The organism is Allorhizobium sp. NPDC080224 (assembly GCF_050281005.1).
Lineage (GTDB): Bacteria > Pseudomonadota > Alphaproteobacteria > Rhizobiales > Rhizobiaceae > Allorhizobium.
The window spans coordinates 617,743-846,285 of record NZ_JBNNWJ010000001.1 but is presented as its reverse complement, the minus strand read 5'-3'; the positions used below and the strand labels follow the sequence as shown (position 1 = coordinate 846,285).

Sequence of the window (228,543 nt, the reverse complement as noted above, 5' to 3'; positions counted from 1 at the left end):
CCGTGGTCTTCGAGACGGCCGGTGCGCTGATCGCAGGCGGCGATGTCGTCTCCACGATCTCGCGTGGCATCGTCGATCCGGGCAAGATGCCGAGTGCCGATGTCTTCATCTGGGCGATGATGGCCTCGCTCCTATCGTCAGCGCTCTGGGTCAATCTCGCGACATGGATCGGCGCACCTGTCTCCACGACCCATGCAGTCGTGGGCGGCGTTCTTGGCGCAGGTGTCGCGGCAGCCGGCATGTCTGCCGTCGACTGGGGCGTCATGGGCGGCATCGCGGCAAGCTGGGTCATTTCGCCAGTCCTTGGCGGAGTCATTGCTGCACTCTTCCTCGCCTTCATCAAAGAATTCATCATCTATCGCGAAGACAAGATCTCGGCGGCTCAGCGCTGGGTGCCGGTGCTGATCGGGATCATGACCGGCTCCTTCATCGCCTATCTTGCGCTCAAGGGCCTTAATAAGCTCATCTCGATCAGCCTGTTGCAGGCCTGCCTGATCGGCCTTGCCTTCGGCTTCCTGTCGTGGTGGCTCAGCGTGCCGCTGATCCGCCGACAGTCGCGCGGGCTGGAGAACCGAAACCAGTCGCTGCGCAAGCTCTTCCAGCTGCCGCTCATTTTCTCGGCCGCACTGCTCTCCTTCGCCCATGGCGCCAATGATGTGGCCAATGCCATCGGCCCGCTCTCGGCGATCGTGCATGCCGCGCAGGACAGCGAGATTTCGGGGCAGGTCACGGTGCCCTTCTGGGTCATGGTCATCGGTGCTGCCGGCATTTCGCTTGGTCTGCTTCTCTTCGGTCCGCGCCTAATCCGGCTCGTCGGCGAGCAGATCACCAAGCTTAACCCGATGCGCGCCTTCTGCGTCTCGCTTTCGGCAGCCATCACCGTGATCGTGGCGTCGGCGCTGGGCCTGCCGGTCAGCTCCACCCACATTGCCGTCGGTGCCGTCTTCGGCGTCGGCTTCTTCCGTGAATGGTACACGCGCAATTCCAAGCGGCGCATGGAATACATGCGCAACAAGGCGGAGCGTTTCGTGATCGAGCCGAAGCCGGAGCGCAATCCCGAAGAGATCCGCCGTCGTTATCTCGTGCGCCGTTCGCACTTCATGACGATCGTGGCGGCGTGGATCATCACCGTTCCGGCGTCGGCTGCCCTTGCAGCCGTGCTTTATTGGGTTATGTCTCTGATCGCTCTTTGATCCCGGAGACGAGACAATCATGCGTGCCAATTACCGGATGCAGCGGCTCTTTGTGACCGCCGACCTTGCTCTTGCCCAAGCCTTCGAGGCGACGGCGGAGCAGTTCAACTACCTCGCCAATGTGCTGCGTTTCGAAGAGGGTGCCGAATTACTCGTCTTCAACGGGCGGCATGGCGAGTGGAAGGCGCGCGTGCATTTTCCGACACGCAAAAAGATCATGATCACGCCGGCCGAAGAGACACGCCCGCAGCCTGACGATTGCGACCTGCATTTTCTCTTCGCACCGCTCAAGGTCGGCCGCATGGATTACCTCGTGCAGAAAGCCGTCGAGATGGGCGCCGGCATTCTACAGCCGGTAATGACACAACACGTTCAGGGCAAGATCGGCAACATCGATCGCCTGCAGGCCAATGCGGTGGAAGCCGCCGAGCAATGTGGTGTGCTCGCCATTCCGAAGGTCGTCGAGCCGGTCAAGCTCCGCGACCTGCTCGACCGCTGGCCGTCCGATCGCCGGATCATCTATTGCGACGAAGACAGCACCACGCAAAATCCCCTGCCCGCGCTCTCGCGGATCGAGGAAAAGTCGCTTGCGCTTCTGGTGGGTCCAGAGGGCGGCTTCTCCGACGAGGAACGTCAGTTGCTGAGGTCCCTGCCCTTCGTGACGGCCATTCCGCTCGGGCCCCGCATCCTGAGAGCAGACACGGCCGCGGTCGCCGCAATGGCCGTCGTGCAGGCCGCCATCGGCGACTGGCGCTAGCCTTTATTTCCACTTCACTTCGTTCCAGTTTTTTGAGCCGTGCATGAGAGATTTTCACTTGCACGGCACAGAAATCCGGTTCAATCAGCCACAGTGGTGGGCCTCGATCGAGCCCACTCGGCGACGCCCAGCAAGGTAGCTTCCATGGCCCGTGACACCACCGACCAGACCCCTCTCGGCACTCTCGACGACATGGCTGCCTATATGGCGGCCGGATCCAAGCCGAAGGAGCAGTTCCGGATCGGCACCGAGCACGAGAAGTTCGCCTTCTTCCGGGCCGACCACAGCCCGGTTCCCTATCATGGCGAAGCCAGCATCTCGGCCCTCCTCAAGGGCATGCAGGAGAAGCTCGGCTGGGAGCCGATCATGGACGGCGAGAACATCATAGGGCTCGGCGAACAACACGGCATGGGCGCGATCTCGATCGAGCCGGGCGGCCAGTTCGAACTGTCCGGCGCACCGGTCGAGACACTGCACCAGACCTGCAGGGAATCGAACCAGCATCTCGCAGTGCTTCGGGAAATCGCGGAGCCGATGGGCATCCGCTTCCTGGGGATCGGCGGCAGCCCGAAGTGGTCGCTGGCCGAGACGCCGCGTATGCCGAAATCACGCTACGACATCATGACCCGCTATATGCCGAAGGTCGGCAGCCAGGGTCTCGACATGATGTACCGGACCTGCACGATCCAGGTGAACCTCGACTTCTCGTCGGAAGCCGACATGCGGCAGAAGATGCGTGTGTCGATGAAGCTGCAGTCGCTGGCAACCGCGCTGTTCGCCTCCTCGCCGTTCACGGAAGGCAAGCCGAACGGGCTTCTCTCCTGGCGCGGCGACATCTGGCGCGACACCGACAACCGCCGCGCCGGCGTGCTGCCCTTCACCTTCTCGAAGGACTTCTCGTTCGGCGATTACGTCGCCTGGGCCATCGATGCCCCGATGTATTTCATCGTGCGCGACGGGCGCTACCACGACTGTACCCACATCACCTTCCGCCAGTTCATGGATGGCGCGCTGAAGGGCGAGATCGCCGACTGGGAGCCGCAGCTGGGGGACTGGACCAACCACCTCTCCACCCTCTTCCCCGATGTGCGCCTGAAGCGCTTCCTCGAAATGCGTGGCGCTGACGGTGGCCCGTGGCGGCGCATCTGTGCGCTGCCTGCGCTCTGGGTCGGCCTGCTCTACGATGAAACGGCGCTGGCTGCGGCCGACGATCTGACTGCCGACTGGACCGTCGAGGACGTGATTGCCATGCGCGATGCGGTTCCGGTCCAGGGGCTCAAGGCATCAGTCGCGGGGCGCCCGCTGATGGAGGTGGCACGCGAGGTCGTCGAAATGTCCCGCGCGGGGCTGAAGGCGCGCGGCCAATTGAATTCCGAAGGCCAGGACGAGACGGTGTTCCTGAACACGCTGGACGAGGTTCTCGCCAAGCGGATGACGCTGGCCGATGACATGCTGGCTCTCTACCACGGACGGTGGAACGCGTCGGTCGAGCCGGTCTTCGAGGACTATCAGTACTGAGCAAGCGATCGCGCCGCGCCTGGCATTGAGCCTTCAGGCAAAAAGCGGTTTGCCTGAAGGCCATTCCGGATATAGTGCTGAATCATCTGCACGCATCCGGGGAGAAATGCCATGCTGCCACTGTTCGACATGATGCTGCAGGCCCAGAACGGCATGGCGATGGACGCCATGGCCAAACAATATGGTCTGGCGCAGGAACAGGCCGCCAAGGCCGTTGCAGCGCTGATGCCGGCCTTCGCCTCGGGCTTCAAGCGCAACACCACCAATCCTTATGATTTCTCCGCCCTCGTCCAGGCGATGACGTCGGGCAACTATGCCAAATATTTCGAGGACATGAGCTCGGCCTTCACGCCACAGGGCATCGCCGACGGCAATCAGGTTCTCCAACAGCTCTTCGGATCGAAAGAGGTGTCGCGGGCGATCGCCGCGCAGGCAGCGCAACTGACGGGCATCGGACAGGACATCCTGAAGCAGATGATGCCCGCCATGGCCGACACGCTGATGGGTGGGCTCTTCAAGCAGACCACCGGACAGTTCCCGGGCGCCAATGCCTTTGCCGGAACGCCCATGGCGGCAATGATGCAGCAATGGCTGGAGAACACCGGCCTGCAGCCGAAGCCGCAGCCCCAGCCGGCTGCGATGGCGGCGGCGATGTTCGACAATCCGTTCATGCGCGCCTTCCAGGACATGATGGGCGGTCAGAAAAAGCCGGAACCCCAGGCAGCCGCCAACCCCTTCCTCGACAACCCCTTCACCAAGGCCTTCCAGGACATGGCTACCGCCTATACGGCGCAGATGACCGGGCAGCCAGCAGAAGCGCCGAAACCTCAGCAAGAAGCGCCAAAGGCTCCGGAGAAGGAAGCGCAGGAAAGCTTTGCGGCCATGGTCAACACCATGTTCGACAGCGGGCTTGAAGTGCAGAAGAGCTACCAGAAGAGCATGGAGCAGATCTTCGACACCTACCTTACGGCATCGCGGAAGGACGCGCCGGAGCCTGCCGATCAGGCTCCCGAAGACAAGGCTTAAGCGGCCGAAGCATCGCAGGCAAACGAAAACGGCGCGGTTTCCCGCGCCGTTTTCCATTTCAGCGGTCGTGCAGCCTCAGAATTCTTCCCATTCTCCGTCAGGCTTACCGTCCTTCGCCTGGTTGAGCTTGGCGCCAAGGCCGATCGAGATCTTGTCCATCAGCGAGCGTGCTGGAGACGCCACGGCTCGGCTTCCGGCTTCTGCCGGTGCCACCTTCGGCTTGATGAAAGATCGCGTCGCGGGCTTTGCCGCGGCTCCGGTTGATGAGGCAGGCTGGGACGGTGCCGGCGGAACCGGACGACCGAAGCTCGTGTCGCGCTGGTCGGCGAAGCGGTTCTGAATGGTCGTGGCATTGGCTTCGAGCGTGAACTGCCCGACGAGACCGGAGAGCATCTCGGCATCGCGGGTCAGCCCCGCCATGTCGGCATTGGTCTGTTCGGCAGCCCGTGCATTCTGCTGGGTGACATTCTCCATGCGGGCAACCGCATCATTGATCTCGTTGAGGCTTGCCGACTGCTGCTTGGCAGCCGACGCGATCGAATGGATGTGATCGCCGATCTGCACCACCTGGCCCGCGATCGACGAGAGCACGGTGCCGGTTTCACGAACCATGCCGACCCCGGTTGCGACTTCATCACCCGACTTGGTGATGAGGGCCTTGATGTCCTTGGCGGCGGTCGCCGAGCGCTGAGCAAGTTCGCGGACTTCCTGGGCGACGACGGCAAAGCCCTTGCCGGCTTCACCGGCACGGGCCGCCTCAACACCTGCGTTCAAGGCCAGCAGGTTGGTCTGGAAGGCGATCTCGTCGATGACGTTGATGATCTTGGAAATCTCGCTCGACGCATTCTCGATGCGCTGCATGGCATCGACGGCGCCGCCGACGATTTCGCCAGAGCGGTCGGAATTGGCCCGGGCCTCGCGAGCAAGACGCGAGGCATTCTCGGCGCGTTCCGAGGAATGGCGGATCGCATCCATGATCTGCCGGATGGCAGTCGAGGTCTCGACCAGAGCCGCCGCCTGCTGTTCGGTGCGCAGGCTGAGGTCGGCGGTGGACGAGCTCACCGTGCTGCTCTTGCGGTTGATCTCGGTGACATTGCCGTGCACGGCGGCAACGGTGCCCGACAGGCGTTCGAGCGAGGCGTTGAAGTCGAGGCGCAGCCGGTCGAGATTGCCGGCAAGCGGCTTGCGGATCGTGCCGGTCAGATCGCCATTGGCCAGACGCTGCAGACCTGTTCCGAGCACGTCGATGGCTTCGGTAAGCTCTGCTTGGGCAGCAGCACGCTCTGCCTCGCGCTGGTGACGCTCGCTTTCGGTGGCCGTGCGCCGGCTTTCGTTTTCCGCCTCGAGTTCGCGCTTGTCGATCTCGGCCTGCCGGAAGACGGCGACCGACCGCACCATGTCGCCGATTTCGTCGGAACGGTCGATACCTTTGAGGTCGATGTTCGTATTGCCGTCGGCCAGCTGACCCATGGAGCTAACGAGTTCGGAAATCGGACGGGTGAGGCTGCGCGAGAAGATAAAGCCGACCAGCGAGCCGACCAGCACGAGCACTGCACCGATGCCGACTGATTTCAGGCCCGCGGTGACCAGCTGCGCGCCCACCTCGTCCTCGCCGATCAGCGCCACAACCGCCCAGCGGACGTCGCCGAAGTCGAGCGGAACCACGGCCGCATAGCTCGTCATGTTGCGATAGCCAGTGATGTCGCCGCTCGCATCCTGGCCGCCAATGGCGCTGGCCAGCATGGATGAGGACAGGCTCACCTTCAGACTGTCGACATCTGACGTCCGGGCGCTGTCAGACACCAGCATGCCGGCCTTGTCGATCAGGACCGTTTCCCCGGTCTGACCAAGGCCTCGGGTGTTGGCAAAGATGCTGTTCAACTGATCATTGGGCAGCTGATAGGCCAGCACCCCGAGTTTGCGCTCATTCATGATGATGGGAACAGCGACAAAGGCTGCCGGCGCGCCGCCGGAGGGCGCATAGGCCTCGAATTCCGAATTAGCAAAACTTTCGGGATCGTCGCTCGCGATCGCCTTCTTGAAGACCTGCGCCAGGCCTGTGTCCTTGTAGGGGCCATCAATGAGATTGGTGGCGAAGTCCCGTTCCTTCTTCACGGTATAGACGATGTTGCCATCGGCATCGATCAGGAAGATGTCGTAGTAACCCTGCGCCTCAAGATGCTTGAGGAAGGTTGCATGGCCCTGACGGTGGGCGCGGTCGTAGCTGTCCTTCTTGGCGCTGTCGAGATTCTGCTTCTCGCCGGCGGGATTGGGGTTTTCGTCGATATAGCGCTTTTGCAGTTCAGCGGCCGGATCGTCTCCCAGCTTCGGCCAGGCACCGGTGATGCCGAACAGCGCCTGCTGGGTCATCATGTCGGCGGCGGTGCCGCGCGCGTCGAGCCTGATGGCTTCGAGGAAGCGGCGTGCCTCGTTGCGGCGACCGTCGGCTGTCGCCTCAAGCTTCTGGTAGACCTGCTCATCAAGGATGCGGCTCTGCTGAACCAGACCGATGGCCACGGAGGCACTCAGGATCACGAGGGCAAACAGCGTGGCGGCCAGGGGCAGCTTGGTCGATATACGCATGAGGGGTCTCCGAAAAAGGTAGCACGTCAGGCGTTTTCATCGCTGACATACCCTCGTTAGCAACAGGTTACTTCCGGTCGCTTTTCCCCTCGTATTTCACACCACTCATTATTATTTTAGCGTTTACAAAAAAGCCCGGTCCAGAATAATCGGACCGGGCAAGAGGCAGGGCTATTGGCTATCACCCTGCGGGGATGGATCAGCGTGTTTCAATCGGTCTTGTGACCGCGAAGGGATCGCTCGGCGCGGCGACGCGCCAGGCGGGTCAACTGCTGCGAAGGATCGTCAGCATAGCCATGTCGACGCAGTACATCCTGGACATCACCCCGGCTGAGGCCGAGGTCGTTCAGAAGGCGCTCGTCGAGATCGGCGAGGCTGTTCGCGGCAAGTCGGTTGCGCACGGCCACACGAAGGGATCCGATCCATGCCTGGAGGCGGTACAGACGCGCGGCAAGCGTCCGGGCCGGCCGGTCACCGGCGAGGTCGAGGTCAAAGTCGAGGATCCGATCGTTCGTGCGCATGGCTAGTTCCTTTCAGCGGGCACGAGGAATTTCTCCCGTCCGCGAGAAAGCGGACAGGCGATGAGGGTTGGAAGTGGATGCTTGGCCGGAGACCGGTCGGTGAGGATTACGATCACGAAGATGCCGAAAGGATATTGATCAGTCCAACGAATGTTTCTAATGGTAGCCATCAACCCTTCTGATGGATCACTCTCATGTCGGCTCCCCTCGATATCGATCAGTTGCAGACCTTTATTGCCATCGTTGACACCGGCAGCTTCACCAAGGCTGCTGGCCGTGTTTTCAAGACACAGTCCGCCGTTTCCATGCAGATGCGCCGCCTGGAAGAACGGGTCGGAAAGCAGCTGTTCATCAAGGATGGCCGGGGCAACCGGCTCACTGCCGATGGCGACAAGCTGCTGAATTATGCGCGGCGCATCATCCGGCTGAATTCGGAAGCAATCGCGGCCTTCGACGACAACAGGCTCGAGGGAACGCTCAGGATCGGCACCCCGGACGACTATGCCGACCGCTACATGCCCGAAATCATCGGACGCTTCGCCAAGACGCATCCGAATGTGGAGCTCTACATCGTCTGCGAGCCGTCGATGGATCTTGCCGACAAGATGGGCAAGGGCGAACTCGATATCGCGCTGGTGACCCACAATCCGCTGCTCAGACAGTCCGATGTCGTACGGACCGAACCGCTCTGCTGGGTTGGATCAGCCAATCACCCGCTGAAGGACGATGCGCCCGTGCCGCTCGCGGTCGGACGACGCGACTGCCAGTGGCGGCAGCTCGCCTGCTCGGCGCTGGATGCGGATGGTCGTGAGTATCAGATCCTGTTCACCAGTTGGTCTTCGACCGTCGTTGCGGCCGCTGTGCTTGCCGGCATGGCGGTGTCGATCCTGCCGGAATCAGCGCTGCGAACGGGGATGAAGGTCCTGACGGCGAATGACGGCTTTCCGCCGCTGCCGCCGGTGCAGATCGGCCTGATGAAGCGGCCAGGGCTTTCGACCTCGCTGGTCAATGCGATCACAGACCACATCACCGCCTGCCTGGACAACATCACCCCGGCACAGGTCGAGGACGACATGGATGGTGAGCCGAAGACCTATTCGCGCTACTATCCGAGGCTGCGGGCCGGGAACATGATCCCCGGCTGGTGAGGCCGATCAGAAGGCGAAGATGCTGCTGCGAATAATGCGGCGCCACTGGTCGAGGTGAACCCGTGCAACCTCGTCCGGCTGCTGGGTGGTGAAGCGGATGACCTCGCCGGTTGCGAGGATCATCAGCTTGATGTTGACGCGAAAACGTTCGAACTCGCTTTGTGGGACGAGATGCGACAGATCGCGGTAGAAGCTTGCGATGATCTGCTCGTGAAATTCGTGCGACAGCTGGGAGAGATCCTTGTCGACGACGATTGCCTGCCACAACGACATATAGATGCGTTGTTCGCGAAACATGGCATTCAGCTCAATCAAACTGTCCGCGGCGCGCTCTGCCGCCTCATCCAGCGTTTGGACATTTGCAAAGATCTGCCGGATGAATCCTTCGAGCTCGGCCGAGAACCGCTCATGCAGCGCCTTGATCACGGCCGCCTTCTGGGGAAAAAACTGGTACAGCGAACCGATCGAAATTCCGGCCCGTACCGCGATTTCGCTCATCGTTGTCTCTGCGACGCCCTTTTCGAGAAAAAGCTCGATGGCAGCCTCGAGAATGGCCTCCAGTCGCTGGATGCTTCGTTCCTGCTGCGGCTTCTTGCGAAGTTGCAGTCGCCCCTCCACGGCGTAATCGCTCATCATTCCCCCCATCCGCTGCAACCGTCATGGCTGTCAGATTTGTGTCACCGACATAAATCGAGCGGTCTGGCAAAAGTGTTAATGCAAGAGGCAGCACCCATCTTTGGTTGCTTCTCCCACAAAAAAGGTCGCGGTCCTCAAGCTTCCAGTTGCAGATGACGCTCGCGCGCCAGGTCGAAGATCTGGATGCCGTCCTTCGGGCGACCGCGATTGCGCCACTTCGGATGCTTTAGCGTATAGGAGGCGTCGTCGTAACCTGCCTTCCAATGCTCCTCGATCGAGCGGCGGGAGAATTCCGCATCCATGGCATGGGTGGCGTGCGACGCGCGCCGGTGGATCAGGTGAACGATGGTCACGTCATACTCGTGACCGATGGAACGGAGGATCTGCGCGTCCTCGTCGTCGCGGAACTCCGGCGGCAGCTTTTCGAGGAGACGCTTGGCAGCGCGGCGGACAATCTGCCGCCTCGCAAAATCGTCGGTGTTCATGCGCGTGCGGCTGGAGTAGCGGATCTCCTTGATCCGGCTTTCCACCTCGAACTGGTCGCGCGGCATGTCACCCCGCGCATTGAAGAGATCCACCTGGAAGATTTCGAGGTCGCGCGAGGCATCGTTGACATTGAGCACGTGCTGCAACGGCGTGTTGGAGACAAGGCCGCCGTCCCAATAGTGTCGGCCATCGATTTCGATCGGCGGAAATCCCGGCGGCAAGGCGCCGGAGGCGGCGATGTGACGGGCGTCGAGACGGTTCTTGCGATTGTCGAAATAGGCGAAATTGCCGGAGCGGACTTCTACTGCGCCGAGGCTCAGCCGCGTCTGGCAGTCGTTGAGGAGGTCGAAATCGATCAGCCGGTCGAGTGTCTTCATCAGCGGCTCGGTGTCGTAGAAGCTGACGCGGTGATCCGGATTGGCGAACAACTGCTGGAAGGTCGGTAAACGCGGCGAGAAGAAACCCGGAATGCCGAAGGCCATGGCGGTCATCGCCGCGGCATCGTTCTGCATCCGGCGGAGCGTATTGTCCTTGGCGGTCCAGCCAAAATCGAGAGTCGACGACACGGTGTGCCAGAAGTCCCGGAGATTGGCGATGCGCGTCTCGCGCGGGCTGCCGGCGATGATGGCAGCATTGATCGCACCGATGGAAATGCCGGCCAGCCAGTCGGGCTCCACCTCGTTTTCGTGCAAGGCCTCGTAGGCGCCTGCCTGATAGGCACCGAGCGCGCCGCCGCCCTGAAAGACGAAGATCCTGTCGGTTGCGGCGTCGGTCTCTGCTTGCGTCATGTCGCGATCCCTATCTTGCTGCAACGCAATATATAGCGACGCGTCAGTCGGGCAACCAGACCCGCCTCCTTCACTCTGCGTTCACAATTACCGCGCTCTATTGCAGGTCCCTCCAAAAGTGATGCGATGCGCCATCGCAGATCTGGATTATCAGGAGGGTGAAGCTTGTCCGGGGACCAACATCACATGATCCGATCGACTGCCATTCTCTTTTCCGCTGCGCTCGCCGCAGCCGTCTTCACAACCCAGGTCACGCGAGCCGATGAAGCCTCGGTCGATCAACAGATCGAAACCCTCCTCGGCGATGTCGCAGACTACAAGGAGCTGTTTTACGCCTTCAAGGTGGCGCTCGAGGAAGGCAAGTCCGATATCGTGGTCAGCCTCGTGAACTATCCGATCACCGTGACCATCGACGGTGACGAGGCGACCTATGCTTCGGAGCAGGAGCTGCTGGAGGCTTATGACAGCGTCTTCACCGAAACGATCGTCGAAGCCGTGTCCAACCAGGAATACGGCGATCTCTTCGTCAACTCAGAAGGCGTCATGATCGGCAATGGCGAGGTCTGGATCTCGGGCATCTGCGAAGACACCGCCTGCACCAGCGCACCGCCGCGGATCGCCGTCATCCAGTCGGGCAACTAGTCCAAGCCCACCTGTCAGAAATGCAAGAGAGGCGGCATCCGTGATACCGCCTCCATTTGTCGTTTCGGATCAGGCTGCGAGATCGAGAACGATACGGCCGTCGATCTTGCCTTCCTTCATACGGTCGAAAATCGCGTTGATGTTTTCCAGCTTGTCCCAGCTGAAATGCGAGGCGACCTTGCCTTCACCGGCAAATTGCAGGCTCTCCTCAAGGTCCTGACGCGTGCCGACGATCGAGCCGCGTACGGTGATGCGCTTCAGCACCGTCTCGAAGACCGGCAGCGAGATGAAGCCTGGCGGCAGACCGACCAGCGCCATGGTGCCCTTGGAGCGCAGGAAGCCATAGGCCTGTTCCATGGCCTTTGGCGAGACGGCTGTGACGAGTGCGCCATGTACGCCGCCGGTTGCCTTCTGTACCTGTTCGACGGCATCGGCGGCCGTGCCGTTCACGACGACATCGGCGCCAAGGTCCTTGGCAAGCTTCAGCTTGTCGTCGAAAATGTCGGCGGCGACCACATGCATGCCCATGGCCTTGGCATATTGCACGGCCATATGACCGAGGCCGCCGATTCCCGAGATGACCACCCATTCGCCCGGACGGACTTCGGTTTCCTTCAGGCCCTTGTAGACGGTAACGCCGGCGCAGAGCACGGGGGCTGCCGGACCGAATTCAAGATTATCCGGCAAGCGGCCGACATAGTCGGGGTCGGCAAGGCCATACTGAGCAAAGGTGCCGTTCACCGAGTAGCCGGTGTTCTGCTGGCTACCGCAAAGCGTTTCCCAGCCGGTGCGGCAGGGATTGCAGCAGCCGCAGGCTGTGTGCAGCCACGGCACGCCGATCCGGTCGCCTTCCTTTATGCGGGAGACGCCGGAGCCGAGCTTCGCAACATAGCCGACACCCTCATGGCCGGGAATGAAAGGCGGGTTGGGCTTGACCGGCCAGTCGCCATTGGCGGCATGCAGGTCGGTATGGCAAACGCCAGTTGCTTCGTACTTGACCAGGATCTGGCCTGGACCCGGTTCCGGGATCGCCATTTCCTCGATCACAAGCGGCTTGCCGAATTCGCGGACCACCGCAGCCTTCATTGTCGATGCCATGTCTGTCTCCCTCGCTTGATTGCTCGCAGGGCGTGTGCCCGCGATCTGGGGCAACGTTATGCGGAGAAGACCGGCTGCGACTTGATCGGCATCAAAGACGGGGAGATTTCATAGAAATGTCATGCAGGGTAACGGGGGAAGCGCGACGCCTCCCCCACCCTCGATCAGGCAAGGTTCTTCTTGAGGAACTCGACGGTGCGCGACCAGGCAAGGTCGGCAGCTGCCTTGTCGTAGCGCGCCGATGAGGTGTCGTTGTTGAAGGCGTGATTGACGCCTTCGTACATGTGCAGCTCGTAGGTCTTGCCATTGGCGTCGAGGGCGGCCTTGTAGGCGTCGATACCGGCGTTGATGCGCTCATCAAGACCCGCATAATGCAGCATCAGCGGTGCCTGGATCGACGGCACCTGATCGGCCGGGGCCTGCGAGCCGTAATAGGCGACGCCGGCGCCGAGTTCTGGGGATGCGACCGCCATGCGGTTCACCATGCCGCCGCCCCAGCAGAAGCCGATCGCACCAACCTTGCCATTGGTCTTTTCGTGCCCGGCGAGGAAGGCGCGAGTCGCCTCGCCATTGGCCGTGGCGCCAGCCATGTCCAGCGACTGGAACATGCTGCGTGCCTCGTCCTCATTGGCCGGCGTGCCACCATTGGGCGACAGGAAATCGGGCGCGAGTGCGACGAAACCCTCAAGCGCCATGCGGCGGGCGACATCGCGGATATGCGGATTGAGGCCACGGTTCTCATGGATGACGATGACGGCGGGCAGCCGGTCGGCGGCGTCCTTGGGGATCGCCAGATAACCCTTCATTTCACCGGATGCGCCGGGATAGGTCACGTCCGACACGTCGAGGCGCGCGTCCGTCTCTTCGACGATTGCGGCATTTGCCTGATTGGCGGCGAGCATCGGCATGATGGCGGCAGCGGCGGCACCGGAACCTGCAAGCGCCGTCAGCTTTTGCATGAAGCCGCGGCGGTCGAGGGTCAGGTGGGTGTATTCGTCATAGGCATCGATCATACCTTGCGTGATTTCGGGCTTCGACATGACACTCTCCTCGGGGGACGGATGGGATGCCACGGCAAGATAGGGCCGAGGCACGGAGCGCCCAGACACGTTGCCGTGAAGGGTCAAGCCGTCAGCTGGTCGCCATCCAGGCGACGAGCCACACCCACATGAGAAAGAGCGCGACGAAGCCCAGCATGAAGGAGAGACGGCGAAGCGGAAGGTTGCCGGTCAATTGCATGGCAACCTGGACGTAGCGGGCGGCGACGAAGATCCAGGCGAGCACGACGGCGACAATATTGTCGGCTTCGGTGATGAAGAGCAGCACGGACACCGCATAGAAGAGGACCGGCAGTTCGAACTGGTTGGCGATTGCCCGATTGACGACACGGCTCTCTTCTGGCTCGGCGAGGTTTTCGCGGAAGGCAATGCGCTCGACCTTGCCCGAACGGACGACCGAGGCGCGGCGCATGACCAGCAGGGCATAGAGGCAGAAAACGAGAAAGGCATGGGCCGCGAGGGGCCAGAACATTTCAAAACCGGTCATGGAAAATCACGTCCTTAAATTGATGCGGCGGAGGAATCAGGGCTCGTTTTCGGGCTTCGGGCCAAAAGTCAGCCGCAGAATGAGGATGCCCGAAATGACGAGAGCGGCAAACTTCAGACGCGTGAGCCAGGAGATGGCTTCCGCCAGAAGGTCTGCGGTGCCCGACGCCGGCATCGCGGGCGGAAAAAGCATCAGGCTCAGGATGTTTTCGGCATAGTCGACTGCCACATAGGCCGCGGGCAGAGCCGTCAGTGCCGGCAGCAGACGCTCGGCCGGGCGGCCATAGAGGGTCGCACCCGGCGCGGCCTGTCGCATCAGCAGGAAGAGAAACAGGCCAAGCACCGCCGGGAGCAGGAGGTCGGGACCGAGATGCATGGCGCGCAAGAGTTCGGCCGCTTCCGGCCTCGTCTCCAGAAGCGACTTCAGCGCAAGCAGCCCCTGCCCCGTGCTCTCAATATCCAGGTCGGGCATGGCCCGTCCGCCGGTCAATCCAACGAACGGTCGTGCAAAGCCAATATGCATCCAGGCGAGCAGCCCAGCCGACAGGACGCCGCTTGCCCAGAGGAGCGGCGCCCGGCGCGGTCCGGGTGTTCGTTCCAGGATCACGCGGCGCCCGGGTAATTCGGGCTTTCGCGGGTGATGGTCACCCCATGCGGATGGCTTTCGCGAAGGCCGGCACCGGAAATGCGCACAAAGGTCGCCTTTTCCTGGAAGTCCTTGATGTCCTTGCCGCCGACATAACCCATGGCGGCCTTCAGGCCGCCGGCGAGCTGGTGCAGCACAGCCGAGACCGGACCCTTATAGGGAACCTGGCCTTCAATGCCTTCGGGCACGAGTTTCAACGTGTCGCGCACTTCCGCCTGGAAGTAACGGTCGGCCGAGCCGCGGGCCATGGCACCGACGGAGCCCATGCCGCGATAGGCCTTGAAGGAGCGGCCCTGGTAGAGATAGACCTCGCCCGGGCTTTCATCCGTGCCAGCGAGCAGCGAGCCGACCATGACGGCGGAGGCGCCGGCCGCGATCGCCTTGGCGACGTCGCCCGAGAACTTCAGGCCACCATCGGCGATGACGGGAATGTCGAGCTTGTTGGCTTCCTCGACAGCCGCCATGACGGCTGCGAGCTGGGGAACGCCGACGCCGGCGACGACGCGGGTGGTGCAGATCGAGCCCGGGCCAATACCGACCTTGACGCAGTCAGCGCCGGCATCGATGAGCGCGCGAGTGCCCTCGCCCGTTGCCACGTTGCCGGCGATGATGCGGATGGCGTTCGACATCTTCTTCACATGCGCGACGGCATCCAGAACCTTCTGGCTGTGGCCATGGGCGGTATCGACGACGATCACGTCACAGCCGGCGTCGATCAGGCGCTCGGCACGCTCGACGCCGTCGTCACCGGTGGAGATCGCAGCGGCGACGCGCAGACGCCCTTGCGCATCCTTAGCGGCATGCGGGTTAAGCTGCGACTTCTCGATATCCTTGACGGTGATAAGGCCGACGCAACGGCCTTCATTGTCGATGACAAGGAGCTTCTCGATGCGGTGGGCATGCAGGAGGCGCTTGGCTTCTTGTTGATCGACCCCATCCTTGACCGTCACGAGGTTTTCGCGGGTCATCAGTTCGTAGATTTTCTGGCTCGGATCAGACGCAAAGCGCACGTCGCGGTTGGTCAGAATGCCGACGAGGCGGCCGGGACGGCTTGAGCCTTCGACAACCGGAATGCCGGAAATGCCATGGGCGCCCATCAGCGCCTTGGCTTCGGCCAGTGTTGCCTCGGGGCCGATGGTCACCGGATTGACGACCATGCCGCTCTCGAACTTCTTGACCTGGCGGACCTCTTCGGCCTGCTCGGTGGGGGTCAGGTTGCGGTGGATGACGCCGATGCCGCCGGCCTGGGCCATGGCGATCGCAAGGCGGCTTTCGGTTACGGTATCCATGGCGGAGGAGAGGATCGGAAGAGAGAGGTCGATGTCCCGGGCAATCCGCGTCGCGATGTTGGTCTGCCCCGGCATCACTTCGGAGTGCCCCGGCTGCAGGAGGACGTCGTCAAAGGTGAGCGCTTCTGCGCCAGTTGCCGACATTACGATGCGTGCCATTGCCAATTCCTTCGTTTGAATAGGCAGAATCCGGCCGGAAAACGAGAAATCCCGTTCGGTCGCTTCTGCATGAAATGCTTGGAAGTTGGCGAGGGCTGGTAACACGTTCATGACAGGAAAGGAATAGCAAAAGCTGGCAAAGTTCCCAGGCGGCCGATCGAGGCCGCGCCAATACAGAAAAATCCGCGATCGTTAGAATTGTATCGAGCTGCTACACGGTCCTTGAAGCTCTTGCTTATATAAGGGATGTGCTCTCGGGGCTGGGGGCACAACCAAGAACAAGAAGACCAGGGGATCGACAATGACTGCATTGAAGAAGCGTGCTCAGGCACTCGAAAACCAGTTCGCCCGCCAGGCGGAAATCCAGTTCAAGGCCCGCGTGCGCGGCAGCAAGATGGTCGGCCGATGGGCTGCCTATACGATGGGGCTCGACGATGTCGAAGCCTATGCGCGCACCGTTGCCGTCAAGCAGGTTGTCGAGCCGCATCGGCTGCTTGAGCAGTTGCGCCAGGACTTTTCCTCGGCAGGTGTCGCTGTGAGCGATGCCGATATCGACAGCCGCATCCATCAGTTCATCGAGCAGGCCACCGACGAAATCTTCGCCGGTCAGTAATCCTTACAATGAAGGGGCCGCACCTTTGCGCGGCCCCTGATCTGGCTCAGATGTCGAACTGGTAGGCCTTCGGCACGTAGCGATAGCCCTGGTCGACCTTCTCGACATAACCGACAGCCGGGAACGGCATGTGATAGCCGAGGAAAGCGAGCTTGTCGGTCGCCAGCATGTCGAAGACCCTGGCACGGGTCGCGGCGGCGGCGGCCTTATCCATGTCGAATCGCACTTCCCAATCCGGACGCTGCAGCGACAGGACGAAGTGGTTCGCGGTGTCCGCCGTCAGAACAAGTTCGCGACCTTCCGATTCCAGACGATAGATCATGTGGCCCGGCGAATGGCCGAAGGCCGCCATGCCAGTCACGCCGGAGACAACTTCGCCTCCATCGCCGATGAAGGTCATCTTGTCTGCCATGGGCTGAACATTGGCGAGGACCGCGTTGTGGCCGTTTTCGGCCGGGGTGCCGGCGCGGGCCGTATCGACCCAGAAGTCGTACTCAGCCTGACCTGTCACATAGCGCGCATTCGGGAAGGCCGGCTGACCGCCCTCCATCAGGCCGCCGATATGGTCGCCATGCATGTGGGTCAGGACCACGATGCTGACGTCCTCGCGCTTGTAGCCAGCAGCGGTCAGACCTTCTGCCAGTCGACCAAGACCATTGGCGCGACCGCCCTCACCGAGACCGGTGTCGAACAGAATAACCTCGGAGCCGGTGTTCACGAGCACGGGGGCGAAGCTGTTGACGAAGTTGTCAGGCGGCAGAAAGTTCGCTTCCAGAAGGGCGCCCACAGTTTCCACGCTCTGATTGGTGCCGAAGGTTTCCTGCGGGTTGCCGGAGGGCCGTGCGCCATCCTTGACCACGACGACCTCGAACTTGCCGACGTTGAAGCGGTGGGTTTCCGGCGGCATGGCGTGATTGATATTCATTGACGTATCGGCTCCCGACTGCTGTGCAACTGCAGCCCGGGTCATGATCAGCGGGGCGGCCAAGGCTACACCGGCGCTTCCGAGCAACATGCGTCTTTTCATCGAAACCATTGCAATCTCCTCAAAAAAATCACCTCGCCCCTGCGCGGGCTGACCTCGACATAGGGGAAAGCTTCGCGCCGGGTAGCGCTCTCACACCATCGTGATGGTGTTTCGCCGCAGGTGTCGGAACCGCGGCTCGCTGCAGACTGCCGATCGTAATTGTCGAGTTTCAACCGCAGCGCGATTGGGGTATGAGAACCGGCCTCTGCCGCAGCTGCGGTGCCGCCCGGAATGCCGATGAACCGCATCACGCCCCTGATCCTCGCCGTCGCGCTCTTCATGGAGCAAATGGACTCGACCGTGATCGCCACGGCGCTTCCCACGATCGCAGCCGATCTCGGGGTGGGGCCGATTACGCTGAAGCTGGCGCTCACCTCCTATATGGTGGCGCTTGCGATCTTTATTCCGGCGAGTGGCTGGATGGCGGATCGCTACGGCGCCAAGCGGGTGTTTCGTGCGGCGATCGTCGTCTTCATGCTGGGCTCGCTCTTCTGCGCCATCTCCGATTCGCTTCTTACCTTCGTTTCTGCCCGCTTCCTGCAGGGCATGGGCGGGGCTATGATGACGCCGGTCGGACGTCTCGTTCTCTTGCGCACCACGAAGAAGAGCGAACTCGTCTCCGCCATGGCGCTCCTGACCATTCCCGGCCTGCTTGGCCCGATTACCGGGCCGCCGGTCGGCGGGTTCATCACGACATTCTTCAGCTGGCACTGGATCTTCCTGATCAATATCCCGATCGGTCTCGCCGGCCTCTGGCTGTCCAGCGTCTACCTTCCCGAGATCGAGCCGGTCGAGACGGCGCGGATCGACTGGAAGGGCTTTTTCCTGAGCGCTTCGGCGGCATCCGGTCTGGTCTTCGGTCTATCGGTCATGAGCCTTCCGGCTTTGCCTATCTGGGTCGGTGCCGCCGCGACCTTGATCGGCATTTTGTCGATGATCCTCTACGTGCTGCACGCCCGGCGACATCCCGCACCCATCCTGAACCTCACCCTCTTTGCCAACAGAAGCTTCCGCGCCTCGGTCGTCGGCGGCACGCTGTTCCGGATCGCGGCCGGTGCCACGCCTTTCCTGCTGCCGCTGATGCTGCAGCTCGGCTTCGGCATGACCGCCTTCGAATCCGGCATGATCACCTTCATTGCCGCCGTCGGGGCGATCTCCACCAAGTTCATCGCAAGACGTGCCTTTGCCGCTCTGGGCTTCCGCAACGTGCTGATCATGGCCGGCATCTTCGGCGCGCTGACCACGGCCGCCAATGCGCTGTTCACGCCGGCGACGCCTGTTCTTCTGATCATGGCGATCCTGCTTGTCGGCGGCTTCTGCCGCTCGTTCTTCTTCACCGGAGTGAACACCCTTGGCTATGCAGAGATCGAGGATCGCGCTGCCTCGCAAGCGACCTCGCTCACCTCCGTACTGCAGCAGGTGAGCCTGGCGCTCGGCGTCGCCGCCGCCGCCTCGATCCTCGAAGCCAGCACGCGGATGTCAGGCGGGGAGCTGTCGCTCGGTGATTTCCATCTGGCGTTTGCGATCGTCGCAGGACTGTCGCTGTTTGCGGTCGTCCCCTTCTTCGGCCTGCCGCGCGACGTCGGCTCGGCCGTTTCCGGCTACCGGCGGGCAAGCGAGGACGAGACCATTAGTGTGAAGTGACTATTCGGGCCGCTCGCAAAGCGCCGAAAGCTTATTGCCGTCGGGATCGCGGACGTAACAGGCATAGAAATTGGGATGAAAGTGGCGAATGCCGGGGGCGCCGTCGTCCGTGCCGCCATGGACGATTGCTGCGGCATGGAACGCATCGACTGCTGCCCGCGAAGACGCCTCGAAGGCCGGCATGGAGCCATTGCCCACCGATGCCGCGCGGCGATCGAAGGGATGATTGATCCAGAACCGGCAGCGGCTATCGCCGGTGGTGGCATAACCCGCCTCGTTCTCGTCCGTTTCACGGCGCTCGATACCGAGCGTGGCAAGGACGGCATCATAGAAGCGGATGGCGCGAGGCAGATCGTTGATGCCGACGGTGATATAAGTAAACATGACGGACGCTCCCTCCGCTTAGCCCCGGCTCAAGACACCGCGCTTCCAGCTTGGCCTCAGTCCTGATCCAGATCCTCGGTGGCGGGAATATCTTCGCGCGGATCGCGGGCGAAACCTTCCTCGTCGAGTTCGACAACGCCTGGGCCATTGCGGCCCTTGAAGCCTTTGGCAAGCAGGAACATCTCGACCGATTCCTGGCGCGACGAGGCTGGCTTGATATGCAGGACCTGGCGGAAATTCTGCTTCAACATGTTGAGCAGATCCTTTTCCGTGCCGCCCTGGAAGGTCTTGGCAAGGAAATGTCCGCCTTCGGCCAGAACCTCGACGGCAAAGTGTGCCGCCACTTCGCACAGATGCATGGTGCGAATATGGTCGGTCTTCTGGTGGCCGGTGGTGGGGGCTGCCATGTCCGACAGGACGAGGTTCGGCGTGCCGCCGACGGCCTCGATCAGCTGGCGGGGTGCGTCCGGATCCAGGAAGTCGAGCTGCAGGATCTTCACGCCTGGAATCTGCGCCATTTCGAGGAAATCGATTGCGGCGACGCGGATGTCCTCGTCGGTGGAATCGGTCACCTTGGCGGCGATCTGCGACCAGCTGCCGGGGGCAGCGCCAAGGTCGATGATGCGCTTGGCGCCCTTCAGGACCTGATGCTTCTCGTCGATCTCCAGCAGCTTGAAGGCGGCGCGGGCGCGGTAGCCCTCGAGCTTGGCCCGCTGGACATAGGGGTCATTGATGTGGCGCTCGAGCCAGCGTCTGGACGAGGCCTTGAGCTTGCCCTTCTTGACCTTCTGGCCGAGCTTGCGGCCCGTGCGGTTGCCGCCGATGGGTGGTTTCGCCATGGTCAGCGCTCCCTCAAAACTGGAGGACGTCGGTTGCGGCCGCGGCGCCAAACGCCGTCATCGGCCATCATGTCGGTGAGCAGGCCTTCGCGCAGGCCGCGATCGGCGACGCGCATGCGGCTCGAGGGCCAGCGACGGCGGATCGCTTCGAGGATCGCGCAGCCGGCCAGAACGAGGTCGGCGCGATCAGGGCCGATGCAGGGATTGGCGGCGCGACCGGCATAATCCCAGGAGAGGAGTTTCGCCTGCATCGCCGTCACCTCGGCATCGGAGAGCCAGAGGCCATCGACCTTGCGACGATCGTAGCGCGGCAAGTCGAGATGCACGCCGGCCAGCGTCGTCACTGTTCCCGAGGTGCCGATCAGGTGGAAATCATCCATGCTGCGGGGGATATCGGGGCATTCGAACTTCGCCAGCATGCCCTCGACCTCGCGGATCATGCCTTCGAAAATATCAGGCGTGACGTCGCGACCGCCATGGCGCTCGGAGAGCGTCACCACGCCCACGGGCAGCGAGGTCCAGTGGGTGATGTGGTTGGCAAGCCGGCTGGAGCGGTTGTCGTGGATGCGGATGACCGCAATCTCCGAGGAGCCGCCGCCGATGTCGAAGAGCACCACGGAGCGCGCTTCCCGGCCGACGAGCGAAGAGCAGCCGGAAACGGCAAGCCGTGCCTCGGTCTCGCGGTTGATGATCTCAAGCTGCAGCCCGGTTTCGGCGGTGACACGCTCCAGGAAGAGCTCACCGTTTTCCGCCGCACGGCAGGCTTCGGTTGCGATCAGCCGCATCCGCCTGATGTCACGGCCAGACAGCTTGCTGGCGCAGACGCGCAGGGCGTCGACCGAGCGGTCCATGGCGTCCTGCGACAGGCGGCCGGTGGTGCCAAGGCCTTCGCCGAGACGCACGATGCGGGAAAAGGCATCCACGACACGGAACTGGCCAGGCCGGGTCGGCTGGGCAATCAGCAGGCGGCAATTGTTGGTGCCAAGATCGAGTGCCGCATAGAGGTCATCCGGCCCGCCGTCCTGGGCCGGGCGGACCCGCTCAACAGCGGGCACGGTCTTTTGCGGCACATGGGCAACCGGATGTGCGTGGGGTGCAGCGTGCGCCTGGGCTCGACTCGGCTTTGCCGCAGCGGCCGAGGGCGGCTCGGAACCGGCCAGCGGGCGCACATGGCCCGGCTTCTGGGCTACCGCATGGCGATTTCGATTGCGCTTGCGCTTGCGACCGGAGCGCGGGCTTGCCGGATCCGACCCGCCTTGCTCTCCGATCCGCGCCGCACGCGACTGAGGCTGCATGCCCTGCTCGCTGCGGCCGTTGTCCCGCAGGTTCGCGGACGCCGCAGTCTCTGTGCTGCCCGTCACACCACGGTCATGGATCTTACCGTTGGGGTTGCCAATCGTCGCATCCGCAGCGCCGGGACCGCCGCCCTTGCCGCGACGACGGCGCTTTCGCTTGCGGATGGGGCCATCCGCAAAGACTGATTCGGAACGTCGCTCGGCGACCGGCATGTCCGCCGATCCTGCCGAGGCAGAAGCCTCGTGACCGTTTTTCACCGGCCCCGTCTTCTTGCCCTTGCCGCGCCGACGGGAAGATCCGCCCTTGCGCTTGCCTGTCGACGCCCCCTCGCTGTTCGGCTGTCCGCCGCGATTGGGGTCTGTCACTGAAGTTTTCCACTGCACCGCGCAAGGCGCCAAAACTGACGCATGCCGCAGGTGTCATCATTCGTTTCGTTGGACAAAGCATACCAGCGCCGGCCCGGAGCACCAAACGGTTTTTCGACAGGGGCGCTGAGAGCGTCAGGCCCGGCTGCGAGCGGCCGACCACCGCCCTCCTCGGACGGCTTGCAACCTCGCTTCAGCCGCCTTTTGTGAAAGCTGTCATTTTTTTGAAATTCGGTCTTTGCAATGCCGGATGTTTTGGCTATAAGCCCGCTCACCGATCGCGGCAGCGATACCCTGGTGGGGAATAGTTCAACGGTAGAACGACGGACTCTGACTCCGTTAATCTTGGTTCGAATCCAGGTTCCCCAGCCAAACTTTTTCAGCTAAAAATTGCGTATGGATAACAGTGACTTGGTGCAGCCGCTATGGCGTGTGCGGACCTCTCCCGCGAACGCCGACCTCAAAGGGCTGCGGAGGCAAATTTCCGGTTATCGGCATCATGTAAAAATAGCTGCCACAGTTTGGCTCGCGTCGCTTGCCGCCCGCTAAAGGCGAAGAAAGAAGCGCAGCCAAAGACCGCGCTTCCTCTTCATCCGACCCATTTCAATGCAATCCAAAAAGCCCGAGCAGTTCCTCTCGCTGGCGCACGAAAGCAGAAGCGCTGCGATCGCGGGGCCGGGGCAAGTCGATGTCGATCAGCCGGGGTTCACCGCCCTTCTCGCGGGGCAGAATCAGGATGCGGTCGGCGAGGAAAATTGCTTCTTCGAGATCGTGGGTGACGAGCACCGTCGTCACGTCCTCCTCCTTCCAGATCCGTGCCAGTTCCTGCTGCATGCCAATCTTTGTCATGGCATCCAGCGCACCGAGCGGTTCGTCGAGAAGCAGGATTTCCGGCTGGACGGCAAGCGCGCGGGCGATACCGACGCGTTGCGCCATACCGCCTGAGAGCTGTCGCGGATAGGCGGTTTCGAAGCCCTTGAGGCCTACAAGGTCGACGTAACGCTGCGAGATGAAGTGCGCCTCGTCGCGGGAGAGGCCTCTCGTCTCAAGGCCGAAGCCGATGTTATCGATAACGGTCAGCCACGGCAGGAGGCGCGGTTCCTGGAAGATGACGGCCCGTTCGGTACCGACGCCGCGAATACGACGGCCGTCGATCAGGACATCGCCGCTGTCCGCATCTTCGAGCCCCGCCAGTATCCGCAAAAGTGTCGTCTTGCCCGACCCGCTTGCGCCGACGATCGCCAGGCTTTCGCCCGAGCGAATGGCGAGGCTGAGATCCTTCAGGACCGGAAGCGGCTTTCCGTTGAGAGTATAGGTCTTGGAGAGGTGACGGATCGTCACCTCTCCGCGAATGCTGTTGGACTGAGCGAGCGCCATGATCAATTGCTCGCCGTCTCGGGGGAATAGAGGATCTCGTTGGCCGAGAGCTGGCCCTCCTTCAGCTTGCCTTCACGGACGAGGACGTCGATCCAGAACTGCAGGTCGCGCTCGACTGCCTTGCCGCCGGGTCGCACACCATAGCCTCGGAAGAACTGTGCGATGTCAGGGTTCTCGCCACGCTCGGCCAGTGCCTTGGCGAAGATCTTCTTGGTCTCCTCTGGGTTTTCGCGGGCATAGTCGAGGGCGCGCTCGGATTGTTCGACGAACACCTTCGCCGCTTCGCGGTGCTTTTCGACGAAGTCGCGGCGCAAGACGATGAAGCCGCCAGCGATTTCGCCGAGCACATCGGTGTCGTCGAAGATCGCGCGGAGCCCACCCTTCTGCTTCGCCGCACCTTCGAACGTCGTCTGCCAGTAGCCGAAGGCCGAGACGTCGACCTGACCGGAGCGCAGGACCTGTTCAAGCTGCGGGCCAGGAACGACGATCTGGTTGGCGGCATCAGACGGCAAACCGACGGAATGCAGCGCCTCGCGGATCGTGTAGTCGAGATGGGCACCGAGCGTGTTCACGGCGATCGTCTTTCCGGCGATGTCCTTGATCTCGCGGATGGGGCTGTCTTCCAACACGTAGAAGATCGACTGGACCTCGTCGTTGATGCCGTTCGAGGGATAGGCCGCGACAAAGTCGTTACCGCCGATGATCGAGTTCAGAACAGCCGAGGTGGCAGCACTGCCGATCTCGACATCGCCGGACGCCAGCGCAATCAGCGAGGCCGGGCCGCCAGTGGCATAGCCGACATTCTCGATGGTGATGCCGGTGCCATCGAAATAGCCCAGCTCGGCGGCGAACTCATGGGCGGACAATCCGCCCTGGCTGGCGAGATAACGGAACTTGACTTCCTCCGCGGCAAAGGCGGAGCCCGAGAGCGCAAAGGTAATCGCGGCGGAAAGAGCGAGCTTGCGGGAATGGAAGATCATGGGAGTTTCCTTTGATAAAGAGAATGGAGAGATGCGGCGATGTCTGGTCAGGCCCAGCGGCATAGTCGCCGCTGCAGAAGGACGAGAGCGGCATTGGCGGCGAGGCCGAGCAGTGCGAGAAGCAGGATGGCCGCAAACATCAGCGGGATCTGGAAGTTGTATTGGGCATTCATCACCTGGAAGCCGATGCCCTTGTTGGCGCCGATCATCTCGGCTGCAATGAGGAGCAGCAGCGCCGTGGTGGCGGAAAGGCGAAGGCCAACGAAAATCGCGGGCACCGAGGCGGGAAGCACGACCCGACGGAAGATCTGCAGAGAGCCAGCGCCATAAGTGCGAGCCATCTCGATAAGCTTCTTGTCGACCTCCTTCACCCCACCGATGGTCGACAGGAGGATCGGGAAGAGCGTCGCCCAGAAGATGACGAAGACCTTGGAAGCTTCGCCCAGACCGAGAAGCAGGATGAAGACCGGATAAAGGGCGAGCGCCGAGGTCTGGCGGAAGAACTGCAAGAGCGGATCGAGTGCCCGCTCGACAGCCCGCACCTGCCCCATGAAGAGGCCGAGCGGAATGCCAAGGCCGACGGCGGCAACAAAGGCGATGCCGGAGCGCTGCAGGCTGATCGCGATGTCATCGACAATGGCACCCGAAGAAAGCGCCTTCCACAAGGCGCCGATGATCTGATCGAGCGGCGGGAAGACGGATGCATTCACCCATCCGAGTTTCGACGAGGCCTGCCAGAGGATGAGGAAGGCGATCACGAGACCATAGCGGCCCAGGAGGGGCCCGATCGCTGCCGTTGCCTGAATAAGCCAGCGGGGTGCGGTGTCGACATTTGGGGAGAGATCGAGGCCATAAGCCCGTCCGTGATGGATGTCTTCGTAGGACATGGGGGACCTCCTCATTCGGCGGCCTGCACGACCTGATGGTCGGCGGCATAGCGGTTGATCGGAAACGGCAGGCCAAGGTTTTCGCGGAGCGTCCGGCCCTCATAGGCGGTGCGGAAGAGCCCGCGGCGTTGCAGCTCGGGGATGACGAGATCGACGAAGTCGTTGAGACCTGTCGGAAGCCAGGGCGGCAGGATGTTGAAGCCGTCAGCCGCTTCATTTTCGAACCATTGCTGCAGCGTATCAGCAATCTGCACGGGCGTTCCGACAATGGTGAAGTGACCGCGCGCCGAGGCGACCCACTGGTAGAGCTGGCGGATCGAGAAATTGTTCTCGTCGGCGATCTGGCGGATCAACGCCTGCCGGCTCTTCATGCCCTCAGTCGGGGGCGCGGGTGGCAGTGGATCGTCGAGATCGTAGCCCCTCAAGTCGAGCGTGCCACCTGTCAGGCCGTTGAGCAGGCCGATGCCGTCTTCCTCCAGGATCAGCGAGGTCAGGCGATCGTATTTCTCGCGCGCTTCTTCCTCTGTGCGACCGACGAAGGGCGAGACACCGGGCATGATCAGGATGTGGTCGGGGTTGCGCCCGAGGCCGCGAGCGCGGTTCTTGATGTCGCGGTAGAATTCCTGCGCGGTCTCGATGTGCTGGTGGGCAGTGAAGATCACCTCTGCCGTCGCTGCGGCCAGACCACGGCCGTCATCGGATTGGCCTGCCTGGACGATAACAGGATGCCCCTGGCGCGAGCGAGAGACGTTGAGCGGTCCCTTGACCTTGAAGTGCTCGCCCTTGTGAGCGGCATCATGCAGCTTGCCGGGATCGAAGAAGACACCCGTTTCCTTGTCGCGGATGAAGGCATCGTCCTCAAAACTGTCCCAGAGCTTCTTGACGACATCGACATGCTCGGCGGCGCGCTTGTAGCGGTCGGCATGCGGGAGTTGCTGTTCACGGTTGAAGTTCTGCGCCGTGGCATCGCCTGTCGTCGTCACGACGTTCCAGCCGGCCCTGCCGTCCGAGATGAGGTCAAGCGAGGCGAACTTGCGCGCCGTGTTGTAGGGCTCCTCATAGGTCGTCGAAGCCGTCGCGATGAAACCGAGATGGGTGGTGAAGGGAGCCAGCGCCGAAAATAGCGTCACGGGCTCGAAGCCGGCGACCCTTGCATTGCCGCCTTCCCGCGCGCCGCCGAACCCAACGGCGAGACCGTCGGCGAGGAAGTAGGCGTCGAACAACCCCCTCTCCGCAGTCAGAGCCAACTGCTTGTGAAACTCGAAACTGACGGCGCCATCCACCGGCTGATCCGGATGCCGCCAGGAGGCGATATGCTGTCCGCCACCGGGAAGAAATGCGCCTAATCTGATCTTACGTGTCATGGCTGGTCCTCTCTCACTCGATTATCGAATGAGGTCAGCCTACATTGTCTATAATTTATATAGAGAAATGGGATTGCAAAGATTCAGCCCCTCGGCGAATGGATTTTCGAATGTGACGCCGATCTGAGACATCTGCGACGCGGAAGCAAAAAGGCTGACGCACTTGGCCCACTCGATCCGGAATACGGCTTGAACGCTTACTTCATAAAAACTATGTACGATGAGCAAAATCAACCTTGAGGCCTTCGGCCGGATATCTCCACAATGCTCACCAACAAAGGCAAATACGGTCTGAAAGCGCTGGTCGACCTCGCGGGTCTGGAGCCGGGACAGACGGCGTTCGTTACCGACATCGCGACGCGAAACAATATTCCGAAGAAGTTCCTCGACACGATCCTGCTGGAGCTGCGCAACAACGGCTTCCTGCGCTCGAAGAAGGGGCCAAATGGCGGTTATGCGCTCTCAAAACCCGCAGATGAGATCATGATCGGCCAGGTCATCCGCGCCCTTGACGGGCCACTTGCCCCAATACGCTGCGCCAGTCGTACGGCATTCGAAGCCTGCGACGATTGCCGTGACCCAGCATCGTGCCAGATCCGGATTTCCATGACGCAGGTTCGCGATGCCATGGCCGCTGTTCTCGACACAATGACGCTCACGCAATTCGTAGCATCAGAACAGCCCGATCAGGATTTGATCGCGGGCGAGTGATCCATGGAACAGCGCGAACGCGCCGTGTCCAGTGCGAGGCAGAACCGATCGATCTGCGCTAAGTCGATTGGGGGATCGTCCACCTGAATGCCATCGATCAGGGAGGCGGCCTTCTGGATCATCGCGTCCAGAAGTTCGAGTTCGATTGAGACAGAAGGATCTGCCCCTGAGATCAGCGTCTTCGAGCCGACTTGCCCGCGGGTTACGGCAGCCATCAGAAAGGCCGCCATCAGTCGTGACAGACAGTCCGCATTCTCACCGAGGGAGAGAATGTAATCGGGATGGACGGTCAATTCCGATGACGAATCTTCGCCGCCCAATAACACGCGCTTGCTGTCCAGAATGGCGGCCATCGGTTCAGATCTGGCGCCAGACGCCCTTAAGATTTGCCAGTCCGCAGCACTGACCGCGAGGTCCGATCCAACATGCTCAAGGGCGAAAGCCAGACCCGACGGCACCAGCCTCGGTGACGGAACACCCTCGCGACGGGCGCTTAAGTCGAAGACATCGCCCAGCACAACGCGTCCGTAGATCGCCTTGCGCTGCTCTGCCGATCCGCTGGTGCGGACCAGTTCCAAGGCCACAAGGTGCCGGAGCAGTTTCTCCGCCGCCTCTGCATCCCAGATGGTCAGTCGGCTGACTGCCTCGGCGACGGTGAGGTTCGAGATGTCCGCTCCCCCGAAGCTCGCGGGAATGGACATGGCGAGAAGCCCGGTCGTGGGCAGATTGGAGGCCTGATCCGGATTGTGACCTGTCGCAGAGGGTCCCAAGCGATCGAGTGCGGCCAAGACATCGGCCTCCCGCGTCAAGGCAACCGGTACGGGTCGCAATCGATCGGCCGTCGATACCACCATCAAACAGACCTCCTCCACTCAAGCCAGAGTTACGTCACTGCGTGGTATTTGCCATTCTGATAGAGGAGCGAACTCCCACCGCTCAAGCGTATCGAAAGGACGCGACCGATCAAGATGACATGGCTATGTCGCTCGATCGCCTCCTCAACTTCGCAGTCGAGTGCTGCAACCGCATCTTCCAGCACTGGCGCTCCGCTGGCAAGCCTTGTCCATTCGGCTCCAACATAGCGCTCGGGGCCCTTCAATCCACCAATGCCCGCAAAGCGATTTGCAACATCCTGATGGGCTGCACCAATCACATTGACCGCGAAATGGCGGTAACGCTCAACGACGGGCCAAGTGGAGGACGATCTGTTGAGGGACACCAGCATACGCGGGGGATCGACGGACAATGCCGTCGCAGAGGTGACCGTGGCGCCAGAGCGCTCCGCACCTTCACCTGCCGTGATCACGCTGACACCGCCACCCAGCGTTCTCAAGGCCTCCTTCAAACCAGCCGCGTCGGCCGGTCGATCGGACACTGGGCGATCAGACAATGGGCGAAGGCGGGGCTCTCTGAATTCGCTAGCGACAAAAACGTTCATCTGACCTCTCCGTGCAGACTGCATATGAAGCATGGGTAACAGCCGCGGAACCGAAGCAGTAGACAAGCGTTTTTAATCTCCATATATTTTATAGAAAATATGCCCAGCTCTGCCCCCGCAAACCGGAAGGAAGACTGCCATGTTGAAGATCAGGATGTCGTCCCCGAGACTGCAGGCGCAAACGCCGCGCCCTGGCTCCCGCGTCGCAATCATGGGCGGCGGATATACGGGTGCGATCATTGCCAAACTTCTGGTGGAGCGCGGGGTTCGCGACATTGAAGAGGTGACCGTCTTCGAGCCCCGCGAGCAGCTCGGATGTGGCCTTGCCTATGATGTCAAGAACATCGATGTTCGCCTGAATGTCGCGGCACACAGAATGCGCGCCATCCCCGGCTCTCCGACAGCCTTCCTCGACTGGCTGCAGACCAGCGGAACGCTCACCGTCGATCCGGATGCCGTGACCCCGGAAGGCATCTTTGCTCGGCGCCGCGATTTCGGACGGTTCATGCAGGCGCAACTTGCGCCGCATCTGGACAGTGGCGCAATCCGACATATCCGCCAAGCCGTTCGGGTGGTGGAACGCCAGAGCGATCAGTGGCGGATCTCCGGGGCTGATGGCACCTCCGTCCTGGCCGACATTCTGATCCTTGCGACCGGGCACCCTCCTGCCTCTAGACCACCCGTCGTCGACAGGCTGAGCGCTTTGGCAACGAGCCGTGTCAAAGATATCCTTGCCGCTGATGCGTTCAACGAAATCGGAAAGTGCGATCCCGTCCTTATCGTCGGCTCCGGTCTCACCGCAATTGATGCCCTCTGCCGCCTGAAGGCCCTTGGCCACACCGGGACCGTCAGCCTACTCTCCCGCACAGGCCTTATGCCGCGAAAGCATGCTGGCGGTGGCTTTTCACCCTTTGGTGACTTCAGCAGCACCGACCTCACGTCGGCCAGAAAGCTTCTCTCGAAGGTGCGAGCGACGATCAGAGATGCGCAGGTGCATGGCATACCCTGGCAGTCCGTGTTCGATGCTCTGCGTCAGCATGCACCGTCATTCTGGCAAGCGCTGCCGATGCGCGAGCGACAAAAATTCCTGAGGCGCCTCCGCCGCTGGTATGATGTTCATCGGTACCGGATGCCACCCCAAGGGGCCGCCATCCTCGAACTGGGCATCGACACTGGTCGGGTCAGACTGGAAACGGGCGATCTCATGTCCATCAGGGACGACGGACAAGAGCTTCTTGCGGCGGTGGATACCCGCGAAGGAAAGACCGAGTTTCGCTGCCGCCACATCCTTCTGGCGACTGGCCCTGATTTCCAGGACTATGCGGCCCATCAGCGGTTTCTACTGAATATGCAAAGGGACGGCGTCATTCAGTCGGATCCGCTCGGTCTCGGCCTCGCCTGCGATATCGGGGGCCGCGCGATCACAGCGACCGGAACGCCCAATACCACTCTCTTCGTCGCCGGACCGCCCGCTCGCCCAGCATTCGGTGAGCTGACAGGCGTCCCGGAAATTGCCGCGCAAGCTGCGAGCTTGGTGGACCGGATCATCGGCTGTTGTGCCCGCGAGACGAGGACCATCGTCATTAGCCCCACGGTGTGAATGGCTGGCAACTAGCCTTGCCTAAGCCCGTAGCGAACAACCCCACACCTGCCATGGGACGAAGAAGGTCAGCAGGTTGGTGGCGGCGCTGCGCGCAAACTGGTACCCGTCCGGACCCCGTAACGGTCAGCCTTTACTTACGCTAATCACCTCATCCCAGGTCGCCAATATTAGCCGTCAGCAGCGCGTTCTTGAGCGGAAATTATTGCCGCTCTCCCGCCATGTTGACGTCGGCCCAAAGCCAGGGCACAAAGATGGCATCCACGGTCGCTCGCGACAGGAAAACAAAGGAAAATCAAAGGCGATTTTGTTAAGCCTTTGAAATCATGTGAGAATCCAGGTTCTCCAGGCAGGCCATTTTAGGTCGGTTTTCCGCACAAAATCATCGACTATTTCTCACAGAAAAAAGCGACGCCTTCTCAACAACTTGAGCAATCCTGGCTGCTGTTAGCCAGGGCATCCGTCGTACTGAAACGGGTCTCGAAAGAACTGGCTGGGGACCCGCAAATAGCGTCCGTATTCGGGGAGTGAAGAAACCGTCCCTGCTATGAAGCGGAGCAACAGGAACGGATACTCGTACGCGAGCTGAAGGAGCATCCTGCAGTAGGCTTCATTCCTGCTCGGCCATCCGATACCCTACGCCCGGTTCCGTGCGCACGATCCTTGGCTGCGTCGGATCGCGTTCGATTTTCTGGCGCAACTGGCCGATGAAGACGCGGAGGTAATGCAGGTCGTCGCCGTGTGCGGGTCCCCAGACGGTCGTCAACAAGGTGCGATGGGTCACGACCCGACCGGTATGACGGGCAAGCAGAAGGAGCAGGTCATATTCCTTCGGCGTCAAGTGCACGAGCTCGCCACCCCGCGAGACGAGCCGCTTGATCGGATCAATGGTCAGCCCGTCGACTTCCATCACCGTCGGAATGGCGTCGCGACGGCCACGATGGCGCAGTGCGGTGCGGATTCGCGCCGTCAACTCCCCAATGCCGAAGGGCTTCTCGACATAGTCGTCGGCACCGAGGTCGAGCGCCGCGATCTTCTCGCTTTCGCGGTCACGGGCCGAAAGAATGAGGATCGGGATGTCCGACCAGCCTCGGAGGCTGGCGATCACCTCCTTGCCGTCCATATCCGGCAGACCGAGATCGAGGATGACGAGATCGGGCGCCTGGGTGGCGACAGCCTTCAGCGCTTCGGCGCCCGTTCCGGCTTCGACGACCTCGTAGCCTGCGGCCGTCAGAGACGGTTTCAGGAAACGCTGGATCTGGGGCTCGTCATCGACGACCAGAATGCGGGACTGGTTCATTGGACATCGCCCCTTGGTTCATTGCTTCCGGGAAACCGCATAACGATGCGCGTGCCCCGCTTCTTGAGAGCCGGGCTCTCCGCATGGATCTTGCCGCCCATCGCCTCGACAAAGCCACGGGCGATGGAAAGGCCGAGCCCCGTGCCGGGAGCCCGTCCATCCGGCTTTCCCCTGCGATAGAATTTTTCGAAGATCCGGTCCAGATCCTCAGGCGGAATGCCCTTGCCGTGATCGGTGACCGAGATCAGCACATCCTTGCCGTCGCGGCGGGCGTAAACGTTGATCGGCTCGTCGCCGCCATATTTCACCGCATTGTCCAGAAGGTTGAACAGCACTTGACCGATCAGAACACTGTCACCCCGGATCAGGGGCAGGTCAGAGGCAATGCCCGTCTCGACGACACGTCCCGGCGCGTATTTGCGCGTCCGCTCGACAGCGGACTGCACCACGTCTGCGACATCCACCCAATCCTGTTTCGGCTTCAGCGTGCCCGCCTCGATGCGTGTCATGTCAAGCAAATTGGCGACGAAGCGGCTCATCCGACCGCTTTCCTCCTCGATCGACTGAAGAAGATCATCGCGGTTTTCAGGCGTCATGCGCTCACCGAGCTGACGTAAGCCGGTGACAGCACCGGTGATCGTCGCCAGCGGGGTTCGCAGGTCATGGGAGATGGAGGAGAGCAGCGCTTCCCGATAACGTTCACCCTCAAGCCTTGCCGCCTGCTCGACAGTCTCGTCGGCGAGGCGTGCCCGGTCGAGCGCAATCGCCGTCTGGTCGAGAATGGCTGTCAGCGCGCGTTCGGCGTTCAGGTCGAGCCGATCGCGCCTGTGCTCGATGCCGCAGACCCCGACGATGCCATGGGGTCCGAGCAGCGGGCGGAACTCGAAGCGGCTGTTCGGCAGCGTGCCCGTGCCGTGGCCGGCGGGCTCGCGCTTGTCATGGGACCAGCGAGCGGCGGTCATGTCCGTCACGTCGAGCTCGGCATCCGGCGGCCAGGCGGCGGCCACGCCGAGATCGCCCTTGCGCGGAACGAGCAGTACGACCTTGCGCTTGAGGCTCGCCTGCAATTGGGAGACAGCAAGCCAGATCGCGTCCTCGCCCTTTCCCGTGCTCGCGAGCTTTCGGGAGAAATCGTAGAGCGATTGCAGCGCAGTCGCGCGGATCCGGGCTACCTCGGCCTGTTCGCGAATCCGCGAGGCAAGGCCGCCTGCAATGATGGCCACGGCCAGAAAGACGAAGAGCGCGAAGACCTCGTGCGGCGCCGCGATGGTGAAGGTGTGGCGGGGATTGATGAAGAAGAAATTGTAGGAGAGCGCCGAGAGAAGTGCGGCCAGGAATGCCGAGGCGTAACCGCCAACCACCGAGGCTCCGAGGACGGCGAGCAGGAAAAGCAGGGATATGTTGGGCAGCACAACGAAGACGTCGATTGCCTTACCCAGCAGCGTGGTCACAGCGACGAAACCCAGTGCCGTCAGCGCCGATTGCCGAAGCACGGCACTCGGTGGCACGATCAGAGTCTTGCCTGCCCGCTCGACCGTTGGGCCGTCCGGCGTGACGATATGGATGCCGAGACCTGACGCCTCACGCGCCAGAGCATCCGGCAGTGACCGTGAGACGAGCTTTTGCCAGCGGCTGCGCTTGCGCGTGCCGATGACGATCTGGGTCGCATGCTCGCGCCGGGCGAGTTTCAGGATCTCCTCGACGAAATCATTGCCGATGACGCGGCGTGTTTCAGCGCCCAACTGTTCGGCAAGCCGGAAGAGCGTCTCTATCCTCTGCAGGCGTTCCGGCGTCTCGACTTCCCGGTCGGCCCGCTCGATCGAGATAACCAGCCAAGGTGCGTTGAGCCCTGAGGCGAGCCGGCTCGCAACGCGGACAACCTTCTCCGATAGCGGGTCGGAGCCGACGCAGACGATGAGGCGTTCGCCCGTGGCCCAGGGACCATCGATGGCGTTCTGCTTGAGATAGTCGACCATCTGATCGTCGACTCTGTCGGCGGTGCGACGCAGCGCCAGTTCGCGCAGCGCCGTCAGATTGCCGAGGCGGAAGAAGCGGTCGACAGCGCGGTTGGCGCTTTCGGGAAGATAGACCTTGCCCTCCTTCAGACGCTCGATCAGCTCGGATGGCGCAAGGTCCACGAGCAGAACTTCATCGGCGCGTTTGAGGACGACATCGGGCACCCGCTCGCGCACCGTGACACCGGTGATCTGGGCGACAAGATCGGCCAGGCTTTCGAGATGCTGAATGTTGAGCGCCGTCCAGACATCGATGCCTGATGATATCAGCTCCTCAATGTCCTGATGCCGCTTGGGGTGGCGGCTGTCCTCGGGGTTGGAATGGGCGAGCTCGTCGACGATGACGATGCGGGGACGCCGTTCAAGCGCCGCATCAAGGTCGAACTCCTCGAGCATCCGGTCACGATGAGCCACCCTGCGTCGAGGCAGGATCTCGAGACCGTCGAGTAGTGCTGCCGTCTCGCTGCGGCCATGGGTCTCGACCAGCCCGATGACGACGTCGATGCCGTCAGCCTTGAGGCGCCTGGCCCGTGAGAGCATCGCATAGGTCTTGCCGACGCCGGGTGCGGCACCCAGAAAAACGGTCAGCTTGCCCCGGCGGTCCTTATCCGCCAGGGCAAGCAATGCATCGGGATCGGGACGTCGGTCGTCCCTGCGGTCGTCATCCGCCATCTAGGTCTCACATATCAGAGTGCATCGAGCGCCAGGTTGAGCTCTAGCACATTGACCTTAGGTTCGCCGATAACGCCGAAGGCCGGATTTTCGGTGTGCTGCCCGACGAGCGAGGCGATGGCAGCCGGCGGTATTCCCCTCGCCTGCGCAACGCGCGCCACCTGAGCTTCCGCGAAGGCCGGCGAAATATGCGGGTCGAGACCGGAGCCGGAGGCAGTGACCGCATCAGCTGGGATAGGCTGCGCGATGCCGGTTTCGGTCAAACGGGCGACATCGGCTGTGACGCGCTCCTTCAATGTCGCCGAGGTCGTGCCGAGGTTCGAGCCGGACGAGGCTGTCGCATTGTAGGGGTCTGGCCCCGTCGCAGAGGGACGCGGCCAGAAATACCGGTCGGAGGTGAAGTTCTGGCCGATCAAGGCGGAGCCTACGACCGCGCCGTCGCGTTCGATCAGGCTGCCATTGGCTTGGGCCGGCATGACGGCCTGGGCAATGCCGTTAATCGCCAGTGGATAAGCGAGACCGGTGAGTGCGGTCATGGCGACAACGAGGGTGAGTGCGGGTCTGAGATGATTGATCATGATTACACCAGATGAAGAGCGCTGACGGCAAGGTCGATGACCTTGATGCCGGCAAAAGGCAGGATCAGGCCGCCGACGCCATAAACGAGCAGGTTGCGGCGCAGGAGTGCCGCTGCACCGGACGGACGGTAAGCCACGCCTTTCAATGCCAGCGGGATCAGCGCCACGATGATCAGCGCGTTGAAGATGACGGCAGACAGGATGGCCGACTGCGGCGATGTCAGCCCCATGATGTTGAGGGCTTCGAGCGCCGGATAGGTGGCGACGAACAGCGCCGGGATGATGGCGAAGTATTTGGCCACGTCGTTGGCGATCGAAAAGGTCGTCAAGGATCCACGCGTCATCAGGAGCTGCTTGCCGATTTCGACGATCTCGATGAGCTTGGTGGGGCTGGAATCGAGGTCCACCATGTTGGCGGCCTCGCGGGCGGCCTGGGTGCCGGTCTGCATGGCGACACCGACATCGGCCTGGGCGAGCGCCGGGGCGTCATTGGTGCCGTCGCCGCACATGGCGATCAGGCGGCCACCTTGCTGCTCGCGGCGGATATAGGCGAGCTTGTCCTCGGGGGTTGCCTGGGCGAGGAAATCGTCGACGCCGGCTTCGGAAGCAATGGCGGCTGCCGTCACCGGATTGTCTCCTGTGACCATGACAGTGCGGATGCCCATGGCGCGCAGTGCCGCGAAGCGTTCCTTGATGCCGGGTTTGACGACGTCCTTCAGGTGGATGACGCCGAGCAGGCGGTCGCCATCGGCAACACCGAGCGGCGTGCCGCCGGTGCGGGCAACCTGATCGACGGCGCGGCGGAATTCGGCCGGGGCATCCTGATCGGTGAGACCGGTGAACTTCAGCACCGCATCAACGGCACCTTTACGTAGTCGACGCTGACCGATGTCGACACCGGAGAGACGCGTTTCGGCGGTGAAGCCGATGACCGCGTCGAACACGGACTTTGGCATCGGCACGCCGAACTCACCGGTGGCGAGCGCCACGACCGAGCGTCCTTCCGGCGTTTCGTCCGATAGCGAGGCAATGAGGGCCGCTTCCGCGAGTTCGGCTGGTGTCACGCCTGGCGCAGCCAGAAAGTCGCTGGCCATGCGGTTGCCGAAGGTAATCGTGCCCGTCTTGTCGAGGAGCAGCGTGTCGACGTCGCCGGCGGCTTCGACCGCGCGGCCTGACGTGGCGATGACGTTGAAGCGGACCAGGCGGTCCATCCCCGCGATGCCGATGGCCGAGAGAAGGCCGCCGATCGTGGTCGGGATCAGGGTGACGAGCAGCGCTGCCAGCACCGTGACCGAGAGCACCGTGCCGGAATAGCCGGCAAGCCCCCAGATGGCGACGCAGACGAACAGGAAGATCAAGGTCAGGCCCGAAAGCAGGATCGAGAGTGCGATCTCGTTCGGCGTCTTCTGGCGCTGGGCGCCCTCGATCAGCGCGATCATGCGATCAACGAAGGAGGAGCCGGGCTGGACGGTGATCCTGATCTTGATCTCGTCGGAGAGCACCTGCGTGCCACCCGTGACGGCCGAACGGTCGCCACCGGATTCGCGGATGACGGGGGCGGATTCGCCGGTGATGGCGCTTTCGTTGACCGAGGCGACACCTTCGATCACCTCACCGTCGCCGGGGATGAGTTCACCGGCCGCCACCAGCACGACGTCGCCGACCTTGAGGCTGGAGGCCGGGATCGTTTCCGTCTTCCCGTTGCTGCCCAGCCGACGGGCGACGAGTTCGGACTTGGTCTTCTTCAGGCTGTCGGCCTGGGCGCGCCCACGGCCCTCGGCTACGGCTTCGGCGAAAGTGGCGAAGAGTACGGTGAACCAGAGCCAGGCGGCAATTTGGCCGGAGAAGCCGGCGTCGCCAGGATTGCTGGCGAGGTCGCGGAGGAAGAGGATCGTCACGACGACGGCGACAACTTCGGTCACGAAGATGACCGGGTTGCGCATGAGCTTGCGCGGATCGAGCTTGACGACGGCATCGCGCATCGCCGGAAACAGGATCGTCGGATCGAGAAAACTGGGTGCCTTATTGTCCTTGGACATGGGTGTTCCTTCAGAAGGTCTGGCCAGCGAGCATGACGAAATGTTCGACGATGGGGCCGAGCACCAGTGCGGGCAGGAATTGCAGGCCGCCGAGAATGAGGATGATGCCGATCAACAAGCCGACGAAGAGCGGACCGTCGGTCGGGAAGGTGCCGGCGGAGGTAGGTGACTTCACCTTGGCGACGAGCGATCCGGCGATTGCCATGACCGGCACGACATAGGCGAAGCGACCGAGCAGCATCGCGATCCCGAGCGTCGTGTTGTACCAGGGCGTATTGCCTGACAGACCGCCGAAGGCCGAGCCGTTGTTGCCGGCTGCCGAGGTATAGGCATAGAGGATTTCCGACAGGCCGTGCGGGCCTGATGTGCCGACGCTTGCCACCGCAAATGGCAGCATGGCAGAGACGGAAGTGAAGCCGAGAATGACCAGCGGCAGGATCAGCACGGCCAGCATCGCAAACTTCATCTCGCGGCCCTCGATCTTCTTGCCGAGGAATTCGGGCGTGCGCCCGACCATCAGGCCCGCGACGAAGACGGCGAGAATTGCGAAGACCAGCATGCCGTAAAGACCGGAGCCAACACCGCCCGGCAGCACTTCGCCGAGCTGAATGAGGAACATTGGCACCAGACCGCCCAAGCCCGTGAACGAGCCATGCATGCCATTGACGCCGCCATCCGAAAGGCCTGTCGTGACGGCCGCATAGAGGGCGGTCATGGCCTGGCCGAAGCGGATTTCCTTGCCTTCCATGTTGCCGAGCGCGGGGTCAACACCTAAAGCCGTCAGAATGGTGTTGCCCTGGGCTTCTGCCCAATAGGTCACGGCCACGCCTGCGATGAGCAGGATAGCCATGGCCGAGATCAGCGCCCAGCCCTGGCGGCGGTTGCCGACCATTTGGCCGAAGGTGTAGACCAGCGATGCCGAGATCGACAGCATGGCGAAGATGTTGAGATAGTTCGACCAGGCGGTCGGGTTCTCGAAGGGATGGGCTGCGTTGACATTGAAGAAGCCGCCGCCATTGGTGCCGAGCTGCTTGATCGCTTCCTGGGATGCGACGGGGCCAAGCGCAATCACCTGATTGGCGCCTTCGAGCGTCGTGGCGGTCACGGAACCTTGGAGCGTCTGCGGCAGACCGAGCGCCACGAAGGCAAGCGCGACGACGATCGCCATCGGCAGGAGCACATAAAGGGTCGCTCTGGTCACATCGACCCAGAAATTGCCGAGCGTAGAAACCTTTGAGCGGGCAAGCGCGCGGGTGACGGCGACGGCAATCGCCATGCCGGTGGCAGCGGACAGGAAGTTCTGCACCGTCAGCCCCGCCATCTGGCTGAAATGGCTGAGCGTGGTCTCGCCACCATAGTTTTGCCAGTTGGTGTTGGTAACGAAGGAGACGGCCGTGTTGAAGGCGAGATCCGACGGCATGCCGGCAAAGCCCTGCGGATTGAGCGGCAGATAGGCCTGCAGCCGCAGCATGGCATAGAGCGCGAGGAAGCCGGCGAGCGAAAAGGCAAGCATGGCAAGCGTGTAGCCGAGCCAGCTCTGCTCCTTCTCAAGCGTGATGCCGCTCACGCGGTAGAGGTCATGCTCGACGCGGCCGAGAATGTGCGAAAGAAAGGTCCGCTCACCGGAAAACACCCGTGCCATGTAGAGACCTAGTGGCTTGATGGCGATGAGAACGGCAAGGAAGAGAAGGCTGATCTGCAGCCATCCGACTGATGTCATGGAACTGCTCCCGATCAGAAACGCTCGGGACGCAGCAGCGTCACGACAAGATAGATGCCAAGCGCGATCGCGACGAAGAGGCCGAAGAGGGGTTCAAGCATCTGCGTGCCCTCACAGCCGGTCGAGCGCGCGGGCGTAAAAGGCGAGCACGAGAAGCGTGCCTGCGCCAAGCGCGATAAAGATGAGGTCGAACATGTCCGTTTCTCCTGTTGATACCGACACAGGATTAAGGCCGCTTCGGGTCAGGCTTCGATTGGGAAGACGTGTGAGGGGCGTAAAGAAAAGATAAGGATCCACCCGCAGGGCTGGCTGGAGGTCCATGACCGCTGGTGCTCAGAGCACGGGGCAGTCCGCCGTACCTCCGAGCGAGATGTCCGCTACCTCCGGCTTGGCGCTCTCGAGCGGAAATTATTGCCGCTCTCGCGCCATGTTGACGTCGACCCAAAGCCAGGGCACCAAGATGGCATCCACGTCGCTCGCGACAGAAAAACAAAAGGAAATCAAAGGCTATTTTGTTAAGCCTATGAAATCATGTGAGAATCCAGGCTCCCCAGCCAGCCTCTCTTTTCTGTTATTTTTCAGACACTTAGCGGACCGACGCAAAGGGCAACCGGAACAGTTTTCCGAACCACTTTTCCGGATCACACCGACCCGTGGCTGATGGCTGGTTGCCGTTCGTATCGACACCTCCCTGCCCGTAGTCCGTCATCAGTCCCGATCGGGTCGATTTGAGTTCGCGGCGAGCAGCTCAAGCCTCGATCATCCCGCTCGGTGCTTTTTCGTGCAATCACTCGACTATTGTGCTTCAATAATCCCGAAAGGGATGATTCACATGTCGACGATCTCTGACAGCGCAGCTCTCGGTCAGCTTATCCGCGCCGAGCGAAAGCGTCAGCAACTGACCCAGGAACAACTTGCCGGCGTCGCGGGCGTGGGCGTGCGGTTCGTGCGCGAGCTGGAGAGCGGCAAGGAAAGCTGTCGGGTCGGACTTGCTCTGACCGTCCTGCAGACGCTCGGCTTGACCTTGAGCATCACCACTCGCGGTGCCTCCTCATGAGCCGCGTGCTGGACGTCTATCTCAAGGATCGAAAGGCCGGCGAGCTCGTGCAGGACAGCGACGCCTCGCTCTCCTTCACCTATGACGGCGACTACCTCGCCAGTGAGCCAATCGCTTTGTCAGTCTCACTACCGGTGAGGGAAGAACCATTCACCGACCGGATTGCCCGCCCCTTCTTCTCGGGTCTCTTGCCTGATGAAGGCGCCAGGCGTCGATTGGCTGCAGCACTGGGCATATCCTCGGGTAACGCCTTCGGACTGCTTGAGGTTATAGGCGGGGAATGTGCGGGCGCCCTGTCACTCGTCCCGCCAGGACAGCTCCCGCCGGCCTCGACGACAGACGATGCCGAAGCACTCGATGAGAAGCGCCTGGAAGAGATCCTCTCCCTGCTCAGACAGAGGCCCTTGCTCGGCGGGGAAGCGGACGTGCGCCTTTCGCTTGCCGGCGCTCAGGACAAGCTGGCTGTCACCGTTCTCAACGGTCAGATATTGCTGCCGCGAGGCGGGCGCCCGACGACGCATATCCTGAAACCGTTCATCGAGGGCCTCGACGGCACCGTGGAGAACGAAGTGTTCTGCATGAGCCTGGGACGTCGTCTCGGCCTCGATGTCCCCGCTGTGTCGAAGGCCGCAGCCGGCAAGGTCGATTACTTCCTGGTCGAGCGCTACGATCGGCTGACGCTTGAAGACGGGCGGATCGAGCGGCTGCACCAGGAAGACTTCTGCCAGGCGCTGAGCGTGCCTCCGGAGCTCAAGTATGAGGAAGAGGGTGGCCCCGGCATCAGTCAGTGCCTCCAGCTGATCCGACAGACGACGGCCAGGCCCGCGGCCGAGACATTGCGCTTCCAGCGAATGCTGATGTTCCACTACCTGATTGGCAATGCCGACGCCCATGCCAAGAATTATGCCCTGCTCTATCGTGGGAAGGCGCCGGACCTGGCACCGATGTATGACGCTATTTGCACGGCTGCCTATCCACGACTGTCAAAGAAGATGGCGATGGCTCTCGGCGGCAGGTCACTGCCGGATACGATCCAGATGGAACACTGGGCATCGCTCGTGCCGTCCAACAAGGCTGCAACGCGTATGCTGGCCGGCGAATTGGTCCGCATGGCAGACGCGATCGGGCCGGAAGCCGATGCGCTGATGGAAGAGATGTCCGAGAATGGCACTGACCACCCGATCTTGAAGACCGTCCGAAAGATCATCGACACCAGATGCGCCCTGGTCAGAAGGGCGCTGGAGAAGCCTAGCCTGTAGGTGCCAGAGCTGACTCGCAGGAAGGACGACCTACTGCTCGACGTCCGTGTTGTTCACCGGATCCTGGGCAGCGCCCTCATCAGCCTCGGACTGCCTGAGCGCTTCCATGAGTTCCCCATGGCGCTCATATTCTCTGGTCACGAGGTCACCAGCGTCCAGCGGCTTGTAACCTGGCCTCGCTCGCCGAATGTGCTTCTCGCTGTTGTCGATCATCTTAGGAGCAAGCGTATGGGAGTAGCTTCGTCCCGTCTGCGCAGCTCAGCCTATCATATTCCTCAACGTGGTCAGCCGCCCCACGGCGTGGAACGGCAGGTCATCGGGCCCCGCAGGCGTCAAAGATTGCCAAGGTGAAGCTGCATCAGTTCATCAAAGCAGGACTGGTTTGCGGCAAGAACCGGATGCCCATTCAGGAACTCGGGACCACTTCCCGGGAAATGAAGGTTCTTGCCGCCGGCTTCGCGGACAAGGCAGAAACCGGCCATGCAATCCCAGGCACGCATATGTGGTTCGTAATACCCCACCAAGCGACCGGCTGCGACATAGGCCAGCATCAGCGCCCCGGAACCATTGCGGATAAAGTTTCCGCCCTGCGCCATGAGGCCGGCGATGATCGCACCGACGCGTTCGGGGGTGACGTAATTGTTGCAGCCTATCCCGGTCAGCGCATTCTGCAGATTGCGGCTGGGATCAAGGCGCAACGACTTGTCATTCAGGGTCGCGCCGTAACCGAACGCGGCGGCGTAAAGCTCATCCGAGCAGGGCACATGGATCACGCCCACGACCGGCTCCCCATCCCGGACGATCGCGACAGAGACACACCAGGTCGGCATGCCGTTGACAAAAGGAGCTGTGCCATCGATCGGGTCGACGACCCAGGTAAAGCCGGAGCTCCCCTCGTCATGGCCGAACTCCTCGCCCAAGAACCCGTCATTGGCGTAGATCTCGGCAACACGCTCCTTGAGGAAGGTTTCGACGTTGCGGTCGGCGATCGACACCACATCCTGCAGGTCGCGCTTCGTCTCGATCACCAGCGTGTCGCGCCGATTGAAATAGTCGAGCGCCATGGCGCCCGCTTCGGCGGCAAGCGTCTTGGCCAGCGCAAAACGCGCCGCGAGTGCCGTATCATTCACTGTCATTCTCTTCTTCCTTGGTCTTCTCTCAAAAAAATTCATCAGCCGCTGATGACGGCAATGCCACGGTTCTTGAACGCGAGTGTGACATCACTGGTGGCGGCATGGGCATGGTCCACATCGTGATCGATGACGAAGAGTGTGCCGACATCGGTCTCGACCTCATATTCGACATGACCGCCGAGATAGGCGGAGTGCAGGACGCGGCCCCGCAGCCCCTCCGCGCCGGCTGCACCGATCCTGATCGCACCAGGTCGGACTGCAAGCTTGGCCGGACCCCGACCCGCGCTGGAACGGAGGCGATGCTCAAGATTGTTGACCCGCACCAGCACCTCGCCGGCATCGGATTTGACAACCTCACAGGGCAGCACGTTGGCCTCCCCCATGAAGTCGGCGATGAAGGGCGAGGCCGGCGCTTCGTAGAGTTCGCGGGGCGCCCCGGACTGGGCGATTTCCCCGTCCTTCATCACGATGATCGTGTCGGAGACGGCAAGCGCCTCGTCTTGGTCATGGGTGACATAGACGGCGGTGAAACCCAGACGCTGCTGGAGATCGCGGATTTCCGTACGGACCCGGCGCCTCAAGCGCGCGTCGAGATTGGAGAGCGGCTCGTCGAGAAGCAGGACCTGCGGCTCCAACACCAGGGCACGGGCGACGGCGACGCGCTGCTGCTGGCCGCCCGAAAGCTCGGCCGGCAGGCGATGGCCCATACCGGCGAGGCCGACAAGCTTCAGTCCCTCCTCTGCCTTCTCGCGCGCCTCCTTCTTGCCAAGGCCTGATGACTGTAAGCCATAGGCGACGTTTTCGAGCGAGGTCATGTGCGGAAAGAGTGCATAGGACTGGAAAACCATCGACACGTCGCGTTCGTTGGCCGGCAGCATGGTCACATCCTTGCCGCCGATCAGGATCTTGCCGGAGGTTGGGTGTTCGAGGCCCGCCAGCATGCGCAGTGTCGTCGTCTTGCCGCAGCCGGAGGGTCCGAGCAGGGTGACCAGCGTGCCCGGTTCAATGGTGAATGACAGATCGTGGATGGCGGTGAAGGCACCGAAGGTCTTGCGGACATTCTGAAAGGTGACGGATCCGGCTTTGACATTGATCATGCGGTTTTCTCCTGACCAAGAGGAACGGGATTTTTGTTACCTAGACCGGCAACACGATTTTCGCGGCGCAGCTTTCGTTCGCCGACGAGGAGCTGAAAACCGGCGATGACGGTGATCATTACGACGATCAGCATGGAGGAATAGGCGATCGCCACGCCGTATTCGCCGTTTTCGACCAGACCGACGATGTAGGATGTCGCCATGTTGTGTTCGGCGCTGACGAGGAAGATAACAGCGCTGATAGACGTGATGGCGCGGACGAAGGAATAGACCAGGGCTGCCGTGATGGCGGGGCGCAGCAACGGCAGGATGATCTTGCGGACCGTGCGGAAACTGTTCGCCCGGAGCGTCAAGGAGGCTTCGTCCAGGCTCTTGTCGAGCTGGCTCATCGCCGCGATCCCGCCGCGCACGCCAACCGGCATGTTGCGGAAGACGAAGCAGGCAATCAGGATCAGGGCAGACCCCGTCATTTCAAGCGGCGGCAGGTTGAAGGCCATGATGTAGCTGACGCCGATGACCGTGCCGGGAATGGCAAAGCTCATCATCAGGGCGAACTCGAAGAGGTTCCGGCCGGCGAACTTCTGCCGGACGATGATGTAGGCGGTCAGCAAACCGACGGCAGCCGTCAGCGGTGCGGAGATGAGCGAGATCTCCATGGTGGTCCAGAAGGAGTTCCAGGCAACCCCGGTCCAAGCAATCGCGCCGTTCTCGATGCTCACCGAAAACGCACGAGCATAGTGATTGAGCGTCAGTGTGTTATCGAGACCCCAGGTGGTGACGAAGCCACCGACGAGGATCATGCCATAGACGACGACGGTGAAGATCATCCAGGGAATGACGAGGGCATGCACACCAATCGAGATGCCACGCGGCAGCGCGATATGGGCGCCGCTGTCTCCCTTGCCGGTGACGGTCGCGAAATTCTTTCCCGACAGCCAGAGGCGCTGGGCAAGAAAAGCCGATAGCGTGAAGAAGAGGAGGACGAGCGCCAGGACGGCCGCCCGGGACGGATCGTTCTGCGAGCCGACGACGGCAAAGAAGATTTCGGTCGAGAGGACGCCATTACTTCCACCGAGGACCAGCGGATTGCCGAAGTCGGCCATGCTTTCGATAAAGCCGATCAGAAAGGCATTGGCGAGGCCAGGCTTCATCAGGGGCAGCGAAACACGCCAGAAGGTGCGCCAGCGATCCGCACGCAGAGTCTGGGATGCCTCCTCCATCGACGGGCTGACGCCCTCGACGACACCGATCAGAACCAGGAAGGAGATTGGGGTGAAGGACAGGACCTGAGCGATCCAGATGCCGGTCAGACCATAAAGCCAGCGGCCAGGTTCAATCCCAAACAAGCTCGACAGGGTCTCGGTGACCACACCGGCGCGGCCGAAGAGCAGGACGAGTGCAAGGCCGATGACGAAGGGCGGCGTGATGATCGGCAGGACGGTCAGCAGCCGCAGTCCCTTCTTGAAGGGGAATCGGGTGCGGGTGGCGACGAGCGCAAAGGCGAGGCCGAGAAGCGTCGAGGCGGAGGCCGTCATGATGGCTAGGGTAAAGGTGCGCCAGGCAACGCCGCAGCGTCCTTCACCGATCACACAGCTTAGGCTCCAGATGCCTGGATCCTGCAAATTCTTGATGAACCCGTCGGGCTTGAAGGAGCCATCGAAATCCTGGACGGCCGCAACCAGCATGCTGCCGATCGGATAGAAGACGAAGACGAAGACCAGGAATACCAGGAGTGAGATCGACCCGACGACGAAGGCGTCGCCTTTCATCACGCCGCGTTCGACAAGACCTAAGGCGAACATGAGCACGAAGACGATCGCCATGGAGACGGCACCGGCACCCATCGAAGGTTGCCCATCAGAGAGTGGCCCAAAAAGGGATTCGCTGATCCCCCAGGTCCATCCGGAAAACCCGACCGCAAGTCCCTGAAGGCAGAGATAGACGAGACCCGCTGCACCTGCTGCCGCGAAGAACGCACCGCGGCGCATTGGGTCAGCGATGAAACGCGAGCCAAGGCCGAGACCGAAGAAGATAACGACACCGAACAACCAGAGGCGACTATAGCCCAGCAATTGCAGCAGGCCTGGCGCCGTCTCCTCAGAAAAGGGAAAATTGCCAAGCCAGTTCAGGCCGAAAAAGCCGGACTCCAGCCGATACCAGGGAAGCAGAATGAAGGACGCGGCCCCGAAGGCGAGCAACAGGTCCAGTCTGCGGTTGCCATATCTCATGGTCGACCTCATTCGTAAATCTAGCAAAGGTGAGAGGGGCCGGCAGCCCGCTGACCGCCGGCCGGAAGGATCACGTATCAGTTGGCGACAGCGCCGACTTCACGATCCCAGCGCTCGAGCAGCGCCTTGCGCTTTTCCGGGTCGCCATAGGTCTTGAAATCGTAGTCGATCAGCTTGATGTCCTCGAACCGCGGCGCTTCCTTCGGAATCTCGGCGGTCTTGTTGGACGGGAGCTGGAAGGATTTGGCATCCTTCATCCGGGATTGGACCTCCGGCTTCAGCGACCAATCGTACCAGGTCTTGGCGTTTTCCATGTTGCGGGCGCCCTTGACGATCGACATGGAGCCGATCTCGTAGCCGGTGCCTTCGCAAGGAGCGATCGACTTGACGGGGAAGCCCTCAGCAGTCTGGGCCACCGCATCATGCATGAAGACGATGCCGAGGCCGGTTTCGCCACGGGCAGCAGCCTTGACCGGCGCAGAGCCGGACTTGGTGTATTGCGAGATATTGGCGTTGAGGGACTTCAGATATTCGAAGGCCTTGTCTTCGCCCATGATCTGTACGAGCGATGCGAGTGCGGTGTAGGCGGTACCCGACGAATTGGGGTTGGCGATCTGGATCTCACCTTTCAGTTCCGGCGCCAGAAGGTCGGCCCAGCACACCGGTTCCTTATAGCCCTTCTGCTTGAAGATCTCGGTGTTGTAACCCCAACCGAGCGCGCCGGCATAGACGCCGACGGTCTTGAAGCCAGAGCTCTCGGCCTGGCTCTTTGCCCAGTCCTGCAATTCGTCGAGCAGAGGCGACTTGTATTCTTCGGTCAGTCCTTCGGACGCCGCTTGAAGATGGGGGTCGCCGGTGCCGGCCCACCAGAGATCAGTCTTCGGGTTGCGCGCCTCGGCCCGGATCTTGGCATAGGCCTCGCCAGAGGACATGCGCACCATGTTGACCTTGATGTCATGGTCTTTCTCGAAGTCGCTCTTCATCTGCTCACAGATGACAACGTCTGCGGCGCAGATGACATTAAGGTCGCCAGCGGCGAGCGCTGCGCCCGCACTTAGGCTGGTCGTGGCGAGAAAAAGGGTGGAAAGCACTGTCAGTCGCATGGGTATCCTCCTGTTTTTGCGTCTGATGGAAGTCGAAGAAAGCGGACAAGCCTTCGGCGGCAGCGCCGCTGAGGCGCAGTGGCAGATGGTCCTGTCTGAAGAAATCAGTTCGTCGGGTTGATCTCGCTATCGAAGCGGCTCAAGAGCCGACTTCGCTGTTCGGGCGAGCCGAAGGTGGCAAAGTCATAATCCACCATCTTGATCATCGAGATATCGGGGGCGGCGGGCGGCAGCACGGCCCGGGCATTGGATGGCACCTGGTTCTGGCCCGCAGCGGCACCCGTCGCCTGACCTTCGGGGCTGAGCGCAAAGTCGACGAAGCGGCGTGCTTCTTCCAGATTGCGGCTGCCCTTGACGATGCTGACAGCACCGATTTCGTATCCGGTTCCCTCGCAGGGCGCGACGATGACGAGGGGAGCGCCCGCCTGCTTCTGGGTCACGGCGTCATGCATGAAGGAGATGCCGATGGTGATCTCTCCCCTGCCCGCAGCCTTGACCGGTTCGGCCCCGGCCTTGGTGTATTCCATGATGTTGCCGTCGAGTTCACGCATATAGGCGAAAGCCTCGTCCTCGCCGAGCAACTGCACGAGCGTCACAAGCGTTGTGAACGCGGTGCCTGACGAATGCGGGTTTCCTGACAGGATATGGCGGCGATAGACCGGCTTGGCGAGATCCCTCCAGCAGTTGGGTGCCGGCAACCCTGCTGAAGCGAGAAGATCTGTGTTGTAGGCAAAGCCGAGCGCACCGGCATAGAGGCCAACGGCCGTGCCGCCAGACAAAGAGAAAAAGTTTCGCGCCCAGGGCAGAAGGTCTGCTTCCTGTTGGGGCCGATGGGGCTCAAGGAGCCCTTCATAGGCGGCCTGAAGGTGCGTTACCCCAGTTCCGCCCCACCACACATCGACCGTCGGCGCATCCTTCTCAGCCCGAACGTAGTCGAGTATCTCCCCGGTGCTCATCCGCGGCATGTTAATCGCCAGGCCGGTCTTAGCCTCGTAGGTCTTCTCCATGACGGCGCACCAGACCTCGTCAACACCGCACAGAATGTTCAGAGTGTCGGCTGCCCGGGAACCCGGAGCCGCGGCGAGGGTCACAAGTACCCCGGCGCCGAAGGCGGTCAATAACTTCACGTCGTCCTCCCTTGGAACCTCCCCGTTCCAATGACTGAAGCATGTCCATATCGGTTCCGGCTGGCAACCCTGAGAATGGTTACCGATCTTTCAACACGGCCGCCTCCATGCGTTTCAGAGATTTCAAATATTACAATTGTGACGTCAGGCGATAACCAGCAAATCTTTGGCGTTTTCTCCCTGCCCGGTTATGATGCCCATGGGAGGACTGCAACGTGTTGAACCAGAAGGTGAAAATTCTGATCGTCGAGGACGATCCGGATATGGCGGAGCTCATCTGCGATCTGGTGGAGGCAGAAGGCTGGATACCAGTGACCGCCCCATCTGCCGAAGCTGCACAGGAACGGATGCAGCATGAGACCGTGCAACTGGTTCTGGTCGACCACAATCTGCCGGGCCTTTCGGGCCGAGCCTTCGCGCAGCGTCTGAGGGCGCAGACCGATGTCGGCATCGTCATGGTGACGGCAGCAGGAAGTGCGACGGATCGGGTGCTGGGGCTCGAAACTGCGGCGGATGACTACGTGGTCAAACCCTTCGAACCGAACGAACTCACAGCACGGATCAAGGCCGTGCTCCGTCGGACCCATCCGCAACTTCGCCACGACAGGGAGAGTGAACGCGAGCAGGCGCCAACGGCGCTCAGGCTCGGCGAATGGGCCGTCGATCTCAGTCAACGCCGCGCCGTCTGCCTCGTCGATCCGACAAAGACGCTGACGGCAGCCGAGTTTGCCCTGCTCGAGATCCTCGCCGAGACGCCGAACACCCCCGTGAGCCGCGCCCAGATTCTCGACCGTATGGGCGCTGACTCTGATCGTTTCGTTGATCGCAACGTCGATGTCCTGGTGCTACGTCTCAGGCGTAAGATCGAGCGCAACCCCGACCTGCCCCGCCATATCCAGACGCGACGCGGGAAGGGTTATGTGCTGCACACCGACGACGCCGGATTGGTGCCTTGATCAACCGCGCCTTCCTCTCCTCCATCGCCTTTCGATTGCCCTTCGCAATCGCCTTCATCTGCGTCTCCGTTCTCCTTCTGTCGACCGTCGCCATCTATGGTCTACAGAGGGCACGCAGTGAAATGTCAGCCTACAGCGTGCAGGCCTTTTCGAGCCTCGCCAAGGCATCGCTCGTCTCTAGGCAGGTCTCCGACCTCGTCTCAAGTGCGCCGTTTCTGATGAATGCCACGTCCCCCTATCGTGTTTCGAGCGAAAGCCGCGCCGTGGTCGCCCAGGTTGAGGCGCTCCTGACGACCATGTCGCCGGATGAGGACGGCACTGGATTGCAGGGCTTTGAAGCACGCCGGATCATCAAACTACTTGAAAGTATCGAAGGGCAAACACTCGCACTGGCTCAGAACGCTGATGCGGCGCAAGCACACAAGGCTGAAGCCGCTGTTGCACTGGGAGAGATCGCGACCGCACGGGCCATTCAGGATCAGGATCTGCGCCAGCGTCTGAATGGCATCGCACAATCCGCATCGACATCGGACAGCCTCTTCCAGCTCGGAGAACTTCAACGACGCTTCGTGGCAGAGACGACCGTCCGAATGCAGGTACCGGGACCTAACTTGAGGGTATCGCCTGAGCAGCTTGAGCCCTACCGCAGGATCTTCGAGGCACAGACGCGCTACCTCCTCGAAATGTTCACAATCCGCGCATCCGTCTCGCGCCTGCACACAGTCTCGCGTGATCTTTCGCAGGCGACGGAAACCCAGAGCGCGCTGGTGGCCAATGCGCTCAACCAAAACCTCGAATCCACATCCAGTGCCTTGCGGCAGTTGCTCGTGATGATCGTACTTGCATCCTTCGCAGTCGTCATCCTCGCTATCATCTCCATCCGCTCGGTCATGCGTGTTTCACACGGGATCGGAGATCTCTCGCGCGGCATGAACGCCCTTGCCCGCGGGGAGGGAAATGTCGGACCACCGCTCTATGCCGGGACGGAGACGGAACTGATCCGGTTGCTCGACGCGTTTCGCGCTTTCAAGGAGAGCGTCGATCGCGTGTCCCGTCTGAGACGCACGGCAGAAGCGGCTGCACGGACTATCCGATCGACATTCCGGTCGATGAATGAAGGGATCGCCCTCTTCGATCCGACAGGCCGACCGATCACCATGAACCGTCGTATCATCGAACTGATGCGGCAGACGGGCTCGTCGCGGAAGATGTCGCTGCGCCGGTTCGTTGGAACGGTCCCGGAGATCGATCCCCTTCTCATGCCAAACGAAAACGAGAGCGGCTCGCTCGTCGAGCGTCAGATGCTGCGGCACCGGTTCATCGACGACCAGGTGGTGGAGATTTCTGCATCAAGGCAACCTGATGGCGGCGTGGTCCTGCTCGCCCGCGATGTAACGGCCATGGATCGCCAGGAGATCGAGGCGGCCCGCGCCCAGCGCCTGGATGTGGTCATGCGCATGACGCATCAGGTGAGCCACGAGGTTGGCAACATGATCGGCATCATCACCGGAAGTCTTGGCCTACTCGAGCGCGAACCGGGGTTCACCGAACGGCAGAAGCGCCACCTCGGGCGCATACGCAAGGCCGCTGAACGAGGGCGCGCACTCGCCTCCAGCATGTTATCCGTCGGCAGTCAGCAGCAGATCCGTCCAGCCTCGATCGAGGTTGCCACGATCCTTCAAGGGATGGCTGATGTATTGGAAATGGCAATTGGCACCCGCAATCGTCTGGAGCTGGAGCTTGGAGCCAATCTACCAACCGTCAGCCTTGATCCTGCGCTGCTGGAGCAATCAATACTCAACCTTTGCCTCAACGCATCTGCAGCCATGCCAGATGGCGGAGTGGTCCGCGTGGAAGCGCGGGGGGAGGCAGACACCGTGACCATCGCGGTCATTGACCAGGGTGTGGGCATGTCTCCTGAAGTCCTCGACCAGGCGATGGAACCCTACTTTACCACACGATCGAAAACCGGAGGGTCCGGCCTCGGGCTCGCCATGGTCTATGGGTTCGTCCGACAGTCCGGCGGTGAAGTCAGGATTACCTCTCGCTTAGGGGAAGGCACACGCGTGGAGCTTTGTTTCCTTCCGTCGAAGTCGGATACGACGTCTTGGCAGGCGGAACACGAGGGGGTCTGCGCTACCCAATGAAGGCGTTTAGCCTTGACCATTCAATAGGGGCAAGCACAATAAACCCTTGAAAAATGAAAGAATCCACGCCCTGCAGGCGAGCCATTCCATGTCGGTTCATGCTGGAAATCAGCGACTGTTTCTCACACGAGAAAGCGACGCCTTCTCAAGAACTTGAGCAAGCCTGACAACTGATGTCTGGCCATCCTTCCTGCTCGAAACGGGTTCCGCAGAATTGGCTGGGGACCCGCAGGTAGCGTCCGTACTCGGGGAGTGAAGAATAAAGCGGTGGAGTTGCGCTTGGCAGCAGCTCAACCCATTGGGGCACGTGCATTTTTGCCATTACGACGTGTTTCGTGCGCTTCAACCGGCTCTCTTCTCGACGCTCGGGCCGACCGATGCCGATGACGGTTCCTGTTGTTGAAGCGTGAAGAGGGACCATGCGGAAATGAAAAGGGCTGCGATCAGGGGCCCGATGACAAAGCCGCTCAGGCCGAAGAGGGAAATTCCGCCGACGGTGGAGATTAGGACGACATAATCCGGCAGTCTGGTCGCCTGCCCCACCAGAGGAGGACGAAGGAGGTTGTCAATCAACCCTATGACGAGGGCGCCGATCACCACCATCACAATGCCCTTGATCCACGAGCCGATGAGGAAGAGCCAGATGGCGGCTGGCACCCAGACAATCGCCGCACCGATCGCAGGCAGCATAGACAGGATGGTCATGACGACGCCCCAGAGCAGTGCGGCCTCGATCCCGAGGGCCCAAAAGGTCAAGCCGCCGATCACGCCCTGAATGATCGCAATGATCACATTACCGCGAACCGTGGCGCGGACAACGGCGGCGAACTTGTCGACAAACTGGCGCGTATAGTCGTCACTGAGCGGAATGGAGTGGCGCAGGGTTCTTGCCAAGGATGCGCCATCCCGAAACAGGAAGAACAAGAGATAGAGCATCAGACCCATGCTGATGAAGAACTGCAGCGTGTTCTGTCCGAAGCTCAACACACCGCCGGCAATCGACTGGCCCGCCTCCATAAAACCAGATGACAACTTCGTCCATAACTCGGAAAAGCCTTCCAGCTTGAGCGAGGTCAGCCAGTTGTCGAGGAAGGCAGGAAGGATGGATTGAAGACGCAGCAGGTGGGCGTTCAGATCGATTTCATTGCTGCTGATGCGTTGGTAGAGGCTCGAACCCTCCTGGATCAGGGATGCCAAAATGGCGAGTGCCGGCAGGATGACGAGGCAGATACACAGAAGCAGTGTCAGCAGCGCCGCGATCGTGGAACGGCCTCCCACCCAGCCTTCGATCCACTTGTGGACGGGAAAGAACAGGATTGCCAGGATGACGGCCCAGAGAACCGCGGTGTAATACGGTATAAGCAGCCAGAGGAAGGCCACCGTCACGATGACCAGGAGCACATAAAAGCTTGCTCTTTGGATGGACATTCTCGCGTGTTCTTTCTGTTGCGGCTCGGGAGAGAGAGGTGGCTATCTTCGAGGTCAGCTGTCGCCAGCACGTGCCGCACGACTGCGGCTCGCCGATTGTTTCACTTTATCCGCCGGCGCCGAAAGATCCATTCTTGGCCATCTCCGGATCCCTACGTTGCCCGCGCTCGCCTCGATCGCCAGTATGACCGCAATGGACAGGTGCACACCATCACCGACCTCCTCTTGCGTCAAACCAGGCATGGCCCGTGCGGCTGTGAATTGTTGTCCCTACATCAGGTCTGCTCCTCCAGACTAGCCAAGCCAAAGCAGGAACCGGCCCTTGGTGATCACGAAGACAAAAAAGCAAACGCGGCCATCAAATTTTAATGACCGACTGCAACGACACCACAGCCACAAGATCTCCGCCGGCCGTCATGACCTCAAGCTGGCGGCCATCTATGATCGCCTCGCCGACGACAGCCTCGATAACCATTTCCTTCGCAGCCGATATGGCTCCACGTCGAGCCGCAGCGTCGTCCAAGAACTCGACACCTTCGACATCCAGCTCCAATTCGTTACGCTCGCGAATGTGAAAGAAATATCTTTGCATTCACGTCAACGGCATTCCCTTTGGAAGGTTCCGATCCGGTCGCCGGGCGGATTGATAGGAGATCTAGGATGTGCGCCCCAAGCCGACAACCAGCCGACAGAGCCGCCTATCGCTTGGACTACTTCGTCGTGTCGGGTTGATAGGATCTCCGGCATGCCCTATCCTTCTGCTAATACAATACAAATTAGCGGGCCGGCTCGAGTATGAGCCGCACCGCAGGGCCGGGACAATTCATGGAGCGTTACGCACCGGGCAAGGCCCAAAAGTTCGTCGTCATGGCGATCGTGGCGGCGTGGGTGGGCTTTATCGCCCTGGCGTCCTCCTGGGCATTTCAGTCCTACCAAGCGACAGTCAAGGCGGCAGAGGAGCGCGTTGCAACCTCCAGCCTTGTTGTCGCAACGCACGCGAAATGGATCTATGAGTTCGGCGGGCAAGCCACGCGGCGGCTTGCCGATCTCGTCGAATCTGGTCGGGCCCCGTTGCAGGTCAACACGGTACAGGACATCAAGGGCGCTCTGGAAGGACTGCCGGGAGCCGTCAAGGCCTATGTGGTCGCCGCTGATGGAAAAACCCTTTACTCGACTGACCCGGATCTGAAGCCAATCGACATCCGGGATCGCGAGTATTTTAGAGAGCTCGCAGCTGGCCGTGAGGACTACGTCTCCTCACTTCTGATCAGTCGACTCAGTGGCGAGCAGATCTTCGTATTCAGTCGCAGGTTCGAGCTAAACGGGGCTTTTGCAGGCGTCGTCACGGTGTCGCTCTCGACAGATTTGATGCAGCCGATCTGGGAGGCCGTCAATCTAGGGGGTAATTTCGCCGTCAGCTTTATCCGAGAGGACGGGCAACTGGTCGCGCGCTACCCCAAGCCGGAAGCCGGTCTCGATATGAGCGGCTATGTGCTTTTCACAGACTATCTAAAGCGCCAATCAAGCGGTACCTACACTGCTGCTGCATCACCGCTCGATGGTGTGCAACGGATCGTCGGATACAGAAAAGTTGAGGACACCCCCTTCGTCGCGGTCGCAGCCGCAGATCTGGGCGTACTCATGCGGCCCTTCTGGCACAACATCCAAGTTTTGTCGGTGGTCACCGCTCTCGCCTGCCTGGGTTCGGTCGCTGCAGGGTTTCGGATCAGAAGCCTGCTCCGCATCCAGGATGGCCAGGCAGCGGCGCTTCAAAACGCACTGGATAAAAATGAGCTTCTCCTGCGAGAGATCCATCATCGGGTGAAGAACAACCTTCAGTCCGTCATGTCGCTGATCCGCATCCATCTGAAGCCGGGAGAGCAGTCACAGGCCTTGAGTGACCGCATCAAAGCGATGGTCGCCGTGCACGAACTGATCTACCAGCACGATGCATTCGAAGCCCTTGACGCGGCCCAACTGGTCCGGCGGGTCACGGAGAACGTGATCTCTGCCTATGGTAGTGGGGTTGCCATCGACTTTGACCTTGCCCCGCTTTGCGTATCCAATGACCGAGCGACAGCACTTGCCCTGCTCGTCAACGAGGTCGTCAGCAACAGTCTCAAATACGCGTTCGGGGGTAAGGACAGCGGCAGAATCCAGGTCCGTCTCCACAAGGAAGAGACCGGCGATATGTCACTGCTCGAAGTGTCGGACAACGGGATAGGTTTCGACACGGCGGCAGCCGTCAGGGGCACCGGGACAAAGCTCATGGAAGGCTCCATCAGGCAACTTGACGGCAGCTACACCCTGGATGGCAGTGACGGCACCCATTTTTCCGCGCGAGTGAGGCTGATCTAGTCATTGCCTGCAATGACGATATTCGAGCGGGAGATACCTGACAGTATCAACCTCGACGCAGATCGATACGACTGGTGACGATCGACTGGCCGGTGGCGGGATCCGTATCGACAGTCATCAGACGCAGTCCGGAATCGCCGATCTTCTCGATCGTCATCTGCGCGCGACGGTCGCCATTGACCTCTTTCGCCCAGGTGATGCCAAGATTGATCTTGTCTCCGGCACGCTGTCCGCCCAGTCCTGCAGTTCCAGTGCCAGCCCCGACATAAGAGCCGGCGTATCGCGTTCCGCTGGCCTTGAGATCGGCGCTGATGGCACGCGAGAATATCGCAAGGCTCGTGCATCTTCCGTCAAGCGAGAGCGATTGGGGCGTCGTGGCCGACGTAAAGCTGCAGGTCACGTTTATCGGCGCGGAATTGGCCCGCACCTTGACTGTGCCCTTGCCGCTCCAGCTCCCGGCAGTGGACTTCAGAAAGACTGGGTCCTCGGCATGGGCGATGCTGTCCGAGGCCAAGACGATCACCGTAGCGGCAGCCATGGACCTGGCAGAAAAACTGATCATGGACTTATCCTTCAATAGCGGACCACTGGCACACTGGTAGCGGCTGATTTCGCAAGAGGTTATGGGGCAACCTCTGGGGAGGCAGGAAGTTCCGGAAATTAGTCATCTTCGGCATAAGCCTAGAAGCAGTGTTCAAGCCGCCTCTGATTCACAACGGGCACAGTGAGGCAGCCTCGGCGCAAAGCCCGATGTGTATGATAGGCTTCACTTCATCAGTCCTGCCGCCCGCAATGCGTCCTCGATGACCTCCTGAATCCCCTGAGGCGTCTGTGGTTGACCAGGCTGTGACGGAGCGCCCGGCGCCTCTGACGCTGCAGGCGCTTCTCTCCGCTCAAAGACGGGGGTCAGGCCCCAAGGCTCGCGCGATATGCACGGTCGAGGAAATCCCGGCATCGAGCATATGGGCGGTAGGCCGGCCGTATCCGGAGGCTGCATCGACGGGTGTTCCGTGACCCATTCCGACGATGCGGTAGTGCTCGATGGCATCGCGGCCGGATGCGTCTTTCCAGGTTTCCAGCGCGTAGCCGCCATCTGCTCCAAGCCCTATGATTACCTCACCATCACCGAAGCAATGGCGCGCCTGCTTGCGAGCGACGACCCGAAGGCCCGGTCGTTCTGAAGCAGAGACAATGGCTGGCCCCCATCAACTGGGGGCCGAACCGCTTACTTCGGTACGGAAGCCTTGCCCAGCTTCACGGACGGCTCTCGTCCCCAGACCCTGAGCTTGCCAAGGGACGATACGAACCCATCCAGCCCCTCCTCACCCGGCAATTCGATCACGCCTTCATCGAGGGCCTCCGCAATGCCGGCCTTTTCGAGAAGCGGCATGGCTGATGGGTCGAAGCCGATGAACTTGCAATGCTGGAAGGCATCGGCGACGAAATCCCGTGCGGTTGCCTCCTTGACGAGGTCATCCATTGCCTCTGCCGATGTCAGCAGGGCGACGGCATCGAAGAGGACCGATGGCCCGCCATCGATCATGTGGTGGACCTCGATCCAGGTCCCATCCGACGCCTTGACCCCGCCGACCTTCGGCGCAATCAACTCGAAGATGCCTTTTTCCTTGGTGATCGCCGCTGTCAGACCTTTGAGCAGCTTTGCATCGACGCCATCGGTGATCAGGATGCCGAGCTTGCGGCCTTCGAAACGTTTCGGCCCGCGTTCCACGATGCTGAGCGATGGCGCCGGCTCCAGATCCTGGCGCGTGGGCATCGCTGCATCCGCCGCTTTCGGCATCGACTTGACCCCGAGCTTCTGGGCCACCGTGTTTGCCAGCGTCTCATCGATGTTGAGAAGATGGGAGACCATGCGCTCACGGATTGCGGCGGTTTCCACCTTGCTCAGTTCGAAGGTCAGGGCCGTAGCGATATGGCGCTGCTCCGGGGGCGTCTGGCTGATGTAGAACTGCCGCGCCTGGCTATAGTGGTCGGCAAAGCTTTCGGGGCGCAGACGTGCCTTGGTGCCCTGCTCTTCAGCCGGGAAATGGCGATAGCCTCGCGTCGGCGATTCCCGCGGCCCTTCGCCAAAGGAGTTGGGCTGGTAGTTCGCCCGCCCAACCGGATTGCGCATCGCCATGTGGCCATCCTGCTGGAAGGTCGCAAAGGGACATTTGGGCGCATTGATCGGCAGATGGGTAAAGTTTGGCCCACCCAGACGCTTCAGCTGCGTATCGAGATAGGAGAAATTGCGGCCCTGCAGCAGCGGATCATTGCTGAAATCGATGCCCGGCGGCACGTTCTGGGTCATGAAGGCAACCTGTTCGGTCTCCGCAAAGAAGTTGTCGGGCATGCGATCGAGCACCAGCCGGCCGATGGCGACAGGCGGGAGGATTTCTTCGGGAATGATCTTGGTCGGGTCGAGGACGTCGAAGTCGAAGCTGTCGGCAAACTCCTGATCGAACAGCTGAACGTGCAGCTCCCATTCCGGGAAATTGCCGGACTGGATGGATTGCCAGAGATCGCGGCGATGGAAATCCGGATCGGCGCCGTTGATCTTGACGGCCTCGTTCCAGGCCACTGACTGGAGACCCAGCTTCGGCTTCCAGTGGAATTTGACGAAGGTGGATTCGTCCTTTGCGTTGACAAAGCGGAACGTGTGAACGCCGAAACCTTCCATGAAGCGGAAGGAGCGCGGGATTGTCCGGTCCGACATGATCCACATGACCATGTTCATGCTCTCAGGCGTAAGGCTGATGAAATCCCAGAAGGTGTCATGGGCCGTCTGCGCCTGCGGGAAAGCCCGGTCCGGCTCCTGCTTGGCGGCATGGATTAGATCCGGGAACTTGATGGCATCCTGGATGAAGAAGATCGGGATGTTATTGCCGACGAGATCCCAGTTGCCCTCCTGGGTATAGAGCTTGACGGCAAAGCCGCGGACATCGCGGGCAAGGTCGGCGGAGCCCTTGTTGCCGGCAACGGTCGAGAAACGAACGAAGGCTTCCGTTCTCTCTCCTGGACGCTGGAAGAGATCGGCCTTGGTGTAGTCGGCAAGGGACTCGTAGGTTTCGAAATAGCCGTGCGCGCCATAACCGCGGGCATGCACCACCCGCTCCGGAATGCGCTCATGGTCGAAGTGGAACATCTTCTCGCGGAAATGGAAATCATCCATCACCAGCGGACCACGTGGCCCAACGCGCAGCGAATTCTGGTCATCGGAAACCGGGCCGCCCTGAGCTGTCGTCAGCAGGGGCGCATCACCTTCGGCGATCTGATGCAACTCGCCGCCTTCGCCGCGCTGCATGGTCTGGTCGTGGATCTTGACCGTTGAAGTTTTGGGCCCCGCGGACCCACGGGTAGATGTCTTGGCCATAGAGAACTCCTGAAATCCCTGCTTGGATTGGGGATGGCTTGAAAAACAAAAGACCGCCTCAAAGGGCGGTCTTTCAGTCACTGAAGGCGGCTTAGCTGGCCTTCTTCATGCTCTTGACGTTCGCGGAGGCTTCGCCGAGAGCCGTCAGTTTCTCGTCGGTTGCAATCTCTTCCTGGAGATTGGCATCCAGCAACGGGATCGCATCCTTCAGACCGAGTTGCTTCGCCCAGGACTTGAGCGTGCCGTAGCGAGCGATTTCATAATGCTCGACAGCCTGTGCCGATGAGATGAGACCCGCATCAAGGGCAGCCGTGCCCTTGTAGTCTTCCATGATCTCTTCGCCTTCGGCGATGATGCCCTGGATGGCTTCGCAGGTCTTGCCGCGCGGCGACTTGCCGAGCAGTTCGAACACCTGTTCCAGACGTTCGATCTGGCCCTGGGTTTCCTCGCGGTGCTGCAGGAAGCCAGCCTTGCCCTCTTCCGACTGCGCTGCACGCGCCATTTTCGGAAGAGCTTTCAGGATCTGCTTCTCGGCGAAATAGATGTCCTTGAGTGTATCAAGGAATAGGTCGGACAAAGTCTTTTCGGTAGCCATTGGGATTTCCATTCAAATGTTGTGAAGTATCGAGTGCCCAACCTTTCACTGTCTCAATGGTTCCCGCGCTGCGGGTCGGTCCATCCTCCTGGCGCCAACATTGAGCGCGACCTCTCACTTTACGGAAATTGAAATTCCGACATGTGGAGTCCGAAGGCTGGGATCAGAATGACACGAGGGCTCCATACCCGGCTCAAGCCCGAAAACGATGAAGCCCGGCGCAGTGGCCGGGCCTCACTTATGCATTGCGTCACATTGATGCGGACATCTCAGTGGCGGTGCTCAGGCATGTCCTTGAGCTGGTCCTTGGTCCAGGTCGTAACGGCATGGACGTCGCCATCTTCGTCACGCATGAAGTCAAGATCCGTCAGCGGTACGGCCACGGGCTTGGCTCCGATCCCAAGGAAACCGCCGACGTCGATGATCGCCTGACTGCCGGCACCGGCGCCGTGGACATGATCGACCTTACCGACCTTGTGGTCGTCGGCACCATATACCGTCGCACCTTCCAGGACTGCTGGAGTAAGTTCGGTCGCGGCAAGACGAACATGATTGCTGTGGTCCATGATTTCCTCCTGTTGTTGATGAATAGAGAAAACCCTTCCGAGGGAGATCTGTTCCCAAAAGGTCTTCGGTGTCCCTTTGTCGGGCATGTCCGCAGTGGACGCTGTTATCCCCCTGACTGACACACCTCACGCAATGCTGGACGAGATCTGTTCAAGACGTGAAGAAAATCGACCTTGCCATGGAACCTGTCGGCGCCCCGGACGTTCATTGAAGCCGAAATGTGCGGCGAGTTTTGACGGAAGCAGCATGACCCTCAACATTTCGGATTCGCATCAGGACATTTTCATCGGCGACAGTGAAATGTCGCAACTGATGCGACGGCATGATTGGGCAGCAAGTTCGCTTGGCCCGCCGGATCGATGGCCGGAGGCTCTGAAGGTGGCAATCCGCCTGCTTCTGACCTCGAAATTCGAGATGTGGCTGGGCTGGGGACCTGATATCGCCTTCTTCTACAATGACGCCTATCGGCCGACTTTGGGCATCAAGCATCCCAACGCCCTTGCCGTCCCCACGCACGTTCTCTGGGCGGAAATCTGGGATGACATCAAGGATCGGTTGGCGACCGTTTATGATACTGGCGAGGCCACCTGGGACAGGGCGCTTCTGCTTTTGCTTGAGCGCGGTGGATATCCCGAAGAGACTTATCACACCTTCTCGTACAGTCCGCTGATCGGGGATACCGGCAAGGTGGAAGGCGTCTTCTGCGCCGTCACGGAAGAGACCGAGCGGGTCATAAGCGAGCGCCGCATGGCGACACTGCGAACGCTCGCATCTGGCCTTGCCGCCGCCGACATCGAAAGCGAGGTTCTAGAGGCATCTCACATCGCATTACGCGAAAATCTGCATGATCTGCCCTTCAGCGCTCTCTACATCTTCGACGATGAAGGGAATGCACGCCGTCAATGGATCTGCGGCGCAGAAGGTTGTGATGAATTGCTTCCCGCAGCGGTCTGCCGATCAGATACGACATGGCGCATGGGAAAAATCTGGGACAAGCAGGCGGTCGAGCTAGTGGAACTCTCGGGCGCTCACGACGTCCCGCGCGGGGTCTGGCAAACCGCACCGACGCAGGCAGCGGTCGTTCCACTGATCGGCCAAGGCGGTGACAAGGCACGGGGCGTTCTGATCAGCGGGCTTAATCCGTATCGGACGGTCAGCGACGAATACCTGGACTTCTTCAGGCTGATTGCCGGCCAGATCAGCTCGCGCCTTGCCAGTGCCGAAGCATTCGAGTCGGAGAAGCGGCGATCGGCGGCCCTTGCTGAGGCAGCCGATCTGCGCGAAAAGGCGGCCGTCGCCCTGGAGCAGCTCAATCGTCAGCTTTCCTCGGAAGTCGAGCTTCGCACTGCCGAGCGCGACCGCATGCGGGCACTCTTCCAGCAGGCTCCGAGTTTCATGTGCATTCTCAGTGGTTCAGAGCACGTATTTGAGCTGGTGAACGACGCTTATCTGCAACTTGTAGGGAACCGTATGTTGCTCGGCCTGACCGTCCGGCAAGCGCTTCCGGAGGTGAAGGGACAGGGGTTCTTCGAGTTGCTGGATGGGGTGTTCCAGTCCGGCAAACCCTATATCGGACGGAACCTCAAGGTTCACCTTCAGCGCGAGGGCGCGACGAGTCCCGAAGAGCGGTTCCTCAACCTCATCTATCAGCCGATCTTTGATCAGGCTGGTCATGTCACCGGAATCTTTGTCGATGGTTTCGATGTGACCCATCAGCGGCGGGCGGAGGAGCAGCTCCATACCCTCAACCATACACTCGAGCAAAGAGTGGAGCAGCGTACCCATGAGCTGAGAACGGCTCTTCTGGAGCTGGAGAAGGAAACTGTCGAACGCGAAACCGTGCAACTCGCCTTGAGGCAGGCACAGAAAATGGAATCGCTTGGCAACCTGACGGGCGGTGTCGCCCACGACTTCAACAATCTTCTTCAGGTCGTTGGGGGCAACCTGCAGCTTCTGTCCAAGGATGTAGAAGGCAACGCGCGCGCCGAACAGCGCCTGCAGAACGCCTTGTCCGGCGTCACCCGTGGCGCGAAACTGGCTTCACAGCTACTAGCCTTCGGACGTCGGCAACCGCTTGAGCCAAAAGTCGTCAACGTACGCCGGCTGATCCAGAACATGGATGACATGCTTCGCCGTGCGCTGGGTGAGGAAATCGAACTGGAGACGGTGGTTTCCGGAGGCCTGTGGAACACTTTGATCGATCCTAGCCAGCTCGAAAATGCGATCCTGAACCTGGCGATCAACGCGCGCGATGCTATGGAAGGCCGTGGACGGTTGACGATCGAAGCCGCGAATTCCGTCCTCGATGACGAATATGCCCGCACACATGACGATGTGCGCGCTGGCCATTATGTGATGGTTGCGGTCTCCGATACCGGATCGGGTATCCCCCTCGATATCATCGAGCACGTCCTGGAGCCCTTCTTCACGACCAAATCGGACGGCAAGGGCAGTGGTCTTGGACTGTCGATGGTGTACGGCTTCATCAAGCAATCCGGAGGCCACCTGAAGATCTACAGCGAAGCTGGGCATGGCACGACCATGAAGCTCTACATGCCGCGCACCAACCAGGTCGAGGACAGCCTCACGGATCTAAGCGCTGCGCCGGCAAAGGGCGGCACCGAAACGGTTCTTGTCGTGGAAGACGACGATGGTGTACGCGAGACATCTGTCGCGTTGTTGGCTGATCTTGGATATCGCGTCTTGAAGGCGCATGATGCCCAAGCGGCTTTCGCCATCGTCAACAGCGGCGTACAGATCGATCTACTTTTCACCGATGTGGTCATGCCGGGGCCGATGCGAAGCACCGAACTCGCCCGGAGGGCCAAGGCGCTCTTTCCACGCATGGCCATACTCTACACCTCCGGCTATACCGAGAATTCCATCGTGCATGGCGGCAAGCTTGATGTCGGCGTCGAGCTTTTGTCCAAGCCCTATACGCGGGAAGCCCTGGCGCGCAAGGTACGCCACGTGCTCGGCAATGCACAGCAGCATCAGATTGCCGTTGAGCGGATGGCACGCGAGCATCAAGCCGCCGCTGAAAACTCGCCCGCCTCGGCGCCCGAGCCAACGAACCGAACCACGTTTGAGAAGATGCGAATACTGATTGTTGAAGACGAGCCTCTCATCCTGATGTCGACCGTCGACATGGTCGAAGAACTCGGACACGCCGTCGACGAGGCCAGATCGGCTGAAGAGGCGATCCAGATTCTGGACAAGAAGAGCATCGACGTTCTCTTGACGGATGTGGGGCTACCCGGCATGGCAGGCACCGACCTGGCAAGGATCGTTCGCGAACGATGGCCTTCCGTCAGGATCGTCTTCGCCAGCGGCGACAATGCCGCGAAGTCGGCGTCCGGCATCACGGACGCATTGCAGCTCTCAAAGCCATTTACCATGGATGAACTCAAGGCAATTATGATGCATGTGACAAGGTAGTCTGAGCCCTCCGCCCAGTGGGTGGCTACACCGCTCGCGTCCTGCGGGGGGACAAGCGCCAATCGCGGCAACCGCTTCGGGGAGCCCATGGTCGAATTCTACGTTCTCGAACCGCCAGGCGCAGGTCTGGTTCCGACGTGGCAGTGGCTGATGGCCACCTGGTTCGGAACAGGATTGGTCGTTCCGCTCCGTGCGGGGCTTGCGGTATTCGCGCTCTTGCCGCTGCTGGTCTTGGCGATCAAGTTGCCGAGGCTCGTCGTTCCGGTGTTTGCCGTGCTCATCTTCGCCCTCGGCGTCCATGTCGCGTCAGCGATCGATCTGGAGACCGGCATAAAGGATGACCGCCGGATCGTCATCGATGAAGTGGCGGCCTTCCTAATCGGGGCCTCTCTGATCCGTCAGGCAGGCTGGCGGATGCTGGTCCCGTTTGCAGCGCTCTTCCTCTTCCTCGACCGGGTAAAACCGTGGCCGGTATCCTATGTCGAGCAAATCCCATCCGGCTGGGGCGTCATGCTGGATGATCTGGTCCCGGCGGTCGCGGTCGGTCTTCTGTTCGCGGTCGCCCAGCATTTCTGGAACCGCCAATCGCGGTGAGGCCGACCACCGACAGCTCGACCCACTTGCCGGAACAGGGCCGATGCGCGTGGCGCATCCGCCTTCACGGCGCAAGATAGATCGTCACTCGTTTTTCGGACGTCAGACCGCTGTCACCGTCTGCGAGATCCGCACCGATGACGTCGCTTGCCGCGACGCCCTCGCTTCGCATCGCCGTATAGAACAAGGAGCTGCTCTCGACGGCTGCCTGCAGCTCCAACACGTCGGATTGCCTCTTGGCAAGTTCCGGCTCGACAACTTTCATGCTGTCCGGCTTCAGCGCCACGAACTCGAAACGCGTGGCCCCGAAGACCATCTTGATTTCTTCGGCCGTTTCTCCCGCCCGCTGCACGGCCCGCAAAGCACTCTCGGCGACACGCTCGCTATCCGTTTCACTGACCTCGATGTCGTATCCAAAGAGTTCGGCAGGGTCGTCCCCAGGGTATGGTGAGGATTGCGCCAGAGCTGGGGAGGCCGCAGCGCCGCAGGCGACCATGGTCAGCACCGCGATGATACGCTTGGATGTCATGATAGTTCCTTCCGTTTCATAACCGCTTTCGTCATCCTGGCTTGATGTCTGGGGAATTGTCTCGGAAGGCAGATGGTTCCCTCGACCAAGTCCGGACGGCGGTTCGGCACTGTCGCAATGCGTCGTCGGATTGGGACGCTTGCCGGAGGGAAAACATGTTCGGAATTCCGAATTCCGACAGGTCCCTATTCGGAATTCCGAACACGCAGAAATGACGACGCGTCATAAGTCACTGATTTTCATACAATTTCAAACTGGCACACCTCTTGCTATCTGAGAGTGGACAACAAGAGGAACTCGTACCGTGAACTTTGAGTGGACCATACTAATCGCACTGGCCGGGGCAATTATCGCCAAACCGGCCTCGTCGCTGCTCGGGCGATACACCGGCTGGGTGGTAAGCCTCATACCTCTGTTCATCTTCGCCTCGCTACTCATGCATGTCGCGCCGGTGGCAGACGGACAGGCCCTGATCGCCCAACTGGCCTGGGTGCCCTCGCTCGGCGTCGAACTCGCATTCCGTCTGGACGGCTTTTCACTGCTGTTCGGCCTGCTGATCAGCGGCATCGGAACGCTGGTGGTAATCTATGCGGGGGCTTACTTCGCCGAAAAGCCGAGCGGCGAGATCGGTCGTTTCCTCAGCCTCATCATGCTGTTCATGACCGCGATGCTGGGAACCGTGCTCTCGGACAATCTCATTGTCATGTTCGTCTTCTGGGAGCTGACGAGCCTCGCCTCCTTCCTCCTCATCGGCTTCGACGGTCACAAGGAAGCGGCGCGCAAGTCGGCGCTGCAGTCGCTGATCGTCACCGGCGGCGGCGGCTTGGCACTGTTTGCCGGCATCCTTCTCATCGGCATGACGCTCGGCACCTTTTCCTTCACGGAAGTGCTGGCACGCTCGAACGAGCTGGTTACCAGCAGCTGGGCCATCCCGATCGCCATCCTGGTCATGATCGGGGCCTTCACCAAGAGCGCGCAGTTCCCGTTCCACTTCTGGCTGCCCAATGCCATGGCCGCGCCGACGCCCGCTTCCGCCTATCTGCATTCGGCGACCATGGTGAAGCTCGGCGTCTTCCTGCTGGCCCGCTTCGACGGTGTGTTTGCCGGCATGCCGGGCTTCGGACACACGCTGGTGGTCTTCGGATCTCTGACCATGATCATTGCCGCCCTGCAGGCGCTGCGTGCCGAAGGCTTTAAGGCGGTTCTCGCCCAGTCCACCGTTGCCTCGCTCGGCATTCTGGTGATGCTGATCGGCCTGACGGGTGAAGTCGCCGCTGTCGCCACCGTCGGCTTTATCCTCAGCCATGCGCTCTACAAGGCGGCCCTGTTCTTCTGCGCCGGCACCGCCATCCATGCGACCGGCGAAACCCGTCTGCACAAGCTGGCCGGCCTCGCCCGCTTCCTGCCGGTTACCGCCGTTGCTGCCGTGCTTGCCAGCCTGTCGATGGCCGGTCTGCCGCCCTTTGTCGGCTTCATCTCGAAGGAATATCTGTTCGAAGCGCAGCTCGCCAATGACTGGAATATCCTGCCGATCGCAGCCGCGGTTCTCGTCAACGCCGTCATGGTCGGCGTGGCAGGTGTCGTGTCGATCCGTCCGTTCTACCTCAAGTCAGAGACTGAACGTGAGATCCATCATGGCGAGACATCAGGCCTTCTGGCAGGACCCTTGCTGCTCGCAGCCGGCGGCATCCTGATCGGTCTCATCCCCGCGCCAGCTGGACAGTGGATCATCGGTCCGGCCGCCTCGGCACTCCTCGGTCAGCCGGTCGACGTTTCATTCAAGCTCTGGCACGGCCTGACGCCGATGCTGGTCCTGTCCATGCTCGTCGTCGCCATCGGCGCGGTTATCGTCATCCAGTGGACCCGGATCCACAACGCGCTCCGTCGTTATGACACGCTCTATGCGTTCCTCGGCGATCGCTTCTACCACAAGGCCCTGAACGGCGTTCTGGCGACGGCACGCATGTCGACGAGAGTGCTCCAGAACGGTGATCAGCATCGCTACACCACAGCAGTCGTTCTGGTGGTTACCGTGTGTCTGGCGATCGCTTTCCTGGCTGCACCTTCGGCCGACTTCCTCGCCTCAGAGGGCAGCATCCGTATCTCGGTGGCCCTCGTCCTGATGCTGACCGTCGTCGGTGCCTTGGCGACGATCATCGTTCGCTCGCTGATTGCCGGCCTTGTCTCCGTCGGCATCGTTGGCTTCGGCTCGGCCGTGATCTTCATGCTGAACGGTGCCCCGGATCTGGCGCTGACGCAGATGGCCGTCGAAACGCTGATCGTGATCCTGATGACAGCCGTACTCCTCAAGCTGCCGTCCAGGCGCCGGCATTCGCGCACGCTGTCCGAGCGCAGGCGTGATGGCATGATCGCGGTGGGCTTTGCCGGGATGATGTTCATCGCGCTTGCCTCCATCGGCGTCACGCCCATTGACCTGCGCCTGTCCGACTATTTCGGCGAGACGAGCTACCTCGAAGCCTATGGCCGCAATGTCGTGAACGTCATCCTCGTCGACTACCGCGCCATCGATACGCTCGGCGAGATCGTGGTCGTCGCCATTGCCACCATTGCCGCCTGGGGATTGCTGCGCGGCTCCCTCAAACCCGCCCGCAACAAGGAGTGACCGACCATGTCCGTCATCTTTTCCACCATGTCCCGCCTGTTCTTCGTGCTTCTGCTGGGCGCGGCTGTCTTCATGCTGTTTCGCGGCCATAACGAACCGGGCGGCGGCTTCATCGGCGGGCTGTTCGCGGCTCTCGCTTTTGCATTGCTTGCTCTCTCCGACAGCGTGGCAAAGGCTCGCAAGGCGCTGATCATCCACCCGGTCGTGCTGATCGGCCTGGGTCTCGTGCTGGCCTTCGTCAGCGGCCTCCCCGGCCTCATCTCGGATCGATCGTTCCTGACGCATTGGTGGTTCGAGCTTGGCTCCACGCATCTCGGAACCGCAACCGCCTTCGATATCGGCGTGTTCATGGTCGTCATCGGCGGCGTGCTTTCCCTCGTTTTCCGTTTTTATGAAGGAGTAGAACAGTGAGCCTGATCTACGCGTTTGCCGTCGCCGCCCAGATGGGTGCCGGCATCTACCTCCTCCTGTCGCGCCACGTCATGCGCATCCTGTTCGGGGTCGTGCTGCTGTCCACCGCAGCGAACCTTCTGATCTTCGTCGCAGGCGGCCTGCAGTTCACGGCGCCCCCCGTCATCGAACAGGGATCGCAGACGCTGGGCGAAGGGGCTGCAAATCCCCTGCCCCAGGCACTCATCCTGACTGCGATCGTCATCGGGTTTGCGCTCGTCTCGTTTGCCGCAGCCTTGGTGCTCAAGGCCTACTACACGCTCGGCTCCGTCTTTACCGACGAGCATAACGATGCCGAAGACCTCGGCTCGCCCTTCGAAAAGGAGGCCATCCGCAATGGCTGACACGCTTCTCCTCTGGCCCGTCGTACTACCGCTCATCGGCGCGGCGCTGGCTGCTGCTTTTCATTCGCGGCCGGAGGTACAACGCATCATCGCGCTCACCGTCATGATCCTGACATTCGGCGCCTCCCTCATCCTCGCCAATGCGGTCATGGCAGGCGGCATCCTGACCAAGGTATTCGGCAGCTGGATGCCCCCCTTCGGCGTCGTGTTCGCCGCCGACCGCTTCAGCGTCGCGATGGTGGTGATCTCCAGCCTTCTGGCGCTCTGCGCCCTGATCTTCTCGGTCGCAGACCTTCGCCAGCGCCAGGTCCGTGCAGGCTTCTATCCGCTATTCCTCGGTTTGATGATCGGCGTGAACGGTGCCTTTCTGACCGGCGACATTTTCAACCTCTATGTGTGGTTCGAAGTGATGCTGATCGCAACACTCGGCCTGATCACGCTGGATCGGACTCGCGCCCAGATCGACGGGGCGATCAAATATGCCGTCCTCAACCTCTTTTCGACCATCCTCTTCCTGATGGCGATCGGGTTGCTCTACGGCGCGACCGGCACCCTGAACATGGCAGACCTGGCCATGGTGCTTCCGCAAACGGAATCTTCGGCGGCGCTCACACTGTCGGCGATGCTGTTCCTGCTCGCCTTCGGCATCAAGGCTGGCTTCTTCCCGATGTTCTTCTGGCTTCCGGCCTCCTACCACACGGCATCGATCATCGTGTCGGCCGTGTTCGCAGGCCTCCTGACCAAGGTCGGTGTCTACGCACTCTTCCGCGTCTTCACCCTCCTGTTCGAAGTCGACAACGGGATCTTGAAGCCGCTGATCGCCGTGTTTGCGGCAGGCACCATGCTGTTCGGCGTTTTCGGGGCCGCCGTGCAATGGGATGTGCGCCGCATCCTGTCGTTCCACATCATCAGCCAGATCGGCTACATCATGCTGGGTCTTGCGATCGCCACGCCGCTCGCCATGGCAGGCGCGGTCTTCTACATCATCCACCATATCGTGGTGAAGGCGAACCTGTTCTTCATCGCAGGCGCCATTCACCGCGCAACCGGGACCTTCGACTTGCGTAAATCCGGCGGACTGATGAAGTCCTCCCCGATGCTGGCCGTGCTATTCGCCATTCCTGCCCTGTCCCTGGCTGGCATCCCGCCGCTCTCCGGCTTCTGGGCGAAGCTGATGGTGGTCGACGCCTCCTTCCAGGGGGATGCGGCCTGGCTTGCAGGCATCGCGCTCTTTGTCGGTCTCCTCACCATCTTCTCGATGAGCAAGATCTGGATCGAGGCCTTCTGGAAAGAGCCAGCGCGCAAGACCCGAGTGCGCGCGGTTCCCGCGGCCATGATCGCACCGATCGCGATGCTTGGAGCCATCACGCTCGCGATCGGCTTCAACCCGGAACCTCTAGTCGCGTTCTCCAACCTGGCTGCCGACAGCATCGGCAATCGTACCGAGCTGATCAGCGCCATCATTGACCGGAACACCACAGCAGGAGTGTCGCCATGACCATCGTCAAACGTATCGGCAGATCCATGACACTGGGCTTGGTCTTCATCAACGAACTCATTCGTTCGTCGATTGCCGTCGCCCGCCAGGTGCTGGGCGACAGCTCGCAGCTGAAGCCCGCAATTCTCGCTGTGCCGCTTGATCTGCGCAGCAGAGCAGGCGTTACGGCGCTTGCGAACTGCGTCAGCCTGACACCCGGCACGACCTCGCTGCATGTCAGCGAGGATCTGAGCACCCTCTATGTTCACGTTCTGGATGCGCCCCAGCCCGATGCGGTGGTGGACAGCATCAAGAACACGTTCGAGACACGCATAAAGGAGATCGAAGGATGATTGCGCTTCTGGATGGGTTTCTATCAACATTCGCCGCCATCATGATCGCCGTCCTGATGGTACCGCTGCTGCTTGCCGCCGTTCGCATGGTGACCGGACCAGGCTATGCCGACCGCTTCATTGCGCTCGACATGCTGACCGGCATTGCCGTCGCGATCGCCGCCCTGACGATGATCGTCACCGGCCGACGCGAATTCCTCGACGTCGCCTTCGGGATCGCCTTGATCGGTTTCCTGGCGACATGTTCGCTATCGGCACTTCTCGAGAAGAAAAAGGAGGATTCGTGATGCTCGCGATCCTATCCATTCTGTTCAAGCTTGCGGGTGTGGGGTTTCTCTGCATCGCCGCTCTCGGTGTCATCAAGCTTGCCGACCCGTTTCAGCGCATGCATGCCGCCACGAAAGCCGGAACGCTGGGTGCCGGCCTGGTGATCATCGGCAGTGTCATCGCCCATGGCGCGCTGGATGCGACTGTGATGGGTATCCTGACCGTCGTCTTCCTGCTGCTCACCGTGCCGGTCGCCGGCCATCTTCTCGGTCGCGCCGCCTATGTCTCAGGCGCGCAGCTGACGCTTTCGCATGACGACGCCCTTGACGGTGTGCTGACGCGGGCCGACCAGTCGCTCGGCAAGCGGAGCGACTGGATTTCCGTGGCTCCGAAAGTGCAGACCGCCGACAACAGGGACAAGGCGCCCCAGCCGAAACCGGCGCCGCGCAACGACATGCCGGTGCTGCCGGCTCTCGAGGCTGTCCGGTTCGCCGTCATCGACGGGCAGGTCGCTCACGTTGCGGAACGCGCCGGCGCAATCGCGAAGAGAAGCGGGGCGAGCCTTTCGGCCTACACCATCATCGACACGCATGCGATCCATGCCGCAGCCGATCAGGCCCGACTGCGCCGGTTGATCCGCGAGCGGGCGAGCGACGCGATCAGCGATCTCAAATCCGCCACCGCAGGAACGGACGTGGCTTCGATCCTGCACTATGATGAAGGCGATCCCGAAGCCATTCTCCGCTGTGAGACGCAACCGGGCCAGACCCTCCTCGTTCTGCCCTGCCAGGGCTGGTTCCATCATCAGGTCGAAGCCCGGATGGACCGCACGACCTGGGATCCGGATGGTCTATTGCGTCTGCCGAGCTGCCATGGCGGTCCGGTGCTCTTCGTCGGCAAGACACCATTGCCCGACACGGCACGCACTCTCGTGGTGCGCGACTGCGGCGAAGATCACCTGGCCCCGCTCGTGGAATGGGCACTTCTCAACAATCTCTGGGAGGTGACGGACATCGTCCATGTTGCGGAGAAGCAGATCAAGGATGGCGGTGTGCCCGAGGTCGCCGATCGTTTCGGCTGCGGCTACACGCGTCATGCCGCGCCTGACAGCGTCTGCGGCATACCGCCCGGCATCGTCGGTCTGCGCGCCGTCGTCCTGGGCCGAACACCACGGCCGCTGCGAACGAACTGGTTTGGCGCGCCCTGGCTGAACCGCATCACACCGGACATGGCAGGTGAAGTCCTGATCATGGAACGTTGAGGGCTCGCTCGAGAATTAAGTGCTGGCAGGCAAAGCGCGACTTGGTCTAATCAATCTGCATGTCCTCACTTTCGCGTCCCAAACTGCCTCTCTCCGTCGCGCTGCCACTGTTCGTGGCAGTCGCGATGTTCCTGGTGGCGGTCGGCACGACGCAGATCGGCATCATGGCTCTGCGGTCGAGCAACGAGACGGGTCTGCGCGATCAGGCGCTGGTTTTCCTCGATGCCGTCGCCGGCAACATCGCGGCCGAAATCAAGGAGACCGATGCTCGGCAATCTGTGCAGCGGACATTGGCAGCGTCGCTCGAGTTTCGCACCGCGCTTCTCGAAGAAAGCATCGCCGCACGCTGGACCGACCCATCCGGACAGGCGATCACGGTGGCGCTCGCCGAGAGCGATGGGGATCTCCTCGACGCCGCCTTGACCGAGGCGCAAGCCAGCGACCCCGACGATGTCAGCGCGCAGCTGGTTCCGGACAGATCCGTTCTTCTGGTTGCACGCAGTTATGGAATGGCCGAGGGGCGTCTTTATCTCGCCGCGACATTCGACACGCAGCCGCTCGAGGCCGCCAGCGATGCAGCGTCCAACGCCGCACTGGGCATCGATATCCTTGTGGCCATCATCGCTGCGGCTGCGGCTTACGCCGTGACAAGGCGCTCGCTCAAACCGCTCGACGGGTTCATTGACCGACTGGCGGATGCGGCGGGCTCCTCGACGAATGGGGCCGACTGGCGCCGCGGCAACGAATTGCGCCAGCTGGAAGCGGCTCTGGCGATGCGCGAACAATCGGAAGCCCAAAGGGTCACCATCCTCGAACAGATGGCACAGCAGGAACGTGACGGGCTGCTGGCACGCATGGCGGCCAGCATCGCGCATGAGGTGCGCAATCCGCTGGCCGGACTGAAGAACGGCATATCCACGCTGAAGCGCTTCGGCGACCGAGAGGATGTGCGAAAGGAAACGCTGGCATTTCTGGAGAACGGGCTCGACAGCATCGGTCGCGTGGTCGACGTGACGCTTTCCACCTATCGCCGGCGGTCCGGATCCAGAATGATCACGGCCCAGGACATTCGCGACCTCGAGATCTTGATCGCTCCGGAAGCCGGCCGTGCCGGCGTTGGGCTTGCCTGGACCTTCGAGGAGCCGACCGAATTCTGGGTCGACGTCGATGCCCTGCGCCAGATCCTGATCAACCTGATGCTGAATGCGGTCAGGGCCTCGCCGCCCGGATCGACTGTCACCGTTTCTCTCACGCGCAAGGATGCCCAGACGGTGGTGCTCAGCGTCGCCGACGAGGGACCGGGGATGCCGCCCGAGATCGTCGCCGCGATGATTTCCGGCCGTGTCAACGACATCCCCGTGGAGCGCAGCATCGGGATCTGGATCGTGGCCTCCCTGGTGGAGCGAATGGGAGCCGATTTGTCGATCCGCAGCGACAGCACGGGAACCAATGTCCAGCTGACGCTGGTGACGGCGCAGAAGGGCGGAGCGGAGACATGACATCATGACGGCAGGTCGCATACTGGTGGTCGAGGACGATGCGACGCTTGGCCTGTCGCTGCAACAGAGGCTGGTCCTGGAAGGCTTCACCGTCAGATGGGCGCGTTCGGCAGCTGAAGCCGATGCAGCGCTCAAGGGTGCGGCACCCGACATCATCCTCTCGGATATCCGACTGCCGGATGGCGACGGCGAGACCATCATGCGCCGGCATTTCGAACGTTTCGGACTGGTGCCAGTCATCTTCATGACGGCCTATGGCGACATCGACCAGGCCGTTCGGCTGGTGCGGGACGGCGCGGTCGACTACGTCAGTAAACCCTTCGATCTCGACAGGCTTGTCGAGACCTTGCAGGGTATCAGCCGCCGCACGAGCAGCGGGCCACAGGTCGGTGCTGCGTTTTCCGGCAGCGATGCGATGCGCAAGATCGGCGCGACATTGATGCGTGCCGCAGACATCGATCTTCCGGTTCTGATCCTCGGAGAGACGGGAACGGGCAAGGAAGTCGCGGCTCGCTATGTGCATGAGGCCGGATCGCGCAAGACCCTGCCCTTTGTCCCCGTCAATTGCGGAGCTTTGCCGGCAGAGCTCGCGGACTCGCTGCTTTTCGGTCACGAGCGCGGCTCTTTTACCGGTGCCTCGGGCATGCATCGCGGCTTTTTCGAAGAGGCGGACGAGGGCACACTGTTTTTGGACGAGATTGGTGACCTGTCCCCTGTCCTGCAGGTGAAGTTGCTGCGCGTTCTGGAAACGAGGGAGTTCCGTCGGCTCGGCGGAAGCGAGACCCGCAAATTCGGAGCACGCCTCGTCTGCGCCACCAACAAGGATCTCGGCGCCATGGTGGCCGAGGGCCAGTTCCGCGAAGATCTCTGGTTTCGCATCAATGTCATTGCCTGCAAGCTGCCGCCACTCAGAGAAAGACAGGAAGAGCTGCCGTCACTGCTCGAAAGCTTTGCATCTGCCGCAGCAGCGAGGCTTGGTCACGGCAATATCGTCGTTGACGCAGCGGCACATGAGGCTGCCAAGCGCCACCGCTGGCCTGGAAACATCCGCGAACTGATCAACCGCGTCGACCGCGCCGTTGCCATGGGTGACGGTCATGTCTTGTCCGAGGCGGAGCTGTTTCCCGAAGGTCTGGTCGCAACGGACACGGGCCTTGGCAGCACTCCAGATGTGAATGCCACACTCGCCGACGTGCGTGACGCCGCCGAACGTGCCCATATCAAGGCCGCCCTGGCACGCGCCGACGGATCGCCCAAGGAAGCCGCCGAAGCGCTAGGCGTGTCGCGAACGACATTGTGGGAAAAGATGCGACGCCTGAACATCAGCCCCGACGACAACTGAGGCGTCCGGCGTAATCGAAAACGCGACGGGTCGAAGATGCAGTGCCGCGCTGCGTGGGTCGCGGCACTGTTCAATACGTCGACCGCGCCTCAAAACTTCGCAGAGGCTCCGACCCAGAGAGTGCGGCCGATGACCCAGGGGTTATTGGCAGATGCCGTTGCGTTTCCAATCTCGTTGAACAGGTTGTTGACCTTCAAGTTCACGGTCATGCCGCGATCCTCTTCTTCGTACACCTTGTAGCTCGCAGCAAGATCCACTGTTAGCGTCGGGTCAAAGTCAAAATCCTCGTAGATTTCGTGAGACAGCCCATCGATCACAATCGGATTTTGGTCTGTATTCTTCACGCCCGTATAACCGAAGTTGTAATTGGAGTTGAGATCCAGCGTCAGTCTGTTGTCCAGCCATTTTGTCGAAAGGCCGGTCTGGGCTCGGAGCGGGATGTCCATGTTGCCAGTTACGACACTGAACCCGGCAAGAGTGTAAGACTTGTTCTTGTACCAGACGTATTCGTCTTCTAAATCAGTCTCGAAGTAGCTGTTGTTCGACACTTCGTTGCGTGACCAGGTGATCGAGGCGTTGAACAGCGCCTCATCAAGTCCCCATGCGCTTTGAAGCTCAAGGTTCCTGGAATACTCCGCTGTGAAGGACTGATATGCGCCTGATCCGTTGTTCGTTAGGAAACGGCTCTGGCCAACCGCTTCCGAAGCGAACTGGCTTTTGGATTGCCGGTCAAGGAAGCGTAAACGCCACTCGCCATCAAAAAGCGGCTCGACACCGCTCAGGCTTATACTGACTTCGTCCGTGTATGGTGTTTCCAGATCAGACGCGCTGTTGGTGTAGTTGCCTGTAATGGCCGCGGGACTCCAAGTTGATCCGACCGTTGCGCCTGATCGAACTCGTATATAGTTCTGGCGTCGCGGCTGCTGATCACGGATCGCGAATGCGAGGCTTTGGGCGTTGTAGTAGCGGTTTGCACCGAGTGTTAAGGCAAGGTCTTCAATCGGTTTCCAGGTAGCAACTGCCCGCGGAGCAATATCGAGATTCTCCATGTAGTCGTCGTAGGTCAACCTGGCTCCAGCCCGGATCTCGAACCAGTCCCAGTCCTGCTCCAGCTCTGCATAGGTGGCGAAAGTGTTCACCTGCGCTGTGATATCAAAAGCCTTATCAATCCCCTTGGAGCTGGCAAACTGTTCGGTGCTGCATTCCTCGGTAGTATTGCAAACGAAGCCCGTAACCGACGTTGGCACTTGGCCAAGGGAAGTATACGCGGTGTAATATATGGCATCTTCGGGGCGACGACGATGGCCCTTCGTGTGCTTGAACTCCGTGCCGATGAGGAACGAGCCGCTCCAGATATCTCCGGTCAACTCCTCGTTCCAGCCGAACTGATCCTGACCCTGCTGCTTGTCTCCTGTGGCACCATCATAGCAAATCGTCTGTGAAACAGTTGTATCGGTACGGCACCAGTCGGAGAGTTCGGTCGACTCCCACAAGCCCCCTCCGTTCGCTGCCGATCGTCTGAAGGCCTGCATGTAAGCATGCGCGACGTTCGCATTCATGTCGTTCAACGTGTCTGAGGTCCCATATGTCAGTTTGGATTCCAGCTTCAGGTTCGAAATGGCGACCCCGCCCAAGTCCAGATCCTCGAACTCGTAGTCATGCTGTAGCTTCGACGCCAGACTACGGGTCTCAGTGTTCAGTCGGAAATTGCGCCACAAGGCGTGTTCCCAAACCTGATCATAGGCCGTGAATGCTCCCTCCAGGGTGAAATCCCCAAGGTCCGTCTCGGCTTTCAGCTGGCCGCGGTAGAACTGGTTCAGCGAGTCCTGCTCTATGCGGTCCGTTTCGGTATACCGATAGGCCTTGTCCTTATCGGTCACAGCGTCCTGACGGCTATACTGCAGTCGAACAGAAAGATTATCGGAAAGCGGGCCGCCCACGGAAATCGCCTGGCGGCGCTTGATATATTCGTTGCGTGCGACGTCTTTCGGGTTCAGGCCATCCTTGGTTCCTAAGTTATACGACGTCCAGTCACTCGTCGTGTAGTCGGTGGAAACATGGCCTTTCCATTTTTCTTTCTCTGCCTCTTCCAGCTTGTAGGACACGACACCTCCCTGGAAGTTGCCGTACTTGGCCGACGCATTGCTATCGATAACCGTTGCTTCGGTCAGGAACTCTGCAGGCACAAAAACGGTCTGAGAATGGAGGCCGTAGACGCGGTCAGCATTCGGCGGGGTGATGGTTCGATCTGCGAGCACCTCATCGCCGTAGCGCTCCTGACTACCCGTGACGGTGTTGATCTCCATACCTTCCAGGATGAAGTTGTTTTCGTAGACCCGCGCTCCGGAGATGGACACCTCCCGAGGCTTCAGGTCGATGACGGTCTGGTCCGTCGCGCCGGCGTCGTCATCAATGTCATTCTGATACTGAACATTGGGCAGGTTGCGCAAAATCCCGTTCGCATCACTTCCTTCAGCCCGCGCTGTGATCTGACCTTCGCTCAGCGTGCTGGTGCCCGTATCTGCCGCGCTCTCGGTTCCGAGTTTCACGCCGCCGCCGGAGGACGACACCGTGATTTCCTCAAGAACGGTCGTGCCGGCGGCAGCGGCTTCGTCGATCGTGCCTTCGGCAACCAGCGATGCGGTGCGGGCGCCGGTCACGCGGATTTCGATGCCGGCACCGGCGGTGAGGGCGCGCAGTGCGACGAGAGGATCGGTTTCACCGGCGACGGCCGCTGAAGTCCGTCCAGACACGAGGGCTGCGGCATAGCCGACCTGCCAGCCCGTCTGACGCGTGAAGGCCCTGAGGGCTGCATCGAGCGGCTGCGCAGGGATCGAGATCGCCCGGGGAGCATTCGTCGTCGGACTTGTCCCGGCATCCTGCGCTCGAACCTCAAATACACCGGCCGAAGCCGAAACCAGTGCTGTGGACACCATGAACATGGCAAACCTGCGCTTGCCGAGAGATACTCTACGCTCTGCCATCTTGATCCCGGGCCGGAAGCCCTTCTCACCCTGTTGTCACCCCGCCGCCGCGCATCATGCGCGTCGGCTCTGATGGAGATGACGTGTCAGCTCGGCCGGTCTCACAAAAAAAACCTGAGACTTTAGCGAATGAATAAGATGCCGCCCGGCAATCGCTCGATGCGTGCCCCTGCAGCGGTTGCGACGCTGTCGAGTGCGGCATCCGCCTCGGAGATGCGGAAGCTGCCGCTGACGGGGGTTTCAAGGGCAGCGGCCGGCAGGGTGATAATGGTGAGATCCGTATGGCGTCCGATCTCGACGAGGGCGTCCCGCAAGGGAATGGCGGAAAGCTGGATCCAGCCTTCGCGCCAGGCAAGCCGGCTTTCATCGTCTCCCTGAGGAAGGAATGAGATCCGTGTGCGATCGACGGCCGCCGTCTGGCCTGGCGTCATGGCAACCGGGCTCGATTGCTCGCCATCGCGGGTCAAGACAACGCGACCGCTTGCCAGATGCACGACGTCTTCTGCATCACCGCGCGCCACGTCGAATGCCGTACCGGTCACCGTCACAGTGCCATAGGCCCCTGTCACGCTGAACGGCCGGGCAGCGTCATGCGCCACCTCGAAATAGGCCTCACCCTCGAGAAGCCGCACGGCCCGCCTGCCATTTTCGAAATCGAGGCGCACTGCCGTCTGGCTGTTCATCTGCATGCGGGAGCCGTCGGGCAGATCGACCGCGACGATCTCGCCGGCAGCGGTCCGATAGTCGGCCTGCAAGCCGAGCAGCCAGTCGCTTCCAATCAGCGGCACGACGATGGCGGCGGTGATCGAGGCCGCGAGCGCGAGCGACAGATGCGGAGAGCGCCGGGTGATAGCCGGCGAGTGTCTGATGGCCTCGACCGGCAGCAGCGATGCCGTCGCCGTCTGGGCGGAAGCCACGGTCAATGCGGGACATTCATAGAGCGCCAGCACCCGCGCCAAGGCCGCGCCCCTGTCCGCACCTTCGGCCAGCCAGGCATTGAGCGCCTCCTGGTCGACCTCCCCCGCCTGACGCTTCAACACCCATTCGAGCGCCTGGTCTACGACCGGCTCCGGATGCCGATAGCGCGCTTGATCCTCGTTGTCAGTCACTGCGTGCATGACGGTCTTCCGCGGAAATGGTGCATGTTAATAGATGACGTTTCAAATCAGTTCTCCTCCCAAAAATTGCAGATTCGCGCCCTTGCACGCGGCTCATCGCTCCATCTTCTCCCGGATTTCCATGAGGACGGCCATGGCCATCTTCATGTCGTTGAACACGGTGTTGGGCGACACGCCCAGCCTTTTGGCGATCTCGGGATAGGCGAGGCCTTCCAGCCGGTTGAGGCACCAGGCCGAACGGGCGCGCGGCGGAAGCGTCAGCAGGGCTCGATTGAAGGCCTTGACCAGGTCGCGCTGGATGGCCTGATCCTCGATGCTCGGCTGTGGATCGGCGACAACAACGGTATCCGCCGCCTGGAATTCCTGCTCCTCATGCAGGGCCCGCACCTTGCGCCGGCGAAGATGATCGAGGGCGAGATTGCGAGCGGTCTGCCAGAGAAAGGCCTCGATATTGCCAGGCGTGCCCTGGTCGAACGCCCGGCGCGCTCTCAGGTAGGCGTCGTGCGTCAACTCCTCGGCCTCGGCCGCGTCGCGCACAATACGCAGGATCGCCCGGTAGAGCGACTGCCGCATGCCGAGAAAGGCGTCGTCCAATCTCTGGGTGTCGCCGGTCATTGTGAGCCCTTGCCGAAGCACACGAGCGCAGACGCCGGCCACGGCCAAGCGCGCAATGGCTCCGCCAGAGCCTTCACCCCCGTCATTCTACTTCGCGTTCCGCCATGGCGGCTGCGCCAAGCGGCAACTTGGTGAGGACAGCGACATTCCCGGTGCGGAAGATATGCTTCGCATGAGCGACAAGCCTTTGCGCCGTGACCCGCTCGCCGAGACCCTGCATGCGCCGCAGATAGCCAGCGTCGCCGTAGCGGCGGTGGCTGAGAGCAAGGCGGCGCAACCAGGTATTGGGATCAGTCAGGCGACTTTCTTCGGCAAAGGCGATGTCCGTGCGGATCTTCTCCACATCCGCCTGTCTGGCAATCTCCGGCATGCGATCGAGTACGGCAAATGCGGCTTGCGTCAATTCCTCCGTGCGTTCCGGCGCGCAGTAAAAGGCGAGCGTGCCGAGAACCCGGTCCTGATCGGGATCGGCCTCCAGCTCGAATTCAAGGCTGTAGATGCCACCGAGAACATTGCGCAGTTCCTTCTTCAGGTTCTGCTGGGCAATCGGCGTCAGCGTCGAGATGACGAAGCTTGCCTCGGGCGTCCAGTCGAGCCCGGCGAAGAAGGAAATCTCGACGCGAGCGCGATCGTCAGGAAAGACTTCGACCTGTGCCGCATGCCGCCCGGCCCTTTGCAGGGCAACCTCCGTCGTCATCGAGGCCGCACGCGGGACGGCGCCGATCACGGAGGCGAAGCTGTCGCGGATCTCAGAGCCGGGCTCGGGGCCGACGGCATACCAGGTCACCGGTTGGAGAAAGTGGGTGCGGGCGATTTGGCTCAACTCTTCCGCATCCATCTGCTTCAGGTCCTGCAAGGTTTCGACTGCACCTGCTTCGCCGTAAAGCAGTTCGGTGCGCCGTGCGGCAAGCTCATCCGGCCGTTGGTCGTTGATCTGCGCGTGCAGGGCCTCGACAGCTTCCGGCCTTACGCCGCCGAAAGCAATCATTGCGGCATAGGTCTCAAGGCGGGCCGGGAGATCGCCCGGGGCCGCAGCGATGCCGGCGTCGAGATCGCCTTCCTTGAGCGCGATGCTCCACTGCCGCGTCTGCTCCTTTACCCAGAGATCGTGTTCGGTCTGGCTCCAGAAGGTGAAGCCACTCTGATCAAAAAGCTGGACCGCCGCCTGGGAGGCCTGGCTGTCGAAGAGGCTATTCCTGTAGCCAGGACGCGATTGGCCCGAGAGATAGACCTTGCCATCCGGCGTATCCCGCACCAGCCAGACCACCGCGTCCCCGTTCGACAGCGTCCATTCGATGACATCGGGATTTCCGGTGCGGCGCTCGGCGGAGATGCGGCCGGATCGAGCCACCTGTCGATCGGCTGGCCATACGGGTGCGGCGGTCGCAATCTCAGGTTCTGGTGTCCGTGGCTGGCGTGGCGGAAGGTCAGCCATGGCCGCCCAGCGCGCGCGTTCCGCTTCCACGGTGGCAACCGTCGGCAGCGTCACCGAAACGCCGCCCGGCACCTGGTAGAACAGGACCTGATCCTCGGCTGCCAGCATCTCCCGCAGGCGCTTATTGAGACCCTCGAACGCGATGCGATTGAGGAGAGCGGCCGTGCGGGTCGTGCGGGTTGCGGGATCATCGACGACCGAGCCGGTCAGAACCGCAGAGGCGATCCGGTCCTCCCATTCCGCATAGGTTCGGTTCTCGGCTGCTTTTTTGTTGTTCTCGTTGATGGCTCGGGCGCGCGTCATCAGGCTTTCAAACCCGTCGCGCGCCACACCGTCACGCCGCAGCCGTTCGACTGTTTCCATCAGAACGGGTATAGCAGCTGCGTGGTTGTCGGTGCGGGCGTTGAAAGCGAGGATCAGCCGCTCCTCGGTCGTTTCCTGCGCCGCAAAGCCAAGGCTGTCAGTGACCGCCGCATGATACGGTGCCTCAGCCTGCACGGCGTCGCGGATCAGCCGCGTCAGGAAATACTGCTGCAGATAGGCGATCTGGCCCGCATCCGTCAGCCGGTTCGGCATGGGGAGCCGCAGGGCATAGGTCACTTGCGAGCTCGAGCCTTGCTCGTCCTGGACCAAGTTGACGTTCAGACCCTGCTTCAGGGGCAAGATACGGTAGTCGCGCTCCGGTGCGGGCAGCCTCGGTGCCGCACCGAAGGCCCTCTCAAGGGCCTTACGTGCCGCTTCCTTGTCGATACGGCCGGAGACGATCAGCGTCATGTTGGAGGCGCGATAGAAGCTTTCGTAAAAGCTGCGGATCTCCTCGATCGAGGTGCGCGATATGCCGGCATGCGTGCCGATTGTCGGCCGGTCGACATACCGCGAGCCCGCGCGCAGGGCGGCCTTCTTCAGGCGGCTGACCCGGTCTGCGACGCTTACTGTCTGACGCAGTTCTTCGAGAATGACAAAGCGTTCTTTCTCCCAGTCCTCAGCCTCCAGTGCCGGCTTCATCACCAGATCGGCCATGAACTGCAGCGATCCCGCGAGGTCGAGCGCATCATCAGGGCGGGTGCGCAGCATGAACTGTGTCTCCGCCTCCCGCGTCACCGCATTGATCTGCACCCCGGTCCGCCAGCCGAGCGCCTCGATTTCCTCGTGCATGGAGCGCCCGCGCGCCGCGTTCGTCTGGAACACCATGTGTTCTAGGATATGGGCAATCCCGCTCGGCACAGGTTCGTCGACAGAGCCTGCATGCACGATCAGGCGAATATTGAAGGGGTCGGCCTCCTTGCCGCTGTCATGGAGGAAGTAGCGCAGGCCGTTGTCGAGCGTCCCGGTCGCAATGCGCGGGTCCCAACCGGGGTCTTGTGCGGCCGAAGGGCCGGAAAGGCAAAACAGCGAGAGGACCGCAATGAAGAACAGGCGCATGTGAAGTTCCAAACAAGGGGGATCGGATCGCAAGACGCGACCGCCTCCAAAAGATGAATGGAACTATCAACTATAATAACTGATCACAAGTGCTGTGTTCGGAGCTCCCAAAGGGACTTTCGACGGAAGCAGCGGAGCCCGCCCCCTCTCCGCGAGGGTCAGGGCTGGTCTTGCGGCGGATTGGCCGAAGGAACGGACGTATTGCCTTCGGTGCGGTCGCGGTGCAGCGCTGCCCTCGCCAGCAGGATGAGGGTGACCGGGGTCGTCAGCGTCACAAAGACACCGATCAGGATCTCGTGCAAAACGGCGCGCGAGCCGACGATCGAGAAATAGAGGATCGAGGCCAGCATGATTGCGCCCGTGCCCCAACTCGTGCCGAGGGTCGGCGCGTGAATCCGCTGATAGAAGGTAGGCAGGCGCAACAGCCCGATGGCACCAAGCAGCGTAAGGCCCGAGCCGAGGAGCAGAAAGGTGGAGACCGCCATCACCACCCACAGAGGAAGATCGGAGACTGGCATGGTCACTCGATCACCTCACCGCGCATGAGGAATTTGGCGAGCGCCACGGTTGCCACGAAGCCCAGGAGGCTGATCACCAGGGCCGCCTCAAAATAGACCGAGCGGCCACTGCCGATCCCAAAGGTGACGAGCATCAGCATGGCGATCACATAACATGCATCAAGGGCGAGGATGCGGTCCTGGGCACGCGGGCCGATGAAGATGCGCACGGCCGCGATGATCAGGGCGAGCCCGAGCAACACCGTGGCAATCGAGACGGCGGTGAAAAGAATGATGGCACTCATTCAATGATCTCCAGCAGCAGGCGTTCGTAGCGATGCTTGATATTTTCGATCCATTGCTCCTCGTCGATCAGGTCGAGAACATGGATCAGGACGGTCTTCCTGCGTTCGTCGTAGGCAAGCCAGGCCGAGCCCGGCGTACTGGTGAGGATGACGGCCATGATGGCAAGCGCGGTCGGATGCTCGATTTCGAGCGGGACCGTGATGAAGCCCGATGTCTGCTTCCGGCGCTTGCCGCTGATCATCAGCAGGGCGACGGCAGCATTCGAGCGGATGATATCGACGAAGACGATCAGAAAAAGCTTGGGCAGCAGATACCACTTCTTCATCTTCGGCTTATCGGGCCTGAGCGAAGCCATGGCCCAGCCGCCGAAGATTGCCACGACCGATCCGAGCAGCAGATGACCAAGGGTGAAATCGTTGAGCAGCAGCCACATCAGCAAGAGTGCAAGGCTGAGAAGCGGATGAGGGATCATGGCGTGCTTCCTCCCTCAGCTTTCGTGCCGGAAGGGCTCTCGTCCTGTACCACATAGGCGTTGCGGACCGCATCGACATAGGCGGACGGGTTGGAGAGTGTCCGGATTGTCGTGTCCATATAGGTCATCGCCGGTCCTGCCTTGATGGTCAGACCCAGCGTGATCGACAGCAGTAACATCACGGGAACGAGTTCCACCACGAGCACCCGTGGCACGGCCCCTTCGATCGATCCCCAGAAGGTGCGTATGCCCGCACGGGTCATGGAGATCAGGGCCGCGACGCCTGAGAGAATGACCAGCACGATCAGGGTCCAGACGGCGATATCGGGCGTCGTGCCGATCGAGCCCGTGCCCATCATGGCAGACAGCATGGCGAACTTGGCGATGAAACCCGAAAGCGGCGGCAGGCCGGCAAGCAGGATGCCGCAGGCGGCAAAGCAGATACCGAGGATCGCCATGGTCCCGGGCATGGTCGTGCCCTCGCCGTCCTCCATGTCCGCCTCCTCGCCGTCGCCATAGGCCTCCATCGTCACCGCCAGGACGTTCGCGCCAGCATCCTGTCCGCGCTCCACCAGCTCGATCAGCATGAAAAAGGCGCTAATCGTCAGGGTGGAACTGACGAGATAAAGCAGGGCACCGGAGGAGACGACGCCGTCATTAATGCCGAGCACCATCAAGAGCGTTCCGGAGGAAACGAGGACCGAATAGCCTGCGAGACGCCCCAGGGCCTGGGATGCGAGAACGCCGATGGTTCCGAAGACGAGCGTCGCCATGCCGCCGAGCAGAAGGACCTCCGCCCCGAAGCCGGCCGAGGGACCATCGCCGAAGAGAAGCATTGTCAGGCGCAGGATGACGTAGATGCCGACTTTGCTCAGGATCGCGAACATGCCCGCCACCGGGGCGGAAGCAGCACTGTAGGCGGTCGGCAGCCAGAAGCAGAGTGGCCACATGCCGACTTTGATCAGGAAGGCGACGCCCAGCACCGCAGCGCCAGCTTCCATCAGGATCAGGCGGTCCGGCTCCATTTCCGGCATGCGCAGGGCAAGGTCGGCCATGTTCAGCGTGCCGGCGGTTCCGTAGACGAGGCTGACCCCGATCAGGAAGAAGAGGGCAGCGACCAGATTGACGGCGATGTAGTGGAGCCCGGACTTGACGCGCAGCGTGCCCGTGCCGTGCAGCAGCAATCCATAAGAGGCTGCCAGCATGACTTCGAAGAAGACGAAGAGATTGAACAGGTCGCCGGTCAGCAGCGCGCCGTTGACGCCGACCAGCAAGAGCTGGAACAGGGTGTGGAAATGGGCTCCGACGGCATGCCACTTGGCCATTGAGAAGACCAAGGCCGCGATGGCGAGGACCGCGGTCAGCAACAGCATCATCGCCGAAAGCCCGTCGATGACGAGCACGACGCCGAAGGGGGCGGCCCAGTTGCCGAGCAGATAGACATTGTCGAAACTGTTCGGTCCGCTCTCGATCAGGAAGAGAACGAGTGCATTCGCGAGCAGCAGAACCGTCGCCGTCAGGCTGACCAGCGCCTTGGTCGTCCTGTTGCGTTCGTCGATGAACAGCAGGATCGCTGCCGTCATCATCGGCAGGAGGATCGGGGTGACGATGAGGTGGTGGCTCCAGGCGATCACGGTTACTCGTTCCTCCCGTCGACATGGTCATTGCCAGTCAGTCCGCGGGCGGCGAGCAGCACGACGAGGAAAAGAGCCGTTGTGGCAAAGCCGATGACGATGGCGGTCAGCACCAGGGCCTGGGGCACGGGGTCGCTCAGCGTCGTCGAGACGACGCCATCCTCGAGGATCGGCGGCATGTTGCTCTTCACCCCGCCCACGCCGAAGATGAAGAGGTTCACTGCGTAGGACAGGAGCGACAGTCCGATGATCACCTGATAGGTGCGCGGACGCAGGATCAGCCAGACGCCGCAGGTGGTCATCAGTCCGATGGCGAGCGACAGGATGATTTCCATCAGCGCTTCTCCCCCTTGGCTTCGAGTGCTCTCAAGCGGTTGATGCGGATCGACTGGTGGGCGAGCGCCGTGAGGATCAGCACCGTCGCGCCGACCACCAGCGAAAAGACGCCGAGATCGAAGAGAAGCGCGGATGCGGCCGGCACCTTGCCCATGAGGGGTATTTCCAGATAGCGGAAATGCGAGGTGAGGAAGGGATAGCCGAGGAGCCAGGCCCCGATACCCGTGGCCGACGCCGTGAGAATGCCGGCTCCCATCCAGCGCAACGGCAGGATGCGGATGCGATCTTCCGCCCAGCGCGTGCCGCCCGCCAGATATTGCAGCAGGAAGGCGATCGACAATGTCAGACCGGCCGAGAAGCCGCCGCCGGGCATGTCGTGACCACGCATGAAGAGATAGACGGAAAGCGTGATGATGACCGGAAAGAGCCACTGCATCAGCACCGAAGGCACGAGCAAATAGTCGCGCATCATGTCGCCCGGCGACCGCTCCGGCTGGTCCGCATCGAAACGGTTCTGGCTGATCTGCTGCTCGGGAAGAGCCATGCTGTCGTCGGCCGGACGGAAACGGCGCAGCAGACCGTAGACAGTCAGGCCGACGATGCCGAGCACGGCGATCTCTCCCAGCGTGTCGAAAGCCCGGAAGTCGACGAGGATGACATTGACGACATTGCGTCCGCCGCCCTGGGTGTAGGCGTTCTCAAGGAAGTAGGTGGCAATGGCATCCGGCACCGGCATGGTCATCACCGTGAAGGCAACGACCGACATGCCGATGCCGCAGGCGATCGCCAGCGAAAGATCGCGGAAACGCCGGAACCGACTTTTCAGGGTCATGACCTCGCCTCGGTCGGGGCTGCGCTTCGGCAACCAGCGCAAGCCGAGAAGGATCAGAACGGTCGTGACGATCTCCACCAGCAACTGGGTGATCGCAAGGTCAGGCGCCGACAGCCAGACGAAGGTCATGCAGACGATCAGCCCCACCCCGCCGAGCATGATCAGGGCTGCCAGACGATGGTATTTGGCGGAAACCGCAGCGCCGATCGCAAGCGCCATGCCGACCAGCCAGAGAAGGCCAAAGGCCGGATCGATGGCGGAAAAGACGATCGGCCGGCGTTCGAAGCCCGAGAAGTAAAGCGGCAGGGTTGCCGCGACAAAACCGCTGACCACGATCCAGCGCAGTTGCGGCTGCAGATTGCGGGTGCCGAGCCGGCTTTCCGCGAGACGCGCCCAGCGCCATGAGACGGTGACCAGGACCCGTTCGAACAGGCGCTGGCCACGCAGACGACGGAGATAGGGGGGCCCATCCTCGCAACGCGACAGATAATCCCGCATCGCGACATAGAGCACGATACCACCAAGCAGAGCGACCAGGCTCATCAGCAGCGGTACGTTGAAGCCGTGCCAGACGCTCAAGCTGTATTCCGGGGTTTGGTCACCCAGCACGCTCTCAACGGCCGTCTGCAGGAACGGGCCGATGGAAAGGGCGGGCACGATGCCGACGATGAGGCAGACCACCACGAGGATCTCGATGGGAACACGCATCCAGCGCGGCGGCTCATGCGGGGTCTGCTTGGGGAGATCCTTCGGCAGTGGGCCGAAGAAGACCGTGTGGATGAAGCGGAGCGAATAGACGACGCTGAAGACGCCGGCGAGCGTCGCGACATAGGGCAGGATCACATCGAGCCAGGAATCCGCATGGGTCTCGACGGCTTCCGCAAAGAACATTTCCTTGGAGAGAAATCCGTTCAGCAGAGGCACGCCGGCCATGGCAGCACTCGCGACCATGGCCAGTGTGGCCGTTGCCGGCATGAAGCGGTAGAGGCCGCTCAGCCGCTGCATGTCACGCGTGCCCGTCTCGTGATCGATGATGCCGGCCGCCATGAAGAGCGAAGCCTTGAAGGTCGCGTGGTTGAGCATGTGGAAGATCGCCGCCACCGTCGACAATGGACTTCCGAGACTGAGGAGCGTCGTGATCAGACCGAGATGGCTGATTGTCGAGTAGGCGAGCAAGCCCTTCAGGTCCCGCTGGAACATTGCCAGGAAGGCGCCGAGCAACAGGGTCGAGATGCCGGCCAGGCCGACGATAATGAACCACTCATAGGTCCCCGACAGCACCGGCCAGAAGCGCACGAGCAGGAAGACGCCTGCCTTCACCATGGTTGCGGAATGCAGGAAGGCGGAAACCGGCGTGGGGGCTGCCATCGCATTGGGCAGCCAGAAATGGAACGGGAACTGGGCGCTCTTCGTCAAGGCACCGAGCAGGATGAAGATCAAGGTCGGCAAATAGAGCGGATGCTCGCGCACCAGTTGGCCTGAAGCCAGGATCTTGTCGAGATCGTAGCTGCCGACGATCTTGCCGAGGAGGAGCATGCCGATCAGCAGGCAGAAGCCACCGATCCCGGTGATGGTCAGGGCCATGCGCGCACCGTCGCGGGCTGCGGCATTGGTGTGCCAGTAGCTGATCAGCAGGAATGAGAAGATGCTGGTCAGTTCCCAGAAGATCGAGAGTAGGATGACATTGCCCGAGACGATGATGCCGAGCATTGCCCCCATGAAGGCCAGCAGGAATGAGAAGAACCGCGGGATAGGGTCGTCTTTGCCCATGTAGTAGCGGGCATAAAGGATGACGAGAAAGCCGATCGACGTGACCAGCATGGAGAAGATCCAGGCGAAGCCATCGAGCCGCAGGGAAAAATCCAGCCCGACCTGCGGCAGCCATTCGGCCGTGAACCGCAGGACGCCGTTCTGCGTCACGAAGGGATAGGCCGATGCCGTGAGAATCAGGGTCAAGAGCGTTGTGGCGCCCGCGACGAAGACCGGAAGATCACGGGACGTCGTATTCAGAATGAAAGCCGAGCCAAGGCTGCCGACGAACGGAAGGACCAGCAGCAGAAGCAAAAGGCTCGAAGCGTCCAGCGTTATCCCAAATCCATATCCCCCGACGAAATCTGCGCGGATGACAAAAAGCGCAGACTGGAAAACCCGCTGCAATCACCCTAAATGGTCAATATCCGCTTATATGGTCAGTTATGACGATGGTTCAATCCGCTCACCACATTGTTTTTTCGCCTGCCCTCTGTCGTGCGGCCCGTGGTTACCTGGGCTGGACGCAAGAGGAGCTGGCGCTGCAGTCGCTTGTCTCCCGTAGCACCATCCGTGACTATGAAGGCCAGCGCCATGGCGTGCACCGATCGACCGAGGCGCAGCTGAAACTGGCCTTCGAGAAGGCAGGCCTCCGCTTCACCAGCGAGAATGGTTCTCCCGGCATCTTCTGCTCTTCTCAGCCTGAAGCCTAGACGAGGCGAGCTATAAAACCAGCCCGCCTCGTGCATTGATCACACAGGCTCTACCTGCAGAGCCTCCTGATTGCGGATCTGTCTGCGGCTCCGCCAGTCTCCGAGGAACAACAGGATCGGCGCGGCAATGAAGACCGAAGACGACGCCGCGATGAAGATGCCGAAGACCATTGGCACCGCAAAGCTCTCGACCGCACTACCACCCCAGATCGCCATGGGCAGCATGGCGAGGAAGGCCGTCGCAGACGTGTAGAGGCTTCGGGCCAGCGTCTCGTTGATCGAGAGATTGATCAGGTCCCGGAAGGGCATCGCCTTGTAGAGGCGCATGTTCTCGCGCATTCGGTCATAGACCACCACCTTGTCGTTGACGGAGTAGCCGACCAGCGTCAGCAGTGCCGCGATCGCCGTCAGGTTGAAGTCGAGCCCTGTCAGCGCAAAGAAGCCGATCGTCTTCGTGACATCGAGGATCAGGGTCGCGATCGCACCGACGGCAAACGGCCAGTCGAAGCGCACCCAGATGTAGACGAGCATCGCCAGCGAAGCGAGAATGACGGAGGTCAGTCCCGCCATTGCCAGTTCGCCGCTGACCTTGGGGCCGACCACCTCGGTCCGCTCGATCCTGGCCGAGGCGTCGATCGTCTGGATCGTCTGGCGGACCTTGGTGACCGCGTCCGTCTGGGCCTGTTCTCCCCCTGGCTGCCGCTCAAGGCGCAGCATGACGTGATTGCTGTCGCCGAACTCCTGCAAGGCGACTTCGCCGAGGTTCAATCCCTCGATCCCGGAGCGCAGACGGCCTAGATCGGCGGGCCCGGTTGTCGACAGTTCAAGCTGGATGCCGCCCTTGAAATCGACGCCGTAGTTGAGGCCGGGCGTGATGAACAGAATGATCGACGAGATCGACAGAAATGCCGAAACACCGATACCGAACAGGCGCGCTTTCATGAAGTCGATCCTGGTGCCATCCTTGATCAGCTTGAACGGCAACAGCGGCTTGATGGTGATCGTCTTCAGTTTCCGGCGGCGAGCGATGGCAATCATGGCGACACGGACGACCGAGACGGCGGTGAACATCGAGATTGCGATGCCGAGGCCCATGGTAACGGCAAAGCCCCGGACCGGGCCCGAGCCGAACCAGAACAGGAGCACGGTTGCGATCAGGGCCGTGACATTGCTGTCGATGATGGTGGAATAGGCCTTGGCGAAACCGTGGTCGATGGCCGCGAAGGCCCCTCGCCCCTTGGCGGCCTCCTCGCGGATACGTTCGTTGATCAAGACGTTCGCATCGACCGCAAGACCGATGCCAAGCACGATCCCGGCGATCCCTGGCAAGGTCAGCGTCGCACCCACAATGGTCAGCCCTGCAAAGGTGAGGATGACGTTCAGCGTCAGAGCGAGCACGGCGAGCAGGCCCCAGGCACCGTAGAGCGCGACGATGAAGGCAACGACGAGGCCGAAGCCGGCAAGACCCGAGACGATACCCATCTCGATCGCATCGCCACCGAGGTCGGCGCCGACGGTGCGCTCCTCGATGACGGTGAGCTTGGCCGGCAAAGCACCGGCGCGCAAGAGTGCCGCAAGCGTATTGGCCTCATCGACCGAGAAGTCGCCGGAGATTTGCCCGGCGCCGCCTGTGATAGGTTCGCGGATGACCGGTGCGCTCAACACCTTATCATCGAGGACGATCGCGAAGGGGCGGCCGACATTGTCACGCGTGATCCTGGCGAAGCGATCGGCGCCGACACCGTCGAAGCGGAAGGAGACCACGGGCTGGCCGCCCTGCTGGTCGAACTGGACGCGCGCATCGGTGAGCCGGTCACCGGCCAGCAGGACCGTTGCCTGTACCGGATAGCTGCGACCTTCGTCATCCCTAAGCGTCTTGACGCCTGCAGCACCCGGTTCGCCGAGCAGATGAAAGCTCATTTTCGCGGTCGTGCCGAGAAGCGCCCGCAGCCGTGACGGATCCTGCTCTCCGGGAAGCTGGACGAGAACACGATCGCTGCCGACACGCTGGATGGTGGGTTCGGCCACCCCGACCTGGTCGACACGCTGGCGGATGACTTCGAGGCTCTGGTCGACCGCATGGCTGAGGCGCGCAGTGATACCCTGCTCGGTCGGCGCCATGCGCAGCGTGTCGCCGCCGCTTGTGGAAACGTCGAGCTCCGGCAGACCGCTTCCGGTCACCGTGGCGGCAGGGTTATTGAGCACCGCCAGCGCTTCTCTCGCTGCCGCAAGCTGGGCGGGATCAGCCAGCGTAACATTGAGGGCATTGTCGTCCCGGCGGATGCTGCGCGTCTGGATGCGGGCTTCGAGCAGGGTGGTACGCGCTTCCTGGGCGAGGCTCTGGAGCCATTCATCGACCATGGCAGGCCGATCCACCTCAAGAACAAGATGGGAGCCGCCGCGCAGGTCGAGACCGAGAGAGACGCGCTCATGGGGCATGAACGAAGGAAAACGGGACAGAGTTGCGTCGGAAAGCACATTCGGCAGAGCCACGAGCAGGCCGAGCACGATGACGAGCATGTAGCCCATCACCTTGGTGATAGAGTTCTTCATTTGACAATCCAGCATGATGCGACCGCTGCTTGACGAGCAGTGGCGCAAACGGTTCGAGCCATCACGGAGATGGCGGCAAAACGGTCAGGCGAGGGGCTGGATCGTCGGGGGTGCGCGCGACCGATAAGCAAGCGGCGGGCGAATGACGGCGCGGTCGGAAAGGATCCGTTGAACGAGATCGCTGTGTCGGCTCGTCTGGAAAGCGTGGATCTCGGGGACAACAAAGCCATCACCCGCGTCGCCGGGCTTCAGCTTCGGTCGTGAAGACCGTTCGGAGGCGCTGACATAGCGCGTGTCGCTCACGGCGCCGGCGACGAGCTGCCCGGCATCCGAGAGGGTCAGAACCCTTGCGTTGGAGGATCCGTGCTGAAGACGACCGAAAGCATCGCCGCCGAACACCAGGAGCAGCGAGGCAAACAGACTTGCAATGACGGCTTTGAGGTGAGCGCGCTGCCGAAGCGGCGTGTGATGCCTCAGGTCTTGATCGTCCATGATCGTCCTTCCGAGGATGGATGTGGCATATTCGAAAGCATTTTTCCACCCGGCAAGCTCAAGCATCCTCTATTGTCGGACCGCTCATCTTCAACCAGCGTTCGGGTCGATGGGTCGCGCTTTCACGTGCATGTGATCGAGATGCCGTTCATCCGGCCTTTGCGAAAGTGGTCGCGAGGGATCGAGAAGGCGAGCCTTTTGCCGACCTGATGCCCTCTCCGCCCGCGTTTTCAATAGCATCAGATCGCGATCTTTGATTGTGCACAGCTCGGGACAACCGACTGTCACAATTTCGTTGCAGGTTCATATGTTTTCGTTTTGAATGTGGGACGCTTCAAACGAAGTACGCTCACGCAGATCTGGGAGGATCTTCGTAGGGCTAGTCTGGCCAGCCTGTCGCTTGGCCAGGTGGAACATCAGGGAGGCACCATGTCCACGAAACGTTTCGCTGCATCCGCGGCGACCCTCGCCCTTTCGCTTTCTTTCGGCTCTTCTGCCTTTGCCGCGACCGAACTGCAGTGGTGGCATGCCATGACCGGCGCCAACAACGAAGTTGTCGACCAGCTGGCCAAGGAATTCAACGAAAGCCAGAGCGAGTACAAGATCACGCCCGTTTTCAAGGGTACCTATCCGGAAACGCTGAATGCCGGTATCGCCGCATTCCGTTCCAAGCAGCCGCCGGCCATCATTCAGGTCTTCGACGCTGGCTCGGGCGTGATGATGGGCGCAGAAGGCGCCGTCGTTCCGGTCGCCGAGGTGCTGCAGAAGGGTGGCTTCGAGTTCAACAAGTCCGACTATCTGGCCGGCATCGTTGCCTATTATTCGAAGCCTGACGGCACCATGCTGTCCTTCCCCTACAATTCGTCCTCGCCAGTTCTCTACTACAACAAGGACGCCTTCACGAAGGCCGGTCTCGATGCAGAAAACCCGCCGAAGACCTGGCCGGAAGTCTTCGAAGCCGCGCGCAAGATCAAGGACAGCGGCGCTGCCCCTTGCGGCCTGACCTCCACCTGGCTGACCTGGATTCAGACCGAGAACTTTGCAGCTTGGAACAACGTCTCCTACGGCACCAACGAAAACGGTCTTGCCGGTGGTACCGTCGAACTGAACGTCAATTCTGATCTCTACGTCCAGCACTTCCAGTCGATCGCCGATCTGGCCAAGGACGGTGTGTTCCGTTACGGCGGCCGCACCTCGGAAGCCAAGCAGCTTTTCCTTTCGGGCGAATGCGCGATCATGACCGAGTCCTCCGGTGGCCTCGGCGACATCGTAAAGTCCGGCATGAACTACGGGATCGGCCAGCTTCCCTACTATGACGGCAATGGCCCGCAGAACACGATTCCGGGCGGCGCCAGCCTCTGGGTCTTCGGTGGCAAGAGCGATGAAGAATACAAGGGCATCGCCCAGTTCTTCAACTTCCTGTCGCAGACGGAAATCCAGGCACGCCTGCACCAGGTTTCCGGTTATCTTCCGGTGACCAACGCCGCCTACGAGGCGACCAAGTCCTCGGGCTTCTACGAAAAGAACCCGGCGCGTGAAACGCCGATCCTGCAGATGACCGGCAAGGCACCGACTGAAAACTCCAAGGGCGTGCGTCTGCCGAACCTGCCGCAGGTTCGCGACATCATGAACGAAGAATTCGAAGCCATGTTGGCCGGCTCGCAGGATGCCAAGACCACGCTCGACAAGATCGTTGATCGTGGCAATGCGGCCATCGCAGCCGTTTCCAGCAACTGATCTGACCAAATGACGACACTGCCCGCATCGCAAGGTGCGGGCAGTGCTTTTTCCATGGCCGGCTGAGGAGCATCGCCTTGCACACGGTTCACTTCCCGAACAAAATCCTGCCCTACCTGCTCTTGGCGCCGCAGATTATCCTGACGCTGATATTTTTCTTCTGGCCAGCAAGCCAGGCGATCTATCAGTCCATGCTGAGGGAAGATCCGTTCGGGCTAAAAAGCACCTTTGTGGGCTTTGCCAATTTCTCCAACATTCTGTCCGATCCGAACTACCTGCATTCGTTTCAGGTGACGATCGTCTTCAGCGCACTGACGGCTCTCGTCTCGATGGCGGTCGCGCTGCTTCTGGCGACAGCGGCCGACAAGGTGGTCCGCGGGCAGACCTTCTACCGCACGCTGCTGATCTGGCCCTATGCCGTAGCGCCTGCCGTTGCCGGCATGCTGTGGCTCTTCATGTTCAACCCGGCCATGGGAACGCTTGCCTATCTGTTGCGCTCGACGGGTTTCGATTGGGATCCGCTTCTGAAGGGCGACCAGGCCATGGCGCTCATCGTCTTCGCAGCCGCCTGGAAACAGATCAGCTACAATTTCCTGTTCTTCGTTGCAGGCCTTCAGGCAATCCCGAAGTCGCTGATCGAAGCGGCCGCGATCGACGGGGCCCGCGGCAGCCGACGGTTCTGGACCATCATCTTCCCGCTTCTGGCGCCGACAACCTTCTTCCTGCTGGTCGTCAACACGGTCTACGCCTTCTTCGATACCTTCGGCATCATCCACGCCGTCACCGGAGGTGGCCCGGCCAAGGCGACCGAAACGCTGGTCTACAAGGTTTACAATGATGGCTTCGTCAACCTGAACCTCGGCTCATCCGCAGCGCAGTCCGTGATCCTGATGATCATCGTGATCGGCCTGACTGCCTTCCAGTTCCGCTTCGTCGAGAAGCGGGTTCATTACGGCTGAGGACCGGACATGATTGAAAAACGCCCCATCGCCAATCTGATTGGCCACCTTATCCTCGTCATCGGCATCATCGTCGTTGCCTTTCCGATCTACTACACCTTCATCGCGTCCTCGATGAGTTCGCAGGACATCATCCGGCCGCCGATGTCGCTGCTGCCGGGCGACCATCTGGTCGAAAACTACACGGAAGCCATGTCCGGCGGCGTCGAACGCGTCGTCGGCGTCAGCCTCGAACGGCTGCTGTTCAATTCCTTCGTCGTCGCGATTGCGATCGCCGTCGGCAAGATCATCATCTCCTTCCTCTCGGCCTTCGCGATCGTCTTCTTCCGCTTTCGGTTCCGGATGTTCTTCTTCTGGATGATCTTCATCACCCTGATGCTGCCGGTCGAGGTGCGCATTCTGCCCACCTACAAGGTCATCGTTGATCTCGGGCTGATCGATACCTATGCGGGGCTCACACTCCCCCTGATGGCGTCGGCGACGGCAACCTTCCTGTTCCGGCAGTTCTTCCTGACGATACCGGGCGAGCTCGTTGAAGCTGCGCGCATCGACAATGCGGGGCCGTTCCGCTTCATGAAGGACATCCTGCTGCCGCTGTCGACCACCAATATCGCAGCCCTCTTCGTGATCCTCTTCATCTATGGCTGGACCCAGTATCTCTGGCCGCTTCTGGTAACGAACGATGCCAAGATGAACACCATCATCATCGGCCTTCGCCGCATGGTCGATTTTACCGACGCCTCCACGCCCTGGAATTACGTCATGGTTACGGCGATCCTCGCCATCATCCCTCCCATCATCGTTGTCGTTCTGATGCAGCGATGGTTCGTCAAAGGTCTTGTGGAGACAGAAAAGTAATGGCCCAGATTGTTTTGAACGATGTCCGCAAGATGTATGGCAATGTCGAAGCCATCAAAGGCGTGTCTCTGGAAATCGCAGATGGCGAGCTGGTTGTTCTCGTCGGCCCATCCGGCTGCGGCAAGTCTACGCTGCTGCGCATGATTGCCGGCCTTGAGAGCATTTCAGGCGGCGAGATCGCGATTGGCGACCGTGTCGTCAACCAGCTGGAACCATCCGAGCGCGACATTGCCATGGTGTTCCAGAACTACGCGCTCTATCCGCACATGACGGTTCGCCAGAACCTGGCCTACGGTCTGAAGAACCGTAATACGCCGAAGGACGAGATTGATCGTCGCATCGAGCAGGCGGCCAAGGCACTGGAGATCGAGCAGTTCCTGGAGCGCAAGCCCCGCCAGCTTTCCGGCGGCCAGCGTCAGCGCGTTGCCATGGGTCGCGCCATCGTCCGCGAGCCGGCGGCTTATCTCTTCGACGAACCGCTGTCGAACCTTGATGCGAAGCTGCGCGTGCAGATGCGCGTCGAGATCAAGCGGCTGCAGCGGTCGCTCGCCACAACCAGCGTCTACGTGACCCACGACCAGATGGAAGCGATGACGCTCGCCGACAGGCTCGTGGTGCTGAATGCCGGGAGAATCGAACAGGTGGGCACCCCGATCGAGCTTTACGAGCGTCCGGCAACGACTTTCGTGGCGACCTTCATCGGTTCACCCTCGATGAACCTGCTGCAGATGACGACGGCGACCGGTAGCTGGTCGATGACGTCGGAAGCGTCGGTTCCGTCAGGCACCGCGACCCTCGGCATCCGCCCGGAAGACCTCCACCTGATCACGGACGTGCCGGGGGATGAGATCTTCACCGCCAGCGTCAAGGTCGCTGCTGTCGAACTGGTCGGGGCGGAGAGCTACGTGCATGGTACGCTTGCCGATGGCAGCGACATCGTCTTCCGCGTGGCGGGTCGCTCGCGGATCGAGATGGACGACTTGGTGCAGATCGGCGCGAAGGCATCGGACCTGCACTACTTCGACGCAGACGGCGCGCGTCTCAACTGAGACCATCCGTTCGATACATCAGCGGGGCCTTCCGGCCCCGCTTCGATGGTTGCTTGACAGGATCCGAAACCTCAGTCCGCCCGTTCGACGCTGGACAGGTGGCTCAAGAGAAACCGGTGCGTGCCGGGATTGGCGACGATCAGCAAACCGGATTTCTCGAAATACTCCGGCCCCCGCCCCCACCAGTCGGTCACGACCCCCCCGGCTTCTTCCACCAGGAGAATGCCGGCCGCGGTATCGACGAAACCGGTCTGCTCGAAGTAGCCGGTGAAGCGACCGCAAGCGACATAGGCGCAACAATTGGCGGCACTGCCCTGGACGCGGACAGCGCCGATCGGTGCGCGGATTGCATCCAGCCGCGCATAGGCCCCAGGATGCATCGAGAGGTTCGGTGTGGGAAGGCCGGTTCCGACCACCATATGGCTGAAATCGGCGCTGTCGCGCATTTCGAGCCGCTTGCCATTGAGATGAGCACCCTGCCCTTTGAGGGCCGTGAACATCTCGTCGGTCACCGGATTGTAGACAAGACCGCAGATCGTCTCACCGGCCCGCCGCAAGGCAATCGTGATCGTGTAGTCGAGCCCCCAGAGGAAATTGGTGGTTCCGTCGATCGGATCGATGAGAAAGCGGTAGGTGTCATCGACACCCTTGACCGGCGGAAATTCTTCCCCGCTCAGGCTCCAGTCGGGATAGCGCGTCAGCAGGTGATCGCGGATCAGCGTTTCGGACTGCTCATCGGCAATACTGACGAAATCGCCCGGTCCCTTCACGCCGATTTCGAGCGTCTCTCTGCGATGAAAATGCTCTAGCGTCAGCGCGCCGGCGCGCCGCGCGGCCTCGATCATGTCGGCCAGAACGATTGCGGGATCGATCGACATCAAGCGGCTCCTTCGGCCAATGCAAGAAGGAGACCTTCGGGGTCATCCGTGGTGATCTGGTCGACGCACAGGTCGAGGAGACGGCGGACCTTCGCAAGCGTGACAGGCGTGATCGCCCGGATCGTCCAGGCATCGACACGCCGGTTGTCGGCATGGGCTGCGCCGATCAGATCGACGCCCGCTGCATCCGCCGCCAGAATGAGCTCGTAATCGAGATAGATCATCGCCGCTTCCGGTGCTGTCTTCAGGGCGGTCGCTATGAAGCGGGAGAAGTCCTCCCTGGTTTGCAGGTCATCGAGAACCCCGACATAGGTCGGGTCGTATCCGGTTCTGAGCCCCGGCGTGGCGGCAGCCAGAGACGCGACGGCGGCGCTATCGCCACCCGAGAGTATCATCGTATGCGCTACCTTGGAGACGGCCGCCGCGAAATTGGCGATGACGGCCGGCGACAGGCGCGACAGGTCTTCCTTGTAGTCGAGCTGCAATAGGGCATCGGGATGGGCAGGGTTTGCAGCCAGCAGGTTGCAGAGATCCTCGAGCAACATCACCCGGTCAGCGATCGGCTCCCCGTCGTTGCCGCGCAAGAAAAGCTGGCGCAGCGTTTCGGCTGATGTCTCGCAGACGAGGCCGGATCCGGTGGTCCCGTGATCGAGTTCGAGATCATGCAGGATCGCAAAACCCTTGTCGGCATGCACCACGAGATCCACTTCGACACTTGCGCCAAGACGCATGGCTTCGAGAATGCGGGTCGGTGTAAACTCGGCATCGGACGCCTTTCTCCGCGCCCGGTGCCACTTGATGAGGGTCCGCTGGCCCTGATGGTCGATGAAGATCGGATCAGGCTGCATCGGAGGACCGGTAGAGTTTGACGTTGTCGCGGAAGGCGGCAAAGGCGCGGGGGCGCAGATCCACGGCGTGGCCGGAACTGAACGGTTCGGGGCTGCGCACCAGGGATTTGAGCCGCGTGCCATCGGAGAGATGCAGATCGACGAGACCATGGGTTCCGAAATCGGTGACACGGTGGACGACTGCCACGCCATCTTCCGTGCTGACCAGGTCGAGTGCCTCAGGCCTCACCGCCAGAGTGACCGGGCCATCCGAGACGGGCATATCCACAGACAGGTCGGGATGCACGAAACGGCCGTTCTCGACCCTACCTTCGACGAAATTCATCGTGCCGATAAAGCCTGCGACAAACGGCGTTTGCGGATCGCGGTAGATGATCTCCGGCCGATCGGCCTGCTCGGTCCTGCCATTTTGCATGACCACGATCCGGTCCGCCATGGAGAGCGCCTCGTCCTGCCCGTGCGTCACGAACAGCGTCGTGATCTTCAGGCGAAGCTGGATGTCGCGCACCTCCTCGCGCAACCGCTCCCGAAGATGCTGGTCGAGGCTTGCGAAGGGCTCGTCCAGCAGCAGAATCTTCGGCTCGAGAATGAGAGAGCGTGCGAGTGCCACACGCTGCTGCTGGCCGCCTGAGAGCTCGTTGGTCATGCGTCGGTCGTAGCCCTTCAGACCGACCAGCTCGAGCACGCCCTCGACCCTGTCCCGGATCTCGGCAGCCGGACGCTTGCGCAACTTCAGCCCGAAGGCGAGGTTGTTGAAGACATTCATATGCGACCAGAGCGCATGGCTCTGAAAGACCATGCCCGTCGGACGCTGCTCCGGCGGCAGTCGGGTCACGTCCTGATCGTCGATCGCGATGGTGCCCGATGACGGCTGTTCGAAGCCGCCCACCATGCGCAGCAAGGTCGACTTGCCGGAGCCGGAAGGGCCGAGCAGGCAAACCAGCTCGCCATCCGCAACATCGAGCGAGACGCTGTCGACGGCGGTGGTTCCGGCCCTGAAGACCTTGGAGACCGCCCGTATGCTCAGTTTGGACATCTTGGCATTCCTGTAAGGCTGTTGTTCATCCACCAAAGCCCTTGGCAAAGGCGTTGCCGCCGATCACCCGGCGGGCGAACATCAGGGCGATGAAGGACGGGACCCAGAGCATGACGGACAGGACCGCGCCGAACTGGATGACCATCTGGTTGTTGATGAAGCTGATCATTAGCACGGGCATGGTGCGGATGCCCGGCGCGCCGATCAGCCAGGCGCCTTCCGTCTCGTAGAAGGTGCCGACGAATGTCAGGAGAAGGGCCGCCGCAATTGTCGGCGCAGCCTGGGGCAGCGTGATCGACCAGAAGACACGGAACGGGCCTGCACCCACGTCGCGGGCGGCCTCTTCCATGCGACGGTCAACCGCCTGGAAGGCCGCAACCGGGATCCAGATCATGAACATCAGCGTGTTGACCAGCTGGATAAGTGCCACACCCCAGAAAGTGCCGATCAGGTCGAGCTGCAGAAAGATCGCGGCGATGGCGACGAGGAGACCGAATTTCGGGAAGGCATGGCCTGCGAGAAACGAGAAGAACAACAGGTCTCGGCCTGGAAAGCGCATCCGCGCAAAGGCATAAGCCGCCGGCAGGCAGATAATCGCCGAGGCAAGCGTCACCACGGCCGAGAGCGTCAGGCTCAGCCATAGCGCGTTCCACACGTCCGAACGGTTCAGCGTCTGCTCCCAGAACCGCAGACCGAACTGCTGTGGCAGGACGTTGGGATAGCGCCAGACCTCGGTGAAGGCCCAGACGCCGACGACGAGCAAAGGCAGGACAACGACGATCGAAAGCACGAGCGCGAGCAGGATGCCGGTGCCATCGATCCTGCGCGGTGGGGCAATGGGTAGGTTCATGGGCCTCATCTCCCCTGGTTGCGGGCGACGGAGCGCACGTAGAACAGGCCAAAGACAATGCAGAAGCCGAAGGTGATCACAGCCTGGGTAATGGCGCTAACGGGGTCATTCAGATCCCTAAATGTTCGCTGCATGAAGGGACCCATCATTTCCGGCGAGGCGGGGCCCAGCAGATAGGGCAGCGTGAAGGCGGAGAAGATGCCGAGCACGGCAAATGACAGTGCCACCAGAATGGAATTGGTGATCTGCGGCAGAATGATATGCCGGAGGACGCGAAGCCGGCTTGCGCCGACATCACGCGCAGCCTCGATCGCCATGTTGCTCACCGAGCCGAGACCCGAGAGCAGGATCAGCACCGTCAGCGGAATATTGTCCCAGACCAGGCCGATCACCGGCCCCCATGGCGTGAGATAGGGCGTTCTCAATTTCGGCAGGCCGGCGAAGTTCAGGAGCAGGTCGACCATGCCGTTCGGCCCGAGCACCCGGATCAGGGCATAGGCGAGAATAATCGATGGAACGAACATCGGCAGGATGGCAAGCGCCTGCACATAGGAGGCGATGCCGCCCCGGGCAAAGCGCAGATAAAGCGCGATCGGGAGCGACACGACCAGGAGCAGCAGGGCACAGACCGCCGTGGTCCAGAGCGTCAGGCTGAGATTGTTGAGGCTGTAAGCGTCGGAAAAGAAGAAGATGTAGCTCGACAGGTCGAAGCCCGCCTCACCGTCGGGCGAGGCACGCCACACCGTACGCAGAACGGCACTGATGATTGGCCAGATGACCAACCATCCGACGAGCGAAACCGGCAGGGCGACGAGCAGGAGGCCAACAAGCCCCCTGCCCGACGTCTTGATTGACATGGCAGACGATGTCACGCCTGAACTCACGACTTGCGGTCGATGGTCGGGGCGACGTTACGGTACCAGCCGTCATTGACCGCGACTTCCCAGGCGCCTGCCGGGAAGGTCGGAATGCTGTTCGGGATGATGTCGGCAAACTTCTCGCGCAGATCGGCGGAGACATGTTCCCAGCTGACGCCGGGGAAGCCGCCGAGTTCGGAGAGGATGGCACCCTGGATCTCTTCGGTCAGAATAAAATCGGCCAGCTTCAGGGCTGCGTCGCGGTTCTTGCCGTTGGCAAGCACCACGGCGCGCGAGAAGTTGCCGCAAAGAGCCAGATCCTGAAGCTGCACGATGCCAGTCGTTTCCGGCAGGACACCCTGATCGATCGCCTGGAGAACCTGGTCGGACCAGACCGGGGTCATGGTTACAACGCCCTGGGCGAGCAGCTGGATCGACTGGGTGTTGCCGGAGGAGTAGGCGCCGTTGTCGTAGAGCGACGGGGCGATGTCCTTGAGCAGTTCCCAGGCCTTGCCGAGGGCCTCGTTGCCGAAGGCTTCGGTGTAGTTATCGACCGTGAAGGCCTTGGGGTCGAGGCCGTTTGCCTGATGGATGGCACGACGCACGAAGTTTCCGCCCGAACCACCCTTGTCAGGGCGGTTGTAGACGAACTGGCCGGGATTTGCCTTGATCCAGGCAACGAGCGCATCCCAGGTCTTCGGCGCATCGGCAGCCGACAGCTTGGTGGTGTCGTAGGCGAGCAGCACCTGGCTGCCGCGATATGGAAGCGAGTAGTCGCTGTCGATGGCGAGCGGATTGACCTTCGAATAGTTCGACAGTCCGGCTTCCTTCATGTTGACGTAGAGGCCCGCTTCGATAGCGCCCTTCGGCAGCCGCGGATCGGTATGCTCGAAGTAATCGGCCTGCGGGTCGGTGTTCGTCTGCATCGCCGCGATGGCGCGCTCGGCGATCGACTGGATGCCTGCATTGTCACCGGCATCGACGAGATTGAGCTTCACGCCCTCATGCGCCGCTTCGAAAGCCGGCTTGACCGTATTGGTCCAGAAATCGAGCACATTGGCATCCGAACCGGTATACCAGTCGATCTGGCCTTCGGCTGCAAAGGACAGCTTCGGCAGGATCATCATTCCGGCAACGGTGCCGGCCGTGGAAATCAGGAATGCGCGACGCTTCATCGTCTTCTCCCTTGGCTGCCGCGCCACCCGGCGTCGGCTCACAATCAAACCCCGAGACACCGCGCCATTGACCCCGACGGGCCTGTAGCCTGCATCTCTCTAAATGCTTGCCCGGGCACGCCTGCAGAGGGACCGCCGCCTCGGTTCCTCTACAGGTCTGCACCATGCGCTTGCACATGCGTGCAACACGCTCAATCGGGCATTTCCGTCCTACAGGGGTTAGACGAAGGTTTGATGACACTGGGAGAATGCACACGCGTGCATCAGGTCGATCCAGGATGGGGACGAACAGAGCGGCGCCAGACGGCGACCGGCTCGAAGACGGCCCCGTCCGGCTGAGACGTTCCAGTCGGGTCTTCTGCTTCCGTCAGGAGGGTGACCACATGCTGTGCGATCCGATCGAGCGGCTGCTCGAAGGTTGTCAGCCGATAGGCTTCCCAGGATGCCTGTTCTATATTGTCGAAGCCGATGACGCAGAGATCTTCCGGGATCCTGAGACCGAATTCGAGGCGTGCCCCATCCATGAAGCCGATGGCGAGCAGATCGGTGACGGCAAACACGCCGTCTGGAGGTTCCGACCGGGCATAGACGCGTTTGGCGGCCTCGAAACCGGCGCGATAGCTGGTCGCGTCCGCCTCGACGACGGCCACCGTGATTGCTTCACCATCGGCCGCCTCGAGGAAGCGCTCTTCTCTCTCCACCAGGCTCGGGGTGCGGGCTGCCGAGGTCACGATCCCGAGACGTCGGCACCCGGCCCGTTTCAGCAGGAAAAGCGCCTCTCTTGCTGCCGTTGCATTGTCCAGCCCGACATTGTCGCAGCCTTCCAGACCGTCGTCGCGGTTGATCAGGATGACCTGCTGGCCATTGGCGAGCGCCGTTTTCACCAGTCCCGTCGATGGCGTTCCCGACAGGACCACCGTCGCATCGGCGCGGTAGTGCAAGGTGAGCTTCAAGGCGTGATTGATGCTTGCCTCGTCACTCTCCGTGTTGAGAACCACAGTGATCTTGCCTGCCGCCTGAAGCTTGCGGGTCAAGCGGTCGACCATTGCCGCCCTGACGGGCGTGGTCAGATCCGAGACGATCAGACAGACGATGTTGCTGCGCTCGCGCAGCTGGCGGGCCAGATGATTGACGTGATAGCCAAGTGCCTCGGCTGCTTCGACAACCTTTCGACGTGTTTCCTCCGAAACGCTCGCGCCATCGGTGAAGGTGCGCGACACTGCGGAACGCGACACGCCGGCGCGCTCGGCCACCATCCTGGCACTGACAAAAAGCGGCGAGCCATTCTTACGCATGCAGCAAAACCAAGAGAATGAGGGCTCGTGCCGAGGGACCCGATTGCGGGCCTCACGGTACGCGACAGAGGGCGCATTACGCTTCTAGTGTGACACAAATTCGTGAGGTGGGTGAAGAAGACAGCTCATCCACCACTCCTAAATATGTGCTCATCGCGGCTATACGCATCCGCCAGGCCCGAATTGGTTGCAAATCACACCGATTATGGGTGTCTTTGCATGAACGACAAGGTCCCTGGCCGAACGAAAGGCAGCTCAGTCTCAGCCTTCATTTCGCCCGCTTCTTAAGAGCTTGTTAAGAATTCATTCCTGTCGGAGGTCTCCATGGCGCTTGGCGCATCGCATCGTTTGCAGGATGGCGTCCTTGCCGTCGAAACCATGACCCGCTTTGCGCTCGCCGTTCTGGCCCTTGCGTCCGGTGTCTATACCTATCTGGGGGTACGAAGCCTTCTCGATGGCTCTCCGACCGCAGTCTTCTTTGCCGCCATCATCTATTCGGCCTCGGTCTCGGTGGCGATCTATGCCTTCTGGTCCTACATGGCGCGCTTCTACCCCCATGTGACCGGCGCTGCGGCGCGCGGGGCCCTGATGGGCGTGATGGCGCTCGGCTGCGCCATGATCATCGCCATGTCGAGCTGGCTGAATGCGGCGGCGCTTGCAGGATCAGCCGCACTCGAACAGCATCTCGCCGAAACGGTGCAGGATTACACAGCAGATCTCGATCAGGCGCACCAGAACGCACTTGCCGCCCAAAGCCTGCTGCCGGACATACAGCGGACATCGGAGCGCTTTTCACGGCTTGCCGAGGACGAACGGCAAAATGGCGCGCTCACGGGCACCACGGGTGCCGGCAGTGTCGTCCAGCTTCTGACGCAGATGTCGGCGCAGCTCAATGAGCTGGAAACCGGCATCACCGCCTCGCGGGAACGGGTGACCACCCTCTTCGACCAGGGGCGGGCTCATCTGGTAACCATGCGAACGCTGGTTTCGGCGCCCGGGGCAATCGCTCCCCGCAGCGATGATTTCTCCGCGGAAGTCGTGGCGCTCTCGGGCGTGATCACATCTCTTGAGCAGACCTCCATCGCGCCTTCCGTCAAACGGGCGGCCGATGACCTCTCCCTCGGCTTCATCGCGCCCGTCGCCGATGGTCGGGCAGCCGATCTGGCCGAGCGTCAGGACCAGGTCATGCAGACGATCCGGGCCTCTGTTTCCGCCCAGTCGCAGGTTTTGTCGCAGGCCGCCGACGAAATCCTCGCACGCGAGCCGGTCGCGGAGCGGCGCTTCGTGCCGCTCTCCTCCGCAGAGGCTGTTCTGCGGTATGCAGGCGATTTCATCCCGGCCTGGGCGGGGGCGATTTCCATCGATCTTCTTCCTGCCGTTCTGGTCTTCATCCTGACCGTGGTGCACGGAGCGATCCGGCGACAGGAGGAGCGGATGCCCTTCGCACAGCGCATCACCGCAGCCGAACTGCTGGAGGCGCTCGAGGTGCAGCGGGCGCTCAATCGACAGGGGATCGATGTCGAACAGGCGCTCCACTCCGCAGAAGCGGAAGACGAGCGTGGGCGGATCGACTCCAACATCACCAGCCTCGACATGGCCGCCAAGGCGCCACGCAAGGGACCCCCGGCGTGAAACCAGCTTCGCTAGCCCTGCGCCTCAAGACAGCCATTGTACGTGCCGACGACGGTTTGCTGATGCGCGGCGCCTTCTTCGGACTGCTGGCGGCCGCGGGTGCCTTTCTGTTCACGGATCTCAGGGAGATGAGCCTCGCGCATGCGCCCCTTCCCGGCCATGATCCGATGACCACGGATGCCCCCGTGCTTCCGCCGGCGCTGACGGACGGTGTGCCCCAGGCACCCCCGGTGGACCCTGACAGTTCTCCGGAAGTCCTGCGCCAACCGATGCGGTTCGAATTGTTGACGGGCGGCGTGCTCAAGGCAGAAGGTTCGATCGATCTTGGTGCTGCAGATCGATTTGCCGAGGAGATCGCTGCTCGCGGCGAATATGTTCAAGAGGTGTCGCTGAATTCGCCGGGTGGCTCGGTCAATGATGCTCTCTCCATGTCGAAGCTGATCCGCGAGAAAGGCATCAACACCAAGGTGGCGAGCAAGGCTCTTTGCGCCTCTTCCTGTCCTCTGGTCTTTGCCGGCGGCGTGGCGCGCGAGGCAGAAGAGGATGCCATTCTTGGCGTGCATCAGGTCTTCAATGCCGGGCAAGACCGCCCCTCTCCCGAGCAGGCGATGTCCGGCGCGCAGAGTACCACGGCACGCATTGCCCGCCATCTCGAAGAAATGGGCATCGGCAACGGGCTTTGGATCAACGCGCTCGAAACGCCTCCGGACCGGCTCTACTACCTGACGCCGGAGGAGATGGCGGAGTTCAAGCTGGTCACGACCCCTGTGGCAACCGCGAAGCAGGCAGACTGATCTGCGTCAGTGGGGTGCGCTTCTTTGCAGACAGGTGTGCGACGGCACGCCTCTGTGCAAGACGCGTCAGGCATAGTCCCGAAGCATGGACGAGAGCGGCATACGGACGCGCAGCTTCATACTGAGAAGCGCAAGCCCGGTGATCTTGCGTTGCAGGAACATCTTATCCGGAGCCGGTAGCGCCCAGAGCGCGCGATCGGCAAAAATCGGCACCGCGCGCTCACGAATTTCCACGAGCGGGCCACGGTCGCTGAAATCAACCAGCCTCTCCGGCGCCTTCAGGACATGATCGAGGACGACGCGTGTCATTTCATCCAGCGTCCGTCCGTAGCGCTCCGTCTGTGCACGGGACAGATAGCGCATCTGCATCAGCGCATCGCGCACGGCTTTGGGATCTCCGCCGAGGGTCGCCTGCAGGAGGAGATGGTAGTCTCTGGCGCTTTCCGGTGAGACCGGGCGTACCGCACCGAAATCGAGTAGGGCCACCCGTCCGTCAGAAGGCCTCCAGAGATAGTTGGCGAAGTTCGGATCGGTCTGCATGTGACCGAAGACGAAAAGTTCGCGCAGCGCCAGCTCGGAAATTGCCTGCATGGCCGCATCTCTCTGGGTCTGTGGTGCATGGGCCAGCGTTTCGAGCGGAGCCCCCTCGACGAAATCCATGGGCAGGACCGTCGGCCGCAGGAGCTCCTCCACGGGGGCCGGCACCACGAAGCGTTGATCATTGGCGAGCAGGCTGCCGAAGCGACGCATTTCCTCCGCCTCGCGCAGATAATCTGCCTCTTCCCGCAACTGCCGCTTGGCTTCCGCCAGATGCGGCGCAATGTCGAGCCCTGCCGGTAGAAGACCCGACAGACGCAGGAAGGTCGCGACATTGTCGATGTCGGAATCGATGCTCTGGAGCACACCGGGATACTGGACCTTGACGGCAACAGGACGGCCTGAGGACAGAATACCCCGATGGACCTGCCCGATCGAAGCGGCTGCGATCGGTGTGGTCTCGAACTGGCTGAAATGGCGCCGCCAGTCTGGGCCCCAGGCGCTGGACAGTGAGGCGGAAAGCTGGCTCGGCGGCATGAAATGCGCCGAGGACCGGAGCTGCGCGAAGATCGACTGAAGCTCGGGCGGCAGGAACTCGCCCGGTTCCAGCGAGATCATCTGGCCGAGCTTCATGGCGGCGCCGCGCATGCGCGACAGCTGCTCTGCAGCCTTCAGCGCGTTCGATGGCGTCAACAGCAGGTCTCTTAAGTGCGGACGTTCCCCTTTCGCCAGACGGCTCAAGCCTTCCGCGACCATGCCCGAGGCGACGCCGCCTGCAATCTGGCCAAGGGCTGCGAGCCGGCTGAGACGCCCCTGGGGCACGGGCCTGTATCGATCACGATCACCCATCACTATCCTTCCGAGGATTGGAGCGCATGTCAGCGGTGCCCAGGCTGCAGGAGAGCCGGAATCTTCTCCTTCAGCCCGAAGAAGCCCTTCCGGCAATGCGGCCAGGCCATCCGATCCCAATCGCGGAGATATTCCGTGAAGTCGATGCCGAGCCCCTGTAACTCGGCGCGCACTGGGGCGATGGAGGACGCGACCGGCCCGACGGGCAGGAAAGCGGTTGCGATCTGTTTGCAGCCTGACGACTTGGCTGCCGGGGCCAGTTCGCCCGGGGCGAGAGCCCCGCAGACCTCCGCATCCGGCCACACCTGTGCGGCACGAGCAAGACCATCGGCGAGGGCCGTCTTGTCCCACGGGTTGCGACCTCCCAGAAACGCGATGGCCTTGACCGGCAGCGCACGCATCGCACCGACCTGCTCGACAGACAGATCCTCCGTGGCCAGCAGCAACAGGGTGGCTGCGGATGGATCCGGCGAAGAGGCCAGACGGATGGATGAAGGTGAAGGTGTCTGCACACTGTCGGCGGGAATGCGGGCCGTGCGTGCCAGGCCGACAGGTGAAAAGCGGCCATCGGTCATGGAACGGATGCGCTCGGCATAGGCGAGATAGGCCTTGCCAGCCGTGTGCAGGCCCGCCACCCAACGCCAGGACAGGGTGTTCGATGCCGGGTCGGCGTCGATCAGGCGCTCGAACATCGAGGCGGCGCCGAGTTCCCAGGGCAGGCCGAGCGTGAAGATCCAGATCGACGCAAACTGCATGCGCGCCCAGTTGTGCAGATAGCCCGTCTCATTCAGTTCTCTTGTCCAGGCGTCGAAACAGTCGACGCCGGTCGATCCATCGATCGCCGTGGCATAGCGTCTACGTAGTCCCGACACTGCGTCCAGCTGCTCCAGCGCCCGTTCGACGGCTGCGCCATAATCCTCCCAAACGGTTGGTCGCTGCTCAAGCCAGCCCTTCCAGTAGGTGCGCCAGAATACTTCGCTGACGAATTTTTCGGCCGCCGACAGGCCATGCCGTGCCAGGACCGCGTCGATCACCTCCTCCTCGGAGATCAGCCTTCTGCGCAGCGCAGCGGACAAACGCGATACATGCACATGGTGCCCCTGCCCCTGCTCCTTATTGCGCAAGCGTGCATAGGCAGCTCCCGCATGCGGCAGAAAATCGTCAAGGCGTTGAAGGGCGTCGCTGCGGGTCAGGGGGAAGTCTAAGTCTGCCATTGTCACTCCAGATGCGGTCAATCCGGCTGGCATTGACTGATGCCCACCGAACAACACTACGGCTTCGCGTCGAAGGCGGACCTGCGCTCCTTCGTCACGATCTGAGCCGTGGCACAGAACAGCCACAGTAAAAAGTCGAGATCAAAAATATGATTTATCAACTCATCTTTATTGACCCGGCGCCTGCATCCGGCCAATAGTGCGCCGCGCCATGACGCATGTGCAGGTCACCGAAACCGGGTGAGAGGCCAGTGGTTTGACATATCTCCATTCGATGCAGTCCGAAATCGAGGGCATTCGCGCCCTCATGCCGCCCAGGTGGCGTTCCCTCGACGGCGTCGTCGGCGTCCATTGGGAAGCGGAAGGCCATGCGGGGGCGAACGGCTATTATCTCTCGCCGGATCCGCGGATCGTCTTCTTCTTCAACGATGTCAGCAGCCAGATCCGGGTGGCAGACCGGGCGGAGGAACTGGACCGCGGCGAGCGTGGCCTGGCGCGGGCCATCTATGTGCCGGCGGGCGTGCCCATGTGGACGAAGTTCAGCAGCCGCCACCGCTTTTCCCACCTCGACCTGCATCTGCACCAGGAACGGCTGATGCGCTATCTGACGCCGGCTGTCGGCTCATCGGCGGCGCGCGCCATCATCAAGCAGCCGGTCGAATTGCAGGATCCCGGCCCGCTGGCCAGCCTTGCGACGCTTGTTGTCGACGAGCTTTCGACGGATGGCAGGCATCCCGCCTTTGCCGAGAATCTGGTCGGCAGCATCGTCACCGGACTTCTGGATCTGCGGGTAAGCGAAGGGCGAACGGCGGCGCATGCCGGGCATCTCACCAAGGCGCAACTGAACCGGCTTTCGGGATATTTCGCCAATTGCGGCGGGCGTCGTTTGAGCGTGCGAGAAATGGCCGATGTTGTCGGCCTGTCGGAGAGCTGGTTCGCCACGGTGTTCCGTCAGACCACCGACATGACGCCGCTGCAATGGCAATTGTCACGCCGGATCGACATGGCGCGGCAGATGCTTTCGGAAACGGAGATGAGTATCGCTGAGATCAGTGTTCAGCTCGGCTTTTCCGACCAGGCGCATCTGACCAAAGTGTTCCGCAGCATCACCGGGGACACCCCGGCCGTCTGGCGACGCAAACACCATTCAATCTAGGTGGCACGAGGGCTCGCTACGCTTTGCGCTGCGAGCCCTCGCCGTTTCTACCAGGTCTGGCGGAGGGTCGCGTAGATGGCGCGACCGGGGTTGTAGTAGAGCGCACCGCCATCATTGTTGGCGACATGCTTTTCGTCGAACAGGTTGCTGACGTTCAGCTGAAAGCTCGTGTTCTCCTTGATCGCATAGGTGAAGGAGGCATCGAAGATCACTGCGCCGTCAGATTTGCGGGTGTTCGCGTTGTTGAAATAGTAGGAGCCGACGAAGCGCGCGCCTGCCCCGAAGGTCATGTCGCCGCGATCGCCGTTGCCTTCGAGCGTGTACGTGCCCCAGATTGATGCCATGTGCTCGGGGACCTGGGCGAAACGCTTGCCATCGACCGAACTCGAAGTGGTGCTCGTATCCTCGATCTTCGAGTCGATGTAGCTATATCCCGTAATCAGCCCGAAGCTCGGCGTGACCTCGACCTTTGCTTCAAAATCCAGACCGCGATGGCGTACTTTTTCGACCGTGGTCGCCAGGTAGAACGGCCCCTCGGATGTGGTGATGTTTTCGAGCGTGAGGTCGTAGATCGAGGCGGTGATCAGGCCGGGGAAGGCGTCCGGACGATATTTGACGCCCACCTCGTACTGCGAGCCGTAGAGCGGCTCGTTGCCCGTGCTCGGCGGGGCCACAGACTCGGCATAGCTGACATAGGCCGCCAGTTCCTCGGTGACCTTGTAGCTCAGACCGACGCGCTTGCTGAACTCGCTGTAGTCGCGCGATTTGGACACCCGGGTCGCCAGATCGGTCTCTTCGAGATCGAGCCAGTCGTTGCGCAGGCCGACACTGGCCGTGACGCGGTCCGAGAAGATCAGATCCTGCTGCAGATAGATGGCCCGGGTGCTGCGGTCGTTGCTCTTGCGGGTCGTGAGCGGGATCGCCGACGGCAGTCCTGCATAGACGGGATCTTGCCAATCGATCGATGGCGTGCCAGCGCCCCAGAGATACCCGGACTCGTTGCTGGACTCGATGCTGTTGTAGTCGACACCAGCCAGGGTTCGGCTTTCAACCTGATCGAAATTTGTCTCGTACAGCAGATGGGCATCGACAATGAACTGTTCGCTCGAACTGGAGCCGAGAGAATAGATGCGGTCTGCCCTGGTGTCCGAAAGGTCGGCAGCACCGTTGGCATCATAGATATAGGCAAAGCCGGTGTCGCGGTTGGCATTGCTGTAGCGCGCACTGGAATTGAAGCTCAGGCCGTTGCCGAAATCGTGGTCGAACAGCATCGTGTATGTGTTGCGGTTCGTCGCATCATAGTTGAAATCGGGCTCTCCGAAGAACCGGTCCCGATCGAAATCGGTGTAGAGCGGATGACCGCCACCGCTCGGGGTCACGTTGCGGTCGAGGTGATCGAAGACGAAAGTCAAACTGGTCATGTCGGTGGGACGCCAGGTCAAACCGCCCATGATGAAGTTCTCGTCGTTTTCCGAGAAGTCATACTCGCCGTCGGCCCGCTGGAATTTGCCGGTCAGGCGATAGGACAGGGTGTCATCTTCCGTCAGATTGTCGCCGAAGTCGAAGCCCGTCTCCTTGTGGGCGAAGGATCCGGTCGTGCCATAGACCTCACCGAACCGCTCGCTGCGCGGCGTCTTCGTCACATAATTGATGGCGCCGCCCGGATCGGAAACGCCGAAGCCAGTGGAATTGGCGCCCTTCAGGATCTCGAGCCTCTCAAAGGCATAGGGTTCTTCCTTCACACCCAGCCAGGTTCTGCCGAGGGCCAGACCGTCGCGGTAGGTGTAGGGCGAGAAGCCCCGAATGGTGACGTAATCGAAACGATCGTCCGATCCGTAGAAATCGGTGGTTACGCCGGCGGTGTACTGCACCACCTTCTCGACGCTGTCGGCACCGCGCTGCTCGATTTCCTTGGATGTGACGACGGAAACGGTCGCCGGTGTCGTCAGGATTTCGCCGGGCATCTTGCCGACAGCGCTCGATTGGGTCGCGACGATTGATTTGGAATCCGCGTCGGCCTTGCCGGCCCCTTCGACGGTGATCGTCTGCAGAACGGTCGTGTCCCCTTCGGTATCGGCGTCCTGAGCGACGGCAAATACCGGCACCAGGGCCACGAATGCCGTGCAGCCCAGAAGAATGCTGATGCGATGGCGAAGGGAGACGCGCGTGGCGCCCCGGGCGGAAATGGTTCTGATCATGTTGTTTCCAGAATTTGACGTTCCGACATTCCCACACGATGAACATTGAGGATCATCGTCGGGCGCCGACCGACACCGGATTTAGGTCTGCAGTCTCTTGTGGCCCTATCCCTGAGCCCCGGCCGCTGCAGTCCAAGATCGGATCGGTCTGCACGCCTTTAACTGGATAATTTTCATCCAGTATTGTAGATTTCTCTTTTTTGTAAGATTCCCCGGAAAATCAAGAGCCGATGTCGTCCGCTCGGTCCAAATTGCTTGACCCCATGAATTAAAGCTGAGAGGGGAAGTCAACTTAACCAAGGGATGATTGGGACCCATGCGGATCAGTTTGCATCACCTGGCGCCTCTTGCAGCCATCTTCCTCTCTGTATCCGGCCCGACGGCCTTCGCCGCCGAGGAGGCTCGTTTTCCCCTCGAGATCAGCCATGCGCTCGGGCAGACGACTGTTCCTGGCAAACCGCAGCGGGTGGCCACCGTGGCCTGGGCCAACCACGAAGTCCCGCTTGCGCTCGGCATCGTGCCGGTCGGCATGGCGGCTGCGAATTTCGGTGATGATGATGGCGACGGGCTGCTGCCCTGGGTTTCGGAGCGCCTGAAGACCCTTGGGGCCGACGCGCCTGTCCTGTTCGACGAGGGGGACGGGATCGACTTCGAGGCGGTTGCCGGAACAGCACCGGACGTCATCCTCGCCGCCTATTCGGGCTTAAGCCAATCCGACTACGACACCTTGAGCCAGATCGCCCCCGTCATCGCCTATCCGCAGGCGCCCTGGTCGACGGATTGGCGTGAAACGATCCGCTTTGACAGTGCCGGCATGGGCATGGCGCAGGAAGGCGAAACGCTGATTGCCGATATCGAGCAGAAGATCGCAGCCGAGGTCGCCAAATATCCCGAACTCAAGGGCAAACGGGCGATGTTCGTTACCCATCTCGACGCGACCGACCTCAGCATTGTCAATTTCTACACGACCCAGGACACCCGCGTTCGGTTTTTCGCCGATCTCGGGCTCTCGATGCCGAAAAGCGTGATGCAGGCGTCGACGACCGGCAGCTTCGCCGGTTCGATCAGCGCCGAGAATATCGATCTCTTCGATGACGTCGATATTCTCGTGACCTATGGCGACCAGGCGTTGATCGAGGCCATGAAGGCCAATCCTCTTCTGTCCCACATGCCGGCCGTGAAGCATGACGCCATCGTCACGCTCGGCCGCGATCCCGTCGGCACCGCCGCCAATCCCACGCCGCTATCGATCACCTGGGTGTTGCCCGCCTATGTAGAAAAGCTCGCGGACGCGGCGCGAAAGACGGAATGACATCCGCCCCTTCCCTGTCCTCTGCCCATCGGCCGTCTCTTCCGAAGACGGCCAAGGGCAGCTTGATCTGGCTGGCCGCGGCAATCGGGGTCGGCATCGGCGTCGCCTTGCTGTCCCTCACCATCGGCACACGCGATGTGCCGCTCTCGGAGGTGCTGGCGGCCCTGTCGGGGGACGTGTCGACGCTTGACCGCGCTGCCGTTGCGACCCGGGTGCCGCGCACCGTTCTGGCTCTGCTCGCCGGTGCGGCTCTCGGCCTTGCCGGGGCCGTGATGCAGGGCGTGACGCGAAATCCGCTCGCCGATCCCGGAATCCTCGGCGTCAATGTCGGCGCATCGCTCGCCGTAGTGGTGGGAGTGGCGTGGTTCGGCATCAGTTCGGCCCATGCCTTCATCTGGGTTGCCATCGCGGGTGCCGGGGCTACGGCCGTCTTCGTCTATGTCATCGGCTCGATGGGACGTGGTGGCGCAACGCCGCTGAAGTTCGCCCTTGCTGGTACGGCAACCGCGATCGCCTTTTCGTCGCTGGTGATTGCCGTCGTCTTGCCGCGTGCTGACATTGCCGGCGGCATCCGCTCCTGGCAGATCGGCGGCGTCGGCGGCGCGACCTTCGAACGGATGGAACACATCTATCCGTTTCTTCTGGTGGGGTTTCTGCTGTGCCTGCTTTCAGCCCGACGCCTGAATGCCCTTGCGCTCGGTGACGAACTCGCCGCGGGGCTCGGCGAGCGCGTGGCATTGGCGCGCGGCATGGCCACGCTCGGTGCCGTCGTGCTGTGCGGCGCGACGACGGCCGTCTGCGGCCCGATCGGTTTCGTCGGCCTCGTCGTCCCGCATGCCTGCCGGCTACTGGCCGGCGTGGACCATCGCTGGCTTCTGCCATTCTCGGCGATCGGCGGGGCCATTCTGCTGACGGCAAGCGACGTTCTCGGCCGCCTGGCGGCCCGCCCGTCCGAACTTGAGGTCGGCGTCGTGACCGCCCTGATCGGCGCGCCGGTCTTCATCTTCATCGTCCGTCGGCAGAAGGTGAGAGATCTGTGACCCTTCTTCGATCCGATGCTTCCCTGACATCCATGGTCGCGGCAAACCGCAAGCAAAGGTCGCGCCGGCGGCTGGTCATGCTGGCACTTATTCTTGTCCTCATCCTCGCCGGCTTCACGTTGACGCTGATGGCCGGTCGAACCTTCACGCCTTTGGGAGACGTCATCCGCGTCCTCATCGGAGAACAGGTTGCCGGCGCGGATTTCACGGTGGGGCAGCTGCGCCTGCCGCGTGCAGTGCTCGCCATTGCAGCCGGCATGAGTTTCGGCCTTGGGGGAGCTGCTTTCCAGACGCTGTTGCGCAATCCGCTCGCAAGCCCCGACATCATCGGCATCACCTCGGGCGCCAGCGCGGCAGCGGTTTTTGCCATTGTGGTGCTCTCACTCACGGGGCCGCTGGTCTCTCTTCTGGCCGTCAGTGCCGGTCTCGCGATCGCGCTTCTGGTGCATGGCCTCTCCTCGAAGAACGGGGTTGCCGGACCACGGCTGATCCTTGTCGGAATCGGCGTCTCTGCCATGCTCGAAAGCATGATTGCCTACATCCTGTCGCGCGCGCCCGCCTTCACGCTGCAGGAAGCCATGCGCTGGCTGACCGGGAGCCTGAACGGCGCCAAGCTCGATCAGGCCCTTCCCCTGATCGTTGCTCTCGTTGCGCTGGGTAGCCTGCTTTTGGCCAAGGCGCGCGATCTCGATGTCATGCGGGCGGGCGACGAGACGGCGACCGCGCTCGGGGTGCATGTCTACTCGACCAAGCTCATGGTTATCGTCTGCGCCGTCGGGCTGATTGCGACCGCGACCGCGGTCACAGGACCGATTGCCTTCGTCGCCTTTCTCGCAGGCCCGATCGCGAGCGGCGTCTTCGGACGACGCAGCTCCATCCTCCTGCCGGCCGCCGTGGTCGGCGCCTTGCTGGTGCTCACCGCAGATTTCGTCGGCCAGTTTCTCTTGCCCAGCCGATACCCGGTCGGTGTAGTGACAGGAGCGCTGGGAGCACCCTACCTCATCACCCTGATCATCAGGAGCAACCGGCGGGGAGCCGCGACATGACCGATCACCGTCTCGAAGCGAAGACCCTTTCGGCCGGCTACGGTGACAGCCTCGTCCTTAGCGACCTGGACCTCCGCCTTCCATCCGGCCAGATCACCGCCATCGTCGGCGCCAATGCCTGCGGCAAATCCACCTTACTCAAGGCACTGTCGCGACTGATCGAGCCCAAGGCCGGCGAGGTGCTGCTCGACGGGAAGGCAATCCACAAGGTCCCGACCCGCGAACTCGCGCGCCGGCTTGGGCTCTTGCCACAATCCCCGATCGCGCCGGATGGGATCACGGTGATGGATCTAGTGAGCCGCGGCCGCCATCCGCATCATGGCCTGTTTCAATCCTGGACTAAAAGGGACGACCAGGCGGTTGCCGATGCCTTGGCGGCCACGCAGACCGCCGAACTTGCAGACCGGCCAGTGGACGAGCTGTCGGGTGGCCAGCGGCAGCGGGTCTGGATCGCGATGGCGCTCGCCCAGGAGACCGAATTCCTGCTGCTCGACGAGCCGACGACCTTTCTCGACATCAGCCACCAGATCGACGTCCTCGATCTCCTGACGGACCTCAACCGCAGCCGCGGCACGACCATCGTGATGGTCTTGCACGACCTGAACCTCGCAGCTCGTTATGGCGATCATCTGGTCGCGATGCTGGGCGGAAGCCCCTTCAAAAGCGGCAGCCCGGAAACCGTCTTGACCGAAGACATGGTGCGCCGGGTGTTCAATCTCGAGGCCCGGATCCTCACCGATCCGACCTCCGGCCGACCGATGATGCTCCCGATCGGGCGGCACCACATGCAATCCTCGTCCTCCCTCACTCGACTGGCGCATTCATGACCGATCTTCAGCCCACCAAACTCACAGGTATTGCCCGTCCTGCCGATGTCGGCGCCATGCTTGCCGAAATCTGCGAACACTTCGTCGAGCACTCGGACGTGGCTCACGCCGATGGCGTTGCCACGCTGAAATCGGAGGACTGGACGATCAACATCGTGACGGCCGAGGATGTGCTGCAGATCGAGATCAGCACCTTAGGTGAAGAGGCGCTCGCCGTTACGCGCACCATGTTCGCCGAACATCTCTTCTATTTCGCCGGGGATGAGCCCTTCTCGCTGGAGTGGTCGAAGCCGGCCGCGAAGGTGAAGCCGCCCGGTTTCCACGAGGCGACCGTTGTCGGCGTAGAGGATGTCACCCCAAGGATGCGGCGGGTGACACTCTCCGTCGCCGACGTCTCGCCCTTCCTCGTACGCAACATGCATGTGCGGCTGCTGGTGCCGCCGCGGGGGCAGACACCCGTCTGGCCTCACCTTCAGGAAAACGGACGCATCGGCTGGCCCGACGAGTTGCTCGTGCGGATCTACACGATCCGCTGCGTCGACGCGCAAGCACGCCAGATCAGCCTTGATATCCTGCAGCACCCGGCCGAGGGCGTGGCGACACCTGGCGCGGATTTCGCACGCGACGCTCAAATCGGCCAGCAGGTGGCGATCATGGGACCCGGCGGCGGCGGCTTGCCCGATGCGCAGAACATCTTCTTTGCCGGTGACGAAAGTGCGCTGCCAGCCATCGCCAGGATGGTCGAGGAAGCGCCGCCTGGCATCGCAATGCGAGCAATCATCGAGATCGAAGATGCCGACGAGGAGCAGGCCTTGCGCGGTCAGGCTCCGATCCATGTCGAATGGCTGCACCGGTCATCCCATACGGGCACCGATGCCCATCCTCTGGTGAACAAGGTGAAGGCTGCGCTCGAGGATGTGAACGCCGAAACCTTCGTCTGGTTTGCGGGCGAAAAGGCGGATGTGCGGACGATCAAGCGGCAGCTCGCGCAAAAAGGTCGCGACCGCCGGAAGCAATACGTTGCCTGGTATTGGGAGAAAGAGAGCTGAGAGCCGCCACGGATTGCGCAGTGCGTCCGGGATGAGAGATCTCGGGTCGCGGGCGTCAATCCATGCCGCCCACTCCCCATAATGTCGCCCCTGTGATGCGGTCGATCTCGACCCCCGTCACAGGCAGAGGGCCTTCTCACTGCGCGGCAGCGACCGCAGCGTCGATGCGCTCGCGTGCCTTCTTCGGCAGCTTGGCGGCGTTGAAGGCGTCGAGATTGGCGGCCGGACCATCACCGACGAGGATGGCGGCGACCATGCCCATTCCGAGATGCGGCGCGCATTTGATGCCGTAGAGACCCGGCACGTCGAAAGTCACCTTGATCTCCTCGTTCATCTTGCCCTTGAACTCGGCCGCACCCTCCGGGATCATGCCCTTGATGGCTTCGGCATTGTGGCCTTTGTCGGTGGGGATGAAGGTGACGGTATCGCCGGGGGCGATCTTCAGGCCGGCCGGTTCGAAGACCATGGCGCCTTCCGCACCCTTGTTGAGCATCTTGACCTCGAAATCGGCCGCTGCGGCAAAACCGGGAAGGGCAAGAGCAAGCGCAGCGATAGCGGCAAGTTTCGTGAAGCGGCGTGTCATTGTCTGTCTCCTTGAATCGGGAACGTCAGCATTCCCTTGCCGAAGACTTATGCTGAGCTGTGCACCGCTTCTTTGAGCAAAATCAAATCGGGAGAAGGAGGATCCAACGACGGCGGTCAGGCACGGAGGGCTTGGCAATCCGCGCAACTGGCCGGTCTCCCGGCTAACGGACGATCGTTTCAGCCTCCGGCACCGAATGGACCGTTCTTCGCCATCTCTGGATATTGGACGGTTTTGTCGTCGTCGGTATCGACCGATTGGGAGGCGGGGACGGACAGGCGCACACCAAATCCGCCGGCAGCGCTTGTGACCCTTTCATCGATGAAGGTGACGCCCGCCGCCTCCAGCACCGCCCTCACCCCGGCGAGCACACCGGCTTCATCCTCGCCGCCCGGAGCCGAGTTCTCCAGTCGCTCGACTGTTGACACAGAAAGGCTAGCGCGCTCGGCGAGCTGCTCTCGCGTCATGCCGAGCAGCATTCTGGCGGCTGAAACCTGTTTTCCGGTGTGCACGGGAAGACCTTTCGGGTTCGGTTGATGCAAGCGCCGACAACACTTGCCCTACGCTAACTAGAACCGGGCGACCGCCGATCAAGCTTTCACTGCGGCCGCTGAGCGGCGGGTAGCCACACAGGCGGTGCAATCTGGACTGGTCATGCCAACCCGGGCACGTCAGGCTTCGCGCGTTTTCCATCGAATAAACAGGCGTTTGATAAAACCGGTACAGCAAATTCAGAAGAATCTTAAGGAACGCGTGCTGAATTAGGTGCTCAAGGGAGCACCTATCATGCGCTTTATCGTTTCAACCATCCTCTGTCTTTTCCTGACCTGCCTTGCCGGCGTGGCATCGGCCGCGGGCGAGGCATGGACGGCCGCGAAAGCGACGTCACAGGTCGCCTACACCGTCGACAAGAAGACCTGGATTCCGCTGCAGAAAGGCATGGAGGTGCCCAACAAGGCCTGGATCTCGACCGGGCCGCGGGGGCGACTGCAGCTGGTGCGCGGTCAGGAAAGCATCGCCTTTCAGCCCAATACGCTGGCCGCGATCATCACCCGGGGCCAGGACATGAGCCGCAAGACCGAAGTGGTCCAGCAGGTGGGCGAGATCAGCCTCGAAATCGAAAAGCGGCAGCGACCGCATACGACGGTGCAGACGCCGTTTCTGGCAGCCGTGGTCAAAGGTACGCAATTCACCGTCAAGGTCGGCAAAACCAACGCGGCCGTCGCTGTCGATCGAGGTCTGGTGCAGGTGACCAGTTTCAGTACCGGTGAACGTAGCGACTTGGGTGCCGGCCAGGGCGCCCAGGTAACCTCATCCGGGATGACGGTCGCCGGCCTTTCCGGAAAGCCGCAGATTACGCGTGTGGCGCCCTCGAACGCCAAGGTCCCGGCCGCCGGCGCCGTGAACAAGGCGACATCGACAGCCGAAGAAGCCAAGGGGGCGATGGGCGCGAGCAAATCCAAGGGCAATGCCGGTGGTCAGGGCGCTAGCAAGAGCAATGCTGCCGGCAACAGCAACGCTGGCGGAAATGGCAACTCTGGCGGCAATGGCAACTCTGGCGGAAACGGCAACGGTGGCGGCAATGGCAACGGGGGCGGTAACGGCAACGCTGGCGGAAACGGCAATGCCGGCGGCAACGGCAATGCTGGCGGCAACGGTAACGGCGGTGGTAACGGCAATGCTGGCGGGAATGGCCGCGGCAGAAGCGGCGACTGATGATGAGAGCGTTCGCCACACCACCAGGATGCGTGCATGACGGATAGCATTCGCCCAGCATCCGGTTTCCTGGCACGGCTGGTATCGCTTCGGCTCGCCATGATCGCGGTGATCATGGCGCTTCCGCTGTTCTTGCCCTCCTTGTCGGTGGTGCAGCATCTCGACAACGATCTGATGGCATATCGTGCCGCTGCGGCTCCCAGGGCTGCCAGCGGCGACTTCGTATTTGTTGCCATCGACAAGAAAAGCCTGACCGAGATTGGCACCTGGCCCTGGCCGCGCGCCGTGCATGCCGAGCTGATCGACAGACTGGTGGCGGCCGGTGTTCAGGACATCTTTCTCGATATCGACTTCAGCACTCCCTCCCAGCCGGAACACGATGCGCGGCTTGCGAAAGCTCTCGAAGAGGCCGGTGGCGGTGTCATCCTGCCGATTTTCCGCCAGCAGTTCGGTGCGCATTCGGCCGATCCGCTGACCGTGACTTCGCCGCTGCCGATCTTTGCCGAGCATTCCTGGCCGGCTTTGGTCGATGTTGCGCTGGATGAGGATGGCCTGCTGCGGTCCTTCCCGGTCACGGAACTCATCGACGGTATTCCGACGCAGTCGGCGCCCGCAGTCCTTGCCGGCTACAGTGACGCACGGACCAGCCGGCTCGAGATCGACTTCTCCATCCGGCCTGAAACAGTTCCCACCTATTCGGTCACCGATATCCTCTCCGGCGCTGTCGGACGCGATGCCATCGATGGCAAGTCGGTGGTGGTCGGCGCCTATGCCACGGAGTTGAAGGACCTGTTTGCGGTGCCCATCTACGGCATCCTCAGTGGCCCGATGCTGCATGTGATGGCGACGGAGACGCTGGTTCAGGACCGAATTTTGCGGCCGCTGCGCACCGAGCCGATCGGCCTGCTGCTAGCGGCCCTGATCATCGCTTATACCCTCACCTTCCATCGCCAGTCGCTGGGCGTGCCGCTCGCAGCATCCGCGGCCTTGCTGACGATTGGCGAGGCGATCTCCTTCCTCCTCTACAAGCACGAGGCCCTGGTCTTCCACACCGCCAGCCTTTGGCTGATGTTCGCCTTCGGCTTTTTCATGCTGATGGCCGAAAAAGTGGGGCTCAGCGGATGGCTGGCGGAGCTCGCGGTAACGGAAAACCGCGACATTCGCCGTGTCCTGAAGCGCGTCATCAATGACAGCATCGACCCGGTGATCGTGCTTGATCAGAAGCTCAACCTGCTCGATGCCAGCCAGACCATGAGCGGCTTGCTCGAACTCGACCAAGCTGTCGCGCGTGGTAGCAATCTGAGTGTATTCGCGCCCCCTGCCCTGACCGATGCGCTGATCGCGCTCGAAGCGATCCACCTTACAGATCCCCAGCAGGTTCACAGCCAGACCGTTGCACTCGACATTCCAGGCCGAAAAGGCCGACGGCATCTCGAAGCCGTCATCACGATCTCCCCCTTCGAAAGCCTTGGCGGCCAGGGGCTGTCATCGGTGGGCTCGCACGTGACCTGTATCAGCCTGCGCGACGTGACGGCGCGCCGCCTCTACGAGACCAAGCTCGAAGAGATGTCACGGATCGACGATCTTACAGGGCTTTTGACCCGACGTGGCCTGATCGACGCTATGGCGGCCACCGGGCGCGGCTTTTCCGTCTTTGCCATCGACCTGCATCGCTTCGGTCATCTCAATGAAATGCTCGGCCGGGAAAAGGGCGACAGCGTCCTGCAGGCCGTAGGGGGCCGCCTTCGGCGCCATGCGGGCATCGATGGGCTGACCGCCCGGCTCGCGGGCGACGTTCTCTGTTTTGCCACCCCCGGCATCGAGGGTGAGGACGCGCTTGCCGAAAGTGCGGCTGACTTGCTCGCGCTCTTCGACACGCCCTTCGGCATCGACGGGATCAAGATCGAACTCAACGCCCGCATCGGCGCCTGCAGCGGCTCGGACAATCTCGGCCATCCGGGGAAATGGGTGGAAGCGGCGGAACTTGCGCTCATCGATGCCAAGCGGGTCGGAGGAAGTGGCTGGCGGGCCTATGATCCTGCCTCGACGCTGCGCAGGGCTCGCTCAAGGCTTTTGGAAGCGGAGTTGCGCACCGGGCTCGATCAGGGACAGTTTTTCCTGCTCTTTCAGCCGCAGGTCGCCCTTACCTCTGGGCGGCTCGCGGGCGCCGAGGCGCTTTTGCGGTGGCAGCATCCGACACTCGGCACGATCTCGCCGGCGGAATTCATCAGCATCTCGGAAGCAAACGGCTTCATCTGCGATCTGGGCCAGTTCATGTTCCGCGAGGCCTGCAAGGCCGCTACCAGTTGGCCCTCACATGTCAGCGTTGCCGTCAACATTTCCCCGGTTCAGTTTCTGCGCGGCGATCTGATTTCCGACATCCGTGCGGCGCTCGACGCCAGCGGTCTTCAGCCGCACCGGCTGCATGTCGAGATCACCGAATCCATCTTCGTCGAGCGCTCCGAGGAGCTCTTCTCCAAACTGGATGCGCTGCGCGATCTCGGCGTGACGATTGCGCTCGACGACTTCGGGACAGGCTATTCATCGCTTAGCTACATCTCCAGCCTGCCGCTCGACAAGCTGAAGATCGATCAGTCCTTCGTCCGCGAGATGGTCAGCGATTCCGCGACCCAGAGCATCGTCCAAGCGGTCATGACGCTTGCCCATGGTCTTAGCCTCGAGGTGGTTGGCGAGGGCATCGAAAATGCGCTGCAGGCAGAGATGCTCGCGGCCATGGGCTGCGAAGAGGGACAAGGCTATCTCTTCGGCCGACCGCAGTCGGCACGCCAGATCCAGGCTCTGTCGGCCGCCCATTCGCTGCTTTCCGGCGGCCATGACTTCAGCCTTGGCGCCCTGGCGCAGGCCGGGTGAGCACGAAAGCGGCAGAGCAAAGCAGGATGAAGCCGATCAGAGCCTTCAGCCAGATCTGCGGCGGTCCGAAGAATAGCACGATGCCGAAGCTTGCCGCCATCGCCGACACCGAAGCGATCTTGGCCTTTTGCGAAATCGCGCCTTCCCGACGCCAGTCGATCAGGGGCTGGCCATAACGCGGATGGTCGATCAGCCACTGCTCGAAACGGGGCGAGGAACGCGCGAAGAGCGCAGCGGCCAGGATCATGAAAGGCGTCGTCGGCAAGACCGGCAGGAAGATGCCGATGACACCGATCCCGACCATCAGCCAGGCGCAGCCAAGAATGAGCAGGCGCATCAAGTCCCCTTCGTTGGCTGCCTTCGCTTCGACTGGAGATATGGCATGATTCGGGATCGACAAGGATTTTGAGGATTGCGGCAAATGCGGCGATTTTTCGTTTGCGCCGCAACAGGCTGAAATGCATCCTTGCCCGGCAATCCCACCTTCAGGAATTCAACTGACATGTCCAAGGTTACCCTCGTGCTCGGCGCCGGCATTATCGGCGTTTCCACAGCCATCCATCTCGCCCGTCGCGGGCGTTCGGTGGTGCTGGTGGACCGCCGCGGCGCTGGCGAGGAAACCTCCTTCGGCAATGCCGGTCTGATCCAGCGCGAGGGGGTCGTGCCCTATGGCTTCCCGCAGGAGCTCGGGATGCTGATCCGCTACGGTTTTAACAACCGGATCGACGCGCATTATCATGCAAGCGCGATGCTGAAGCTCGTGCCGTTCCTGTCCCGCTACTGGTGGCATTCGAACAAGAGCCGCCATCAGGCGATTGCACGCGCTTACGCGCCACTGATCGAGAACTCGATCACCGAACACCAGGACCTGATCCAGGCTGCAAATGCCGACCATCTGATCCGCCGGGACGGCTGGATGGAGATCTTCCGCACCACCGGCAAACGCGACACCGAGCTCGCCGAGGCCGAGCGCCTGGCGCGCGAATACGGCGTCAGCTACCGGGCGCTGAATCGCGAAGAACTGGCCAAGGAAGAGCCGCATATCCGGGGTGATTTCGTTGGCGGGTTGAAGTGGAACGATCCCTGGTCGGTCACCAGTCCGCATGGGCTAACGATGGCCTACCTCGCCTATTTCCAGTCGCTTGGCGGTCGTTTCGTCAAGGGCGATGCGACGACGCTTGACACCGGTGCCTCCGGCCGCGGCTGGAAAGTGAAGACCGATGACGGCATGGTCGAGGGCGACGATGTGGTGCTGGCACTTGGCCCGTGGTCGGAGGAAGTGACCCGCAAGTTCGGCTATCGCTTCCTGCTCGGCGTCAAGCGCGGCTATCACATGCATTATGCGCCTGAGGGCAATGCCGTCCTCAACAACTGGACCATGGATGCTGAGCGCGGTTATTTCCTGGCGCCAATGGAAAAGGGCATTCGCCTGACGACGGGTGCGGAATTCGCCAATCGCGATGCGCCGAAATCTCCGGTGCAGCTGGCCCGGGCGGAAAAGGTGGCGCGCGAGATCTTCCCGCTCGCCGACCGGCTCGACGCCGAACCCTGGATGGGTGCCCGCCCCTGCACGCCGGACATGATGCCTGTTATCGGCAAGGCGCCGCGCCACGAGGGCATGTGGTTCGCCTTCGGCCATGCGCATCACGGCCTGACGCTCGGGCCAGTCACGGGCCGTCTGATCGCCGAAATGATGGATGGGGAGAGGCCATTCCTCGATGCAAGGGCCTGGAGCCCGGAGCGTTTTCACCCCTGAAAAACAACGCTTTTCTAGCCCCCTTCTCAGGGGGCTAGCCTTTTTGGCGCCAAGGTGGTAGTCATTCCGCATAATTTGATCAAATTGTTTCCCGGTGGAAACAGGCCGGAACGAAGCACGCGTCGCAAGAACGCCGCCGGTCGAGGGGATCAGGAAAAGACGGACAGTGGCATGCGCCGGTGTTTGATCCATAACGCGAAAAGCGTCTATCGTTAGCGGACCAGCATCCGTTCGCGCACTATCGCGCGTTTCGAACCCGATCGACATCAGCCACACGGTGATCCATGGACATGGCCGAAGAGGCACGCGAATTCTTCGCGGCAAATCCCGATATTGAAGTACTTGAAGCCTTCGTCATTGACGTAAACGGCGTGCCTCGCGGCAAGTGGATCCCGCGGGAACGCGCGATCGATGTGTTGACCAAGGGCATGGCCATGCCGCGCTCGGTCTATGCACTCGACGTCTGGGGCCGTGACGTGAATGCAGCGGGCCTTGCCGAGGGAACCGGCGATCCGGATGGCATCTGCTTTCCGGTTCCGGGAACGCTGTCACGCGTGACCTGGCTGTCGCGCCCGACGGCGCAGGTTCTCCTGCAGATGCATACACAGGAAGGCGAGAGCTTCTACGCCGATCCGCGTCAGGTGCTCGGCAATGTGCTGAAACGCTTCACGGCGGCCAAGCTCACGCCCGTCGTTGCCACAGAACTCGAATTCTACCTCATCGATCCTGTGCGCTCGGCGCTCGATCCAGTGCGTCCGCCGAACACAAGAGACGGCCGCTGGCATACGGGCCAGACGCAGGTGCTGTCGATCTCCGAATTGCAGGACTTCGAAGAGGTCTTCCACGGCATTTCGACGGCCGCCCGCGCCCAGAAGGTGCCGGCCGATACGACGTTGCGCGAAAACGGTCCCGGTCAGTACGAGATCAACCTCAACCACGTGCCCGATGCACTGGCGGCTGCGGACTACGCGGTATTGCTCAAGCGCATCGTCAAGGGCGTGGCGCGCGCCAGCGACCTCGACGCCACCTTCATGGCCAAGCCCTATGGCACCCAGGCCGGCAGCGGCATGCATGTGCATTTCTCGATCCTGAACGAAAAGGGCGAGAACATTTATGTCGGCGAGGATGGCCCCTCGGATGCCCTCTTCCATTCGGTCGGTGGGCTCCTGGAAAGCATGGGCGAGAGCATGGCGATCTTTGCGCCGCACCAGAACTCCTATCGCCGCCTGCGCCCCTCCGAACATGCGCCGACCTATGCATCCTGGGGCTTCGACAACCGGTCTGCCGCCGTTCGCGTCATCACTGCGTCCAAACCGGCGACCCGCATCGAGCACCGCGTCGCCGGATCCGACACCAATCCCTATCTGGTTCTCGCCATGATCCTATCGGCGGCGCTCGCCGGCATGAAGGAGAAGCTTTCGCCCGGCGGGGCGATCTCCGGCGACGACCATGCCGTCAACCACGAGCCGCTGCCGACCAACTGGGACTATGCGCTGCAGCGCTTTGGCAAGTCGAGTTTCGCCTATGCGGCGCTCGGGCCGAAATATCGCAGCCTTTATACCGCCTGCAAGCAGCAGGAACTCTCGGAGTTCTCGCTGCGTGTGACCGACGTCGAATACGACGCCTATATCCGGACCGTGTGAGGTGAAGCCATGACGAAGTCGATCGGACCCAATCCCGGCCATGCGGCCACCTATTACGCAGCCTCTGCCCGCGACAAGCGGGTGCGCCCGACGCTGGACGGCCAGCACACGGCCGACATCTGCATCATCGGCGCCGGCTTTACCGGCATTTCGGCGGCACTCGAGCTTTCGGAAAAGGGCTATGCCGTCATCGTTCTTGAAGGCGATCGCATCGGCTTTGGCGCCTCGGGTCGCAATGGCGGCCAGATCGTCAACGGCTACAGCCGTGACCTCGAAACCATCGCCCGGCGCTACGGCCAGGAGAAGGCCGATCGGCTCGGCGAGATGTCGCTAGAAGGCGGGCGGATCATTCGTGAGCGCGTAGCGAAATACGGGATCGAATGCGATCTCGTCGACGGCGGGTTCTTCGCAGCCTTCACCGACAAACAGGTGAAGGAGATGGCTGATGTCCGGGCGCACTGGATGAAGCATGGCCATGACGGGCTGGAGATGGTTTCCAAGGCCGAGGTCGCGAAATATGCCAAGACCGACCGCTATGTCGGTGGCATGATAGACCGGCACGGCGGACATATCCATCCGCTCGATCTGGTGCTCGGCGAGGCGGCAGCGGCCGAAAGCCTCGGCGCCAAGATTTTCGAGAACTCCAAGGTCGTGCATCTCGATACCGGCCCGCAACCTTTCGTCTGCACCGAGGGCGGCATCGTCAGGGCCAAGCATATCCTCGTCTGCGGCAATGCCTATATGGCTGGGATCGCGCCGAAGGTGACCGAGAAGATGATGCCGGTTTCCAGCCAGGTGATGGCAACCGAGCCGCTCGATCCTGGTCTGATAGAGGAACTGCTGCCGTCGAATTACTGCGTCGAGGACGCCAATTACGTGCTCGACTACTACCGCCGCACCGCCGACAACCGCCTGCTTTATGGTGGCGGCATCGGTTATGGCGGCCAAGATCCGAAGAACCTGACGGGCGTCATTCGTCCGAACATGCTGAAAACATTCCCGCAGCTGAAGGACGTGAAGATCGACTATGCCTGGAGCGGCAATTTCGCGCTGACGCTCACGCGTATCCCGCATATGGGCAAGCTGTCTGACACCGTCTACTTCTCGCATGGCGACAGCGGCCATGGCGTGACGACGACGCATCTGCTCGGCAAGATCCTCGGCGAGGCCGTGCATGGCCAGATGAGCCGCTTCGACGTCTGGTCATCGCTGCAGGCCTATCCCTTCCCGGGTGGGCGCATGTTCCGGGTGCCGTTCACGGCGCTCGGTGCCTGGTATTACGGCATGCGCGACCGGCTCGGCGTTTGAGGAGAGAAGAGATGACCCGCACCGTCACCGTCGCCGCGACCCAGATGGCCTGCACGTGGGATCTGCCCGCCAACATCGCCCGGGCCGAAAAGCTCGTGCGCGAGGCAGCATCCAAGGGCGCGCAGATCGTCCTGATCCAGGAACTGTTCGAAGCACCTTACTTCTGCCAGGACCAGATCGCGGAGTTCTTCGATCTCGCACAACCCGCCCATGACAATCCGCTGATCGAGCACTTCTCAGCACTGGCAGAAGAGCTCAACGTGGTCATTCCCGTCAGTTTCTTCGAAAAAGCCGGGCAGACCTTCTTCAACAGCATCGCCATCGTCGATGCCACCGGCGACGTACTCGGCATCTATCGCAAGAGCCATATTCCCGATGGGCCCGGCTATACCGAGAAATTCTACTTCTCGCCCGGCGATACCGGTTTCGAGGTATGGGAGACGCGGCACGCAACGATCGGCGTCGGCATCTGCTGGGACCAGTGGTTCCCGGAGGCGGCGCGCGCCATGGCACTGCAGGGCGCCGAACTCTTGCTCTATCCGACCGCGATCGGCTCGGAGCCGCAGGATGCAAGCCTCGACAGCTCCGGCCACTGGCAGCGGGTGATGCAGGGTCATGCTGCCGCGAACATTATGCCGGTCATCGCCTCGAACCGCATCGGCAAGGAAGACGGTCGCAAGGGCACGTCGCTCACCTTCTACGGCTCGTCCTTCATCTGCGACCAGACCGGTTCGATGGTGGCGACCGCTGACCGGGAGACGGAAACGGTGTTGACCGCGACCTTCGATCTCGACGGAATTGCGAAGCAGCGTGCCAGCTGGGGCCTGTTTCGAGACCGCCGTCCGGAGCTTTACGGTCCGCTGTTGGGCTATGAGGGTTGAGGCTCAGGCTTCCGCTTTCAGACCGTCAAGCGTGTCGGCGACGATGCCATCGACCGGCTGATCGATGGAGACTGTGACAACGCCCGGCTCGCCGGTCGGGACCTCCAGCGTCGCAAGCTGGCTATCGAGCAGACCAAGCGGCATGAAATGCCCGGTGCGCGCGCCCATGCGGCGGCCGAGCAATTCCCGTGAACCATCGAGATAGATGAAGGCGAGGCGGCCACCGGTCGCGGCGCGCAGGTGCTCGCGGTAGATCTTCTTGAGCGCCGAGCAGGAGACGATAATCCCTTCACCGCGCGCTAAAGCGTCCGCCATGCGCTCGCCGATCACCGTCAACCAGGGCCAGCGATCCTCATCGGTTAGCGGCGTTCCGGCCGCCATCTTCGCGACATTGCTTTCCGGATGCAGCACATCGCCTTCGATGAAGGGAAGCCCGAGACGGGCCGCGAGCGCCTCACCGACCGAGGACTTTCCGCAGCCGCTGACTCCCATGACGATCACCGCCTGCGGGGCGGTCGGCTTATTGTCCTGCGGCATGCTCTTCCTCTTCCTCAACCCTCATTCAAGGGTCGCGACAATAGGAAGGTTCAGGCGAAATGCAATCCGCTCTTGCTGGCCGCCTCACTGGCCGAGCGTCGCTCCCTCGTGGCACGGAGTTCGGACCGGATGGATGCGGCGATCTTTTCCGCCATCATGATGACGGGGGCGTTGGTGTTGCCACCGATCAGGCGCGGCATAACCGAGGCATCGACGACGCGCAGCCCCACTATGCCCTTCAGCCTGAGATCGGGATCGACCACCGCATCGGCATCCGAGCCCATGCGACATGTGCCGACGGGGTGATAGATCGTATCGGCCCGGGCGCGGATGGCCGCGTCCAGCTCCGCATCCGATGTTCCGGCTGGATAGAGCTCCGGTCCGCGATAGCGATCGAATGCGGGGGATGCCATGATCTCGGCCATCATACGGGCGCCCTTGCGCAAGGTTTCCAGGTCGCGCGGATCGGAGAGAAAAGCGGGATCGATCAGCGGCGCGGCGGACGGATCGGCACTTGCAAGCCGAACGGTCCCACGCGAATGCGGGCGCAGCACGCAGACATGGCAGGAATAGCCATGGCCCCAGTGCATTTTGCGCACGTGGTCGTCGACCATCGCAACAAGGAAATGCAGCTGGATATCAGGCCGATCGAGCGACGGGTCGGTCTTCAGAAAAGCGCCTGATTCCGCGCAGGTCGATCGCAAATGGCCCATGCGCTCCGTGCGCCATTCATTGGCCGCCCGCATCAGATCGCGCGTCGCCATGACTCCCATGCCGAACATGTCGGTATCCGGCGAGCGGAAGATCATGGTGTAGTCGAGGTGATCCTGGAGATTGGCGCCAACCTGCGGCCGCTCGAGAACCACGGGAATGCCGAGAGAGGTCAGATGATCGGCCGGCCCGATCCCGGACAACATCAGTATCTGCGGTGATTGCAGCGCCCCTGCCGACAAGAGCACTTCGCGTCCCGCACGGACGGTCCGCTCTTCCTTGCCGAAGCGATAGGCGACGCCAATTGCCCTGCCCTGCTCGACCAGGATGCGCGACACATGGGCCTCGGTGATGACAGTCAGATTGCGCCGCGCCATCACGTCGTGGAGATAAGCCGCCGCCGCCGAGCAGCGTTCGCCGCGCTTCGGACCGTTCCAGAACTGGGTGGCCTGATAGACGCCGGCCCCCTCCTGCTGCGGTCCGTTGAAATCGTCGTTCTGATGGTGACCACTCTGCTCGCAGGCCTTCAGAAAGGCCTGGTTGATCGGGCGCGTCCAGTTCTGGTCACAGACCTGCAGCGGGCCGCCTCGGCCGTGCAGATCATCAGCGCCGCGAATGTTGTCTTCCGACTTTTTGAACCAGGGGAGAACATCGGCCCAGGACCAGCCTTCACAGCCGAGGGAGGCCCATTCGTCATAATCGCCGGAATGGCCACGCACATAAAGCATGGCATTGATCAGGCTGGAGCCGCCGAGACCGCGACCACGCGGCTGGTAGCAGCGGCGACCGTTGAGGCCCGCCTGCGGCACAGTCGAAAAACGCCAGTTGCCGCTCTTCACATGGCCCGGCACGACAGCCGCAGCCGCCATGGGCACGCGGGCGAAGATGCCGTCACCCCGACCGCCGGCTTCCAGCAGGCAAACGGTAACCGACGGATCCTCGCTCAGCCGCGCCGCAAGGACGGAGCCGGCCGATCCGCCACCGATGATGACATAGTCGTACATGCTCCCCCCAGAGACTTGCACCAGCAACCCGTTTCAAGTCGCCCCCACCGGCAGATCTTAATTGCCGTGAACGTAAACGTAGCAGAGTACCGGAAGGAAGCAAGGCGGGTGCAAAGGCCCTGCCCTGCAACGAAAAAACCCGCCTTTCGGCGGGTTTGATCAAGTAAATATTCGAAGACTTTCAGGCGGCCGGCGCGGCAGCTGGAGCGGCGGCCACACGGCGCGGCTGCAGGTCGTCGATCCCGAGCAGGAAGTTGATCTGCGGGCGTGCCTTGACGAGGTCGTCGATCGTGTATTCGGAAAGCACGTCGAAGAAGGCGTTCAAGGCCTTGCGCAGCGCTGAGTTCAGGCCACAGCTGTCGATCAGCGGGCATTCGACGTCACCGTCGTCCTCGAAGCATTCCGCCATGGCGAAGCTGTCTTCCGTGACCTTAACGACATCGAACAGCGTGATCTTTTCGGCCGGACGGCCGAGGCGCACGCCACCGTTACGACCGCGGACCGTCTCCACCAGACCAGCCTTGTTGAGAGGCTGGAGGATCTTGAACAGGAAGAGTTCCGACACGCCATAGGCCTTCGCAATTTCCGGGATACGGCTCAACTGGTCGGAATTGGCTGCGCAATACATCAGCATGCGCACGGCGTAATTTGTCTGTTTTGTCAAACGCATGCACGATTCCTCTGTTTTCTTGCGGCTTATATAGCGCCTTTTGCAGTTTTGAACAATTCCAAAATACTCAAGTTCTAGACTCACGTGTTGGTGATTAAACTGGACTGCAATTGACAGCTTATCCTATTTCATGAATATGCGCCTCAACATTCCGCAAAGAGGGAGGCCTACCATGACATCCATCCGCACCATCGCACTCGGCGCAGTTTCTGTGCTCGCTCTTTCGGCCGGCTCGGCACTGGCAGACGGCGAAGTCAACATCTATTCCTATCGTCAGCCGGAGCTGATCAAGCCGCTGACGGATGCCTTTACGAAAGAGACGGGCATCAAGACAAACGTGCTCTTCCTCGACAAGGGTCTTGTCGAGCGCATCACGGCAGAAGGTGCAAACTCGCCGGCTGACGTCATCCTGACGGTCGACATCGCGCGCCTCACGGAAGCCAAGGAAGGCGGCGTGACCCAGCCGCTCGTCGACGAGAACATCAACAGCCAGATCCCGGCGCAGTATCGTGATCCGGAAGGCAACTGGTTCGGCCTGACGACCCGTGGCCGCGTGCTCTATGCTTCGAAGGACCGCGTCTCCGAAGACGCGATCACCTACGAAGAGCTTGCCGATCCCAAGTGGAAGGGCCGCATTTGCATGCGCGACGGTCAGCACGCATACAATGTCGGCCTGTTTGCCTCGATGGTCGCCCACCATGGCGCCGAATACACGGAAACATGGCTCGCAGGACTGAAGCAGAACCTGGTCAAGAAGCCTGACGGCAACGACCGCGCCCAGGCCAAGGCGATCCATGCCGGCGAATGCGATCTCGGCCTTGCCAACACCTACTACCTCGGCCTGATGAAGACCAACGAGAAGGATCCGGAAGAAAAGGATTGGGCCGCTTCGGTCAAGGTTCTCTTCCCCAACGCAGCTGATCGTGGCACGCATGTCAACATTTCCGGCATGGCGCTGACAAAGAACGCACCGAACAAGGACAATGCCGTCAAGCTGATGGAATTCCTGGCTTCCGACGAAGCGCAGACCATCTATGCAGAGCAGGTCTTCGAATATCCTGTTGGTCCGAATGCCAAGGTTTCCGAGATGGTTGCCAGCTTCGGCGAGATCAAGGCTGATCCGCTGCCGCTCGCCGACATCGCTGGCAACCGCAAGACCGCTTCCGAACTGGTCGACAAGGTCGGCCTGAACTACGGCGCAACGCAGTAAGCTTCCGCGGATACGTGAAAGCAGAAGGGGCGGTCTCAGACCGCCCCTTCTTGCATTTCGGCATGTGCCATAGTCCGCCTCCGCCTCAGGAGCCGCCGGCCTCGACAGTTTTCGCGTGATTGTCGATCGCCTCGCGCCGCTCGCTGGTGCCCGGATGGGTGGACAGGAAGGAGGAATCTCCATCGAGACCGAGCTTTTCCTCCAGCCGTGCGAAGAAACGGCCGATGGCGCGCGGATCACGGCCGGCCTTGGCCATCAGCTCCACCGAGATACGGTCGGCCTCGTTTTCCGCGTCACGCGAATGGGAGAGTGACATCAGGGCAGCGCCATTGGTCAGAATGTCCTCGCCGGCCGCTCCGATGTCACCAGCAATTAGCATGATGAGACCCGCCATTCCGGCTGCGCGATAGAGCTGGCGGAGCGAGTGCTCTTCCTCGACATGGCCGATTTCGTGGGCGAGGACCCCGATGATCATGTCCATGTCGCCGTCGGCCAGTTCGATCAGTTCGTCGGTGATGACAAGCGTTCCATCGGGAAGGGCAAACGCGTTCGGGCCAATCGGGCCACCGTAACGGAAATTCAGGTTGTAGCCGGCAGTGCCCCGGGAGGAGAGCGCCGCCACCTGATTGAAGGCCTCCAGGATCTCCGTCTGACGGGCTTCGGGCAATCGGCTTTCGCTGAACACGGCCTGGTCGAGCGACAGAAGCGTACCGCTTGCCATCCACTCGGTGACCGCCGGCGGTGTCACCAGAACGGCCACTTCGACGAGAGCGGGGACCGCATAACGATAGATCAGGCCGGCAAGCACCACGACGGCGATGACGAAGGCAACCAGACGCGGGTGAAACCGCTCCATTTCATGAACGCCCCCCTTCTTGCCATGCTTGCTTAGCCAGAGATCAACGGCGTCGTTGTCATCGGTCTCGAAGAGCGAGCCGTCTGAGAAAGTGATCCTGCGGGGAATGCGACCGACGCGGGCGGATATCTCCGTCCGCGCCAGGTCTCCCAGAGACACCGGATCGCCTCCGGCGTCGAGCCGGACAAAGAGGGTCTTGCCCTCCGCAAGGAGGACCGCCGGCTCCGACCGGCTTGAGCCGCGAGGATGCCAGCGACCGGAGGCGATGCGCTTGTCGTCAGAAGCCAAAATCGAACCCTTCGAGATCGAGATATTCCGCCGTCACGGCGGAGCCGGACGCCTGCATCGAGGATACCACATCACCGAGTTCGCCATCGACCACGATGCCGGAATGCTCGATCACATAGCGGTGCTCGCGGACCGCTGCCCAGGGCCGCATCAGACTGAGCGTGAGAACCGTGACCACGAGGTTGGAAACCACGATCCAGAAGTAGCGCAGGCGACCGAGGTCGGAAAACAGATGGTGACGTCCGTCGAAGCGGGCGGCATTCATCACCACGTTGCGAACCCCGATGCGGTAGAAGATCGCAGCGATCCCCCAAAGCACCAAGAGCGGGATCAGGGCGCCGTAAATGGCCGTGATGATCTGCATTTCGAGATCGTTGAAGGCCTCACTTGCTCGTTCGACGGCGCTGTAATAGCCGAAAATGGCGATCCCGCCGCCGATCGCAGCACCGACCAGCATCAGCAGGAAGGCAGGCAGCCAGACGCGATAGAGGGCACCGATCTTCGGATCTGTCTCGAAGGCCCGGTCGCCGTAGCGCAGGTTGTTGAAGATGTAACGATAGAGCCAGCGACTGGCGAAGGGCGCGAGAATGCCGAGCGAAAAGAAGGCGATGAGGCCGCCGAAGATGATCGCGACGAAGGCGCCCCAGGTCTTGCCGACAAAGTCGAAGCGAATGTTGCGATAGCTCGTAACGCGCGCATTGAAGCGGAGGCTGCGCATGACGATCCAGGGAAGCAGCACGAACATCAGCAACGCCAGGATGCCGCCGGCGATCGGGCTGAAGGTCAGGAGAATGTTGTAGCCAACGATGTAGCCGAAAACGATGGCACGGCCGATGAAGATCTGTAGCCCCTTGGCGTGGTAGTCGAAGGAGTGACCGTCAATGAACGAGTTGCCGTAGAAATAGCGGTTGCGCCGAACCTTGGCCCAGGCGGAGTAGATCCCGAGCGTCACGATGGTCAGCAGGATGTTGACGATCCAGATCCCGAAATACTCACCGGCGCTGCCGCGAAACTCGCCGCGGCGCAAAGCGTCGGCGCGGCCGAAGACTGCCTCTTGCATAAAATGTCCCTCATTAAATCAAAACCCGCACGTCGCTATCCCCCGCGACGCGCGCCTGAACATTGATCATGAGAGGAACACGCACTCAAGTGCGCTAGGACACTCCGTACACCCGTTGCACGGTTCACGTCTCGCGGATCTCGATGCACCACCATTTCGGCCGGCCACCCTTGTAGGAATGATAGGCGGGCCTGAGATCGGCGGTGCTGGTGCGATCGAAGGCTCCGAGCAGGAGCGCCACCGTCGGCTGATCGTCGATCGCACCGATCGAAGAGCCGCAGGTGCCGCAGAAGGCGCGCGACGAGATCTCGGATGAGCGCCACGTGGAAGGACTGCCTGAAGGCCCGATCCAGCGCACGGCCTCACGCGGGAATTCGACCCAGGTGGCGGTGAGACTGCCCGTGTGGCGCTGGCACATCTTGCAGGAACAGGTATGCGGTTTGGCGGCCGGCGCATCGGCTTCAAAGCGGATCGCGCCGCAGAGGCAGCCGCCCGTGTGGATCTTCTTTTTGGGCATGATCAGCCCTCCCGAACGAGAAGCTAACAATTGGAGACAGACTGACAAGAGAACGCCACCCCGTCTTGCGACGGAGTGGCGGAAATTTGATGGAGCTGGTGGTTCGCTTACTTCATCGTCGGCATGACGAATTCGGCGCCGTCCTTGATGCCGGACGGCCAGCGGCTGGTGACCGTCTTGGTGCGGGTCCAGAACTTGATCGAGTCCGTGCCGTGCTGGTTCAAGTCACCGAAGGAGGACGACTTCCAGCCGCCGAAGGAGTGGTAGGCGAGCGGAACCGGGATCGGCACGTTGATGCCGACCATGCCGATGTTAATGCGCGAGGCGAAGTCGCGGGCGGCATCGCCGTCGCGAGTGTAGATCGCGACACCGTTGCCGTATTCATGCTTCATCGGCAGATCGAGGGCTTCCTCATAGGTCTTGGCGCGAACGACCGAGAGGACGGGTCCGAAGATTTCGGTCTTGTAGATGTCCATATCCGGCGTGACGTGGTCGAAGAGGCAACCGCCGACGAAATAGCCGTTCTCATAGCCCTGGAGCTTGAAGTCGCGGCCATCGACCACGAGCTTGGCGCCGGCTTCGACGCCGCTATCGATCAGGCCCTTAATGCGTGCCTGGGCTTCTTTGGTGACGACGGGGCCGAGATCGGCCTTATCATCGGTGTAAGGGCCGATGCGCAGGCTTTCCACCATCGGGGTCAGCTTTTCGATCAGGCGGTTGGCGGTTTCTTCGCCGACCGGAACGGCAACCGAGATCGCCATGCAGCGCTCGCCGGCCGAGCCGTAGCCGGCGCCCATCAGCGCCTGGGCTGCCTGGTCGAGATCGGCATCCGGCATGATGATCATGTGGTTCTTGGCGCCGCCGAAGCACTGGGCGCGCTTGCCGTTCATCGCAGCCGTTCCATAGACGTAGCGGGCGATCGGGGTCGAGCCGACGAAGGAGACGGCGGAGATATCGGGATGGGTGAGGATACCATCGACGGCCGACTTGTCACCGTTGACGACGTTCAGGATGCCGGCCGGGAGACCTGCCTCGATCATCAGTTCGGCGAGCCGGATCGGAACGGACGGGTCGCGCTCCGAAGGCTTCAGGATGAAGGCGTTGCCGCAGGCAATCGCTGGCGCAAACATCCACATCGGGATCATGGCCGGAAAGTTGAACGGTGTGATGCCCGCGCCGATGCCGACAGCCTGGCGGATCGAGTACATGTCGATGTTCGGGCCAGCGCCTTCGGTGAACTCGCTCTTCGACAGATGCGGGATGCCGATGACGAATTCGCAGACTTCGAGACCGCGGACGATATCGCCCTTGGCATCTTCGATCGTCTTGCCGTGTTCGCGCGACAGGGTTTCAGCAAGGCTGTCCATATTGTCGTTCAGAAGCTGGACGAACTTCATGAAGACGCGGGCGCGGCGCTGCGGGTTCGTGGCGGCCCACTTGGCCTGGGCTTCCTTGGCGTTCTCGACGGCAGCGTTGAGTTCATCGGCGCTGGCGAGCGAGACTTCGCCCTGCACTTCGCCGGTGGCCGGGTTGTAGATGGGCTGCTTGCGGCCCGAGGTGCCGGCGACATGCTTGCCGCCGATGAAATGACCTACCTGATACATGGGTTTCCTCCTGAATTGTTGTGGAGGCAGTATGCGCTTTAAATTGCACAATTCAACGCGATGATTTACGCATCTGTTGTGCAAAAATTAAAGCCGCCATACTTCTCATGGCCAGAGCGAGGCTTCGATCAGGGCGCGATGGGCGGCGATCCCGGCCATGACGCCGGAGGCACTGGCCAGCGTCGCGTTGTGCATCGGACTGGCCGCATCGCCGGCAGCGAAGACACCCGGCTGGCTGGTCACGCCCATCTGGACTTTGATGTGCAGACCCTGCGGCCCTTCTTCGAGCTCCAGGCCGAATTGCGACGCCAAGGGCGACGAGATCGAAACCTTCGACTGAGCGAACAGGGCATGAATCTCAACCACTCTGCCGTCTGCCAGACGAACAGCCTCCAGCCGCTCGCCTTCACCGATCAGCTCCACCACGCGCTCGGTCTCCATCACTACGCCTCGGGCAAGCAGCATGGCGTGCTGCTCCTCGTCGAAGGTAATGCCGGGTTCAACGAACATGGTCGTCCGGCCCCAATCCGGCAGCATGCTGCCCTGATGGGCTGCAAGCGGCGACGAGGCGAGGATGCCGATCGGACCGCCACCGATCTCGTAGCCGTGGCAATAGGGGCAATGCAGGACCGTGCGGCCCCAACGTTCGGCAAGTCCGGGAATGGATGGCAGGGTGTCGGTCACGCCAAGGGCCAAGACAAGGACGGATGCCTCGATCACTGCGCCGTCAGCCATAGCCAGCCTGAAGCCGCCCAGGCATCGCTCGGCGAAGGCCGCCTGCCCTTCCAGCAAAGTGAAGTTGGGATAGCGCGCAAGCTGCTGTAGGCCGATCTGAAAAATGTCTGCGGGAGCGACGCCATCCTGCCCCAGAAAGCCATGGGAGGCTTCTGCAAAACGGTTGCGCGGCTTGCCGGCATCGACCAGCAAGACGCGCCGGCGCGCCCGGGTGAGCTGCATGGCGGCCGAGAGACCCGCGAAACTCCCACCCACAACAACTGCATCATATTTCATCGGACACTCCATCATGTAACTTTTAAAGTTATGTATCTTGTTAAGTTACGTGATGAAGCCCTGTCAAGTGATGTAACTCGACTTGTTGCAAGAAGTGGCATGGGTTACCGGTGTTGGAGAGAAAACCAAGGAGAGACCGATGCGCGGGGATAGCCGCCTGTCCCGCATGCTGCATGTGCTGATTCATCTCGGACGGCGCAGCGAGCCTGCGACCTCCGAACTGATCGCCAGGATGTTGAACACCAATCCGGTGGTCGTGCGCCGCACGATGGCGGGCTTGCGCGAACGCGGCTATGTGCAATCCGAGAAAGGACATGGCGGCGGGTGGACGCTCAGCAAGAGCCTGGACCAGATCAGCCTGCTCGATGTTTATGAAGCGCTCGAGCGGCCAGAACTGTTCTGCCTCGTCAGCGCGTCGCACCACGCGGGTTGTCTCGTCGAGATATCGGTCAACGAAGCACTTGAGGATGCACGGCGGGAGGCCGAGGCGCTGTTGCTTTCGCGTTTTGCAACGCTCAAGCTCTCGGATATTGCAGGCGACTTCGATCGACGGATGGACATGCTGGGCCTGAGCCCCGGCGCACATGGCTTCGAGACATGATGCAAGGACCGGCGGAACGGGGGAGGCCTTGGCATGAACTGGGATGACGTTCGCATCTTTCTGGCCGTCGCCCGCACGGGCCAGATTCTTGCCGCCTCAAGACGTCTTGGCCTGAACCACGCCACGCTTTCGCGCCGGCTGACGGCGCTGGAAACGGCGCTGAAGACGCGGCTCTTTATCCGCCGCACGAATGGCTGCGAACTGACCGCCGAGGGCGAGGCCTTTCTCGGATCTGCCGAGCGCATGGAAACCGAAATGCTGGAGGTTCAGGCCAGGCTCGGGCGGACCGACACCCAGGTGGCCGGCACCGTGCGGATCGGCGCGCCCGATGGTTTCGGCGTCTTCTTCCTTGCCTCCCGGCTCGGTACGCTCATTGAGAGACACCCGGAACTGAAGATCCAACTCGTGCCTGTGCCCCGCTCCTTTTCGCTGTCACAGCGCGAGGCGGATATTGCCGTGACGCTGGAGCGGCCGGATCAGGGACGGCTCGTTTCGTCGAAGCTCGTCGACTATACGCTCGGCCTCTATGCTTCGAAGGGTTATGCCGAAGCGAACGGCCTGCCGGCATCTGCCGAAGACCTCAAGGCCCATCGCCGGATCGGCTATGTGGAGGACCTGATCTTCACCCCTTCGCTGAATTTCACCGGCGAGGTGATGCGCGACTGGAATGCCGGCTTCGAGATCTCCTCGGCGATTGGCCAGACGGAGGCGGTTCTTGCGGGTGCGGGCATCGGCATCCTGCATAGCTACATCGCCCGGCAGCATGACGACCTCGTACGTGTCCTGCCCGAGGTCACCATTCGGCGGGCCTATTGGACGACATTCCACGAAAGTGCGCGCGAACTGGTGCGCGTTCGGGCGGTGGTGCAATTCCTGCAGGATGCGGTGGACGAAGATCGCGCGATCTTTAGCTGACGCGGTAGGCCGATGAACGGTGTGCGTTTTGAGGACGCTTTTCCGTCATGAACGACGCAGCTAGACTGCGCCGATCTGATCACCCATGGATACTGACATGCGCCAGCCCTTGCTTCATCTCGGCCTTCCCGTCTTTCTGTTTGCACTCCTTTCGGCACTGCCGGCGAGCGCCCATGTGATGGACGGACCACTCGGCGGTTTCGGGTCGGGCTTCGGCCATCCGCTGGCCGGTTTCGACCATCTGCTTGCCATGCTGGCCGTTGGCCTCTGGGGCGCGCAGATGGGCGGGCGATCGGTCTGGACGCTGCCGGCGACCTTCCCGATGATCATGTGCATCGGCGGACTGATCGGCATGACCGGCATTTTGCCCGGCCAACCGATCGAATACGGGATCGCCTTGTCGGTCATTGTGCTTGGCGGCGCGATCGCAGCCGCCTGGCGGGCGCCGGAATGGGTGGCGCTGGCGCTGATTGCAGCCTTTGCGCTGATGCATGGCTACCCGCATGGGGTGCTGGCACCCCGCGCCAGCGATCCCGCGGCCTTCACCGTCGGCTTCGTGGTTTCAACCGGCGTGATCCATGTAATCGGTATTGCGATTGGAGCCGCCTTAAAGCCGATCGGCGGCGGGCGGCTGGTGCAGGCGCTGGGAGCCGCCATCTCGCTTGCGGGCTTCTGGTTCCTGTTCGGGCTCGTGACGGGCTGAACCGCCTTTGGCCCTGCAGACCAAGCGTTTTGCTGCATCGCGATAGCACGGTTTCTGTTGACAAACCGGGATCAAACCGCACAAACGACGGCACCGGCTGCGACCGCTCCGTCGGCGTGGCCAGCGCAACCGTGAACAGCTCAGGCACAGGCTCTCCATGACCACGAATCCCGCACTTCTCGACTTCAAGATCGTTCCGAATGCCTCGCCCATGCCGGAAGCCGAGCGGCTCGCGGCTTTCGAAAACCTTGGCTTTGGAACACTGTTCACCGACCACATGGCGGTGGTGCACTGGCATGTCGACAAGGGCTGGCACAGCCCGGAGGTTTCGGCCCGCAAGCCGTTCCAGATCGATCCGGCGGCAAGCGTTCTGCACTATGCGCAGGAAATCTTCGAAGGCATGAAAGCCTATAAGGGTGCGGATGGCCGCATCACGCTCTTCCGTCCGGAAGAGAATGCCCGCCGCTTCAACAAGTCGGCCGAGCGCATGGCGATGCCCGACGTGCCGGAAGAGCTTTTCCTGAAGGCGGTCGAAGAACTGGTGAAGATCGATGCCAAATGGGTTCCGGAAGGCGAAGGCAGCCTCTATCTGCGCCCCTTCATGTTTGCCAGCGAAGCCTTCCTCGGCGTTCGCCCTTCGCGCGAATACATCTTCTGCGTCATCGCTTCGCCCGTCGGCCCCTATTTCAAGGGCGGCAGCAAGCCGGTCACGCTCTGGGTCAGCGAGCATTACACACGCGCAGCGCCCGGCGGCACGGGTGCTGCCAAGTGCGGCGGCAATTATGCGGCCAGCCTTCTCGCCCAGAAGGAAGCCGCAAGCCGTGGCTGCGACCAGGTCGTCTTCCTCGATGCCGCCGAACACAAGTGGATCGAGGAACTGGGCGGCATGAACGTCTTCTTCGTCATGGACGACAACACCGTCGTCACGCCACCGCTCTCGGGCACGATCCTGCCGGGCATTACGCGCGCCTCGATCATCAAGCTCGCCAACGAGAATGGTTTGAAGGTCGTGGAACGTCCCTATTCCTTCGATGAATGGATGGCGGATGCCCGCAGCGGCAAGCTGCGCGAGGCCTTTGCCTGCGGCACGGCCGCGGTCGTTGCTGCGATCGGCACCGTGCGTCATCCCGGCGGCGAATTCGTCATCGGCAATGCCGGCACGGGCATCGAAACCGAGAAGCTGCGCAACCAGCTGACCGGCATCCAGCGCGGCTCCGTCGCTGACGTCAATGGCTGGGTGAAGGAAGTCACTCGCGTCTGAGCCCTGAGAGCGCCTGCGCATCTTCGGAAACCCCGTCATGTCAGCATGGCGGGGTTTTTCATGACCGGATCAATGCGGATGGACAGGCAGAGCGGCCCAGTCGTGAAGGCCCATGAAATGATGCCGGTCGGCCACCGCCGCCGTTCGCCAGTTGCGGATACGAGCCCCGACCTCCTCGTCCCGCCGCCAGATCACCTGCGCGTGCAACACGCCGAAGCGCTCGGAATGCAGGACGAAGGCCTCGTGATCGCCGAGCATCAGTCCGTCTTTCAGCTCCAGTCTCAGCCCCTTTGGGCTCCAGTCGGAAATGAAGGCGCGGAAGTGGCAGCCGAACATCAGCACCAGCGAACTCAGTTCGCAGCACCGCCGCATCTCATTCCGTCGTTCCATCAAGGACCTCCATTCAGACACAGAGGACCAGAGCAGGAAGTCGCGGCCGGCGAAAGGACCAAGTGTCAGAGGCCTTTCATTCGGGTAAACGGAATCGATCGCATTTGAGCGATGCTGGATCGCGCCAAGACGCAATGCGTCTCTCAGGAGCAGATACCAGATCGAGATGTGGAGAAAATGGTACGGTTGGGGGGTCTCGAACCTCCGACCTCAGGTGCCACAAACCTGCGCTCTAACCAACTGAGCTACAACCGCACATGACCGCGTCGCTGACGCCGTCGAGGGGTCACATACGAGCAGATGGATTTTTTTTCAAGCCCTTTCTGCGCATTGCGTGAAAAGGCTCTGGAAATGAAAAAGGCCGGGCGCTGTGCCCGGCCTCAAGATCCTTGGGAGGATTTTTAGCAAACGCGGTCGATCAGGCGACCTTGAGCGAGGACATGACCTTTTCGGCAGCTTCCTTGCCCGGCTTGGTCATCGTTTCGGCAACCTTCTTGGCGGTTTCCTGGATCGACTTGGCCTGTTCGATCGTCACTTCAGCCTGCTTGCGGATGAAGGCGGTCTGGAGTTCGACCAGTTCAGCCATGGACTTCACGCCAAGCAGCGCTTCCATGTGCGAGAGCGAGAGATCAGCATTGGTGCGCATCGCGTCGATGGCCTTGAGGCCGAGTTCGACGGTGCCGGCCTGGGCCGTCTGGACAGTCGCTTCCACGGTCTTCGTGGCTTCTTCCGTGGCAGACTTCATCTTGGCATAGGCTTCCTTCGACTGGAAGGCGCCCTTTTCGGCGAAGTCACGGAAGCTTTCCTGCATCTTCGAAGGGTCGAAGGAGGAGAAAGAGAAGATATCCTTGGTGTTCATGATGCATTTCCTCTTGTCGCGGGATCTCGGCGACCCCTTCGTTTCGTTCATGAACCCTATATAGCACCTCATATTGTGCATTGCAATATCATTGTGCGGCGCACAATTAGATTTTCTGCATGTTGAAAACCTCGGCGGATTAACCTTATCAATCGAAAGGGTGCCGACTTTCTGGACCCAAAGGCACTGCCTAGCTATTAAAAATCTGTTAATTTGCTTGCAGGTCATGAAGCGACAGGTCCCGAAATGCCCGCTCAATACCCATTCATCGATGTCGCCGTGCACGACCTCATCCGACCGCGCCTGGCGCGGGGCGAGGCGCTCGTGCTGTTTGCGCCGGCACTGGAGCGGGTTCTCTGGTGCAACGGCGCCGGTGCGCGCTTCTTTGGCGCCGACTCGATCTACGACTTTCTCGAGGAAGGCCCTAACCGTTCCGACATCACCTTCCGGCAGCTCGAAACGGTCGCCCGCCAGCTGTCAGCGCCCGGTGACAGCCGCAGCCTGATGCTGCGCATCACCTCGGGCTTCCAGAAACTGCCGATCACGGCTTCTGCCGACTGCATCGAGATTCGCAAGGGTGAGCCGGTGATCCTGCTCTCGCTGCCGGCACTCAAGCGCGCGGCCGGGGACAAGCAGCTCGCCCAGGAACTGATGAGCGGCTTCGACGATCCGGATACGCATATGGCGGTGCTCGATGGCGATGGCGGCCTCGTTGCAAGCTCCGACGGCTTCGCAGGCCTCGGCATCACGCCGCAGACGGCGCGCATGCTGATCAACCTGGTAGAGGCGGATGCAGACAGGCTCGTCAAACGGCCGATCCCGACGGGCCGGGGATATCTCCCGGCTGCCATCGGCAAGATCTCCGACGCGCCGGCCCTGCATCTTCTGTTCGCAGTCGAGACGATCCTCGGCCAGATGGACCCGAGCGACGATTTTGCGGAGGACGAGGAACAGGATCTGCCGACCGCGATCGCTGAGCCTGTCCGGGCCGACGACACTGTCGAAGACGAGACCGAGACCGAGACCGAGACCGAGACCGAAGACTTCGCAATCTCGGCGGATGAGGCAATGGCAGAACCGGCCGAACTTCCCTCGCCTGCTGCCCCCTTCGAGAGCGTGATTGCCGCCCTTGGAGATATCGAGGAGATCGAGCCGGAAACCGACGCCTTTGACGAGCAGGAAGAAACCGTGGAGGCGGATGTCGAGACGCTCGCGGATGAGACCGAAGATGCGCTCGCAAGCGAGCCGGATCAGGCTCCGTCTGAGACGACCGAACAGTCGGACGAACTGTCTGTGATCGCGGCAGCGGACATGTCCGCGACCAATGAAATTGTTGAGCCCGTTGAGACCGTCGCTGCGGCGACCGTCGCCCCGACGACCAAACTCGCGGATGAACACCTCGACGGCGAAGGCTTCGCGTTTCGTCAGGATCGGCGTGCTACACGCTTCGTCTGGAAGATCGATGCCGAGGGCCGCTTCAGCGAAGTTTCGGCGGAATTCGCCCAGGCGGTCGGTCCGCGTGCGGCCGATATCGAAGGCGTGGCCTTCTCCGATCTCGCAGCCCTGTTCAACCTCGATCCGGACGGCAAGATCGGCGAGCTTCTCAAGAAGCGCGACACATGGTCCGGCAAGACGATCTACTGGCCCGTCGAAGGAACCCGGCTGGTCGTGCCGGTCGATCTGGCGGCCCTGCCGACCTATACGCGCAACCGCGAATTCGACGGTTTCCGCGGCTTCGGGATCGTCAGGGTTGCCGACGCACAGGACGATCCGGACGCGATCGGCATGACCTTTGTCGAGCAGCAGCCTACCGTCGATGCGCCCGAAGAACTGCCGACCGGTATGCATAGCGACCGGGACGAGGAGCTCGCGGAGTTTCTGCATGAACTCAGCGAAGGCGAAATCCATCCGCCGGAAGACTATGTCGAAGAGCAGATAGGCGAAGCTGGCGAGCAAATCCTCGATGACCTTATTGATGCGGATGATGAAAACGACGTTGTCGACGACGTTCAGCCGAGCGTGGAAGCCGAAGGCACCGAGGAGCCTGCGCCCTCACGCCCTGTCGAATTCGAACCACCGGTGCTGCGGATCATGGAGCCGCGCAAACCCAGTCTGCCGGACAAGGTCGTGCAGCTGCAGGATCATCGTGTCCGTCAGCGCGACAGCCTGACGCCTGGCGAACAGGCCGCGTTTCAGGAGATCGCCCGCAAGCTCGATCCGCTGAGCCTCAGGGCGAAGGTAGAGCAGTCGCTTGCACCTTCCGAACCGCCTGTATTGCGGGAGCAGCCGTCCACGCCGTCACCGAAAACGCCGGAGCCCAGCCAGCCGGAGCCTGCAAGCGCGGCCACGCCGACCGAGCCGAGCGCACCCGTTTCCGAGCCTCCTGCCGAAGCGAGCTTGCCAGCTTTCGCAACGGATCGGCCGGCCGGAAAACGCGAGCGCAGCCTGACCGCCGATATCATCGACCTGATGCCGGTCGCGCTTCTGGTGCATGTCGGCGATCGGCTGATCCACGCCAATCCGGAATTTTTCGCGCTGACGGGCTACAAGACGCTCGACGAACTAGACGAGGCCGGCGGTCTCGACACGCTGATCCAGCGTCGTGATCTGGAAGAGCCTGGTGACGAGGCAGGCCAGGTCGTGGCGCTCTGCGCCGACGATCGCCTGCTGCCGGTCACGGCACGGCTGCAGTCCGTGCGCTTCGAGGAAACCACCGCCCTGATGCTGGCACTGATCGCCCAGCCTGAGGAACAGGTCCGGCCGGACGTGCCAGCCGAGCCAGAGATGGAGACGGTTGCGCCGGCCGCGACACCGGCGCAGGCGGGCGAACTCACGCGCCTCAAGGTCGAGGTCGACGAGCTGCGTTCGATCCTGGAAACCGCGACCGACGGCGTGGTGATCCTCGATTCCGACGGTGACATCCGTTCGATGAACCGGGCGGCAAGCGCGCTCTTCAATTTCGACGACATGGAGACGCGCGGCAAACCCTTTGTCATGCTGTTTGCGCATGAGAGCCAGAAGTCGATCCTCGACTATCTGAGCGGGCTTTCCGGCCACGGCGTCGCCAGCGTCCTCAACGACGGGCGCGAAGTGATCGGTCGCGAGGCCTCCGGTGGCTTCCTGCCGCTGTTCATGACCATCGGGAAGCTCAATTCGTCCAACGGATACTGCGCAGTGATCCGCGACATCACGCAGTGGAAGCGGACCGAGGAAGAGTTGCGCAACGCAAAGCGCGCGGCGGAAACGGCCAATGCCCACAAGACGGACTTCCTTGCCCGCGTCAGCCACGAGATCCGCACGCCGCTCAACGCGATCATCGGCTTTGCCGACATGATGGCCAACGAGCATTTCGGTCCCGTCGGTCATCCGCGCTACGGCGAATATGCCCATGACATCGTGCGCTCAGGCCGGCACGTGCTCGACATCGTCAACGACCTCCTCGACATTTCCAAGATCGAGGCGGGCGAGATGGAGCTGGACTTCTCCTCTGTGGGTCTGAACGAGGCCGTGCAGGCGGCGGTATCGATCGTGCAGCCACAGGCGAATGGCCAGCGGGTGATCATCCGTACCGCTCTGTCTCAGGCCGTGCCGAATGTCGTGGCCGACGGGCGATCGATCAAGCAGATCGTGCTCAACATCCTGGCGAACGCCATCCGCTTCACGCCCTCCGGCGGGCAAATCATCGTTTCGACAGCTTATGAGGCGAATGGCAGCGTCGTGCTTCGGATCCGGGACACCGGGATTGGCATGTCGCGCAGCGAACTCGAGCAGGCGATGAAGCCCTTCCGCCAGGTTTCCACCGGCACGCCGCGTAATCGCGGCGACGGCACCGGTCTCGGCCTGCCGCTGACCAAGGCCATGGTCGACGCCAACCGGGCCCAGTTTGCGATCTCGTCGACGCCGAACGAGGGTACGCTGGTCGAGGTCACCTTCCCGTCGCCACGTGTTTTGGCGGACTGACATGTTGCAGTGACCGCGAGTTCGGGGAGGACGGCATGACCGCATTCGGTATTCTCCTCGGCATTGCTGCCGCCATTGCGGTCGGCGCGATGAGCCCCGGGCCGAGCTTCGTGCTCGTGTCGCGGATTTCGGTTGCCAATACGCGATTGCATGGACTTGCGGCGGCCATCGGCATGGGGCTTGGCGGAGCTTTGTTTGCGGTGCTGGCGCTGGCGGGTCTGATTGCCCTCCTCGAACGGGTGGAATGGCTCTACCTGGTTCTGAAGGTCGCGGGCGGGCTCTATCTCATTTATCTCGGCGTGATGATCTGGCGCGGCGCAACTGCGCCGATCTCGGTCGGATCGGCAGACGGGCGGAGCATGCTTTCCCTACCGCGCTCACTGGCGCTCGGCTTTATTACGCAGATCAGCAATCCGAAGACCGCCGTGGTCTATGCCAGCATCTTTGCGGCCCTGATGCCGCAGAACCCGCCACTGATGGTGGTTCTTGCGCTGCCGCCGGTGATCTTTCTAATCGAGGCCGGGTGGTATTCCATTGTTGCCATCGCCTTCTCGGTGCCGCGCTCGCAACGCGCTTATCTCAACGCAAAACTCTGGGTCGACCGGCTCGCCGGCGCCGTTATCGGTGCACTTGGGCTGCGATTGATCGGCGAAAGTCTGATACATCTGCGGCGCTGACCACGCCGCGACAGTCGGGCCGGTTTTCATCGCCCTCGCTTTCCGCTAGAGGAAAGCCATTCCCGCATTCGCAAGGGCCGACCGTTTGTCCACATTGCCGCGCACGGGCACAGCCCACTCCGTTTCGCCCAAGGGCACGCATGCCAGCAGACGCATGGGATCGGCAACGTTTGCTGCGCTGATTGCCGCGGCGGTCGTTTTCATGCCGATTGTGGCGATCTTCGTCATCGGCTTCTCGGCCGAGCCAGACAACTGGCAGCACATGATGACGAATGTCATCCCGCGCGCTGGCGTCAGGACCTTCTGGCTGCTGCTGTTTACCGGCCTCGTGACAGCGGTCGTCGGCGTCGGCACGGCATGGCTGGTCACGGCATGCGAGTTCCCGCTGCGGCGCCTCCTCTCTCCGGCCCTTGTTCTGCCGCTCGCCATTCCCTCCTATCTGGCTGCCTATGCCTTCGGGGAGTTTCTGGATTTCACGGGGCCAGTGCAGACGACCTACAGGGCAATCTTCGGCTTCACGTCGTCGCGCGAATACAGTTTCTTCGATGTGAAATCGCTGTCGGGCGCCGTGCTGGTCATGTCGGCAGTGCTCTACCCTTACGTCTACCTCGCCTGCCGATCGATGTTCCTGATGCAGGGGCGCGCGGCAGCCGATGTCGCCCGCACGCTTGGCTCCAGCCCCTTCAGGGTGTTTGCCCGCATCCAGGTCCCGATGGCGCGCCCAGCGATCATGATCGGCCTGACGCTTGTCATGATGGAAACGCTCAACGACATCGGCGCGGTGGAATATCTCGGCGTGCAGACACTGACCTTCTCGGTCTACGACACCTGGCTCAACCGCGGCAGTCTCGCCGGCGCGGCGCAAATCGCCTGCTTCATGCTGGTAATCGTGGCGGGTCTTCTGATCATCGAGCGGATGGCGCGCCGGCAGCAGCGCTTCACCAGCCACAAGACCACGGCCATCGTTCCCGATGCCATACGGCTCAGGCTCAAAGGCCTGAAGGCATGGCTCGCAACGGTCTTCTGCCTTCTCCCAATCCTTATCGGCTTTGCCGTGCCGGTCCTCGTGCTCGGCAGGTTTGCGCTCCGTCGTCTCGACGATTTCCTCGAACCCCGTCTGCTTGATGCCCTCTGGAACTCGACGCTCGTGTCTTCGGCTGCTGCGCTGATCACGGTCTTCCTGGCCTTCGTGCTCTCCTATGCCGCGCGGACAGACCGTTCGCGTCTGGCGAAGGGTGCGGGCCGACTGGCATCGCTCGGTTATGGCATTCCCGGCACGGTGCTGGGTATTGGCGTCCTGATCCCGCTTGCGAGTTTCGACAATGCCGTAGACGGCTGGCTGCGTGTAAACCTTGGCATATCGACCGGCCTTATGCTGTCGGGCACCGGCTTTGCCATCGTCTATGCCTATACCGTTCGCTTCCTGACCATGGCGGAAGGCACTGTTGATGCGGGCTTCCAGAAGCTTTCGCCGCATCTCGACATGGCGGCGCGGACTCTCGGCCGCTCTGGCCTGCAGACATTGCGCCAGGTGCTGCTTCCCAATCTGCGTCCGGCCGTTCTGACGGCGGCCCTGCTCGTTTTCATCGAGACGCTGAAGGAACTCTCGGCAACGATCCTGCTCAGGCCATTCAACTTCAATACGCTGGCCACACTGGTCTATGAAGATGCCTCGCGTGGCATGGCACAGGATGCCTCGGTGGCGGCGATCATCATCATTGCTGCCGGCCTGATCCCGGTGATCCTGGTTTCCCGATCGCTCGACGAAAGGCGTTGAAGCGGCTTCGCAGAACAAAAAAAGGGCGGCCGAAGCCGCCCTTGAGTCAATGCTGTCGAACCGGAGTACTCGAGCGATCGACATTTTGTCGGAGGCTTGTCTTGAGGCCTCACAGCGTCTGATCGCGCATCTCCAAGTTGCCCCTAGTCTTGCCGAATGCCAGTTAAGAGATCCTTACCTGGCCGCGCTGTAAGCTACCCCACATTTGAGGTATTGCTCTGATTTTGCTGCGTTTCAGGACACTTTTTCGTCATGACCGTAGTTGCGGCAGATCAGCGAAGAGGGCGAGCGCTTCCGGATTGGCGAGCGCTTCCTTGTTCTTGACGGGACGTCCATGGACCACCTCGCGCACGGCAAGCTCGACGATCTTGCCGGACTTGGTGCGGGGAATATCGTCCACCTGAATGATCTTGGCCGGGACATGACGCGGCGAGGCGCCGGTGCGGATCTGCATCTTGATCTTCTTGTCGAGTTCCTCGGTGAGGGACAGGCCCGGCGCGAGGCGCACGAACAGGATGACGCGGACATCGTCATCCCAGTCCTGGCCGATGCAGATCGCCTCGACCACTTCGTCGAGCTTTTCGACCTGGTTGTAGATCTCGGCCGTCCCGATCCGGACACCGCCGGGGTTCAGGGTCGCGTCTGACCGCCCGTGGATGACGATCCCGTCATGCTCGGTCCATTCGGCAAAGTCGCCATGGCACCAGGTGTTGTCGAAGCGTTCGAAGTAAGCGGCGCGATACTTGGCGCCGTCGGGATCGTTCCAGAACATCACCGGCATCGACGGGAAGGCCTTGGCACAGATCAGTTCGCCCTTCTCGCCGCGGACTGGCTTGCCGTCATCATCCCAGACTTCGACCGCAAGGCCGAGGCCCGGCCCCTGGATTTCGCCGCGCCAGACGGGCTTCAGCGGATTACCGAGTACGAAGCAGGACACGATATCGGTGCCGCCGGAAATGGAGGCAAGCTGGATGTCATCCTTGATGCCCTCATAGACAAAGGAGAAGCCCTCCGGCGACAGCGGCGAGCCGGTCGAAGTCATCAGCCTCAGGCTCGACAGATCATGCGAGGACTTCGGCACGAGGCCGCCCTTGCGGACTGCATCGATGTATTTGGCCGATGTGCCGAAGATTGCGAATTTCTCGGTCGCGGCATAGTCGAAGAGGACATTGCCATCGGGATAGAAGGGCGAGCCGTCATAGAGGCAGAGGGTCGCGCCGCATGCCAGGCCCGAGACGAGCCAGTTCCACATCATCCAGCCGCAGGTGGTGAAGTAGAAAAGCCGCTCACCGGCCTCAAGCCCGCAATGGAAACGATGCTCTTTCAGATGCTGCAGCAGCGTGCCGCCGGCCGAATGAACGATGCATTTCGGCACGCCGGTCGTGCCGGAAGAGAAGAGAATGTAGATCGGATGGGAGAAGGGCAGACGGCGATATTCGATGTCCTTAACCGAGAAATCGGTGATGAACTGTTCGAAACTGCGGCCATCGGCCAAGCGCTCGATCAGCGCAGCCGTGTCCCCGGCATAGGGAATAACGAGCACGGGGACATCGAGCTTGGCAGCGACGGCGACGATCTTGTCGGAGACGTCCTGTCGCTTGCCATTATACCAATAGCCGTCACAGGCGACGAAGAGCTTCGGCTCGATCTGGCCGAAACGATCAAGCACGCCCTGGTCGCCGAAATCTGGTGAGCAGGAGGACCAGATCGCGCCGAGCGAGGTGACGGCCAGCACCAGGGCGACCGTCTCCGGCATGTTCGGCATCATGGCCGCCACACGGTCACCTTCACCGATGCCCATGGCGGCAAGCGCCTGTTGCAGACGGGACACCGTGGCAGCCAGTCGCGACCAGGACCACCGATCAGCGACCTTGTTCTCGCCCCGGAAGATCAGGGCATCGCCTTCGCCGGCATGGGCGAGCAGGTTCTCGGCGAAATTCAGTCGCGCTTCGGGAAAGAAGCGGGCGTTGAGCATGTCATCGCCGTCGGACAGCGCCAAACCGCCCTTTTCGCCGATCACCTCGCAATAGTCCCAGACGGCAGACCAGAACGCAGCGCGGTCATCGATCGACCAGCGATGAAAATCATCATAATCCGCAAAGCTCCGGCCAAGGCGATCGGCGCACCACTGCATGAACAGGGTAAGCGGCTGTTTCGCCTTGAAATCTTCAGACGGTGTCCAAAGGGCTTTTTGTCCGGTCATGCTGATCCTCCTCAAGCGCATGGTCTTTCTATAGCATGCGGCAATGCAATATACAGACGCGTGCGGCTTGGAATATGGTCTGACATTTGCACCAGAGGGCAAATTCCTATATCCGCGCAGAAGTTCACGAAACCTCAGGACCTTCATCAGGGCATGCGCAATCCAGGACGTGGCGATCATCCTTCACGCCCCTCCTCCCGCTGGCCACGTGGCCGCCGCAGGGGCATGATCAAGCTCGCCTTGCTGATCGCCGCTGTCATCCTGACCGTATCGATCGTCCTTCGGCTCAGCGCCCCCTACCTCGTGTCGAGTTCCGTGGTGCGATCTGCCATCGCCTCGTCGATTGCGGCCTGGGTCGGACACGAGGTGACGATCGACGACGTTGCCGATATCGGCTTCTGGCCGCAGCCCGAAATCACTTTGACTGGCATCAAGGTGACGCGCGTCACCGACGGTGAGACGGAGACGCTCGGACAGGTTGACCGACTGTCTGCGCGCTTCGGCCTTATCTCGGCGCTTGCCGGCCGGCCAGACTTCAGCGCATTTCGCCTGGAGCGCCCGCGTATCCAAGTCTGGCGCGGCGTCGATGGCGGGCTCGACTGGAGCGATCAAGGCGTATTGAGCGATGCCGTCCGCGCGGCAGTAGCCGCCAAGTCGGGCGGGCAGACGAACATTGCCGCCGACAAGGCAGAAATCGGAACGGTCGACATTATCGACGGCGAGGTCACGCTGACCGATGTCGCCAGCGGCGCATCTTTCATTGCAAGCGGCGTCAATGCGAACATCGATTGGCCGGGGCTTGCAGCACCTCTGTCCGGCCAGGGGACCTTTCGACTGGGCGATACTCCGGTTTCGGTCAGGCTGCAGACGCCGACCCCGCTGGTTCTGATCGGCGGAGCGGCGAGCAGGGTTGATGCTTCCGCCACCATTGCCGAGTCGAGCGCAGAGGTTCGGGGAACCGTCAGCCTGCGTGAGGCGAGCGCCGAAAACACTGACATCAATCTTCGCATCTCCGACGTTCCCAAGACGGCTGCGGCCCTTGGCCTTCGCCTTGCCGGCACCGAACGTTGGCATACCGCCGCCATCAAGGCGCGGGTGACACATGCCGAAGACGAGTGGCGTTTCGAAAACCTCGCCTTCGAGATCAACGGCAGTCGCGGGGATGGCATCCTTGCGCTCAGAAACCGTCCCGGCGACCGGCCCTTGCTGAGCAGTACGCTTGCCATTGACCATCTTCAACTGGACGATCTGCTTCAGGCCCTGTCCATCAATGTCGGCGACCGGGCGAATGTGCGCCTGCCCGGTCTCACCCGCTGGGTCGACATTGACCTGCGTCTTTCGGCGGCGACGGCCGCTTTCGGCGTCTTTCCCATGACCGACCTCGGTGCAAGCCTGATCGGTCGGGGTGACGCGCTGAACCTGGTGGTTGCCGACACACGCTTCCTCGGGGGCACGATTGCCGCCCGGCTGAGCGGCACCGGAGAAGGTTTCGACAAAGGTGCAGACGTCGCGATCAACATGACCCGCGTCGATCTCGGAGGCCTGATGTCGCGGCTCTCGGTCGATGGGGGCCCGTCACTCAAGGGGACTGGATCCGTCGGCTTCAATGCGAAATTGGTCGGCACCGGCTGGCAGCGCAATATCGAGGCCATGTCCGGCAGGCTGACAATCGCGTCGGACAATGGCAGCATTTCCGGCTTCAGCGCGGACGGCTTGCGGCGGCTCGCGGCAGACCGGGCCTATTTTCAGCTGAGCGCCACGGGCAATGAGGGCTTCGACTACCGCACGCTGGACATTGCCGTGCGCTTTTCGGACGGGTCGGCCGAGGTCGAGCGGGCCCAAATCGTCGGTGAGCGGCACATGCTCGAGCTGACGGGGATCATCCCTTACAGCCGGCAGGCACTGGCGCTTACGGGCGCGCTTTCGGCTGGCAGCAAGGGCGACCAGACCCAGCCTCCCCTCAGGTTCTTCATTGGCGGCGCCTGGAGCGATCCCGTCATTTCGCCCATCCCTGCGCGGCCCGCCCCAGGACAATAAAGGTTCAAAGCGTCGCTGCCTGACTGTTCCATTCGAAAACTCAAATACTAGAATGGACGAATCACAGGTTGGGGGACGGCTGGTGCACACAGTGCTGTCGGGTTTTCTGAAACTGGCTCTGGCCTCGTTGCTGGCCGGCAGCCTGTTGTCCATCTTCGGCATAACGCCGAGATCGGTCATGGACTTCCTGGGGGTGACGGCTGACGAGTTGCACAATGGCATGGTCTTGGCCTTCGCCTGGGCAGCACCCCGCATGCTGATGGGAGCCGTGGTCATCCTGCCAATCTGGCTGGTCACCTATATCCTGATGCCGCCGCGGGGCTGACGAAGAACCTCTAAGCGGTCATGCCAGTGTGCCTCGCGCGGCGACATGTTCGTCGCGCTGTCGTTGGAGCTCACGCTGTTTCGTCCCGATGGAGGCAATGATGACGCCGATCGTGACGATGCCGATCAGGATGGTGCAGATGGCGTTGATCTCGGGCGTTACGCCGAGGCGAACCTGCGAGTAGATCTTGATCGGCAGCGTCGTGGCGCCCGGCCCGGTGGTGAAGCTTGCGATGACGAGATCATCCAGCGAAAGCGTGAAGGCGAGCATCCAGCCGGAGATGACGGCGGGCAGGATCAGCGGCAGGGTCACCTTGAAGAAGGTCTTGACCGGCGGGCAGCCGAGGTCCTGTGCGGCCTCTTCCAGGCTCATGTCGAAGGTGAGGAGACGCGACTGCACGACGATTGCCACATAACACATGGTGAAGGTCGTGTGGGCGATGACGACGGTCATCAGGCCGCGATCAACGCCGATCGCAACGAAGAGAAGGAGGAGCGACAGACCGGTGATCACCTCGGGCATGACCAGCGGTGCATAGACCATGCCGGAGAACAGCAGGCGCCCCTTGAAGCGCGTGTAGCGAACGAGTGTGAGGGCGGCGAGCGTGCCGAGCACCGTCCCGAGCGTGGCACTCAAGAGACCGACCTGAAGCGTGACCCAGGCGGCGCTCATCAGGCCGGCATTGCGCCACATCTCGCCATACCACTTGAGCGAAAAGCCGCCCCAGACCGTCACCAGCTTCGACTCGTTGAAGGAGTAGATCACCAGGATCAGGATCGGGATGTAGAGAAACGCGAAGCCGAGCGTGAGGATGGTCGCATCGAATTTTGCGGGTTTCATCGTCGCGCCCTCACACTTTCTGCTGCTGGTTCTGGAAGATCGCGATGGGCACGACCAGAATGAGCAGGAGCAGGACTGCGACGGCGGAAGCCAGCGGCCAGTCGCGGTTGCCGAAGAATTCGGTCCACAGCGTCTTGCCGATCATCAGCGTATCAGCACCGCCAAGCAGATCGGGGATGACGAATTCGCCCGTAATCGGGATGAAGCAGATCATCGAGCCGGCGACGACGCCGGGGATCGACAGGGGGAAGGTGATTTTCCAGAACGCCTTCCAGGGTGGGCAACCGAGATCGCTTGCAGCCTCGAGCAGCGTAGCGTCCATTTTTTCCAGTGCAGCATAGAGCGGCAGCACCATGAAGGGCAGATAGGAATAGACGATGCCAATGAACACGGCGATCTCGGTGCGGAAGATCTGGACCTGGCTGCCTTCGTCCATCAGGCCGAGCGATTGCAGAAGTACGGTCAGCAGCCCCTCCGGCTTCAGGATGCCGATCCAGGCATAGACGCGGATCAGAAACGAGGTCCAGAAGGGCAGGATGACCAGCATGACAAGCGTCGGGCGAATGCTGACGGAAGCACGCGCCATGGCAAGCGCCATGGGATAACCGATCAGAAGCAGCAGAAAGGTCGAGATCAGCGCGATGCGGAGCGACGAAACATAGGCGTTGAAATAGAGAGAGTCTTCCGTAAGGAAGACATAGTTCTCGAAATCCAGCTGCGAGATGAAATCGCCGATCGCTGCGAAGCCTTCCAGGACCGGCGTATAGGGCGGCATGGCGATCGCCGTGTCGGACAGCGAAATCTTCACGATGATCAGGAAGGGCGTCAGGAAGAAGAGCACCATCCACAGATAGGGAATGATGACGACCAGCCATTTGGCCAATCCTGGCTTCGAGGGAGCGACGGTATCGGCCATTCTTGCCCCCTCAGCGTGTCAAAACAAGGCCGGCATCCGCCGACCAGGACAGCCAGACCATGTCGCCGAAGGTGATCGGGCGATCGACGAGACGCGAGACATTGGCCTGAGCGGCGCGGAACATTCGGCCATCGTCAAGGCGGACGATGAAGACCGAGAAATCGCCGAGATAGCCGATGTCCCAGACCTCGCCATGCAGAGCATTTGCCACCGCACCTTCCGGCTGGGTGGTGGAGATGCGCACCTTTTCGGGACGGATGGCAAAGGCGACGGCGTCGCCCTTGTTCGCCTCGCAAGCCTGCTCGACGGTAATTTTCACACCATCGCTATCGATGCGGACAAGGTCTTCGGTCCCCTGGCTTTCCTTGGATTCAAGCCTGGCCTCAAGAATGTTGATGTCACCGATGAAGTCCGCCACGTAGCGGGAATTCGGCGCCTCATAGATCTCGGCCGGCGTCGCCACCTGGACGAGGATACCCTTGTCCATGACCGCGATGCGGTCCGAGACAGTCATCGCCTCTTCCTGGTCGTGGGTGACGATCAGAAAGGTGAGGCCGAGCTTGGTCTGAATGTCCATGAGCTCGAACTGGGTTTCTTCGCGCAGCTTGCGATCGAGAGCGCCGAGCGGTTCGTCGAGCAGCAGGACCTTCGGACGCTTGGCGAGCGAGCGCGCGAGTGCCACACGCTGGCGCTGACCACCGGAGAGCTGGTTGGGCTTGCGCTTGGCAAACTGGTCGAGCTTGACCAGCTTCAGCATTTCCTGGACGCGGGCCTCGATCTCGCCCTTAGGCAGATTGTCCTGTTCGAGACCGAAGGCGATGTTCTTTTCCACCGACATATGCGGGAAGAGCGCGTAAGACTGGAACATCATGTTGGTCGGGCGCTTGTAGGGCGGCACGCCTGAGAGGTCCTGTCCCTGCAGGAGGATGCGACCGGAGGTCGGCTCTTCGAAGCCGGCCAGCATGCGCATCAGCGTGGTCTTGCCGCAGCCGGACGGGCCAAGCAGCGAGAAGAATTCGCGCTCATAGATATCGAGGCTGAGATCATCGACGGCGACGAAATCGCCGAAGCGCTTCGTGACGTTTTCAAAACGGATGAATGGAACGGCATCCGGATCGGTCCAAGGAGAAAATTTACGCTTAACAGGCCCCAGTGTCTTCGCCATTATCCGATCCCAGCCGTCTGCTTGTTGCCCCTACACCTAAGCAATTCGCCGGGCGTTTGTGGCGCCCGGCGAATGGTCTTTCATCAGCGACCGGTCTTTATCTGTGTCCAGACCCGGTTCAGCACGCGTTGTTCACGCGGCCCGTAAGGCGAAATCGTGAAGAGCTTGGCCATGACCTCTTCCGGCGGATAGACGGCCGGATTGTCCTTGACCTCAGGATCAAGCAACTCCTTCGACGCCAGATTGCCATTGGCATACTGGACGTAGTTGGACGCCTTGGCGATGATATCAGGGCGCATCAGGAAGTTGATGAATTCGTGGGCTTCGGCGACATTCTTGGCATCTGCCGGGATCGCCATGTTGTCGAACCACATGTAGGTGCCTTCCTTCGGGATCACGTAGTTGATCTCGACACCGTTATTGGCCTCTTCCGCACGTGCCTTCGCCTGGAGAATATCGCCCGACCAGCCGATCGTCATGCAGATGTCGCCATTCGCCAAGTCATCGATATAGGCGGAGGAATTGAAGGTGCGGACCGAGGGGCGGATATTCATATAGACTTCGCCGCCGGCCTCGAGGTCAGCCGATTCCTTGCTGTCCGGGTCCTTGCCGATGTAGTTCATCGCGATCGCGAAGGTCTCATCCGACGCGTCGAGGATGTTGACGCCGCAGGACTTCAGCTTCTCGGCATTCTCCGGCTTGAAGATCGCATCCCAGCTATCGACGGTGAAGTCGGCACCGAGCGCTTCCTTGACCTTGGCCACATTGTAACCGATGCCGGTCGTGCCCCACATGTAATTCACGGCATATTCGTTGCCGGGGTCGTATTTTGCGAGGCGCTCGGAGACCATCGGCCAGAGGTTCTGCAGGTTGGTGAGCTTGGACTTGTCGAGCTTCTGGAAGACGCCGGCCTGGATCTGGCGCGCCAGGAACGGCGCCGTCGGGACAACGACATCGTAACCGGAGCCGCCGGCGAGCAGCTTGGTCTCGAGCAATTCGTTGGAATCGAAAACGTCGTAGACAACCTTGATGCCGGTTTCCTTGGTGAAATCGGCAAGAACGGACTCGTCGATATAGTCGGACCAATTGTAGACGTTGACGACGCGTTCCTGCGCCTGGACAGCCGATGCGATGAAGATCGTCGCCAGGGCCACTGACGCCGTACGAATGAAATGAGCCTTCATTTTTTCTCCTGTTCCAGCCTTGGGGAGCGGAGAGCCCCCTATGCCATTCCCGTTATTTTTTAAGAGACTAGAAAGGAATTGGACGAGCCACAAGCGAAATTCTTCGCAGTCGCGAATGCTTTATCGGGTGTATCAGTTTCATTGGAAATCGAAGGCAGAGAGCCCCGTGACCATCTCGTCGAGACCAAGCGGACGGGTGAGCGGCGGCTCGGCGCGCGCCAGACAGCCTGACCTTTCGCACAACCGACAGGCGGGGCCGATGGCGATTGCCGGCTGCGAACGATCGGGCAAGGCGGCGGCATAGGCCACCTCTTCACGGCTTGCGGCATCGCAGCCGACCAAGAGTGCCGTGCGTCTGATACGTTCGCCAAAACCGGCCTGCGGACCTTCGAGTGTGCGCGAAATCGTCACGAAGCCACTGCCATCCGGCATCTCCACCTGCTCGACCAGCACCTGCCCCGGCTGGGCAAACGCAGCGTGGACATTGAGCTTTGGACAGCCCCCGCCGAATTTCGCCTGCGGGAAGCCTGTCGCACCGGCGCGGCGGAAGCGGTTTCCGGCATTGTCGATTTCCATCATGAAGAAGGGCACGCCTGTCGCGCCCGGGCGCTGCAGCATGGTCAGGCGGTTGGCGGCCTGCTCGAAGGACACATTGAAACGCGCACGCAGCACGTCGATGTCGTAGCGGGCGCGGAACGCGGCCGAGAGGAAGGCGCCGTAGGGCATCATCAGCGCATGCGCCGTGTATCGCGCCAGTTCGAAACGGGCGATCCGGCGCGCCTCACCGGAAGACAGCTCCAGCGCATCGAGCTCCGCCTGGACAAGGTCGCTCAGCGCCAGCAGCACGACCTCCATCGCCACTTCGCGCAACTGGTCGAAGGGTGACAGCCGCTCGGAGAGGAATAGACGCATGGAATGGCGGTCGTATCGGCGGCGCAGCGACGGCATGGTCTGAACCGGCAATGCACGGACCACGATGCCATGGGTGGAGCGCAGCCAGGCCTTGAGGGCAACGGCGAGATCATCACCGGGCGCGAGGCCCAGACCCGCATGGAAGGTCTCGGCGGCTTCATCGAGACGCCCGAAATAGTTGGGGCGACGCTCGAAAACTTCTCTCACCTCATCGATCGGCAGGCGGGCCCCCGACAGAGAGGTTTCGTGTCCCTCTCGGGCCAAGAGATCGGCTAGGTCGGAAAGGCGGGCCGCCTGCTCACGATAGGCGCGGTAGAGCTTGACGATGCCGCTCGCAGCATTGGGCGCGGCTTCCGCCACTTCGATCAGCTCCTGATCGCCGGGCAGTTCGCCCGACAGCAAGGGATCGGCAAAGACCTCGCGCAGCTGGCTCGTCGATCCACCGGCCTCACCCTGCAGCTCGTCGAGATCGACCTTGTAAACAGATGCCAGCTTCAAGAGCAGCTGGACCGTAAGCGGCCGCTGATTGCGTTCGATGAGATTGAGATAGGACGGCGAGATTTCCAGCGCCTCGGCCATGGCCGTCTGGGTGAGGCCAAGGCCGTTTCTGATACGACGGACGCGCGGGCCTGCAAAAATCTTGCGCTCTGCCAATTTACAGCTCCTTTACAAGATTAGACGGGCCAGGCTCGCGCCGGCGCATTGACTACTTTTACAAATTTACATGGATCTTCTGTCAAAGACAAGACAGCCTAACCTCTTTCATCTCGTTGTTTTATCGAATTTTCTGGTCGTATTTTGCAGTGCGGTGTAAATCTAGTCACATCAGAAGCGGCCAAGCAGCACTCCGAAATCCGGTTGCCTCCGCTTCCTGCAGTGAACAGGGAGACCCGACATGACTGAATTTTACAATCTTATTCCGAATGCCCCCAAGGGCCGCTATGACGGCATTGATCGCCCCTACACTGCAGCCGACGTACAGCGCCTGCGCGGCTCGGTCGAGATCAAGTATACGCTCGCTGAAATGGGCGCCAACCGCCTGTGGCAGCTGATCAACGAAGAGCCCTTCGTCAACGCACTCGGCGCGCTCTCCGGCAATCAGGCCATGCAGATGGTTCGCGCCGGCCTCAAGGCCATCTATCTGTCCGGCTGGCAGGTCGCAGCCGACGCCAATACGGCTTCGGCCATGTATCCCGACCAGTCGCTCTATCCGGCGAATGCCGCTCCGGAGCTTGCCAAGCGCATCAACCGCACACTGCAGCGCGCCGACCAGATCGAAACCCAGGAAGGCAAGGGCCTGTCGGTCGACACCTGGTTCGCGCCGATCGTCGCCGACGCGGAAGCCGGCTTCGGCGGACCGTTGAACGCCTTCGAGATCATGAAGGCCTTCATCGAAGCCGGCGCCGCGGGCGTACACTTCGAGGACCAGCTCGCATCGGAAAAGAAGTGCGGCCATCTGGGCGGCAAGGTTCTGATCCCGACCGCTGCCCATATCCGCAACCTGACGGCTGCCCGTCTCGCCGCAGACATCATGGGGGTCCCGACGCTGATCGTTGCCCGGACCGATGCGGAAGCTGCCAAGCTTCTGACCTCCGACATCGATGAGCGCGACCAGCCCTTCGTCGACTATGATGCCGGCCGCACGGCGGAGGGTTTCTATCAGGTGAAGAACGGCATCGAACCCTGCATTGCCCGTGCAATCGCCTATGCGCCCTATTGCGACATGATCTGGATGGAGACCGGCAAGCCGGATCTCGAACAGGCCCGCAAGTTCGCAGAGGCCGTGCACAAGGTCCATCCGGGCAAGAAGCTCGCCTATAACTGCTCGCCTTCGTTCAACTGGAAGAAGAACCTGGACGACGCCACGATCGCGAAGTTCCAGCGGGAACTCGGTGCCATGGGCTACAAGTTCCAGTTCATCACGCTTGCCGGCTTCCACCAGCTGAACTTCGGCATGTTCGAACTGGCGCGCGGCTACAAGGATCGCCAGATGGCCGCCTATTCGGAGCTGCAGGAGGCGGAATTCGCGGCTGAGGTCAATGGTTACACCGCGACCAAGCACCAGCGCGAAGTCGGCACCGGTTACTTCGACGCCGTCTCGCTCGCCATCACCGCCGGCCAGTCCTCGACGACCGCGATGAAGGAATCGACCGAAACCGAGCAGTTCAAGCCGGCTGCTGAGTAAAGATCGCACCCTCCCCTTGAGGCGGAGGGTCGGCACGCAGTGCCGGGGTGGGGTGACCACCGCAGTCATCAGAGGTTCACCCCCACCCGCAGCTACGCTACGACCGCCCCCCTCAAGGGGGAGGTGACTTCAAGAACCCCCAACACCAAGAGGAGAAATGCCATGACACCCCAGACCCGAGTCAAGGAACGCGCCGAAGAACAGTCCTCGGCCATGAGCGCCGATCAGCAGGCGATGATCCGCATGCTGGCCAACGACCTGCACCGCCTCAACCATTCGATCATGAAGGCCGTTGATGCCGGCGTATCGGTCGAACTCGTCCGCTCCGCCCGCCATCACGGCGGCGACGGCAACTGGGGTGATCTGCTGATCCCCGTCATCGTGACCCAGGGCAGCCATCAGGCCGCCTGAGCAACCAGACATCCCCCGTCCGGCCCCTGACCTCCGGACCGGTTCCCGCACGATGATCGCCTCTGGGGAGGAGTGCCGGTCGTCGTGCGGGTCTTTTCGTTGTGACACCGAGATCAGCCGCTGGTGCTCGGCCGCCTGCCCGCCAGAATGTCCCGATGGGATTTAAGAAGCCTGGCCAGCCGATCGGCGACAGCGCGAATGTCGCTTCGATGACGATCGTCACTGTTCATGACGATCCACTGGCGATGGCGAAGCTCCGGGATCTCCTCGCCGACCCGCTCGAGCGTCGGATCCAGATCACCGACGAAGCAGGGAAGCACGCCGACACCGGCCCCTGCCCTCACCAGATCCCTTAGGGAGCGCGGGCGATTGACCGTCGCGACGATGCGCTCGGGCGCGTGCTGGCGCGGCCAGCGCAGATAGGCAGAGACGGCATTCTCGTCATCAACCGCGACCCAGGGCTCTGGCCCCATCCATTGCCTGTTGCGTGCCTTATAGGCGGCATAGGCGACCTCACCTGCGGGGATCGCAGCGAGGTTCGGTTCTTCAGGTTCAAAGGCGCGGATGCCGATGTCGCTCTCTCGATGTGACAGCCTGGCGCGCTGCTCGGCGACATGCAGGTCGATGCGGAACTCGTCGCGCGGGGTGCGGATAACCGTCATGTTCTGGCAAAGCAGCCAGGCGATCCAGGTGCCGAGACTGATGCGGACCAGGGACTGGCCGGCCTTGCCACGTCGCCACTCCTCCACCCGCCTGCTGCCGACTTCGAGTTCAAGGAGATGTTCGAGAAGCTGGCTGCCATCGCTGGTCAGACGATAACCGGTCTGACTGCGAAGGAAGAGCTCCCGGCCCAGAGCATGCTCGAGCTCGACCATACGCCGGCCGAGCGTGGCTGCACTCAGCCCTGTTGCTTCCGCGGCGGCCGAAAGTCCGCCATGCCGCGCAACGGCCAGGAATAATTGATAGGCGTCCCAGGTGATGTCTTTCATAGATGAAAGACATAGCACGATCCTGAGTGTGTTTGCGTCCAAAAATGAGGGATAAAAGAGAAGACGGCATCAACACCAGGAGATCCGTCATGCACGAAGTTTATGCAGCCCTTGCCATCGCCGCGCTGAAACAGGAACGAGGGCAGAAAGACAAGCTGTCCGAAGACGAATTTTATGCGCAGTACAGCGAAGCACCGTGGGTACGTCTTCGGCGCCTCGTTCGAAAAGTGCGCCAAAATCTGGCGCGCGGGGCCGACAAACCGGTCGATCGCGAGACCGATCCGGGCAAGTGTTGTCGTCTGGCCGAGGCCTGATGCGAAAAAGCCCGGCGCGAAGACCGGGCTTTTTCGTTTGTCGAAGCCGGGACCTCAGGCTGCGCGGTCGACAGACCGCTGACGATCAGCCTCGATGCGGAACTGCTGGAGCAGATCGCGAAGTGCATCGGTCTGGGCCGAGAGATCCTGTGTGGCGGCGGTCGCTTCCTCAACCATAGCAGCATTCTGCTGGGTCATCTGGTCCATGCGGCCGACGGCACCATTGACCTCCTGCAGCGCGCCAGACTGCTCGCTACTCGTCTCGGCGATCTTCTCGATATGCTCGCTGATCATCGCGATCTGGCCGCCGATGCGCGAGAGCACAGTGCCCGTCTGCTGGACATGGGTGGAGCCGTTCGCCACCTCTTCGGCAGAACGGTTGATGAGGGCCTTGATTTCCTTCGCGGCACCCGCCGAGCGTTGCGCGAGTTCGCGCACTTCCTGAGCGACGACGGCAAAGCCCTTGCCGGCCTCACCGGCGCGGGCAGCTTCTACGCCGGCGTTGAGAGCCAGCAGGTTCGTCTGGAAGGCGATCTCGTCGATGACGCCGATGATGTTGGAGATCTGACGCGAGGCCTCCTCGATACGGCCCATGGCGGAAATCGCGCTGCCAACGACGACAGCGGATTCGTCGGCATTCTTCTTCGCTTCACGCACGACGCCGTTCACCATTTCGGCGCGTTCCGAGGAAGAACGGACGGCTGCGGTGATCTCATCGACCGCGGCTGCGGTCTCCTCAAGCGAGGCTGCCTGCTGCTCGGTGCGACGGGCGAGATCGAGTGCGGACTGGGCCATCTGGCGGCCATTGTTCTGGATCTGGTCGACGTTGCCGGAGATCTGATGCATCGTATCGCGAAGACGCGACAGCGACAGGTTGAAGTCGTTTCGAAGCTGTTCCAGGCGTCCGTGGAAACGGCCTTCGATCTCGAAGGAGATATCGCCATTGGCAAGGCGTTCCAGCGCCTGAGCGAGCTTGCCGACAGCATGCTCGATCTCCCGGTCCAGCGCCTGCTTTTCCTCGTCGTTGCGACGACGCTCGGCTTCCGCTTCCATCTGCTCGCGCTGCCGCTCGGATTCGATTTCGAGCTTGGTGCGGGCGTTGGTCTTGAAGACGGCGAGCGCGCGGGCCATGGCACCGATCTCGTCACCGCGTTTGTCGCCGGCAATACCGGCGTCGAGATCACCTTCAGCAAGGCGCTGCATGGTTGTGGTGATGCGGGTGATCGGACGCTGCAGGGTCAGCACCAGCGCGATACCGCCAATGACGGCGAGCATGACGCCAGCGATCATGGTGCCGATCGACAGGCGGTTCGCTTCCTGGCGTTCGGTGCCGGCAACATCTTTCTGCAGGTCAGCAAAGGAGGTGAGCGACGCCCAGATGGCATCCATCGTGCGGCTCGCCTGATCGAAGCTCGCGATGCGGTCGGCGCTGGTCTTCACGAGCGCTTCGGTATCGGCGGTGAGCGAGGCAAGCAGCGGCGTGATGGCTGCCGTCAGGCTGTCGTAGAAGGATTTGTCGGCGATGCTGCCGCCGAGAACGGCAAGGTTGTCGCCGATCAGCTTGATCTGGCGAAGGATCGGTTCGCGGGTCTTGTCGTCCTTCACATTGAGGAAGGTGGCGGTCATGATGCGCAGATCATAGACATCGGCGATCAGGGTGCGGCTGCCGACGAGAACATCGGCCGCCTGTACGGCGCCGGTCTCGACAGCGGCGAATTTCTGCACGGACTCGGCATATTTGACGGCGGCACCGGCGCTGAGCGTCGCTTCGAAGCCGCGGAAGCCGGAAATGATCGAGCCGACGGAACGGCCGTTCTCAAGGCTCATGTCGCCGGTCGCGACCTTCGCCTTGATCTCGTTGATCGAAGCCAGGAGGGCCTTGCCCATGTCCCTGCTTTCAGCGGGCAGAGCATTGGCAATCTTGCGCTGGGTCTTCACCAGTTCAGGCAATTGTTTCTGCAGGTAGGGGAATTGCTCTTCCGGAATACCGGCGGAGAAGAAGCCCTTGAAGACCTCAGAGAGGTGCTTGGCGCCGGAAGACAGGCGCTCGGCCTCCTTGAGCGCACCCTTCGCATCATTTTCACCACCGACGACGGCACGCTGCAGTTTCTGCGCCTCGTCCGATACGCGAATCTGCTGCGCCATCAGGCCCGTCAGGTGATCCTGGATCGACGTCGCCAGCTTCACCTCTGCCTCGTGCAGTTGCCAGAGCGCATCGACCTTCTCGTTGACAGCCCCCGTGCCGGCAATCGCCTCATCGAGGAAGTTACGACCCATGCCGTCTACGCCGATTTCGGAGATGTTCTGCGTGAGTGTCGACTGCTGGGACGCCAACTGGTTCAACACGGTACTGCGCGTTTCTTCCGAGGTCTGATCGAGGAAGTGGGTCATGGCGGCGTTGACGTTGCGGAAGCCGTTTAGCGACCGCATCGTGCCGTTGGAAATTTCCATGCGCTGTTGCAGGAGGCCGGATGCGTAGAGGCCCATGAGACCGACTGCGGTGATCGACAGGACGAAGGGCAGCACGAAGGCAATCACCTTGGTCGATATCGAAAAGCGCGACAGTATTTGATCGATCAACATTGTTCCTCCAAACGAAAACGGCATCAAAGCGGCGCCGCAACCTAAAAAAATGGCGGCTCTGACTGTCGTCTTCGCCGTCTTTGCTCCTACCCAGTCAGAACAGTTGCAGTAAAAGTCTCAAGACGGAGTTAAGGCCAAAGGCTGCCATCCCGAAGCGGGACAGAGATCGTTGATCGAGAAAAAGCTCGCCCGCCAAAGGCTATGGGCGTCAAAGAGTGGCCATCGTCAAACCGCTGCAAAGCGGCTTGCTGCCACTGAAAGGGAGGACCGTCGAGGTGCCCTAGCCGAGGAGACCGAAGGCAAGCGCAGCAAGGGCGCTTGCGGCATAGAGGCAGATAATGCTGACTTGGCGCAAAGAGGCGCGCTCTTCGTCACGGCTGCTCGTGACGGCAATGGCGATGGCACGGGGCTTGCGGGTCTCATGTTTCATGGGGCGCGGTCCTTGATGCGGCCAGGGAAGGTCATGCCCTTGCGGGGCCTTAAGCCGGCCAGACCTCATGTCGCGATATTAGAGCATATCGCACCGGCATTCAGGCAGGATGACCGACGCATGTTAACAAGCCCTGAATTACAGGTATAAGCTTGTCCGGAGCGTGAGACTTTGCTTAGACGGACTCGCCAACCGCATGGCCGGAGGCCCAGGCCCACTGGAAGTTATAGCCCCCGAGCCAGCCGGTAACGTCGACGCATTCACCGATGAAATAGAGCCCGGGCACGGTTTTTGTCTGCATGCTACGGCTGTCGAGTGCGTCGGTATCCACGCCGCCGAGGGTGACTTCTGCCGTCCGGTAGCCTTCCGATCCGGCAGGCTTGATCGGCCAGCGGCGAATGCGTTCGGCGAGAGAGAGAAGCGCCTTGTCTTGCAGGTCGGCGAGCGGCCGTTCCAGCTTCGCAGTCTCGGCGAGATATTGCGAAAGCCGCTTGGGCAAATGTTGGGCCAGCACCGTCTGAACCTGCTGGCGGCCGTTTTCGCGCTTTGCCGCTTTCAGGAGTTCGGCGAAATTCGTCTCGGGGCGCAGGGAAAGCAGGATCTCTTCCCCTTCCCGCCAATAGCTCGAGATCTGCAGGATGGACGGACCGGACAGTCCGCGATGGGTAAAGAGAAGTGCCTCGCGGAAGCGGGTCTTGCCGCAAGAGACGTCCGCATCGACGGCGACGCCAGAGAGTTCCGACAATTCACCCAAGAGATTGGGTTCGAGCGTGAGCGGAACGAGGGCTGGACGTGTTTCCGTCACTGGCAGGCAGAACTGCTCGGCAATGCGATAAGCAAAACCCGTCGCGCCCATCTTGGGGATCGACTTGCCGCCACAGGCGATAACCAGACTATCCGTGACAATCGGGCCTTCGCTGGTGGTGAGGCGGAAACCGTCCAGTCCCTTCTCCAATTCGGAGATCTCACACGAGAGCTTCAGATCGACATGCACCGCACGCATCTCTTCGAGCAGCATGCGGATGATGTCTTTCGCGCTGTCATCGCAGAACAGCTGGCCGAGGGTCTTTTCGTGCCAGGCGATCTTGTGCCGGTCGACCATGGCAACGAAGTCTGATGGTGTGTAGCGGGCAAGCGCCGACTTGGCGAAATGCGGGTTCTGCGAAATGTAGTTCTTCGGCGTGGCATGGATATTGGTGAAGTTGCATCGCCCGCCGCCTGAGATGCGGATCTTCTCACCCGGGGCCTTGGCGTGGTCGAGGACGATGACGGATTTGCCACGCCGGCCGGCGGTGAAGGCCGCCATCATGCCGGCGGCACCCGCTCCGATGATCGCGACGTCGTACTTCCTGGCCATGCTGCTGCTCCCGGGGATCTGCCGTCTGTCTCGACAAACTTCTGATCAAAGTCAACGCGTGCCGCTGGCCAAAGGCCAAAGTCTGGCTATGATGACCAGCATCAACAACCAACCGGTGAGACATGCCCGCGAAGAAATCCATGATGAGATCCCACAGTGCTCCTTCCAAGAAGGCGGTGATCCCGCCGGATCCCGGATCCAAGCGCGGCGTCTCGAACTGGAAGGAAGCGGCGACCTGGCTCCGGGCACGCGGCATCGAGGACATCGAATGCATTACGCCCGATCTCGCCGGCGTTCCGCGCGGCAAGATGATGCCGTCGTCGAAGTTCACATCAAACACCTCGCTTGCGCTCCCCTCGGCGCTCTACCGTCATACGATCTCGGGCGAGTATCCTGACGAGACGGAGAATTTCCGTTACGAGCCGCGCGACAGCGATCTGAAGCTCCTGCCGGATCTTTCGACGCTTTCGGTCGTGCCGTGGGAAAGCGATCCGACCGCACAGGTCATCTGCGACATCGTCAATGTCGGCGGAGAAAACGTCTCCTACGCGCCCCGCAACGTCTTGAAGAACGTACTGCGCCTTTACGAGGAAAGGGGCTGGAAGCCGGTCGTTGCGCCGGAAATCGAGTTCTACCTCGTGGCCATGAACGACGACCCCGACTATCCGCTGCATCCGCCGAAGGGCCGCTCCGGTCGCTCGATCATCGGTGGCCAGGGGTATTCGATCGCCGCGATCAACGAGTTCGACGAGTTGATCGACGATATCTATCACTTCTCGGAAAAACAGGGGCTGGAGATCGACACCTTGATCCACGAGGAAGGTCCGGCCCAGCTCGAAATCAACCTGCGCCACGGCAATCCGATCGAACTTGCCGACCAGGTCTTCATGTTCAAGCGCACGATCCGCGAAGCAGCGCTGAAGCACGGCATTTATGCAACCTTCATGGCCAAGCCGATGCAGGGGCAGCCGGGGTCAGCGATGCACATCCACCAGTCGGTGGTCGACATCAAGACCGGCAAGAACGTCTTTTCCAATCCCGACGGCTCTGCCTCGCCTGAGTTCTTCCACTTCATCGGCGGCATGCAGAAGTATGTGCCGAGTTCGCTTGTCATGCTGGCGCCTTACGTCAATTCCTATCGTCGCCTGACGCCCGACATGGCGGCCCCCGTCAACAATGCCTGGGGCTATGACAACCGCACCACGGCATTTCGCGTGCCGGTCTCGGACGCTGCTGCACGGCGCGTCGAGAACCGACTGCCGAGTTCGGATGCCAATCCCTATCTCGCTTTGGCGGCATCGCTCGCTTGCGGCTATCTCGGCATCGTCAAAGAGATCGAACCGACGGCGGCGGCCGAGGGCTCGGAGAATGAAGGCTCTGTTGATCTTCCTCGCGGTCTGCTGGAAGCGGTCGCTCTGCTGGAAGGCGAACCTGATTTCACCGAGGTCTTCGGTTCGGAATTCGTCGGGCTCTATGCCGGCGTGAAACGCGGCGAGTTCGAAACCTTCATGCAGGTGATCAGCCCGTGGGAACGCGAATTCCTTCTTCTCAACGTGTGAGGGAGGCAAACCCATGGCATGGCAAAGCCCGATCGCGCCGGGGATCTCCTGGTATCAGGATAGTGTGGGCGAGCGGCCGGAATATCCGGCCCTCGACGGTTCCACCTCTGCAGACGTCGCCATCATCGGCGGCGGCTTTACCGGCCTGCAGGCGGCCTTCAACCTTGCGCGCCTTGGCGTATCCGTCATCCTGATCGAGGGCAGCCGCTTCGGCGATGGCGCGTCCGGCCGCAACGGTGGTCAGCTTGGTACCGGTCAGCGCGCCTGGCCAGGCGAAATCGAGGCGGAGCTCGGCTTCGAGCGATCAAAGGCACTGTTCGACCTGGCGGAAAATGCCAAGCGCTATCTGCTCGACTTTGCCGAACAGCACGGCATCGACATCGAATACATGCCCGGCCAGTTGAACGTGGCGCATAAGCGCGGCTGGGAATCGGATTATCGGCACGATGCCGAGATCATGGCTGTGCGTTACGGCTATCCGCATATATCCTTCATGGACCGGGAAGAGACCCATGAGCGTGTCGGCTCGACGCGGTATCATTACGGGGTGCGCGATACCGGCACGGGCCATATCCATCCGCTGAAGCTGCTTGTCGGCCTCGCACGCGTGGCCCATCAGGCCGGCGCCAGGATCCACGAGATGACGCCAGCGAGTGCCATTCGCCAGGAAGGCGGCAAGACACTCATCGATACGGCGCGCGGCACGATCACCGCCGATCGGCTGTTGATCGCGACCAATGCCTATATCGGCAACCTGGAGCCGGTGACGGCATCGCATGTGATGCCGATCCGCTCCTTCATCGGGGCGACGGAACCGCTGAGCAAATTCCCGCAGGTGCTCAAGGGCTCCGAGGCCGTGGCCGACAGTCGCTTTGTGGTGCGCTACTTCCGCAAGAGCCGCGACGGACGGCTGCTGTTCGGCGGGCGCGAGGCCTATACCGCCGACAGTCCCCGCGACATCTCGACCCATATCCGCCGGCAGATCGCCGAGATCTATCCCGATCTCAACAATATCGAGATTACCCATGGCTGGGGTGGCTCGGTCGGCATCACCCTCCCGCGCAAGCCTTTTGCCCGGGATGTGATGCCTGGCGTGACATCGCTCGCCGGCTATTCCGGGCATGGCGTGATGCTGTCGAACTACTGCGGCAAGATGTATGCCGACATGGTGGCCGGCAATGCCCGTGAGCTCGACGTGCTCAAAGACCTGAAAATCCCGCCCTTCCCCGGTGGCGCCAGCCTGCGCAAGCCGCTGCTGTTCCTCGCGCTGACCTGGTATGCGCTTCGGGACCGTTTCTGACACCTGGGTGCCACTTGCCGGTGCCGTTCATACAGGGTGCCGGCAGGTGAGTTTGATTGTCGCAGAACACGCTTTGTTCATCCTGCTGGCGGCATGCAAAGACAATTTCCGCCGGGCCGGGGTGGCTTTTTTAAATCGATTAGATTAGAACCTGTCCAACGAATTTGCCGAACGAGAGATGCGCATGAGCAGCCAGATCATCCCCGTTGAACCCTTTGACTACGTCGTCTTCGGCGGCACCGGCGACTTGGCCGAGCGCAAGCTTTTGCCTGCCTTGTTCCACCGTCAGCTGGCCGGCCAGCTGACGGAGCCGACCCGCATCATCGGTGCTTCGCGCACGGCGATGACGCATGACGAATATCGCAAGTTCACTCTGGAGGCCCTGCAGGAGCACCTGAAGGCCGAAGAGCTGGAAGAGAGCGAAGTCGCGAAGTTTCTCGACCGCGTCCATTACGTCTCTGTCGATGCCAAGTCGGACCAGGGCTGGGAAGATCTGAAGAAGCTGCTCGACCAGGGCAAGGATATCGTGCGGGCCTTCTATCTCGCCGTGTCCCCGTCGATCTTCGGCGACATTGCCGACAAGATCCGCGACCACAAGCTGATTACCAAGTCGACCCGCATCGTCGTTGAAAAGCCGATCGGTCGCGATCTCGCTTCGGCGCAGATACTCAACGACACGATCGGCAAGGTGTTCAAGGAAGATCAGATCTTCCGTATCGACCACTATCTCGGCAAGGAGACGGTGCAGAACCTGATGGCGTTGCGCTTCGCCAACGCACTTTACGAGCCGCTGTGGAATTCCGCCCATATCGACCATGTGCAGATCACGGTCGCCGAATCCGTCGGCCTCGAAGGTCGCGTCACCTATTACGATAAGGCCGGCGCACTGCGTGACATGGTGCAGAACCATATCCTGCAGCTCCTCTGCTTGGTCGCCATGGAAGCTCCCTCCTCGCTCGACGCGGAAGCCGTGCGCGACGAGAAGCTCAAGGTGCTGCGCTCGCTGAAGCCGATCACGCCGAACAATGTCGAGAAGCTGACCGTGCGCGGCCAGTACCGCGCGGGCGCTTCCGCCGGTGGCGCCGTCAACGGATACCAGGAAGAACTCGGAGCGACGTCGGACACGGAAACCTTCGTCGCGATCAAGGCCGAGATCAACAACTGGCGCTGGGCGGGCGTGCCTTTCTACCTCAGAACCGGCAAGCGTCTGGCAACGCGCATGTCGGAGATCGTCATCACCTTCAAGCCGATCCCGCATTCGATCTTCGGCGACGCGGCTGGCCGCATCGAGGCCAACAAGCTCGTCATCCGCCTGCAGCCGGACGAAGGCGTGAAGCAGTGGCTGATGATCAAGGATCCGGGCCCGGGCGGCATGCGCCTGCGCCATGTGTCGCTCGACATGAGCTTTGCCCAGGCCTTCGACGTGCGCAATCCGGATGCATACGAACGCCTGCTGATGGACGTCATCCGTTCGAACCAGACGCTGTTCATGCGCCGCGATGAAGTCGAGGCAGCATGGAACTGGTGCGATCCGATCCTGAAATCCTGGGAAGAAATCGGCCAGAAGGCGCAGGGCTACACGTCCGGCACCTGGGGGCCGAGCCAGGCCATTGCGCTGATCGAGCGTGACGGCCGCACCTGGCACGAGAACGACTGAGGCCGGGGCGGATGGCACATCACATGAAGACATTCGAGACAGGCGCGGCTCTTGCAGCCGGGCTTGCCGATGCCGTGGCTTCTGCGCTTTCCGGAGCGATCGCGAACAAGGGCGCGGCAACGCTTGCCGTCTCCGGTGGCTCGACGCCGAAGGCTTTCTTCGAGGCGCTGTCGACGCGGGCTCTCGATTGGCCGAAGGTCAAGATCACCCTGGTCGACGAGCGGTTCGTGGACGAAGACAATCCGCGCTCGAACCATCTGCTGGTCAAGACGCACCTCTTGAAGAACGAAGCGGCAGCGGCCGAGTTCGTGCCGCTCTATCGCCCCGAAGCGACCATTGAGGAAGCAGCGAAGACGGCATCGGGCATCGTGCCCGGCATGACCGAGCCCTTCGACGTCGCGATCCTCGGCATGGGGACCGACGGACACACAGCCTCCTTCTTTCCAGGCGGCGATCATCTGGATGCCGCGCTCGATCTCTCACAGCCGCGCCGCGTCATGACCATGGAAGCGCCGGGTGCTGGCGAAGCCCGCCTGACGCTGTCGTTTTCCGCGCTTCACGATGCAGACCTTCTGGTCGTGCATATCGAAGGGGCTGAAAAGAAAGCCGTACTGGACAAGGCATTGGCCGGCACGGACGAGAAAGACATGCCGATCAGGGCCGTTCTTGAACGGGCCCGGACGACGCCCGACATCTATTGGGCGCCCTGAGGGCACAGCCCTTGCCTGCCGAAGGTGTTCGGCAGGTTGATGCGCATATGACGAGTTTCCCGGCCGAGGAGGCCTTTGCGCGATGTGCGCCCTTAAGCGCCCGCGCCAGATGAGGAGCCATATCCGATGACTGCAGACAGCCGTATCGAAGCCATCACCAAGCGGATCGTCGAGCGTTCCAAGCCGACCCGCGAAGCCTATCTCGACCGCACGCGCCGGGCGATCTCCAAGGGCGTGCATCGCTCGACACTGTCCTGTGGCAACCTCGCCCATGGCTTCGCGGTCTGTTCGCCCAGGGACAAGGAAGCGTTGGCCGGCGACGTGGTGCCGAACCTTGGCATCATTACCGCCTATAACGACATGCTCTCGGCACACCAGCCCTTCGAGACCTATCCGGCACTGATCCGCCAGGCAGCATCCGAAGCCGGCGGCGTGGCACAGGTCGCGGGTGGTGTTCCCGCAATGTGCGACGGCGTAACCCAGGGCCAGCCCGGCATGGAGCTCTCGCTGTTCTCCCGCGACGCGATTGCGATGGCGGCGGGCATCGGCCTTTCTCACAACATGTTCGATGCGGCTGTCTATCTCGGCGTCTGCGATAAGATCGTGCCGGGCCTGATGATCGCGGCGCTGACCTTTGGTCACCTGCCGTCGATCTTCGTTCCGGCCGGACCGATGACCTCCGGCCTGCCGAACGACGAGAAATCGCGGATCCGCCAGCTCTATGCCGAAGGCAAGGTCGGTCGCGCGGAGCTCCTGGAAGCGGAATCCAAGTCCTATCATGGGCCGGGCACCTGCACCTTCTACGGCACGGCCAATTCCAACCAGATGCTGATGGAGATCATGGGCTTCCACCTGCCCGGCGCCTCCTTCATCAACCCGGGCACGCCACTGCGCGACGCCCTGACCAAGGAAGCGACCAAGAGGGCGCTGGCGATCACAGCACTCGGCAACGAGTTCACGCCGGCTGGCGAGATGATCGACGAACGCTCGATCGTCAACGGCGTTGTCGGCCTGCATGCGACCGGTGGCTCGACCAACCACACGATCCACCTGATCGCCATGGCGCGCGCAGGCGGCATCCAGCTCACCTGGCAGGACATCTCGGAGCTCTCGGACATCGTGCCGCTGCTCGCGCGCGTCTATCCGAACGGGCTTGCCGACGTGAACCATTTCCATGCCGCCGGTGGCATGGGCTTCCTGATCAAGCAACTGCTCAAGGCTGGCTACGTGCATGACGATGTGCGAACCGTCTATGGTCAGGGTCTCGCTGCCTATACGATCGACCCGAAGCTCGCCGACGACGGCACCGTCCATCGCGAGCCGGCCGCGGACGTGAGTGCCGATCCGAAGGTGCTGACAACGATCGACAAGCCTTTCCAGGCGAATGGCGGATTGAAGATGCTGACGGGAAATCTCGGCAAGGCGGTCATCAAGATTTCGGCCGTCAAGCCGGAGCGTCACGTTATCGAGGCCCCCGCAATCGTCTTCAACGATCAGCAGGAACTGCAGGACGCCTTCAAGGCCGGCAAGCTGGAGCGCGACTTCGTCGCGGTTGTCCGCTTCCAGGGACCGAAGGCGAATGGCATGCCGGAACTGCACCGCCTGACGCCACCGCTTGGCGTGTTGCAGGATCGCGGCTTCAAGGTCGCACTCGTGACCGACGGGCGCATGTCCGGTGCGTCGGGCAAGATACCGGCAGCGATCCATCTGACGCCCGAAGCCGTCGACGGTGGCGCGATCGCCAGGATCAAGGACGGCGACATGGTGCGGCTGGATGCTGTTGCCGGCACGCTCGAAGTTCTGGTCGATGCGGCAGAGTTCGACGCCCGACCGCTTGCCACCACCAATCTCGACGACAATGAGTTCGGCATGGGCCGTGAGCTGTTTGCCAGCTTCCGCCGGATCGCCGGACCTGCCGACCAGGGCGCAAGCGTCCTGTTCTAAGCGCCTCAATTCGTAGAATTAAGCTCAAGGGCCGCGAGTAATCGCGGCCTTTTGTCTATTCCGATTGACAGTTCTCGTGCGGCAGCGCCAACGCCACCGTTCATTTTAACAAATTCGACACTACTAATTTTGTATATCTTGGTACGGAAACAAACGCGATAACAACAAGTTATACAAACTCGACGATTCTGCGGCAGCACCTTCGCCCTTTGTCTACCTTTTGGATGCGCGGTCCGGTTTCTGAAGAAGGAAATTGGCCAAAGGACCAAGGCACTATGTTTGGACTGTCTACAAACAACCGCGCACAGCTTGAATCGCTTGAAGTCATTACCGCGAACATCATGATCGCGGACGAAAAGCTCAACATCCGCTACATGAACACCGCGACAAAGGCGATGTTGAAGGAAGCGGAAAGTGACCTGAAGAAAGAATTGCCGCGCTTCGACTTCGACAAGCTTATCGGCAGCAACATCGACATCTTCCACAAAGATCCCAGCCATCAGCGCAACATGCTGTCGAGCCTGAAGAATCAGCACAAGGCAACCATCTGGGTCGGCCACCGGGCTTTCGACCTGATCGTCACGCCGTTGAAGAATGGCGCCAAAACCACCGGCTTCGTCGTCGAATGGGCCAATGCCAAGGAACGGTTGCAGAATCTGGACTTCCAGAACCAGATGGAGGCCATCAGCCGTGTGCAGGCTATCATCGAATTCACGCCGCAAGGCGAAGTTGTTTCCGCCAATCAGAACTTCCTTGAAGCCCTCGGTTACCGAATGGACGAGATCAAGGGCAAGCAGCACAGTCTGTTTGTCGACCCCGAGTATGCGCGCAGCGCGGATTACCAAGAATTCTGGACGCAGTTGCGATCCGGCAAGTTCCAGGCCGCCGAGTTCACCCGATACGGCAAGGGCGGCAAGAAAGTCGTCATCAACGCGTCCTATAATCCGATCATGGATGATCGCGGCCGTGTGACCAAGGTGGTGAAATTCGCCACTGATGTGACCGAGCGTGTGCATGCCGTGGACACGATCGGCGACGCCCTCGGACGGATGGCCAAGGGTGATGTCAGTTTCACGATCGAACGCGCGTTCGCTCCGGATTTCGAAGCGCTTAGAACCAATCTGAACGACGCGGTTCTTCAGCTTGCGACTACCCTTGGCGCCGTGGCCCAATCCACCGACCAGATCGACAGCGGCAGCCGCGAAATCAGCTCAAGCGCGGAAGATCTTTCAAAGCGCACCGAGCAGCAGGCGGCCTCGCTCGAGGAGACGGCAGCGGCCCTCGACCAGATCACCGTCAACGTCAACAACGCCTCGAAGCGCGCCGAGGAGGCCCGTCACGCCACCCAGGCAGCGGATACGAGCGCAACCCGCTCCGGCCAGATCGTCGCCGAGGCCGTGGGGGCCATGGCCCGCATCGAGCAGTCGTCGAACCAGATCTCAAACATCATCGGGGTGATCGACGAGATCGCCTTCCAGACCAACCTTCTGGCGCTGAATGCCGGCGTCGAAGCGGCGCGCGCAGGCGAAGCCGGTAAGGGTTTTGCGGTCGTGGCACAGGAAGTGCGTGAACTCGCACAACGCTCGGCGCAGGCGGCGAAGGAGATCAAGGAACTGATCCGCAACTCGTCGGAAGAGGTGAAGAACGGCGTCAAGCTCGTCAGCGAGACCGGTGAGGCGTTGAAGACGATCCAGGACAATATCGTGGCGGTCAACGACCACATGCAGGCCATTGCGAGCTCGGCACGCGAGCAGGCAACCGGCCTCTCCGAGGTGAACTCGGCGGTCAACCAGATGGACCAGGTCACCCAGCAGAACGCTGCCATGGTGGAAGAGTCCAACGCAGCAAGCGCCACGCTCGCAACGGAGACACAGCGGCTTCGCCAGTTCATCTCCCGCTTTACCCTCGGCAGGCATTACACCGGCCAGCAGGGTGCGACCTCAGCATCCCATGGCGCTGTGCGCGCTCACACGCCGTCCAGCCCGGCAGCCGCACCCCGGCGCGCACCGGCACGCCCGGCGCAGACGCATGGAAATGCAGCACTCAAGCAGGACGAGTGGCAGGAGTTCTGAGCCTGACAAGCGTCGCGCCCGCATACCGGGCGCGACCCCACACTCATGGGCGCGGCACTTTCGCAAAGCCCTTGCCCAGGATCGGTCCTGTCGGCTTGCCCGTCGGTGATCCGCCCAGAGGCTCCACCGTGATCTCGTAAAGCTGCTCCTCGAGCGGCCCGGGAAGATCCGGCCCTGCGACGGTTGCCGTCCGCCAGCCATCGAGTACGCCGAGCGATACGGGCCCGGTATCACTAGACGGCAAGGTCCAGAGCTGCAGGGATCTGTCCTCGGCCACAGTCACATCCGTGAGCGGAACGACCCTCGCCGTGTCATTGCCGAAATCCTCGATCATCACGACCGGCTCACCCTGCTCATTCATCAGGACGGCAATCACCTGCGGCTCCGCCCGACCGAGCAGGGCGTAGGACAAGGCACCGACCAGCAGGAGCGAGGCGGCCGCGGCCGACAGACCGAAGCCTCGCCACCAGGAAAGGCTGTTGTCGTTGACCGCCGCTGGTGGCGCGGAACTCTTCGGTCGCTCCTGCGGACCGAGCTGTCGTTCTATCCTTGCCCAGAGATCGGGGGAGACGCTTGCGGTCGGGCCGACCAGGTCGAGTTCCAGAAACCGATCACGCGCAACGGCGACGGCACGGGCGAGGCTTTCGTCGCGTTCCATCTCGGTTTCGGTAGCGCGATGTTCATCCTCGTCCATCAATCCGAGGACATAGGCGTCGGCGCGTTCGGCGAGTGTGTGCCATGTGCTCATGCCATGCACTCCCTCAGCGCGACCAGCGATCGGCGGATCCAGGCCTTGGCGGTTCCCAGCGGCAATTTCAACCGACCGGCGATCTCGCCGTGGCTGTAACCCGAGACATAAGCCATCATGACCGTCTTCCGACGCAGTCCGTCGAGCCGTCCGAGACAGGCGCGCAAGCGACTTGCGGTGTCGAGCTGATCGAACAGATCGTGATAGAGAGCGTCAGCTCCCTCGTCCTGCAGTCGCTCAAGGCTGTCCGTCTCGGTCAGATCTTCCCGACCTCCATCCCGGAGCGCATTCAGCGAGCGTGATCGAACGATGGCGAAGATCCAGCCTCGTGCCGAGCCGCGGGATGGGTCGTACTGCCAGGCCTTGTTCCAAATCTGCAGGAAGGCCTCCTGGACGATCTCTTCCGCCAGATCGTGGCGCCGCAGGATCCGCTCAGCCACCGTGACCATGCGAGGCGCTTCGCTTTCGTAGATCAAGGCCAGGCCCTTGCGATCCCCTGCGGCACAGGCTTTCAGCGCCGCACCGAGCTTATCTTGCTCATTCTCCATCCAGCTTCCTTCCAAGAACCTGGGCGGAAAGTAGCTCACCCGTCTGATTTGGCAACCTGCACGACATGCACCCGCCGAAGAACTGCCACTCGTTATCGCCACGTCCATGAGTTTCTCCTTCATTTCAGAGACACGCGAGGACGATTTCTGGATGCAGAAGAAAAAAACTTCTGACGCCTGCATCCAATCGGCATCTGCCGCGTGTCTTGAGATCAGGAGGCACCAGACCGGTGTCGCCACCATGCAAACGGGAGAAGTTTTCCATGACCAGCATCCGTATCCTCAGCCTCGCAGCCGCAACCGCCCTTACGGCCTTCGGAGCGCAGGCCGCCCAGGTCGTCGGTCTCGCAGGCGACAAGACGCTCGTGATGTTCGACACTGCAAACCCCGCGATCAGCAAATCCATGGACGTCACCGGTGTTGATCGCCTGGTCGGCATCGATTATCGCCCGGCCAACCAGACCATCGTTGGCGTGACGGCGGACAACGTGATCGTCACCATCGATCCGGAAACAGGCGCGGCAACGGAACTCGCGAAAATGGACAAGCCGCTGACGATCGGCGATGCGCCTGTGGTCGTAAACTTCAACCCCGCCGCCGACCGGCTGCGCTACATGACCGGCACCACCAACCACCGCGTCCATCCCGACACCGGCGAAGTGACCGTGGACGGTAGCCTCGTTTTCGAGGAAGGCGACATGCACAAGGGCGAAACGCCGAACACCGTCGCTGCCGCCTATACGAATTCTGTCGGCAAGCCGGAAAAGACCGCGATGTACAACATCGACGCGACGATCGGCGCGCTCATCCAGCAGACTAAGCCGAATGACGGAACGCTGAAGGCGATCGGCAAGCTGGGTATCGAGGGCATGCCGACGACCTATGCCTTCGACATCGAAGCGGGAGCCGACGGCATGAACACTGCCTGGCTCGTTGCCGATAGCGCTCTTTACACGGTCAACCTGGAAACGGGCGCCGCGACAAAGGCCGGAGACATCACCGGCGCGCCTGCGCAGATCAAGTCGATCACCGTGATCCCGGCGATGTAAGCCAGACTTACAAGGGGCCTGCATCGACAGGCTCCGGCCAACCAAAGTAAGAAGGCCTCCGCGAGATCATTGCGGAGGCCTTTTCGTCAGAGCATTGCCATGTATTTTGGCAGTTCCCGCATGCTCGGCACGACGATCAGCGTGTGCACGTGCCCGCGCTTATATGCATTGAGGAACTTGTTATAGTCTTCAAAGACCACACAGCCTGAGCTGTCGCCGCGGCGGCGCAGCAGGTAGGTATGGGTCAGGAAGCCATCGCGATTATACATCTTGGCATCGCCCACAGGGTTCATGCGAATGGCCTCGACGCCGTGGAAGCGGGCTTCACGCATGCGCAGCTTGTAGACGTTGGGCGGGGTCGGCCCCATGTTTTTCACATGCACATATTTTGGGTTGTCGCGCATGTGGCCACGACCGGAATGGGCGCGCAGCTTTTCGCCATTGGGCATGTGCACGACAGAATCCTCGATCACATAGACGGCGATGCGGCTACCTGGCCCGGGCATGCTGTTCTTGCGGTTGAAGATGCCTCCTGCCCCGTCATCCGTGGTGACAGGATTGTCCGGCTTGGCATAGGCCAGCATTCCGAACAGCGTCTTCCTCTTCGGCTTTTCCGGCGTGGCGGCGGCAACAGGCGCTTCCGGAGCCGGTACGCGCTCAACGCGCGGTTTGGCCTGTGGCTTGGCACCCGGTACCGGGCCATCATCCGGCAGCGCGCCGTGATCTTCTGTCTGCGGTGCCGAAAGCAGCTCCTCGAAGGGCTCCACGCGCGGATCGGCCGCGGCCATTGTTTCGGTTGCCCTTGGCGTTGCCGCGTAACCGAGCGCGACTGGCGCCGCCTCGGCGGTATTCGTCGGGATCGAGGCGGTGACGACGGGATCAACATCGTCCCTGTCGCTGCGGCGTTCATGGGCCGCTGTTGCAAGGGCTGCCTGCTGCCGTCCTGCCTCCGCCTGCACAAGCGCATCACGCAGCACAGCGAGGGCCTGGGAATCGGTCACGCTCTCGACGCGGGCCAGCAGAAGACGATCGGACTTGTCGACCTCTGCAAGCCGCATGGCAGCAGGCAGCATCAGCAGGCCCAGATGGTCAGTGGCAGCGATCGCTTCGGCGAAGCGGTTGCGCATTTCTTCAAGGGCCGCGAAATCCGTCGATTGTGCCAGTGCTGCGCGGGGCGCCAGCGGCTTCGACAAAACGAGTTCCGGCTTCGGCAGGCTGTGGCCTGCCATGCTCGGTGCCTGGATCGTCGAGGATGACAGCCCCTTGAAAACGGCAAGGCTCGCGGTGCCCCAAAAGAGGCAGGCCAGTGAGATGCCCAAGATCGTCGGCAGGCTGGAGCCGCGCATGTTTCTGCGCGACTTTGTCTTTTGAACGGCGGCGCGATTGCCACCGATGACCTGAGGGGCCAAGGACGCCATGATACCTGAACTCGCTTACCAAAACTCGGAGAACCGGTCGCCTAGCAGCGGAAACCGGCTTTACTGGGACAGAAAACCCGAAGAGCGTCCTGTCGACTGCTCTAAAGAATGAAGAGGTTTGGTAACCAAGAGGTTTACGCCCGGCGCTTCATCGTCGCATTTCCGGGCGCGACGTCGAGATAGTTTCAAACGTGACGGGTTAAACCACCGTCAACCTTGAGATTCTGGCCTGTGATGTAGGCTGCGCCGTCGGAGGCCAGGAAGGCAATCGTGGCGGCAATTTCCTCGCTCGTGCCGTAGCGTTTCATCGGCACACCGTCACGCCGCTCCTCTGTCGCCGGCAGGCTATCGATCCAGCCGGGAAGGACATTGTTCATCCGGATATTTTCACCGGCGTAGGTATCGGCAAAGAGCTTGGTGAATGACGCAAGGCCTGCGCGGAAGACGGCCGAGGTCGGGAACATCGGGGATGGCTCGAAGGCCCAGGCGGTGGAAATGTTGATGATCACGCCGGCCTTCTGGCGCTGCATGATTGGCGTGACGAGACGCGTCGGGCGGATGACGTTGAGCAAATAGACATCCATGCCCTTCGCCCACTGCTCGTCGGTGATCTCAAGGATCTGGGCACGGGGCCCATGGCCTGCGCTGTTCACGAGGACATCAATGCGGCCATAGCGTTCCATGGTGCCGTCGACGAGGCGTGCGAGGTCTTCCGGAGACTGGTTCGACCCTGTGACCCCGAAGCCTTCGAGTTCGGCGGCAAGTGCCTCCCCCTTGCCGGAAGACGAGAGGATGGCGACCTTGAAGCCGTCGGCAGCGAGGCGCCTTGCGGCCGCCGCCCCCATACCGCTTCCCCCTGCCGTGACAATAGCGACCTTCTGACTGGACATGTCTGTATCTCCCTTTGATGGAAGCGAAGATCAAAGGTCAGCCCGGCGATGTCCAGTCAGAAATGCTGAAGGCCGGTGCAGCGTCTGCTGCACCGGCCTTCAGAGAATTCGTTGGCGCGCTGCTTACCAGCTGCGGACGTCGAGCACGCGGTCCTTGTGCGCCGGATGGGTGGAGAAGACGAAGATGCGATCCAGTTCCTTCTGCGTCAAAAGACGCAGGAAACGGATTTCGGCCGTGTTGTTGGCAAAGCTCTTCATCAGCACCGCACCGACCTTGTTGATGCGGGCGTCCGGAATATCGAGGTAGAATTGTTTGGGCAGGTTCACCTGCGTGATCAGTCCGATCACGGCCCCGCTCAGCGAGATACGCAAGACGTCGCAGCGCCGCGCGGCCATGTGGCTCATGCCGTTTTCGGTGTATTCGAGCCGTCCCGCATTCATTGTGTCCTCCATGCGATACCGGTTCTCCCGGTCGTACATGAAGGATTCCTCTTTCTTCAGGAAATGAGATCCGCCATTTGCCGCTCTCATCATTTCTGCCCTCGTCTTTTGTCAGTTGTTATGGGCAAAAAGCTAGCAGTGACAACTTAACAGTCGGTGTTGGCGCGAGGGCCATTCCTGACTACGGAAAAGCCCTGTTATCGGTAAGGATAACAGGGCTTTAAGCAGTTCGATCGAGTTAATCTCAGCGGCGGTATGTCTGACCGTCGGCGTCGAAGAGGTGTAGCTTGGTCTGGTCTGCGGAAAAGCGCAGGGTCTGCCCCTTATTGACGTCGACAATGCCGGGCAGCTTGACCACGATCGCCTCGTCTTCGACCGGTCCCTTGACGTAGAGAAGCGTGACTTCTCCGAGGGCCTCGACGATGTCGACATTGCCTTCGAACAGAAATTCTGGACCGGTTGCGATTGCCAGATCTTCCGGGCGGACGCCGAAGCTCGCAGACTTACCCTGTTCCGATGCGGTGGTCGCGACATCGACGGTGACTTCCGAGCCATCCTTCAGCTTGATCCGGGTCGTCTCGCCCGTGCCGATCACGGTCACTGGCATGATGTTCATGGCCGGCGAGCCGATGAAGCGGGCGACGAAAAGGTTGGCCGGACGCTCATAGAGTTCGAGCGGCGGGCCGACCTGTTCGATCTTGCCGGCCGAGAGCACCACGATACGGTCTGCAAGCGTCATCGCCTCGACCTGGTCGTGGGTCACGTAGATCATAGTGGTATCGGCCATCTGCTCGTTGAGCTTGGCGATCTCGATGCGGGTCGCGACACGCAGGGCCGCATCGAGGTTCGACAGTGGCTCATCGAACAGGAAGACCTTGGGGTCGCGGCAGATCGCGCGCCCGATGGCGACACGCTGACGCTGACCGCCGGACAGCGCCTTTGGCAGGCGGTCGAGATAGGACTCGAGCTGGAGAATGCCGGCAGCGGAGCGAACGCGCCGGTCGATCTCTTCCTTGCTTTCGCCGGCGATACGCATGCCGAAGGCCATGTTGTCGTAGACGGTCATATGCGGGTAGAGCGCATAGGACTGGAACACCATGGCGATGCCGCGCTTGGACGGCGGCACATCGTTGACGAGCTGGCCGTCGATATAGAGTTCACCGCCGGTGATGTCCTCAAGGCCCGCGATCATGCGCAGAAGCGTGGACTTGCCGCAGCCCGACGGGCCGACGAAGACCACGAACTCGCCTTCCTTGATCTCCAGATCGATGCCGTGCAGGACCTTGACCTGCCCGTATGCCTTGCGGATGTCCTTGAGAACGAGACCCGTCATGCTTTCCTCCCCTGTCAGGCGTGGCGCGCGAAATAGGCGCCCCAAGCCGGCAACTCTACCTTGTTATCGTTGACTGCACTGTTGAAGCCATGGCCTTCGAGCCCGATCCATTCGCCGGATGGCAGCGCGATTGCGGTCTCTTCGGCATTCATGTTGAAGACGCAGAGCAGCTTCTCGTTACCGAAGGCGCGGGTGTAGATCAGCTGATTGTCGCCGGCGTCGTGGAAAACGATGTCGCCCTTGGCAAAGGCCGGATGCTGGCGGCGGAAGGCGAGGAAACGGCGATAGTGCTCAAGCACCGACTCTTCCTTGCCGGCCTGCGTGTTGACGGCGCGCAGGACATGTTCGACCGGGATCGGCAGCCAAGTCTTCTGCGCCGTCGAGAAGCCGGCCTGAACGGCGTGATCGTCCCAGACCATCGGCGTGCGGCAGCCATCACGGCCCTTGAACTCCGGCCAGAACTGGATGCCGTAGGGATCCTGGAGATCCTCGAAGGCAATGTCGGCTTCGGTAAGGCCGAGTTCTTCGCCCTGGTAGATGCACACGGAGCCGCGCTGGGTGAGCAGCAGCGCAGAGGTCATCTTCGCATAGGCGTCGCGATCGAGAATATTCGCCCCCCAGCGGCTGACGTGGCGGACAACGTCGTGGTTGGAAAAGGCCCAGCAGGCCCAGCCTTCGGGCGCTGCATTTGCAAACGCGTTCTGCGTGTTGCGCACCACTTCCGGGGTGAGCGGCTCCGGCGCCAGGAATTCGAAGGCGTAGCACATCTGCATCTTGTCGTTGCCGGAGGTGTATTCGCCGACGATTTCGAGGCCGCGCTGGCTGTCACCGACTTCGCCAACCGCTGCGATCGCCGGATACTCATCCAGCAGCGCGCGGAAGCGCTTCAGGAAGGCAATGTTCTCCGGGCGGTTCTTGTCGTAGATGTGTTCCTGGAAGTTGTAGGGATTTACCGCAGGCGCCGTCGAGGCATTGCGGCGCTCCGGTGCGAGGGCCGGGTTATCCCGCAGTTCCTTGTCGTGGAAGTAGAAATTGATCGTGTCGAGGCGGAAGCCATCGACGCCGCGGTCCAGCCAGAAGCGCGTGGCCGCCAGGAGTGCATCCTGCACTTCCGGATTGTGCAGGTTCATGTCCGGCTGCGAGGTCAGGAAGTTATGCATGTAATACTGCATGCGGGTCGGATCCCACTGCCATGCCGAACCACCGAAAATCGACAGCCAGTTGTTCGGCGGCGTGCCGTCCGGCTTCGAGTCTGCCCAGACATACCAGTCGGCCTTGGGATTGACGCGGCTCGAGCGGCTCTCGACGAACCAGGGATGCTGGTCGGACGAGTGCGACATCACGAGGTCGATCATGACCTTGATGTTGAGGCGGTGGGCTTCGGCGATCAGGCCATCGAAATCGGTCAGCGAGCCGAACATCGGGTCGACGTCGACATAGTTCGATACGTCGTAGCCGAAGTCCTTCATCGGCGAGGTGAAGAAGGGCGAGATCCAGATTGCATCGGCGCCGAGATCGGCAATATGGGCCAGACGGGCGGTGATGCCCTTCAGGTCACCGATACCGTCACCGTTGGAGTCCTGATAGGAGCGCGGGTAGATCTGATAGATCACCGCGCCGCGCCACCAGTCCTTGTCGGGCGTCATGACGGGATTTGCATCTGCACTCATTCACATATTCCTGTTGGCTTGGTCTTAAGACCCGGTGTCAGCCACCCTTGACCGATCCGGCAAGGAGGCCACGCACGAGGTAGCGTTGCATGAAGAAGAAGACGAGGAGCGGCACCGCGATCGACACGAAGGCGGCCGTCGCCAGGATTTCCCAGTTGCCGCCGCGCGTGCCCAGAAGCTCGACGATCTGGTTCGTCATCACGGTCGTCTCGCCGGTCGCATCGATCAGGAAGACCTTGGCGACAAGCAGGTCGTTCCAGGTCCAGAGGAACTGGAAGATGGCGAAGGAGGCGAGCGCCGGGAACGACAACGGAAGGATGATGCGGGTGAAGATCTGGAAATCCGTTGCACCGTCCACTTTGGCGCATTCGATGATGTCGCGCGGGAGCCCGACCATGTAATTTCGCAAAAGGTAGATCGCGAGGGGCAGGCCGAAGCCCGTATGGGCAAGCCAGACACCGAGATAACCCTTGCCGATGCCGATCGACAGGTGCAGGCGCAGGAGCGGGATGAGTGCCAACTGCAGTGGCACGACCAGGAGTGCGACCACGGCCGCAATCAGCAGTGCGCGGCCCGGGAATTCCATCCACGCGAGCGCATAGGCCGCGAAGGCTGCAATCACGATCGGGATCACCGTGGCGGGAATGGTCACGGTCAGCGTGTTGAAGAAGGCCTTCGCCATAGAATCTGTGGTGGAGCCGGAGAAGAGCACCGTCTCGTAGTTGTCGAGCGTGAATTCCGGCGGCAGCTCCGCCGTCACGAAGATGCGATCGCCACGGGTGCCGGTCAGCTCGACATCGCTTTCCAGACGATAGTCACCATTCTCCTGGACGGTCACACGAGCACTGTCACCCATGGGTGCGGTCGCACCGGGTTCGTATTCGCTGATGGCGCGCGACGTGGTGCCCCAGGTCGAGATCTCCGCCTCGGCCGAAGCGCCGCCTTCGCTGAGCAGATTGCCCTCAATGACCCAGAGATTGCCTTCCTGGCGCTGGGTCGAAGGCGCTGCGGTTCTCAAGACGAGGTTCTGCTCCTGCGAAAATAGCGAACTCCACCAGCCGCTAGTGGCGATCTGGTCCGCTGTGCGGAATGAGGAGATGAAGAGGCCTGCGGTCGGCAGAAGCCAAAGGACGACCAGTGCCGCTACCGAGAGATGAACGGCCCAGACGAGACCGGATTTTTTGCCTGCAATCTTTGCCATGGTCCCGCCTCCCCTCAGCGCATTTCTTTTCGAGCGTTGTAGACGTTCCAGATCAGGATCGGCAGAACCAGCAGCATGATCACCATGGCGCTTGCCGAGCCGACGCCCCAGTCATTGGCGCGGAAGAGCTTGTCGAACATGTAGTTGGCAAGCACCTGCGTTTCCCACTGGCCGTTGGTCATGGCAAAGACGATGTCAAAGACCTTGAGGACGACAAGCGTGATCGTGGTCCAGACGACGACGACGGTTCCCATAATCTGCGGGATCTTGATCTTGAAGAAGATCTCGAAGTCGTTGGCCCCGTCGATGACGGCGGCCTCGATCGTTTCTTCCGGGATCCCGCGCAGCGCCGCCGACAGGATGACCATGGCGAAACCGGTCTGAATCCAGATCAGCACCACCATCAGGAAGAAGTTGTTCCAGAAGGGGATCGTCAACCAGGTCTGCGGCTGGCCATAGGGATATTCGACGGTCAGGACGGAATAGGTGGAAATCAGCCCGCGATAGCAAAGCCAGAGGCCGGCCAGGGTGAGTGCAACGCGCACGACCACGCCGAATTTGGAACTGCCGCCGTGATAGCCGATGCCGCCGGAGAGCGGGCGCAACAGCTGGTAGATGCCGTAGACGACGAAAGCGATGAAGGCGAGAAGCAGGAGTGCCGGAAGAACGCGAAGCACCAGAACCGTGCCCCATCCCCCATCGAAGGACAGCCACAAGGCGTTCAGAAGGCCGATCTGCTCTTCCCCTGCCGGGCGCGTGTCATAGACCAGCTTGAAGATGACGGATGCACCGACAAAGGAAATCGCCATGGGCATGAAAATCAGCGATTTCGCGATATTGCCCCAGGAAATCCGGTCGGTCAGCTGTGCGGCCAGAAGGCCAAAGGCCGTGGATGCGGCCGGGACGACGGTCAGCCACAAAAGATTGTTGCTGATCGCTTCCCAGAATTTCGTTTCGCCGAGCATGCGCTCATAATTGGCCAGACCAACGAAGGCGCCGCCCGCGTTGCGGCTGGTTACCGACAACCAGAGCGAGGCGATGACCGGATAGACCAGATAGAGGCCGAGTGCCACGATCGCCGGAAACAGGAAGAGCCAGGGACGTATCATGTTGGCGCGGTTGATATTGCGCCCTGCATGCTCTCCCTTGGCGGGGAACAGCACCCTGTCGACAAACACGTTCGACAGATAGAAATAACCGATACACCCACCGACACCGATGATGATCGTGATCAGAGCCTGCAACGCCGGATTCATCTTGGTCTCCCCTCCGCATGCCTTCTGATTTTTTTGCGAGCGCCCGGGCGGTGAAGCCCGGACGTTCGTTAGGCAATACTGTTCTACGGCAGCTTACTTGATGCCGTCCCAGGCTGTCTGGATCGACTTTGCAACATCTTCGGCGGACTTGCCACCGACAAAGTCGACCATGCCGGTCCAGAAGCTGCCAGCGCCGATGGCGCCCGGCATCAGGTCAGAACCGTCGAAGCGGAAGGTGGTGGCCTGCAGCAAGATGTCGTTCATCTTGCGAACGGTCGGATCGGTGAAGACTTCCGGGTTCACGCCCTTGTGCGGGGTGAGGAAGCCCTTCTGGGCCATCCAGACTTCATGGGCGATCGGCGACTTCAGGAACTCGATGAAGGCGCGAGCAGCCTTACTGTCCTTGGTAATGGCGAAGGTGGTACCTGCGCCGAGAACCGGGCTGCCGAGGTCCTTCTCGGCATAGGCCGGGAAGTAGAAGAAGTCTGCATCTTCACCAACGCTCGTGCCCTCGGGGAAGAAGGACGGAATGAACGAAGCCTGGCGGTGCAGGTAGCACTGCGGCGGCGAGGCAAAGAGACCCTTCGGGCTGTCGCGGAAGTCGGTCGAAGCGACTGCGCCTGCACCGCCAACGACGAACTTGTCGTTCTTGGCAAACCAGCCGAATTCGTTGATGGCGTTGACGACTATCGGGTCGTCGAACTTCATCTCGTTGGAAACCCACTTGTCGTAGTCTTCCGGGGACGCGGTGCGCAGCATCATGTCCTCGACCCAGTCGGTTGCCGGCCAACCGGTGGCAGCACCCGAGCCGAGACCGATGCACCAGGGCGTGCCTCCGTCAGCCACGATCTTCTCGGTCAGAGCCTTCAGCTCTTCCATGGTCTCAGGGACTTCGTAACCGGCATCCTCGAAGTTCTCAGGCGAATACCAGACGAGCGACTTCAGGTCGGTCTTGAAGGGGAAGCCGTAGAAAGCCGTGTTGCCGTCCTGGCCAGCATAAGTGCCGAGGTCGACCCAGGACTGGCCAGCGGCGTAGTTGTCCTTGAGCCAGGAGGCATTTTCAGCGCCGAGGTCGGTCAGGAAGCCACGCTTTGCCATGTCGGACGCGAGGCCCGGCTGCGGGAAGATGGCGATATTGGGAGCGGAGCCGGCTTCCAGATCGACGACGATCTGCTGCTCGAAGCTGTCAGAGCCGGTATAGCGTACATCCGCGCCGGTCGCGGCTGCGAAATAGGCCAGAACGCTTTCGACGAGGACCTGGTCAGGACCGAGCCAGGGGCCGAAAATGGTGATCTGCTCGCCATTGAGCTGGGTCTTCTTCAGCTCTTCGAAACTTGCCCAGTTGAACTTGGCATCTTCACCGGGAGCGAACTTCAATTCCTGTGCGCCGACCGAGCCGGCTACGAGCGCGGCAGTCGCCACGGTCATCAAAAACAGTTTCTTCATGTGATTTACCTCCCATCACATCGGACGGCCAAACGTCCTTGGTCAGCGCGTTTTCCTCAAAGCGCTTTGGCCCCTATTTCATCACATTGGGGTCCACACTGAGTCAAGCGCTTTTCTGGTACTGCCACATTTAGGCGCAACTCCCCGTTCGTGAAGAAGCAACTGCATTGATTTGCATCATTTTCCTCTTGTCGCAGCCCGCTGGTCTGCGCCATAGTCGAAGCGCTTTGGCCGCCTGTGGAGGTAACTGGCGGCCTTGCACGGGAGAGGAATGCCAGCAGTGAATCTCAAAGAATTGTCGCAGATGCTCGGTCTGTCGCAGACGACGATCAGCCGCGCGCTCAACGGTTATCCCGAAGTGAACGAAGAAACGCGCAGGCGCGTGCTTCAGGCCGCCAAGGAGACCGGCTACCGGCCCAATCGCGCAGCGCAAAGGCTCGCCACCGGAAAAGCCGGGTCCATCGGGCTGATCATGCCAATCTCGCCCGACCACAGTTCGGACATGCACTTCGCCGAGTTTCAGAGCGGACTGGCCGAGGCTGCGATCCTCCAAGACTTCCACTTCGTCATCATGCCTTCCAAAGCCGAAGACGAAGAACAAGCGATCCGATGGCTCGCCGCCAGCGGTAGCGTGGACGGTTACTATCTCGCCTATGTTCGCGAGAAGGACCCGAGGATCGTGATGGCGAAGACACTATCGCTTCCTTTCATCGTCCACGGCCGCTCCTCGGGGCTTGAGCTGGACTATCCGTTTCTGGATGTCGACAATGAAGGGGCGTTCTACGATGCGACCCGCTTCCTGCTGCAACTCGGCCACAAGCGGATCGCCTTGCTGAACGGCCATGCCGATCTGGACTTTGCCCATCGACGACGGCTGGGGACGGAGAAGGCGCTGGCCGACCGGGGATTGCTGCTCGACCCTCGCCATACAAGGCACAGCTTCATGGGCGACGAACAGGGCTATCGCGGGATGAAGGAGATCCTGTCCGGCCCGGACCGGCCGACTGCCGTGTTATGCGCCAGTACCGTGCTGGCACTCGGGGCCGTCAGGGCGATGAACGAGCTTGGCCTCAAGCTTGGCGTGGACGTTTCCCTGATCGCGCATGACGACGAGCTGCCATTGCTGAAGCCGGAGAACTTTTCGACGCCGCTCACGACGACGCGCTCGTCGCTTCGCGCTGCCGGCAAGCGGATCGGAGAACGGCTGATCGCAATGATCAATCAAACCACACCCGCACCACCGGAGCAGGAATTGTGGAAGGTGGAACTGGTGGTCCGGGCCTCGACCGGGCCGGCACCCGCCTGACCCTGCGATCAATGGCCTGAGGCGTCAGAAGCGCGGCGCAGTCATGCCGGCCCGGCGATGGGCGGCGATCACGGTGTTGGCCATCAGCATGGCAATCGTCATGGGGCCGACGCCGCCTGGAACCGGCGAGATCGCCTTGGCTACCGGCTTGCATTCGGCAAAGGCGACATCGCCGACCAGCTTGAACTTGCCCTCGCCCTTCTCAGGCGCTGCGACACGGTTGATGCCGACATCGATGACGGTTGCACCGGGCTTCAACCAGTCGGCCTTGACCATCTCGGCGCGGCCGACAGCTGCGACCAGGATGTCCGCCTGACGGGCGAGCTCCGGCAGGTCGCGGCTGCGCGAATGGCCGATGGTGACGGTGGCATTGGCATTGAGCAGCAGTTGCGCCATCGGCTTGCCGAAGAGGTTCGAACGGCCGATGACCAGTGCATTGAGGCCGGAGAGGTCGTCACCATGGATCTGGCGCACGAGGATCATGGCGCCGGCGGGCGTGCAGGAAAGCAGGCCCGTCTTCAGGTCGCCGGTCGCCAGCTTGCCGGCATTGACGATGTGCAGGCCATCGACATCCTTTTCCGGCAGGATCGACTGGATCACCGGCTCACTGTCGAGATGCTTGGGAAGCGGGAGCTGGACGAGGATCCCATCGATTTCGGGATCGGCATTGAGCGAAGCGACCAGCGCCATCAGCTCTTCCTGAGAAGTATTCTCGGGCAAGGTGTGCTGGATCGAATTAAAGCCGCACTGCTTGGCCATCCGGCTCTTGGCACCGACGTAAGCGTGGCTTGCCGGGTCGTCGCCGACGATGACCACGGCCAGGCCCGGCTTGCGATGGCCGGAGGTCTTGAGTGTCGTCGCTGCTGAGGTTACCGCTTCGATCACCGAAGCGGCGGCTGCCTTTCCATCGATTACCGTGGTCACTGTGCACAATCCCCGTCTAGAACTCGCAGCAAGCTAGCGCCAACATGCAGGTGCCATTTGCCTGTCGCCGTCCTATGCTGTCAAATTGCGGCATATTGCAAGGCAGGATTTCACAGCCTCGGCGTTAGCCGGACGTCGTTGCGGGGTGACTGAGCCTGTGGCGCAAGACATGGGCTAGGAAAACAGGGATGCCGAGAACGTAGCGCCTCCAGAGGCGCGACGGCTCCTGCAACAGACGAAACAGCCATTCGGATCTGAGCTGACGGATCCAGTTCGGGGCGCGCGGGATCCGTCCCGAGACGAAGTCGAGCAGAGCGCCGACGCTGATTACCACCCGCGCATGGTCGGCGGTCAGATGCCGGTCGACCCATTTTTCCTGGAGCGGGGTGCCCATGGCGACGAGCAGCAGATCGATGCGAGCCTGCTCAATGCGTTTGAGAATGAATGTCGGATCGGCCCGGTCGAAGTAGCCATCAGAGATTTCTACGAATTCATGCCAAGGCGTGTGACGCCGGAAGTTCTTGGCTGCATCCCGCAGCACCTCGGATGTTGCTCCGAGCAGCCCTATCCTGAGCGGCTTTGTGATGAAGGTCAGGGCTGCCGGCACGAAATCCGTCCCGTTCAGATTGGCCGAGAAGCGGCCGCCATGCAGGAACTTCGCGGCAATGTCGACGCCGATGCCGTCCGGCAGGACCAGACAGCGGCCAAGAACCTCCCGGTAGTCGGGATCGCGCATCATCACATTGGCATTGTTGGCATTGAGAAACGCAATATGGGTCAGGCCACGGTTCTCGGTCAGCTTTTCCTCAAGTAGAGCAAGCGCCGGCTTCCAGCCGAGATCGTGGACGGGCATGTCGAGGATCGGGCGTACCGGGGCCACCGGCAGTGGAGCCCTAGCAAGGGCGTCGTCAGGCTGTCTCACTGCAGAAGATGACGAAGCTGGCATAGCGCGGGTCCCGAGGATTGATGCCTGGAACCTATCAGTCGTCGCTAAAATTCAGGTTAAACAAGACGTTAGAATCCTCCTGAAATGATAGACGCGGCGTTTACCATGAAACGCTGCGGCAATCAGTGGCCCGACGATGCCGGCTTTTCCTCGACCTTCTCCCCTTCGACGACCTGAGTCCTCTCCATCGGTTTGGAACCACCATCGGCTGCCTTGCGAGCGGCGTCCTTCGAGACGTAGTCGAGCTGCTCGATCAGGACCTGATCGATCATGCCTTCCCCGAGCCTTGCATTCATCTCGGTCTTGATCTGGTCACGGAACGAATTGACGTCAAATGCAGAGACATTGCCGATGTCGACCATCTTGTTTCCTACCAGCAGCGTAAACAACTGGTCGGTCATCAGCTCGGTCGTCGGCAGGGTTTGCCCCTTGACCTTGTCCTTGTCCATCATGAAGGAGATGCGGGTCAGGAAGTATCCTGTAACATCTCCACCGCCGATGACCGGAATGGTGATCGGCTCGCCGCGAACGAGTTCAAGCGCAGCCTTCTTCGTCTCTTCCTCGCTCGGGCCGGCAGGGGCTGTCGCCAGGTAGATCGAGCCGTAGACGGCCCCCAGCGTGACGATGCAGACCCAAAGGCCGATTCCGAGTATCTTGCCCATCAGAACTCGCTGAACTGGAACTGTTCCTGAGAATAGGTGCCGTCACCGTCGGCGTCGCGAACCGCGTTTTTCAGGATATCGGCAACGGCACGAACGGCCGCGAGATGCGCCTCGACACGGCGGGCATTCAAGGCCAGCTTTTCCTTCAGAACATGGAGCTGCTCGACAAAATTGACGGCGAATTCGCGCGGATCGGTGTCGCGGAACAGCATGGTCAGTTCGTAAAGGCAGCGGCTCTTATGGGCATTGGAAACCTTGAAGTCGAATTCCGGGTCCTTGCCGATCCGCTCGTTCTCATTGTCGATGATGCGCTCAAGCCGGCTCAGCACCGTCTTCACCCGATATTCGCTCGAAACAACTTCCATGAATTCTGCCCTGTCTTTCAAAAAATAGATCAGTTCTTGTTATCGGTGTCAGCGCCGGCACCAAGGGTGCGACGCTCGAGATCGGTCACCCAGCTCATGGCGAGCCCGCGATCCGTCTCATCCGTGGCGGCATTGACGTTATCCTGTCCGCGCATGCGCTGGAGCGCCTGGTCATACATCTGCTGGGCGATGCCGACACCACCGGCTTCGGAGATCACAGTGCCGAGCTGCTCGGCCATCATGCTCTTCCACATCTCACCGGAATTGCCCTTGCCGTACACTTCCTCACTTTCGTCCGGCAGCATGCTCTGGACGAAGTTGGTGAGATAGACGGCTTCGAAATCGCGATAAATCTTCGGAGGCTTGCCGACTTCCTCGGTCTTTTCCGCCGTGGCTTCGACCCGTGCGGCATTGGCCGTACGGCTCAAGATGTCGACAGTTGCGCCAAAACCTGCACCCTTCTCGGCGAGACTGGTCGCCATGAAGTTCGCCCGGTTGGCTTTCAGTTGTTCCTGAGCAGCGGCAACTTGTGCCGGATCAGCAGCGCGGACAACGTCCAGCACCAGATCGCTTGGAGGAGAAATGGCCACGGTGACATCCTCGATTTCGGTTCGAGGCGACTATCACTCCTGAAGCTTGCTGGAGGCTGGTGTGGCAAATTTCAGGTCGATCAGATCGTAGATGGCATCATCGTCGCGTTCGCGCTCTTCGTGGTCGCGCGCATCCTTCATGTTTTCTTCCAGCCGGTCGCCCTTGGCGCGCTCGCGCATCAGCTTCATTTCCTGAACCTGCTGCAGACCGTGCAACTGCTTGTCCGTGTTGGACAGGCGATCGAAGCGGTCCGCATAGTTCTGGGCAAAGAGCCGATGCAACGGATCGAGCGATCCGATGGCATCCATGACCGTGTCCATCGACCGGGCGTTTTCCTCGATGCGTTGTGCGGTGATGCCCAGATCGCTTTCGGCCATCCGCTCCATGTGACGCTGTACGGCGACGAGACGCTTGAGTTTGTCGGATTTCTTTTGCGGTCCCAAGGCAGCCTCGTCAGAAATTGAAGATCATCGGAAAGTACTGACCGAACTGCATGACCATGGCAGCAATAGTGAAATAAACCAGCAACAGACCGCCAAGCAGCAGGTAGGGCGTGGAGATATAGAAAACCGGCACTTGGGGTGCGAGCTTGTTCACCAGACCGACGGCGACGTTGAACATCAGACCGAAAATGAGGAATGGGCTCGCCAGACGCAGCATCAGCAGGAAGGTCTGCGTCAGGGTGTCGGTGAGCGTAATCAGCATTTTCTGGCTGTCCGGCATGCCGCCGATGGGCATCACCGAATAGGAATCGAACAGCGCGCGAAAGACGACATGGTGGAAATCCAGCATGAAGAGAACGAGAAGGCCGCCGAAGGAGATCAGATTGGTCATCTGGTTATCAGGGGCGTCTTCGAGAACATCCGACGAGCCCGGCGTGTTGAGGCCGATCGCCATCGAAATCGCCGAACCGGTGAACTGCAGTCCGAGCACGTAGAAGCGCGGGACCAATCCGTACATCATGCCGATCAGGAGTTCAGCAACGATCACGCCGATAAGTGAGGCCCCTCCCCCGGATACCCGAGGATAAACCGTGTCGAAGAGCAAGGGCGTCATGGCCAGTGAGATGGCGAAGGCAAGGAAGAACCGCACCGTCATCGAGATGCGGGCTGATGAAAAGCCCGGCAGGGTCATGATGCAGGCGCCGATGCGACAGAAAATCGCGATCAGTACAAGCACACTCCCCTGCGGGTCAGAAATCATGAAATTGAGCCCAGAATCTTGATCTCGATGCCCTTGGCGAGTTCCACATGCGAAAGGACCGGCAAGGTGGCAAAGAGTCGTTCGATGATCATGCGCACATAGGACCGTGTTTCGGGCGACGTGACAAGGACGAAGGGCAGGCCCCGGTCCATGAATTCACGGATAACCTGGCTCGCCTGTTCGGAGAATTCCTCCAGGCTGCGCGGATCAATGTCGAATTCAACGATCTCGCCCTTGGCATCACGCTTGAGCGCCTGGTGGAAGACCAGATCCCACTTGGAGCCGAGGCGCAAGACGCGCAGGACGCCGTTGTCGGTGAGGTCGCCGCAGAGCTGCTGCGCCATGCGGACACGAACATGCTCGACGATCTGCTCGGTCTTGCGGACATGCGGCGCGAGTTCAGCGACCGCTTCAAGAATGAGATGCAGGTTGCGGATCGAGACACGCTCGGCAAGCAGCAACTTCAAGACTGCCTGAAGGCCCGAATAGGACATGTGCGACGAGCAGATTTCGTCGGCGAGCTTCTTGTATTCGGGGTCGAGGCGATCGATCAGCACCTTGACGTCCTTGTAGGACAGAAGCTGCGGCAGGTTGTTGCGGATCACTTCCGAGACATGGGTGAGGACAACAGAGACGTTGTCGATCGGATGGAAGCCTTCGCGCTTCAATTCTTCGGTGAAGGTTTCCAAAACTGACACGGCCGGCATGCCGAAGGCGGGTTCGCGGATCTCGTCGCCGGGAACATTCGGTTTGCGCCCGGAACCGGTGACGACAAGAACTTCGCCGACGCGGAGGTTGTTCGACGCGACCGTCGTGCCGTGGATGCGGATCTGATAGGCCTTTTCCGGGATGGCGATATCGTCGGTGACCTTGATTTCCGGCACCACGAAACCGTACTGGCTGGCGAATTTCTTGCGCATTTTTCCGACGCGGAAGGCAAGCTCCTGATGGGCACCGAGGAGACGGGTCGAGACAAGCTTGCCCAGCGCGAGCTCGATTTCCGAGGTCTTCAGGACAGACTTGACCGAGTCCTTCTCGGCCTCCTTGTTCTGGATGACCTTTTTCTCTTCCTGTTCGCGCTTGAGCTCGGTTTCTGCGGCGAGCTGGCGCGGGATGAACCAGGCGCCGAAGGCCATGACACCGCCAAGGACGGTAAACGGGATCAACGGAAGGCCGGGAACGAGTGCCAGTGCCCCCATCATTGCGGCGGCCACAGACAAGGCGCGCGGATAGCCGCTCAGCTGATTGACGACCGCTTGGTCGGTGGAGCCCGGCGTGCCGCCGCGCGATACCAGAAGGCCGGCGGCAAGCGAGACGATCAGGGCGGGAACCTGCGAAACAATGCCGTCACCGACGGAGAGCTTGACGAAGACGTCGGCCGCCTGGCCGAGCTCCATGCCGTGGCGGAAGTAGCCGATAATGATGCCGCCCGCGACGTTGATGGCGGTGATGATCAGGCCGGCGATGGCGTCGCCGCGGACAAATTTGGACGCACCGTCCATGGCACCGAAGAACGAGCTTTCCTGCTCCAGTTCCCGGCGTCTGTGCTGCGCCTCCTTTTCATCGATGATACCGGCCGAAAGGTCGGCGTCGATCGACATCTGCTTGCCGGGGATGGCATCGAGGGTAAAGCGGGCGCCGACTTCCGCGATACGCGTGGCACCCTTGGTGATGACGATGAAGTTGACGGTGATCAGGATCAGGAAGACGATCAGACCGATGACGAAGTCGCCGCCCATCACGAGGTTGGAGAAGCCGGCGATCACCCCGCCCGCGGCCCCGTGGCCTTCGTGACCATGGGTCAGGATGACGCGCGTCGTCGCGATGTTGAGCGAGAGGCGGATCATGGTGGCGATCAGCAGGATCGTCGGGAAGGACGAGAAATCAAGAGGGCGCTGAATCCAGAGCGCGACCATCAGGATGAGGACGGAAAGCGCGATGGAGAATGCCAGGCCGACGTCGATCAGGAAGGGTGGGATCGGCAGGAAGAGGATGCACAGGATCATCACGATCCCGAACGCGAAACCGATGTCACGCCCGCTGGGGCTGGCCTTCGGGATTACGAGTGCAGGTGGTTGCGCCATGTCCATTCCATCTCTTCATGAGAAGCCATCCGGAAGACCATGCTTCCGGCAGTCTGCCTAGGAGAGATAGACGGCGAAGCTTGCGCGAGGGTGTCAGGTCGAACCCGGCTAGAAGCCTGACTGTATCCGAGAGAAAACGAGGTTGCTGAACAGGTTGATCTGGGCGCCGACAAAGGGCGCGGAGATGCCGATGGTGATCATGATGGCGAGGATCTTCGGCACGAAGGTCAGTGTCATTTCCTGAACCTGGGTCAGCGCCTGGATCAGGGCAATCGTCACACCCACGATCATGCCGGCGGCCACAGCCGGGCCGGAAGCAACGATGATTGTCCAGATCGCGGCCTGGAGAATGTCGAGAGCGTCTGCCTCATTCATGAGACGGTATCCTTTCGGGGCGGCGAATCATGCCATCCGCGCCGAAAGGACTAACACATCAGGAGTCGCTCGTCTCTGTCGTAGGCTTGGTTCCGACGCGAACGCCGACCACGATCGGAACTTCCTTACCTTCCGTCGTCGTTGCGACCATCGTGTCCGTATAGACGCGGACGGAGGCCACGATGCCGCTGGTCTTCTCATCGGCACTGGTGATCGTCTTGCCGATATAGGAGGACGCGTTGGTCAGGGCGTTGCCGGTGATCAAGGTCTCAAGGTTCGAATTCATCTGGATCGACTGCTCGACCTGGGAGAAGGTCGCCAGCTGCGCGATCTGCGCGCTAGCATCCATCGGATCGGTCGGATCCTGGTTCTTCATCTGGGCGATCAAGAGCTTCAGAAAGCTATCGTAGTCGACAGATGCCTTCGCGGCAGCCTTGCCTGCCGTGCTGCCGGTGGCCGACGACGTCGTCGTGGCGGCAGTAGTGGCGGCTACACCGTCTACCGCCATGGTGCGATCTCCTTGCGGATCTGCTCAATCGTTGCCGGCGCCATTTCCTGGTTGTTCAGGATGCGGTCCTCGATCGGATAGAGCTGGCGGATCGCCTTCAGGGCGTCGAAAGCGCGACCGGAGGAGACCATGCCATCGATGCGCTTCAGCTCAGCGAGGATCTCTTCGTTCTCGAAGCAGGACAGCAGCATGATGACCGACTTGCGGAACATCGCCAGCGACTGATCCTTGCCTTCCGGATTGATCAGCATCATCTGGGCGATGAAATAGAGCTGCCGCAGCGGCGTGGTCGCCTGTTCCGGCTGCAGAACGTGGTTCTCAAGCAGGAAGGTGACATCGTTCAGGAACTCGAGGGCAACCTTGCGGTCGACGCGCAGAACCGCTCCATTGATGAAAATACGTTCGCCCGACTTGAGCGAGATGCGCAAAGTGCTCTTCATTTAAGTCCATCCCTGATGATGGTTGTCACGTCGATGATGCCCTGGAAGTTCTCGGACTCTCGCTTGCGGATCCGGTCACACTCTTTCAAAATCCAGATGGCGATGGAAATCAGATTGGCGCGTACTTCGTCGCCGAGCTGGTTCTCGGGGTTTTGCAGATCTTCGATCAGCCGGATCCAGACCCGGCGGGTATAAAACAGAGCTTCGATCGCCTCGCGGGAGTAGCCCTTCTTTTCACGGGCCGCGCTCAGAAGCTGGATGCAACGGTCAAGGGCCTGCCGTTCGCGCTCCTTGGCGTCTGCGACGCCATCTTCCATAATCTCGGCATATGAGAACTGGTACATTCAGTTGCCCTTCAGGTTCATTTCACCCTTTGCTCATCAAAGGTAGTTTACAAGGCTCAGCGACTGAATCCTCGCCGTCAGCGTGTAGGATGCTTCCACCATGGCAAGCAGAGAGTTAACGCGAGTCGACGCTTCGTACGCATCTACTTCAATTTTGCTCGACAGGCTGGTTTCGATTATATCCACCTGAACCTTGAGCGAGGCATCCGCCTTCTCAATTCGGTTCTCGGAAAGACCAAGTTCAGAACGCGTCGAGTTGATGCCGGTAATGGCACGGCCCGTGTAATCGATCGCCTTATTGATGGCGACGGTCACAGCAGCGGCCGGCGCACCGATCGTCATGAGTTCCTTGGTAACGATGGCCGCGAGCGCGAAGTAGCGGAAGCCGTCTTCATTGGCCGAGGCCGATGTCTGGACGGTTTCAGACTGCGTGATGCGGCTGGTCATCGCCTGGTCGGTCGCGTTCGACCAATCAGTGTTCCAGTCGGCTCCGGTGTACATCGGCTCAAGCGTGGAGGTGATGAAATCCTCCATGCTCGGGAACCCGCCACTCGGGACGATCGTTGAGACGCTCGCCGTATCGGTCGGGGCAAAGCCGAAATAAGCCGTGAAGGCGTTGTCGAAAGCCGTCTTGGCCGGCGACGTGTCCGTGTAATCGGCGAGCGGCTTCACATCGGTGTTGATACCCGCGAACAGGAACTCACCATTGGCCGACTGGTTGGCCATGCTCGTCATCGTCGAGAGGGAGTTCGATACGGTCATCACGGTGGTGTTGATCGTATCGCTGTTCGATGAACCCGAGATGGTGATCAGCGCGTTGTTCATCTCTTCGGCGGCCGTCGCGATCTGCTTCAGCGCTTCCTGGGAAGCGGAGAGACGCTGTGTCGCGATCGAGTTGTTGCTGATCATCGAGTTCAGCCGCAGGCTTTCCCGGTTGAGGTCAACAACGGTCGAGGTTCTGCTGCCCAGTTCGGCGCCGATGTCGGCGTAGAAGCCGGTGCTGACTTCCTGCTGCGACTTCAAGAGCTCATTTTGCGCCTGCCGAATGGTCAGTCGCATGGATGTCTGGGTGGAAAGATTGGAAACGCTGGCTGTCGACATTGGGATTACCTCACCATATCCATGACGGCCTTCAGCATCTCATCCACGGTCGAGACGAGTTTGGCTGCGGCTTTGTAGGACTGTTCGACATCGAGCAGCATTGAGAGTTCTTCGTCGAGACTGACCGCCGTCTTGGAGGAGTAAGTCTGGAACGTGCGCTCGTAGAGCGCCTGCTTGTTTTCGTTCGCCGTCGTCGCATTCGAGCGCAGTTCTTCGAGCCAGCCGATCGAGTTGCTGGCGAAGGACAGCACACTTGCACTGGTCTTCAGATCGGCGTCGGAGGAGAAGTCGCGATTGGCGGCGAGTTCGTCGACATAGCTGTTGATCAGAGCGGTGAAACCCGAGGATCCATCAACGTTCTGCACATAGGCAGCGCCATTGATGCCACCGTCACGGATAAGCATGGGATCGCCGCCGGAATCCGAGCGGACCGCCGGATTGACTTGAATGAGGGCAGCCAGTCCAGGCTCTACCGTTCCTGTCAGGGGAACGGTGCCGGTCGGCCAAGTAAACAGGCCAGGCAGCTCGCCGCCGCCGCCGGTGTCGAATTCCTGGAAGGCTTCGATCAGGCCACGAGCGATTTCATCAAGCTGGGTCTGGAAGGTTGGCGCAATGACGTCGCGGATCTGCACGAGGGAAGCCAACGAACCCTGACCGTCGGTATTGCCGCCGACGCCAGCACGAACTGCAGTGCCGTCGATGTAGATCGCATTACCGGAGACTGTCGGGTCATAGGTAAAGGTGCGCGCGAAGCTGACCTCGCGCGGTTCCGTCTCGAACAGCGTCGTGCCATCGTAGGTGTAAAGAACCATGTCGCTGTTATCGCGCATGTTCACGGTGACGCCGACGATCTTCGAGATCTCCTTGAGGAGCGTGTCGCGCCGGTCGAGATAGTCGTCGGCATTGCCGCCGGTCGCCGTCTGACGCACGACCGTGTCGTTGACGATCTTGAACTCGGCGAGCAGCTTGTTCAGCGACTCGACCTGCTGAAACATCTGCGCATCGGTATCTTCACGCAGTTTCTGCGTCGTCTTCGTCGTGTTGTTCAGCGAATTGACGACGTCTATCGCATCCGTCACGACCGTAGAGGCGAGCGCGTATTCCCCTGGAGCCGCAGCGAAAGCCTGCAGGCTGCTCTGCAGGTTCGCGAGATAGTTGGAGGGTGACAATTCCTTGTCATTGCCGCCAAGCGCGTTGGAGAGCGTGGTCAGACCGTCCAGAAGGGTCGACTGCGCACTCTGCTGCGCTGTCGATGATGACATCTGGCGCAGCAGAGCCATCTGCTGCGACCGCTCGTTCTGCACCGTCGAGAAACCGTAAACGGTCTGTGTGACCACCGCGTCACGGCGAACGTAGTTTTCGTTGCCGGTGTTGGCGATGTTCGTCGAGATTACGGACGTCTGCTGGGACGTATTCCGGAAAATCGAATTGGCCGTATTCAGTGACGATGCAAGCGACATAGGACTAACCTACTCTTTCGATTATCTCTTCAGGTTGACCAGGACTTCCATCAATTCGGAGCCGGTCTGGAATACCTTGGAGTTTGCAGTGTAGTTACGCTGGGACTCGATCATTGCCGTGAGCTCTTCAGCGACGTCCACGTTGGAGTCTTCGAGCGCACCGGAGAGGATCGTGCCAAAGCCGCTAGAGCCGGCATATCCCAGGATGACGACACCGGAATTGTTCGACTGGGTGTACATGTTGCCGGCCACCGGATTGAGATTGTCCGGGCTCTGAACACTGGCCAGAGCGACACGGAAGGTCGGCACCAGATCACCGTTGTCATAGGCAATCGAAACGATGCCCTTGTCATCGATTTCGTAACCCTTGACCTTCGAGGCAGCGTTGCCATCCACTTTGCCTAGCTGGACGGAAAAATCAGAGGCAAGCTGGGTCGTAGCACCGATGTTGATCACGATGCCGTTGGTGGCTAGGGGGTCGCCGACCTCTGCGCCTTCTACAGTGTAGGGATCAAGCTCCAATTCGGCCGGATCGGGAGATGTAAGCTTGCCGTCGGCGTCAAAAATCAATTGCACCGGAGCAAGGACCTGAGTGCCGCCATCCCTTTCAACCGCAGAGACCAGCCACTCATTGTCGGCGGTCTTTTCATAGGTAAAGTCGATCAAGCGACTTGATCCCTGACTGTCAAAGACGGTCAGAGACGTCTTCTTGATGTCAGAGGCAACTCCGATCTCGGCCGAGTTGGGCAGGTTCACGTTCAACGTGCCTGTCATTGATCTGACTGCCGAAATCCCCGAACCGGACAGGTCCACCGGCTGCAAGCCATCGAAGCCATTGACGACGATCGTCGGATCGACGTCGGAATCGTAGGGATAACCCTGCAACGTGTAGCCGGCCGTGTTCTTCAGGGTTCCGTCGTCCTGGAGCACGAAGGAGCCGGCACGGGTCATGTAGGGGGTTCCATCGTCGCCCTTCACGATGAAGAAGCCGTCGCCATTGATGGCGAGGTCCGTCGTCGACGTGGTGTAGCTGAAGGTGCCCTGGCTCGAGATCGAGTAGCGAACCTGCGTCTCGACGCCACCGGAATTGTAGGCGCCGTTCGTGGTCGGCAAAATCATGGACGAAAATTGCACAGAGGCCTTCTTGTAGCCGACAGTGCTGGAATTGGCGATGTTGTCAGCGACGGTGCTCAGCCGGTTCGACTGGGCATTCATGCCGGAGACACCCGTTCGCATGGTTCCGTAAAGGCTCATGTCAAAATCCTCGTTTGCTAGTCGATTTGGAGAGTATGAGGTGGGCCTTGCGTGAAGCTGTCTGGCTTGAGCGCCCAGCTATTTTTCCCTCGCGTCGAGGAAAAAAATGCGGCCGCTCAAGGGCGGCCGCAGGTAGATCAGCTCCAGTCGATGCAGTAGCCGAGAAAGCGTTTGGAATCGACAGGATCGAAACCAAGCTTCTTGCGCAGCTTCTTGCGAAGCTTGGAGATGTGGCTTTCAACGACGTTCTCTTCGACTTCCTCGTCGAAGATCCCGTAGATCGCGTTGAAGATCTGGGTCTTCGATACGCGCCGGCCGCGATTTGCGACCAAATATTCGAGGATGCGGCGCTCGCGGCGCGGCAGGGCGAAGACGTCACCGGCGATCTCGGGATCACGGCCGTCGGAGAAGACCTTGATCGGGCCGATCTCGGTGAAATTGGTGATTGCCCGCAGACGCCTGCGGATTGCCGCAGCACGCGCCAGGATCTCACGGGGATGCACAGGCTTGCGAACGACGTCATCGACGCCGCAATCAAAAAGTGCCAGAGTTGCCTCGAGGGATGGCTGATCGCTGACCGCGATCACCGGTGCTTGGGTCCGGTCGCGAATTGCACGCGGCAATTCGAGGGTCATCTCGCCTTGGCCGAGCACGAATGCTTCAACCGCCGCGATGTCGGAATCGGCCGCCGTATTGACCCATTCCCCGAACTCGCGGGGGTCGAACCCCGTCGAGGGAATCCCCTCGCGTCCAAATAGTGATGTGTATCCGTCTTTCACGAGCTCGCGCTCATCTACCACGACGATCATTCAGCCGCCTCCGAATCAGTGTGGTGTTTCGATGCACCATGGGTACGAATCGGGGGATTCATGAACAACTAGGAGAACTTAACCATAGTTATTAACGATTGATTAACCTTTTGGTGCCGATTTGAACTAGATCTAGTAGGTTTTTAACTAAATAGGCACTATTTTCCAGTGGAAAAGTTAACGCAAGTTTCGCACAAGGTCTTGCCGGACCTCCGACTACCGCAGTGTCGCCACAATTGGCAAATCGGCACAATCGTGGCTGTCAAACAACCCAGAATTGTTATTCACCGCAAAATTGTCGCGCATTAGGCGTCCAGTTTCCGTATCCCGTTGCGACCAGATTGGAGATCACACGGCACACGTAACGCTTCTGGGCGGGATCATTGTTGGGGCCCGCGTGATAGCGGGCGACCGCCATAGTCCAGGTTTCGTGACGATTGTGCAGGTTGCTCAGGAAGCGTGCGGCATACTCCACGTTGCGCTTCGGGTCGAACATCGCCTCGACTGAGGTAAAGTGCTCTCCGTGGAAGTGCTGATTGATCTGCATGCATCCGACGTCGATCAGCTTCGCACCACCCATTCTTGCCCGCTCGAAAGCATCGAGAGCCGCATCCAGATCGTCGAAATAATAGGCTTTGCCCTCGACGTTCATGGCATAGGGCGCAAGGCTCCCTTTGCGGCCAGTCTCTGTCAGGCCGACCGAATAGAGGATGCCTTCGGGAACGCCGTATTTGGCTGCGGCCGCGCCGATGGCGCCCTCACAGGCGCCGCGACTTGCCTCTGCCTCAGACGTAAAGCTGATCAGGGCGAGCGCCGCGATTGCCGGAAGCGGGAACATCCGTCGTATCAGCCACACGCTCATCCGCCATCCTCACGGTATTTCCTGGCGCGTCACCGCGCTGCTGTCGTTCACCACCCTGATTTCCGGGCTGGAAGGTCTGTTGACCGGTCTGCTGGTTCTGGGAACCATTCTGTCCGGCGTCCCCGCTCCGATCGGCCGATGAGGTCTGCATGGTCACCTGGACCTGGTCGACGACGAGACCCTGCGCCCGGAGTGCCTTCAAGATGTCGCTCTGATCGTTGGAGAGCTGACGGAAGGCCGCCGCGTTGTCCACGGTCAACTGTACGCTCAGTTCTTCACCGGACAGGCGCAGAGTTGCGGTGACGCTGCCGAGGTCAATCGGCGTCATCTGAAGCTTCAACGTATGCACGACCTTGCCCTGGCTGGACTGGGCGGCGGCATTGGCGAGCTCGGAGCCGGGCGCCATGGCGCCGAGCCAGTCATTGTCACCCAGCATCGCTGCGGTGATGGACGCGGCGTTGGACGTCGAGACTGGAGCGATGTAGCGGCGGCTGTCGACCACCGTGACCGTTTCAACGGCCTTCTGTTCGGCCTGCTCAGGAGAAGACGCAGCCTCCCCGCGCAGTACAAGTGGCTGGCCCTTGCCGTCTGCCCGGACGAAGCGGAAATCGCGATCGCCGTCAGATCTGTCGTCATCCGAAGCCGTGCTATCCGCCGCATCACGAGCCTTGGCATCGGCGAGGTTGCCGGGGAGAACCTTCTGCTCGTCCTTGGCCGCCTTGTCGCCCTTGGTGGGCTCCTGGCCTTTGTCCGTCGGATCGATCTTGCCGCCAGCAAGAAGCTGGAACACATCGGCGAGATCCGCCACGGGAGTTTCCGGCGCAGTCGCCTCGCCTGCAGCCTGTTCGGCCGCGGCCGGTTCGCCTTCTCCGGTTTCCTTGCGATCCCGGACGGCCGCCATCGCTTTTGCCAATTGCGCCTTCAGTTGCGGATCGAGGCCTTCGATCTCGACCTGAGGCTCCTTGTCACCTTGAGAATTTCCATTGCCCTTGCCCTGCGCCTTGGCGAGAGCCCGGATCAGATCCCCCGTGGAGATGTCATCTGGCAGCGCATCGAGCTGCGCCAGCAAAGCTTCGTCGATGGCCGGGAAGGATCGCTCCCCTGCCCGTAACCCCGTCTTCGCTATTGGCTGATCGACGTCTGCATCAGAAGCATCCGTTTCGTCGCGCGTGCGATCCTGCCTCGACGCGCCAGCCTCCTGCTCGCCGGATTTGGAGAGCACCTTCGAGAAGCTGCTGCCGTCCGCCGCCTTGTCTGCGCGGCCCGAACCGGCCGTAGCCGCCGACCCATCCGTCGCGGGCATTCTGGGGGCTGAGATTGCGTCCATCATGTTACGGGCCTTCTTTCTGGAGAAGATCGTCAATTGCGTCGAGCTTCGAGCGTCCGGAATCGACGAAGCTGCGCAGCTCCGGGTCGATCTCGGCTTGCTCGGCAGGGAGTGTCGCGGCTGCGCTGGCAGCCGGCTGCGCCGGCTGAGTCTGGGCAACCGGCGTAGGTACGGGCTGGGCAAAAGGATCCTGCAAATCCGGATCCGATACTGCGGGCTGTGCCGAGTTGTCGGTGCTCACGGCCTCGGCCGAAGGAGTCTGGGAACGCTGAGCCGGTTCGGGCTTACGCAGAACTTCCTTGGCTATGGTTTCAGCCGCGCGCCTCAAGGCACGATCCCGGGGCGACAACATGTCTTCCGGGACCTGCATCAGGGCCGCCATGGCGTCGTCGACATTCTCGGTGGGGACACGCACGAGGCTGCCATAGAGTTTCGCCAAAGCGTCGGCACCTTCCTCGGTGCCGGAAAGCAGCTTCGCCTGCTCGGCCGCCATGGTCGCCAGTTGCTTGCGCCCGGCAATGGCCGCCTCACGGGCAATACGGAGGTAGACCTCACGGCGCCGATCCGCATCCATGTAGCCAAGGGTAGCTTCGATATCGGTGGGCTTCAGCACCTCGTAGTGCTCGACCACGAAGCGGACGAACAGATCTGCGAACTGGCTGGCATAGGGCGAATAGAGGAAGCGACGGGCATAACCATTGGCATAGAGCGAGGCCTTCTCGACGATCTTGGCATCGACCGCGACCGCAAGCGACCGACGCAGGGCTGCTTCCTCGACGATGGTGCCGGGCGCTGTAAGGCGTGCCCAATCGTAGAACTTCAGCGCAGCGACCGGATCGCGCGTCAGGGTCACATTGCCGGCGACCAGCGCCAGATAAGGGCCGATCTTGTCATTCTTGTATTCGACGGCCATCTCGCCGAGCGTCTTGCCAATGAGAGTACCCTTGCCGCTCAGATACTTGCGAAGCGCATCACTGACCCGGTTGTCGAAGTTGCCCTCAATGTCGCGGGCGACCAGGAATTCCAGGGTTGCCGGATTTCCTCCGCTCATCGCGTAAATCAGTGCCGCATCGACATTGCGAGGATCCTGGAAGATCTTCGGGTCGGCCGTGCGCAAACGCTCGTCGATCGTATTGAGCACGAACCGCTGCATGTCGGCCGCAGAATGGTCGCCGCGCACGACGGTATCCTGGACGAATTGCAGCGATCGCAGCATTCGATAGGGCTCGATCGCCTCGTCCGTCGACTGCGCATAGCCCAACGATCCGACCGAAAACACAGTCAGACCGGACAGCAGCAGGCGGAAGGTGAGACGGCGGATGAGCATGGTCAGCCCTGCTCCGCTTCAATCAGGATCTCAATGCGACGGTTGGCATCCGCGAGCGGGTCCTCCGGCACCTGCAGGCGCCGATCGGCAAAGCCCGAGACCTGTTCAACACGATCCTCGTTCAGACCGCCGCGGACCAGCATGAAATAGGCGCTGTGGGCGCGGGCCATGGAAAGCCGCCAGTTGTCATTTTCCGTGCCGCGGAACGGGCGGGCGTCCGTATGGCCACGGATCACGATGCGGCCAGGCTTTTCCTGCAGGATCTGACCGAGTTTCTCCATGGCTATCACCAGTTCCCGGCGCGGCACGGCCGAGCCGAGATTGAACATGGCGGCATCGCTCTGATCGCTGATCGTGACCAGCAAGCCACCTTCCGTCGGCGTGACGATGAGCCCCTCGGCCAGCTTGCCGGCTGCACCGCCAATGGCATTTGCGATTTCCGCCTTGAGAGTGTCCGCCGCCGCAAGCTGGGCCTGGAGCTCAGCTTCGGCGGTTTCCGGCTTCTCGGCAACTCCCTTGAGCGGCTGTTCGGTCTGGCCGATCTCCGGCGCTTCCGCATCGGCAGGCTTGTCCGCGGCCATCGCTTCTGATGGCGTGGCTGCCGGATCCGGCTTCTGACCAGGCACCACAAGGGCGATCTGCTGTTCGGGCTCGGTCGAAGGTTCAGACGTGTCCGTGTCGGATGGCGGGGCGGTCTGTGCCTGCTCGGCCGGAGTCTGCGCGTCGGTCGGATCGCCCGGGGGACCGTTGGCGGTCTGAACCTGCTGCGTCCAGAAATCCGGATCGAAGGGATCGCGATAGGCCTCACCGCCCTGAGCGCCGGTGGACGGGCCTGACTCGGCTGCACCGCCTTCGCCCTTGGCGCTGACATTGGCCTGCTGCCCTACTTCCTGGGCAATTTCAGCCAGAACCGAGTAGGGGTTTTCGAAGAAGTCGGCCTCCGAATAATTGGCTTCGTCGCCCGAGGAGGCCGTCTGGTCATCGCCGGTTGCGGCGGCGGAACCTACCTTGTCCTGGTCTTCATCGACCTGGGAGCGTTCCTTCTTCTCCTGGCCCTCGCTGGTTTCGACTGGCTTTTCCAAGCCCTTTTCGGTCGGCTTCTCGTCGGAGAGCTTGATCGGGTTGAAATAGCTGGCCACCGTGGCCTTGGTCTCTTCATTGGCAGCATTGACCAGCCACATGACGAGGAAGAAGGCCATCATTGCCGTCATGAAGTCGGCAAAGGCAATCTTCCACGCTCCGCCATGCGCGCCATCGTGGTCACCCTTGCGGCGCTTGACGATGATGATCTGGCTCTTGCCGTGGTGGTGGTTCTCGTCGCTCATGCCAGCACTTTCTTCAAGCTCGCCGTAAAGGCCGAGATGCGGGTGACAAGCGCGGCATCGCCGAATTCAGCCGAGAGATCGAGGTCCGGATCCTCGACATGGCGTAGGAAACTTGTCTGCTCCGGCATTTCCGATTGCAGCTTTTCAAACAGGTGGCGAGGCCCCTTGACCTCGATCGTGCCGGCCTCGCCCGCAGTGATGGCTGCCTTCAAGAGATCAGCCAGGTCTTTTACGGCCGTCTCGGCAAGTGCCTCGCCGATCACCGGAGCGAGCGCAATCGCCGCCTGTTCGCTCACGGCAAGCGAGAGCCTCTCGATAACGTCCGGCAGCTTTGTCGCGAGCAGGTCTGCAAACTCGTCACGCAGTTTTTGGTCACGCTCGGCCAGCGCCTGGGCGTGGGCGATCTCCATCGCCTGTCGGTCCACCTCGAAACGTTCTGCAGCTGCCTTCTCACCGGCTTCATGGCCCTCGGCATAGGCCTCGCGTTTGATGGCCTCGACGTCGACTGCCTCTGGTTCGGGAAGAGCTGGAAAGTCCATGTCGAAGGCATCCACCGACGGCATATCGAACGCCGGCGCCGGTGGCGCAGGCGGCGCGACCGACGTCGAGAAGTCCTTGAGATAACGGGCCAAAGGCATGCTCATGGGCAATCGCCTCCATCGGCGACAGTTTGGACACGGCTGAAGGGCACTTGCAGGAGAAGAAGATCAAACATCAGCATGTCCGTACGCGTTCTCTCATCTTCAAGGATCGATCAAAGCTCATTCGGCACGGATTGGCTTCTGATGCCACGTGCGCTTCCTGAAGCTAGGGGTTCAAACTTGCGCGAAGATGAATGAGGTTTGCGGTCGACCTGCTTCAGAACGGCACGAAACCGCCAGATGCTTGCGCATCCGGCGGTTCAAGACTTATCGTTGGAAGAGCGTCAGAAGTTTTTCGGCGCTGCTATTGGCGATCGAGAGTGCCTGGATGCCGAGCTGCTGCTGGGTCTGCAGTGCCTTCAGACGAGTCGATTCTTCGTTCATGTCGGCATCGACCAGACGGCCGATGCCCTTGTCGATCACGTCCATGAGGTTCGAGACGAAGTTGTCCTGCATCTCGATGCGGCTGGTGATCGCGCCGAGTGTGGCGGCGGCATCGGTCAGCTGCTGGATGACGTTGTCAACGACAGCAATCATGTCGTCGAGTACATCATCGGGGGTGTCGGTCTCTATCGCGATCTCGTCGCCGCCCGTCGGCCCTCCCATGTCTAGGAGGTAGTATTCGCGCGCGCCGGTGCCGGTGTTGCGCAGGGCATCGGCATCAATCGACTTGGTGAGAAAGCCGCGAGACGCATCCTGGGTGTCGATCAGCACGGATTCAGCGGTGTCGAAGTCGAGGGTCGTGACCTGAACGCTGCCGTCTGCTCCGCGGACGAAGGAGGAAACAACCTGCTTGGTGCCTAGCTCCAGCGCATTGGTGTTGTAAAGCCAGTTTTCACCCGAGAAAGATGCCGACTGGGCCGAGGAAATCAGCTGGTTTTTCAGCTGCGTCATTTCCTCGTTGATCTTGTTCTTGTCGACGCCCGGTTCGCGGGCGGCAACCAGCTTCGCCTTGATAGTGGACATCACGTCGACGACATTGTCGAGCGCCGTGTAAGCGGTATCAACGGTTGCCGCACCGAGGCCGAGTGCGTCGGAAACTGTCGAAAGCGCAGCATTGTCGGAGCGCATCGTCGTGGCAATGGACCAATAGCCGGCATTGTCGGCTGCCGTTTCGACCCGGTAACCCGACGAAACGCGCCGCTGGGTCATCTCGAGATTGTTATCGATCGAACGAAGTGTCTGCAGCGCCGCCATGGCGGCCGCATTGGTCATAATACTGGTCATGCTTGGTGCCCCTAAGCGTGTCGGACTGCGCATCCGGCGACTTGCCGGCACGACGGGAGGGCATCATGCAAAACGCGCGAACGCGCGGTCCCCGTCACTGTTAACAAATCGTTAACAGCGGCAGTTAACAAACAGACCAACGACATGGCAAGGCACAGGCTTGTCTTTTGTAGTCCAAACGAAATTGCCAAAAGTTTCGCGCAAGGCTCAAACGAAAATCCGCGCCTCTTGCGAGGCGCGGATTCACACCGATAACATCCGACACTGTCAGGGCGGGACGAAGTCGCCCCTAGCCAGAGCGCCGCTTACTGACGGAAGAGAGTCAGGATGCTTTCGGAAGAGGTGTTGGCGATCGAGAGCGACTGGATGGCCAGCTGCTGCTGGGTCTGCAGCGCCTTGAGGCGGGTCGACTCTTCGTTCATGTCGGCATCGACGAGGCGGCCGATACCGCTGTCGATCGAGTCGGTGAGTGCCGCCACGAAGTCTTCCTGCATGCCGATGCGCATGGAGATGGAACCGAGGGCAGCCGCCGCGCTGGTCATCGCCTGGAGTGCATCTTCAACAAGTACCAGCGCTTCCTGCATGTTGGTTTGGACATCAGGATCCGCATACTGGGTTATGTCGAGCGTATCGACCGACTGGGCCGCTACGGTGGTAAATGTGCCCGTGGTCCCGAGGATGCCGGACGCATAATCAATCGCCCCGGCATTGTCACCACCGAAGAGCACCGTCATCTCGCCGACAGTAGCGCCATCCAGGCTGTAAGGCGTAGTCGAGACAGAGACTTGTCCGTTGGAGTTTCGAATGAATCCGGATACTACGGTGACTTCCACGGCTCCGGCATTGCTGTCCGTGCCACCTGCGACCCAGTTCTGACCACTGAAGCTGGCGGATTCGGCGATTGACCGAAGCTGCTCTTTCAATTGATCGATTTCTTCCTGAATCTTGTTCTTGTCGACGCCTTCTTCGGTGGCGGCAACAACCTTAGCCTTGATTTCCTTCACCACCTCAACAGCACTTTCCATTGCTGCGTAGGCGGTATCGATCTTGGCGGCGCCGAGGCCGAGTGCGTCCTGGACCGCTGAGAGGGCCATGTTGTCGGACCGCATCGTGGTTGCGATCGACCAGTAGGCAGCGTTATCTGCTGCTCCGCCGACGCGCAGGCCGGAAGATACGCGTGCCTGGGTGTCCTGCATGCTGGAATCGAGCGCGCGGAGTGTCTGAAGTGCAGCCATTGCTGCGTTGTTCGTCAAAATGCTGGTCACGGTCGTGTCCCTTAAATGGCTAGATTTGGGGACATCCCGGTCTTGTCCGGGAACGATGAAGCGGCCTAATGCCCTTAACCAGTTCTTCGTCTTGGTTAACTCATCGTTACATGACCCCATGTAACGGGCTTATGGTTAACGTATGGTTAAAGAGATCTGATAAAATCGTTAAAATGCAAAAAGCCGCCCCGGAGGGCGGCTTCGATGCTGGATCTCTTCAGTCTTAACGGAAGAGCGACAGGATGACTTCCGAAGAAGAATTGGCGATCGAGAGCGACTGGACTGCCAGCTGCTGCTGGGTCTGCAGTGCCTTGAGGCGGGTCGATTCTTCGTTCATGTCGGCGTCGACGAGGCGGCCGATACCGGAGTCGAGCGAGTCAGACAGCTTGTTGGCGAAATCTTCCTGCAGTTCGATGCGCATGGAAATCGAACCGAGTTCAGCGCCAGCGCTGGTCATTGCCGCCAGGGCTTCATCAACCAGCGTCAGGGCTTCTGCCATTTCGGTGCCGTCAAAGGTGGAGATGTCCAGTTCGTAGACGGAGACGCCGATGGTCGCACCGCCAGCAGTCCCGAGGATGCCCGTCGCGTCATTGATGCCGCCGGCACCGTCACCGCCGAACAGCAGTGTACCGTCAGCAGCATCCGTCAGCGAGTAAGTCGTCGTCTTGACCGATACGGCATTGTTGGCGTCGCGCACGAAGCCCGAAACGACGGTCACGTCTGCGGCGTCGCCAGCGATCCAGTTTTCGCCCGAGAAGGACGCGGATTCGGCGATCGACATCAGCTGCGCCTGCAGCTGGGTGATCTCTTCCTGAACCTTTTCCTTGTCAACGCCTTCTTCGGTCGCGGTGACCAGCTTTGCCTTGATTTCCTTCACGACTTCGATGGCAGATTCCATACCGGCATAGGCGGTATCGACCTTCGAAGCGCCCAGGCCCAGAGCGTCAGAGACGGCAGAGAGGGCCATGTTGTCGGAGCGCATGGTGGTGGCGATCGACCAATAAGCAGCGTTGTCGGAAGCTTCGCCGACGCGCAGGCCGGAGGAAACGCGGCCCTGGGTGTCTTCCATGCTGCTGCCGATCGTGCGCAGCGTCTGGAGTGCCGACATTGCGGCGATATTGGTAAGAATGCTCGTCATGGTAGTGTTGCCCCTTGAATGGCTGACTAAGAAGGGACATTCCGGTCTCACCGGTAACGGCGCACAGCATCATGCCTGCTAACTGGCTGAAATGTATAAGTTAGCTCGCCGCTTCGATAAGCTTAGATAAAACCATCAAGGTTAATGAAGGCCTAAACGAACGGATGCATCGGCGGTTTTTTGATTTTTTTTGCAACCTTCGCGCGTACGCGCGCGTAGCAGATCATGATTAATAAAACGCAAAGGCCGCGCTCGTTTCCGAACGCGGCCTTCATGTAGCTTCCGATCCGGTTCAGCCTCCGGAGGGTTAAGCCTTCCCTTCGCACGCCTCTGGTCAGCCACCAAGGCATAACGGCGTCGGGACAGTCTAGCCGGCCCTTACGGGCCGACTTGATGTTGCTATTAACGGAAGAGCGACAGGATGTTCTGCGAGTCGCTGTTGGCGATCGAGAGCGCCTGGATCGCCAGCTGCTGCTGGGTCTGCAGCGCCTTGAGGCGGGTCGACTCTTCGTTCATGTCAGCGTCAACGAGGCGGCCAACGCCCTTTTCGATGGCGTCAGACAGCTTGTCGGAGAAGGCTGTCTGCAACTCGATGCGCGAAGAGATCGAGCCGAGCTTTGCCGCAGCGCTGGTCATCGACGTCAGAGCGGTTTCGACGTCAGTCAGCAGGTTACCGAGTGCCGTCGCATCAGTGTCGTTGTCGATCGTGAAACCAAAGACGCTCTGTCCGCTTGTACCATTTGTACCAAGGATACCCGTCGTAGTGGTGATTGCACCTGTCGTAGCGTCCGCCTGGAACAGCATGTTCGTGTCATCAAGCGTCACAGTGGTGGACTTGACCGAGACAGTGTTGTCAGAGGCGCGCACGAAGCCTGTGATGACGCTCACCGAGGCGCCGTCTTCGTTTGCAAGCCAGTTCTGACCGTTGAACGAGGCCGATTCTGCGATCGACTTCAACTGCTCCTGGAGCTGGGAGATTTCTTCCTGGATCTTTTCCTTGTCGACACCCTGCTCCTGCGCGGCGACGAGCTTGACCTTGATTTCCTTGACGACGTCGATAGCCGATTCCATACCGGCATAGGCGGTATCGACCTTCGCTGCGCCGACGCCCAGAGCGTCGGTCACGGCCGACAGGGCCATGTTGTCAGACTTCATGGTCGTCGAGATCGACCAGTAAGCAGCGTTGTCGGAAGCCTTGGAAACCTTCATGCCGGTCGAAATGGAGTTCTGCGTCGATTCCATGCTGGAAGCGATCGAGCGCAGGGTGGAAAGCGCGGACATCGCGCTGGAGTTGGTCAGAATGCTGGCCATAGGATTTGTCCCTTAAAAACGAGATACAAGAGGGGACATACCGGACTGAAAGACTTACCGGTCACGGACGTTCGGCATCATGCCTTTTGGTATTTTTCGTTGCTACCAGACCCGTCGTGCGAGGTCCAAACTCGCAGCCAATCCTTGCCAACTTCTTTACATTTGGAGGTAGCTCAAGGGGCGCTGATGACGTGGTAAATCGCCCGTAAGGGAGCGTGGTGAATCAACCGTAAGCGGGGATGGTTAACTCAAACGAACGATCGGACGAGACTGCCGACGAGCAGGTTCCAGCCGTCGATCAAGACGAAGAACAGGATCTTGAATGGCAGGGAGATCGAGGTGGGCGGCAACATCATCATACCCATGGCCATGGTGATGGTTGCCACCACCATGTCGATGACGAGGAAGGGCAGAATGATCAGGAAGCCGATCTCGAAGCCGCGTCGGATTTCCGAAAGCATGAAAGCGGGGATGAGGACACGGTAGTCGACCTGGCCGTCGACGATGGTCGCCTGGCCGCGCTCATTCGCAATATCGACGAAAAGGGCCAGATCCCGGTCACGCGTGTTCGCGGTCATGAAGGCGCGAAACGGCTCGGCGATGAGGGCGACCGCTTCGGCCTCGGTGATCTGGTTGTTGATGAGCGGCTGAACGCCCTCGCGCCAGGAGCGGTCCATGGTCGGCGCCATGACATAGAAGGTCATGAACAGCGCCATGCTGGTCAGGATCATGTTCGATGGCGTGGTGGCGAGCCCCATGCCGGAGCGCAGAATGGAAAAGGCAATCAGGAAACGGGGAAAGCTCGTGACCATGATCAGAATGCCGGGTGCGATCGACAGCACCGTCAGCAATCCGAAGGTACGAATGATCCACGCCGCCACCGATCCATCGATCGGGGTGTTGAAGATATCCGTCGGCAACTGCTGGGCCACAGCCAGTTGCGGCGCCATCATCATGACAGCGACGAGGAGTAGAAACCGAATCATTCGATCACGAGCGTTCTGAACATCACCTTGGATACGCGGCCTTCCGAGCGCAGGTCAACTCGCTCCTGAAGGTCATCCTTGAGATATTGAAAGCCGCGCGGACCTTCGACCTGTTGCAGTGACACAGTGCGCAGATACGCCATGATGTCCTGATGCACTGCCTCGGCGATCTGAACGTCCGGCGGACCGTTGAACATCAGGGCCACCTCGAGACGGATCCAGTTTTCCGAGGGGTATGCGAGGTTTGTGGTGATCGGCGCGAGTGCGACCACGCCGTTCGCCTCCGTGGAGATGGGGGGAATTCCCTCTTCGTCCTTCTTGGCATCACCGCCATGTCCACCGGATGCCGCTTCCGCCGCCTTGGCAGCGTCTTCGGCCTGCTTGACCTGAGGTGCGAGCATATTGCCGATCACCCACCCGCCACCGCCACCGACAGCGGTCAGGACCACCAGCGGGATGACGAGCGCCATGAGCCCCGACTTCTTCTTGCCTTCGCCTTCCTGACCTTCTTCCATGTGCCTTGCCTCCCCCGCGTCAGAACGGCGAGTAGATGTCGACGACCTGCTGGCCGATCGGCGGCTGCTGGACCTCGGTCAGACGACCACGGCCACCATAGGAGATGCGGGCTTCGGCGATCCGGTCATAGGAGATCTGGTTGTCTGCATTGACATCCTGCGGCCTGACGATACCGGCGACGTTCAGGATGCGAAGCTCGTGGTTCACGCGCACTTCCTGCGAACCGCTGATCAGCAGATTGCCGTTTTCAAGCACACCCGTGACGACCGCGGCAACCAGGAGGTTCAGGCGCTCCGAACGCTCTGTCTTGCCAGATCCCTTGGAGCTCGTGTTGGAATCGGTCGAAAGATCGCCGGACGTCCCGGTATCGGTCGAGAAGCCGAGGAAGTTGGAGACGTTCGCGCCCCAGCTCAGACCCGTCCCATTGGTGCGGCTGCGGTCCGTCTTGTTGTCGAACGAAGCCCGATCATTGATCTCGATATTGACGGTCAGGATATCGCCGACGTTAAGGGCGCGTGCGTCCTTGAAAAGCGCGGACTGGCTGTCGCTCCACAGCGAATAGCCACTGGCCGTCTGGGCTTGTTGCTTGGGGTACATCGCCATCTGCGGGGTCTGGCTGTAACGCAATCCGGACCCGATCGGGCTCATCGACGGTGCGTTGCCAATCTCCTTAACCGTCTGGCTCTGGCAGCCGGCGAGGAAGAGAACGGCCAGCAATGCCGGGAAACGCTTCATCATGATGGGTCCTTCGAGGTATTGGGGTTTCCGGCGCTCGACATGATCGAAGCGACCTGGGCAGCCTTGGCCGGGCTCATCTCTGTCAGGATGAGGCTCGCCTGGCGCGGCTGGAGTTTCATGATGATGGCAGCTGCGAGCATGACGTTGGTCTCCTCCAGCTGAGGGGCTGCGGCATCCGGCGCCATCTTTCGGTAAATCTCGACGAGCTGCCCTTCGGCTTGCTTCATGAATTCGTTGCGGCGGGTCAGCCAGTCCTCGTATTCTTCGCGACGCTGCTCGAGGATTGCGATACGGCTATCCACGTCGGCCTGCAACTTGTCGAGTTCCTGCTTCTGCAGGAGGTAACGCTGGTCGCGTGCTGCATCCGCGATGCCGGTGCAGAATTGGCGGATTTCGGCTTCTGTCGCACTGCCAAGCGGCTGTTGCTGGCCGACCGCGTTCTGGGCGAAGGCGGGCAATGTGGCGATGGCCACGACCAGAGCCACCTTGCGCAGCGACTTTGCAGAGGGGCGAAGACAATCGAGATGGATCATTGCAGCACGAGCTCCGCTTGCAGCGCACCGGCGGACTTGATGCCCTGCAGGATGGCGATGACGCCGTCCGGCTTGATCCCGATGCTGTTGAGGCCGCTGACGAGGGTTCTGAGATCAGGTCCATCGACGATTGCGATCTGATCGCCTTCCTGCCGGATCGAGATATCTGTCTGCGGCTGGACAGCCGTCTCACCGCGCGAGAACGCCTCTGGCTGAATGATCTGCGGGGTTTCCTGCACCTGGACGGTCAGCGTTCCATAGCTCACGGCAACGCGCGAGACACGGACATCGGCGCCGATGACGATGGTACCGGTACGCTCGTTTATGACGACACGGGCCGGTGAATCCGTTGCAACGACCAGGTTTTCGATGTCCGCCATCAGGCGCGCGAGGTCGGCCGTGCGGGGTTTCTGGACAACCACTTCCTGGCTGTCGCGTGCCTCGGCGATCGGCGCGCCATAGTTGGCAGCCGCATAGGCGTTGATCGTGTCAGCGATGCGAAGCGACGTGGTGAAGTCGGCGTTGCGGAGCTGCAGCACGAGATTGACGCTGTCCTTGAACTTGGACGGCAGTTCGCGCTCGATGATCGCACCCGTCGGCACGCGGCCGGACGTCGTGATGCCTTGCTGCACGGCGGCAGCGTCACCCTGGGCATTGAAGCCGGAGACGACGACAGACCCCTGCGCAACGGCGTAGATCTGACCGTCGGCGCCGGTTAGCGACGTCATGACCAGCGTGCCACCGCGCAGAGACGTTGCGTCACCCAGCGAGCTCACGGTCACGTCGATGCGGCTTCCGGGGCTTGCGAAAGGCGGCAGATTGGCGGTGACCATGACGGCCGCGACGTTCTTGGCGTTCGACTGCCCGCCCTGGGTTGAAATGCCGAGGTTCTGGAGCATCGCGCGCATCGACTGGTCGGTAAACGGCGACGAGCGCAGGCTGTCGCCGGTTCCCTGCAGACCGACCACGAGGCCGTAGCCGATGAGCTGGTTGTCTCGTCCGGACTGGAGCGAGGCGATGTCCTTGATGCGCGAATTGGCGCTCATGGCCGGCTCGAGGGGAGCCATGACCAGCGCCAGCGCGCAGAGCGCGATCCGCATGGGAGCAATCAATCTCATTTTGCCATCACCTGTACCGTGCCATCCGCCATGACCGTGCCAGACACGATCGAGCCAGAATCAATGTTGCGGACCTTGACGACCTCGCCGACGGACGCATCGGTCAGCGGCGTGCCACTGGCGCTGATGAGCATGGTGCCAATCGTGAACGTCAGCCGAACGCTGCTTCCGCGCTTGACCGCAAACGCTTCGCGAAGGCCATGGACCGGAATGGTCCGACCGGGGAGCAAGGTACGCTTGGCCACCATGCCGACCACCTCTTCCCTGGTGCGGGCATAGCCTCCGGCCAGATTGGGATTGGTCACGGCAACCACATCGACCTGCTCGGATGCAATGGTTTCGCCGGGATAGATCACCTGCTTGGGGATCACGGCCGTGTTCTGCGCCAGGGCAGTGCCGGCGCCGAGAGCCATGGCGGCGACGGCGAGAGCCATCGCGCGCAAGGCGTGTCCGAATTTCCGGCGAAACCTCATGTTTGCCTCCAGTTGTCTTACTTGAGGTTCTTGCTGACGATCTGAGCCATCTCGTCGGCAGTGGTGATGACCTTGGAATTCATCTCGTAGGCGCGCTGGGCCGAGATCATGTCCGTGATCTCCTTCACCGAGTCGACGTTCGAGGCTTCCAGGTAGGACTGCTTGATGTAGCCGAATCCTGGATCTTCCGGCGCACCCACGATTGCGGCACCCGAGGCTGCGGTTTCGGCAAACAAGTTGTCGCCGAGCGGCTTCAGACCGGCTTCATTGACGAAGTTGGCGATCGTCAACTGTCCGAGGTCGGTATAGTCGGGATCGTTGCCGATGCGAGCCTGAACCTGGCCGGTACGGCTGATCACCACTTCGCTGGCATCCTGCGGGATCGTGATCTGCGGCGTGACGAGGTAACCGTCGATCGTGACCAGTTGGCCTTCGGCATTCATATTAAATGCACCGGAGCGGCTGTAGAGGGTTGCACCATCAGGGCTTTCGATCTGGAACCAGCCGCGGCCGATGAGCGCGAGGTCCAGTTCGTTGCCAGTCTGGGTGAGCTGGCCCTGCGTGTGAATGTTCCGGACGGCCGCCGTCTGCACGCCAAGACCGATATTCGCGCCTTCCGGCACGATCGCCTGGTTCGCACGGTTCGGCACGCCCTGAGCGCGTTCCGTCTGATAGAGGAGGTCGGAAAACTCAGCACGCGCGCGCTTGAAGCCCGTCGTGTTGATGTTCGCGATGTTGTTCGCGATGACTTCGAGGTTGGTCTGCTGGGCGTCCATACCCGTGGCTGCGATGGCAAGCGCTCTCATAGTTCGGTACCCCTGCTAGATTTGCATCTTTGTGATTTCGAGATAGGCGTTGACGATCTTGTCGCGGAACGCGATCGCCGTCTGGAGCGACTGTTCTGCCTGCATCACGGCATCGACCACCTCGCGGGTGGTCGCCTTGCCTGTCAGGCCGTCGAACGAAGTCTGCTCGGCCTGTTTCAGGTTGTTGGCCGCGTCTGCCGCGACATTGCTCAGCGCTGCCATGAAGGTCTCGCCGGTCATGGTGCCGGGCGTCGTGCCCTCGGCGGTCAGGCCCTTGGACGAAAACGAGCTGGACAGTGACTCGAGGCCGCCGATGCCCGACAATGCGCTGGTCTTGGTGATGGATTCGATCATTGCGATGCCTTCAGAAGCGCGATTGTCTGGGAAATGATGTCTCGGGTCTGCTTGATCGTCTGCAGATTGGCCTCATAAGTCCGATTGGACTCACGCATGTCGGCCATCTCGATCAGGATGTTGACGTTCGGCATCTTGACGATGCCGCGCTCGTTGGCCGCCGGGTTGCCCGGATCGTATTCTTCGATGAAGTCGGCAAGATCGACGCCAAGCTTCTTGACCTCGACGGTCTGTGCGCCGGTTGCGCGATCCAGTTCGGCCCCAAACGTAATCGTCTTGCGGCGATAGGGATCGGCACCGGGCGTGTCGCCCGTGGTGCGGGCATTGGCGATGTTTTCCGATACGATGCGAAGGCGGGTCGACTGGGCTTCAAGTCCACTTCCCGCGACGCGCAGAGTTGCCAGCAAAGGATCAGTCATCAGCGTTTCACCGTCATAAGCATCATGCGATGGAAAGAGGATATCAGCGAGGTGTTGAGCTCGTGATTCCGCTTGATTTCGCCCGTCTTTCTCAGTTCGTCCGAGAGCGCGACCGTATTGCCTGACTCCTGGATGCCGATCTCGTTGTTGAGATCTTCCTCTACGACGGCAATGTTGCGATCGCTGAAGTCGTTGGCAGCCATGTGGCCCGGCTGGGTGACGGCCATGCCCTGCACGGTGCTGGTCCTGTCCAGGACCGCACTGAAGGGCGTGATATCCTTGGCCAGAAATTTCGGGGTATTGGCATTGGCGATGTTGGTTGCCACGACCTGCTGGCGCACCGAAAGCCATTCCGCCTGTCGGGATGCCAGCTCGAACAACTGGATGGGATTCATTCACATCACTCCGTCTGTAACTGATCGGAGCCTAGGCGAGTAATCTTGCGTGGGACTTGCCCGCCCCACACCTTCTCAATTGTTTCGAACAATCTCGCCGGTCGACGTGACAATCACCCATTTCCCGTCCCGCTGCTCGAGCGTGGCGACACGGCTATTGTCCGGCAGAATCGAACCCACACGCACGAGAAACATGCCGGACTTGTCTTCGATCAGCGCACGACCATTGGCGACATGCAGGAGACGGAAGCCGCTTTTTCCCGGAAATGGTTGCGCGCTCGGCACATCGAGAGCTTCGGGCTGTTCCCGCCCCAAGGTCGGAACGGTCGCGGTGACGATCTGGTCAACCGCCTCCACCTCGCCCGCGCTATTATCTTCATCATCATCATCATTGTCCACGAGAGCAAGCGGCGACACGCTGAAGACGTTGCGTCCCGGGCCCTCGGGCAGATCACGCGTAGGCCCCCACTCCGCAAGCCGGACCCCGAATTTCCCTTCATTGAAGAAAACGTACCAGGGAAACAGCGCGGCACTGCATGCCAGCGCAATGCCGGTAACAGCCAGAACACGGTCGACGGTCGGAACACGGCGCTTCGCCGAGACCGGTCGCAGCGGAGCCACGGGCTCATCAGCATCGAAATCGGTCATGGTCATCCCCTTTGTCTCATACCTTGCCCGCCGGCAGCCGCCTTTAGGGCATTGGCCAGATCGGCATAGGCATCCAGTGCCGGTTTCTCACCCGGCGTCTGCTTCAGAATGTCGTAGATGACTGGCACCTGCTTGATGGCCATGTCGAGATCGGGGTCAGAACCATTGCGGTAGCCGCCGATCAGTCGCAGATCTCGAGTTTCCTCGAAGCGATGAATGAGCGCCTTCAGGCGCGACACAAGCTTCTCCTGCTCGGGCGTCCAGGCCTTGCGGGCCAGACGGGATATCGATGTCAAGGGATTGATGGGCGGATAACGTCCTTCATCGGCAAGCGCGCGATCAAGCACGATGTGACCGTCGAGAATACCGCGTGTCGAGTCGGCAATCGGGTCGTTGTGGTTGTCGCCGTCGACGAGGATCGAGATGATCGCCGTGATGGTTCCCGCCCCTTCCGCGCCCGGACCGGCGCGCTCAAGAAGGCGTGGCAACTCCGTGAAGACCGAGGCCGGATAACCGCGAGCGATCGGTGGCTCGCCGGCGGCCGTGGCCACCTCGCGGATCGCGTGGGCAAAACGCGTGACACTGTCGACGATGAAGAGAACGTTCTGGCCCTTGTCGCGGAAGTGCTCGGCAATGGTGATCGCCGTCAGCGGCGCCATCTTCCTGAGCATCGGGCTCTCGTCGCTGGTCGCCACCACAGCGATCGATTTCGCCATGTTGTCGCCGAGCGTGTCCTCAATGAATTCGCGCACTTCGCGACCACGTTCGCCGACCAGGGCGATGACAACCTTGTCGAAGGCATCGGCACGGGCGAGCATGGACAGAAGCGTCGACTTGCCGACGCCCGATCCGGCGAAGATGCCGAGACGCTGACCCAGGCAAAGCGGAGAAAAAATGTCGATTGCACGAACACCGGTCTTGAAGCCGGTTTCCACACGTCGCCGTGTCATCGATGGTGGAGCGGTCGTCGAGATAGGACGCCTTTGGGGTCCCGGCGCCAGCGCCGGGCCGTTATCGATCGGATCGCCGAGCGCGTTGATGGTGCGGCCGCACCAGCTGTCATCGGGTGCGATGCGAAAGGCACCCTTGCGGATCACGACATCGTGGATGCCAATGGGTTCGCCAGGTTCAATCGGGCAGACGTAACAAACATCCGGCTCGACACGCACGACCTCGCCGAGATGCACGCCCGTCGACGAACGGTGCGCGACGAATTCACCGAGGCGGACATGGCGCGAGAGGCCGGTTACCGTGTAGTGTCCGGCTGCGATGGTGCGCACATGGCCGCCCTGGGTGACGGAATTGGTCGGCCGGGAATAACGCTGCGCCAATGCCGCCAGTTGCCCGAGCTTGGGTGACAGCGGAAATTCGTCTGGTGTCGGCGCGCTCATGATTATCCGCTTTCAGGCTTAGTTGCCGCCGCCGAGGACCTTGATTGCCTCGCTCATGGTATTCTCGCTCGAGCTGATCAGGGCACTGATGGCTTCGAAAGCGCGATTGACCTGGATAAGCTGGGTCATTTCGCCGATGCCGTTGACGTTGGAGTTTTCGACATACCCCTGCAGAATCGAGACTTCCGGATTGTCAACGACCGGCTGCGGGTTGTCGACGGTGGTCACGCCGCTGTTCTCATATCGAAGGAAGCCGTTGCGTACATCAGCCGTGAAGATGCCGAGCGTGGCGACGACACGACCGTCCTGCATAATCTGACCACTGGCCCCGACTTCCGGCGGACCGCCGGCGCGGTTGAGCTGGATCGGCGCGCCGCCTGCATCGAGAACCGGGTAGCCGCGGGTCGAGATCAGTTCCCCGGTGTCGGTCATGGTGAAACGGCCATCGCGTGTCAGCACCTGGCCGACCGGTGTATCGATCGCAAACCAAGCGTCACCCTTGATCGCGAAGTCCAGCACATTGCCGGTCTCGCTCAGTTCGCCGCTCTTGGTCGACAGATAGTCGTTGCCCTGGCTCACAAATGCGATTTTCGCATTCAGCTCATTGCCGGTTCGGCTCAGCATCTCGTCGAACTTCACATCCGTCGAGCGAAAGCCCACCGTGTTCACATTGGCCATGTTGTCGGCGATGGTGGTGAGACGACGCTCAAGGGCCATCTGCGACGACAGGGACACATAGATACCGGATTGCACCGCTTTGCCTCCGCAAGTGAATAATATCAGTAAATCATTATTTAACGCAGGATAGCCTACGCTCCATTCCACTCTTCTTGCGGCAAAAGGCTTGCGCGAAACTGTCGAGGCGGAACGAGGCCTTAAGAAGCGGGGATACCCAAAAGGAAACCCTGATTCAGCCTCACGCAAGGCAGGTGCCTTATCGCTCAAAGTGAATAGTAACGTTCGGGTACGGGCAAAATGAACATAATCATCGGATTCGTGATCACTCTGGGCTGCGTGCTCGGCGGCTACATGGCCATGGGTGGCAAGCTCGCCGTGCTCAACCAGCCGTTCGAGCTGCTCATCATCGGAGGCGCGGGCGTCGGCGGCTTCATCATGGCTAACTCCATGAAGGTCATAAAGGATACCGGAAAGGCTGTTGGCGAAGCCATAAAGTACAAGGTACCCAAGGAACGCGATTACCTGGACGTGCTGGGTGTGCTCTATTCTCTGATGCGTGACCTTCGCACGAAGTCGCGCAACGAGATCGAAGCCCATATCGACAACCCGGAAGAATCCTCGATCTTCACGGCAGCACCGAACCTGCTGAAGAACAAGGAGCTGACCTCCTTCATCTGCGACTATGTCCGCCTGATCATCATCGGCAATGCCCGCAGCCATGAGATCGAAGCGCTGATGGACGAAGAGATCGAGACGATCCTCTACGACAAGATGAAACCCTATTATTCGCTGAACACGGTCGGTGACGCCTTCCCGGCCATCGGTATCATCGCGGCCGTGCTCGGGATCATCAAGACCATGGGATACATCAACGAGTCGCCCGAGGTGATCGGCGGCCTGGTCGGCGCCGCACTGGTCGGCACCATGCTCGGCATCTTCTTGTCCTACTGCCTCGTCAGCCCGCTGATCGCACAGATAAAGGTCGTCCGCACCAAACAGCATCGTCTCTTCATCATCGTAAAGCAGAGCCTGCTCGCCTACATGAACGGCTCGGTGCCTCAGGTCGCCCTCGAATACGGCCGAAAGACAATCTCCTCGCACGAGCGTCCGTCGATCGACGCCGTCGAGCAGGAGATGATGAATCCGGGCGGCGGCGGCGGTGAAAGCAAGGCAGCTTGATCATGACCGAGACCATCCCTGAGACAGCCCCCAGCATGGACCGCGCGCTTCTCGCCAAACTCACCGGCGGGCTGGGTGACTCCAAAACCCTGCAGCGCCTGTGCAGCGACTTCGGCCAGCTTTATGTCGAGTTCCTGCCCGACGTCTTCCACAGCGAAACCGGGCTCACCATGCAGGTTCACTATAACGGCCACGAAGCCGGCCTGATGACCGACCTGATTGCCGACCTCGGCGACAATGTCTCATTGGCCGACGGGCAATTGCGCAATTGGTCACCGAACTTCGTGCTGGCATGCGGCAACAGCTTCGTCATCACGCTGATGGAGAATCTTCTCGGTGCCCTGCCGGAGACAATCCAGGAGCCGATCGAGCGCCCCCTGTCGCTGATCGAACTTGATCTCGCCGTCATGGTTTTCGACAAGATCGCAAACGTTCTGCGCTCCGGCGTCAATGCGCCCGGCGGGTTCGAGCCGCTGCTCGAAAAGGCTCATAATGCCGAAGACCGTCAGAAGCTCGAAGAAGACCACGTTGACGAATATGCGGTGACGGTGAAGCTCGGCATCACGCTCGGCCCGGTCACCTCGGAATTCTATCTGGTCATTCCGCAGAAGGCGCTGCTCAAGACTGTCGTCACAATACCGAAGTCGAAAAATCAGGCTGGCAAGTCAAAGAAGGAATGGCAGGAACAGATCGCCGAGCAGGTTCGTCGCTCCCAGGTCACCCTGGAAGCCCGCGTCCGCCTCGATTCGCTGACCCTCGCCACCGTGTCGCGCCTCGTTGCCGGCGACGTCATTCCGTTCCACGACAAGGGCGAGGTTGTGGTCGATGTCAGCGCCAACGGCAAGAATCTCTACCGCTGCGAGTTCGGCCGCGCCGGCGACCGTTACACCGTGCGCGTGAAGGACAATGTGAGCAGCGAAGATGAGATTCTGAAGCATTTGATGAGCTAGCAATTTACCGGGGCTCGCCGCACGGCAGCTTGAGGCAAGTTTCAAGAGGAATAATCAATCCATGGCAACGAAGAAGACACCACCGAAGGATGACGACGCGCTGGCGATGCCGGGCGCGAGCGACACCGATTTCGACCAGGCCGTAGATGACCTGCGCGGCGTCCTCAAGGCGGATGCAGACGGCGGGCTCGGCGACTTCGGTTCGGACCTTGGCCTCAAGGACGACCCGCTCGCGGCGTTCGAGTCGGATTTCGGCGGCGGCGCTGCAGCGGCCCCGAGCGATGACTTCGGGCTCGGCGATTTCGGTGGCTCCAGCGATCTCGGTGGCAGCAGCGATTTTGGCGGAACGAGCGACTTTGGCGGTTCCAGCGATTTCGGCGGCGGCAGCGATTTTGGCGGCGGCGCCGACTTCGGTGGAGCCAGCGGCACGCAGCAGGAACCGGGTAGCGGCCTGACCGCCAATCTCGACCTGATCATGGACATCCCGATCGAGGTCCAGATCGTGCTCGGCTCCAGCCGTATGCAGGTCTCCGGCCTGATGAACCTCGAAGAAGGCGCCATTATCGCGCTGGACAAGAAGATCGGCGAACCCGTCGAGATCATGGTGAATGGTCGTCGCATTGCGCGCGGCGAGATCACCGTTCTCGAGAACGACGATACACGATTTGGTGTCAAGCTGATTGAAGTGATGGCGACCAAGACATCCTGACCCATGACGGGCCAGAGAGGACAAGACCATGATGGACTTCGACGATTTTGGCGGCCCCTTAACCGGAAAACCGCTTTCCCAGGCCGATAAGGCAGCCGCCGTGCTGCTGGCCATGGGAAAGGGCGTTGCCGGCAAGCTGCTCAAATACTTCACGCAGGCGGAGCTGCAGACGATCATCGCATCGGCACAGACCCTACGCACCATTCCACCGGATGAACTGACCGAGCTCGTCAACGAGTTCGAAGACCTGTTCACCGAAGGCGCGGGCCTCATGGACAATGCCAAGGCCATCGAGAGCATTCTCGAGGAAGGCCTGACGCCCGAGGAAGTCGATGGACTTCTCGGACGTCGCACCGCGTTCCAGGCCTATGAAGCGTCCATCTGGGACCGTCTGCAGGATGCTGATCCTGATTTCATCGCGCGCTTCCTGATGCGCGAGCATCCCCAGACTGTCGCCTACATCCTTTCGATGCTGCCCTCTTCGTTCGGCGCCAAGGTGCTCCTGAAGCTGCCGGAAAGCCGTCGCGCAGACATTATGAACCGCACGGTGAACCTCAAGAACGTCAGCCCAAAGGCGGCTCAGATCATCGAAAACCGCGTTCACGACCTGATCGCCGAAATCGAAGCCGAGAAGAACTCCACCGGCTCGGCCAAGGTGGCGGAACTGATGAACGAACTGGAGAAGCCCGAAGTCGATACCCTGCTCCAGTCGCTCGAATCGATCAGCAAGGAATCGGTCAATAAGGTTCGTCCGAAGATCTTCCTCTTCGAGGACTTGCTGGCCATGCCGCAACGCAGCCGAGTGCTGCTGCTGAACGACATCTCCGGCGATATCTTGACAATGGCGCTGCGCGGCGCCAGCGCCGAGATCAAGGAATGCGTGCTGGCCTCGATCAGCCCGCGCTCGCGCCGCATGATCGAATCAGACCTGCAGGCCGGAACCGCCGGGATCAACCCGCGGGAGATCGCGATCGCACGCCGCGCCGTCGCGCAGGAGGCCATCCGCCTCGCCAATGCCGGTCAGATTCAGCTGAAAGACACCGAAGGCGGCGATACACAGGCGGCCTGAACGGTCACCTCTGTTGAAAACCCGATCCTTTTGAGCACCCGCCGATTGAACCCCAATCGGCGGGTGTCTACGTTCAAGGAACCGGCACCTTTCCGGTGACCGTGGGCGCCAGGCGCAAACGGCGCAATTGACCAGGGCATCATCAATCCCGCCCGGTGCAGCCTCCGAGGATGGCAGCGGCCATGGCCGAAGATGACGACAAGGACAGCAAAACCGAAGATCCGACCGAGAAAAAGCTTCGGGATGCGATGGAGAAGGGTAACGTGCCGAGCTCCCGCGAGGCACCGATTTTTGCAACAGTCCTCGGCTTCTATGTCTTTGCCGTGTTCTTTCTCCCCGGCGCGGTCACGCGGCTGGCCCAAGCGCTGAAGGACATCTTCGAGCGCCCCGACCAATGGTATCTCGGCACCGCCGTCGACGTCGTTTCGCTCTTCACCCATCTCGCCTGGGAGATTGGCGCCTTTCTCGCGCCCATGCTGATCATGCTGATTCTGTTCGGGGTCACCGCCAATGTCGCCCAGAACATGCCCTATTTCGTCCTGGAACGAATCAGGCCCCAGGTGAACCGCATCTCGATCGTCAAAGGCTGGAATCGCATCTTCAGCTCTCAGGGCATGGTCGAATTCGGCAAATCAATATTCAAGATCGTCGTGCTCTCGGCGATCATGGTGTTTGCGCTGCGCAGCGACTATTTCGCCGTCATCGACACGATGTTCTCAGACCCACAGGTCATTTTCGTCAAGATGTCGGAAATCCTGAACAAGATGATGATCATCGTCGTCATGGCGACGGCACTGCTGGCAACAGTCGATATCTTCTGGACGCGGTATCACTGGTACGAACAGCTGCGCATGACCAAGCAGGAGGTGAAGGAAGAGTACAAGCAGGCTCAGGGTGACCCGATCGTCAAGGCCCGCCAGCGCTCCATTGCTCGAGATAGGGCCCGCAAACGCATGATGGCCAGCGTTCCCCGCGCAACGTTGGTGATCACCAATCCGACTCACTACGCGGTGGCCTTGCGATATGTGCGCGAGGAAAACGAGGCGCCGATGGTCGTTGCCAAGGGGCAGGATCTGGTGGCGCTGAAAATCCGCGAAATCGCTCGTGAAAACGACATCCCCATTTTTGAGGATCCCCCGCTCGCCCGCTCCATGTTTGCGCAAGTCTCGGTGGATAGCGTCATTCCGTCAGTATTTTACAAGGCAGTCGCAGAGCTCGTGCACCGGGTCTATGCGTCCAAGGCCCCCAAGAGACGGATACGCTAGGCCAGATGAAGAAGTGCTCCTATACCAACCAGCGTGAACGCATTGTGGCCGAGGCTATCAGCCCCGTCGCGAGCGAATTGCGCCTTCTCGACGCTGCCGACCTCATTTCACTTCTACGTTTTGAACTTTACGGAAACCTATCGGACCTCGTTTCGTCCGCGGCCGAACTCTATTTCCATCCTGGTACCGTCGTCTTCGGCGCCGGTGGCGATTATCGGCTCGAATGGGGTGGTCCGCCAGAAGTCGTCCTCGATCTCGAGATCAAGCCGCGCGGCATCACTATCTATTCGCAGCTGACGCTGACCAACGAGCATGCCGGTCTCGACATCAAGCATATCGCATTCCACGATAACTCCGGAGATCCGGACGGCAATACGCGGATGTTGGAAGAACGACTGGAGGAGGCGCGCTTCGTCAAGGGACAAGCGTCCCCACTCTACGGATGAGACAGTTCAGGTGATGTAGCCGAGGCGAATCGCCTTGGCGATCGCCTGGATGCGATTAACCGAATCAAGCTTGATGGTTGCCGATCCCAGATAGGCGTTGACGGTATGCACCGACAGGCCGAGACGTTCTGCGATTTCTTCACTTATGCGTCCATCGCCTGCAAGCTGCAGGCAGGCGATCTCACGTTCGCTCAAGGTCTCGGATGGCGTCGCCCGGCGTTCGTCGAGTGACAGGATGTCGGTCATCACCTTGTAGCAGCGGCTGTGGACGGCAAGGATCAGCTCGCCGGGCAGGTCGGCGCCGCCGATCGTCGGAAACACGACATAGCCGTTTCCAACAGCACCGAGACGCACGGGAAACGCAATACCCGAATACGGCAGCAGACGCTCTTGCAACTGGACTGCAAAGGGCGTGAAATCGGATGCATCCAGGAAGCTCGTCTTCTCCTCCGCGCTCCAGAGAACCGGCAAAGTCGAAGTCTCGATATGGGCGAGCAGAGCGTCCCCATAGGCCCCGATGAAGGCCTCCCGGCCGCTACTGAGACCGCTGCTCCAGTTTTCGAATTCCGGATCCAGGCGTCGCTTGTGCGGCAGGCTGGCGCCGGCGACGCGAAACGCTGCAAAGCCGCGCGCATTCAAAGATCGCTGCAGCGACACAAGCTTCGGGAAGATATCCGAACGGGAGGTGACGGGGCGCTGGCCTGACCAAGTCGCATCTTCAAGGATGTTTCCGCCTGGTCTGGTTGTAGTGGCCATTCCTGCTCCCTCAAACGAGATTGTTGCGCACCGCATAGGCGATGGCTTCCGAGCGTGTCTTCGTCGCAGTCTTGCGCATCACGCTCGTGATGTAGTTGTTGATCGTGTTGCGCGAGATGCCGAGGATCGTGGCGATCTCGTCGCTGGTCTTGCCCTCTGCAATCCAGAACAGGCATTCCAGTTCACGATCCGTCAAATCAAAGTCGCGGTCGCTCTTGTGCCCCTTGTTGGCCGACAGGCTCAGCGCATAAGCGGCAAGCAAGCCGACTTCCCGCAAGCGCTCGGGCGACAGCACATAGTCCTGCGGGAAGAGCAAAAGCAGAGCGAGACGGGTTCGACCGACATTGAGGGTTACCGTGCAGTACTGACGGCTGGTGCCAGCGGGCACATGCGCATCATCCGGCAGAATGGCATATTTCGGCTGCAGTACCGACAAGCACTTCTCGAGCTCGGTAGACTGGGAGTAGCTCGTTGCCAGTTCGCTCTCAAGACGACGGACGAGATCGAATGGCCAATCCGCAGCTACGACGAAGTCGAGCCCCTCCTCCTGGACAAGATCATAGCGCGCGAGAAGGTGATGTGAGGCGCCGACATAGTCACAGAGAACGCGAAGGCACTGGCCCATGTCGCCCGAGAGCGCCGGGGTCGCCAGCCTTCGGATCAACACGTCCTTCGACGATGAGCCTTTCTGCAGAGGCTCTGCCGAAGAAGCGGCACGCGACCGCCCCTCATTGCCCTCTGTTGTCAGCTCGGCATCCATTCAATGTGCCCCTTTGAAGTGACAGCCTAGCATTGTCGCAGTCTTCGCCACGTCCGAGTGCAGCCGACTCACATACGACCCAATCTCAGACTACCGAATCATGTTCACTGTAAAATATAAAGTGGCAAAGGTCACAGGCATTTGCGGTATTGCGCGACGGGTCCAAGCATGCCCGGCGATGACCTCTGGTGCAACCCCGTATCGTTATGGGACTACAATGCAAAACCGCGCCCGGAGGGCGCGGTTGGTACTCGCTTGTTCTTGAAAATCAGGCGGCGTTGTCCACAGCCCATTTGCGAAGGATCTTGGCGGCGCGCTCTTCCGAGATTTCCACCATGCGCGAGAGGCGCCGCTCCGGACCTTCCTTGACCCGGCGGTTGAAGCCGCCATTCGGGTCGTCGTCCATGGTGAGAAGGTCGTCGGTCGAGTCGAAACCAAAGTCGGACCCGAAGCCGTCCATGAGACCGCCCCCTGCCCCGCCACCGATAGCGGGAGAAAAGTCGGGCAGTTCCAGACCGGCAGCCTGCTCACCGATTCCGCCAGCGAGTGCCGTTTCGGCACCACCGCCACCTGCGGTGCGAATCATCGGACGGATGCCCATCCAAACAATGAGGAAGGCGACGGCAACGAAGGCCAAGGAGTTGATAATCCCGCCGATATTACGGCTCAGGATTTCCATGAAGCCGGGGCCGGTCGCGGATTCTTCGAGCAACTGGTTTTCCAGAAAGTCCATGGCCGTCAGGGTAACGACGTCACCGCGATTGGTGTCGAGGCCAGCTGCAGAGGTCACAATCTTCTGCATCTCGGCGAGATAGGCGTCGATTTTGGCCTGGTCGACGGGCTCACCCACCATCTTGGCGATGCGGCCACGATTGACGACGACGGCAACGGAGAGCTTCTCGACGGTGTAGCTGTTCTTGACCGTCGCGACCGTCTTGCTGTTGATCTCGTAGTTGGTCTGCTCTTCCTTCTTGTCCTGCTCGTCGGACGATTGAGGGCCACCGCCGCCGGCCTCGGGCGCTGCCTGGGGAATGTTCTGTTCTACGGTCGCAGCCGTGTCAGACTGACGCTGGAGAGACTTCTGCTGTTCCTTGGTGACACGAACGGAACGCTCCACACGCGATTCCGGGTCGTAGATCGTTTCCTGGATCTGCTGGCTGTCGGTGTTGATCTGGGCCATGACGCTGGAACGGAAGTTGTCCATTCCCAGGAAGGGCGCGAGCGCCTTGTCGATGTTGGTCTCGACTTCGCGCTGAAC

General features: G+C 61.1%; 208 protein-coding genes and 2 tRNA genes (2 of these 210 cut by a window edge). 75 read left to right on the top strand and 135 right to left on the bottom strand.

Annotated features, from left to right (window positions below; genetic code table 11):
• From ACQKP1_RS04050 to ACQKP1_RS04035, 4 genes are all read left to right on the top strand, one after another.
• Positions 1-1,193: the 3' portion of an inorganic phosphate transporter gene (locus ACQKP1_RS04050; RefSeq protein WP_427274281.1), read on the top strand. It extends 313 nt beyond the left edge of the window; only the last 1,193 of its 1,506 coding nucleotides appear in the window; its start codon lies beyond the left edge, outside the window; it ends in the stop codon at positions 1,191-1,193.
• A 19-nt stretch (positions 1,194-1,212) separates the two neighbouring features.
• Positions 1,213-1,950 (top strand): 16S rRNA (uracil(1498)-N(3))-methyltransferase, encoded by a 738-nt coding sequence (locus tag ACQKP1_RS04045; RefSeq protein ID WP_427274280.1) that lies wholly within the window; start codon positions 1,213-1,215, stop codon positions 1,948-1,950.
• A 144-nt stretch (positions 1,951-2,094) separates the two neighbouring features.
• Positions 2,095-3,468: a glutamate--cysteine ligase gene (locus tag ACQKP1_RS04040; RefSeq protein ID WP_427274279.1), complete on the top strand. Its 1,374-nt coding sequence runs from the start codon at positions 2,095-2,097 to the stop codon at positions 3,466-3,468.
• Between the two features lie 111 nt (positions 3,469-3,579).
• Positions 3,580-4,494 carry a DUF937 domain-containing protein gene (locus ACQKP1_RS04035; RefSeq protein WP_203013078.1) on the top strand — a complete coding sequence of 305 codons (915 nt, stop codon included), beginning with the start codon at positions 3,580-3,582 and terminating at the stop codon, positions 4,492-4,494.
• 75 nt (positions 4,495-4,569) lie between these two features.
• Here ACQKP1_RS04035 and ACQKP1_RS04030 read toward each other — a convergent pair whose 3' ends face one another.
• Both ACQKP1_RS04030 and ACQKP1_RS04025 read right to left on the bottom strand, forming a co-directional pair.
• On the bottom strand, positions 4,570-7,077 hold the full coding sequence (locus tag ACQKP1_RS04030) for a methyl-accepting chemotaxis protein (protein WP_203013076.1): 2,508 nt from the start codon (positions 7,075-7,077) through the stop codon (positions 4,570-4,572).
• Positions 7,078-7,286: 209 nt separating this feature from the next.
• Positions 7,287-7,598 carry a DUF1127 domain-containing protein gene (locus tag ACQKP1_RS04025; protein WP_427274278.1) on the bottom strand — a complete coding sequence of 104 codons (312 nt, stop codon included), beginning with the start codon at positions 7,596-7,598 and terminating at the stop codon, positions 7,287-7,289.
• A gap of 194 nt (positions 7,599-7,792) precedes the next feature.
• Between ACQKP1_RS04025 and ACQKP1_RS04020 the strand changes: the two genes are divergently transcribed.
• Positions 7,793-8,746 carry a LysR substrate-binding domain-containing protein gene (locus tag ACQKP1_RS04020; protein WP_203013072.1) on the top strand — a complete coding sequence of 318 codons (954 nt, stop codon included), beginning with the start codon at positions 7,793-7,795 and terminating at the stop codon, positions 8,744-8,746.
• Between the two features lie 6 nt (positions 8,747-8,752).
• On the opposite strand, the gene ACQKP1_RS04015 is transcribed toward ACQKP1_RS04020, so the two are convergent.
• Both ACQKP1_RS04015 and ACQKP1_RS04010 read right to left on the bottom strand, forming a co-directional pair.
• A complete protein-coding gene (locus tag ACQKP1_RS04015) occupies positions 8,753-9,382 on the bottom strand; it encodes a TetR/AcrR family transcriptional regulator (protein ID WP_427274277.1) in 630 nt (209 codons plus the stop codon).
• Between the two features lie 134 nt (positions 9,383-9,516).
• Entirely contained in the window at positions 9,517-10,656 is a 1,140-nt protein-coding gene (locus tag ACQKP1_RS04010; RefSeq protein WP_427274276.1) for a DUF3734 domain-containing protein, read from the bottom strand.
• A 186-nt stretch (positions 10,657-10,842) separates the two neighbouring features.
• On the opposite strand from ACQKP1_RS04010, the gene ACQKP1_RS04005 reads away from it, so the two are divergent.
• Positions 10,843-11,298: a hypothetical protein gene (locus ACQKP1_RS04005; RefSeq protein WP_427274275.1), complete on the top strand. Its 456-nt coding sequence runs from the start codon at positions 10,843-10,845 to the stop codon at positions 11,296-11,298.
• 69 nt (positions 11,299-11,367) lie between these two features.
• On the opposite strand, the gene adhP is transcribed toward ACQKP1_RS04005, so the two are convergent.
• The 5 genes from adhP to guaB all read right to left on the bottom strand — a co-directional run bounded on the left by adhP (position 11,368) and on the right by guaB (position 16,034).
• Positions 11,368-12,396: an alcohol dehydrogenase AdhP gene (gene adhP / locus ACQKP1_RS04000; protein ID WP_427274274.1), complete on the bottom strand. Its 1,029-nt coding sequence runs from the start codon at positions 12,394-12,396 to the stop codon at positions 11,368-11,370.
• Between the two features lie 164 nt (positions 12,397-12,560).
• Entirely contained in the window at positions 12,561-13,436 is an 876-nt protein-coding gene (locus ACQKP1_RS03995) for a dienelactone hydrolase family protein (protein WP_427274273.1), read from the bottom strand.
• A gap of 91 nt (positions 13,437-13,527) precedes the next feature.
• Positions 13,528-13,941 (bottom strand): MAPEG family protein, encoded by a 414-nt coding sequence (locus tag ACQKP1_RS03990; RefSeq protein WP_006726545.1) that lies wholly within the window; start codon positions 13,939-13,941, stop codon positions 13,528-13,530.
• A gap of 36 nt (positions 13,942-13,977) precedes the next feature.
• Positions 13,978-14,412: a hypothetical protein gene (locus tag ACQKP1_RS03985; protein WP_427274272.1), complete on the bottom strand. Its 435-nt coding sequence runs from the start codon at positions 14,410-14,412 to the stop codon at positions 13,978-13,980.
• A 131-nt stretch (positions 14,413-14,543) separates the two neighbouring features.
• Complete coding sequence (gene guaB, locus ACQKP1_RS03980; RefSeq protein WP_203013053.1) at positions 14,544-16,034, bottom strand: IMP dehydrogenase; 1,491 nt, start codon at positions 16,032-16,034, stop codon at positions 14,544-14,546.
• A gap of 301 nt (positions 16,035-16,335) precedes the next feature.
• Here guaB and ACQKP1_RS03975 point away from each other — a divergent pair, with 301 nt between their 5' ends.
• A complete protein-coding gene (locus tag ACQKP1_RS03975) occupies positions 16,336-16,647 on the top strand; it encodes an ATPase inhibitor subunit zeta (RefSeq protein ID WP_006726542.1) in 312 nt (103 codons plus the stop codon).
• A gap of 46 nt (positions 16,648-16,693) precedes the next feature.
• Here the strand turns inward: ACQKP1_RS03975 and ACQKP1_RS03970 are convergent, their stop codons facing one another.
• Both ACQKP1_RS03970 and ACQKP1_RS03965 read right to left on the bottom strand, forming a co-directional pair.
• Positions 16,694-17,683: an MBL fold metallo-hydrolase gene (locus ACQKP1_RS03970; RefSeq protein ID WP_203013050.1), complete on the bottom strand. Its 990-nt coding sequence runs from the start codon at positions 17,681-17,683 to the stop codon at positions 16,694-16,696.
• On the bottom strand, positions 17,671-17,922 hold the full coding sequence (locus ACQKP1_RS03965; RefSeq protein WP_427274271.1) for a hypothetical protein: 252 nt from the start codon (positions 17,920-17,922) through the stop codon (positions 17,671-17,673). Before ACQKP1_RS03965 ends, ACQKP1_RS03970 begins: the two co-directional genes overlap by 13 nt.
• On the opposite strand from ACQKP1_RS03965, the gene ACQKP1_RS03960 reads away from it, so the two are divergent.
• On the top strand, positions 17,912-19,318 hold the full coding sequence (locus ACQKP1_RS03960) for a DHA2 family efflux MFS transporter permease subunit (protein ID WP_427274270.1): 1,407 nt from the start codon (positions 17,912-17,914) through the stop codon (positions 19,316-19,318). The genes ACQKP1_RS03965 and ACQKP1_RS03960 overlap by 11 nt on opposite strands.
• Here ACQKP1_RS03960 and ACQKP1_RS03955 read toward each other — a convergent pair whose 3' ends face one another.
• Genes ACQKP1_RS03955 through ACQKP1_RS03945 form a run of 3 tightly spaced genes read right to left on the bottom strand, consistent with a single transcriptional unit; the run spans position 19,319 to position 22,202 of the window.
• Positions 19,319-19,702 (bottom strand): VOC family protein, encoded by a 384-nt coding sequence (locus tag ACQKP1_RS03955; protein ID WP_427274269.1) that lies wholly within the window; start codon positions 19,700-19,702, stop codon positions 19,319-19,321. It lies immediately after the preceding gene.
• Positions 19,703-19,758: 56 nt separating this feature from the next.
• Entirely contained in the window at positions 19,759-20,541 is a 783-nt protein-coding gene (locus ACQKP1_RS03950) for an RlmE family RNA methyltransferase (protein ID WP_427274268.1), read from the bottom strand.
• Positions 20,542-20,543: 2 nt separating this feature from the next.
• The gene (locus ACQKP1_RS03945; RefSeq protein WP_427274267.1) at positions 20,544-22,202 is read right to left on the bottom strand and encodes a Ppx/GppA phosphatase family protein; all 1,659 of its coding nucleotides are present in this window, start codon (positions 22,200-22,202) and stop codon (positions 20,544-20,546) included.
• Between the two features lie 298 nt (positions 22,203-22,500).
• Here ACQKP1_RS03945 and ACQKP1_RS03940 point away from each other — a divergent pair.
• Positions 22,501-22,574: transfer RNA gene (locus tag ACQKP1_RS03940), tRNA-Gln, on the top strand.
• 231 nt (positions 22,575-22,805) lie between these two features.
• Here ACQKP1_RS03940 and ACQKP1_RS03935 read toward each other — a convergent pair.
• The 4 genes from ACQKP1_RS03935 to ACQKP1_RS03920 are packed head-to-tail and all read right to left on the bottom strand — an operon-like array spanning position 22,806 to position 26,810.
• A complete protein-coding gene (locus tag ACQKP1_RS03935; RefSeq protein WP_427274266.1) occupies positions 22,806-23,579 on the bottom strand; it encodes an ABC transporter ATP-binding protein in 774 nt (257 codons plus the stop codon).
• 2 nt (positions 23,580-23,581) lie between these two features.
• Complete coding sequence (locus tag ACQKP1_RS03930; protein ID WP_427274265.1) at positions 23,582-24,559, bottom strand: ABC transporter substrate-binding protein; 978 nt, start codon at positions 24,557-24,559, stop codon at positions 23,582-23,584.
• 47 nt (positions 24,560-24,606) lie between these two features.
• Positions 24,607-25,446, bottom strand: a complete 840-nt coding sequence (locus tag ACQKP1_RS03925; protein WP_427274264.1) for an ABC transporter permease — start codon at positions 25,444-25,446, stop codon at positions 24,607-24,609.
• Positions 25,447-25,457: 11 nt separating this feature from the next.
• Positions 25,458-26,810, bottom strand: a complete 1,353-nt coding sequence (locus ACQKP1_RS03920; protein ID WP_427274263.1) for an LLM class flavin-dependent oxidoreductase — start codon at positions 26,808-26,810, stop codon at positions 25,458-25,460.
• Positions 26,811-27,074: 264 nt separating this feature from the next.
• On the opposite strand from ACQKP1_RS03920, the gene ACQKP1_RS03915 reads away from it, so the two are divergent.
• Entirely contained in the window at positions 27,075-27,521 is a 447-nt protein-coding gene (locus ACQKP1_RS03915) for an Rrf2 family transcriptional regulator (RefSeq protein WP_102019265.1), read from the top strand.
• On the opposite strand, the gene ACQKP1_RS03910 is transcribed toward ACQKP1_RS03915, so the two are convergent.
• Positions 27,497-28,375: a hypothetical protein gene (locus ACQKP1_RS03910; RefSeq protein ID WP_427274262.1), complete on the bottom strand. Its 879-nt coding sequence runs from the start codon at positions 28,373-28,375 to the stop codon at positions 27,497-27,499. The genes ACQKP1_RS03915 and ACQKP1_RS03910 overlap by 25 nt on opposite strands.
• A gap of 29 nt (positions 28,376-28,404) precedes the next feature.
• A complete protein-coding gene (locus tag ACQKP1_RS03905; protein WP_427274261.1) occupies positions 28,405-28,959 on the bottom strand; it encodes a flavin reductase family protein in 555 nt (184 codons plus the stop codon).
• 139 nt (positions 28,960-29,098) lie between these two features.
• Here ACQKP1_RS03905 and ACQKP1_RS03900 point away from each other — a divergent pair, with 139 nt between their 5' ends.
• Positions 29,099-30,559, top strand: a complete 1,461-nt coding sequence (locus tag ACQKP1_RS03900; RefSeq protein ID WP_427274260.1) for an FAD/NAD(P)-binding protein — start codon at positions 29,099-29,101, stop codon at positions 30,557-30,559.
• A 610-nt stretch (positions 30,560-31,169) separates the two neighbouring features.
• Here the strand turns inward: ACQKP1_RS03900 and ACQKP1_RS03895 are convergent.
• The 6 genes from ACQKP1_RS03895 to kdpF are packed head-to-tail and all read right to left on the bottom strand — an operon-like array spanning position 31,170 to position 38,984.
• Positions 31,170-31,859, bottom strand: a complete 690-nt coding sequence (locus ACQKP1_RS03895) for a response regulator (RefSeq protein ID WP_427274259.1) — start codon at positions 31,857-31,859, stop codon at positions 31,170-31,172.
• Positions 31,856-34,546, bottom strand: coding sequence for an ATP-binding protein (locus tag ACQKP1_RS03890; RefSeq protein ID WP_427274258.1), 2,691 nt, complete (start codon positions 34,544-34,546; stop codon positions 31,856-31,858). Before ACQKP1_RS03890 ends, ACQKP1_RS03895 begins: the two co-directional genes overlap by 4 nt.
• A gap of 14 nt (positions 34,547-34,560) precedes the next feature.
• Positions 34,561-35,124: a potassium-transporting ATPase subunit KdpC gene (gene kdpC / locus ACQKP1_RS03885; RefSeq protein ID WP_427274257.1), complete on the bottom strand. Its 564-nt coding sequence runs from the start codon at positions 35,122-35,124 to the stop codon at positions 34,561-34,563.
• A 2-nt stretch (positions 35,125-35,126) separates the two neighbouring features.
• A complete protein-coding gene (gene kdpB / locus ACQKP1_RS03880; protein ID WP_427274256.1) occupies positions 35,127-37,163 on the bottom strand; it encodes a potassium-transporting ATPase subunit KdpB in 2,037 nt (678 codons plus the stop codon).
• Positions 37,164-37,173: 10 nt separating this feature from the next.
• The gene (kdpA, locus tag ACQKP1_RS03875; RefSeq protein ID WP_427274255.1) at positions 37,174-38,883 is read right to left on the bottom strand and encodes a potassium-transporting ATPase subunit KdpA; all 1,710 of its coding nucleotides are present in this window, start codon (positions 38,881-38,883) and stop codon (positions 37,174-37,176) included.
• Positions 38,884-38,897: 14 nt separating this feature from the next.
• Positions 38,898-38,984 (bottom strand): K(+)-transporting ATPase subunit F, encoded by an 87-nt coding sequence (gene kdpF / locus ACQKP1_RS03870; RefSeq protein WP_113377767.1) that lies wholly within the window; start codon positions 38,982-38,984, stop codon positions 38,898-38,900.
• A 731-nt stretch (positions 38,985-39,715) separates the two neighbouring features.
• Here kdpF and ACQKP1_RS03865 point away from each other — a divergent pair.
• Complete coding sequence (locus ACQKP1_RS03865) at positions 39,716-39,940, top strand: helix-turn-helix domain-containing protein (protein ID WP_427274254.1); 225 nt, start codon at positions 39,716-39,718, stop codon at positions 39,938-39,940.
• Complete coding sequence (locus ACQKP1_RS03860; protein WP_427274253.1) at positions 39,937-41,199, top strand: type II toxin-antitoxin system HipA family toxin; 1,263 nt, start codon at positions 39,937-39,939, stop codon at positions 41,197-41,199. Before ACQKP1_RS03865 ends, ACQKP1_RS03860 begins: the two co-directional genes overlap by 4 nt.
• A gap of 332 nt (positions 41,200-41,531) precedes the next feature.
• On the opposite strand, the gene ACQKP1_RS03855 is transcribed toward ACQKP1_RS03860, so the two are convergent.
• From ACQKP1_RS03855 to ACQKP1_RS03840, 4 genes are all read right to left on the bottom strand, one after another.
• Entirely contained in the window at positions 41,532-42,335 is an 804-nt protein-coding gene (locus ACQKP1_RS03855; RefSeq protein ID WP_427274252.1) for an inositol monophosphatase family protein, read from the bottom strand.
• A 35-nt stretch (positions 42,336-42,370) separates the two neighbouring features.
• On the bottom strand, positions 42,371-43,429 hold the full coding sequence (locus ACQKP1_RS03850; protein ID WP_427274251.1) for an ABC transporter ATP-binding protein: 1,059 nt from the start codon (positions 43,427-43,429) through the stop codon (positions 42,371-42,373).
• On the bottom strand, positions 43,426-45,657 hold the full coding sequence (locus tag ACQKP1_RS03845; RefSeq protein WP_427274250.1) for an ABC transporter permease: 2,232 nt from the start codon (positions 45,655-45,657) through the stop codon (positions 43,426-43,428). The genes ACQKP1_RS03850 and ACQKP1_RS03845 overlap by 4 nt, the downstream gene beginning before the upstream one ends.
• A gap of 77 nt (positions 45,658-45,734) precedes the next feature.
• Complete coding sequence (locus ACQKP1_RS03840) at positions 45,735-46,760, bottom strand: ABC transporter substrate-binding protein (protein WP_427274249.1); 1,026 nt, start codon at positions 46,758-46,760, stop codon at positions 45,735-45,737.
• Between ACQKP1_RS03840 and ACQKP1_RS03835 the strand changes: the two genes are divergently transcribed.
• On the top strand, positions 46,759-46,881 hold the full coding sequence (locus tag ACQKP1_RS03835) for a hypothetical protein (protein WP_281435248.1): 123 nt from the start codon (positions 46,759-46,761) through the stop codon (positions 46,879-46,881). The two genes, ACQKP1_RS03840 and ACQKP1_RS03835, sit on opposite strands and share 2 nt — an antisense overlap.
• Here the strand turns inward: ACQKP1_RS03835 and ACQKP1_RS03830 are convergent.
• Positions 46,865-47,887 carry an ABC transporter substrate-binding protein gene (locus ACQKP1_RS03830; RefSeq protein WP_427274248.1) on the bottom strand — a complete coding sequence of 341 codons (1,023 nt, stop codon included), beginning with the start codon at positions 47,885-47,887 and terminating at the stop codon, positions 46,865-46,867. The genes ACQKP1_RS03835 and ACQKP1_RS03830 overlap by 17 nt on opposite strands.
• A 215-nt stretch (positions 47,888-48,102) precedes the next feature.
• Between ACQKP1_RS03830 and ACQKP1_RS03825 the strand changes: the two genes are divergently transcribed.
• Positions 48,103-48,843 carry a response regulator transcription factor gene (locus ACQKP1_RS03825; RefSeq protein ID WP_427274247.1) on the top strand — a complete coding sequence of 247 codons (741 nt, stop codon included), beginning with the start codon at positions 48,103-48,105 and terminating at the stop codon, positions 48,841-48,843.
• Positions 48,840-50,990, top strand: a complete 2,151-nt coding sequence (locus ACQKP1_RS03820; RefSeq protein WP_427274246.1) for a sensor histidine kinase — start codon at positions 48,840-48,842, stop codon at positions 50,988-50,990. The genes ACQKP1_RS03825 and ACQKP1_RS03820 overlap by 4 nt, the downstream gene beginning before the upstream one ends.
• Positions 50,991-51,332: 342 nt before the next feature.
• Here ACQKP1_RS03820 and ACQKP1_RS03815 read toward each other — a convergent pair whose 3' ends face one another.
• On the bottom strand, positions 51,333-52,418 hold the full coding sequence (locus tag ACQKP1_RS03815) for an AI-2E family transporter (RefSeq protein WP_427274245.1): 1,086 nt from the start codon (positions 52,416-52,418) through the stop codon (positions 51,333-51,335).
• Between the two features lie 358 nt (positions 52,419-52,776).
• On the bottom strand, positions 52,777-53,010 hold the full coding sequence (locus ACQKP1_RS03810; RefSeq protein WP_427274244.1) for a DUF6894 family protein: 234 nt from the start codon (positions 53,008-53,010) through the stop codon (positions 52,777-52,779).
• Between the two features lie 233 nt (positions 53,011-53,243).
• Between ACQKP1_RS03810 and ACQKP1_RS03805 the strand changes: the two genes are divergently transcribed.
• Positions 53,244-54,776: a sensor histidine kinase gene (locus ACQKP1_RS03805; protein WP_427274243.1), complete on the top strand. Its 1,533-nt coding sequence runs from the start codon at positions 53,244-53,246 to the stop codon at positions 54,774-54,776.
• 46 nt (positions 54,777-54,822) lie between these two features.
• On the opposite strand, the gene ACQKP1_RS03800 is transcribed toward ACQKP1_RS03805, so the two are convergent.
• Positions 54,823-55,314, bottom strand: coding sequence for a hypothetical protein (locus ACQKP1_RS03800; RefSeq protein ID WP_427276393.1), 492 nt, complete (start codon positions 55,312-55,314; stop codon positions 54,823-54,825).
• 472 nt (positions 55,315-55,786) lie between these two features.
• Here ACQKP1_RS03800 and ACQKP1_RS03795 point away from each other — a divergent pair, with 472 nt between their 5' ends.
• A complete protein-coding gene (locus tag ACQKP1_RS03795) occupies positions 55,787-55,957 on the top strand; it encodes a hypothetical protein (RefSeq protein ID WP_427274242.1) in 171 nt (56 codons plus the stop codon).
• A 44-nt stretch (positions 55,958-56,001) separates the two neighbouring features.
• Here the strand turns inward: ACQKP1_RS03795 and catE are convergent, their stop codons facing one another.
• From catE to ACQKP1_RS03780, 3 genes are all read right to left on the bottom strand, one after another.
• Positions 56,002-58,146, bottom strand: a complete 2,145-nt coding sequence (gene catE / locus ACQKP1_RS03790; RefSeq protein WP_427274241.1) for a catalase C — start codon at positions 58,144-58,146, stop codon at positions 56,002-56,004.
• Between the two features lie 91 nt (positions 58,147-58,237).
• Positions 58,238-58,741 carry a ferritin-like domain-containing protein gene (locus ACQKP1_RS03785; protein WP_427274240.1) on the bottom strand — a complete coding sequence of 168 codons (504 nt, stop codon included), beginning with the start codon at positions 58,739-58,741 and terminating at the stop codon, positions 58,238-58,240.
• Between the two features lie 269 nt (positions 58,742-59,010).
• Entirely contained in the window at positions 59,011-59,307 is a 297-nt protein-coding gene (locus ACQKP1_RS03780) for a PRC-barrel domain-containing protein (protein WP_203012938.1), read from the bottom strand.
• Between the two features lie 301 nt (positions 59,308-59,608).
• Between ACQKP1_RS03780 and ACQKP1_RS03775 the strand changes: the two genes are divergently transcribed.
• Both ACQKP1_RS03775 and ACQKP1_RS03770 read left to right on the top strand, forming a co-directional pair.
• The gene (locus ACQKP1_RS03775) at positions 59,609-62,746 is read left to right on the top strand and encodes a response regulator (RefSeq protein WP_427276392.1); all 3,138 of its coding nucleotides are present in this window, start codon (positions 59,609-59,611) and stop codon (positions 62,744-62,746) included.
• 87 nt (positions 62,747-62,833) lie between these two features.
• Entirely contained in the window at positions 62,834-63,340 is a 507-nt protein-coding gene (locus ACQKP1_RS03770; RefSeq protein ID WP_427274239.1) for a phosphatidylglycerophosphatase A family protein, read from the top strand.
• Between the two features lie 64 nt (positions 63,341-63,404).
• Here ACQKP1_RS03770 and ACQKP1_RS03765 read toward each other — a convergent pair whose 3' ends face one another.
• Complete coding sequence (locus ACQKP1_RS03765) at positions 63,405-63,869, bottom strand: hypothetical protein (protein WP_427274238.1); 465 nt, start codon at positions 63,867-63,869, stop codon at positions 63,405-63,407.
• Positions 63,870-64,173: 304 nt separating this feature from the next.
• Between ACQKP1_RS03765 and mbhE the strand changes: the two genes are divergently transcribed.
• From mbhE to ACQKP1_RS03720, 9 genes are read left to right on the top strand one after another with little or no spacing between them, the layout of a single operon-like run.
• Positions 64,174-66,492, top strand: a complete 2,319-nt coding sequence (gene mbhE, locus ACQKP1_RS03760) for a hydrogen gas-evolving membrane-bound hydrogenase subunit E (RefSeq protein WP_427274237.1) — start codon at positions 64,174-64,176, stop codon at positions 66,490-66,492.
• Between the two features lie 6 nt (positions 66,493-66,498).
• Positions 66,499-66,903 carry an MnhB domain-containing protein gene (locus ACQKP1_RS03755; protein ID WP_203012930.1) on the top strand — a complete coding sequence of 135 codons (405 nt, stop codon included), beginning with the start codon at positions 66,499-66,501 and terminating at the stop codon, positions 66,901-66,903.
• Positions 66,900-67,286: an NADH-quinone oxidoreductase subunit K gene (locus ACQKP1_RS03750; RefSeq protein ID WP_006726498.1), complete on the top strand. Its 387-nt coding sequence runs from the start codon at positions 66,900-66,902 to the stop codon at positions 67,284-67,286. Before ACQKP1_RS03755 ends, ACQKP1_RS03750 begins: the two co-directional genes overlap by 4 nt.
• Positions 67,279-68,784 carry a Na+/H+ antiporter subunit D gene (locus ACQKP1_RS03745; RefSeq protein WP_427274236.1) on the top strand — a complete coding sequence of 502 codons (1,506 nt, stop codon included), beginning with the start codon at positions 67,279-67,281 and terminating at the stop codon, positions 68,782-68,784. The genes ACQKP1_RS03750 and ACQKP1_RS03745 overlap by 8 nt, the downstream gene beginning before the upstream one ends.
• Positions 68,781-69,116, top strand: coding sequence for a Na+/H+ antiporter subunit E (locus tag ACQKP1_RS03740; RefSeq protein WP_427274235.1), 336 nt, complete (start codon positions 68,781-68,783; stop codon positions 69,114-69,116). The genes ACQKP1_RS03745 and ACQKP1_RS03740 overlap by 4 nt, the downstream gene beginning before the upstream one ends.
• Positions 69,113-69,403: a monovalent cation/H+ antiporter complex subunit F gene (locus ACQKP1_RS03735; RefSeq protein WP_006726495.1), complete on the top strand. Its 291-nt coding sequence runs from the start codon at positions 69,113-69,115 to the stop codon at positions 69,401-69,403. The genes ACQKP1_RS03740 and ACQKP1_RS03735 overlap by 4 nt, the downstream gene beginning before the upstream one ends.
• Positions 69,403-70,644, top strand: a complete 1,242-nt coding sequence (locus ACQKP1_RS03730) for a monovalent cation/H(+) antiporter subunit G (protein WP_427274234.1) — start codon at positions 69,403-69,405, stop codon at positions 70,642-70,644. Before ACQKP1_RS03735 ends, ACQKP1_RS03730 begins: the two co-directional genes overlap by 1 nt.
• 59 nt (positions 70,645-70,703) lie before the next feature.
• Complete coding sequence (locus ACQKP1_RS03725; protein WP_203012925.1) at positions 70,704-72,143, top strand: sensor histidine kinase; 1,440 nt, start codon at positions 70,704-70,706, stop codon at positions 72,141-72,143.
• A gap of 4 nt (positions 72,144-72,147) precedes the next feature.
• Positions 72,148-73,485, top strand: coding sequence for a sigma-54-dependent transcriptional regulator (locus tag ACQKP1_RS03720; RefSeq protein WP_203012923.1), 1,338 nt, complete (start codon positions 72,148-72,150; stop codon positions 73,483-73,485).
• An 89-nt stretch (positions 73,486-73,574) separates the two neighbouring features.
• Here ACQKP1_RS03720 and ACQKP1_RS03715 read toward each other — a convergent pair whose 3' ends face one another.
• From ACQKP1_RS03715 to ACQKP1_RS03670, 10 genes are all read right to left on the bottom strand, one after another.
• Positions 73,575-76,427, bottom strand: coding sequence for a hypothetical protein (locus ACQKP1_RS03715; protein ID WP_427274233.1), 2,853 nt, complete (start codon positions 76,425-76,427; stop codon positions 73,575-73,577).
• A 164-nt stretch (positions 76,428-76,591) separates the two neighbouring features.
• Positions 76,592-77,587, bottom strand: a complete 996-nt coding sequence (locus ACQKP1_RS03710) for a FecR family protein (protein ID WP_203012916.1) — start codon at positions 77,585-77,587, stop codon at positions 76,592-76,594.
• Between the two features lie 93 nt (positions 77,588-77,680).
• Positions 77,681-78,202 (bottom strand): RNA polymerase sigma factor, encoded by a 522-nt coding sequence (locus ACQKP1_RS03705; protein WP_203012914.1) that lies wholly within the window; start codon positions 78,200-78,202, stop codon positions 77,681-77,683.
• An 82-nt stretch (positions 78,203-78,284) separates the two neighbouring features.
• The gene (locus ACQKP1_RS03700) at positions 78,285-81,059 is read right to left on the bottom strand and encodes an insulinase family protein (protein ID WP_427274232.1); all 2,775 of its coding nucleotides are present in this window, start codon (positions 81,057-81,059) and stop codon (positions 78,285-78,287) included.
• A gap of 158 nt (positions 81,060-81,217) precedes the next feature.
• The gene (gene mnhG / locus ACQKP1_RS03695; protein WP_427274231.1) at positions 81,218-81,583 is read right to left on the bottom strand and encodes a monovalent cation/H(+) antiporter subunit G; all 366 of its coding nucleotides are present in this window, start codon (positions 81,581-81,583) and stop codon (positions 81,218-81,220) included.
• Positions 81,580-81,861, bottom strand: a complete 282-nt coding sequence (locus ACQKP1_RS03690) for a K+/H+ antiporter subunit F (RefSeq protein ID WP_203012909.1) — start codon at positions 81,859-81,861, stop codon at positions 81,580-81,582. The genes mnhG and ACQKP1_RS03690 overlap by 4 nt, the downstream gene beginning before the upstream one ends.
• A complete protein-coding gene (locus ACQKP1_RS03685) occupies positions 81,858-82,334 on the bottom strand; it encodes a Na+/H+ antiporter subunit E (RefSeq protein ID WP_203012908.1) in 477 nt (158 codons plus the stop codon). Before ACQKP1_RS03685 ends, ACQKP1_RS03690 begins: the two co-directional genes overlap by 4 nt.
• On the bottom strand, positions 82,331-83,968 hold the full coding sequence (locus ACQKP1_RS03680; protein WP_427274230.1) for a monovalent cation/H+ antiporter subunit D: 1,638 nt from the start codon (positions 83,966-83,968) through the stop codon (positions 82,331-82,333). Before ACQKP1_RS03680 ends, ACQKP1_RS03685 begins: the two co-directional genes overlap by 4 nt.
• A gap of 2 nt (positions 83,969-83,970) precedes the next feature.
• Positions 83,971-84,303 carry a Na+/H+ antiporter subunit C gene (locus ACQKP1_RS03675; RefSeq protein WP_006726487.1) on the bottom strand — a complete coding sequence of 111 codons (333 nt, stop codon included), beginning with the start codon at positions 84,301-84,303 and terminating at the stop codon, positions 83,971-83,973.
• The gene (locus ACQKP1_RS03670) at positions 84,303-87,224 is read right to left on the bottom strand and encodes a monovalent cation/H+ antiporter subunit A (protein WP_427276391.1); all 2,922 of its coding nucleotides are present in this window, start codon (positions 87,222-87,224) and stop codon (positions 84,303-84,305) included. Before ACQKP1_RS03670 ends, ACQKP1_RS03675 begins: the two co-directional genes overlap by 1 nt.
• A gap of 113 nt (positions 87,225-87,337) precedes the next feature.
• Here ACQKP1_RS03670 and ACQKP1_RS03665 point away from each other — a divergent pair, with 113 nt between their 5' ends.
• A complete protein-coding gene (locus tag ACQKP1_RS03665; protein ID WP_425958197.1) occupies positions 87,338-87,598 on the top strand; it encodes a helix-turn-helix domain-containing protein in 261 nt (86 codons plus the stop codon).
• Positions 87,599-87,637: 39 nt separating this feature from the next.
• Here ACQKP1_RS03665 and secD read toward each other — a convergent pair whose 3' ends face one another.
• On the bottom strand, positions 87,638-90,151 hold the full coding sequence (secD, locus tag ACQKP1_RS03660; protein WP_427274229.1) for a protein translocase subunit SecD: 2,514 nt from the start codon (positions 90,149-90,151) through the stop codon (positions 87,638-87,640).
• An 84-nt stretch (positions 90,152-90,235) separates the two neighbouring features.
• Positions 90,236-90,643 (bottom strand): hypothetical protein, encoded by a 408-nt coding sequence (locus ACQKP1_RS03655; RefSeq protein ID WP_427274228.1) that lies wholly within the window; start codon positions 90,641-90,643, stop codon positions 90,236-90,238.
• A 429-nt stretch (positions 90,644-91,072) separates the two neighbouring features.
• On the opposite strand from ACQKP1_RS03655, the gene ugpB reads away from it, so the two are divergent.
• The 4 genes from ugpB to ACQKP1_RS03635 all read left to right on the top strand — a co-directional run bounded on the left by ugpB (position 91,073) and on the right by ACQKP1_RS03635 (position 95,246).
• The gene (gene ugpB / locus ACQKP1_RS03650) at positions 91,073-92,380 is read left to right on the top strand and encodes a sn-glycerol-3-phosphate ABC transporter substrate-binding protein UgpB (protein ID WP_427274227.1); all 1,308 of its coding nucleotides are present in this window, start codon (positions 91,073-91,075) and stop codon (positions 92,378-92,380) included.
• Positions 92,381-92,457: 77 nt separating this feature from the next.
• Positions 92,458-93,339 (top strand): sn-glycerol-3-phosphate ABC transporter permease UgpA, encoded by an 882-nt coding sequence (gene ugpA / locus ACQKP1_RS03645; protein ID WP_427274226.1) that lies wholly within the window; start codon positions 92,458-92,460, stop codon positions 93,337-93,339.
• Between the two features lie 9 nt (positions 93,340-93,348).
• Positions 93,349-94,197 (top strand): sn-glycerol-3-phosphate ABC transporter permease UgpE, encoded by an 849-nt coding sequence (gene ugpE, locus ACQKP1_RS03640; protein ID WP_153761468.1) that lies wholly within the window; start codon positions 93,349-93,351, stop codon positions 94,195-94,197.
• Positions 94,197-95,246 carry a sn-glycerol-3-phosphate import ATP-binding protein UgpC gene (locus ACQKP1_RS03635; protein ID WP_427274225.1) on the top strand — a complete coding sequence of 350 codons (1,050 nt, stop codon included), beginning with the start codon at positions 94,197-94,199 and terminating at the stop codon, positions 95,244-95,246. The genes ugpE and ACQKP1_RS03635 overlap by 1 nt, the downstream gene beginning before the upstream one ends.
• Positions 95,247-95,317: 71 nt before the next feature.
• On the opposite strand, the gene ACQKP1_RS03630 is transcribed toward ACQKP1_RS03635, so the two are convergent.
• The 7 genes from ACQKP1_RS03630 to ACQKP1_RS03600 all read right to left on the bottom strand — a co-directional run bounded on the left by ACQKP1_RS03630 (position 95,318) and on the right by ACQKP1_RS03600 (position 102,185).
• On the bottom strand, positions 95,318-96,124 hold the full coding sequence (locus ACQKP1_RS03630) for an inositol monophosphatase family protein (RefSeq protein WP_427274224.1): 807 nt from the start codon (positions 96,122-96,124) through the stop codon (positions 95,318-95,320).
• Positions 96,124-96,972 carry a glycerophosphodiester phosphodiesterase gene (locus ACQKP1_RS03625; protein ID WP_427274223.1) on the bottom strand — a complete coding sequence of 283 codons (849 nt, stop codon included), beginning with the start codon at positions 96,970-96,972 and terminating at the stop codon, positions 96,124-96,126. Before ACQKP1_RS03625 ends, ACQKP1_RS03630 begins: the two co-directional genes overlap by 1 nt.
• Complete coding sequence (locus ACQKP1_RS03620; RefSeq protein WP_427274222.1) at positions 96,962-98,008, bottom strand: ABC transporter ATP-binding protein; 1,047 nt, start codon at positions 98,006-98,008, stop codon at positions 96,962-96,964. The genes ACQKP1_RS03625 and ACQKP1_RS03620 overlap by 11 nt, the downstream gene beginning before the upstream one ends.
• Before the next feature lie 25 nt (positions 98,009-98,033).
• Positions 98,034-98,858, bottom strand: a complete 825-nt coding sequence (locus tag ACQKP1_RS03615; protein ID WP_427274221.1) for an ABC transporter permease — start codon at positions 98,856-98,858, stop codon at positions 98,034-98,036.
• A gap of 5 nt (positions 98,859-98,863) precedes the next feature.
• Positions 98,864-99,715, bottom strand: a complete 852-nt coding sequence (locus tag ACQKP1_RS03610) for an ABC transporter permease (RefSeq protein ID WP_203012877.1) — start codon at positions 99,713-99,715, stop codon at positions 98,864-98,866.
• A gap of 23 nt (positions 99,716-99,738) precedes the next feature.
• Positions 99,739-100,890, bottom strand: coding sequence for an extracellular solute-binding protein (locus ACQKP1_RS03605; protein WP_427274220.1), 1,152 nt, complete (start codon positions 100,888-100,890; stop codon positions 99,739-99,741).
• Between the two features lie 263 nt (positions 100,891-101,153).
• Positions 101,154-102,185 carry a substrate-binding domain-containing protein gene (locus ACQKP1_RS03600; protein ID WP_427274219.1) on the bottom strand — a complete coding sequence of 344 codons (1,032 nt, stop codon included), beginning with the start codon at positions 102,183-102,185 and terminating at the stop codon, positions 101,154-101,156.
• Between the two features lie 324 nt (positions 102,186-102,509).
• Here ACQKP1_RS03600 and ACQKP1_RS03595 point away from each other — a divergent pair, with 324 nt between their 5' ends.
• On the top strand, positions 102,510-103,817 hold the full coding sequence (locus ACQKP1_RS03595; RefSeq protein WP_427274218.1) for a hypothetical protein: 1,308 nt from the start codon (positions 102,510-102,512) through the stop codon (positions 103,815-103,817).
• 62 nt (positions 103,818-103,879) lie between these two features.
• Positions 103,880-104,611 (top strand): hypothetical protein, encoded by a 732-nt coding sequence (locus tag ACQKP1_RS03590; protein ID WP_427276390.1) that lies wholly within the window; start codon positions 103,880-103,882, stop codon positions 104,609-104,611.
• A 66-nt stretch (positions 104,612-104,677) separates the two neighbouring features.
• Here the strand turns inward: ACQKP1_RS03590 and ACQKP1_RS03585 are convergent, their stop codons facing one another.
• The gene (locus ACQKP1_RS03585; RefSeq protein WP_427274217.1) at positions 104,678-105,997 is read right to left on the bottom strand and encodes an ABC1 kinase family protein; all 1,320 of its coding nucleotides are present in this window, start codon (positions 105,995-105,997) and stop codon (positions 104,678-104,680) included.
• Positions 105,998-106,026: 29 nt separating this feature from the next.
• Positions 106,027-107,211 carry an FAD-binding domain-containing protein gene (locus ACQKP1_RS03580; protein WP_427274216.1) on the bottom strand — a complete coding sequence of 395 codons (1,185 nt, stop codon included), beginning with the start codon at positions 107,209-107,211 and terminating at the stop codon, positions 106,027-106,029.
• Positions 107,212-107,467: 256 nt separating this feature from the next.
• Between ACQKP1_RS03580 and ACQKP1_RS03575 the strand changes: the two genes are divergently transcribed.
• A complete protein-coding gene (locus ACQKP1_RS03575) occupies positions 107,468-108,367 on the top strand; it encodes a helix-turn-helix transcriptional regulator (RefSeq protein ID WP_427274215.1) in 900 nt (299 codons plus the stop codon).
• A 47-nt stretch (positions 108,368-108,414) separates the two neighbouring features.
• Here ACQKP1_RS03575 and ACQKP1_RS03570 read toward each other — a convergent pair whose 3' ends face one another.
• Positions 108,415-110,565 carry a TonB-dependent siderophore receptor gene (locus ACQKP1_RS03570; RefSeq protein ID WP_427274214.1) on the bottom strand — a complete coding sequence of 717 codons (2,151 nt, stop codon included), beginning with the start codon at positions 110,563-110,565 and terminating at the stop codon, positions 108,415-108,417.
• 316 nt (positions 110,566-110,881) lie between these two features.
• Here ACQKP1_RS03570 and ACQKP1_RS03565 point away from each other — a divergent pair, with 316 nt between their 5' ends.
• From ACQKP1_RS03565 to ACQKP1_RS03545, 5 genes are all read left to right on the top strand, one after another.
• Positions 110,882-111,877: an iron-siderophore ABC transporter substrate-binding protein gene (locus tag ACQKP1_RS03565; protein WP_427274213.1), complete on the top strand. Its 996-nt coding sequence runs from the start codon at positions 110,882-110,884 to the stop codon at positions 111,875-111,877.
• Between the two features lie 62 nt (positions 111,878-111,939).
• Complete coding sequence (locus ACQKP1_RS03560; RefSeq protein ID WP_427276389.1) at positions 111,940-112,917, top strand: FecCD family ABC transporter permease; 978 nt, start codon at positions 111,940-111,942, stop codon at positions 112,915-112,917.
• A gap of 32 nt (positions 112,918-112,949) precedes the next feature.
• On the top strand, positions 112,950-113,963 hold the full coding sequence (locus ACQKP1_RS03555) for a FecCD family ABC transporter permease (RefSeq protein ID WP_427276388.1): 1,014 nt from the start codon (positions 112,950-112,952) through the stop codon (positions 113,961-113,963).
• Entirely contained in the window at positions 113,960-114,790 is an 831-nt protein-coding gene (locus ACQKP1_RS03550; protein ID WP_427274212.1) for an ABC transporter ATP-binding protein, read from the top strand. Before ACQKP1_RS03555 ends, ACQKP1_RS03550 begins: the two co-directional genes overlap by 4 nt.
• Positions 114,787-115,839 (top strand): DUF2218 domain-containing protein, encoded by a 1,053-nt coding sequence (locus ACQKP1_RS03545; protein WP_427274211.1) that lies wholly within the window; start codon positions 114,787-114,789, stop codon positions 115,837-115,839. The genes ACQKP1_RS03550 and ACQKP1_RS03545 overlap by 4 nt, the downstream gene beginning before the upstream one ends.
• Positions 115,840-115,975: 136 nt before the next feature.
• Here the strand turns inward: ACQKP1_RS03545 and ACQKP1_RS03540 are convergent, their stop codons facing one another.
• Together ACQKP1_RS03540 and ACQKP1_RS03535 are read right to left on the bottom strand one after the other, a co-directional pair.
• Entirely contained in the window at positions 115,976-116,422 is a 447-nt protein-coding gene (locus ACQKP1_RS03540) for a pseudoazurin (protein WP_203012851.1), read from the bottom strand.
• Between the two features lie 179 nt (positions 116,423-116,601).
• Positions 116,602-116,934 carry a helix-turn-helix domain-containing protein gene (locus tag ACQKP1_RS03535; RefSeq protein WP_427274210.1) on the bottom strand — a complete coding sequence of 111 codons (333 nt, stop codon included), beginning with the start codon at positions 116,932-116,934 and terminating at the stop codon, positions 116,602-116,604.
• Positions 116,935-117,208: 274 nt separating this feature from the next.
• On the opposite strand from ACQKP1_RS03535, the gene ACQKP1_RS03530 reads away from it, so the two are divergent.
• Both ACQKP1_RS03530 and ACQKP1_RS03525 read left to right on the top strand, forming a co-directional pair.
• Positions 117,209-118,138 carry a FecR domain-containing protein gene (locus ACQKP1_RS03530; protein ID WP_427274209.1) on the top strand — a complete coding sequence of 310 codons (930 nt, stop codon included), beginning with the start codon at positions 117,209-117,211 and terminating at the stop codon, positions 118,136-118,138.
• Positions 118,139-118,174: 36 nt separating this feature from the next.
• Positions 118,175-121,009 (top strand): EAL domain-containing protein, encoded by a 2,835-nt coding sequence (locus ACQKP1_RS03525; RefSeq protein WP_427274208.1) that lies wholly within the window; start codon positions 118,175-118,177, stop codon positions 121,007-121,009.
• Here ACQKP1_RS03525 and ACQKP1_RS03520 read toward each other — a convergent pair.
• Complete coding sequence (locus ACQKP1_RS03520) at positions 120,978-121,346, bottom strand: YbaN family protein (protein ID WP_427274207.1); 369 nt, start codon at positions 121,344-121,346, stop codon at positions 120,978-120,980. The two genes, ACQKP1_RS03525 and ACQKP1_RS03520, sit on opposite strands and share 32 nt — an antisense overlap.
• Before the next feature lie 165 nt (positions 121,347-121,511).
• On the opposite strand from ACQKP1_RS03520, the gene ACQKP1_RS03515 reads away from it, so the two are divergent.
• From ACQKP1_RS03515 to aguB, 4 genes are all read left to right on the top strand, one after another.
• Positions 121,512-122,765, top strand: coding sequence for an NAD(P)/FAD-dependent oxidoreductase (locus ACQKP1_RS03515; protein WP_427274206.1), 1,254 nt, complete (start codon positions 121,512-121,514; stop codon positions 122,763-122,765).
• A gap of 284 nt (positions 122,766-123,049) precedes the next feature.
• On the top strand, positions 123,050-124,408 hold the full coding sequence (locus tag ACQKP1_RS03510) for a glutamine synthetase family protein (RefSeq protein WP_203012840.1): 1,359 nt from the start codon (positions 123,050-123,052) through the stop codon (positions 124,406-124,408).
• Between the two features lie 9 nt (positions 124,409-124,417).
• On the top strand, positions 124,418-125,716 hold the full coding sequence (locus tag ACQKP1_RS03505; RefSeq protein WP_427274205.1) for an NAD(P)/FAD-dependent oxidoreductase: 1,299 nt from the start codon (positions 124,418-124,420) through the stop codon (positions 125,714-125,716).
• A gap of 11 nt (positions 125,717-125,727) precedes the next feature.
• Complete coding sequence (aguB, locus tag ACQKP1_RS03500) at positions 125,728-126,597, top strand: N-carbamoylputrescine amidase (protein WP_427274204.1); 870 nt, start codon at positions 125,728-125,730, stop codon at positions 126,595-126,597.
• 3 nt (positions 126,598-126,600) lie between these two features.
• Here the strand turns inward: aguB and ACQKP1_RS03495 are convergent, their stop codons facing one another.
• The 3 genes from ACQKP1_RS03495 to rirA form a co-directional block, all read right to left on the bottom strand.
• Positions 126,601-127,134 carry a gluconokinase gene (locus ACQKP1_RS03495; protein WP_427274203.1) on the bottom strand — a complete coding sequence of 178 codons (534 nt, stop codon included), beginning with the start codon at positions 127,132-127,134 and terminating at the stop codon, positions 126,601-126,603.
• A 50-nt stretch (positions 127,135-127,184) separates the two neighbouring features.
• Positions 127,185-128,849 carry a GMC family oxidoreductase gene (locus ACQKP1_RS03490; RefSeq protein ID WP_427274202.1) on the bottom strand — a complete coding sequence of 555 codons (1,665 nt, stop codon included), beginning with the start codon at positions 128,847-128,849 and terminating at the stop codon, positions 127,185-127,187.
• Positions 128,850-129,030: 181 nt separating this feature from the next.
• Positions 129,031-129,519 carry an iron-responsive transcriptional regulator RirA gene (gene rirA, locus ACQKP1_RS03485; RefSeq protein WP_054150784.1) on the bottom strand — a complete coding sequence of 163 codons (489 nt, stop codon included), beginning with the start codon at positions 129,517-129,519 and terminating at the stop codon, positions 129,031-129,033.
• A 172-nt stretch (positions 129,520-129,691) separates the two neighbouring features.
• Here rirA and ACQKP1_RS03480 point away from each other — a divergent pair, with 172 nt between their 5' ends.
• On the top strand, positions 129,692-130,729 hold the full coding sequence (locus tag ACQKP1_RS03480; RefSeq protein ID WP_427274201.1) for a Fe(3+) ABC transporter substrate-binding protein: 1,038 nt from the start codon (positions 129,692-129,694) through the stop codon (positions 130,727-130,729).
• An 85-nt stretch (positions 130,730-130,814) separates the two neighbouring features.
• Here ACQKP1_RS03480 and ACQKP1_RS03475 read toward each other — a convergent pair whose 3' ends face one another.
• The 5 genes from ACQKP1_RS03475 to ACQKP1_RS03455 all read right to left on the bottom strand — a co-directional run bounded on the left by ACQKP1_RS03475 (position 130,815) and on the right by ACQKP1_RS03455 (position 136,065).
• Positions 130,815-131,873: a M48 family metallopeptidase gene (locus ACQKP1_RS03475; RefSeq protein ID WP_427274200.1), complete on the bottom strand. Its 1,059-nt coding sequence runs from the start codon at positions 131,871-131,873 to the stop codon at positions 130,815-130,817.
• Positions 131,863-132,933, bottom strand: coding sequence for a YjgN family protein (locus tag ACQKP1_RS03470; RefSeq protein WP_427274199.1), 1,071 nt, complete (start codon positions 132,931-132,933; stop codon positions 131,863-131,865). The genes ACQKP1_RS03475 and ACQKP1_RS03470 overlap by 11 nt, the downstream gene beginning before the upstream one ends.
• Before the next feature lie 124 nt (positions 132,934-133,057).
• Positions 133,058-133,450: a GFA family protein gene (locus ACQKP1_RS03465; protein ID WP_427274198.1), complete on the bottom strand. Its 393-nt coding sequence runs from the start codon at positions 133,448-133,450 to the stop codon at positions 133,058-133,060.
• A gap of 107 nt (positions 133,451-133,557) precedes the next feature.
• A complete protein-coding gene (locus ACQKP1_RS03460; protein ID WP_427274197.1) occupies positions 133,558-135,054 on the bottom strand; it encodes a CoA-acylating methylmalonate-semialdehyde dehydrogenase in 1,497 nt (498 codons plus the stop codon).
• 105 nt (positions 135,055-135,159) lie between these two features.
• Positions 135,160-136,065 (bottom strand): NAD(P)/FAD-dependent oxidoreductase, encoded by a 906-nt coding sequence (locus ACQKP1_RS03455; protein WP_427274196.1) that lies wholly within the window; start codon positions 136,063-136,065, stop codon positions 135,160-135,162.
• 139 nt (positions 136,066-136,204) lie between these two features.
• Between ACQKP1_RS03455 and ACQKP1_RS03450 the strand changes: the two genes are divergently transcribed.
• From ACQKP1_RS03450 to ACQKP1_RS03435, 4 genes are all read left to right on the top strand, one after another.
• Positions 136,205-136,666: an Rrf2 family transcriptional regulator gene (locus ACQKP1_RS03450; RefSeq protein WP_427274195.1), complete on the top strand. Its 462-nt coding sequence runs from the start codon at positions 136,205-136,207 to the stop codon at positions 136,664-136,666.
• A 33-nt stretch (positions 136,667-136,699) separates the two neighbouring features.
• Positions 136,700-137,581, top strand: a complete 882-nt coding sequence (locus ACQKP1_RS03445; RefSeq protein WP_427274194.1) for a LysR family transcriptional regulator — start codon at positions 136,700-136,702, stop codon at positions 137,579-137,581.
• Between the two features lie 97 nt (positions 137,582-137,678).
• Positions 137,679-138,284, top strand: coding sequence for a HupE/UreJ family protein (locus ACQKP1_RS03440; RefSeq protein ID WP_427274193.1), 606 nt, complete (start codon positions 137,679-137,681; stop codon positions 138,282-138,284).
• A gap of 157 nt (positions 138,285-138,441) precedes the next feature.
• Positions 138,442-139,545 (top strand): branched-chain amino acid aminotransferase, encoded by a 1,104-nt coding sequence (locus tag ACQKP1_RS03435; protein WP_427274192.1) that lies wholly within the window; start codon positions 138,442-138,444, stop codon positions 139,543-139,545.
• Positions 139,546-139,614: 69 nt separating this feature from the next.
• On the opposite strand, the gene ACQKP1_RS03430 is transcribed toward ACQKP1_RS03435, so the two are convergent.
• The 3 genes from ACQKP1_RS03430 to ACQKP1_RS03420 form a co-directional block, all read right to left on the bottom strand.
• Entirely contained in the window at positions 139,615-139,935 is a 321-nt protein-coding gene (locus tag ACQKP1_RS03430; RefSeq protein WP_203012808.1) for a PilZ domain-containing protein, read from the bottom strand.
• A 178-nt stretch (positions 139,936-140,113) separates the two neighbouring features.
• Positions 140,114-140,190: transfer RNA gene (locus tag ACQKP1_RS03425), tRNA-His, on the bottom strand.
• Positions 140,191-140,353: 163 nt separating this feature from the next.
• Entirely contained in the window at positions 140,354-140,794 is a 441-nt protein-coding gene (locus ACQKP1_RS03420) for a phasin (protein ID WP_203012807.1), read from the bottom strand.
• 246 nt (positions 140,795-141,040) lie between these two features.
• Between ACQKP1_RS03420 and ACQKP1_RS03415 the strand changes: the two genes are divergently transcribed.
• The 3 genes from ACQKP1_RS03415 (at position 141,041) to ACQKP1_RS03405 (ending at position 147,208) form a co-directional block, all read left to right on the top strand.
• On the top strand, positions 141,041-144,754 hold the full coding sequence (locus tag ACQKP1_RS03415) for an ATP-binding protein (RefSeq protein WP_427274191.1): 3,714 nt from the start codon (positions 141,041-141,043) through the stop codon (positions 144,752-144,754).
• Positions 144,755-144,789: 35 nt separating this feature from the next.
• Positions 144,790-145,431, top strand: coding sequence for a LysE family translocator (locus ACQKP1_RS03410; RefSeq protein WP_427274190.1), 642 nt, complete (start codon positions 144,790-144,792; stop codon positions 145,429-145,431).
• Between the two features lie 154 nt (positions 145,432-145,585).
• Positions 145,586-147,208, top strand: a complete 1,623-nt coding sequence (locus ACQKP1_RS03405; RefSeq protein ID WP_427274189.1) for an ABC transporter permease — start codon at positions 145,586-145,588, stop codon at positions 147,206-147,208.
• A gap of 250 nt (positions 147,209-147,458) precedes the next feature.
• Here the strand turns inward: ACQKP1_RS03405 and ACQKP1_RS03400 are convergent, their stop codons facing one another.
• Positions 147,459-149,342: an acetoacetate--CoA ligase gene (locus ACQKP1_RS03400; RefSeq protein ID WP_427276387.1), complete on the bottom strand. Its 1,884-nt coding sequence runs from the start codon at positions 149,340-149,342 to the stop codon at positions 147,459-147,461.
• Positions 149,343-149,564: 222 nt separating this feature from the next.
• Here ACQKP1_RS03400 and ACQKP1_RS03395 point away from each other — a divergent pair, with 222 nt between their 5' ends.
• Both ACQKP1_RS03395 and ACQKP1_RS03390 read left to right on the top strand, forming a co-directional pair.
• Entirely contained in the window at positions 149,565-151,448 is a 1,884-nt protein-coding gene (locus ACQKP1_RS03395) for an AsmA family protein (protein WP_427274188.1), read from the top strand.
• Positions 151,449-151,530: 82 nt separating this feature from the next.
• Complete coding sequence (locus ACQKP1_RS03390; protein ID WP_427274187.1) at positions 151,531-151,773, top strand: DUF6460 domain-containing protein; 243 nt, start codon at positions 151,531-151,533, stop codon at positions 151,771-151,773.
• Between the two features lie 18 nt (positions 151,774-151,791).
• Here the strand turns inward: ACQKP1_RS03390 and ACQKP1_RS03385 are convergent, their stop codons facing one another.
• The 5 genes from ACQKP1_RS03385 to ACQKP1_RS03365 all read right to left on the bottom strand — a co-directional run bounded on the left by ACQKP1_RS03385 (position 151,792) and on the right by ACQKP1_RS03365 (position 157,444).
• Positions 151,792-152,613 (bottom strand): ABC transporter permease, encoded by an 822-nt coding sequence (locus ACQKP1_RS03385; RefSeq protein WP_427274186.1) that lies wholly within the window; start codon positions 152,611-152,613, stop codon positions 151,792-151,794.
• Between the two features lie 10 nt (positions 152,614-152,623).
• Positions 152,624-153,529, bottom strand: a complete 906-nt coding sequence (locus ACQKP1_RS03380) for an ABC transporter permease subunit (protein WP_427274185.1) — start codon at positions 153,527-153,529, stop codon at positions 152,624-152,626.
• A 10-nt stretch (positions 153,530-153,539) separates the two neighbouring features.
• Entirely contained in the window at positions 153,540-154,694 is a 1,155-nt protein-coding gene (locus tag ACQKP1_RS03375) for an ABC transporter ATP-binding protein (RefSeq protein WP_427274184.1), read from the bottom strand.
• Between the two features lie 83 nt (positions 154,695-154,777).
• Positions 154,778-155,878, bottom strand: coding sequence for a polyamine ABC transporter substrate-binding protein (locus ACQKP1_RS03370; RefSeq protein WP_427274183.1), 1,101 nt, complete (start codon positions 155,876-155,878; stop codon positions 154,778-154,780).
• A 138-nt stretch (positions 155,879-156,016) separates the two neighbouring features.
• Positions 156,017-157,444 (bottom strand): helix-turn-helix domain-containing protein, encoded by a 1,428-nt coding sequence (locus tag ACQKP1_RS03365; RefSeq protein WP_427274182.1) that lies wholly within the window; start codon positions 157,442-157,444, stop codon positions 156,017-156,019.
• Between the two features lie 241 nt (positions 157,445-157,685).
• On the opposite strand from ACQKP1_RS03365, the gene aceA reads away from it, so the two are divergent.
• Positions 157,686-158,975, top strand: coding sequence for an isocitrate lyase (gene aceA, locus ACQKP1_RS03360; protein ID WP_006726416.1), 1,290 nt, complete (start codon positions 157,686-157,688; stop codon positions 158,973-158,975).
• A 162-nt stretch (positions 158,976-159,137) separates the two neighbouring features.
• Positions 159,138-159,386, top strand: a complete 249-nt coding sequence (locus ACQKP1_RS03355; RefSeq protein WP_006726415.1) for a hypothetical protein — start codon at positions 159,138-159,140, stop codon at positions 159,384-159,386.
• 113 nt (positions 159,387-159,499) lie between these two features.
• On the opposite strand, the gene ACQKP1_RS03350 is transcribed toward ACQKP1_RS03355, so the two are convergent.
• Entirely contained in the window at positions 159,500-160,375 is an 876-nt protein-coding gene (locus ACQKP1_RS03350) for a LysR family transcriptional regulator (RefSeq protein WP_427274181.1), read from the bottom strand.
• 89 nt (positions 160,376-160,464) lie between these two features.
• Here ACQKP1_RS03350 and ACQKP1_RS03345 point away from each other — a divergent pair, with 89 nt between their 5' ends.
• The gene (locus ACQKP1_RS03345; RefSeq protein WP_427274180.1) at positions 160,465-160,689 is read left to right on the top strand and encodes a hypothetical protein; all 225 of its coding nucleotides are present in this window, start codon (positions 160,465-160,467) and stop codon (positions 160,687-160,689) included.
• Positions 160,690-160,743: 54 nt separating this feature from the next.
• On the opposite strand, the gene ACQKP1_RS03340 is transcribed toward ACQKP1_RS03345, so the two are convergent.
• From ACQKP1_RS03340 to ACQKP1_RS03330, 3 genes are all read right to left on the bottom strand, one after another.
• Positions 160,744-163,272, bottom strand: a complete 2,529-nt coding sequence (locus tag ACQKP1_RS03340; RefSeq protein ID WP_427274179.1) for a methyl-accepting chemotaxis protein — start codon at positions 163,270-163,272, stop codon at positions 160,744-160,746.
• A 280-nt stretch (positions 163,273-163,552) separates the two neighbouring features.
• Positions 163,553-163,702, bottom strand: a complete 150-nt coding sequence (locus tag ACQKP1_RS03335; protein WP_427274178.1) for a hypothetical protein — start codon at positions 163,700-163,702, stop codon at positions 163,553-163,555.
• 175 nt (positions 163,703-163,877) lie between these two features.
• Complete coding sequence (locus ACQKP1_RS03330; RefSeq protein WP_427274177.1) at positions 163,878-165,059, bottom strand: NAD(P)/FAD-dependent oxidoreductase; 1,182 nt, start codon at positions 165,057-165,059, stop codon at positions 163,878-163,880.
• 122 nt (positions 165,060-165,181) lie between these two features.
• On the opposite strand from ACQKP1_RS03330, the gene ACQKP1_RS03325 reads away from it, so the two are divergent.
• The 6 genes from ACQKP1_RS03325 to ACQKP1_RS03300 all read left to right on the top strand — a co-directional run bounded on the left by ACQKP1_RS03325 (position 165,182) and on the right by ACQKP1_RS03300 (position 174,301).
• The gene (locus tag ACQKP1_RS03325) at positions 165,182-166,618 is read left to right on the top strand and encodes a glutamine synthetase family protein (RefSeq protein ID WP_427274176.1); all 1,437 of its coding nucleotides are present in this window, start codon (positions 165,182-165,184) and stop codon (positions 166,616-166,618) included.
• Between the two features lie 13 nt (positions 166,619-166,631).
• Positions 166,632-167,918, top strand: a complete 1,287-nt coding sequence (locus ACQKP1_RS03320; RefSeq protein ID WP_427274175.1) for an NAD(P)/FAD-dependent oxidoreductase — start codon at positions 166,632-166,634, stop codon at positions 167,916-167,918.
• 184 nt (positions 167,919-168,102) lie between these two features.
• Positions 168,103-169,575 (top strand): glucose-6-phosphate dehydrogenase, encoded by a 1,473-nt coding sequence (gene zwf / locus ACQKP1_RS03315; protein ID WP_427274174.1) that lies wholly within the window; start codon positions 168,103-168,105, stop codon positions 169,573-169,575.
• An 11-nt stretch (positions 169,576-169,586) separates the two neighbouring features.
• A complete protein-coding gene (gene pgl / locus ACQKP1_RS03310; RefSeq protein ID WP_427274173.1) occupies positions 169,587-170,285 on the top strand; it encodes a 6-phosphogluconolactonase in 699 nt (232 codons plus the stop codon).
• A 126-nt stretch (positions 170,286-170,411) separates the two neighbouring features.
• Positions 170,412-172,229 (top strand): phosphogluconate dehydratase, encoded by a 1,818-nt coding sequence (edd, locus tag ACQKP1_RS03305; protein WP_427274172.1) that lies wholly within the window; start codon positions 170,412-170,414, stop codon positions 172,227-172,229.
• 275 nt (positions 172,230-172,504) lie between these two features.
• Positions 172,505-174,301, top strand: coding sequence for a methyl-accepting chemotaxis protein (locus ACQKP1_RS03300; RefSeq protein ID WP_427274171.1), 1,797 nt, complete (start codon positions 172,505-172,507; stop codon positions 174,299-174,301).
• 43 nt (positions 174,302-174,344) lie between these two features.
• Here ACQKP1_RS03300 and ACQKP1_RS03295 read toward each other — a convergent pair whose 3' ends face one another.
• Together ACQKP1_RS03295 and ACQKP1_RS03290 are read right to left on the bottom strand one after the other, a co-directional pair.
• The gene (locus ACQKP1_RS03295) at positions 174,345-175,049 is read right to left on the bottom strand and encodes an anti-sigma factor (RefSeq protein WP_203019734.1); all 705 of its coding nucleotides are present in this window, start codon (positions 175,047-175,049) and stop codon (positions 174,345-174,347) included.
• Positions 175,046-175,597 carry a sigma-70 family RNA polymerase sigma factor gene (locus tag ACQKP1_RS03290; RefSeq protein ID WP_040300158.1) on the bottom strand — a complete coding sequence of 184 codons (552 nt, stop codon included), beginning with the start codon at positions 175,595-175,597 and terminating at the stop codon, positions 175,046-175,048. The genes ACQKP1_RS03295 and ACQKP1_RS03290 overlap by 4 nt, the downstream gene beginning before the upstream one ends.
• 263 nt (positions 175,598-175,860) lie before the next feature.
• Between ACQKP1_RS03290 and ACQKP1_RS03285 the strand changes: the two genes are divergently transcribed.
• Positions 175,861-176,646, top strand: a complete 786-nt coding sequence (locus ACQKP1_RS03285) for a DUF4394 domain-containing protein (RefSeq protein ID WP_427274170.1) — start codon at positions 175,861-175,863, stop codon at positions 176,644-176,646.
• Positions 176,647-176,732: 86 nt separating this feature from the next.
• Here the strand turns inward: ACQKP1_RS03285 and ACQKP1_RS03280 are convergent, their stop codons facing one another.
• The 8 genes from ACQKP1_RS03280 to ACQKP1_RS03245 form a co-directional block, all read right to left on the bottom strand.
• Entirely contained in the window at positions 176,733-178,064 is a 1,332-nt protein-coding gene (locus tag ACQKP1_RS03280; RefSeq protein WP_427274169.1) for a DUF2778 domain-containing protein, read from the bottom strand.
• Between the two features lie 185 nt (positions 178,065-178,249).
• A complete protein-coding gene (locus ACQKP1_RS03275) occupies positions 178,250-178,954 on the bottom strand; it encodes an SDR family oxidoreductase (protein ID WP_427274168.1) in 705 nt (234 codons plus the stop codon).
• 123 nt (positions 178,955-179,077) lie between these two features.
• Positions 179,078-179,488 (bottom strand): hypothetical protein, encoded by a 411-nt coding sequence (locus ACQKP1_RS03270; protein ID WP_425958171.1) that lies wholly within the window; start codon positions 179,486-179,488, stop codon positions 179,078-179,080.
• 151 nt (positions 179,489-179,639) lie between these two features.
• Complete coding sequence (locus ACQKP1_RS03265) at positions 179,640-180,728, bottom strand: ABC transporter ATP-binding protein (protein WP_427274167.1); 1,089 nt, start codon at positions 180,726-180,728, stop codon at positions 179,640-179,642.
• A gap of 14 nt (positions 180,729-180,742) precedes the next feature.
• The gene (locus ACQKP1_RS03260) at positions 180,743-182,398 is read right to left on the bottom strand and encodes an alpha-glucosidase (RefSeq protein ID WP_427274166.1); all 1,656 of its coding nucleotides are present in this window, start codon (positions 182,396-182,398) and stop codon (positions 180,743-180,745) included.
• A 37-nt stretch (positions 182,399-182,435) separates the two neighbouring features.
• Positions 182,436-183,599, bottom strand: a complete 1,164-nt coding sequence (locus ACQKP1_RS03255) for a carbohydrate ABC transporter permease (RefSeq protein ID WP_006726396.1) — start codon at positions 183,597-183,599, stop codon at positions 182,436-182,438.
• 14 nt (positions 183,600-183,613) lie between these two features.
• Positions 183,614-184,855, bottom strand: a complete 1,242-nt coding sequence (locus ACQKP1_RS03250; RefSeq protein WP_203019721.1) for a carbohydrate ABC transporter permease — start codon at positions 184,853-184,855, stop codon at positions 183,614-183,616.
• A gap of 93 nt (positions 184,856-184,948) precedes the next feature.
• Positions 184,949-186,301 (bottom strand): ABC transporter substrate-binding protein, encoded by a 1,353-nt coding sequence (locus tag ACQKP1_RS03245; protein ID WP_006726394.1) that lies wholly within the window; start codon positions 186,299-186,301, stop codon positions 184,949-184,951.
• A gap of 280 nt (positions 186,302-186,581) precedes the next feature.
• Here ACQKP1_RS03245 and ACQKP1_RS03240 point away from each other — a divergent pair, with 280 nt between their 5' ends.
• The gene (locus ACQKP1_RS03240; RefSeq protein ID WP_427274165.1) at positions 186,582-187,607 is read left to right on the top strand and encodes a LacI family DNA-binding transcriptional regulator; all 1,026 of its coding nucleotides are present in this window, start codon (positions 186,582-186,584) and stop codon (positions 187,605-187,607) included.
• Between the two features lie 24 nt (positions 187,608-187,631).
• Here the strand turns inward: ACQKP1_RS03240 and folD are convergent, their stop codons facing one another.
• The 38 genes from folD to flgF all read right to left on the bottom strand — a co-directional run bounded on the left by folD (position 187,632) and on the right by flgF (position 220,226).
• On the bottom strand, positions 187,632-188,531 hold the full coding sequence (gene folD / locus ACQKP1_RS03235; protein ID WP_427274164.1) for a bifunctional methylenetetrahydrofolate dehydrogenase/methenyltetrahydrofolate cyclohydrolase FolD: 900 nt from the start codon (positions 188,529-188,531) through the stop codon (positions 187,632-187,634).
• Positions 188,532-188,655: 124 nt separating this feature from the next.
• Complete coding sequence (locus ACQKP1_RS03230; RefSeq protein ID WP_427276386.1) at positions 188,656-189,384, bottom strand: WecB/TagA/CpsF family glycosyltransferase; 729 nt, start codon at positions 189,382-189,384, stop codon at positions 188,656-188,658.
• A 215-nt stretch (positions 189,385-189,599) separates the two neighbouring features.
• Entirely contained in the window at positions 189,600-190,139 is a 540-nt protein-coding gene (locus ACQKP1_RS03225) for a flagellar basal body-associated FliL family protein (protein ID WP_203019718.1), read from the bottom strand.
• Positions 190,139-190,504 carry a hypothetical protein gene (locus ACQKP1_RS03220; protein WP_427274163.1) on the bottom strand — a complete coding sequence of 122 codons (366 nt, stop codon included), beginning with the start codon at positions 190,502-190,504 and terminating at the stop codon, positions 190,139-190,141. Before ACQKP1_RS03220 ends, ACQKP1_RS03225 begins: the two co-directional genes overlap by 1 nt.
• 29 nt (positions 190,505-190,533) lie before the next feature.
• The gene (locus tag ACQKP1_RS03215) at positions 190,534-191,094 is read right to left on the bottom strand and encodes a rod-binding protein (protein ID WP_427274162.1); all 561 of its coding nucleotides are present in this window, start codon (positions 191,092-191,094) and stop codon (positions 190,534-190,536) included.
• 33 nt (positions 191,095-191,127) lie between these two features.
• Complete coding sequence (locus ACQKP1_RS03210) at positions 191,128-191,481, bottom strand: hypothetical protein (RefSeq protein WP_052018175.1); 354 nt, start codon at positions 191,479-191,481, stop codon at positions 191,128-191,130.
• A gap of 67 nt (positions 191,482-191,548) precedes the next feature.
• Positions 191,549-192,298 carry a flagellar biosynthetic protein FliR gene (locus tag ACQKP1_RS03205; RefSeq protein WP_427274161.1) on the bottom strand — a complete coding sequence of 250 codons (750 nt, stop codon included), beginning with the start codon at positions 192,296-192,298 and terminating at the stop codon, positions 191,549-191,551.
• A complete protein-coding gene (gene flhA, locus ACQKP1_RS03200) occupies positions 192,295-194,382 on the bottom strand; it encodes a flagellar biosynthesis protein FlhA (protein WP_203019715.1) in 2,088 nt (695 codons plus the stop codon). Before flhA ends, ACQKP1_RS03205 begins: the two co-directional genes overlap by 4 nt.
• Before the next feature lie 108 nt (positions 194,383-194,490).
• A complete protein-coding gene (locus ACQKP1_RS03195) occupies positions 194,491-194,757 on the bottom strand; it encodes a flagellar biosynthetic protein FliQ (RefSeq protein ID WP_203019714.1) in 267 nt (88 codons plus the stop codon).
• A 58-nt stretch (positions 194,758-194,815) separates the two neighbouring features.
• Positions 194,816-195,265, bottom strand: coding sequence for a flagellar hook assembly protein FlgD (gene flgD, locus ACQKP1_RS03190; protein WP_203019713.1), 450 nt, complete (start codon positions 195,263-195,265; stop codon positions 194,816-194,818).
• The gene (gene flbT / locus ACQKP1_RS03185; protein ID WP_006726382.1) at positions 195,256-195,705 is read right to left on the bottom strand and encodes a flagellar biosynthesis repressor FlbT; all 450 of its coding nucleotides are present in this window, start codon (positions 195,703-195,705) and stop codon (positions 195,256-195,258) included. The genes flgD and flbT overlap by 10 nt, the downstream gene beginning before the upstream one ends.
• Positions 195,702-196,049, bottom strand: coding sequence for a flagellar biosynthesis regulator FlaF (flaF, locus tag ACQKP1_RS03180; protein WP_006726381.1), 348 nt, complete (start codon positions 196,047-196,049; stop codon positions 195,702-195,704). The genes flbT and flaF overlap by 4 nt, the downstream gene beginning before the upstream one ends.
• Before the next feature lie 36 nt (positions 196,050-196,085).
• The gene (locus ACQKP1_RS03175; protein ID WP_203019712.1) at positions 196,086-197,150 is read right to left on the bottom strand and encodes a flagellar hook-associated family protein; all 1,065 of its coding nucleotides are present in this window, start codon (positions 197,148-197,150) and stop codon (positions 196,086-196,088) included.
• A gap of 5 nt (positions 197,151-197,155) precedes the next feature.
• Complete coding sequence (gene flgK, locus ACQKP1_RS03170; protein ID WP_427274160.1) at positions 197,156-198,610, bottom strand: flagellar hook-associated protein FlgK; 1,455 nt, start codon at positions 198,608-198,610, stop codon at positions 197,156-197,158.
• 21 nt (positions 198,611-198,631) lie between these two features.
• Entirely contained in the window at positions 198,632-199,864 is a 1,233-nt protein-coding gene (locus ACQKP1_RS03165; protein ID WP_203019710.1) for a flagellar hook protein FlgE, read from the bottom strand.
• A gap of 137 nt (positions 199,865-200,001) precedes the next feature.
• Positions 200,002-200,673: a transcriptional activator Rem gene (rem, locus tag ACQKP1_RS03160; protein ID WP_203019709.1), complete on the bottom strand. Its 672-nt coding sequence runs from the start codon at positions 200,671-200,673 to the stop codon at positions 200,002-200,004.
• A gap of 280 nt (positions 200,674-200,953) precedes the next feature.
• Positions 200,954-201,511, bottom strand: a complete 558-nt coding sequence (locus tag ACQKP1_RS03155; protein ID WP_203019707.1) for a transglycosylase SLT domain-containing protein — start codon at positions 201,509-201,511, stop codon at positions 200,954-200,956.
• Complete coding sequence (locus ACQKP1_RS03150) at positions 201,459-202,865, bottom strand: flagellar hook-length control protein FliK (RefSeq protein ID WP_427274159.1); 1,407 nt, start codon at positions 202,863-202,865, stop codon at positions 201,459-201,461. Before ACQKP1_RS03150 ends, ACQKP1_RS03155 begins: the two co-directional genes overlap by 53 nt.
• Before the next feature lies 1 nt (position 202,866).
• On the bottom strand, positions 202,867-204,189 hold the full coding sequence (gene motC, locus ACQKP1_RS03145) for a chemotaxis protein MotC (protein WP_427274158.1): 1,323 nt from the start codon (positions 204,187-204,189) through the stop codon (positions 202,867-202,869).
• Between the two features lie 2 nt (positions 204,190-204,191).
• Positions 204,192-205,514 carry a MotB family protein gene (locus ACQKP1_RS03140; RefSeq protein ID WP_427274157.1) on the bottom strand — a complete coding sequence of 441 codons (1,323 nt, stop codon included), beginning with the start codon at positions 205,512-205,514 and terminating at the stop codon, positions 204,192-204,194.
• Positions 205,511-206,158: a GTPase gene (locus ACQKP1_RS03135; RefSeq protein WP_427274156.1), complete on the bottom strand. Its 648-nt coding sequence runs from the start codon at positions 206,156-206,158 to the stop codon at positions 205,511-205,513. Before ACQKP1_RS03135 ends, ACQKP1_RS03140 begins: the two co-directional genes overlap by 4 nt.
• A 264-nt stretch (positions 206,159-206,422) precedes the next feature.
• Complete coding sequence (locus ACQKP1_RS03130; protein ID WP_203019695.1) at positions 206,423-207,382, bottom strand: flagellin; 960 nt, start codon at positions 207,380-207,382, stop codon at positions 206,423-206,425.
• A gap of 305 nt (positions 207,383-207,687) precedes the next feature.
• Positions 207,688-208,647, bottom strand: a complete 960-nt coding sequence (locus tag ACQKP1_RS03125; RefSeq protein WP_427274155.1) for a flagellin — start codon at positions 208,645-208,647, stop codon at positions 207,688-207,690.
• Positions 208,648-208,870: 223 nt separating this feature from the next.
• A complete protein-coding gene (locus ACQKP1_RS03120; protein ID WP_427274154.1) occupies positions 208,871-209,785 on the bottom strand; it encodes a flagellin in 915 nt (304 codons plus the stop codon).
• Between the two features lie 402 nt (positions 209,786-210,187).
• The gene (locus tag ACQKP1_RS03115; protein WP_427274153.1) at positions 210,188-211,096 is read right to left on the bottom strand and encodes a flagellin; all 909 of its coding nucleotides are present in this window, start codon (positions 211,094-211,096) and stop codon (positions 210,188-210,190) included.
• 248 nt (positions 211,097-211,344) lie between these two features.
• Positions 211,345-212,082, bottom strand: coding sequence for a flagellar type III secretion system pore protein FliP (gene fliP / locus ACQKP1_RS03110; RefSeq protein ID WP_427274152.1), 738 nt, complete (start codon positions 212,080-212,082; stop codon positions 211,345-211,347).
• Positions 212,079-212,597, bottom strand: coding sequence for a flagellar basal body-associated FliL family protein (locus ACQKP1_RS03105; protein ID WP_203019689.1), 519 nt, complete (start codon positions 212,595-212,597; stop codon positions 212,079-212,081). Before ACQKP1_RS03105 ends, fliP begins: the two co-directional genes overlap by 4 nt.
• Positions 212,598-212,616: 19 nt before the next feature.
• Entirely contained in the window at positions 212,617-213,336 is a 720-nt protein-coding gene (gene flgH / locus ACQKP1_RS03100; RefSeq protein WP_203019688.1) for a flagellar basal body L-ring protein FlgH, read from the bottom strand.
• On the bottom strand, positions 213,333-213,869 hold the full coding sequence (locus ACQKP1_RS03095; protein WP_203019687.1) for a MotE family protein: 537 nt from the start codon (positions 213,867-213,869) through the stop codon (positions 213,333-213,335). The genes flgH and ACQKP1_RS03095 overlap by 4 nt, the downstream gene beginning before the upstream one ends.
• Entirely contained in the window at positions 213,866-214,969 is a 1,104-nt protein-coding gene (locus ACQKP1_RS03090) for a flagellar basal body P-ring protein FlgI (RefSeq protein ID WP_377278629.1), read from the bottom strand. Before ACQKP1_RS03090 ends, ACQKP1_RS03095 begins: the two co-directional genes overlap by 4 nt.
• Positions 214,970-214,983: 14 nt before the next feature.
• Positions 214,984-215,460 carry a flagellar basal body P-ring formation chaperone FlgA gene (gene flgA / locus ACQKP1_RS03085; protein ID WP_203019686.1) on the bottom strand — a complete coding sequence of 159 codons (477 nt, stop codon included), beginning with the start codon at positions 215,458-215,460 and terminating at the stop codon, positions 214,984-214,986.
• A 17-nt stretch (positions 215,461-215,477) separates the two neighbouring features.
• Positions 215,478-216,266, bottom strand: a complete 789-nt coding sequence (flgG, locus tag ACQKP1_RS03080) for a flagellar basal-body rod protein FlgG (protein WP_203019685.1) — start codon at positions 216,264-216,266, stop codon at positions 215,478-215,480.
• Positions 216,267-216,281: 15 nt separating this feature from the next.
• On the bottom strand, positions 216,282-216,620 hold the full coding sequence (locus tag ACQKP1_RS03075) for a flagellar hook-basal body complex protein FliE (protein ID WP_427274151.1): 339 nt from the start codon (positions 216,618-216,620) through the stop codon (positions 216,282-216,284).
• Complete coding sequence (gene flgC, locus ACQKP1_RS03070; RefSeq protein WP_203019683.1) at positions 216,617-217,039, bottom strand: flagellar basal body rod protein FlgC; 423 nt, start codon at positions 217,037-217,039, stop codon at positions 216,617-216,619. The genes ACQKP1_RS03075 and flgC overlap by 4 nt, the downstream gene beginning before the upstream one ends.
• Positions 217,039-217,434: a flagellar basal body rod protein FlgB gene (gene flgB / locus ACQKP1_RS03065; protein WP_427274150.1), complete on the bottom strand. Its 396-nt coding sequence runs from the start codon at positions 217,432-217,434 to the stop codon at positions 217,039-217,041. Before flgB ends, flgC begins: the two co-directional genes overlap by 1 nt.
• A gap of 75 nt (positions 217,435-217,509) precedes the next feature.
• Complete coding sequence (locus ACQKP1_RS03060) at positions 217,510-218,082, bottom strand: flagellar protein (protein ID WP_203019681.1); 573 nt, start codon at positions 218,080-218,082, stop codon at positions 217,510-217,512.
• 2 nt (positions 218,083-218,084) lie between these two features.
• Positions 218,085-219,473, bottom strand: a complete 1,389-nt coding sequence (gene fliI / locus ACQKP1_RS03055) for a flagellar protein export ATPase FliI (RefSeq protein ID WP_427274149.1) — start codon at positions 219,471-219,473, stop codon at positions 218,085-218,087.
• Positions 219,474-219,491: 18 nt separating this feature from the next.
• Positions 219,492-220,226 carry a flagellar basal-body rod protein FlgF gene (flgF, locus tag ACQKP1_RS03050; protein WP_427274148.1) on the bottom strand — a complete coding sequence of 245 codons (735 nt, stop codon included), beginning with the start codon at positions 220,224-220,226 and terminating at the stop codon, positions 219,492-219,494.
• A gap of 222 nt (positions 220,227-220,448) precedes the next feature.
• Here flgF and motA point away from each other — a divergent pair, with 222 nt between their 5' ends.
• The 6 genes from motA (at position 220,449) to ACQKP1_RS03020 (ending at position 225,769) form a co-directional block, all read left to right on the top strand.
• A complete protein-coding gene (motA, locus tag ACQKP1_RS03045) occupies positions 220,449-221,330 on the top strand; it encodes a flagellar motor stator protein MotA (protein ID WP_203019677.1) in 882 nt (293 codons plus the stop codon).
• A gap of 2 nt (positions 221,331-221,332) precedes the next feature.
• The gene (locus ACQKP1_RS03040) at positions 221,333-222,280 is read left to right on the top strand and encodes a FliM/FliN family flagellar motor switch protein (RefSeq protein WP_427274147.1); all 948 of its coding nucleotides are present in this window, start codon (positions 221,333-221,335) and stop codon (positions 222,278-222,280) included.
• A 61-nt stretch (positions 222,281-222,341) separates the two neighbouring features.
• Positions 222,342-222,989, top strand: coding sequence for a flagellar motor switch protein FliN (gene fliN / locus ACQKP1_RS03035; protein WP_203019675.1), 648 nt, complete (start codon positions 222,342-222,344; stop codon positions 222,987-222,989).
• Positions 222,990-223,017: 28 nt separating this feature from the next.
• Positions 223,018-224,058, top strand: coding sequence for a flagellar motor switch protein FliG (gene fliG, locus ACQKP1_RS03030; RefSeq protein WP_203019674.1), 1,041 nt, complete (start codon positions 223,018-223,020; stop codon positions 224,056-224,058).
• A 182-nt stretch (positions 224,059-224,240) separates the two neighbouring features.
• On the top strand, positions 224,241-225,323 hold the full coding sequence (gene flhB, locus ACQKP1_RS03025) for a flagellar biosynthesis protein FlhB (RefSeq protein ID WP_427274146.1): 1,083 nt from the start codon (positions 224,241-224,243) through the stop codon (positions 225,321-225,323).
• 5 nt (positions 225,324-225,328) lie between these two features.
• Positions 225,329-225,769 carry a hypothetical protein gene (locus ACQKP1_RS03020; RefSeq protein WP_427274145.1) on the top strand — a complete coding sequence of 147 codons (441 nt, stop codon included), beginning with the start codon at positions 225,329-225,331 and terminating at the stop codon, positions 225,767-225,769.
• Between the two features lie 6 nt (positions 225,770-225,775).
• Here the strand turns inward: ACQKP1_RS03020 and visR are convergent, their stop codons facing one another.
• The 3 genes from visR to fliF form a co-directional block, all read right to left on the bottom strand.
• Positions 225,776-226,525 carry a transcriptional regulator VisR gene (visR, locus tag ACQKP1_RS03015; protein ID WP_427274144.1) on the bottom strand — a complete coding sequence of 250 codons (750 nt, stop codon included), beginning with the start codon at positions 226,523-226,525 and terminating at the stop codon, positions 225,776-225,778.
• Between the two features lie 10 nt (positions 226,526-226,535).
• On the bottom strand, positions 226,536-227,285 hold the full coding sequence (visN, locus tag ACQKP1_RS03010) for a transcriptional regulator VisN (protein WP_203019669.1): 750 nt from the start codon (positions 227,283-227,285) through the stop codon (positions 226,536-226,538).
• 268 nt (positions 227,286-227,553) lie between these two features.
• Positions 227,554-228,543 carry the 3' portion of a flagellar basal-body MS-ring/collar protein FliF gene (gene fliF / locus ACQKP1_RS03005; RefSeq protein ID WP_203019668.1) on the bottom strand. The gene runs 705 nt beyond the window's last position, so the window shows 990 of its 1,695 coding nt (coding positions 706-1,695); the start codon falls outside the window, past its right edge; the stop codon is at positions 227,554-227,556.

Excerpts from the sequence above, each read along its gene's own strand:
- ACQKP1_RS04045 (WP_427274280.1), top strand. The coding sequence starts at position 1,213 with ATGCGTGCCAATTACCGGATGCAGCGGCTCTTTGTGACCGCCGACCTT.
- ACQKP1_RS04040 (WP_427274279.1), top strand. The coding sequence starts at position 2,095 with ATGGCCCGTGACACCACCGACCAGACCCCTCTCGGCACTCTCGACGAC.
- ACQKP1_RS04035 (WP_203013078.1), top strand. The coding sequence starts at position 3,580 with ATGCTGCCACTGTTCGACATGATGCTGCAGGCCCAGAACGGCATGGCG.
- ACQKP1_RS04030 (WP_203013076.1), bottom strand. The coding sequence starts at position 7,077 with ATGCGTATATCGACCAAGCTGCCCCTGGCCGCCACGCTGTTTGCCCTC.
- ACQKP1_RS04025 (WP_427274278.1), bottom strand. The coding sequence starts at position 7,598 with ATGCGCACGAACGATCGGATCCTCGACTTTGACCTCGACCTCGCCGGT.
- ACQKP1_RS04020 (WP_203013072.1), top strand. The coding sequence starts at position 7,793 with ATGTCGGCTCCCCTCGATATCGATCAGTTGCAGACCTTTATTGCCATC.
- ACQKP1_RS04015 (WP_427274277.1), bottom strand. The coding sequence starts at position 9,382 with ATGATGAGCGATTACGCCGTGGAGGGGCGACTGCAACTTCGCAAGAAG.
- ACQKP1_RS04010 (WP_427274276.1), bottom strand. The coding sequence starts at position 10,656 with ATGACGCAAGCAGAGACCGACGCCGCAACCGACAGGATCTTCGTCTTT.
- ACQKP1_RS04005 (WP_427274275.1), top strand. The coding sequence starts at position 10,843 with ATGATCCGATCGACTGCCATTCTCTTTTCCGCTGCGCTCGCCGCAGCC.
- adhP (WP_427274274.1), bottom strand. The coding sequence starts at position 12,396 with ATGGCATCGACAATGAAGGCTGCGGTGGTCCGCGAATTCGGCAAGCCG.
- ACQKP1_RS03995 (WP_427274273.1), bottom strand. The coding sequence starts at position 13,436 with ATGTCGAAGCCCGAAATCACGCAAGGTATGATCGATGCCTATGACGAA.
- ACQKP1_RS03990 (WP_006726545.1), bottom strand. The coding sequence starts at position 13,941 with ATGACCGGTTTTGAAATGTTCTGGCCCCTCGCGGCCCATGCCTTTCTC.
- ACQKP1_RS03985 (WP_427274272.1), bottom strand. The coding sequence starts at position 14,412 with ATGCCCGACCTGGATATTGAGAGCACGGGGCAGGGGCTGCTTGCGCTG.
- guaB (WP_203013053.1), bottom strand. The coding sequence starts at position 16,034 with ATGGCACGCATCGTAATGTCGGCAACTGGCGCAGAAGCGCTCACCTTT.
- ACQKP1_RS03975 (WP_006726542.1), top strand. The coding sequence starts at position 16,336 with ATGACTGCATTGAAGAAGCGTGCTCAGGCACTCGAAAACCAGTTCGCC.
- ACQKP1_RS03970 (WP_203013050.1), bottom strand. The coding sequence starts at position 17,683 with ATGGTTTCGATGAAAAGACGCATGTTGCTCGGAAGCGCCGGTGTAGCC.
- ACQKP1_RS03960 (WP_427274270.1), top strand. The coding sequence starts at position 17,912 with ATGAACCGCATCACGCCCCTGATCCTCGCCGTCGCGCTCTTCATGGAG.
- ACQKP1_RS03965 (WP_427274271.1), bottom strand. The coding sequence starts at position 17,922 with ATGCGGTTCATCGGCATTCCGGGCGGCACCGCAGCTGCGGCAGAGGCC.
- ACQKP1_RS03955 (WP_427274269.1), bottom strand. The coding sequence starts at position 19,702 with ATGTTTACTTATATCACCGTCGGCATCAACGATCTGCCTCGCGCCATC.
- ACQKP1_RS03950 (WP_427274268.1), bottom strand. The coding sequence starts at position 20,541 with ATGGCGAAACCACCCATCGGCGGCAACCGCACGGGCCGCAAGCTCGGC.
- ACQKP1_RS03935 (WP_427274266.1), bottom strand. The coding sequence starts at position 23,579 with ATGGCGCTCGCTCAGTCCAACAGCATTCGCGGAGAGGTGACGATCCGT.
- ACQKP1_RS03930 (WP_427274265.1), bottom strand. The coding sequence starts at position 24,559 with ATGATCTTCCATTCCCGCAAGCTCGCTCTTTCCGCCGCGATTACCTTT.
- ACQKP1_RS03925 (WP_427274264.1), bottom strand. The coding sequence starts at position 25,446 with ATGTCCTACGAAGACATCCATCACGGACGGGCTTATGGCCTCGATCTC.
- ACQKP1_RS03920 (WP_427274263.1), bottom strand. The coding sequence starts at position 26,810 with ATGACACGTAAGATCAGATTAGGCGCATTTCTTCCCGGTGGCGGACAG.
- ACQKP1_RS03915 (WP_102019265.1), top strand. The coding sequence starts at position 27,075 with ATGCTCACCAACAAAGGCAAATACGGTCTGAAAGCGCTGGTCGACCTC.
- ACQKP1_RS03910 (WP_427274262.1), bottom strand. The coding sequence starts at position 28,375 with ATGGTGGTATCGACGGCCGATCGATTGCGACCCGTACCGGTTGCCTTG.
- ACQKP1_RS03905 (WP_427274261.1), bottom strand. The coding sequence starts at position 28,959 with ATGAACGTTTTTGTCGCTAGCGAATTCAGAGAGCCCCGCCTTCGCCCA.
- ACQKP1_RS03900 (WP_427274260.1), top strand. The coding sequence starts at position 29,099 with ATGTTGAAGATCAGGATGTCGTCCCCGAGACTGCAGGCGCAAACGCCG.
- ACQKP1_RS03895 (WP_427274259.1), bottom strand. The coding sequence starts at position 31,859 with ATGAACCAGTCCCGCATTCTGGTCGTCGATGACGAGCCCCAGATCCAG.
- ACQKP1_RS03890 (WP_427274258.1), bottom strand. The coding sequence starts at position 34,546 with ATGGCGGATGACGACCGCAGGGACGACCGACGTCCCGATCCCGATGCA.
- kdpC (WP_427274257.1), bottom strand. The coding sequence starts at position 35,124 with ATGATCAATCATCTCAGACCCGCACTCACCCTCGTTGTCGCCATGACC.
- kdpB (WP_427274256.1), bottom strand. The coding sequence starts at position 37,163 with ATGTCCAAGGACAATAAGGCACCCAGTTTTCTCGATCCGACGATCCTG.
- kdpA (WP_427274255.1), bottom strand. The coding sequence starts at position 38,883 with ATGACATCAGTCGGATGGCTGCAGATCAGCCTTCTCTTCCTTGCCGTT.
- kdpF (WP_113377767.1), bottom strand. The coding sequence starts at position 38,984 with ATGCTTGAACCCCTCTTCGGCCTCTTCGTCGCGATCGCGCTTGGCATC.
- ACQKP1_RS03865 (WP_427274254.1), top strand. The coding sequence starts at position 39,716 with ATGTCGACGATCTCTGACAGCGCAGCTCTCGGTCAGCTTATCCGCGCC.
- ACQKP1_RS03860 (WP_427274253.1), top strand. The coding sequence starts at position 39,937 with ATGAGCCGCGTGCTGGACGTCTATCTCAAGGATCGAAAGGCCGGCGAG.
- ACQKP1_RS03855 (WP_427274252.1), bottom strand. The coding sequence starts at position 42,335 with ATGACAGTGAATGATACGGCACTCGCGGCGCGTTTTGCGCTGGCCAAG.
- ACQKP1_RS03850 (WP_427274251.1), bottom strand. The coding sequence starts at position 43,429 with ATGATCAATGTCAAAGCCGGATCCGTCACCTTTCAGAATGTCCGCAAG.
- ACQKP1_RS03845 (WP_427274250.1), bottom strand. The coding sequence starts at position 45,657 with ATGAGATATGGCAACCGCAGACTGGACCTGTTGCTCGCCTTCGGGGCC.
- ACQKP1_RS03835 (WP_281435248.1), top strand. The coding sequence starts at position 46,759 with ATGGGTATCCTCCTGTTTTTGCGTCTGATGGAAGTCGAAGAAAGCGGA.
- ACQKP1_RS03840 (WP_427274249.1), bottom strand. The coding sequence starts at position 46,760 with ATGCGACTGACAGTGCTTTCCACCCTTTTTCTCGCCACGACCAGCCTA.
- ACQKP1_RS03815 (WP_427274245.1), bottom strand. The coding sequence starts at position 52,418 with ATGTCCATCCAAAGAGCAAGCTTTTATGTGCTCCTGGTCATCGTGACG.
- ACQKP1_RS03810 (WP_427274244.1), bottom strand. The coding sequence starts at position 53,010 with ATGCAAAGATATTTCTTTCACATTCGCGAGCGTAACGAATTGGAGCTG.
- ACQKP1_RS03805 (WP_427274243.1), top strand. The coding sequence starts at position 53,244 with ATGGAGCGTTACGCACCGGGCAAGGCCCAAAAGTTCGTCGTCATGGCG.
- ACQKP1_RS03800 (WP_427276393.1), bottom strand. The coding sequence starts at position 55,314 with ATGGCTGCCGCTACGGTGATCGTCTTGGCCTCGGACAGCATCGCCCAT.
- catE (WP_427274241.1), bottom strand. The coding sequence starts at position 58,146 with ATGGCCAAGACATCTACCCGTGGGTCCGCGGGGCCCAAAACTTCAACG.
- ACQKP1_RS03785 (WP_427274240.1), bottom strand. The coding sequence starts at position 58,741 with ATGGCTACCGAAAAGACTTTGTCCGACCTATTCCTTGATACACTCAAG.
- ACQKP1_RS03780 (WP_203012938.1), bottom strand. The coding sequence starts at position 59,307 with ATGGACCACAGCAATCATGTTCGTCTTGCCGCGACCGAACTTACTCCA.
- ACQKP1_RS03775 (WP_427276392.1), top strand. The coding sequence starts at position 59,609 with ATGTCGCAACTGATGCGACGGCATGATTGGGCAGCAAGTTCGCTTGGC.
- ACQKP1_RS03770 (WP_427274239.1), top strand. The coding sequence starts at position 62,834 with ATGGTCGAATTCTACGTTCTCGAACCGCCAGGCGCAGGTCTGGTTCCG.
- ACQKP1_RS03765 (WP_427274238.1), bottom strand. The coding sequence starts at position 63,869 with ATGACATCCAAGCGTATCATCGCGGTGCTGACCATGGTCGCCTGCGGC.
- ACQKP1_RS03755 (WP_203012930.1), top strand. The coding sequence starts at position 66,499 with ATGTCCGTCATCTTTTCCACCATGTCCCGCCTGTTCTTCGTGCTTCTG.
- ACQKP1_RS03745 (WP_427274236.1), top strand. The coding sequence starts at position 67,279 with ATGGCTGACACGCTTCTCCTCTGGCCCGTCGTACTACCGCTCATCGGC.
- ACQKP1_RS03740 (WP_427274235.1), top strand. The coding sequence starts at position 68,781 with ATGACCATCGTCAAACGTATCGGCAGATCCATGACACTGGGCTTGGTC.
- ACQKP1_RS03735 (WP_006726495.1), top strand. The coding sequence starts at position 69,113 with ATGATTGCGCTTCTGGATGGGTTTCTATCAACATTCGCCGCCATCATG.
- ACQKP1_RS03730 (WP_427274234.1), top strand. The coding sequence starts at position 69,403 with ATGCTCGCGATCCTATCCATTCTGTTCAAGCTTGCGGGTGTGGGGTTT.
- ACQKP1_RS03725 (WP_203012925.1), top strand. The coding sequence starts at position 70,704 with ATGTCCTCACTTTCGCGTCCCAAACTGCCTCTCTCCGTCGCGCTGCCA.
- ACQKP1_RS03720 (WP_203012923.1), top strand. The coding sequence starts at position 72,148 with ATGACGGCAGGTCGCATACTGGTGGTCGAGGACGATGCGACGCTTGGC.
- ACQKP1_RS03715 (WP_427274233.1), bottom strand. The coding sequence starts at position 76,427 with ATGTTCATGGTGTCCACAGCACTGGTTTCGGCTTCGGCCGGTGTATTT.
- ACQKP1_RS03710 (WP_203012916.1), bottom strand. The coding sequence starts at position 77,587 with ATGCACGCAGTGACTGACAACGAGGATCAAGCGCGCTATCGGCATCCG.
- ACQKP1_RS03705 (WP_203012914.1), bottom strand. The coding sequence starts at position 78,202 with ATGACCGGCGACACCCAGAGATTGGACGACGCCTTTCTCGGCATGCGG.
- ACQKP1_RS03700 (WP_427274232.1), bottom strand. The coding sequence starts at position 81,059 with ATGCGCCTGTTCTTCATTGCGGTCCTCTCGCTGTTTTGCCTTTCCGGC.
- ACQKP1_RS03690 (WP_203012909.1), bottom strand. The coding sequence starts at position 81,861 with ATGAGTGCCATCATTCTTTTCACCGCCGTCTCGATTGCCACGGTGTTG.
- ACQKP1_RS03685 (WP_203012908.1), bottom strand. The coding sequence starts at position 82,334 with ATGATCCCTCATCCGCTTCTCAGCCTTGCACTCTTGCTGATGTGGCTG.
- ACQKP1_RS03675 (WP_006726487.1), bottom strand. The coding sequence starts at position 84,303 with ATGGAAATCATCCTGTCGCTCGCCATCGGACTGATGACCACCTGCGGC.
- ACQKP1_RS03665 (WP_425958197.1), top strand. The coding sequence starts at position 87,338 with ATGGTTCAATCCGCTCACCACATTGTTTTTTCGCCTGCCCTCTGTCGT.
- secD (WP_427274229.1), bottom strand. The coding sequence starts at position 90,151 with ATGAAGAACTCTATCACCAAGGTGATGGGCTACATGCTCGTCATCGTG.
- ACQKP1_RS03655 (WP_427274228.1), bottom strand. The coding sequence starts at position 90,643 with ATGGACGATCAAGACCTGAGGCATCACACGCCGCTTCGGCAGCGCGCT.
- ugpB (WP_427274227.1), top strand. The coding sequence starts at position 91,073 with ATGTCCACGAAACGTTTCGCTGCATCCGCGGCGACCCTCGCCCTTTCG.
- ugpE (WP_153761468.1), top strand. The coding sequence starts at position 93,349 with ATGATTGAAAAACGCCCCATCGCCAATCTGATTGGCCACCTTATCCTC.
- ACQKP1_RS03635 (WP_427274225.1), top strand. The coding sequence starts at position 94,197 with ATGGCCCAGATTGTTTTGAACGATGTCCGCAAGATGTATGGCAATGTC.
- ACQKP1_RS03630 (WP_427274224.1), bottom strand. The coding sequence starts at position 96,124 with ATGTCGATCGATCCCGCAATCGTTCTGGCCGACATGATCGAGGCCGCG.
- ACQKP1_RS03625 (WP_427274223.1), bottom strand. The coding sequence starts at position 96,972 with ATGCAGCCTGATCCGATCTTCATCGACCATCAGGGCCAGCGGACCCTC.
- ACQKP1_RS03620 (WP_427274222.1), bottom strand. The coding sequence starts at position 98,008 with ATGTCCAAACTGAGCATACGGGCGGTCTCCAAGGTCTTCAGGGCCGGA.
- ACQKP1_RS03615 (WP_427274221.1), bottom strand. The coding sequence starts at position 98,858 with ATGAACCTACCCATTGCCCCACCGCGCAGGATCGATGGCACCGGCATC.
- ACQKP1_RS03610 (WP_203012877.1), bottom strand. The coding sequence starts at position 99,715 with ATGTCAATCAAGACGTCGGGCAGGGGGCTTGTTGGCCTCCTGCTCGTC.
- ACQKP1_RS03605 (WP_427274220.1), bottom strand. The coding sequence starts at position 100,890 with ATGAAGCGTCGCGCATTCCTGATTTCCACGGCCGGCACCGTTGCCGGA.
- ACQKP1_RS03600 (WP_427274219.1), bottom strand. The coding sequence starts at position 102,185 with ATGCGTAAGAATGGCTCGCCGCTTTTTGTCAGTGCCAGGATGGTGGCC.
- ACQKP1_RS03595 (WP_427274218.1), top strand. The coding sequence starts at position 102,510 with ATGGCGCTTGGCGCATCGCATCGTTTGCAGGATGGCGTCCTTGCCGTC.
- ACQKP1_RS03590 (WP_427276390.1), top strand. The coding sequence starts at position 103,880 with ATGCGCGGCGCCTTCTTCGGACTGCTGGCGGCCGCGGGTGCCTTTCTG.
- ACQKP1_RS03585 (WP_427274217.1), bottom strand. The coding sequence starts at position 105,997 with ATGGGTGATCGTGATCGATACAGGCCCGTGCCCCAGGGGCGTCTCAGC.
- ACQKP1_RS03580 (WP_427274216.1), bottom strand. The coding sequence starts at position 107,211 with ATGGCAGACTTAGACTTCCCCCTGACCCGCAGCGACGCCCTTCAACGC.
- ACQKP1_RS03570 (WP_427274214.1), bottom strand. The coding sequence starts at position 110,565 with ATGATCAGAACCATTTCCGCCCGGGGCGCCACGCGCGTCTCCCTTCGC.
- ACQKP1_RS03565 (WP_427274213.1), top strand. The coding sequence starts at position 110,882 with ATGCGGATCAGTTTGCATCACCTGGCGCCTCTTGCAGCCATCTTCCTC.
- ACQKP1_RS03555 (WP_427276388.1), top strand. The coding sequence starts at position 112,950 with ATGGTCGCGGCAAACCGCAAGCAAAGGTCGCGCCGGCGGCTGGTCATG.
- ACQKP1_RS03550 (WP_427274212.1), top strand. The coding sequence starts at position 113,960 with ATGACCGATCACCGTCTCGAAGCGAAGACCCTTTCGGCCGGCTACGGT.
- ACQKP1_RS03545 (WP_427274211.1), top strand. The coding sequence starts at position 114,787 with ATGACCGATCTTCAGCCCACCAAACTCACAGGTATTGCCCGTCCTGCC.
- ACQKP1_RS03540 (WP_203012851.1), bottom strand. The coding sequence starts at position 116,422 with ATGACACGCCGCTTCACGAAACTTGCCGCTATCGCTGCGCTTGCTCTT.
- ACQKP1_RS03530 (WP_427274209.1), top strand. The coding sequence starts at position 117,209 with ATGCGCTTTATCGTTTCAACCATCCTCTGTCTTTTCCTGACCTGCCTT.
- ACQKP1_RS03525 (WP_427274208.1), top strand. The coding sequence starts at position 118,175 with ATGACGGATAGCATTCGCCCAGCATCCGGTTTCCTGGCACGGCTGGTA.
- ACQKP1_RS03520 (WP_427274207.1), bottom strand. The coding sequence starts at position 121,346 with ATGCGCCTGCTCATTCTTGGCTGCGCCTGGCTGATGGTCGGGATCGGT.
- ACQKP1_RS03515 (WP_427274206.1), top strand. The coding sequence starts at position 121,512 with ATGTCCAAGGTTACCCTCGTGCTCGGCGCCGGCATTATCGGCGTTTCC.
- ACQKP1_RS03510 (WP_203012840.1), top strand. The coding sequence starts at position 123,050 with ATGGACATGGCCGAAGAGGCACGCGAATTCTTCGCGGCAAATCCCGAT.
- ACQKP1_RS03505 (WP_427274205.1), top strand. The coding sequence starts at position 124,418 with ATGACGAAGTCGATCGGACCCAATCCCGGCCATGCGGCCACCTATTAC.
- aguB (WP_427274204.1), top strand. The coding sequence starts at position 125,728 with ATGACCCGCACCGTCACCGTCGCCGCGACCCAGATGGCCTGCACGTGG.
- ACQKP1_RS03495 (WP_427274203.1), bottom strand. The coding sequence starts at position 127,134 with ATGCCGCAGGACAATAAGCCGACCGCCCCGCAGGCGGTGATCGTCATG.
- ACQKP1_RS03490 (WP_427274202.1), bottom strand. The coding sequence starts at position 128,849 with ATGTACGACTATGTCATCATCGGTGGCGGATCGGCCGGCTCCGTCCTT.
- rirA (WP_054150784.1), bottom strand. The coding sequence starts at position 129,519 with ATGCGTTTGACAAAACAGACAAATTACGCCGTGCGCATGCTGATGTAT.
- ACQKP1_RS03480 (WP_427274201.1), top strand. The coding sequence starts at position 129,692 with ATGACATCCATCCGCACCATCGCACTCGGCGCAGTTTCTGTGCTCGCT.
- ACQKP1_RS03470 (WP_427274199.1), bottom strand. The coding sequence starts at position 132,933 with ATGCAAGAGGCAGTCTTCGGCCGCGCCGACGCTTTGCGCCGCGGCGAG.
- ACQKP1_RS03465 (WP_427274198.1), bottom strand. The coding sequence starts at position 133,450 with ATGCCCAAAAAGAAGATCCACACGGGCGGCTGCCTCTGCGGCGCGATC.
- ACQKP1_RS03460 (WP_427274197.1), bottom strand. The coding sequence starts at position 135,054 with ATGTATCAGGTAGGTCATTTCATCGGCGGCAAGCATGTCGCCGGCACC.
- ACQKP1_RS03455 (WP_427274196.1), bottom strand. The coding sequence starts at position 136,065 with ATGAAATATGATGCAGTTGTTGTGGGTGGGAGTTTCGCGGGTCTCTCG.
- ACQKP1_RS03450 (WP_427274195.1), top strand. The coding sequence starts at position 136,205 with ATGCGCGGGGATAGCCGCCTGTCCCGCATGCTGCATGTGCTGATTCAT.
- ACQKP1_RS03445 (WP_427274194.1), top strand. The coding sequence starts at position 136,700 with ATGAACTGGGATGACGTTCGCATCTTTCTGGCCGTCGCCCGCACGGGC.
- ACQKP1_RS03440 (WP_427274193.1), top strand. The coding sequence starts at position 137,679 with ATGCGCCAGCCCTTGCTTCATCTCGGCCTTCCCGTCTTTCTGTTTGCA.
- ACQKP1_RS03435 (WP_427274192.1), top strand. The coding sequence starts at position 138,442 with ATGACCACGAATCCCGCACTTCTCGACTTCAAGATCGTTCCGAATGCC.
- ACQKP1_RS03430 (WP_203012808.1), bottom strand. The coding sequence starts at position 139,935 with ATGGAACGACGGAATGAGATGCGGCGGTGCTGCGAACTGAGTTCGCTG.
- ACQKP1_RS03420 (WP_203012807.1), bottom strand. The coding sequence starts at position 140,794 with ATGAACACCAAGGATATCTTCTCTTTCTCCTCCTTCGACCCTTCGAAG.
- ACQKP1_RS03415 (WP_427274191.1), top strand. The coding sequence starts at position 141,041 with ATGCCCGCTCAATACCCATTCATCGATGTCGCCGTGCACGACCTCATC.
- ACQKP1_RS03410 (WP_427274190.1), top strand. The coding sequence starts at position 144,790 with ATGACCGCATTCGGTATTCTCCTCGGCATTGCTGCCGCCATTGCGGTC.
- ACQKP1_RS03405 (WP_427274189.1), top strand. The coding sequence starts at position 145,586 with ATGGGATCGGCAACGTTTGCTGCGCTGATTGCCGCGGCGGTCGTTTTC.
- ACQKP1_RS03400 (WP_427276387.1), bottom strand. The coding sequence starts at position 149,342 with ATGCAGTGGTGCGCCGATCGCCTTGGCCGGAGCTTTGCGGATTATGAT.
- ACQKP1_RS03395 (WP_427274188.1), top strand. The coding sequence starts at position 149,565 with ATGCGCAATCCAGGACGTGGCGATCATCCTTCACGCCCCTCCTCCCGC.
- ACQKP1_RS03385 (WP_427274186.1), bottom strand. The coding sequence starts at position 152,613 with ATGAAACCCGCAAAATTCGATGCGACCATCCTCACGCTCGGCTTCGCG.
- ACQKP1_RS03380 (WP_427274185.1), bottom strand. The coding sequence starts at position 153,529 with ATGGCCGATACCGTCGCTCCCTCGAAGCCAGGATTGGCCAAATGGCTG.
- ACQKP1_RS03375 (WP_427274184.1), bottom strand. The coding sequence starts at position 154,694 with ATGGCGAAGACACTGGGGCCTGTTAAGCGTAAATTTTCTCCTTGGACC.
- ACQKP1_RS03370 (WP_427274183.1), bottom strand. The coding sequence starts at position 155,878 with ATGAAGGCTCATTTCATTCGTACGGCGTCAGTGGCCCTGGCGACGATC.
- aceA (WP_006726416.1), top strand. The coding sequence starts at position 157,686 with ATGACTGAATTTTACAATCTTATTCCGAATGCCCCCAAGGGCCGCTAT.
- ACQKP1_RS03355 (WP_006726415.1), top strand. The coding sequence starts at position 159,138 with ATGACACCCCAGACCCGAGTCAAGGAACGCGCCGAAGAACAGTCCTCG.
- ACQKP1_RS03350 (WP_427274181.1), bottom strand. The coding sequence starts at position 160,375 with ATGAAAGACATCACCTGGGACGCCTATCAATTATTCCTGGCCGTTGCG.
- ACQKP1_RS03345 (WP_427274180.1), top strand. The coding sequence starts at position 160,465 with ATGCACGAAGTTTATGCAGCCCTTGCCATCGCCGCGCTGAAACAGGAA.
- ACQKP1_RS03340 (WP_427274179.1), bottom strand. The coding sequence starts at position 163,272 with ATGTTGATCGATCAAATACTGTCGCGCTTTTCGATATCGACCAAGGTG.
- ACQKP1_RS03335 (WP_427274178.1), bottom strand. The coding sequence starts at position 163,702 with ATGAAACATGAGACCCGCAAGCCCCGTGCCATCGCCATTGCCGTCACG.
- ACQKP1_RS03330 (WP_427274177.1), bottom strand. The coding sequence starts at position 165,059 with ATGGCCAGGAAGTACGACGTCGCGATCATCGGAGCGGGTGCCGCCGGC.
- ACQKP1_RS03325 (WP_427274176.1), top strand. The coding sequence starts at position 165,182 with ATGCCCGCGAAGAAATCCATGATGAGATCCCACAGTGCTCCTTCCAAG.
- ACQKP1_RS03320 (WP_427274175.1), top strand. The coding sequence starts at position 166,632 with ATGGCATGGCAAAGCCCGATCGCGCCGGGGATCTCCTGGTATCAGGAT.
- zwf (WP_427274174.1), top strand. The coding sequence starts at position 168,103 with ATGAGCAGCCAGATCATCCCCGTTGAACCCTTTGACTACGTCGTCTTC.
- pgl (WP_427274173.1), top strand. The coding sequence starts at position 169,587 with ATGGCACATCACATGAAGACATTCGAGACAGGCGCGGCTCTTGCAGCC.
- edd (WP_427274172.1), top strand. The coding sequence starts at position 170,412 with ATGACTGCAGACAGCCGTATCGAAGCCATCACCAAGCGGATCGTCGAG.
- ACQKP1_RS03300 (WP_427274171.1), top strand. The coding sequence starts at position 172,505 with ATGTTTGGACTGTCTACAAACAACCGCGCACAGCTTGAATCGCTTGAA.
- ACQKP1_RS03295 (WP_203019734.1), bottom strand. The coding sequence starts at position 175,049 with ATGAGCACATGGCACACACTCGCCGAACGCGCCGACGCCTATGTCCTC.
- ACQKP1_RS03290 (WP_040300158.1), bottom strand. The coding sequence starts at position 175,597 with ATGGAGAATGAGCAAGATAAGCTCGGTGCGGCGCTGAAAGCCTGTGCC.
- ACQKP1_RS03285 (WP_427274170.1), top strand. The coding sequence starts at position 175,861 with ATGACCAGCATCCGTATCCTCAGCCTCGCAGCCGCAACCGCCCTTACG.
- ACQKP1_RS03280 (WP_427274169.1), bottom strand. The coding sequence starts at position 178,064 with ATGGCGTCCTTGGCCCCTCAGGTCATCGGTGGCAATCGCGCCGCCGTT.
- ACQKP1_RS03275 (WP_427274168.1), bottom strand. The coding sequence starts at position 178,954 with ATGTCCAGTCAGAAGGTCGCTATTGTCACGGCAGGGGGAAGCGGTATG.
- ACQKP1_RS03270 (WP_425958171.1), bottom strand. The coding sequence starts at position 179,488 with ATGATGAGAGCGGCAAATGGCGGATCTCATTTCCTGAAGAAAGAGGAA.
- ACQKP1_RS03265 (WP_427274167.1), bottom strand. The coding sequence starts at position 180,728 with ATGACGGGTCTCGTTCTCAAGGACATCCGCAAGGCATACGGGCAGGTC.
- ACQKP1_RS03260 (WP_427274166.1), bottom strand. The coding sequence starts at position 182,398 with ATGAGTGCAGATGCAAATCCCGTCATGACGCCCGACAAGGACTGGTGG.
- ACQKP1_RS03255 (WP_006726396.1), bottom strand. The coding sequence starts at position 183,599 with ATGGCAAAGATTGCAGGCAAAAAATCCGGTCTCGTCTGGGCCGTTCAT.
- ACQKP1_RS03250 (WP_203019721.1), bottom strand. The coding sequence starts at position 184,855 with ATGAATCCGGCGTTGCAGGCTCTGATCACGATCATCATCGGTGTCGGT.
- ACQKP1_RS03245 (WP_006726394.1), bottom strand. The coding sequence starts at position 186,301 with ATGAAGAAACTGTTTTTGATGACCGTGGCGACTGCCGCGCTCGTAGCC.
- ACQKP1_RS03230 (WP_427276386.1), bottom strand. The coding sequence starts at position 189,384 with ATGCCCGTCCACGATCTCGGCTGGAAGCCGGCGCTTGCTCTACTTGAG.
- ACQKP1_RS03225 (WP_203019718.1), bottom strand. The coding sequence starts at position 190,139 with ATGGGCAAGATACTCGGAATCGGCCTTTGGGTCTGCATCGTCACGCTG.
- ACQKP1_RS03220 (WP_427274163.1), bottom strand. The coding sequence starts at position 190,504 with ATGGAAGTTGTTTCGAGCGAATATCGGGTGAAGACGGTGCTGAGCCGG.
- ACQKP1_RS03210 (WP_052018175.1), bottom strand. The coding sequence starts at position 191,481 with ATGGAGCGGATGGCCGAAAGCGATCTGGGCATCACCGCACAACGCATC.
- ACQKP1_RS03205 (WP_427274161.1), bottom strand. The coding sequence starts at position 192,298 with ATGATTTCTGACCCGCAGGGGAGTGTGCTTGTACTGATCGCGATTTTC.
- flhA (WP_203019715.1), bottom strand. The coding sequence starts at position 194,382 with ATGGCGCAACCACCTGCACTCGTAATCCCGAAGGCCAGCCCCAGCGGG.
- ACQKP1_RS03195 (WP_203019714.1), bottom strand. The coding sequence starts at position 194,757 with ATGAATGAGGCAGACGCTCTCGACATTCTCCAGGCCGCGATCTGGACA.
- flgD (WP_203019713.1), bottom strand. The coding sequence starts at position 195,265 with ATGGCGGTAGACGGTGTAGCCGCCACTACTGCCGCCACGACGACGTCG.
- flbT (WP_006726382.1), bottom strand. The coding sequence starts at position 195,705 with ATGAAGAGCACTTTGCGCATCTCGCTCAAGTCGGGCGAACGTATTTTC.
- flaF (WP_006726381.1), bottom strand. The coding sequence starts at position 196,049 with ATGTACCAGTTCTCATATGCCGAGATTATGGAAGATGGCGTCGCAGAC.
- ACQKP1_RS03175 (WP_203019712.1), bottom strand. The coding sequence starts at position 197,150 with ATGTCGACAGCCAGCGTTTCCAATCTTTCCACCCAGACATCCATGCGA.
- flgK (WP_427274160.1), bottom strand. The coding sequence starts at position 198,610 with ATGTCGCTTGCATCGTCACTGAATACGGCCAATTCGATTTTCCGGAAT.
- ACQKP1_RS03165 (WP_203019710.1), bottom strand. The coding sequence starts at position 199,864 with ATGAGCCTTTACGGAACCATGCGAACGGGTGTCTCCGGCATGAATGCC.
- rem (WP_203019709.1), bottom strand. The coding sequence starts at position 200,673 with ATGATCGTCGTGGTAGATGAGCGCGAGCTCGTGAAAGACGGATACACA.
- ACQKP1_RS03155 (WP_203019707.1), bottom strand. The coding sequence starts at position 201,511 with ATGTTCCCGCTTCCGGCAATCGCGGCGCTCGCCCTGATCAGCTTTACG.
- ACQKP1_RS03150 (WP_427274159.1), bottom strand. The coding sequence starts at position 202,865 with ATGATGGACGCAATCTCAGCCCCCAGAATGCCCGCGACGGATGGGTCG.
- motC (WP_427274158.1), bottom strand. The coding sequence starts at position 204,189 with ATGCTCATCCGCCGTCTCACCTTCCGCCTGCTGCTGTCCGGTCTGACT.
- ACQKP1_RS03140 (WP_427274157.1), bottom strand. The coding sequence starts at position 205,514 with ATGAGCGACGAGAACCACCACCACGGCAAGAGCCAGATCATCATCGTC.
- ACQKP1_RS03135 (WP_427274156.1), bottom strand. The coding sequence starts at position 206,158 with ATGAGCATGCCTTTGGCCCGTTATCTCAAGGACTTCTCGACGTCGGTC.
- ACQKP1_RS03130 (WP_203019695.1), bottom strand. The coding sequence starts at position 207,382 with ATGACCAGTATTATGACCAATGCGGCCGCCATGGCGGCGCTGCAGACA.
- ACQKP1_RS03120 (WP_427274154.1), bottom strand. The coding sequence starts at position 209,785 with ATGACGAGCATTCTTACCAATATCGCCGCAATGTCGGCACTCCAGACG.
- ACQKP1_RS03115 (WP_427274153.1), bottom strand. The coding sequence starts at position 211,096 with ATGGCCAGCATTCTGACCAACTCCAGCGCGATGTCCGCGCTTTCCACC.
- fliP (WP_427274152.1), bottom strand. The coding sequence starts at position 212,082 with ATGATTCGGTTTCTACTCCTCGTCGCTGTCATGATGATGGCGCCGCAA.
- ACQKP1_RS03105 (WP_203019689.1), bottom strand. The coding sequence starts at position 212,597 with ATGGAAGAAGGTCAGGAAGGCGAAGGCAAGAAGAAGTCGGGGCTCATG.
- flgH (WP_203019688.1), bottom strand. The coding sequence starts at position 213,336 with ATGATGAAGCGTTTCCCGGCATTGCTGGCCGTTCTCTTCCTCGCCGGC.
- ACQKP1_RS03095 (WP_203019687.1), bottom strand. The coding sequence starts at position 213,869 with ATGATCCATCTCGATTGTCTTCGCCCCTCTGCAAAGTCGCTGCGCAAG.
- ACQKP1_RS03090 (WP_377278629.1), bottom strand. The coding sequence starts at position 214,969 with ATGCGGATCGCGCTCTGCGCGCTGGCGCTGGTCATGGCTCCCCTCGAG.
- flgA (WP_203019686.1), bottom strand. The coding sequence starts at position 215,460 with ATGAGGTTTCGCCGGAAATTCGGACACGCCTTGCGCGCGATGGCTCTC.
- flgG (WP_203019685.1), bottom strand. The coding sequence starts at position 216,266 with ATGAGAGCGCTTGCCATCGCAGCCACGGGTATGGACGCCCAGCAGACC.
- ACQKP1_RS03075 (WP_427274151.1), bottom strand. The coding sequence starts at position 216,620 with ATGATCGAATCCATCACCAAGACCAGCGCATTGTCGGGCATCGGCGGC.
- flgC (WP_203019683.1), bottom strand. The coding sequence starts at position 217,039 with ATGACTGATCCTTTGCTGGCAACTCTGCGCGTCGCGGGAAGTGGACTT.
- flgB (WP_427274150.1), bottom strand. The coding sequence starts at position 217,434 with ATGAATCCCATCCAGTTGTTCGAGCTGGCATCCCGACAGGCGGAATGG.
- ACQKP1_RS03060 (WP_203019681.1), bottom strand. The coding sequence starts at position 218,082 with ATGACCGATTTCGATGCTGATGAGCCCGTGGCTCCGCTGCGACCGGTC.
- fliI (WP_427274149.1), bottom strand. The coding sequence starts at position 219,473 with ATGAGCGCGCCGACACCAGACGAATTTCCGCTGTCACCCAAGCTCGGG.
- motA (WP_203019677.1), top strand. The coding sequence starts at position 220,449 with ATGAACATAATCATCGGATTCGTGATCACTCTGGGCTGCGTGCTCGGC.
- ACQKP1_RS03040 (WP_427274147.1), top strand. The coding sequence starts at position 221,333 with ATGACCGAGACCATCCCTGAGACAGCCCCCAGCATGGACCGCGCGCTT.
- fliN (WP_203019675.1), top strand. The coding sequence starts at position 222,342 with ATGGCAACGAAGAAGACACCACCGAAGGATGACGACGCGCTGGCGATG.
- fliG (WP_203019674.1), top strand. The coding sequence starts at position 223,018 with ATGATGGACTTCGACGATTTTGGCGGCCCCTTAACCGGAAAACCGCTT.
- flhB (WP_427274146.1), top strand. The coding sequence starts at position 224,241 with ATGGCCGAAGATGACGACAAGGACAGCAAAACCGAAGATCCGACCGAG.
- ACQKP1_RS03020 (WP_427274145.1), top strand. The coding sequence starts at position 225,329 with ATGAAGAAGTGCTCCTATACCAACCAGCGTGAACGCATTGTGGCCGAG.
- visR (WP_427274144.1), bottom strand. The coding sequence starts at position 226,525 with ATGGCCACTACAACCAGACCAGGCGGAAACATCCTTGAAGATGCGACT.
- visN (WP_203019669.1), bottom strand. The coding sequence starts at position 227,285 with ATGGATGCCGAGCTGACAACAGAGGGCAATGAGGGGCGGTCGCGTGCC.